The sequence below is a fragment of the Tenacibaculum discolor genome (assembly GCF_003664185.1).
Lineage (GTDB): Bacteria > Bacteroidota > Bacteroidia > Flavobacteriales > Flavobacteriaceae > Polaribacter > Polaribacter discolor.
Genome location: NZ_RCCS01000007.1, coordinates 1 through 230,686 on the forward strand (window position 1 = coordinate 1; position 230,686 = coordinate 230,686).

Sequence of the window (230,686 nt, forward strand, 5' to 3'; positions counted from 1 at the left end):
CTGCCACTGGTGGGAGAGTAGGTCGTTGCCTTTCTTTTAAACCTCAATCTTTTATTAGATTGAGGTTTTTTTTTGATCTTATTTTAAATTCAATATTTTATTACTACTAAACTAAAACATCAAGATAACTCCAAAATTGGAATTAACATAAGATACTTTATTTTAAAGAAAACTATGAATACATTAATATAGTATAGTTCTAGTAACACGTTATCTTAAAAAGCTTTTAAAACGTTACTTAGTAATGATTTTTATACTAAATAAGATTTGTACATTGAAATTTGTTTTTTAATATTTACGCTTTATAAATACGAAATGAGTTTGGATAACGAAGTTTTATTTTTTATTTGTTCTTTAGGTGTTTTTAATGGGTTTTTAGTCAGTATTTATTTTCTACTGATTGATAAGTCCAAAAGAGTACCTAATTTTATATTTGGGTTGTTAGTTTTCTTTTTAACTATTAGAATAGGTAAATCAGTTTACACAATATTTACTCCAAGGGAAGAAAGAAATTTGTTAATCATACAAATTGGCTTATCAGCGTGTTTTTTAATTGGTGTCTCGTTATATTTTTACTTAAAAGCATCTGTATTTAAAACGAAGAGGATTCCATTAAAATGGAAACTTCATTTTATTTTATTATTTCTAATAATAACTATAGTTGGTGTTATAAAGCCTTACTCAAATAATGCTCTTTTTTGGAATACATATTTTGTGAAGTTTATTTATTTTGTTTGGGGTGTTTATATACTATTATCAGCCTTTATTTTAAAAAATACTTTTAGAAAGTTGTTTTTCAATAATGTAAGTTGTACTACTTCTGAGATATGGCTATTAGCTGTTTATACGAGTAATCTACTAATTTACTTAGCTTATATAGTTGGTTACTTTTATTTTTATTTTATAGGAACTGTTACCTTTTCAATAGTTTTTTATGGTTTAGTATTACTTTTCCTTTCAAAGAAAAATAGAGAGTCAATTTTTAGAGATTTACCTGAAAAATATTCAGCAAAAAAGATTGAAAGTGATGAAGCTACCTCATTAAAATTACAATTAGATACTTTAATGGGAGAGCAAGAGTTGTATAAGAATTCCGATGTGAAGTTATCTGATATTTCAGCTAAAATAGGCATATCTTCTCATAAATTATCTCAATTTTTAAATGATAATTTAGGAAAAAGCTTTGCTATGTTTTTAAATGAATATAGAATTGAAGAAGCAAAGAAAATCATAAGTAAAAATCATAAAATAACATTAGAGAGTATAGGTTTTGAGGCTGGCTTTTCTTCAAAATCAAACTTTTATGCGACTTTTAAAAAAGTAGTTGGACAAACACCTGCTCAGTATCAAAAGCAGTTTTTGGAAGACTAAATTAGTACAGAATTATAATTTAGTACGCCTAAATTATAACATTTCATCAAAATAGAGTTTTGTTTTAAGAGGTTTGAAGTAAAATTTAAATCTTTTAAAAATGAAAATTATAACTACGTTAATTTCAGCTTTCTTTTTTATCTCTTGTTTTTCACAAGATAAAGAAGATCTTAAAGAAAAACTTCTTGTTAATATCTATGGAAGTAAACAACAAAAAGTAATTAATTATGACAAGAGTTTTGTGTCAGATGATAAGTTGATTTATGAAAGTATAGATCACCCAGAAGTAAATTTAATACTTTCTGATAAAGAGTTAATAGAGATAACATTAAATAATTATATTGAAGGAAGTTCTTATAATAAACTTAAGATTCTTAAAAGTTCATTTTCAAATGAAGCAACTCTTTATTTAAAAGGAAAAGATGGCTTCAAAAAATATAGTCCTGAAGAATATACAAACTTTTTCTCACCTGATAAGAAAGGAAAGTTTAATGGTAGAATAGGAGAAATAATATCTATCGATATCACTAATGATATTGCTACTGCTAAAGTTGAAATTTTAATACCTAATCGTAAATGGAGATTTGTTGATCTTTTTTTATTGAAGAAGTTTACCAACCAATGGAAGATTATAAGTAAAACAGCAACAAGAGAATCATCTAATGAAACTGGAAATAAAATTTTGTTTGTTGTTTCTAATACTGATTATTATTTAGGAACAGACATTCCTACAGGTAATAGTTTTGATGAAATAATATTAGCTTATGAAATGTTTAAAGATGCTGGTTTTAACATAGATATTATAAGTCCTAAAGGAGGAGCAATTCCATTAAAATACTTAAATACATCTGAAAAAATAAAGAAAGAGTATTTATATAATAGTGATTTTATGTATACTATTAAACATACTAAAAAACCATCAGAAGTTCATTCATCTGACTACAAAGCTATTTATTATGTTGGAGGGGGTAGTGCAATGTTTAATGTACCTAAGAATAAAGAAATTCAAAAGATAGCAATAGATATTTATGAAAAGCAAGAAGGAGTCATAAGTGCAGTTTGTCATGGTACTGCAGGAATTGTTTATTTAAAGAAAAGTAATGGGGAATATGTGGTTAAAGATAAACGTGTGAATGGGTTTCCAGAAGATCATGAAAAGAAGGACAAAGAATATTTTAAAAGCTTTCCTTTTTTGATAAGGAAAACAGTGGAAAGTCATGGAGGAAAATTCTTTTATTCAAATGCTCAAGAAGAACATGTAGAAGTTGATGGGCGATTGGTAACTGGACAAAATCCAGCTTCTGTACCTAAATTGATAAGGGAGGTAATTAATATTATAAATTCAAAATAAGGCAAATTTACTTCATAAAAAAAGCTCACCAACGGTGAGCTTTTTTAGTTATAATTTTATTGAAAACTAGGCTAACATAGTAACTGGGTTTTCAATATAGGTTTTTAATGTTTGTAAAAACTGAGCACCAACAGCACCGTCAACAGTTCTGTGATCACATGCTAAAGTTAATTTCATAGTGTTTCCAACTACAATTTCTCCGTTTTTAACTACTGGCTTTTGTACAATTGCACCTACCGATAAAATAGCAGAATTAGGTTGGTTGATAATTGAAGTAAAACTTTCAATACCAAACATTCCTAAGTTAGAGACAGTAAATGTACTTCCTTGCATTTCATTAGGAGTAATTTTTTTGTTTCTAGCTTTACCAGCTAAATCACGTACAGCAGCTCCAATTTGTGTTAAACTTAATGTATCGGTATGTTTTACAACAGGAACGACTAAACCTTCATCTACAGCTACAGCAACACCTACGTGAATATGACTATGGAATAACGTATTGTCATCTGTCCAAGTAGTATTTACTTGTGGATGCTTTTTTAATGCCATTGCACATGCTTTTACTACCATATCGTTAAATGATATTTTAGTATCAGGAATAGCATTGATAGTTTTACGAGAAGCCATTGCATTGTCCATATCTACTTCAATATTTAAGTAGAAGTGAGGTGCAGAGAATTTAGAATTACCCAATGCCTTAGCAATAGCTTTACGCATTTGAGAGTTTTTAACTTCAGAAGTGTTTTCTTCTCCAGCAATTGCAAAATTTGTTACTGCTGATGGAGTAGCAGTACTAGTAGCTACTGGAGCTTCTACTTTAGCTGCTGGAGTATAATTTTCAACATCTTTTTTGATAATTCGACCATTTTCACCAGAACCTTTAATGTCTGCTAAATTGATTCCTTTGTCTTTAGCAATTTTTTTTGCTAAAGGAGATGCAAAAATTCGTCCACCTTTATTATTTGATACAGTCTCTGCTGGAGTAGCAACTGTTTCTGTTTTATTTTCTACAGCTTTAGGAGCTTCTTCTTGTTTTTCAGAAGTTTCTCCACTAGTTAAAGTACCAGTTTTGTGAGCTTCTACTAAAGAAGAAACGTCAGTTCCAGCTTCACCAATAATAGCTAATAAACTATCTACTGGAGCACTTTCACCTTCTTTAACACCAATATGTAATAAAGTTCCTTCGTTAAAAGATTCGAATTCCATTGTAGCTTTATCAGTTTCGATTTCAGCTAAAATATCTCCTTCTTCAACATTGTCACCTACTTTTTTTAACCAAGAAGCAACGGTACCTTCAGTCATAGTATCACTTAAACGAGGCATTGTTACCACTTTTACTCCTTCAGGAACAGTGGTGTTAGTAGATTCTGTTTTTGGCTTTTCTGTTTTAGGAGCTTCTGTTTCTGTTTTAGCAGGCTCAGAAGTATTTCCATTTAATAATGCAGAAAAATCTTCTCCTTCTTCACCAATAATAGCTAATAAACTATCGACCGGAGCTGTTTCACCCTCTTGAACACCTATATGTAATAAAGTTCCTTCGTGAAAAGACTCAAACTCCATTGTAGCTTTATCAGTTTCAATTTCAGCTAAAATATCTCCTTCTTCAACTTTATCTCCTACTTTTTTTAACCAAGAAGCTACCACTCCTTCTTCCATCGTATCGCTTAAGCGAGGCATGTTTATAATTGTAGCCATAGTTTACTTAGATTTTATAAATGGATAATCTTCTTGTTCATATACCATATCATATAATTGATTTAGCTCTGGATATGGAGATTCTTCTGCGAATTTCTCACATTCTTTAACCATATCTTTTACTTCTTTATCAATTGTTTTGATTTCATCTTCTGTAGCATATTCCTTTTCTTTGATGACCTCTAAAACTTGAGTAATTGGATCTATTTTTTTATACTCTTCAACCTCGTCTTTAGTACGATAATGTTGAGCATCAGACATAGAGTGACCTCTATATCGGTATGTTTTCATTTCTAAGAAAGTAGGGCCGTCGCCACGACGAGCTCTTTGAATAGCTTCATCTACAGCTTCAGCAACTTTGATAGGATTCATACCATCAACTGGTCCACAAGGCATTTCATAGCCTAATCCTAACTTCCAAATATCAGTATGGTTTGCAGTTCTTTCAACAGAAGTTCCCATAGCATATCCATTGTTTTCAACAATAAATACTACTGGTAATTTCCAGTTCATTGCCATGTTAAAAGTTTCATGTAAAGAACCTTGACGTGCAGCCCCATCACCAAAATAACATAAAGTAACAGCATCGCTACCTTTGTATTTATCTCCAAAAGCTATACCAGCACCTAAAGGAATTTGTCCTCCCACAATTCCGTGACCACCATAGAAACGGTATTCTTTAGAGAAGATATGCATAGAACCTCCCATACCATGAGAAGTACCTGTAGCTTTACCATATAACTCTGCCATAACACGTTTTGGATCTTCACCCATACCAATTGGTTGAACGTGATTACGATAAGCAGTAATCATTTTATCTTTAGTCAAATCCATTGCATGTAATGAACCTGCCAAAACAGCCTCTTGACCGTTATATAAGTGTAAAAAACCTCTAACTTTTTGTTGAATATAAACAGCTGCTAGCTTGTCTTCAAACTTTCTCCAAAATAGCATATCTCTATACCAGTTGATATAGGTTTCTTTGGTGATTTTCTTCATTATATATTAGTTGTTTATTTTAAAGTTTGTTTATTACAAAACGTAGCTACAAAAGTAAGTAGTTTTTAGTAATTTTAAAAAGGGTTATTCATAAAAGTTATAAGAATTAATAAAGACTAAAAAGAGTTGTGATTTTACTCTCCTTCTTCCTCTCTGATAACCATAGCGATTACTTTTGCTCCTTTGGCTAATTGCCATAAATCAGATACAACAACTTCATTAAAGTCATCATAAACGGTAAATGCACCTGTATTAGGCCTTAAATTTCCTTCATCAACAGCTAAAATTTCAATTTTATTGAAGCCTATCTGTAGTGGAATAGTAAACTTTTTAGAATTCTGTTTTAGGTAGTAATTTTTAACAATAGGTTTTCCATTATTAAGAATAGTAACTATATCACCGTCAATTTGACCAAAATCAACAGCGTCTATATTAATGTTTTTGGATTTTGTGCGGAAAGTCCCCATATCTTTATCAATGAGAGGAATCTTTAAATTATACTTTTCAGCTTTCTTTTGAAGAGTTATTTTTCTTTGTAGCTCAGGAGTGATAATACCCTTATTTTCGAATTCTTTTTCAGCTCGTTGTTTTTCAAGTTTTTTTTGATGTTCTTGATGAGCTGATTTAAAACCTGCATCATCATCAAAATCTAGCGTTTTAGGTTTTTTTACTTCTTTAGCAGGCGCAGTAATAAAGCCAAAAGAAGAGCCCCCCTTTTTTTTGCCACCAATTGTACCATCCATCTGTGCAAAAACATTGGATGTTACGCTACATAAAAAAACGATTACAAGTGTTGGTACTATTTTCATCATTGCAAACAAATCAAAGCAAATATAATGCCGATTTTTAAGTGGTTTTTAAAATTTAGAGTTAAAACTAGTTATTTTACAGGAAAATCAAAAAAGGTTTTAGGAAATGGTTCTCCTCTTAAGGTAAAATGCCACCATTCTTTACTATAAGATCTAAAGCCATGTTTATACATTACTTTTTGTAGTAATTGTCTGTTCTTTTTTTGTTGTTTAGTAAGGTTCTCGTAAGTAATGTGAGACGAAATCCCAAAGAAATCATAAGGACTTCCCATGTCTAGTTCTTTACCTGTTTCTAGATGTATAATTGTTAAGTCGACAGTACTTCCTCGTGAATGCCCAGATTTTGAAGAAATATATCCTTTTTTAAATAAATGACGTTTATTAATCTCAGGATAGTATTGTTGCTTCATTAATGTATCGTTTATTACTCGAGCCCATTTTACAAAATGATTTACTGCTGTTTGTGGACGATAAGCATCATAAACTTTTAAGCCTAATTTTTGACTTGCTAACTCATCTTGAACTTTTTTTAAAGCTTTAGCAGTAGGAGTAGTAGCTATAAGAGTATTTTCTTCATATCCATTAACTGGAACTCCCATAAAGTTGTTGTTATGACAGTATCTTAATTCGCCTTGAATGGTAGGAGATATATCTTTTATATATGAAAATCCTTTTGGTAATTTCTGAGATTGAACTGCTAGTGAGGTAAGTAAAAATAACGATAAAATCCATTTCATAGGGTAAAAGTAATGAAATGGATTTTAACAGTTTCTCTCTTAATGAAAGATTAACTTTTATTTATCTAAAAAATCTTGATAGGCATCCTGACTGATAGCTCTTCCTAAAGAATCTAAAGGCTGATAATTGCCTTCTTGTATTACAGGTTTATTGCTTACATAATCATAAACAAAAGTTCCGTTTTTAGAAACAGTACCAAATCCTTTATTAAAGACATAATGTACATATTGATTTTCAGAAGTGTTAAAAATGTTTTTTCCAAACTTAAATTGTTCTGGTTTGCCCCCCAACATGTCTGTTAAAGTATATGCTAAATCACTTTGAGCGCTAAAATTATCAATAGTAATTCCTGTTTTATTAAGAGCTCCACCCAACCAAACCATTGGGATTTGAAATCTTTTAGGGGAATTAAAATATCCTTTATGTTTAGGTAACGGATGTCCGTGATCAGATAAAATAACAATTAATGTATTATCCCACCAAGGTTGTTTTTTGGCTTCGTCAATAAACTTACCTATAGCTTTGTCTGTATAAGCTTGGGCGCTTCTGTATAAATTTTCTACAGAATTTTTACCAAATTTATATTCTCCAGGAAATTCATAAGGTTCATGACTAGTTAATGTCAGAGCTACTTCAAAAAAAGGTTCTTTAAGGGTAGATGAAGATAAATCTTTCATAAACCGATCTAAAAAGATATGATCATGTGCTCCCCATTTTGAGTTCCAGTTTTCTTTGTCAAACTCAGTTCCATCTACAATTTTATCAATTCTACCATTACGTAAATAGGTAATCATGTTTCCAAAATTACTATCGCCACCATAATAAAAACTAGTGTTGTACCCTAGTTTTTTCATTTCTTTGGTAAGTATTGGTAACTTTCTTGCTTTGTATGGAATTTTCATAATGCTTTTTGTTGGCTGAGGGTAATAGCCACTTAAAATAGCAGGAACCCCTTTGTCTGTTCTGTCTCCATTTCCATAGAAATTAGTAAACAAAATCCCTTCTTTAGCTAGTTTATTTAGGTTTACGGTAACATCAGGCTCCCCTCCTAAAGCACCCACAGCTTTTGCTGAAAGGCTTTCCCAAATAAGGATAATAACATTAGGCTTTTTAGTATTTAAAATAGAGTCTGTACTTGCTGTTAAAAGTTGATTCTTAGTTTTATTGATGATGTCTTTAGCAATATTATTTTTATAGTGGACATAAGGGTTTTTATCATCAGTTTTATGACTAATTGTATTAGCAAAGTTCCAGATGAAATTTACCGCAGCGTGATTAGCAAACATGCTTTTAGAGAAGTATACATTACTTTGGTTAATAGGAATATTAGCAAAACCACCTCGCATAGGGATGATTAAACCACCTATTAACAATAAAAATACTGGAGCTTCTAAAAAATGTCTCTTATTTAATTTATCAAGTGCTTTATTTAAAATTTTATTAAATAAATAAATAGCAACTGCAGAAAGTAAAATCCAAGCAAATAAACCACCAATCAACTGTAAAGTACTTACTGAAGCTAGCATTGCTTTAGGAGTGTTAATGTAATTTAAGACAGTAACATCTATACGAACTCCCCAGAATTTATACAAAGAAATATCCGTTAACATAAACAAATTAATTACTAAAAGAATAGGAAAAGTGTATCCTTTAATAATGTAACCAATAATTTTCTTAGGAATCCATATTGAAAGTAAAATAACTAAAAAGGGAATAGCAGCTAAGTAAGCAGCAAAAGAAAAGTCTAATTGAATACCATATATAAACGTTTTTAACGTAGTAAAAAAACTTAATTCAGAAGTTTTATCGAAGTAATACAATAAGAACAAAAAGCGAGCGAGTAAAAAATATATTACCCACAAAAAATAATATGTAATACTAAAAAGAAATCTGTTTTTAAAGTTAGTCATTGTAGTATAAAAGAGATTTATTCAGTAACTTTTAAACGAGCTTTAGCAGTTACGGAAATATCAGAATAATCGTTGTTTAAATATTTTAAATATCCAGCTATGGCAATCATTGCAGCATTGTCAGTTGTGTATTCAAATTTTGGAATATAGGTGATCCATCCCCAGTGCTTTTCTGCTAAAGTTAAACGTTTTCTTATTTCTGAATTGGCAGAAACACCACCAGCAATTGCTATATGTTTAATACCAGTTTGTTTTATGGTATTTTTAAGTTTGTCCATCAAAATTTCAATAATAGTATATTGAATAGAAGCACAGATGTCATTAAGATTTTCTTTAATGAAATTAGGGTTTTCTTTTACATTTTTTTGAACAAAATATAAGATTCCAGTTTTTAAGCCACTAAAACTAAACTCCAAATCACCAACCTTAGGTTTCGTAAATTTAAAAGCTTTAGGGTTTCCTAATTGAGCATATTTATCAATTAAAGGTCCTCCCGGATAAGGCAAACCTAAAATTTTAGCAGATTTATCAAAGGCTTCACCAACTGCATCATCAATTGTTTCACCCAAAATTTCCATTTCAAAATGACTGGTGATTTTTACAATTTGTGTGTGCCCACCACTAATAGTTAAGCAAACAAAAGGAAATGGAGGTATTTTACTTTCTTCTTCTTTAATAAAATGAGCTAAAATATGTGCTTGCATGTGGTTAACATCTATTAAAGGAATGTTTAACCCTAAGGCTAAAGATTTAGCAAATGAAGTACCAACTAATAATGAGCCCATTAACCCTGGGCCACGAGTAAAAGCAATTGCATTTAAATTGTTTTTAGTTATACCAGCTTGTTCAATAGCTTGTTGTACAACAGGAACAATGTTTTGTTGATGTGCCCTTGAAGCTAACTCAGGAACCACACCGCCATATTTGGCATGAACTTCTTGGTTTGCCACAACGTTACTCAACACTTTTCCGTTACAAATTACCGAAGCACTTGTGTCATCACAAGAACTTTCAATACCTAAAATATAGATGTTTTCTCTACTCAAATCTTTTCGGATTTAGGTTACAAAAATATTGATATTACGTTAGATTTTCGTTAAAAATAACATTTCTTTAAAATAAGGCAGCATTTTTGCAGTTTGCTGATTACTTTTGTTAATAGGATTATAAATAAGGGAAGTTATTAAAAGATTAGGGAACATAATAGGTAGAATAATAAAGTACGCAGTACTTTTTCTGCTCTTGCTTTTTCTTTTACTATCATTACCTTTTGTACAAAGTCAACTTGCCAAACAAGCAACGAATTGGGTAAACAAAGAGTTTAATACCAATATTGTTGTAAAAAAAATTGATTTATCATGGTTAGGAAGTGTTCAGTTAAAAGAAATTGAGATTAGGGACCATCATAAAGACACCTTAATATTTGTAAATAACCTAACTACTTCCTTACAGAACGCCAAACGAATATTAGAAAATAAAGTAGATTTAGGTGAAGCCTCTTTAAGTGGAGTTCATTTTTATATGAAAACCTATAAAGGAGAAAAGAATGATAACATGTCTATTTTTGTAGACAGTTTTGAAGATGGAAAACCAAGAGACAGTTTAGCTGCACCATTTATTCTTAAAAGTGATAAAATTTCTTTAGAAGATTTAACTTTTAAGTTAATGGATGAAAATAAGCAAGATCCACTGGAGTTTGCGGCATATAAAGCAGGAGCTGAGTTAAACGATTTCTCGATTATAGGTCCTGATGTTTCTATGAAAATAAGAAATATGTTTTTCACAGGAAACAGAGGGGTTAACGTGTCAAATTTATCGACAGACTTCACGTATACAAGATCCTACATGGATTTTAAAAATACAACGTTAGAAACAGATAATAAAACTAAACTTCATGCAAAAGTTAAATTTACTTACAATCGAAAAGACTTTGTAAACTTTAATGACAAGGTAAGAATTAAAGCTAAGTTCCAAGAAAGTGTAGTTTCAGTGAAAGATTTAAATAAGTTATATAACGAAATAGGAGGGCATGATTTTCTGTATATAAGCGGAGATATTGATGGTGTTTTGAATAACTTTAGTGCCAATAATGTAAGAGTACATTCAAAGGGAGGTATGAGAATTATTGGAAATATGGGATTTGTTAATGCCGTTAAAACCAGTAGAGGTTTTGTGTTTGATGCAGACTTAGATAACCTTACAGCAAATTACTTTCAATTAAGAAATGTACTACCAAACTTATTAGGGAGAACATTACCAACAGAATTTCAAAGACTTGGGAATTTTACTTTGAATGGGATAGTGAGAGTAACTCCACAACAAATGGATGCTACTGTATCAGTAAAATCAGAAATCGGAACTGCAATTTCAGATCTTCAATTAACAAATATTGATAATATAGATAAAGCCGAGTACACAGGAGAGGTAGAGTTTAAAGATTTTGACCTTGGTGTTTTTGCTAACGACCCTGTATTAGGAACCGTTTCGTTAAAAGCAGATGTTAATGGAAGTGGGTTTAATGTTGATAATGTCAATACCATAATTATAGGGAGAATAAGTAGTCTTTTTTTTAATAAGTATGAATATAAAAACTTACAAGTAAACGGACAGTTCCAAAATAAAAAGTTTGATGGTTTGCTAAATGCAGACGATGATAACTTCAAATTAAAATTTGAAGGACTAGCAGATTTTTCATCAGAGATTAACAAATTTGATTTTATTGCTGATGTTGATAGAATTGATTTGAAGAAAACAAACTTATTTACTCGTGATAGCATTTCTGAGTTAAAAGGAAATATTAACTTAAACATTTCTGGAAACACATTTGATGATATTGTAGGGAAAGCAACCTTTAAAAATTTAGTATACAGAAATCAAAAACAGAGTTACCCTTTTAAGAGTTTTGAAGTAAACTCATCAGTAAAAGATAGTATTAAAAATATAGAAGTAAACTCGGAAGATATTGTAAAAGGGTATGTAAAAGGAAAATTTTCTTTTGAAGAATTATTACCAATTACACAGAATGCTTTGGGTAGTGTGTATACAAACTATCGTCCGCATGAAGTAGCACCAAATCAGTTTTTAGATTTTGACTTCACAATTTATAATCAAATTATAGATATTTTTTTGCCAAACATTTCAATAGGAAAAAATACACGATTAAAAGGTCGTATTAATTCAGATAAAAACTCGTTAAAACTTACATTTGAGTCTCCTGAAATAAATGCATATAAAAATATAATTGAAGGAGTGGTACTCAGGTTAGATAATAAAAACCCTTTATATAATACTCACTTAACAGCTAATAAAGTTAATACAAAGTATTATAATATTAAAAAATTAAACTTATTAAATCGTACTCAGAACGATACATTGTTTTTTAAATCGCTATTTAAGGGAGGAAAAGATTATGCAGAGAGCTTTAGTTTAGATTTTTTTTATACAATTAATGAATTTCAAAAATCTGTTGTGGGAATTCAAAAATCTAAATTACACTATAAAGGTTTTGATTGGTTAATAAACCCAAGTGATGACAGAAATAATAAAGTAACATTTGATTTACAAAAAGATGATTTTACAATTAGTCCGTTTGTTCTTAAATCAGGAGAACAAAGAATAGATTTTAAAGGAATTGTAAGAGACAGTACTTATAAAGACATACAAGCAAACTTTAATAAAGTAAAACTAGCTAGTTTTTTACCACCAGTGGATAGTTTAAAATTAGATGGAAAACTAAATGGAAGGTTAGAGTTTAAGCAAGAAAATGAAATTGTAGCTCCAGAAGGAAACTTATATGTAGAAAATTTTTACATAAACGATTATTCGCAAGGAAATTTAGCACTGAATGTTACGGGAGATAATTCTTACGAGAAATATAATGTCAATTTATCTCTAGAAAATGAAAATGCAAAGAATATATCTGCTACTGGAGGAATTGACTTTTCTACAGAAAGACCAGTTATTGACCTAGATATTTATCTGAAAGAATATAATATTGCTGCTTTTAGTCCATTGGGAGAAGACGTTTTGTCTAAATTAAGAGGAAAAGTAACAGGAGACTTTACTGCAAAAGGGTATTTGAGAAACCCTGATTTTAAAGGAATCTTAAATTTTGAGAATGCAGGATTAGCTTTTCCGTATTTAAATGTAGATTTTGACTTAAAAGGAAATACGAGTGTTGTTTTAGATAAACAAGAATTTATTTTTAAAGACATAATTCTAGAAGATACAAAGTACTTAACACAAGGGGATTTATCTGGAAGTATTGTGCACCAAAATTTTAAAGACTGGTTTTTGAATTTTGACATTAGTACTCAAAATTTATTGATTCTAGATACACAAGAAACAGAAGAGTCTCAGTACTATGGAACTGGCTTTTTAAATGGAGAAGCAAAAATTAGAGGGCTTACTAGTTATTTAGATATTGAGGTTAACGGAAAAACAAACAAAGGAACCCTATTTGTAATTCCGTTAAGTGATGTTAAAACGATAGATAATTATAAGTTAATCCGATTTAAAACAGGAGAAGAAGAAGAGGGAGCAAAAGGAAAAGTTATTGGAGATATAAAAGGCCTAGATTTAAGGCTTAATCTAGCTGTAACAAAAGATGCAGTAGCTCAGGTGGTAATTGATAAAGTTTCGGGAAGTGAGTTAAAAGGAAGTGGAGAAGGAAACCTTAGAATTGATATTGATACACGAGGTAAATTTAACATGTTTGGAGATTTTACCGTAGACAATGGTTTCTATAATTTTAAATATGCAGGAATAACCAAGCCTTTTATTGTACAAAAAGGTGGGACTATTTCTTGGAATGGAGATCCTTATGAAGCCGACTTAGATATAACTGCAGTATATAGAACTAAAGCAAACCCAGCACAGTTACTAGATAATATTAATTCAAATCGTAAGATTCCAATTGATTTATACACGAAAATTACAGGAGGATTATTTAGTTCAAAACAAGAATTCGATATTAAAATACCAAATGCAAACTCAACAGTAAGTTCAGAGTTAGAGTTTATTTTGAATGAGAATGATTTAAATACCAAAATGCAACATTTCTCGTTTTTATTAGCTTTTGGTACATTTTATAATCCGGATGCTATTGGTAGTAGTGCTAGTTCAGGAATTACAGGTACAGCTTCTGAAATTGCTTCAAGTATTTTAACAAATATGTTAAATAGTGATGGAAATAAATTTCAATTAGGAGTTGGGTATACACAAGGAGATAGAGGAAATGTAGATAACCTTAATTCAGACGATCAGGTAGATGTATCTGTATCAACGCAATTGAGTGATAGAGTATTGGTTAATGGAAAAGTAGGAGTACCGGTAGGAACTAACACACAAACCAGTGTTGTTGGAGAGGTAAAAGTAGAGGTACTTTTAAATGAAGAAGGTAATTTAAGAGGTACAGTATTTAACCGTCAAAATGAAGTACAGTATTCTACCGAAGAAGAAGGATATACACAAGGAGTAGGTATTTCATATCAAGTTAATTTTAATAACTTGCGCGACTTAGGAAAAAAACTAGGTTTTAATAAAAAAGACAAGAAAAAAGAAGTAAAAAAAGACAGTCTAAAACCAAAGAAAAAAAGCCTAATCAACTTTAAATCTAAAGAAAAAAAATAACCAAACTATTTTATGGATAGAACTATTAAGGATTACTTCGTAATCATGTTAAAAGGAATGGCTATGGGGGCTGCTGATGTAGTACCGGGAGTTTCAGGAGGCACTATTGCATTTATTTCAGGAATTTATGAAGAGCTGTTAGGTTCTATTAGTAATGTTAATTTAAAACTACTTAAAACTTTACAAAAAGAAGGTTTTGCATCAGCTTGGAGGCAAATAAATGGTAATTTCTTAGCTTCTCTTTTTGTAGGAATTTTTATTAGTATTGTTTCATTAGCAAAAATGATTTCCTGGTTATTAATACATCACCCAATTTTGGTATGGTCTTTTTTCTTTGGGTTAGTATTAGCAAGTATTATTTATATAGCAAAACAAGTTACTCAATGGAATCTTGTTTCGGGAATTCTATTAATTTTAGGAGCTATATTAGCTTATTATATCACAACTTTAAACCCGTTAGTTTCTGAACATTCCTCAATGTCGTTTATGTTTTTAGCAGGAGCTATAGCCATTTGCGCTATGATTTTACCAGGTATTTCAGGATCTTTTATATTGGTATTATTGGGAGCCTATAAACCAGTTTTAGCAGCTGTAAATAATCGTGATTTTACAACTATCACATTTGTTGGTTTAGGAGCAATTATAGGTTTGTTAACGTTTTCAAGAGTCTTAAAATATCTATTTGAAAATTATAAAAATTACACTTTAGTTGTTTTAACAGGATTTATAATAGGTTCACTAAATAAAATTTGGCCATGGAAAAAAGTATTGACTTATAGAACCAATTCACATGGAGAACAAGTGCCTTTTAATGAGTTATCTATTTCCCCATTTTCTTACGACGGAAACCCTCAATTAATGTATGCAACAGTGTTAGCTATAATTGGTTTCGGACTTATTTTATTACTAGAAAAATTAGCAGTAAAAAAGCACTAGAAAATAACTAACTTAGCGTTCTAATCAAACCGCATGTATAAAGAGCGCACGCTATCACAAAGAATAAACCTTTTTTTAAAAGGATTAATAATGGGAGGAGCTAATAAAGTACCAGGAGTTTCAGGTGGTATGGTGGCTTTTGTGATGGGGTTTTATGAAGAACTTATTTATACTTTTCAAAGAATCAACGGCAAAGCTTTTAAGCTGTTATTTAACGGACGTTTTAAAAGTTTCGCTAGTTATACCAACTTACAATTTTTAGTATGGGTAATGGCTGGAAGTATGTTTAGCTATTTCAGTGTGTCTCTTGTTTTAGATTACTTCTTAAGAAATTATCAATTATATGTATGGTCATGGTTCTTTGGAATGATTATAGGCTCTATTTACTATATATCAAAAGATTTCGGAGATTGGAAACCTAAAACTATTTTAGGATTACTTATTGGAGCTTCAGTTGGAATTTCTATTAGTTTTATGACACCAGCTACAGAAAATGATAATTTGTGGTTTGTGTTTTTGTGTGGAATTATAGGAGTTTCAGGAATGACATTACCAGGGCTTTCAGGCTCATTCATTCTTATATTACTAGGGAACTATGTACTGTTGTTGGTAGATAGTGTAAACGTGTTAGGAAGTGTAATCACAAACCTATTGTCTGGAAATTTTGAAGTTTTAAACGATCAAGTAAAAGTTCGTTACTTAAAGATAATAGGTGTTTTTACAGCAGGGTCAGCCTTTGGACTTGTATCTATTTCACATGTTTTAGGTTATGTATTAAAAAGATGGCATCAAATTGTAACAGCAATTATTATAGGTTTTATCACTGGATCGCTTGGAGTTGTTTGGCCATGGAAAGAAACTATTTATAAAAAACAGGAAGGTGTGTTTTTGCTTGATCAAAGCGGAAATAAAATTATAGAAAACTACCAGAGATTTATTCCCAATTTTAACAATCAAGAAACATGGATTTCAATAGGATTCATTATTATTGGAGTTGCATTAATATTAATTATTGATTTTTATGACCAAAAAAGAAAATAAGCATTTATATGCTTTAGTAGGAAAGAATATTTCGTACTCATTTTCTCGTGGATACTTTACCGAAAAGTTTGAAAAACTAGACTTAAAAAATCATGAGTATATCAATTTTGATATTCAATCAATACATGAGCTTCCTCAAAAAATAAAAGAAAATAAAAAACAGTTAAAAGGAATGAATGTAACAATTCCATATAAATTAGATGTTTTTAATTTTTTAGATAGAATAGATAAGAAAGCTTTAAAAGTAGGTGCAGTAAACACTATTAAAATAACTAAAAAAGGAAGATTAAAAGGGTATAATACTGATGTATATGGTTTTAAAAAATCATTAAAACCATTATTAAAAAAACGACATAAAAAAGCCTTGATATTAGGAACAGGAGGAGCGTCAAAAGCAGTAGCTTATGTACTTGAAGGTTTAGGGATAAAGTATAGATATGTTTCTAGAACCCCTGAAGGAAAAAAGCAAATTTCGTATCAAGATATTGATAAAGAACTTATAGAGTCATATACCGTTATTGTAAATTGTACCCCTTTAGGTACACACCCAAATGTGGAGAATTCTCCTGATATTCCATATGAGTTTTTATCAGATAAACATTTATTGTATGATTTAATATACAACCCACCAGAAACCACTTTTTTGAGAAAAGGGAGAGAGCAAGGAGCAACTATAAAAAATGGATTAGAGATGTTACAGCTTCAAGCAGAAAAAGCTTGGAAAATATGGAACGATAGCTAAAATTTTAAAAACTAAAATAAAATTTGCTATTCTCTAAGAATCCTTATCTTTATAATCTAAATCAAAGGAACTTAAACATTGTAGATATGTTAGAAAATAACGAAGAGAAAGTAGAAAAACCAATTACAGAAGAGCAAACGAAGACAAATAACGATACTGAAAATGCTGTTAATGAGGTTGAAAATGAAGTAGCTAATGAGTCTGAAAAAGCAGATGAAAAGCATGAAATTCCAATGCTAGACTACGCTTCGATGGAGTTAGAGAAATTGGTTGATGAATTAAAAAAACTGCTAAAAAGTCACCCAATACAACAACTAAAATCAAATGTAGATGCTATTAAAACAGCATTCAATTCAAAGTTTGGAGCTTTATTAGCAAAGAAAAAAGAAGCATTTTTAGCAGATGGAGGAAATTCTATAGACTTCCAGTTTTCTAGCCCAGTAAAAACAGAATATAATAATTTATTAGGTGAGTATAAAGCGAAACGCGATGCTTACTATTCTCAGTTAGAAAAACAACTAAAAGAAAATTTAGAGAGAAGGAATAATTTAATTGAAGAGTTAAAGACTTTGATTAAGGATGCTGACCCTAAAACGATGTATAACGATTTTCAAGAAATTCAAAATCGTTGGAAGAGTGTAGGAGCAGTGCCAAAAACAAAGTACAATGATACTTGGAGAACATACCATCATCATGTAGAACGTTTTTACGATTTACTACACTTAAATAAAGATTTTAGAGAGTTAGACTTCAAACATAATTTAGAAGAAAAACTACGATTAATAGAAAGAGCAGAAGCTTTAAGTGATGTAGAAGATGTTAATGTGGCTTTTAAAGAGTTACAAGAATTGCATCGTATGTGGAAGGAAGATATAGGACCTGTATCAAGAGAGCATAGAGAAGATGTTTGGGGTAGGTTTAGTGAAGCAACTAAGAAAATTCACGATAGACGCCATCAACACTACAGAGAGTTAAAGTCAAAACATCAAGAAATGATTGATGCTAAATTGGCTATAGCTGCAGAAATCAATGCGTACGACACATCAAACAATAAAACACACAACGACTGGCAAAAAAGTATCGCAGAAATAGAAAAGTTACGCAAAAAATACTTTGACATAGGTAAGTTACCTTACAGTAAAAGTGAGGCTGTATGGCAAGAGTTTAAAACAGCTACAAAAAAGTTTAACTCTGCAAAAAATGCTTTTTATAAGCAAGAAAAAAGTGCTCAAAACGAGAACTTAAAAAAGAAAATGGAATTGGTAGAGCTTGCTGAAAGCTTAAAAGATAGCGAAGACTGGAGCGAAACTACCAATACAATGAAACGCATTCAATCTGATTGGAAAAAAATAGGGCATGTGCCTAGAAAATTTTCTGACGATATTTGGAAGCGATTTAAGAATGCTTGTAATCATTATTTCGACAGGTTACACGCTCGTAAAAATGAAGAGAATAAAGAACAGTTAGCGGTAGTAGAAGCTAAAAAAGAATTTATAGAGCAAATTAAAACTGCTGAAATTTCTACAGAAGAAGATGTAGAAAAAACATTGGCAGATTGGAGAGCGCTAGGTGCTTTACCAAGAAATGCACGTTACTTAGACGAAAAATTCAATAAAGCAATGGATGCACATCTAGATAAATTAGACATGGGCAGAATTGATATTGAAATGATGAAGTTTAAAGGTGTTGTTGATACTTATTTAGCGCAAGAAGATTACAGAAAATTAGATAGTGAACAGTTCTTTATTAGAAAGAAAATAGATGAAACTGTACGCGAAATGCAACAGTTAGAAAACAACTTAAGCTTTATTTCAAACGCTACAGAAGATAACCCTTTAGTACAAAATGTTCGTAAGGGAATTCAAGACTTTAAAGACCAATTAGATCTTTGGCAAGAAAAACTAGACTACTTAAAAAGATTAGATTACTAAGATAATTTAGCAATCATAAAAAAACTCGAATCTTAAATGGTTCGAGTTTTTTTATGTTTATTTTTTAGCAAGTTGTTTGGCTATCATGAACTCAAAACTCAATAGAATAAGGATAATCAAGGTTTCAGCTAGAATATAAATCCACCCTAAATAAGTAATAGTTTTTAAATGATAGAGAGTAACTCCAACAGAAAAACAGCAATATAGTAGGTTTGCAACTGCGATTCCTTCTAAAAAAGACTTAAGATTATTGTGCTTTTTTCGATAACAGTAAAAATCATAGATAGCAAAGAGCAAAGGAAAAACCGCTAGAAAATAAAGAGTAGAAGGAGGGATTCCTATGATACTTTCAAATTTTACTAATACAATACCCAATAAAAAAGCAGATAAAACTGCTCCTAATCCATCAATAAAGAACAGCTTTTTAGGGTTAAGTGTAAAACTTTTTAATAACCGCTTAATCATAAAAAAGATAGAATGAAGTTTTTAAACGGATTTAGAGTTTACATAATAATTTTTGTCAACTTCAATAGAGTTTCCTTTAATAGTTTTTGTTTGCCAATTCTCAGTAGGGTTTATCAATTCAACCTTTCCATCAATAGTTACTTTTACTGGCATATTAAAACCTTTAACAACATTGTTCCAGCGATATTTTAAGGTGTTGTTTTTAATTGTATACTCAAACTCAGGAATCTTCACCGTACGTAAATATTGATCGAATACTTTACTTAAATCAATACCTGATTTTTCAATAATATATTGCTCGATTTCTTCAGTAGTTACTGTTTTATGGTAAAAATCAGCATTCAAACCACGTAAAATTTGACGCCACTTTTCATCATCATTTACCAATTGACGAATGGTATGTAACATATTTGCTCCCTTATAATACATATCACCTGAACCTTCATTGTTTACGTTATAATGACCAATAATTGGTTTATCATTTTGAATAGAACTTCGTGTTCCAATAACATATTCAGCAGACGCTTCTTTTCCGTAATAATAATCTAAGAACAAGTTTTCTGAATAAGCAGTAAAACTCTCATGAACCCACATATCGGCAATGTCTTTATCTGTTATATTATTTGCAAACCATTCATGACCAGATTCGTGAATAATAATGAAATCAAATTTCAAGCCCCAGCCAGTTCCAGATAAATCTCTACCTAAATATCCATTTTTATATTGATTTCCGTAAGTAACTGAACTTTGATGCTCCATTCCTAAGTACGGAACTTCTACTAGTTTAAAACCATCTTCATAAAAGGGATATTTACCAAACCAATGTTCAAAAGCTTTCATCATTTTAGGAGCATCTTTAAACTGCTTTTTGGCTTTTTTAAGATTGTCACGTAACACATAATAATTCATGTCTAACTCTCCATCTTCACCTTGGTATTTCTCAGAAAAATGTACATAATCCCCAATATTTACATTTACTCCATAGTTGTTAATTGGATTGTCTACGAACCAATGGTAGGTGGTTGTGTTATCATTGTGTTGTTCAATATTACGTAAACGCCCATTAGAAACATCCATTAAGTTTTTAGGTACACGAACACTAATCGCCATACTATCCACCTCGTCGTACATATGGTCTTTATTTGGCCACCAAACACTAGCTCCTAATCCTTGACATGAAGTAGCAACAAAATGATTTCCATTACTATCTTTTTTCCAAGAAAAACCACCATCCCAAGGAGCTCTAATCGCTTCTTTTGGGTTTCCTTCGTAATACACATCAACAGAATTTATAGCTCCTTCTTTTTGCGGAGATTTCAGTTGAATAAAATGTGCGTTACCTTCAGAAACAACTTTTAGCTCTTCATTATTTTGAATCGCTTTGGTAATTTTTAAAGGAGGTTGTAAATCTATTTGTAAAACTTGATGAGGTTTCAAAACTTTATATTGTACAGTGTTTTTTCCTTTAATAAATTTTTTATCAGGATTCACAGCTACATTAAGGTGGTAATATGTTAAGTCCCACCACGATCTTTCTAGAGTAATAGAACCACGCAAAGAATCTTGGCGTGTAAATGTTTCACTTTTAGAAAATAACGATGTGCTTTTTTGAGCAGTAGAAGAAGAACATCCAGCAATTAATATCGCCAAAGATGTCATAAAAACTGATAAAGAAAATGTTTTTTTATGCATAGTGTTTGTTCTTGATGGGATAAAACGCTAAGATAAGTTTTAAAGTTTTTTTATTGGAGGCAACTTTAAGATATTTGCTTAAAATTACAAGAATGTCAAAAATAGTTTTCATAACAGGAGCTTCTTCAGGAATAGGAAAATCAATTGCTACTTATTTACATGATAGAGGATTTAAAATTTACGGAACAAGTAGAAATCCTCAAAAAGTAAATGCTCCGTTTCAAATGGTAGCATTAGATGTAACTAATCAAGAATTGATAAAGAAAGCTGTAGAAGAAGTAATTACTGCTGAAGGAAAGATTGATGTGTTAATAAACAATGCAGGAAAAGGAATTACAGGCCCTATTGAAGATACTCCAACAGAAGAAATAAAAGATAATTTTAATACAAACTTCTTTGGAGTAATTGATGTAGTTAAAGAAGTATTACCTTATATGCGAAGGCAACAATCAGGAACGATTATTAATACAACATCAATCGCAGGGTACATGGGGTTACCTTTTAGAGGGATTTATTCTGCAAGTAAAGGAGCGTTAGAATTAGTAACAGAAGCGTTGAGTATGGAGGTAAAAAGCTTCGGAATTAAGGTTGTAAACGTAGCTCCAGGAGATTTTGCCACGAATATTGCTGCGGGAAGATACCATACACCTGTTTTTGAAAATTCTGCTTACAAAGAAAAATATGCTGAAAATTTAGCTTTAATGGATGCTCATGTTGATTCGGGAGCAGACCCAATACTTATGGCAGAAGCAATTTATAAAATCATTGAAAATAAGAATCCTAAAATTCACTATAAAGTTGGTGGATTTATGGAGAAATTTTCAATTGTATTAAAAAGAATCTTACCTGATAAAGTTTATGAAAAATTACTAATGAATCATTATAAATTGTAAATTCGCAGAAGATTAGTAATTAAAGAAAATTACGGCATAAAATATTGTTTTATGCGTTGTTTTAAAGAGAGTTGTACTCTCGTAGAATTCAAAAATTAGAACACAACTACATAATAAATATACAGATGAAATTTTTTATTGATACAGCTAACTTAGATCAAATTAGAGAAGCACAGGCTTTAGGTATTTTAGATGGGGTAACAACAAACCCGTCATTAATGGCTAAAGAAGGTATAACAGGAGAAGATAACATTATCAACCACTACAAAGCAATTTGCGAAATAGTAGAAGGAGATGTTTCTGCTGAGGTAATCTCTACTAATTTTGACGGAATGGTGAAGGAAGGAGAAGCGTTAGCTGCTTTAAACCCTCAAATCGTAGTAAAATTACCTATGATTAAAGATGGTATTAAAGCATGTAAATATTTTTCTGATAAAGGAATAAAAACCAATGTAACTCTGGTATTTTCAGCAGGTCAAGCATTATTGGCAGCAAAAGCAGGAGCAACATATGTGTCTCCGTTTATTGGTCGTTTAGATGATATTTCTACAGATGGTTTAAACCTAATCGCTGAAATTCGCCAAATTTTTGATAACTATGCTTTTGAAACAGAAATTTTAGCAGCTTCTGTGCGTCACACAATGCATATTATTGATTGTGCTAAGATTGGTGCTGATGTTATGACTGGACCTTTAAGTGCAATTGAAGGATTATTAAAGCACCCATTAACAGATATTGGTTTAGCTAAATTTTTAGCAGATTATAAAAAAGGAAACTAACCAACAAAGTAGGTTTTAGTATTTTGTTATTCCCGCGAAAGCGGGAATCTCATTTTTAAAAAGATATGTACCCAAAAAAAGAACTCGCACAATTAGTAGTTTCAGCATGTAATCAATTTAATATTGATACTGTTGTAATTTCACCAGGCTCTCGTAATGCACCGCTTACTGTTGGATTTTCAAATCATCCAGGAATAGAAGCACTAAGTGTAGTAGATGAGCGTTGTGCAGCCTTTTTTGCAATGGGAATAGCACAACAAAAGCAACAACCTGTAGCTATTGTATGTTCTTCAGGATCAGCTTTGTTGAATTATTATCCTGCAATAGCAGAAGCTTTTTATAGCAATATTCCATTAGTTGTAATTTCAGCAGATAGACCTAAGCATTTAATTGATATTGGTGACGGACAAACTATTCGTCAAGAAAATGTGTTTGAAAACCATATTTTGTTTTCGGCTAATTTGATTGAAGAAGAAAGTCAGTTAAAAAATAATATCAGTTTATTAATTGAAGCATTACAAACTTCAATCACTCAAAATGGACCAGTTCATATCAATGTTCCGTTTGATGAGCCTTTATATGAAACAGTAGAAGAACTAACATCTTTTGATTTTTCAAGTGTTATTGCGAGTAAAAAGAAGCAGTTTGTTGATTTAAACAAGTTAACTTCTATTTGGAATACTTCAACTAAAAAAATGATTTTGGTAGGAAGTAGCTTTCCAGATACTGAACTTCAAAAAATATTGAATGTGTATGCGGAAGATACCTCTGTTTTAGTGTTTACAGAAACAACATCAAACGTATACCATCCAAAATTTATTAATAGTATGGATAAATTAATATCTAAGTTAACTGAAGACGAGTATAAAGAACTGCAACCTGAAGTATTAGTTACTTTGGGAGGAATGGTAATATCAAAAAGAATAAAACAATTCTTACGAAAGTTACAGCCAAAACATCATTGGCATGTTGATGAGTTAAAGGCAATGGATACTTATCATTGTTTGTCTGAGTTTATACAAATAAAACCAGTTGCATTTTTAACAGAACTCTCACAGGAAAAGAAAAATGTAGATAGTGATTATCAAACAAGATGGCTGGAAGAGAAAAAACATAGAGCTATTAAGCATGAAGAATATTTGAAAAGTTGTGAATATTCGGATTTAAAATCTTTTGAGGTTATTTTAAATAATATTCCTGATAACTTACAAGTACAAATTAGTAATAGTTCTATAATCAGGTACTCGCAATTGTTTGATGTAAACTCTACGCTGCAAGTATTTTGCAACAGAGGAACAAGTGGAATTGATGGAAGCACAAGTACAGCTGTAGGAGCAGCATTTGCTTCAAAAAATCAAACAGTATTTATAACAGGAGATCTAAGTTTCTTTTATGATAGTAATGCGTTGTGGAATACCAATATACCGAAGAATTTTAGAATTATTATTTTAAACAATGCAGGAGGTGGAATTTTTAGGTACATACCAGGTCCATTAACAACAAATGCTACGAAGTATTTTGAGACACCACATGGTTTAAACGCTGAATATTTGTCAAAAATGTATGGTTTTGAATATGTTCAAGTAAAAGATTTAAAGAGCTTGCAAACAAGTTTGACTTCGTTTTATTCAGAATCGAATCAACCAAAAATAATGGAGGTTTTTACCCCAAAAGAAATAAATGATGTAGTTTTAAAAAACTATTTTAAAAACTTATAAGATGGAATTAAAAGAAGGTGATAAGGTAGATTTAGTAATTGGTGTTCAAACCGCTTTAGGTTACACCGTTTTGATTAATGAAGCTTATGAAGGTTTGCTATATAACAATGAAGTTTTTAGTGATGTAGAAGAAGGGATGCGAACAGTAGGGTATATTAAAAAGATACGTGAAGATGAGAAAATTGATGTATCACTGCGTCCTCAAGGATTTAAAAATGTAATTGATTCAGATATAGATAAAATACTTAAAAAGTTAGAAGAAAAAGGCTTTTTGTTATTAACAGATAAAAGCTCTCCTGAATCAATTAAATTTCACTTACAAATGAGTAAAAAAGCATTCAAGAGAGCTATTGGCAGCTTGTATAAGAGTAAAAAAATAGAATTACAAGAAGACAGAATAGTGTTAAAATAACCTATTCTTGTCCTTCTTTATCTTCAATAATTTCCTCGTCATTATTTTTAATTTCTTCTTTCTTTTTACTTCCCATTAAATCGTTTACACGTTTAATATTTTCGTAAAAAGCATTAGCATTAGGGTCAGAAGGATCCATTTTACCATAAGCAGCTTTGTAATAAAAATCAGCTTTTTCATAGTCTTTTCCTAACTCGTAATACTTACCTATGTAAAAATCACCCATGTGAGAATCAGGATACTTTATCATTACAAAATCACCTAAAACTCTAAGGTAATCACCATCTTGTCTGTCAATTACAATATCTTCAATAACAAAAATATCATCCAAACGAACATTTAAGTTAGAACCGTATAAATATTGAATATCTAAATATTTTTTCTCAACGTATTTAATAGCGTCTAAAGGAGCTAAATCTTTAACATTAGTTTCATATTCCTCTTTAGTAATCTTAGAATATAAACTAAACATTTGTGTAAAAGCTCTAGGAATGGTTTCTCCAATCATAGCTAAATAGCTAGGAGAAGAATCAAACTCATCAAAAATAACATTAAAGTTTTTAGCTTCATATGATGTTAACAAAGTTCTAATATCACTAAATCGATTATATTGTTTAGTATCAATATACTTTTTATTATTACTAGTGTACAAAAAGTAAGTGTTGTCTATAGAACCTAATCTGTTAAGAGAGTACGACTCCATTATTGCAGGAGCAAACTGAGGAAAATCAGGTGTAATACAGATATAAGAATTAAAAACAGGCTTTTCATCCTTTAAATAATGAGTGATAAAATTAGCAGCCTTTCCTTCACCAACAATTGTCATAAAAGGAGAAGTTCTAAAATTCCCTTCCATAAAAGGAATCAATTCATGTTTAATAAAATTAAAAAAATGTACACCAGTACTTGTTAAGGAATTATTAGAAGGTATAATAGAAATATCTTTTCCATAAGTACTCTTCATATCAATTCCTACTACAATTTGTCTTGGCGCTTTATCAACATTAGCATAAAGCTTAGCATTTCCCACATATAAATCAAAAAGGTACTCATCACCTAAAACAATAGCAAGAGGGTAGTTAGTAGTTTCGTCTACATCATATCCTTTAGGAAGGTAGATTTTTATGTTTCTATCTTTTCCTAACTCTTTCGAATTGACTTTTTGAGTAACAACTTTTTGAGAAAAAAGACTAGTACTAATTAATAAGGTAAATAATAAATATACTTGTTTCATATTGGGGTAAATTATATCGTTCAAATATAGAAAAGAAAAATAAAGTTATTATGTTATTTTTGTACAACTAAATAACGACAATATTTTAAAATTATGATACAACCAGACTGGAAAGTTGCCAAAGAGTACGAAGATATTACCTATAAAAAGTCACACAACGTTGCAAGAATAGCATTTAACAGACCAAATGTACGTAATGCGTTTCGACCAAAAACTACTTCAGAGTTATTAGATGCATTTCATGACGCACATGAAGATACTAATATTGGAGTTGTATTATTATCTGCTGAAGGACCATCAACTAAAGATGGAGTTTGGAGTTTTTGTTCCGGAGGAGATCAAAATGCACGTGGACACCAAGGATATGTTGGAGAAGACGGGTATCACCGATTAAATATTTTAGAAGTACAACGTTTAATTCGCTTTATGCCAAAAGCAGTAATTTGTGTTGTTCCAGGTTGGGCAGTAGGTGGAGGACACAGTTTACATGTAACTTGTGATTTAACCTTGGCGAGTAAAGAACATGCTATTTTTAAGCAAACAGATGCCGATGTTACTTCGTTTGATGCAGGTTACGGTTCAGCATATTTAGCTAAAATGGTGGGACAAAAAAAAGCTCGTGAAATCTTTTTCTTAGGAAGAAATTACTCAGCACAAGAAGCTTATGAAATGGGAATGGTAAATGCAGTAATTCCTCATGATGAATTAGAACAAACAGCTTTTGAGTGGGCACAAGAAATCTTAGCAAAATCACCAACCTCTATTAAAATGTTAAAGTTCGCAATGAATTTAACGGACGACGGAATGGTAGGACAACAAGTATTTGCAGGAGAAGTAACTCGTTTAGCATATATGACAGATGAAGCTAAAGAAGGACGTGATGCGTTTTTAGAAAAACGTAAGCCAAATTTCCCTAAAACTTGGATACCTTAAAATCAGTTATCAGTTATCAGTTGTGGATTGTCATTTCGAACGAATGTGAGAAATCTCTAAGTTAAACGTAAAACAAATCAACATTGAAAATAATTTGCATAGGGCGTAATTACGCAAAACATATAGAAGAATTAGCAAATGAAAGACCAGAAAACCCAGTGGTTTTCTTAAAGCCAGATTCGGCTATTCTTCCTAAGAAAATGCCATTTTTCATTCCACCATTTTCAAATGATATTCATTATGAGGTAGAAGTATTGGTAAAAATAAACAAAGTAGGAAAACATATTTCTCCAAAATTTGCACACAAGTATTACGACACTGTTGGATTAGGGATTGATTTTACAGCTCGTGATGTGCAAGCACAATGTAAAGAAAAAGGATTGCCTTGGGAAAAAGCAAAAGCTTTTGATGGTAGTGCTATTGTAGGAGAGTTTTTTCCAAAAGAAGATTTTGACTTAGAAAACTTATCTTTTCAATTACAGAAGAACGATGAGGTTGTACAAGATGGAAATACATCTAGTATGTTGTGGAAAATTGATGAATTGATTAGTTATGTGTCACAATATTTTACCTTAAAAAAAGGAGATATCATTTTTACAGGAACTCCTGCAGGAGTTGGGAAAGTAGCAGAAAATGATATTTTAACAGGAACTATTGAAGGAAAACAAGCTTTTCAAATAAAAGTAAAATAAAATATATCCCGCTTCGGCGGGATTCTTTTTTAGATATATAAATGAATGCAGAAATCATTACGATAGGAGATGAAATCCTTATCGGACAAATTGTAGATACCAATTCTCAATGGATTGGTCAAGAACTTAATAAAATTGGAATTTCGGTTTATCAAATCTCCTCAATTCAGGATGAAAAACAACACATATTAAATGCGCTAAAAGAAGCAGAAAGTAGAGCAGATATTGTGATAATAACTGGAGGATTAGGTCCTACCAGAGACGATATCACAAAAAAAACAATTGCTGAATATTTTCAAGATAATAAGATTGTTGAATATCCAGAGGTGGTCGATAATATTAAAAATTTATTCAAAAAAGTTAATCACCCGTTCAACGAAATTCAGAAGTACCAAGCACAGCTTCCATCAAAAGCAACATTATTAATGAATCGTTTAGGAACAGCACCTGGAATGTGGTTTTATGAAAACAATACGGTTTTTGTGTCACTTCCAGGAGTTCCTTATGAAATGAAAGGGTTAATGAAGTATAGTGTACTGCCTAAGTTGCAGTCTACTTTTAAATTACCATTTATTTCACATAGAACAATTATGACTGTTGGTACAGGTGAAACAATTATTGCTGAAAGAATTTCTGATTGGGAAGATAGTTTACCAGATTTTATAAAATTAGCATATTTACCATCTTACGGAAGTGTTCGTTTACGATTATCAGCTAAAGGAAATGATGAAGATTTGTTAACGAAAGAGATGGAGAAGCAAGTTGCTGCACTATATGAATTAATTCCTGAGATAATTGTAGGTGATGATAATGAAACCTCATTAGAAAAAGAGGTAGGAAAACTGTTAAAAAAATATGGTAAAACTGTAGCTACTGCAGAAAGTTTAACAGGAGGAAAGATAGCATCAACTATTGTTTCCGTTTCAGGGGCGTCATCCTATTTTATGGGTGGATTTGTTACTTATACAGCTGCGTTAAAACAACAACTACTTGGGGTTTCTAAAGAAACAATAGATAAGTTTACCGTTGTAAGTAAAGAGGTAGCAAAGGAAATGGCGAAAGGATGTTTAGAAAAATTACAAACAGATTTTGCTATTGCTGTAACTGGAAATGCAGGCCCAACAACCGATCATAATGACAAAAGTGTAGGTTTGGTGTATATTGGTATAGCAACGCAAAGTGGAGTGGAAGTTCACGAGTTTAATTTCGGGCAACCGAGAGAAAAGGTTATTAATAGAACGGTAACCAAATCTTTAGAACTACTACAGGCTGCCATATTAAAATAAATTAGTATTTTTGCCGCCGTTACGCTTCCAAATAGGTTAGATGCTGAACCTAGTTTTGAAAAGATTAAAATTAATTAAAAATTTAATCGAGAATATTTTTGTGCAGTAAATTAAAATGCATAAATTTGCACCTCGTTTAGAAATAACACTAAAAACTGTCAAGAAGATGTCTAGAGTTTGTGAATTAACAGGAAAAAAAGCGATGGTAGGTAATAATGTATCTCACGCTTTAAATAGAACTAAAAGAAGATTTAACGCTAATTTAATGACTAAGCGTTTCTATATTCCAGAAGAAGATAAATGGGTAACTTTAAAAGTATCTGCTTCTGCATTAAAAAATATTAATAAAAAAGGAATCTCTGCGGTTATTAAAGAAGCTAGAGAAAAAGGTTTCTTAACTAAATAATTCCTTACTAGATAAAATTTTAGAGAGATGGCAAAAAAAGGAAACAGAGTTCAAGTAATTTTAGAGTGTACTGAGCATAAAGCTTCTGGTCAACCAGGAACTTCTCGTTATATTACAACAAAGAACAAAAAGAATACTCCTGATAGAATGGAATTAAAGAAATTTAATCCAATCTTAAAGAAGATGACAGTTCATAAAGAAATTAAATAATAAGCTACGGCGTAAACTTTAATATAAAATGGCAAAGAAATCAGTAGCATCGTTACAAACAGGTTCGAAAAGATTAACCAAAGCTATCAAAATGGTAAAGTCTCCTAAATCTGGAGCTTACACATTTGTTGAAGCTATTATGGATCCATCACAAGTAAGTGACTTTTTAGCAAAAAAGTAATTCTTGTATACAGTTTAAAGAAAAGCTACTTTCATTAGAGAGTAGCTTTTTTTATATTTACACGTTGGTATTAACAACATAAGTATAAGTTGGGCGTTACCCTAGCGGGTCGGGCTTTCGGCAGTCGCTTCCCGAAGCATCGGGAGAGCTTAAACAAATGCCTCAATCCCTAACGCAATAGTAATGACAATTTGACCGTATTAATAAAACGGTATAGTTTTTAACCTATGTAAGCGATTATAAAATTTAAGAATGAGTTTTTTTAAGAAAATCTTCTCGAAAGAGAAAAAGGAAACCTTAGATAAGGGGTTAGAAAAAACCAAAACAAGTTTTTTCTCTAAATTATCAAAAGCAGTTGCAGGAAAAGCAAAGGTTGATGATGATGTATTAGATAATTTAGAAGAAGTATTGGTATCGTCTGATGTAGGAGTTGAAACAACTTTAAAAATTATTGATAGAATAGAAGAACGTGTATCTAGAGATAAGTATTTAGGAACTGAAGAATTAAACCAAATCTTACGTGAAGAAATAGCAGGTTTATTATCAGAAACCAATACAGGAGATGAAACAGAGTTTACTATTCCAGCTAATAAAAAGCCATATGTTTTAATGGTTGTAGGAGTAAATGGAGTAGGAAAAACAACTACAATTGGTAAGTTAGCTTCGCAATTTAAAAAGAAAGGTTTAAAAGTGGTTTTAGGAGCAGCTGATACGTTTAGAGCAGCAGCAATAGACCAGTTACAAGTTTGGGCAGATAGAACAGACGTACCAATTGTACGTCAAGAAATGGGCTCAGACCCAGCCTCTGTAGCTTTTGATACCGTACAGTCAGGAGTTAACCAAGATGCTGATGTAATCATTATTGATACAGCAGGACGTTTACATAACAAAGTAAACCTAATGAATGAGCTAACAAAAATAAAGCGTGTAATGCAAAAAGTAATACCAGATGCACCACACGATGTATTGTTAGTGTTAGATGGTTCAACAGGGCAAAATGCTTTTGAACAAGCAAAACAATTTACTAAAGCAACAGAAGTTACTTCATTGGCAGTAACAAAATTAGACGGAACAGCAAAAGGAGGAGTGGTAATTGGTATTTCAGATCAATTCCAAATTCCAGTTAAATATATCGGAGTAGGAGAAGGTATTGATGATTTACAAGTGTTTAATAAACACGAATTTGTAGATTCTTTCTTTAAGTAATATTATTCCAGAAAAGACAGGAAACAATCATAAAAAAACTCCCAATTTGGGAGTTTTTTTATTTTTTAAATTGTCTCAATAACCTTATCAAGAGCTAATCTCGATTTAGGTTTTCTATCAGGTTGGTTAGAGTCCTCTTCATCTCTATAACCTATAGCTACAGCAACAAGAGTGTTATAACCTTCGTTATTCAAAATTTTGTCATAATTTTCAGGTTCAATACCTTCCATTGGAGTAGCATCAATTTCCATTTCAGCACAAGCACTTAAAAAGACTCCTAAAGCTAAATATACCTGCTTATCAAACCAAGCTTTAATCTCTTCCTCAGGTTTTGGTTTTATAAACTCTTTATAATAGTTTACAGCTCCTTCTGGTAGTTCTTTCTCAATTTGTTTTTCAAATAAAGTTATGTCATTAATTCTGTTAAACACAACAACAGTATCGCTCTCTAGAACCTTACTAGTGTTTAGCCAAGATACCTCTGAAAGTTGTTGTTTAGTATCAGCATCAGAAACAAAAATAAATTTCCAAGGTTGACTATTTATTGATGAAGGACTTAGCTGTAAAACCTGTTGCAACTCTTTAATTTTTTCGGATTCAATTTTTTTTGAAGCATTGTATTTTTTGGTAGTGTAACGTTGCTGCATTAATGTTATAAAGCTCATATTCTATTTTTTTAATTAAACTATAAAAATTATAGTAGCAAAAGTAATTATAGTATTTTATCTTTGCAATAACGGTCAAAAAGGATAGTATAAGTTATGGAGGTACAAACATCTAAAACACTTAAATTTAAAGGAAAAGAGTTTCCTTGTTGCACAAGTCTTACCATGGGGGTTATTGGAGGAAAATGGAAAACTGTCATTCTTTTTCATTTAATAAAAGGAACACTCCGTTATAGTGAGTTAAGAAAAGAAATTCCAATGGTTACAGAACGAACACTAAGCTTGCAGTTAAAATCGTTGGAAGAGGACGGAGTAATTAAAAGAAAGGTGTACACATCAAAACCTCCTTTAAAAGTAGAATATTCGTTAACTGATTTAGGAAAAACATTGATTCCTGTAGTGCAGTCTATTGCAGATTGGGGAGATTTTGTAGTAAACAACTACTCCAAGTAAAAGTTAGTAAACCGCAAGTTATTTGAATTCATATACGATAAAGCTTCTTTTTAAGGTAAAAGTAACTTTTCGTTTTTTATAATTACATTTGATAATCAAATACTTGACTCCATGAGAAAAATACTACTATTACTATTAATCACTTTATTTATTAATTCATGCAAGCAAACATCCAGTAAATTGTACTTTAAAAAGTATGATGAATCTTCAGAAATAGAAGCACAGCAAAAGCATGAAAAGAAGAGAATGCAGTTTAAGCTACTACAGTCTCATTTTTTAGATTTAAATAAAGAATTCAAACCTTTTGAAAAGGAGTTGTCAAAATTTTCAGAAGAAGAATATCAACAACTAAAACCATTAATTTTAGAAAAAGATATTCCAACTATTCAAAAAAGCATAACAAATAAAAAACTCACCTACGAAAAACTAACATTATTCTATTTATATAGAATTCGAAAATATGAAAGTGATAGCACAAAGTATTTGAATGCAATCATATCACTAAATCCAAAGCTTCTAGAAGAAGCGAGAGCAAAAGATAAAGAGGCTAAAGAGGTTAATGAATATTCGCTTAGTGGAATTCCTATTCTAATAAAAGATAATATTGATGCAGAAGGAATGATAACTACAGCAGGAGCAGTAGCCTTACAAAACAATTTAACTGATAGCGATGCTTTTATTGTCAAAAAATTAAAAGAAGCAGGAGCGTTGATTTTAGGAAAAGTAAATTTAAGTGAATGGGCATATTTCTTTTGTGAAGATTGCCCATTAGGTTATAGCGCTACTGGGGGACAGACCTTAAACCCTTATGGAAGAAAAGTTTTTGAAACAGGAGGATCAAGCTCAGGAAGCGGAGTTTCTGTAGCAGCAAACTATGCAGTAGCTGCTGTAGGTACAGAAACAGCAGGGTCTATAACTTCACCATCAAGCCAAAACTCAGTAGTTGGGTTAAAACCAACAATTGGTGTTTTAAGTCGCTCAGGAATTGTTCCGATTTCAAGTACGTTAGATACACCAGGACCGATGACTAAAAGCATAGTAGATAATGCTATTTTATTTGAAGCAATGCTTGGGAAAGATAACGAAGATGCTGCTTCTTTAGAAATAGAAGATTTTAATCCTAAAGAATTACTTAATGAAAGTTACACAATTAAAGGAAAAAGAATAGGAGTACTAAAACCTATATTAACAGATTCTATCTATAAAGCAAGTGTAGAAAAGTTACAAGAAGCTGGTGCAGAAATTATAGAGATAACTCCACCAGAAATTTCATTTGATGGATTTATTACGCTGCTAAATATAGATATGAAACATGATTTACCTAAATACCTATCTACTTATGCAAACAAAGAGCTAACAGTAAAAGGTATAGAAGATGTAGTTGCATACAACAAAAAAGATTCTATTAAAAGAGCTCCTTACGGACAACAGCTATTTGAAGGGATATTAAAAGACACAACAACTTTAGCACAGTTAAAAGTCGTAAAAGATAGTTTGAGTTTTAACGGAAAGAAGTTTTTACAAGATTTAAAAACTCAAAATTTAGATGTTATTCTATCCATTAATAATTATCATTCTGGTATTGCAGCAGTAGCAAAGTACCCGACATTAACAGTTCCTATGGGATATAAAAACTCTGGAGAACCTGTTAGTTTAACGTTTATAGGGAAACCTTTTACTGAAAAAGAATTATTGCAGCTAGGGTATACATTTGAACAACTAACGAAAGTAAGAAAGACTCCGGTTGATTATCGTTAATAGTGCTACATATAAAATAAAAACTCCCAATTTGGGAGTTTTTATTTTAATCTTCTAATTTGTATTTTCCAATATGACCAGACACATCTCCGCCGAGATAAAGATATCCATCATGCTCTTCAACAGAACTCGCTTCTGACACAACTTTACCAGTCGTGTCATAATAAGTTTTTAAAATCTCTCCATCAGCACTCAAATGCATAATCATTCCATAGCGAGCTACTTTAGGTTGTAAAAATAAAGGAAGACCATAAACTAACTTTTTTACAAGAGGTTTAGAATGTATTTCATCTAAAGAAGGATCTCTTTTAGTTGAGAAACCAAGCCAAAAGCTACCATCGGTTCTTCTAGAGACTCCATTAGGAAAACCAGGTAGGTTGTCTAGAAAAACATCTGTTGTTCCTTTATTACTACCTTTTAACCAGTATCTAAGGATTCTGTATTTAGCTAAATCCACCATTAATACAAAATCATCATTTTGAGAAACCGCAACACCGTTTCCAAAATAAGTACCATCTATAAGTGTTTTAACTTGTTTGGTTTTCGGATTGTAACTATAAAGACCTCCATCGGGTTTCGCTTCCGTTAAAAGTTTCCAAATGTGTGTTCTATTAAAAGGTATTTTAGAAGAAGTATTGGTAAAATAAATAGTTCCATCAGAGGCAATATCTACATCGTTGGGAATAAGAAATTTATTTCCGCGCTCATCTTCACTTGCTAAAATTGTAATTTTTCCATTTTTGTCAACACTTATTAAGCCTCTTTCTAAATCGCAAGCAATTAGGTTTTGATTGCTGTCAAAATGTAGACCAGCAACCCAAGATTCTGTATTACAAAACACAGAGACTTTGCCTGAGGTGTCAATTTTTAAAATTCTACCGTCTGAAAAATCTGTTTCAGAAATGTGTACCCCACAATATAGGTTTCCTTGTTTGTCTACGGCAATATCCTCAGGCCCATACCAACCGTCTAAATTGATGTGTTGGGTTGAGCTTAAGAGCTCATTTTCAAGAAGTGCACCTACTAACTTAGGAGGTGTGGGAGGAGACCAAGCTTCTGGATTAATTGAACACGATTTAAAAGTAACACTGGTTATAAAAATGAGTAAGATTAATAATGTAGCGTATTTTACTAATGATGCAATTTTCATTGTATTTGTTTTTATAATTTATAAAGACAAAGAAAATGACAGCAATTTATTTCTATCTTGATAAATGTTAGGAAATAGTAACTTCTTTTCGAATTCTACTCAAAGATTCAGCAGCTATACCAAGAAAACTTGCGATTTGGTATTGAGGAGCTCTTAAAACAATTTTTTTATCATAGTTTTTAATAAAGTCTAAATACTTTTTCTTAGCCGATTTTGTTTGCATAGTTAGAGCTCTTTGTTGTGCACAAAGGTGATTTTGCTCAGCTAAAACTCTACCAAATTTCTCAAAATTGGAAGATTCTTTATATAATTGAGTTAAACTTTCAAAAGAAACTTTATAAACTACGCTGTCTTCAATAGCCTCTAGAAACTCAAGGGAAGGGGTTTGGTATATAAAACTATCAAAAACTGTTATAAAGTGTTTATCACAAGAAAAATAGGTTGTAAACTCTTTACCTTCTATATTTTTAAATGTTCTAAAAAAACCAGATTCAATAAAGTATAAATCCTTCGCTTTTTTCCCTTCTTTAATAACTAATGTTTTTGCTTTGTATTCTTTTCTTTCTAATCGATTATAAAATATTTGAAACTCATTCTCAGTAAGTCCAATTAAGTCATGTAGCAATCTTTTGAGTTCGTCCATTTTTTAATATAAAGTTCAATTAACAGCGAAGTTATCTAAAGTAAGGCTAAGAATCAAACTAATTTTTAAGGGTTTAAAGTTAAAGAAGTTCAATTAAAACGTATCTTTGCACACCGAATTTTTATAGTATGCGTACCAAAACAACAAAACAAAATAAAATTAACGTAGTTACTTTAGGCTGCTCTAAAAACGTTTACGATAGTGAAGTGTTAATGGGTCAGTTAAAAGCCAATGGTAAAGAAGTGGTTCATGAAGATGAAAATGATGATGGAAATATTGTAGTAATTAATACGTGTGGTTTTATTGGTAAAGCCAAAGAAGAAAGTGTAGAAACTATTTTACACTACGCACAGAAGAAAGAAGAAGGTGAAGTAGATAAAGTGTTTGTTACTGGTTGTTTAAGTGAACGTTACAAACCAGACTTAGAAGCTGAAATAACGAATGTAGACCAGTATTTTGGTACACACGATTTACCAAACTTATTAAAAGTTTTAGAAGCTGATTATAAGCATGAGCTAATTGGTGAGCGTTTAACTACAACTCCAGAGCACTATGCCTATTTAAAGATTGCAGAAGGTTGTGATCGTCCGTGTTCGTTTTGTGCTATTCCATTAATGAGAGGTAAACATGTTTCTACTCCTATAGAAGATCTGGTTACAGAAGCTACGAAGTTGGCTGAAAAAGGGATTAAGGAAATCATGCTAATCGCGCAAGATTTAACCTATTACGGATTAGATATTTATAAAAAACGTGCCTTAGCAGATTTACTAAAAGAGTTGGTAAAAGTTGATGGTATAGAGTGGATTCGTTTGCATTATGCTTTTCCAACAGGTTTTCCTATGGATGTATTAGAAGTAATGAAGAACGAACCAAAAGTTTGTAATTATTTAGACATACCATTGCAGCATATCAATACCGAAATTTTAAAATCGATGAAACGTGGTACAACACACGAAAAAACCACAGCATTGATTCATAAGTTTCGTGAAGCAGTACCAAACATGGCAATTCGTACAACGTTAATTGTTGGATATCCAGGAGAAACAGAAGAGCAGTTTCAAGAATTAAAAGATTGGGTAGAAGAGATGCGTTTTGAGCGTTTAGGTGCTTTTGAATATTCACACGAAGAAAATACAGGAGCCTATGTTTTAGAAGATGATGTTCCAGCTGATGTAAAATTCAGACGTGTAAATGAAATTATGGAAGTGCAGTCTCAAATTTCTTGGGAATTGAATCAAGAGAAAATAGGGAAAACCTTTAAATGTTTATTCGATAGAAAAGATGGAGAGTATTATTACGGACGTACCGAGTTTGATTCACCAGATGTAGATAATGACGTAATTGTTGATGCACGTGAATATTATATTAAACTAGGAGAGTTTATTGATATAGAAATTTTTGATGCAGGTGATTTTGATTTACATGGAAAACCATTAGTAAAACAAGAGAGACCAGTGCCTTTAAATCAAAAGAAGAAATAAAATCAAACCTGCTAAAAGCAGGTTTTTTTATGCATATTTGCTGTATGAAAAAAGCCTATTTTAACTGGAGCTCTGGAAAAGACTCTTCATTAGCATTATACAAAATATTACAGCAAAAAGAATACGATGTGCAAAAGTTGATAACGAATGTAAATCAAGATTATCAACGTGTTTCAATGCATGGTTTGCATGAAGATTTGTTAGATGCACAGGCTGAAAGTATAGGGATTCCTTTAGAAAAAATATATTTTCCTGCTGAGGTTACTATGGATTTGTATAACCAGAGAATGAAGGAGAAAACGGCTGAGTTAAAAGATGCAGGGCTTGTAAATGGTATTTTTGGAGATATTTTTTTAGAGGATTTAAGAGCTTATCGTGATTCGAAACTGCAAGAAGTAGGAATTACAGGTGTGTATCCGTTATGGAAACAAGATACAAAAGAGTTACTTCGTGAGTTTTTAGCCTTAGGTTTTAAAACAATAACTGTTTGTGTGAATGCAAAATTGCTAGGAGAAGAGTTTGTAGGGAGAATTATTGATGAAGACTTTATCAATGAGCTTCCTGAAGGAGTAGATGTTTGCGGAGAAAATGGTGAGTTTCATACCTTTTGTTATGACGGACCTATTTTTAAGAAACCTGTGGAGTTTGAAATAGGAGAGAAGGTGTTGAAATCCTATACTTTGCATAAAAGTGATGATGACAATTGTTATCAAGATTCAAAGAAAACTAAGAAAACAGAGGAAAGCTCCACTAAAAACTATGATAGAAGTTTTTGGTACTGTGATTTACTGTTAAAAAAGTAATTTGCTTATTGGTTCTAATAAATTTTTTGCTGGGGAATTTTCTAAGCAAGAGCTACAGGCGTTATACATAAATAAACAATCGATAAAATCGGTTAGCATGTGTAGTAGCAACCCTAAACCGATAATGTTATAAGGTCTTTTTAAAAAAAGTAAGATAACATACAGTCCTATTGCATAGTAGGAATGGAATATGTGAAAACCAAAACTACATCGGTTAGGATCAAATATAGGACTTGCTAATAAGTGATCTACATCTACCAACATGGTAGCAAGTAGTAATAGCGCAATTTTTTTCCAGTTATTTTTAAAAAATAGATAGGCTATAATTACAGGGAAACCAAAATGTAAAAAGTAGTGAATAAATGTTTGCATTTGCTTAAAGCTTAAACAACTTCTTTTTCTAAAGCTAAAAAATGTGTGATTTCCGAGTTGTTATTGTTATGTAGTGGAATTATGTATAGTTCACATTTATAGGTAGATTTATCTTTTCTGTAATTAATGATTACATCTTTAAATGGTTTTCCTTTTAAAAGTTTTGTTTGAATTCTTTTTCTAGTAGTCTCCTTTGTTTTTTCTCCTTGTAAAAATCGTGGGGTTTTGTTTAATGCAAATTCTTTTTCGTAGCCCGTCATTTTGGTAAAACCATCACTTACCCAAATTATTTTCTTTTGTATATCGGTAAGAACTAAAGATTCATAATCGTTTTCTTTTATTATAGATGTAATGTTATTTTTCCAGTTGAAGCTTTTTGAAAATGTTTTTATGAGTTTTAAGTCACTGTATAGTTCTTTTTCAATAAACAAGTCTTGAATTCCCCAACTTAAAAGGTTTATACTTTTTTTAGATGAAGGATTAAGGTTATCAGCAATTTTAACGTATTCTTCTTTGTCTAAATTTGATACATAAATATCTAAAGACATCATTTTATCAAAACTATTTTTCATACCTACTAAATAACTACTTTTTTTAGTAAAACTAAAATTTTTCAAAAACACCTAGGCCAAATAAGGCAAAATCATACTTAACAGGGTCTTTCTTATCAAACTTTCTTAGAGTTACATCAAGTTCTTGAATGGCTTTCCAATCGTTTTGTTTTCTAGTAAGAATTTTTAATTTTCGAGCAATATTTCCTGTATGTACATCTAGCGGACAGTGTAAATGCGCTGGTGAGTGTGTTTTCCAAATACCTAAATCGACTCCAGTTGTATTATCACGAACCATCCAACGTAAAAACATGTTAATTCTTTTGGATGCAGAACCTTTTAAAGGGTCAGAAACGTGTTTTAAAGTTCTTGATTGGTGTGGAATTTCAAAAAATACTTGTTTAAAGTTATGAATAGCATGCTGATAATTATCGGCATTATCTTTTGGTTGTAACACAGCTTCTAATCCGCCATGATTTTGGTAGATGTTTTTTAACGATTGAACAAAGAGCTTAAAATCATCAGCATTAAACGTTCGGTGTACAAATCCGTCAAAATCAGCTAAATCTTCTTCAGAATGATTGAGGACAAAATCGTACGGAGAATTTCCCATTAAATCCATCATTTTATGGGAGTTGTTAATAATCATTTTACGGTTTCCCCAAGCAATAGTTGCAGCTAAAAAACCAGCAATTTCAATATCCTCTTTTACCGAAAATTGGTGTGGAATTTGAATGGGGTCACTATCAATAAAATCTGGATTATTGTATTGTGTTACTTTTTCGTCTAAAAATTCTTTGAGCTCCTTTTTGTTCATTTTATGCTAAATCTCCTGCAAAACTAAGCAAAACAAAGAAAGCATTGTAACAAGCGTGTAATAAGATACTCCATTGTAAACCAAAACGAACCCTGATAAACCCTAAATAACCACCTAATATAGTTTGTGGAGCTACTAGTATTGGTGCTAATAAAAGTACGTTGGTGGTAATATTAAAGTTAGTTAAATGTACCAAACCAAAAAGTAGCGCGAATACATAAAAGGCTATTTTAAAAGTTTTTTTACCATGAAATAAGGTGATTGGTGCTCTAAAAAATAACTCTTCAAACAAAGGAGCTAAAATGATTGTAAGAAAAGCGATAAACCATTTGGTATGCGCTTTTAGTAATTCCTCCATCGCATGTTCATTCATGTTTATCAAACCTAATTCTTGAACAAGAAGAAAAAGAGGCGATAATATTGCACCTGTAATAATGCTTATGAAAAGGAGGTGAAAGAATTTTTGGAATCGATACGAAATATCTTGGTTGGTATCTTCTTCTAAAACAGGTTTTTTTAAATAAGTAACAAGTTCTTGAAAAGTTTCTTTCATGTGAGTGATTTATTAATTAGTAGCAAGAAACTCTAAATAGTTACATTATTCAACAATAATTCCGTCTTTCATTGTAAGCGTTCTATCAGCCATTTTTGCTAATTCTTTGTTGTGTGTAACTAATACAAACGTTTGTCCAAACTCATCACGTAATTTAAAAAACAATTCATGTAAGTTTTTTGCTGAGGTAGAATCAAGGTTTCCTGAAGGTTCGTCAGCAAAAATAACAGAAGGTTCATTAATTAAAGCTCTGGCAACAGCAACACGTTGTTGTTCTCCTCCAGAAAGCTCGTTAGGTTTATGATTTTCTCTATGCGATAATCCTAAAAAGGCTAGTAATTCTTTGGCTCTTTTTTCGGTTTCTACTTTTCCTTTTCCTCCTATAAAGGCAGGGATACAAACATTTTCTAAGGCAGTAAACTCTGGTAATAACTGATGAAATTGAAAAATGAATCCGATATGTTTATTTCGGAAAGCAGAAACTTTGGTATCGTTTAAATCTTTGATAGAAACACCATCTACCAATAATTCGTAGCTCTGATCTTTTAATGGTTTATCTAAGGTTCCTAAAATTTGCAGTAAGGTTGTTTTTCCAGCTCCTGAAGGACCAACAATAGCTACAATTTCTCCTTTTTTTATATGAAGATCAACGCCTTTTAATATTTCTACCTCTCCGTAATGTTTGTGGATGTTTTTAGCAACAATCATAGTGATATTTTCTAAGTAACGAATGTATAAAAAAGAAATCAGATAAGCTTTAATGCTTATCTGATTTCAAACAATACATAAACGCGTATTTAAATTATGTTTTTAATGTTGTTGTAATCGATAAAATAAACTAATCGAACTGAAAATCTGTGTTGCATGCTTTGATCAAAAAGTTTTGAGATGTTGTTTTTAAAATCAATGTTTGCAGGAGCAAAATCATGATCTGGTCTTATAGAGTTTCTGTAGAAAAAGATTAATTGACTCCCTGGAGCAAACTGCCATTGATAGTTTACATCCAAGTTCCAACTATTAAAGTTTCTGTCGTGCTCTCCTTGGTAGTTGTTTTCTGTAAGTTCTCCATTTTGTTCATTTAAGCTAAAATATTTTCCTTGATATGGAACTTTACTCCAGTTATGTCTAAATGATAATGATACTGCCGATTTTGTACTGAAAGTATATTTTCCTGTTAAAGAATTGTCGTATGTAGTCCAATCGCGCTGTCCGAAAATAATATGATCTTTTAAAGGAGTTAATGAAGGTCTTTCTTCTATATCATCCTCATCAACTTTTGTAACATATCCTTGATCGTTATTGGTTTTTCCATACCTAAAACCGTAAATTAAAGAAAATTTGTTGGTAAAGCGATATCTAGGTGAAAATCTAAAGCCATAGTCTTCTTTAGGGTTGTCGTTATAAAAGGTATAATACCAATTATAATCTATTGCAAACTTTTTTCTATAATCGGTAGATCCCCAATGGTTCACATTCAGCCTTTCAGGTCTGTTAAAGTAGATGCCACTTGTTGTTCCTTCTCTTGGTTCAAAAAAGTCTTTTCGTTCAGTACTATAATTTAAGTTTCCTCCAAAGCTGAATCGTTTTTTGGTATCAGCCCAAAAAGATAAGCCAGCATTGGTACCAACATAAGTTCCTGGATTGTGCAAAAAGTTAAAGTTATAGTATATGTTGGCTCCGTAATTATTAAATATTCCTTTAGGTTTTAACAAACGGTAACCAACAAAACCGTAAATAGTTTGTTCATTATTGCTAAAAAGAATCCCCATATCATTAGGGTTGTAGTCTTTGTTTTCAAAGTTATACCCAATTTCTCCACGCCAATTTCCTGATTGTTTACCTATACTGGTATCAAAAGCGTACCCAGTATTAGGATTGTCTGCATCATCAGAAATATTACTCATTTTAAAGCTACCATCTATATTATACTTACTTTCTTTGTCTTCAACATGCCATAGAAGTCCAGTAACATTAGCATCTCTAAATCGTCCGTCACGAGTTACATTGGTATTGATTAAGGTAATTGACGAGTTTTGATTAAACTGCTGATCCAATACCATAATATTGTAGTTAGAAAACGGGTTTACTGTAGTTTTATAGGTACTAACATTACTAATAGTATCTAAGCCATTAATTGTTTGTTCAGTTCTTTCAACAGTAGCTTCTGTTTTTTCGGTAATGGCGTTAAAAAAACCAACACCTAAACCTCCTTTGGTTCTTCCAGATATTTTTATGGCGTTTAGCATTTGAACTTTATCAGGAACATCTATAACTTCATCGTTAACTTTTTTCCCATCAGTAAATTCTTCATCGTCTCTTCGTTCACCAGAAAATTGATCTATTGGTCTTCCTCCAATTCTTCTTGAATAAAATAGGCGTCCTTTACTAAATAGTTCAGTTCCTTCAGTAAAAAACTGACGTTGTTCTGTAAATTGTTGTTCAAAAGGACCAAGGTTTAAGGTAACATTATCAAAACCTACTTGGCTAAAATCAGGAATTAAAGTAGCGTCTAAAGTAAAGTTTTCGGTAATTCCATATTTTACATCCATACCTACACTCCAGTCAAAATCGGTATTACCATCTTTAGTGGTAGTAGTTGCCGATGCGTATGGATAAAAGTTTAATCGAGTAGGAGGTTTTATGTTGGTGAAGTTTTCATATAAACCATCATATTGCGTCCAGTTTCCTTGTTGGTTATCAATATGATTCCAAGTAAATTGAGCGTTTAAATTCAATACTTTTCTGTGGAAGTTAATTCCCCATGATTGAACCGGAACATTGGCAAAACGTAAAGCTCTATAAGGAATCTTCATTTCTACAACCCAAGAGTCTTCATTAATACTAAAATCGCTATCCCATACAGCACTCCAGTTAAAATCTTCATTTCCGTTTGATACTTTTGAATCTGCTTGCGCACCAGAACTGGTTACAATAAATTCAAAAGGATTTTGTCCATCATCGTTAGGGTTAATGGTTATTAAAAAGAAATCACTGTTACCAATATTGTCTCTGTTAGTAAACTCAGCAGGTATTTTAGATGGTTCAGGATCGTACATTTTAGCACTGATGTAAATAGCATTATCATCGTACACTAATTTTACTACTGTTTTATGGGTGTCAGGTTCTGCTTTTCCGTTATCAGGACGCATCATTACAAAGTCTTTTGCGGCAGGAACATTTTTCCAAGCAGCATCATCTAATTTTCCGTCAATTTTTGGAGGTGAATCTACACGTATTACGTCTAGTTTTTTTCTGTTTTGGTTAATGGTTTGGGCATTTGTAACTCCTATAAAGAAGAAACAGGTTGTAATAAATGCTAAAACTTTAAGCATAGTTGATTGAGATATAGTATTAGTTGTTGGGCTAAATTATTATGATTAGGATAAATAAATCACAAAATCATGTTAATTACGGTAAAGACCTGTTAAAAAAAAGAATGTTACATGCTTAAATGTTAAAAAAATGTAAAAATGGAAATTAAATAAAATTGATTTTAATCATAAATTAAAGTACAATTTATAAGGTATTATAAATTGAATTTGTATTTTTGTTCGACTTTAAAAATTCATATCTAATGAACTTACACGAATATCAAGGTAAAGAAATATTAAGCAGTTTTGGCGTTCGTATTCAACGTGGAATTGTTGCAAATACTCCAGAAGAAGCTGTTGAAGCAGCGAAGAAATTAACAGAAGAAACAGGTACTGGTTGGCATGTAATCAAAGCTCAAGTACACGCAGGTGGTCGTGGAAAAGGTGGTGGTGTTAAGTTAGCTAAAAACTTAGATGAGGTAAAAAGTATTGCTGATGACATTTTAGGAATGATGTTAGTAACTCCTCAAACTTCAGCAGAAGGTAAGTTAGTTAACCAAGTGTTAATTGCTGAGGATGTATATTATCCTGGTGATAGTGAGCCAGATGAATTTTATATGTCAGTTTTGTTAAACCGTGCTACGGGTAGAAACATGATTATGTATTCTACTGAAGGAGGTATGGATATTGAAACTGTGGCAGAAGAAACTCCACACTTAATTTTTACAGAAGAAATTGATCCAGGAACAGGATTATTACCTTTCCAAGCTCGTAAAATTGCTTTTAACTTAGGTTTAAGCGGTGGGGCTTTAAAAGAAATGGTAAAGTTTGTTACTGCTTTATATACTGCATACATCAAGTCTGATTCTTCGATGTTTGAAATTAACCCAGTATTAAAAACATCTGATGATAAAATTATGGCAGTAGATGCTAAAGTGTCGTTAGATGAGAATGCATTATACCGTCATAAAGATTATGCAGCAATGCGTGATTTACGTGAAGAAAACCCAATTGAGGTAGAAGCTAAAGCTGCAGGATTAAACTATGTAGATTTAGATGGTAACGTTGGATGTATGGTAAACGGAGCTGGTTTAGCAATGGGAACTATGGATTTAATTAAGCAAGCAGGTGGTGATCCAGCTAACTTCTTAGATGTTGGGGGTACTGCAGATGCACAACGTGTTGAAACTGCTTTCGGAATTATTTTAAAAGATCCTAATGTAAAAGCTATCTTAGTAAATATTTTTGGAGGAATCGTTCGTTGTGATCGTGTTGCTCAAGGTGTTGTAGATGCTTATAAAAATATGGGAGACAAAATTAATGTGCCTATTATTTGTCGTTTACAAGGAACAAACGCTAAAGAAGCAAAAGAATTAATTGACAACAGCGGAATGGAAATTATCTCAGCTACTGAGTTCCAAGAAGCTGCTGATAAAGTAGGAGAAGTTTTAAGCGCTTAAAACTTTTTTTAATTAATTCTTAGTAATATATTTAAAAAAACCTCACTGTTACAGTGAGGTTTTTTTAGTATTATTCAACTTCTCAATAAAGAAAATACTTTATGTAAAGTGCTGTGCTCTTTTAAAACATCATATTTATTCTGATAGGGATATTTATCTTTGTTGTTAATTTTTCATCATTGATACGTCCACTAAACCAATTAGTTTTATTTTTCTCTATATAGTCGTATATAATTTTAGTTAAACCTTCATTTTCATTTTCTGCTGAATAATTGATGTCTTGAACTTCTCCTTCTTTATTAACCCAAAAAGTAACTTTTTCTTCTATATTAATTTTAGTGCGTCCCTTATCATTTATGTCGAAAGGAGCTTTAAAAGTGATTTCATTATACAAACCTTTAACAAAATTATAAAGACCTCCTATTCTTGTGGGTGGACATGATAATTTCATGACTTTGATTTCACTATTAACAACAACTTCGAATTCTCTAATGCTACCACATTCAGAATTTTTGATAAAAATATTCTTATCATAATCGAATTCATGAATTATATCTCCTTTTGCATTATAAAATTTCCATATACCTATCCTTTGATTATTTTTGTAATTACCTTGAACTCTAATTTTATTTCCAGACTTATCATATTTTTCAACCCATAGGCCTTCTCGTTTTCCATTTATATATTGTCCTTTGGTTAAATTTCTGAATGGAGGTGTATATGATGTTATCTTATAGTCCCCATGCTTTGTTATCCCATCAGATAATAAAACATGAAACTTAGCTTTTCCAAAGCCAGCATTTTCTTTAACTTTTTTTGTCTTTTGTGAAAATATAGATGTACTTGTTAATATTAAAAATAAGATAATAGTTTTTTTCATGGTTATATATTTATTGAAGAAGTTAATTAATATCACTTAAATGCTTTTATTAAGAATAGAGTTTTATGAAGAAAGAGCCTACAATTTTCCTTTCAAAACCTCAATTTCATCTCGTAATTGTGCTGCTACTAAAAAGTCTAAAGCTTTGGCAGCTTCTTCCATTTGCTTGCGTTTAGTGCGAATACGTTTTTCTATTTCTTGTTTAGGTAGGTATTCCAACTCTTGTTCAGCAGCTTTTTGTGCCACATTATCATAATGATATGAGGTAATCGCATTTTTAGATAAAGTATTATCTATCTTTTTATTGATTTGAGTTGGAGTAATTCCGTGAGCTGTATTGTAATTAATTTGCTTTTCACGTCTACGATTGGTCTCGTCAATAGTGAGTTGCATGCTATTGGTAATTTTATCCGCATACATAATTGCTTTACCATTTACGTTACGTGCAGCACGTCCCACGGTTTGTGTTAACGAACGATGTGAACGTAAAAAACCTTCTTTATCGGCATCTAAAATAGCAACTAAGGAAACTTCTGGTAAGTCTAACCCTTCACGAAGTAGATTTACTCCAATTAACACATCAAATAAACCTTTACGTAGATCCTGCATAATTTCTACACGTTCTAAGGTGTCTACATCAGAGTGTATATAACGGCAACGTACTTGAATTCTAGTTAAGTATTTAGCTAATTCCTCAGCCATACGCTTTGTTAAGGTGGTAACCAAAGTACGTTCATCTTTTTCTACACGCACTTGAATTTCTTCAATTAAATCATCTATTTGATTTAAACTCGGGCGGATTTCAATTTCAGGATCTAATAGTCCTGTTGGTCTAATAACTTGTTCTACAAATAAACCTTCGGTTTTTTGTAATTCATAATCTGCTGGTGTTGCAGAAACGTAGATTACTTGGTTTTGTAAAGCTTCGAACTCTTCAAACTTTAATGGACGGTTATCCATTGCAGCAGGTAAACGGAATCCGTATTCTACCAAGTTTTCTTTTCGACTTCTATCTCCGCCATACATCGCGTGAACTTGTGGTACAGTAACATGACTTTCATCAATCACCATCAAGTAGTCATCAGGAAAATAATCTAACAAACAGAAAGGACGGGTACCTGCTTCTCTTCCGTCTAAGTAACGAGAATAATTTTCAATTCCAGAACAATAGCCTAACTCACGAATCATTTCTAAATCAAACTCAGTGCGCTCTTGTAAACGTTTTGCTTCTAAATGTTTTCCTATTTCTTTAAAATAATCTACCTGTTTTACCATATCCTCCTGAATTTGATGAATGGCGTTTTGTAGTATATCTGGAGAGGTTACGAATAGGTTAGCAGGATAAATATTCAGCTTGTCTAATCGCGTAAGAACTTCGTTGGTTTCAATATCGAAGGTTTCTATTTCTTCTATTTCATCTCCAAAAAAGTGAATTCGATAACCGTTTTCACCATAGGAAGGATAAATTGTAACGACGTCACCTTTTACTTTAAACGTTCCGCTTTTTACTTCAACTTCAGTACGTGCATATAAACTTGTTACTAACCTATGTAAAAATTTGGTACGAGAAATTTGTTGATCAACTTCAATAGTGATGACATTCTTTTTGAATTCAGTCGGATTTCCAATACCATACAAACAAGATACCGAGGCTACTACTAGCACATCTCGACGTCCTGAAAGTAGGGAAGAAGAGGTGCTAATTCGTAAGCGTTCTATTTCATCATTGATGGATAAGTCTTTTTCAATATAGGTTCCTGTTACAGGAATATAAGCTTCTGGTTGGTAGTAATCATAATATGAAACGAAATACTCTACAGCATTGTTTGGAAAGAACTGCTTGAATTCAGAATATAATTGGGCAGCTAAGGTTTTGTTATGAGCCAATACTAATGTTGGACGATTGACTTCAGCAACAACATTGGCTACTGAAAAAGTTTTACCAGACCCTGTAACACCTAAAAGTGTTTGATATCTTTCGTCGGCTAAAATTCCGTTAGCTAATTGTTTAATTGCCTGTGGTTGATCTCCTGTAGGTTTAAATTCTGAGTGTAATTCAAAGTTCATTCAACAAAAATACGGATAGTTATCTATGTGATGAATTTTAATTTCTTTTGAGTGTAAAATGCCCTTTTTTATCTATTACATTATCGTTAAGATCTTTTAATTTGGCATGGAACCAGTAGTCGTTAGAAGGGAGTTTAATGTTGTTATAAGTTCCATCCCAACCAAATTCTGAATTATTATCGTTTATGACATATAGAACTTTACCAAAGCGATTAAAAATTTTGATATCTATTTCTTTGAAGAAATTAGAACTTACCCCATAAACTTTCCAATAATCGTTAAACCCATCAGCATTGGGAGTTAAAAACTTAGGGTAGCCAATTATACTAGCTGAGGCTTTAGTAGGGCTTTCACATTTATTAATATCTCTTATATAAATAGTGGCAATTCCCGGTTGTACATTGTTAAAAGAGTGAGAAGTTCCATTTCCAACATAAGTAGTACCATCTAAAGAAAATTCATAGCTACTATCTCCATCAATACTAATATAAACACTGTTGTCGGTTTCGCTTTGAACATTTACTTCAACATTTAAAATCTCTGGAGGTGGAGGATAGTTAACTGTAAAATTTTTAGAGTTTGAACATTCTATACCATTTACTGTTTTGTAAACTGTTAAAGAAAATTCACCAGCTCTAGTTAATGGAAAGTTACTGTTTGTACTAACTATAGAGTTGTTTTCATCTTTCCATTCGAAACGATTATTAGAAGAATCAGCCGTTAATATAACAGGGGGATGGTCGGAAGGGCTAACACAAATAGTATAGTTGTTTTTTAAGTTAATTCGAGGAGAATTTACTATCAAATCGATAGGGGATATTCCAGAACAACCATTTTTATTCTCTATTTTTAACCAGATAGTTGTGGTAGAGGAATTGAAAATTTTGGGTAGCTTGTTAGTAGACTTTTGAGCATCTTTATAAGTCGGATAAAAAGTTAATTTGTCTGATGTAGAAAGATTAAAGTCATTAATAAGTTCGTCCTTTTTTTTATTTAGGTCAAAAAATCCATATCCACTATTAACAGAGTTTTTAGTATCCTCACAAGTTGTAATAGGAGAGATATTAAGGGAAGGTTTAAATAAAGTTTCAATAGTGAAGCTTTCAATTTCAAAGCACCCTTTTACACTCGTTGCTTTTGTATAAATAACCTGTGGGTTACTTTCATTGTAAAAGTTTTCAGGATCTAAAATTTCATTTGTATTATTTTCAGCGTCAGATAAATTTTTGTAAAATTTATAGGTGAGTGTAGTATCAGTTGAGATTTCATTAGCAATATTATTCAAGTTAAATAAACTACTACCATCATTGTTGTTATCACACTGAATGATTTCTTGATTAGGAGTCAAATTTGGTAGTGGGTAAACAGTAATTTTTTTATAGAGTGGAATATTCTGGTTATTAATATTGATTATAGCAGATACTGTATATTCTCCTGTGGCAGTATATGCATGTTCGGGCGCTATATCACTACTAGTATTTCCATCTCCAAAATCCCAAACTACACTATTTATAGGAGCATAGGAGTCAAGAGAAAAAGTGAATGTATCAAAAAGACATTGGTTTTCTTTAGTAATTATTCTATTTCTAAAGAAAGATTGGATAAAGTTGGGTAATCCTTTTAAAGATTTACTTTTATCTAAATCAATAGAATTTTCAATAAAAACTGCTTTTGAAGCCATTCTTTCTGGAAATCTAATTTCACTTAACTGATTTGTATACTCTAATTGTTGATCATTTATTTTTGCTTTAGATATATATATATTTCCGTTACTAGCTAATTGAAGAGAAAAAAACCTATACTTTGAAGATTCAAATAAACGAGTTTTTAAGTTTGAAAAAGAGCCGTCTTCTTTTTCAAATATGTATTGATAGATATAGCTTTTATGACCTATGTCACAAGAAAAATATAATATTTTAGAATTTTGAGCAAAGTCTATTCCATACGGTCTAGAAATATTAGGAAAAGTAAAAGAAGTTATTATTTTCCTGTTAAATAAAATTTCAGCATTTTTATTATTAAAATTATAAAGAGAAATAGCTACATCATAATCTGCAAGAGCAATGTATTTACCATTGGGAGAAACTTTTAAGCTTCCTTCAGTAATAAATGTTTCTTTTTGTTTAGATATAATAGGTGTGGGGTTAATACCATTACTATCAATCTTATAACACATAAATGTGTTTACGGGAAATTCAGGAAGTGGATTTTCACCACCGAAAGTAATAAGCCAGATATCTTTTCCATTGAAATGATGAACTGCTGAGATTTTTTCTGAAGCTGTATATCTTAGTAGCTTATTTTTAGTAGATATTTTTCCTAATGGATATTTATCTGAAAAAGTAACTTCCGAATAGTATACTCCTTGTACTAAGGATAATTCATAAGATATTTCTTTACGAGTTGTTATAATATAATATGTCTTTTTATCACTGGGTTTAGGTATTATTAAAATAGATTGAGTATTAGTTGTCTCTCCAGCTAAACCTTCTCCATTTATCATAATTTGATGATTTTTATTCCAAACTTTTTCTCCATTAGAGTAAAACAATAAGTTGCCATTTGAATCAGAGATAGAAGAACAACCAGCAGGTGTATTCATTAAACTATTGTTTGTGATATTTATTTTATTTTTATCAAACTTTAAACTAGCTTTATTACCAAAATACCAATTATCAGTTTCTCTTTGAGAAAAACATAAAACAGAGACAAATAATAAAAATAAAGTTATTAATTTATTCATAGCTAGTTAATTTTAATAAAAAGCTAATTTACAAAAAAGTAATGATTTTTTATTTTCATTAAAAACTGCTTTTCAATTTCCTAAATGTTATTTTCTCAACAAAGAAAAATACCCTGTTTTTTTTCGAGTTTTTCCATTTTTATCTATTAATTCAGCATTATACCAATAATCATTGGTAGGTAGGGTAGTGCCATTGTATACACCATCCCAACCAAGGTGGTTTTTGTCAGTAATTTCACTAATCAATTTTCCGAAGCGATTAAAAATTTGGACTTTAACAACATCATAATAGTCATTATCAACTCCTAAAACTTTCCATTTGTCAAAATGTCCATCTCCATTAGGGGTAAAATGACGTTGAAAATAGATAGTTGAAATTTTGTTAGATGTAGTAACTCCACATCCATTTCTGTCTCTAATAGAAATTGAGTTTAGTCCAGGTGGAATATTAGTAAAAGTGTATGTAAGGTTCTCATTACCCTTACTAAAATCACTGAGATTTGTACTATTTAAAGCGTATTCATAGTCTCCTAATCCATCAACAGTAATTTCAATCTTATTACTGTCTGGATTATCTTGATCGTCTACTGATTTAATATTTACAATCAACGCTTGGTTAGACTCTTTAACAAAAAATGTATTATATCCCATAAAAGGGGAACTGATATTTGGATGAGTTCTATAAGCTTCAACTTTATATTCACCAGCAGAGCTTGCGTTTAGAATTGAAGAGTTTTTACCTGAAATTAAACTTCCGTTTAGATACCATTTGTAAGTGTCCGTAGCATTTCCTGTATCGGCATTTAATGCAACTGTATGGGGTTTAGGATTTAACCTTGGGTTATCAATACATAAAATAATGTCATTCAGATTTCCTTGAGGAATAGGTAATTTTTCTACAAGTATTTTAAAATTACCAATTTTTTCACAAGATGTGACACCCTTATTTGAAATTCTTACATAGACATCTGAATTATTAGTAAATAAATCATCTTCATAAGGGGGAAGAATTTGGTTTATTTGTAAGGTTGCATCTTCTGCAGTTCTGTAATATTGAAAATCGTGAGTAACTTCAGATAATGAACCTCCAGAATTATTGATTATTTTTTGAGTTTTCAAGGAAAAATCAAAAAAGCTATTATCGGTACCTATACTAAATTTGGCATCAGGATTTGATGCGTTTTGGTCTAATTCACTAATATGTTCATCAGAGTAAATATTTAATCCAGTTGGGTTTACTTGTAATTCGATAATTTGAGTTTGATAACACTTAGTAGTATTGTTAGTTACTTTAACAGTTAATGAGTGATTAGTGGCTACCGAATTGATGTAATTACTCTTATTTAAAGGTCTTGTGAAATTAATATCTGAAGTTTCAAAAAAATCTATTGAAACATTAGAAGAATCATCAATCAAAGAAGCTTCTAAAAGTTCAAGGTTAAAGGCAGTGTATCCGTCATGATGATTATTATCAAAGTCACATTGTATGTAAGGCTGAATTGTATTAATTGTTGGTTTTGGTTCAAATGTTATTTGGACTTTACCAGTAAATGTTTTTTTACAATAAGAGTTAGATTCTATTTGTATTTCATATAAACCACTACCATAATTAGTATTATCAACTGTTAGAGCCCTAGTATTTGCTATTACTTTTCCATCTTTAAACCAAGTATATGTGTCGTTAGGGTTGTTCTTTTCTGGTACTATATTATAAGTTTCCCCAATACAAAAAACTTGATTAGTATTGTTTAAGACTTCGTTAGAACTCAAGTCGATTAACTTTACAGGAGCAAAAAAAGATTGAATAAAAGGTGGTAGCCCTTGTGAAGATAAGGCTCCTTTTAAGTCTATAGCATTTGAAGTAAATTGAATATTAGCAGCGTTGTCTTCTGGATTCTCTATAGCACCTAAATAATTTCTATCTGGAATAGAAGCATATATTTTTCCGTTTGGAGCTAATTGTAAAGCACCTCTATAACCTTGTTCTTGATGGATTTGGGTTTTAGTTTGTGTAATGTTAGCATCTAATAAATTATATTGAAAAACTCTGAAAGAGTTACTGTTTTCATGATATAAAGAAGCATATAGTTTTGTAGATTCTTGAGAGAATTCAACACCATAAGGGGAACCATCAGTTGGACCGTTTGTAAGAATTAGTCCTTTAGAAGCTACTTCACCTGTATCGTTATTAAAATCATACAACACTAGTCTTCCAGTTCCGTCATTTGTAAAGTCAGCTAACGCTATTTTTGTTCCATCAGGAGATACTTTTAAATACCCTCTTTTATCTCTTAAAAAATAAAATGAAGATGAGGTAACAGGGTTTGTAAAGTCTACTCCGTTTATATCAATCTTATAAGCATAAAAAGTATCTTGTACTATAGATAAAATCCATATTTCTTTACAATCTTTTCCTTGAACAGCTGTTACTTTTTCAGACCATTCTCTATCTCGTCCATTAGACAGGTTAATAGGTCCAGAAATAATTTCACCTCCATTTCCTTTAGAAATGTCGATGGTGTAAAACTTAAATCCTGGATTGTTGGGGTAAGGGAGATTACCAATAAAATCTGTACCTACTGTAAAAATGTAGTAAAGGTTTTTATCTTCTGGGTTCGGAACAATTAAACCAGATTGTGAGCTTGATGGGTTCCCCTCTAGATTATTAGCAAAACTACCGTTAGAGTAACGCATTAGTTCATGGTTTTTAGTCCAAACATTAATACCGTCTGAATAAAACAAAAGATTACCATTTTCGTCAGAAATAGAAGAACAGCCTTCATCGGTTCTCAATAAACCGTCATTTAAAGCTACCGGATTACTTGAGTTAAAGTCTAATCCTGCATTGTTCCCAAAATACCAAACATTAGCTTCTTTTTGACTATATAGAGATATAGAAGCTGTGATAAAAAACGTTAGTAGTAGTTTCTTCATTCAAATGAAATTATTTATACAAATAAAACAACTAAACTACATAAAACCCTCTACAAATCTCGTTTTTTTAACAAAGCATATGATGAATAAATAAAAATAGCTATCCAAATTAATACGATTGCTATGTTGAAGAGGCTAACTGAATAGTCTTTTGTAAAGTTTTCTCCTATTTGGTTAGCAACAGATTTAACAGCTCCTAATCGTGTAAATGGTTCTTTAATTAAATTAGCCATTGATTCTAGAGGGAAAAATTGCATGATTGAGTTTACAGCTTCATCAATACCTGTCTTTACGTTTCTAAATGTCCAGTATAAATACCCTTTAATTAAACTTTCAATAATTAACCAAACAATCATAGCAGCTACAGCAAAGGCAGATCGTTTAATTAAAACTCCTAGGAATAATCCAAAAGAGAAAAAACCTAAAAGCTTAATGAAAAAAGCAAATAAATAATCTAAGTCAGAAAATATAATTGCAATTTCATTAAAATCAGAATAGATTGCTCCAAGAATTAATGATACTATAAAAACAAAAATGGTAGAAATAAGAGCAAAAGCTATAACTGTATAAAACTTTGAAAGGATAAACTCTTTTTTACTTAGACCATCAATTAAGTTTTGTTTTAAAGTTTTGTAACTATACTCGTTAGCCATCATAGAAACGATAACTAATAGTAAGAAAAATTTAAAAATAGCTGCCATGTAGGTGTTAAAGTGCCATATATATGGAAAATTGAAAATTCCTTGTTCAGCTAAATGAAACTTAATGGGACCAATATCAAACTTTATTGCTGCAATTAAAGCAATAGAGGTTAATAAAGCGAAGTATATAATTGAGAGAACTTTACTAGCTCTGTTATATTTTAATTTATGAATTTCTATATTTAAAAGTCGTAACATGATGTAAGTTTATTGGTTGTTGGTTAGGTCTAAGAATTGTTGTTCTAAGCTAGGTTTACGTTTTACTAAATGAGAAAGAGAAACTCCTTTATTAAATAAAAACGTATTGATTTCTGACGCAGATAATTCTGAAGCTAGACTAGCTATTAAAACGCCATTTTCTTCTTTAATATTTCCTATAGCTGAATGATTTTCTAAAAGCTGTTTAAGTGTTTCTTGATTATCTGCTTGAAGTTCAAAAAAGCCGTTAGAAGCAGTCATTTCATCAACTCTACCGCTGTATAACTTTACTCCATTTCTTATTACTACTACATGAGAACATACTTTTTCAACCTCGTCGAGTAGGTGAGAGGCTAATAAAATTGTAGTTCCATTTTTAGCAATTTCTTTAATTATTTGACGAATTTCATGTATTCCTTGAGGATCTAGTCCGTTTGTAGGCTCATCTAAAATTAGAATTTCAGGATCATTTAGCAGAGCAGAAGCAATGGCCAAACGTTGTTTCATTCCTAAAGAGTAAGTTTTAAACTTGCTATTTCTACGCTCATAAAGGTTAACGGTTTTTAGTTTCTCTTCAATTTTATCGTATGAAACTCCTTTAATTTTACAAATTAATTGTAGGTTTTGAACAGCGCTCATGTATGGGTAGAAGTTAGGACGCTCTATAATTGCTCCTACTTTTTTTAACGCTTCGTGGGTGGATAATTTTCCATTGAACCAACTAAAGTTACCAGAGGTTTTATTTACTACATTTAAAATAATACCTAAAGTGGTAGACTTTCCACTTCCGTTAGGTCCTAAAATTCCATAAACAGTTCCTTTTTGAATATCGAAAGAAAGATTATTTACGGCATGAACTTTTCCGTATTTTTTATCGAGGTTTTGAATTGATAAAATTGTTTCCAAGCTATTTTGGTTTTTGTTGATTATATGTATTTGACGATTGATGCAAATTATTGTTACAATGTATAAAAAAGAAAAGACTTCTTAAGTTTAAGAAGTCTTTTGATGTTTTTTTAATGTATGAGTGGGTTATTTGTTGTCTATAAGTCTAAACCCTTCACCGTGAATGTTTAATATTTCAACATTTTCATCACTTTTTAAATATTTACGAAGTTTAGCAATGTAAACATCCATACTACGAGAGGTAAAATAATTATCGTCTCTCCATATTTTTGTCAATGCTAATTCACGAGGCATTAAGTCATTTTTATGAATAGCTAACATTCGTAAAAGCTTACTCTCTTTAGGTGATAGTTTTTGAGGTTCACCACCTTTGTAAGTTAAATGACGTAGTTTAGAGTTAAAGTCAAAAGCTCCAATTTTAAACTCAAACTCATCGCTATCGTTAGTTTTTTCAGTTTCTTTACGTTGTAAAATAGCTTTGATTTTATGTAATAAAACTTCAGAGTCAAAAGGTTTATTTAAATAATCATCAGCTCCTACTTGGTATCCTTTTAAAACATCTTCTTTTAGCGTTTTTGCAGTTAAGAAGATAATAGGAATTTCTTTGTTAGTTGCACGAATGTCTTCAGCTAAAGAAAAACCATCTTTACGAGGCATCATTACATCTAGAATGCATAAATCATATTCTGCATTTTTAAACATAATTAAGCCATCTATTCCATCTTTAGCATGTGTAACATTGTAATCATTCAATGCTAAATAATCTTTCAGAACTGTTCCAAAATTAGGATCATCTTCTACTAATAATATTTTTTTACTCCCCATTTTTTAATAATTTATATTAATGGTAATTTAACTGTAAATGTGCTTCCTTTACCTTTCTCACTTTCAACGTAAACGGTACCTTGATGGCTGTCTATAATTTCTTTTACATAAGCTAAGCCTAATCCATGACCTTTTACATTGTGTATATTCCCTTTATGTTCTCTATAAAACTTATCGAACACATACTTTTGAGCATTTCTGCTCATTCCTATCCCTTCATCTTTAATCTTAAAAATAAAGTATTTATTTGTGTTTTCAGTAAACACATCAATTTTTGGTGCGTTTTCTGAGTATTTTAATGCGTTTTCTAACATGTTAACCACAACATTTGTTAGGTGAAACTGATTTCCAAGAACTTCTGTTGAAATAGCTTCAAAATGAGTTGTAACACTTCCTTTTTTGTCATCGGTTAAGAGTTGAATGTGTTCAATAGCCTCTTCAATTATGTCGTGCATATCAACAGCATCCTTACTCATTTCAATTTGGTTCTTTTCTAATCTTGAAATTCGTAATACATTTTCTACTTGTCCATGCATGCGCTTATTTTCATCGCGAATCATTTGAACATATCGCTTAACCTTTTCTTCATCAGATATGATTTTTGGGTTTTTAATAGCATCTAAAGCTAGGTTGATAGTAGCAATAGGTGTTTTAAACTCATGTGTCATATTGTTAATGAAGTCTGTCTTTATTTCAGAGATCTTTTTTTGACGAATAAGTTGATATAACGATGTAGAAAAAGCGGCGATGATAATTCCTATAAAAAATAAGGAAAGTATCAGTACTTTCATCATACCTGAAAGTAGATTCTTCTTTTCGTTAGGAAATTTAACATATAACTTATATTTACTATTTCCATTTTCATCTTCCAGCAATGGGTAGTTAATATCTTCCGGTTGTATGTTAAAATATCCAGACTTTAATTGTGTTGCTAAGCCATCTTCATAAACAACATATTTAAAGTCTTGTGTAATATTCATCTTAGCAAACTCTTCTTTAAGTGTATTGCTTAATTCTTTATTGCTTATTCTTTGATTAATAGGAAACACAGCTTTACTTCGTCTAAAGGCATGTTCCATTACTTCATCATTCCATGTACTATATATTCTGAAAGAAGAATGGCGGCTTTCATCTAAAAAAGGCTTGAAATCTTTACTTTCAGATTTTATTATTTGAGAAAAATAAATGTCTTCTTTTCCCGAGTAACGTTTTATAATGATGGAATCATTATCAACAAAATCACTGGGCATTTTAATACTCTCTTCTAAAATAGTACTACCAAAAGAAAACTTTTTTTTGCTTACTGTATCAACTTGTTGAAAAAGAAAAGTTGTTATTTCAGCTTCAGTTCTAAACTTATCATTTTCAAAATAGTCTTTATAATTTTGCTGAAACTCTAGATACTCTCTTTCTTTTATATTTTCAGAGGTACGAGCTAAAGCAATTTTTACGTTGTTCTTAAATTGTTCTTTTTTATTTTTAATAGCATCATTTATCCAATATACTTGAATAGAGATGATTCCTATTAAAGAAATACTCATTAAAACAACAATGAGAATAAAAATTTTCTTACCCATTATTCAAAAATAAATTAATAAAATTTAGGCGTATAATCTTTTAACTTAGATTAACAAAGTTACTATAAAATTAAGATAATTTTAACAGAAAGGATTAACAAAGCGTAAATTAACTTCTCTTTTTTGTTAAAGAATTGTGGATTTTTAAGACTTGTTCTTTTGAGTTTGTAAGTGTAAGGTTTTCAATTAAGTAGTTAGATTGAAGTGTTTTTTTAGTTTCGTTCCACTGATTTTTTATTCTATTTTTTACATTTTCAATTGTTGAGTTATCTCTTTTAATAACTCGGTCAATTCTTATATTTTCAGGAGCGGTAACTGTAATAATTTTATCACAAAAAGAGTCACTTCCGTTTTCAAAAAGAATTGCGTTCTCATATAGGATATAGTTTTTATTACTATTTTCTTTTATAAAGTTTTGTAAATGCTCATTAACAACTGGGTGTACAATAGCATTAAGAATAGCTAGCTTTTCTTTATTGTTAAAAACGATTGAAGCTAAGTAAGCTCTGTTTAGTTTATTATTAGTATACACTTGCTCACCAAATTCGGTGATTAATTGAGTTTTAATTTTAGGCGATGTTACCATTAATTTTTTTGCTTCATCATCAGCAATATAAATGGCGATATTTTCAAACTCTGAAAACATTTTAACTATGGTAGATTTTCCGCTACCTATACCACCTGTTAGACCTACTACCATACTATTCGTATATTAAAAAATCAATTTTATTAGGAACTACCCTTACTAATGTAACCATATCTGGAAGATCTTTTATTTTAGGAGTAAGATAATTGATGTCTTTGTCTTTAGACTGTAGGTAATCGCACTCAACTTTAAATAAATCAGGAGTTACTTCATTAAAATTTTGCAAACCTACTTTATAGATAATCCTAACTTTTTTTGGAAAGACGTTGATTCCTTTAGGAGCATTTTTAACAAATACAGGAACCTCTATTTCACCTTCGGTAAATTTATCAACATGAATGTTAATTTCAGCTTTAGAGTGACTTGATTTAAGTTGTACGTTTTCAGGAAAAATAATAGGAGAGGAGATAGTAGTACTCTTAGATAAGTTTTCCAAAGTTATACTTTCTAAGTTTAGAAAGTCGGTTTTAGCAACATAGGTTTCATCACCGGAAATTAAAACACTATCAGGAACAATAGTTACTGGTTTAGAAAGATCATAACCTAATTGGAAAGAAATGTTTAAGTTAGGTTTTAAAGGAACTTTTTTAGAACTAAGAGTACCAATTTTTAAAGGAATAGTGTCTTCTTTAATTTCAATTAACTCAATACTAGATTTTAGTTGTTCTTGAACTTCAGAAATTAGATCTTTAGATAAAAAATAATAATTAGTACCAGTATTTCTTGAAGCTTTATTAATGTTTAGTTTAATGGGTTTATGGTTAATGCTGGCAACTAGTAGATTATACCCACTACTTTTTAGTTTTAAAGAAAGATTGTTAATAGGTGTTTCTATTAATGTTTTTTGTTGTGGTAATTGCGTATACTCAACATCATATACTATGGTTGTGTCATATTCTTTTGACAGGTTAATAAGTAGCCAAAAAAATATTGAAGCAGTTAAAAAACCAAAGAAAGTTTTAGGTATGTTAAATTTTGTTTTCAAGAAATAATTTATTGATGCAATCTACGTAAAAAACAAAAAAGTGAGCTCATGAGCTCACTTTTTTATAAAATTGTATACTGTTATTTTTTAGTTTCAGTAATGTATTTTTTACTCATTTCCATAGAAATGGCAGAACGTTCAAACTTTATTTTACCAGCTCCTGTTTCAATAGTAACAGTGTTGTCAGTATCATTAATTTCAACAATTTTACCATGAATTCCGCTAGTTGTAACTACTTTAGCTCCTTTTTTAATTTCTGTTTGAAATTGTTTTTCCTTTTTTTGACGTCTCATTTGTGGACGAATAATTAAAAAATAAAAAACGGCAATCATTGCCACAAAAGGAAGCATGTTCATTAAACTTTCTTGTGAGCTAGCTTGTAAAAAAATGGTTGTAAACATTATGAGTTCTTCTTTTTAGGAGTTACCATTCCAGAAATCTTAATAACCTCTCTACCTTTTTCTGTATTGGTAGTTAAAGTGATAGATTTAGATTGTTTGTTAACTCTTCCGTTAGTATTAAAGCTAACTTTAATATCTCCTGTTTCACCTGGAGCAATAGCTTCTTTTGGCCATACAGGAACAGTACATCCACATGATGCTTGCGCATTCGTAATAATTAAATCGCTTTTACCAGTATTTGTTACTACGAAGGTAGTTTTAACAACCTCTCCTTCGTTAACAGTACCAAAGTCAAACTCTTCTTTGTCAAAAGAAATAACAGGCGAGCCTAAACCAATAGAGCTATCCCTTTTTTCTGCGTTTTCAACATTTTCTTTTTTAACTTTTGATGAAGCATTTCCTTGTCCGCAAGAAACTAACATTCCAGCTGAAACAACAAATGCTACTATTACTGCTATTTTCTTCATTTTAAAATATTTTTAGTTTGTTGTAAAAATACTAATTTATTATAATAAACCTCTACCAATTTTAACCATCTTGTTTGAACTTAGATAGTCTTTGGCTAATTTATCTAAAACACCATTAATAAAGTAACCACTTTTGTTTGTTGAATAATCTTTTGCTAATTCAATATATTCATTAATGGTAACTCTGCTTGGAATAGAAGGGAAGTGTAAAAACTCTGTAATTGCCATCTTGATGATAATCATGTCAATATCGGCAATTCTATCAGCTTCCCAGTTAGGAGTTTTCTCTTTAATGTCTTCTTCATATTTATGCTGATGTAACATTGTTTTTGTAAATAAATCAGAAACAAAAACCTTATCATCATTATCTTTATACAAACTTCCTAATATAAATGGCTTATTTGCTTTTTGTTTGTTTAAAGATTTAAGAATCCAAGTATTCACAAAAGGAATATCATCAACCCAAGAAATCATTTTGTCTTCAAAATAATCAGCTAATTTTTCATTAGGAGCTACTATTTCTCTGAAAAAATCAATAACAAAAGCTCTATCTACATTATAAGAATCTTCAACAGTGTCCATGTACTTTTTGTAGATGTCACTTTTCTTTAATTCATCTAATAAGATTTTTACGTATTCATCATCAAGATCCCAATAATTTAGCTTATTAAGCTCAACATACCCCTCTAAACTTACACTTTCGTTAAGCGAGTTTAAAAGTTTATTATCTATAAATTTTGTATTAGGGTTGAGTTCTTCTTTTGTAGCTAGTATTTTCTTTTTAGAAAGCTCTATTCTCTTACGAGCTAATTTTTGTACTTCAACTAATAATTGAAGGTTTAAAACGTACAAATCGTACATTTTTTGAATGCTATGTTTTAAGAATTTTTCTTCCTTAACTAAATCATCGCTATGCGATTGTTGCATCGCATAAACCGATTGCATTACTTTAACACGAATATGTCTTCTGTTAATCATTCTAAAGAACTTTAAAAAAAAGAGCGATAGAAACCATTTCTAACGCTCTGCAAAAGTAAAACTTTTTTATTTTTTATCTAGCTATTTTGCTCTTTTTTGCGAGCATCAATTCTTGCTTGTGCAATATTGAAAGCAGCTTGATGTGTAGTTATATTCTCTTTTTCTGATAAATTGAAAATTTCTAATGTAGTATTATAAATGTTTTCAGTTCTTTTTAAGCTTTCTGCTTTATCGTAACCAACAACCTCTGCATATACATTAATAATTCCACCAGCGTTAATTAAGAAATCAGGAGCATAAGCAATTCCTTTTTCTTTTAACATTGTACCGTGTTTTAACTCGTTGGCTAATTGGTTGTTAGCTGCACCAGCAATAACTTTAGCTTTTAATTGAGCAATACTTTCATCATTAATAGTAGCACCTAAAGCACATGGAGCGTAAATATCAACATCTAATCCAAAAATGTCATTACCTAACACCACGTTAGCACCATATTTTTTACTTAACTCTTCTAAACGAGCTTCATTAATATCATTTAAAATAACTTGTGCTCCTTCATCAGTAATATGCTTTACTAAAGTTTCACCAACATGACCAACACCTTGAACTAATACTTTTTTACCGTCTAAGTTCTCAGTTCCAAATTTGTATTTAGCAGCAGCCTTCATTCCCATATAAACACCATAAGCAGTTACAGGAGAAGGGTTTCCAGAACCTCCAATACTTTCAGAAACACCTGTTACGTGTGGAGTAACTTCACGGATAATATCCATGTCACGAGTTTCCATTCCAACATCTTCAGCAGTAATATATTTTCCACCTAAAGAATTAACAAACTCACCAAATTTACGCATTAAAGCGTCGTTTTTTTGAGTTTTAGCATCACCAATAATAACTGCTTTACCACCACCAAGGTTTAATCCAGTAATAGCAGACTTGTAAGTCATACCACGAGACAAACGTAAAACATCGTTTAAAGCTTCCCATTCACTTTTATATTGCCACATTCTAGTACCTCCTAAAGCAGGTCCTAAAGTTGTGTTATGGATACCGATAATTGCTTTTAAACCTGTATCTTCGTCGTTGCAAAAAACGATTTGCTCGTGATTGTCAAAAGATAACTGACCAAACACTGGGTCATTCTTAAGATCTTTAGTATCAATGATTTCTGATGTCATTTGTTTTATTTTTTAATTTGAGATGATTTGGACAATCTCAAAAATTCGAGGGCAAAAATAAGAAATCGTTAAAACATAAGCAAAAAAAGTGGTCTTAATTAAGGTATCTTTAACAGGACCCCTTTATAAAGTTTAATTTTTATAATAGAATAGAATTGAAAGCATTACAATACTTAAACAAGTACTTTGTTAAATACAAATGGAGGTTATTACTAGGAATTTTAATTACGATATTATCAAAAATACTAACGCTAAAAATTCCTGATTTTGTTGGAGACTCTTTAAATGTTGTAGAAGATTATCAGTTAGGGAAAATAACTGAAATGTCTGAAGTAAAAAGTATCCTTTTCAAGAACATCTTACTTATAATAGGAGTAACCTTATTAGGCGGTTTTTTTACTTTTTTAATGCGTCAAACTATTATAGTAATGTCTCGATTAATAGAGTTTGATTTAAAAAATGAGATTTACCAACAATACCAACGACTATCACTTAATTTTTATAAGCAAAATAGAACAGGTGATTTAATGAACCGTATAAGTGAAGATGTGTCTAAGGTTCGTATGTATTTTGGACCAGCTATTATGTATTCATTAAATATGTTGGTTTCTTTTGCAGTTGGATTTACCCAAATGTATGCGATATCACCAAAACTTACTTTGTATACAATGATACCTTTTCCAGTATTATCGATATCAGTTTTTGTATTGAGCAAGCAAATAAATAAGCGAAGTACAGTAGTTCAGCAATACCTTTCAAAATTAACTACTTTTAATCAAGAATTTTTCTCTGGAATTAATGTGGTAAAATCATATGCAATAGAAAGTGCTGTGATTAAAAATTTTGATACGTTGGCTGATGCAAGCAAAGACAAAAACATTAACTTATATAAAGTACAGGCATTATTTTTTCCATTAATGATTTTATTAATAGGAATTAGTAACATTATCGTTTTGTATGTTGGTGGTACATTATATATCAATGGAGAAATTCAAGTAGGAGCCATTGGTGCTTTTGTTATGTATGTAAATATTTTAACGTGGCCAGTAGCTGTAGTTGGTTGGGTAACTTCCATGGTACAGCAGGCAGAAGCTTCTCAAGAAAGAATAAATGAATTTTTAGAACAAGTTCCTGAAATTAAAAATGCAAATGAAGAAGAAACTGTAATAGAAGGAGAAATAGAGTTTAAGCATGTTTCGTTAACTTATGAAGACACAAATATCACAGCTTTAAAAGATGTGAGCTTTAAAGTAGAAAAAGGAGAAACATTAGCAATATTAGGAAAAACAGGAAGTGGTAAGTCGTCTATTATTAATTTAGTTTCACGTTTGTATGATACTACAGGAGGAACTGTGTTAATGGATGGAAAAGATATTAAAACCTGTAATTTATATGATATAAGAAACCAAATAGGTTTTGTACCGCAAGAACCATTTTTATTTTCAGATACCATTGAAAATAATATAAAATTTGGTAAAGAAGATGCTACTGAAGAAGAAATTATTGAAGCGGCTAAAAATGCTGTTATACACGATAATATTATCGATTTTAAACAAGGCTATAAAACTATTTTAGGAGAACGTGGTGTTACGCTTTCTGGAGGACAGAAGCAACGAACTTCTATTGCAAGAGCAATTATAAAAGACCCTAAGATTTTAATTTTTGATGATTGTTTATCAGCAGTAGATACTGAGACAGAAGAAAGAATTTTATCAAATTTAGAACGAGTTTCTAGTGATAAAACAACCATAATAATAAGCCATAGGGTATCGTCAGCAAAAAATGCAGATAAAATAATTGTACTAGATAACGGAAAGATAATTCAGCAAGGTGTTCATAATCAATTAGTAAAACAAGAGGGTTATTACAAAGAGTTGTATGAGCAGCAGCTTTTAGAAAAAGAAATATAGCATTTCGTATTGTCAAGTCAAATATTTTGTTAGATTTGTTGAGAAAATTTAAGTAAACAACTATTATTTTAAGTAGCGAATTATGAGCGAGAGAGTAGAACAAGAGGAAATCTTTTCACAGGTTTTAAGAGCAGGAAGAAGAACATATTTTTTTGATGTTAGATCTACAAAGGCAGATGATTATTATTTAACAGTGACAGAGAGTAAGAAGTTTACTCACGATGATGGTTCTTTTCACTATCAAAAGCACAAAATTTATTTATATAAAGAAGATTTTAGCGACTTTAAAGAAATGTTGAATAAGGCAACAGACTTTATAGTAAACGAAAAAGGAGCTGAAGTAATCAGCGAGCGTCATCAAAAAGACTATAAAAAAGAAGAAAACGTAGCAACAGAAGCAACTTCAACAGAAAGTTTTACTGACGTTTCTTTCGACGATATTTAAGCAGAAGAAACTGTTTTGCATAACTCTAAACACAAATGTATAATTTGTGTTTAGAAGCCATGTTGTGCAGAAAAAAATCAATTCAAATTCAATTTACACTAGAAAAACCGCCAGTTGTTGCACAGCAATTGGTGGTTTTTTACTTTTTACATAAGTGATTTTATTTTGTTTGGTAGTTTTGATGCGAATTCAACCAGCTGCTTATAAGTTAAAGTTCTACCTACTCTACTATTAAGTTTATCTTCACGCTGGCTAATCCTAAGTAATTTTTGTTTCATAGGAAAGCTAGTTTTTGAGTTCTCCTAAATATAATAAAAAAAACTGAATTTCAATGGGTTATGTTGTGTTTGAGCTAAAGTATTTTATCAGATAGTTGTTTTTCTTATAAAACTTTTTTCATGGTAGTTGTTTTCGCAACCGTTTCTTGCCATTCTTTTACAGGATTACTGTCGCGTGTAATTCCTCCACCAACATAAATATTTACAGTCTTATTAGAAACCTCCATACAACGAAGATTAACAAACAAATTACTTTCTTTATCGTTAATGTTTAACTCTCCTAAAAAACCCGTGTAAAAGCTCCTATGGTAGCTTTCATTATCTAAAATAAACTGTTTTGATGTTTCTAAAGGCAATCCGCAAACAGCAGGAGTAGGATGCAAACTTTTAATTAATGAAGCAGTATTAGTTTTTAATTTACCATTAAGTATAGTTCTTAAATGAAGTAACTTTCCAGCTTTAATAGTTTCTATACCTGATGTAGTAATTTCTGAAGATATATCAGATAATCTGTCAATGATGTAATCAGTTACAAACTGTTGTTCTTCTAACTCTTTTGGTTGCCAAGTAACATTAGTTGTGTCATTGTAAACTTGTGTTCCGGCCAAAGCCATAGTAGTAAAATTCTTATTTTGAATACTAACTAAGGTCTCTGGAGTAGCTCCTAACCACATCCCAACCTTAGGATGATACCATACATATACAAAAGCAGTATGGTAGCTGTTTAAGAGTTTTTGAAATGTTTCAATAAGGTTAAAGTCAGATAACTCAACTTTTTCCTTTCTAGATAGCACCACTTTTTTAAACTCCTGGTTTTTAATAGCAGCTATTCCTTTTTCAACCAGTTGAATGTGATTTTCTTCAGAAGTTGTATCAGGGTTATGATTTGTGTTGCTAGTTAGAGAACCATTAATAGTAGTACCTTCTTCAATGTAGGTAGATTGATTTTTAGGAATTAAGATAGCATCCTCTTTATTATCAAACGGAGCAAAAATAAATCCACTTTCACTATAATCTTTCGAGGTAATTAAGTTATTATTCTGTTGAAACCACCCCTTAATTGTAGAACAGTTAGGTTTTCTATACGTAACAAAAGGTAATTGTTTGTCTAAAGTTTCTTTTATGTTTGAAAAAATACTCAATCTAGTTGTTGTATTAAAAGTTCTTTAATCGTGTCAAATTTACTCCAAATAAATCCATGGCCAGCATCAGAAATGCTAATTAACTCAAACTGATTTTTAGGAAACCGTTCTTTTAAAAATAAAGAGTTTTCAAAAAGAACAATCCAATCATTGGTTCCATGAATGCTTACTATGTTGTTAGGAGTAGAATTCCAGTTGTTTTCAAAAAGTTGTAAATCTTGTTTATGAGATAACTTTTCTTTGCTAGCTTCTTGCCAAATGGGTGGAACCAACCATCGAGTAAGCTTCCACTTATATAAATTTAAAGACCATGGCATAGGTTCTATTTCGCTATACACTGCTGGAGCCAACAAAATCACTTTCCGAATCTTTTGTTGTATAGCCAAAGCAATAGGGCCGCCATAAGAGTAGCCTACTAGTATTGTTTTGTTGGGGTTATAGTCTTGTAAGATACTCTTTAACATATCACGTTCAAAAGCAATACTTTCTTGAACAGGGTTTTTGTCTTGATAATTATAACCAATCCTGTCGTATGAAATCATGTTTACTTTACTAAGCAATACACTGTCTTTCATATATCTTACGAAATCAGTAGAAGAACCTATGGTTCCATGAACAAAAATGAGTGTAGGTAAAGTTGTGTCTTTTATAATGGAAAGTTTCCTAAACTCAAACCCTTTAAAGTTTTCATGAGTGAGTATAGGAGTGTGAGAACTATCCGAAAACTTTTCAAGTACTTTTGTATCAGATTTTGGAGCAGAAAAATTCCAGAATAAATAATACAAAATAAGAAAGAGCACAAAGAGAGTAACTCCAACAATTTTTAAGATTTTCTTTAACAATTTCATGCTACTGTTTATCTAAAACAATATTGGTAATCTTACAAAGTGAAATCAAATTATCATCCTCATCAACAATTCTCACTTCCCATAAATGTGTAGTTCTACCTTTATGAATAGCTTTAGCGGTAGCAAAAACATGTCCTTCTCGCTTACTTTTGATATGATTGATGCTTAACTCAATTCCTTTTACAATTTTAGAAGAATCTCTTAAGAAAAAAGCAGAAGCACAACTACCTACCGATTCAGCTAGGGCAGCTGTTGCTCCACCGTGTAATATTCCATAAGGTTGATGTACTTTAGGAGTTACAGGCATCTTTGCTGTAATAAAATCATCTCCTAAATCAACAAACTCTATTTCTAAAGTTTCCATTAAGGTGTTTTTATTGCAGTTGTTTAAGATTGTAAGAGATTCTTGCTTGTTCATTTTTACTAGAAATTATCACCCAAAAATACGTATTTTTGCATTGAATAAAAATGATAGAATGTATAAAGTACGCGTAATTTTAGATACGAAAGAAGATGTAATAAGAACCCTATTGATAAATGAAAAAACATCGTTAGAAAACCTACACTTTGATATTGCAAAAGCGTTTGGTTTTAACGGACAAGAAATGGCTTCTTTTTACCGTACCGATGAAGATTGGAATCAAGGAGAAGAAATTCCACTATTTAATATGTCAGAAACAGGTGATGGAATCTCAATGGCAACATGTATTTTAGAAGAAACCTTACCAAATCAACACGATAAGTTAATTTATGTGTATGATTTCTTACAAATGTGGACGTTTTATGTAGAGTTGATAGAACAGTCAAACGAAGCAGTAACTGAAACAAAAATGATTTTATCTGTTGGAGAAATCCCAGAAGAAGCTCCAGAAAAAGAATTTAAAGCAGAAGATCTTTCAAAAAATATAGACGATGAAATTGATGATGAATTCAATAATTTTGAAAGTCTAGATGATTTTGACTTTGATAATTATTAAGCTATGGCACAATTTATAAAATTGTATAACGACAACCCCAATCCAAAAGAGATTGAAAAAATTGTAAAAGTTTTACAAAATGGTGGGTTGATTATTTATCCAACCGATACTGTTTATGGTTTAGGTTGCGATATTACCAATACTAAAGCACTAGAAAAAGTAGCGAGAATAAAAAAAGTAAAGCCAGAAAAAGCTAATTTTTCGTTTGTTTGTAACGATTTGAGTCACTTATCAGATTATGTCAAACAAATTGATACAACCACCTATAAAATTTTAAAAAGAGCACTACCAGGACCATATACTTTTGTGTTACCAGGAAGTAATTCACTACCAAGAGCTTACAAAAAGCGTAAAACGGTAGGTATTCGTGTGCCAGATAATAATATTGCAAGAGCCATTGTAGCAGCTTTAGGGAACCCAATTGTATCTACGTCTATACATGACGAAGATGAAGTATTAGAATACACAACCGACCCTGAATTAATCTTCGAGAAATGGCAAAATATAGTTGATGTTGTAGTTGATGGAGGATACGGAGATAATCATGCGTCTACGGTAATCGATTTAACAACAGATGAGCCAGAAGTACTTCGTGAAGGAAAAGGAAGTTTGGATATTTTGTAACAGTAAGGCTTAGTTTAGATTTTAAAAAAATCACTTTCCATTTAAAAACACAATTCTTATCTTAGTAAAGATAGAAAAAAGGATATATGTTTTTACTGGATAGATTCCCTAACGACAGCGGACCAATATATCAAGAAACCATAGCAGGCAGATTGCCTGTTGAACCTTTCAATACCTTTAGTAACTTAATTTTTATAGTACTACTGATTTACTTCGGAAGAAGAATCTATCAAAACCCTAAACAATACCCATTTTTTCTGTTTGCCATTCCAGTAATATTTATCAGTTGGATAGGAGGTACCATGTTTCACGGAACACGAAGTCATGAGTTTTGGTTGTTGTTAGATTGGGTTCCTATTATGATTGTATGTTTAGGAGCTATTATTTATTTCATAGGAAAAATTAAAAAGAAATGGTGGCAACGATTAGCAATAATTGTAGCTATACTTTTAGTATCCGTTTTACCAAGATTTTTACCAATACCTTCTGGATATAGAACATCGTTTGGATATGCAGTAACAGCATTTGCAGTAATAACTCCATTAATTTGGTATGCTTACAAAACACATTGGAAAAACGTAAAGTATATAATGTATGGAGGAATGGTGTTTGGAATAGCGTTACTATTTAGAACGTTGGATAATAAAGTAGAGTTACTACCTATGGGAACGCACTGGCTATGGCATACTTTCGGCGGAATTGCAGTCTTCTTCCTATTATATTATATCTATAAAGATGAGCAAGAATTAACGTAGCTCAGTAAATTCTTTCCTTCCTTTAGCGTAATACTGCCAAACTATAGATTTGTGTTCGTAGTAATTCGATTTTTTAGGAGATTCATTTCTCTTTTTTATGAACTTAGGAAGATGCATATAAAAACTAAAATGAGCTTTTAAAATAGCAAACAAATGATTAGGTTTTCCTTCTAATAAAAATTTAAGGCTTGCCAAACCGTCTAAGATCAAACGAGAAAAAATGATTGGAAACAATTTCGTAGAAGGTAAGTTTTTAACCAAATTGAGTAAACTATTCCTAAAATTTAAAAACGTTTTTCTAGGGTTTAAAGTATCCAATGTAGCACCACCTACATGATATACAGTTGAAGCTCCAACGTATTTTATAGTATGTCCACTGTTTTTAGCACGCCAGCACAAATCAATTTCTTCTTGATGTGCAAAAAAGTCTTCATCAAAACCGTTGAGTTGATGAAAAACTTCAGAACGAATAAAAAAACAAGCTCCCGATGCCCAAAAAATTTCAGAAGTATCGTTAAACTGTCCGTTATCAGTTTCCAAATCGCTAAACAAACGACCACGACAATATGGGTATCCAAAAGCATCAATAAAGCCACCACCAGCACCAGCATATTCAAACTTCGATTTATCTTTAAAATCTAAAATCTTTGGTTGAATAATCGCAGTGTTAGCTTCTTTCTTAAAAGTATCAATAATAGGAGTTAACCAATTCTTGGTAACTTCAATATCAGAATTTACCAAACAATATACATCAGCATCAATATGTTGTAATGCGTCGTTGTAACCTTTTGCATAACCACCGTTTTCGGTATTTTTTACAATCTTAACAGTAGGAAAATGCTGCTTAATAAATTCAATAGAATCATCCGTAGAAGCATTGTCAGCGACATATACTTCCGCTTCTTCAGAACTAAAATTCACGACAGAAGGTAAAAACTGCTCAAGCAATTTTTTTCCATTCCAGTTTAATATGACGATTGCTGTTTTCAAGACGGCAAATTTACAGTTTAAAAATGAAACTCGTGTTAAAAAGCATGAGTCATTCTGTGTTTCGTCATTCCGACTGTATGGGAGGAATCTCTTTAAAGTGTGTTACTCATATTCATGAGATTTCTCCTTCCGTTGCACTCCAGTTCGAAATGACAATCGTGTTTCGTCATTGCGAGCGATAGTGAAGCAATCTTTTTTATCGAGAGTAAGAATAGCTACGTCATTATCATTCTTCGCTATGACGTTTCGCATTTCCATCATTCCGACTGTATGGGAGAAGCCCCATTTAAAGGAGTAACTCTTATGTTTAAGATTTCTCAGTCGTTACCTCTTTCGAAATGACGTACAGTTTTGTCATTCCGAACGACAAAGGAGGAGGAATCTCATGAGGCGAGTAACTCTCTTTAAACAGCATAACTTCTATTCTAATTCTACAGGTATATACGTTACATTCTCTAAACTAAAATTAAAAGGCTCAGAACCTCCTCCAGTCATTACAATATCAGCGCTTTGAACCTCAAATAAATTTATTTCCGTGTTTATTTTTGAAATAATAGCAGAATTAAGAATTTCTCCTTCTTCAATTCCAGAAGCAACACCTATATAAAGTTTAGGATTGAATTTAAAAACAGCTTTTTGACCTGGTGCAAGATTAGTTTTTATAGCTAATAGCTTACCATCCTTATAACAATTAGCATCAATAGCGCTTCGTGTTAGGTTGTTTCGTACTTCTACTTCATCTATGTTAGATGCGAAGTGTTGGGATGGTTGTAAAGTGTGTCCAGATGCTCTCTCAACCATTTCAAAAGCACTTCCATCATAAGCGGCTAATTTGGGTGTGTAGTTTCCGTAAGAATCAGCAGCAGCAACTTGAAAGTTAGTAGAATAATTAATAGGATGGCTTTCCCCGTGACTTGGATTTTTAATCACTTTCCATGCAGTATGACGTTCATCAAAATTGCTCGCAACATTCTTTTGAAAAATTACAACATCACTATTATTCGCATCATTTGATTTGTTTACAAAGTTTAATTTAATAGAGTTACTCATAAAGTCAATTTTTAAAGTTTGGTATAAAGTTGTTTTGTTATGTGAATTTAAGAATTTGATAGCAAAAAAGATAAACGAATGTTATAAGCGCATAATTTTTTGTGTTAAAGTGTGTGTTGGATATCCTTAAAGAAGCTGTCGTCATTGAGAACGTAATGGAGGAATTTACTGAGGAGAGTAACTTTTTTGTTTAAAATTTCTCAGTCGTTAGCTCCTTAATAGTTACCAGTTCAGCAGTAAAATCTGTTTTCGTAAAGTTTATTGGTACTCAGGAATATCTCTTAAAAACACATAGGTTTCCTTCTCTTTATCGAGCATACAAAAAAAGTGTTGCAGTCCGTTGGTAACGATGAGGTAATCGGCATTGAGCTTTAAGTTATAACGTGTAATTTGATCAAACGTATCTTGCGTTATTTTTATATGCGGAGCCTTACATTCTACAATAATATTCGGATGTCCGTCCGAAGCAAAAATCACAATATCGGTACGCTTTTTAAGGTTGTTGATAACCAATTGTTTTTCAATAGCAATAAGCGAAACAGGATAGTTTTTTTCTTGAATTAACCACTGAACAAAATGCTGACGTACCCATTCCTCGGGAGTTAATACCATGTATTTTTTTCTCAAATTATCAAAAATAAGCGTCTTATTTTCGTTACTTTTGAGCTTGAATGTATAGCTAGGAAGGTTGAGCTTTTGCATAACCCAAAAGTAAGAAAATTATAAGTTATTTTTTCGTTGTTTACTGTGACAAAACATTATTGTCATCTCGAACTGAAGCAGCGCGGAATGTGAGAGATCTTAAACACGGAGCTACTCCGTTGAATGAGATTTCTCAGTCGTTACCTCCTTCGAAATGACCAAGAGTGTCATTAAGGAATGAATACTTAGCTACAACATTTTAAATAACAAGAACACCAAGAAGAAGGTAGAAGAAAGACACATGAACGAAATTAAATCTATCATATCCGATATAAAAGGAGGCAACATCAAACCCATTTATTTTTTAATGGGAGAAGAACCGTATTACATCGATAAAATCTCAGATTATATTGAAGACAATGTGTTAGATGAATCTGAAAAAGGGTTCAATCAAGTAGTTATGTACGGTCGAGATGTGTCGATAGAAGAAATTGTATCGTCGGCAAAACGTTTTCCGATGATGGCAGAAAAGCAGGTGATTATTGTTAAAGAAGCCCAAGATTTAAGCCGTTCGATTGATAAAATAGAGTCGTATGCAGCCAATCCGCAACCGAGTACCGTATTGGTGTTTAACTACAAATACAAAAAGCTAGATAAACGTAAAAAGGTGTACAAAGCCATAGCAAAAAGCGGACTCATTTATGAAAGTAAAAAACTGTATGATAACCAAGTAGCCGATTGGATACGTCAGGTGTTGGGCGGAAAAAAGTTTAACATAGAACCGAAAGCTGCACAAATGTTGGTAGAGTTTTTAGGAACCGATCTGAGTAAGATTAGCAACGAATTAGATAAACTAACCTCAGTATTGCCTGCGGAAACCATTATTACCGATAAGCATATTGAAGAAAACATAGGGATTTCTAAAGACTTTAACAATTTTGAATTGCGTAAAGCTGTAGGACAGCGAGATGTGGTGAAAGCGAACAGAATTATCAATTATTTTGCACAAAACCCAAAGAACAATCCGTTGGTAATGACCATTTCCTTACTAAATAGCTTCTTTACACAGTTATTAATGTACCACGGATTAAAAGACAAATCGAAAGCTTCGGTTGCTAAAAACTTAGGAGTAAACCCTTATTTTGTGGACGACTACGTAAACGCTGCCCGTAATTACCCGATGCGAAAAGTATCACAAATTATTGCTTTACTACGTGATGCTGATGTAAAGAGTAAAGGAGTAGGAGCCAACCAAACCCATGCTGATATTTTAAAAGAATTATTGTTTAAGATATTGCATTAACGGTTTAGTATAAGAATAGTTGAGGATTTGTATGCGAGGATTTTTCGTAGGAAATTCAGACGTAATAAACACACAAAGACTTTTTAATTTAGCACTAAACCGCAATCATTTTTATACATTGTTAGGTTTAGTTTTTTATATATTCCCAATATGGTTCAATTTCTTCGTCATTTAGTTTGTTGTTTGAAATTAACGTTTTAACTCCTTTAACAAGAGCATATCCAATTCCTCCTACAGCAATTGGAATAATTGCAACAGTTGCTATTCCAGCTGCCATTCCGCCGCCAACTACAGTTCCAATTGCTGCTAATCCAGAAGATATTCCAGCTGCTGATAACCCAGCAACCGAACCAGCAGCTCCTACAGCAGAAGTTATTGTTCCAAACCCTAAAATCCCACCACCTAAAGCTCCAATTTTTTCAGATATTTTTTCTTTTTCAGCGTTTGATAATTTTTTATAAGGCTCAAATCCAATGGAAATCATTATTCCTACTTGCTTAATCATACTTGAAGTAGGAAATGTTTTTTGAGCAATTATTCTTTGTAAAGTTGCAGTTGAGCAATTGATTTCTTTAGCAACTTCTCTAATTTCTAAACTATTTTGCTCAATAAATACTGCTAAAAAATTTGAAATATTGTCTTCCTTAATTTCGTTCATTTGTTTTTTTTAAAATTAAACCTAACGATCTCGGCTATGAGTAGTCGTTTGAGTTAGCACTTAACTTCGTAAGCACACACCAAACTGAAAATCCGCGAGGATTTTCAGAAGTATGTCAGTGTAAGCAATTATTTATAGCTATTGTTATATGTAGTTATTATTCAATAATATGTTTTCCAAATTAATTATTTTCTTGTTGTTTTTGGTGCTGGAGGAGGTGTTTTTCCGGGTCTTGTTGGGGCATTTCCTCTTCTAGGTCCTGAAGGATTTCCTGTTTTACTTGGTGCGTTAGAGACATTACTTTTTTTTGCCATTATTAAATTATTTTAAATTAAATATATGTTTAGTAGTTTATACACCAACGAATTCAGTTGCTTTTACAGCTACGGATTTTTCCAATTTTACGTTTAAATTGGTACAAACAATTTTTAAATCATTAATAGCTTGATTAGATGACTTTTTTTGATGCCACAGTGTTGTATTTGGTAGATAGTAGGTTTTAGGGTTATTACTGTTTTTAAATTTATCCATATAACCTAAATTTTCTAAAGCTGTTTTAACTTGAGTGTGTAATTTATCAACATCATATGATATCAATATATTTCCAATTGTTGTTCCCATAATTTTAAATTATTTTTTTATAAAGTTACATACAAATCTCAAGTATTAATTACGGTTTTCCTTAATGTTGCCTAACGGTCTCGGCTATGATTTTGTTGCGGAAAAATCCGCAGGATTCTTTCCGCCGTAGCCGAAAGATGATAAAATTGCGTTGAATTCCGATAAGGGATTCAGTAGTAATGAATTATAGCCATTGTTACCCACAGGTTTTATACAATCGGACTTAAATGATTTTCGTTCGCACTAATTGTTCCCAAATAATCAATAGTTTCTCCGTTATCTGATTTCTCAATAAACAATAAATAATCATATCCATCTTCTGGAAATAATTCCTTTTGGTTCATTGGGTTTATTTTTGGTTTATATGGAATATCTTTTGTTGCAATAATCATACATTTTTTCCCAGTTAGATTATTAATAACTCTTTGATTGATTTCGTATTTCATATTTATTCTTCGATAGGTGTTATATCTACTTTGTATTTTCCTATTTCTTTTTTTGGATGATTTCCTGTAATTTGAAGGTATTGATTGTCATGGTATTTAAAAGTTTGCCAATTCGCTTCAAATTCTTCAGGAAATAGATGAGGATTTAATTCGCTGCCAATAATTGTTAACTTTCCTGAACTATTGTATCCATCAAATCTTATCATAACTTTTGATTCTATTTGGACAAAGTTTTTAGAAGTTGTTAATTCAATTTGAGCGTTAAAAAAAATATTCGAATTCTTGTCAGATAGATTTTGATCTTCGACGAATTCTTTTAATTCAGATGTGTTTGTATGGTTTGTCATTTTTTTTCAACTTGTGGGTAACTTGTTTATATAGATGTATAATACATCGTTATACAACCATTTTGGTAGGTTTATGATTGTATTTATGTTTGTTTATACTTTTACGAACCTAAAAAAAGACAAGTACATATTCTTACGGAATCCCATAAGCTCAATTATTTAGGTAATAAAAGTTGTTTTAGCTATCATAAAAGCTTGCATGGGTCGCTGATATCACGGCATGCTCCGAAGACACTACGGCAGGGGTCGCTAATATCACGGCATGCTCCGAAGACACCGCGGCATGAGTCGCTAATATCACGGCATGCTCCGAAGACACCGAGGCATGAGTTGCTGATATCACGGCGTGCTCCGAAGACACTGCGGCATGGGTCGCTAATATCACGGCATACTCCGAAGACACCACGGCATGGGTCGCTAATATCACGGCGTGCTCCGTTGACACCACGGCACGGGTCGCTAATTTCACGGCATGCTTCGTTAACACCACGGCACGAGTCGCTAATACTAAGACAATAGATAAATTAATAACACTCGTAAAAAAGCTGACAGCGTTGCAAGCCGTAGCCTCAAATCCCAACAGATTTTATAAAAGCTCTCGGTGTAAGCATTAAAAAAGCTCAAAGAAAAGCTATCAATCAATACTTAAAAGTAGAATTTTGTTAGTTGTAGTATGAGTAAGCAGGTGTATATAGTATTGGTTTTTACCTTTAAAGAACACTAGAAAACGTCATCCCAACTGAAAGGAGGGAACTCATTAAAGTGAGTAACATCTATTGTTGAGATGTCTCATCACTCATACCTCATGCTATCGACATGACACCCTATTGATTTTTAGTTAATTTATAAAACTCAGGTTATGCCAAAATTTTATCAAAGGTATACACCATTTTTGCTAATTTCGCCGCTTAAAATTATTTGTATGATTACGGTAGATCAATTAACGGTTGAGTTTAGTGGTAACACCCTGTTTAGCGACGTTTCGTTTGTAATAAACGAGAACGATAAAATTGCTTTAATGGGTAAAAATGGGGCAGGAAAATCCACCATGATGAAAATTATAGCAGGAGTTTCTAAACCAACTAAAGGAGGTGTTCGTAGTCCGAAAGATACCGTAATCGCTTACTTACCTCAGCACTTGTTAATGGAAGATAACTGCACGGTAAAAGAAGAAGCATCCAAAGCATTTGCATCTATTTTTGCTATGAAAGCCGAAATGGACGACCTCAACAAACAACTAGAAACCCGTACCGATTACGAATCGGACGATTATATGAAAATCATCGAGCGTGTATCGGATTTAGGGGAGAAGTACTACGCGTTAGAAGAAATAAACTACGAAGCAGAAGTAGAAAAAGCCTTAAAAGGGTTAGGATTTAAACAAGAAGATTTTGAAAGAGCAACCTCAGAGTTTAGTGGAGGTTGGCGTATGCGTATAGAGCTGGCGAAAATCTTACTGCAAAAACCCGATTTAATTTTGTTAGATGAGCCTACCAACCACGTAGATATCGAATCGGTAATTTGGTTGGAAAATTTCTTATTAAACAAAGCCAAGGCAGTAGTAGTAATTTCGCATGATAAAGCGTTTATCGATAATATTACCAACAGAACCATTGAGGTTACCATGGGAACTATTCACGATTACAAAGCGAACTATTCACACTATTTAGAGTTGCGTAAAGAACGTCGTGCACATCAGTTAAAAGCCTACCAAGAACAACAAAAGTTTATTGCCGATACCAAAGCGTTTATCGAGCGTTTTAAAGGAACCTATTCAAAAACGAATCAAGTAGCCTCGCGTGAACGAATGTTAGAAAAATTAGTTCCTGTAGAAATAGATGAGGTAGATACTTCAGCCTTAAAATTACGTTTTCCACCGTCACCACGTTCGGGAGATTATCCTGTAAAAGTGGAAGGATTGACGAAGCAATACGGAGACTTAACAGTATTTAAAGATGCAAGTTTCTCTATAGCACGTGGAGAAAAAGTATCGTTTGTAGGAAGAAACGGAGAAGGAAAATCAACCATGATTAAAGCAATTATGGGAGAAATTGATTTTGAGGGTGAATGTGGTTTAGGACACAACGCTAAAGTGGGATACTTTGCTCAAAATCAAGCATCATTGTTAGATCCTGAATTAACAATTTTCCAAACCGTAGATGAGGTTGCGGAAGGAGACATAAGAACGCAAATCAAAAATATATTAGGACGTTTTATGTTCTCGGGAGATGATTTAGAAAAGAAAGTAAAAGTACTTTCTGGAGGAGAGAAAACCCGTTTGGCAATGGTAAAGTTGTTGTTAGAACCTGTAAACGTGTTGATATTAGATGAGCCTACGAACCACTTAGATTTAAAATCAAAAGAGGTAATTAAAGAAGCCTTATTACATTTCGATGGAACGTTGATTTTAGTATCGCACGATCGTGATTTCTTACAAGGATTATCTCAAAAAGTATTTGAATTTAAAGACCAACGTGTCATAGAACACTTTGAAACGATTGATGCGTTTTTAGAGCGTAATAATATCAAAGCGTTAAAGGAAATTGACTTGTAGTCATTCCGACTGAAAGGAGGGATCTCATTCATGTGAGTAACTCCCATTGTTGAGATTTCTCGTCGCTCATAAAATCGCTCTGTCGAAATGACGTCTAACTTAATCATCATTGCGAGTGGAACGAAGCAATCTGTTTATCGTATACTGAGCAAAAGATAGCCACGTTATTCATTTCGACTTCGCTCAATGAGCCTCATCGCTATGACGGTTTAGTTCACTCCGCAACACTTCTTGTATTTCACACCGCTATCACAAGGACAAGGATCATTTCTGGAAATATCCAGACGTTTTAAATGCAGGTTCATGTCGTCCATATCTTGTTTAAAGATTTGCTCTAGCAATGCATAAAGCTCAGGATGTTTTCTGGCTAATAACTTTGGACGCTCAAAAAAGTATTCGCTTGCAACCGAGAAAAACTCCGCTTTGTTAGTCCCACCATACGGATTGATATCAGAAGCGTCATTGTATATTTCTTCAATTTTTTTGTTGATTAAGTCTACCCACGGAATACTGTATTGCTTTTCTAATAATACATGTGGTACACCGTCAATATTACCATCTAGTTTATCAATTAAATGTACAAACTCATGGATGGCAGTATTCTTTTTATCAGTTTCATTTTCAAAACCTAAATGTAAAGCAGGTTTAGATAAAATCATTTTTCCTTCTAAATACCCGTTACCTACCATTCCTAAAATTCTTCGGTTGTTTCCTTCGGTTTCAAAATGCTCGTTAAACATAGCAGGATATAAAATAATTTCTTTGATGTTAGGATAGCGCCATTCAGGAAAATTAAAAATAGGAATTACAGCACTAGAAGCTATCAGTAATTTGTCGGTAATTGTAACTGTAACATCAACACCAATAACCTCATGATTTAATAGGAATTCAAAAACTTTAAACTCGAACAATTCTTTTTCATCAGGAGTGAGTGCGTTGTAAAAAGCAACTTTTTTAGTTAAAATAACTTTCCATTTACTGGGGAATGGAGTTGTAGGTTGTTTCCACTTAGTGGTTGAGGTGTTTTTTTTGAATACAAGAAAAATACCTACGAGTATAATTATAGATAGATAAGTCATTTAAAATAGCGTTGCGACTAGTAGTAATTTTTTTCAAATATATAAAAATAGGGTAGAGAGGGAGTACTTTGTTGTGATGTCATTTCGACCAGAGGGAGAAATCTCATGAGGTGAGTAACTAACACCTATTCTTAAGATTTCTCGTCGCTCATAAAATCGCTCTGTCGAAATGACGTCTAGGTTATCGTCAATGCGAGTGAAACGAAGCAATCTGTTTATTGTGTGCCGATAAAAAGATAGCCACGTTGTTCATTTCGACTTCGCTCAATGAGCTTCCTAGCTATGACGTTCGGTTTTATTATTACAATTAACTTTACGTCATTCCGACGATAGGAGGAATCTCATGAGGTGAGTAACTAACTCCTATTCTTAAGATCTCTCACATTCCGCGTTGCTCCAGTTCGAGATGACGGGATGGTTTCGTTATTGTGAGGGAAACGAAGTAATCTTCTTTAGTAATGATATTTAAGTTTTTAATGTTGAGTGTTTTGTAATTGTTTATTTGTTTTGTTGAGTGTTTATTAAAAAATAGGTATTTGTTTTTTGTAAGTGTTAAAATTTATATTGTTTTATTAAATTATTTGTAAATAAGATTTGGAATGTATACATTGGCAACAAGATTAATGTATTGTATTTATACATACCACTTAATTAGTAACCATAAATTCCCCAATATATATGACTACAAACTTAAATTTTCAGACTGTAGCAAAAGAACAAATCAAGTTCTTGAAATTTCCAAAAGAAGAGGTGTTAAACAAAAAGAAAGCAATGGTAAATCGTATTGTAGATTTACAACGAGCACTATCTTTAGGAAACTTAGAAAGAGAAAAGGTAAAAATATTTTTTATGGATATGGATGGCTTAAAAAAAGTAGAAACTACTGTTTGGGGTATTACTGATACTTCAGTAATACTAAAACAGGCAACCATTATTCCGTTAGAAAGAATTGTAAGAGTTGCATAAATAAAAAAGACCTCGAAATTTCGAGGTCTTTTTTTATAGGTGTTATATTTATTAAGCTTCCGCTTCCATATAATCTTCAATAGGATTACAAGAACAAATTAAGTTACGGTCACCAAAAGCATCATCTACACGACGTACTGAAGGCCAAAACTTATTGTCTGCAATATAATCTAAAGGAAATGCTGCTTGTTTACGAGAGTATGGTAAATCCCATTCATCAGCAGTTAACATTTCTTGCGTATGTGGTGCATTTTTAAGCGGGTTGTTAGGATTTTCCTTACTCGCTTCAACAATCTCTTTTCTAATAGATATTAACGCATCACAAAAACGGTCTAATTCAGCTACACCTTCCGATTCGGTTGGCTCTACCATAATTGTACCCGCTACAGGGAAAGATACAGTAGGCGCGTGGAATCCGTAGTCCATTAAACGCTTCGCGATATCGGTAACTTCAATTCCGTTTTGTTTAAACTCACGACAATCTAAAATCATTTCGTGTGCTGCACGGTTCATTTCACCTGTATATAAAGTGCTATAGTGTCCGCTTAAACGCTCTTTAATATAGTTTGCGTTTAAAATTGCATTCTTAGTAGAGTTTGTTAACCCGTCGGAACCTAACATAGTAATGTATCCGTAAGAAATTAAACATACCAATGCAGAACCCCAAGGAGCTGCTGAGATAGCAGTAATGGCATTGTCACCACCAGTTGCTATTACAGGGTTGGTAGGTAAATACGGAACTAATTGAGGAGCTACACAAATTGGTCCAACACCTGGTCCACCACCACCGTGAGGAATCGCAAATGTTTTGTGTAAGTTTAAGTGACAAACATCGGCACCAATAGTTGCAGGATTTGTTAATCCTACCTGTGCGTTCATGTTTGCTCCGTCCATATATACTTGTCCGCCATTATCGTGAATAATTTGCGTAATCTCTTTAATAGCCTTTTCAAATACTCCGTGAGTAGATGGGTAAGTTACCATTAAAGCAGCTAAATTATCAGCATGTTTTTCAGCTTTTGCACGTAAATCTTCTACATCGATGTTTCCTCTTTCATCTGTTTTGGTAACTACCACTTTCATACCTGCCATAACAGCAGATGCTGGGTTAGTTCCGTGAGCAGATGCAGGAATTAAACAGATGTTTCTGTTGGTGTCTCCATTTGCTTCGTGATATGCTCTAATAGTCATTAATCCAGCAAATTCACCTTGTGCACCAGAGTTAGGTTGTAAAGAAGTACCTGCAAAACCAGTAATAACGTTTAATTGGTTTTCAAGGTTATCTAACATTATTTGGTATCCTTCCGCTTGGTTTAAAGGTACAAATGGGTGGATATTTCCCCATTGAGGATTACTCAACGGTAACATTTCAGAAGCAGCATTTAACTTCATGGTACAAGACCCTAAAGAAATCATTGAGTGATTTAATGCTAAATCTTTACGCTCTAATTTTTTGATATAACGCATCATGTCAGTTTCTGATTGATACGTATTGAATATGTTGTTATCTAAGAAAGAAGTTGCTCTTTTTACATCTGCAGGAATTACGTCAGCTGAAGTAAATTCAGTAACTAAAATATCTTTGATATTGAAAGCTTGTTCGAAACAGTCAACAATTTCGTTGATTTCTTTTAAACCAACAGTTTCGTTTACAGAGATTGAAACATGCTCTGCATCGATGTAGTTAAAGTTGATTCCGTTAGCTTCTGCTACTGGACGTAACTTGTCTGCTTCAACTTCAACTAGAATAGTATCGAAATAAGCGCTGTTTTTTTGTTTGAAACCTAAATCTGTTAAAGCTTTTGCTAAGGTTGTAGTGCTTGTGTGTACACGATCTGCAATGTATTGTAAACCATCTTTACCGTGGTATACAGCATACATACCTGCCATAACAGCTAATAATACCTGTGCAGTACAAATATTAGAAGTTGCTTTTTCACGTTTAATGTGTTGTTCACGTGTTTGTAATGCCATACGTAAAGCACGACCACCGTCAACATCTTTTGTAACTCCAATAATACGACCAGGAATACTACGCTTGTAAGCTTCTTTAGTAGCAAAATACCCAGCGTGAGGTCCTCCGTATCCTAAAGGAATACCAAAACGTTGCGTAGTACCTACAACAACATCAGCACCAAATTCAGCAGGAGCTTTTAATTTTACTAACGATAAAATATCAGCAGCTACAGCTACTTTAATGTTATTAGCATTACAGCTAGCAACGAAATCGGTATAATCATATACTTGTCCGTGCTTGCCAGGATATTGTACAATAGCTCCAAAGAATTCTTCTGAGAAGTTAAACTCTTGGTGGTTACCAACAACTAATTCAATTCCGATAGGAATAGCACGTGTTTGTAATACCGATAAGGTTTGTGGTAAAATTTCTTCTGAAACAAAGAACTTGTTTACGTTAGCTTTTTTTTGTGCTCTTTCACGAACATCAAATAATAAAGCCATAGCTTCAGCAGCAGCAGTACTTTCGTCTAATAACGAAGCATTCGCTAACTCCATTCCTGTTAAATCACAAATCATAGTTTGATAATTTAACAAGGCTTCTAAACGTCCTTGTGCTATTTCAGCTTGGTAAGGAGTATAAGCAGTATACCATCCTGGGTTTTCTAAAATATTACGTTGGATAACACTAGGTAAAATAGCTTCGTGGTATCCTAAACCTATATAACTTTTAAAAACTTTGTTTTTAGCACCTAATTCATTGATGTGATTTAGGTATTCATATTCGCTCATGGCAGGAGCTAAATCAAGCTCTTTTTGTAAACGAATATCGTCGGGAATAGTTTCATAAATCAATTGGTCTAAACTCTCAATGCCAATTGTTTGAAGCATTTGATCCTGATCTTTAACACGAGGACCTATATGCCTAAGTTGAAATGAATTTGTGTTCATTATTGTGTTGTTGTTTTTCGTGCCTCAAAAATAGTGAAATTGGTTGATTTGATACTACATATTTTTTTGTTAAAAACAATATTTTATTAACCAAAACAGCTGGTTATAAACATAAAAGTTATTTTTGTTAGATGAACCTTTTTAAAAAAGCACTCGATTTTTATATAAATTCTAGTATCCATGTAGCCTTAGCGGTGTTTTCTTTGTTTAGAATTACAGAATTATATTTTGGTTTTTCATACGATGAGTCACTGAGTTTTTTTGTGTTTTTTGCCACAATTACTGGGTATAATTTTGTTAAATATGCAGGAGTTGCTAAACTCCATCACCGAAGTTTGACTAAAAACCTGCAAATCATTCAAATATTTTCATTGATTTGCTTCTTGTTAATGTGCTATTATGCATGGTTATTACCTCTAAGAGCATTATTGTTTTTTGTGCCTCTAGGAGTCTTAACTTTTTTATATGCAGTACCTTTTTTAAGTGGATTTCAAAAAAACTTACGAAGTATTGGTTATTTGAAAATAATAGTAGTGGCTTTGGTATGGGCTGCAACTACGGTATTGTTACCTATATATGCCAGTGAAACTTCTTTTACAACTGAGGTTTACCTATCTGCAATACAACGTTTTTTATTGGTGGTGGTATTAATCCTTCCATTTGATATAAGAGATGTGCAATATGATGCTATTTCTTTGCAAACAATCCCTAAAAAGATAGGTATAGAGTACACTAAGAAGTTTGGAGTTGTTCTGCTTGGATTATGTTTGGTGTTGGAATTTATGATTAGCCCGAATACTCATTTTCGAACTGTTTTTTTAGTATTGTTTACTGTATTACTATTTCTGTTGATGAGGGCAAAAACAAATCAGTCTAAATACTATAGCTCTTTTTGGGTTGAAGGCATACCGATTTTTTGGTGGTTATTTTTGTTAGTTTAAAACTGAAGTTTTTTAGAAGTATTAGAACTTAAAAAGTAATAGCTTGTAAGTAGCGTATTTTTTATAGTTAAAAACTGAAACTTAAGGGTTTTGTAATATGTGTTTTTAAGAAAACCTTTGTACATTCGTTGGCTTAACAACACAACAACAAAAACACAAATTAAGTAACATGAATTTAGTAAAACGAAATTTCGTTTTCGATTTCGATAGCACACTTACCAGTGTGGAAGCATTAGATGTTTTGGCCGAAATCACCTTAAATGGGAGCCCGAAAAAAGAAGAGGTTATTCAAGAAGTAACCCGCATTACCAATCAAGGAATTGATGGAGAAATGTCCTTTACGGAATCCTTAGAAAAACGTATTCGGTTATTAAGTGCTAAAAAATCTGATTTACCATTATTAATTGAAGAATTAAAACAAAAAGTTTCTCCTTCTATAGAAAGAAATAAAGAGTTTTTTGAAAGCTTTTCTGATGATATTTACGTGATTTCAGCAGGGTTTAAAGAATTTATAGACCCTATCGTAGCTGAGTATAACATTCCGTCTGAAAGAGTATTTGCAAATACTTTTGAATTTGATGCAGATGGAGTTATTGTAGGGTTCGATACTCAAAACCCATTATCTAAGCATAATGGAAAGATAGATTGTTTAAAATCCTTAAATTTAGAAGGTGAAGTACAAGTAATTGGAGATGGCTATAGTGATGCTGTTACCAAAGAAGCAGGTGTTGCTGATACTTTTTTTGCTTATACAGAAAATGTGTCGAGAGATAAAACTATCGCAAATGCCGACCATATTACACCAAATTTAGATGAATTTTTATACGTTAACAAGTTGCCTAGAAACCTATCATACCCAAAGAACAGAATTAAAATATTATTACTAGAAAATGTACACCCTGATGCTTTTACAAAGTTAACAGGTGATGGTTTTTCTGTAGAAACTGTTTCAAGAAGTTTATCGGAAGATGAATTGATTGAAAAATTAAAAGATGTTCATGTGTTAGGAATTCGTTCTAAAACACAAGTAACTCGTAAAGTTATTGAAGCTGCCGAAAAGCTAATGGTGGTTTCTGCTTTTTGTATTGGAACAAAGCAAATTGACTTAGATGCGTGTAAAGAGAATGGAGTAGTAGTTTTTAATGCTCCTTATAGTAATACACGTTCGGTAGTTGAATTAGCTATTGGTGAAATTATTATGTTAATGCGTAGTGTATTTCAAAGAAGTACAGAAATTCATAACGGTCAGTGGAATAAAACAGCACAAGGTTCAAGAGAGGTTCGTGGTAAAAAGCTAGGGATTGTTGGTTACGGAAACATTGGTAAGCAGCTATCTGTTTTAGCTGAGGCTCTAGGAATGGATGTGTATTATTATGATGTAGAAGATAAGTTATCTTTAGGAAATGCAACTAAAATAGATACATTAAAAGAGTTGTTGAATATTTCAGATGTAGTTACATTACATGTTGATGATAATTCAGCAAATAAAAACTACATAGGTAGGGAAGAGTTTGCAGAAATGAAAGATGGAGCGCACTTGGTAAATCTTTCTCGTGGTTTTGTAGTGGATATTGAAGCATTGGTGGATGCGTTAAAATCTGGTAAATTAGCTGGAGCAGCGGTAGATGTGTATCCAGAAGAGCCAAGAAAAAATGGTGAGTTTTACACTGAATTAAAAGGGTTGGATAATGTGATTTTAACTCCGCATGTAGGTGGTAGTACAGAAGAAGCTCAAAGAGATATTGCGGATTTTGTTCCGAATAAAATTATGGCGTACATCAATTCAGGAAATACGGTGGATGCGGTTAATTTTCCAAATATTCGTTTACCAAAACATAAAAACGCACACCGTTTTTTACATATTCATAGAAACGTATCTGGAGTAATGGCAAAGATTAATAAGGTATTAGCAAAATATGAATTGAATATTACTGGGCAATACTTGTCTACAGATGAGAAAGTTGGATATGTAATTACCGATGTTGATAAAGAGTATAACCAAGAAGTAATAACAAAACTTAAAAAAGTTGAAGGAACAATTAAATTTAGAGTACTGTATTAAAAACATATTCTAAGTAATTTATAAAATTCAAGGTCTACACAGTAAAATGTAGACCTTGTTTTTGTTTGTGATTACTTTTTTAAAGTAAAAAAGTAAACCCAAGCGATAAAAAAGACCTGTAATGGAATTCTAAACCATAGATAAAAAAGTCCTTTTCCATCATAAGTTCCCGTTTGATAATTCAAGTTTTCTAAACTAGCCTTTATGTTGGCAGGTAACATAAGTAGTAAGAATGCGATAAGAATCCAACCTGTAGTTTTTTGGTAGTTGGGGAATAATAAACCTATGGCTATTACAATTTCTAAAACACCAGTTAGTATAGTAACTGTTGATTTTAAAGGAATGAAATCAGGAATCATTTTGCTCATACCTTCAGTAAATAATAAATGCCCCAAAGCTGTAAATAAGAGCATTGCACACAAGGCAATTCTACCAGAAAGGGAGTAGTTTATATTTTTCAATAGTAATTTTTGGATTCCTATTGAAATTAAGAATACAAATAGTAAAACAAATAAAGGTTTCATTGATTATAAAATTTATTCAAAATTGAAGAAACTTTTAAAAGCAATCAATGAACCTGGGTTAATAAATTCGTTTTCTAATTCTGCTCAGTGCTTGTGGAGTTACGCCAATATAAGAAGCTATGTATTTTAGTGGAATTTGTTTGATTAGTTCAGGTCTTTCATGAAAAAGGTTGAGGTACCTTTCTTCTGGAGTGTTATTTAATAAGGACAGCTCTCTTTTTGATTTTAGTAAGAATAAACTTTCTGCATTTTTTCTCCCTATTTCATTACCGATAGCAGTGTTTTTATAAATATCTTCTAAGTTGTCAAAAGATAACCTCCATAAAATAGTAGGAGCTAAAGTTTCAATACTATATTCAGAAGGAGTTTGAGTTAAAAAAGAGTCATAAGCACTAACGAAGCTGTTTTTAAATACAAAACCAAATGTTACATCATTTTCAATTTTAGGAATGAATAATCTCAAAGTGCCTTCTTCAACAAAAGACAGGTAATTTTCTGTGGTTCCTTTAGTTAAGAGTATTTCCTTTTTTTGAAGCTCAACTTTTTTTAGTTTTGAAGTAAAATAGGCTGAATCTTTGTCAGAAATGTTAGCAAAAGATTGTAAAAGAGTTGTTATTTGTTTCATGAGTCAATTTTATAAACTATCAAAATTACTTAAACTCTGTTCTATGGTATTGGCTCCTTTTTGTAAAATTTGAATATAACTAGAAACATTTTCCATTTTAAACCTGCTAGAAGGTCCAGAGGCACTAATACTTGCGATTACTTTTCCTTTGTTGTTGTAGATAGGAATGGCAATACATACCAAACCTAATTCTGATTCTTCTATGTCTAAGGCAAATTTTTGTTGTTGAATTAGTTGTAATTCTTCTTTAAATTTTGAAGTAGAGGTAATGGTGTTTTTGGTAAAAGATTTTAGTGTAACCGAATCTAGAAAGGCTTCTTGTGCGTCTGGTGAAGTAAAAGCTAACAATAACTTACCAATAGCGCTTCCGTTAATAGGAGCATAAGAACCTATAGAGGTACTTATTTTGAGTCCTTGTAAACTATCTGCTTTGTTAATGTGGAATACTTGCTGTTCTTTTAAAATACCTAACAAAACCGTTTCTTGAATTTCTAAGGCAACTTTTTGTATTGGTGTGTTGGTTAAATTTCTAAGTGATTTATAAATAGAAACACGATTTCCTAATTCAAACAACTTACTACCCAATTGATATTTTTCGTTGTCATTTTGTTGTACAACATTTAGTGAAACTAAAGTACTAAGTAACCGGTATACAGTACTTTTGTTATAGCCAGTTTTAGTAGCTAGTTCTCTAACACCCCATTCTTTTTTTTCATCAGTAAAAGCATCTAAAACAGAAAAAGCTTTTATGATAGATTGATTTAAGTTTTTAGAATCAGCATTCATTTAGTGAAAATATTTTGACTAATATAATAAAAATGTGTAGATTTATAAAACACCGTTTTATTATGTGAAACGCTTTTGGTTTTATTTTGAGATTAAAATAAAGTATCTTTAGTGTTTTTGAAATGGTTTTTAGAAATATAAATAAGTATGTATAAACCAACACTTGATTACGCACAGCAGTTAGATAAAGAAGATAAATTAGCTCATTTAAGAGCGCAATTTCATATTCCAAAAGACAAAGATGGAAATGACTGGTTGTATTTTACAGGAAATTCCCTTGGATTACAACCTAAACAAACGCAACAATACATTCAACAAGAATTAGACGATTGGGCAAAATATGGAGTAGAAGGACATTTTGAAGCACGAAACCCATGGATGCCATATCACGAATTTTTAACGAATTCTATGGCAAAAATAGTAGGAGCAAAACCACTAGAGGTTGTTGTGATGAATACCTTAACAACCAATTTGCATTTGCTAATGGTATCGTTTTATCAACCAACTAAAACAAAATATAAAATTGTTATAGAAAGTGATGCTTTTCCTTCGGATAGATATGCAGTACAATCGCAATTAAAATTCCATGGATTTGATACTGAAGATGGTTTGATAGAATGGAAGCCTCGTGAAGGAGAAGAGTTATTACGTATTGAGGATTTAGAAAAAATAGTTGATGAACAAGGAGATGAAATCGCTTTGTTATTGATTGGTGGAGTGAATTACTACACAGGCCAATATTTAGATATCAAGCGAATTGTTGAAATAGGACATGCGAAAAATTGTATGGTTGGAATCGATTTAGCACATGGAGCAGGAAATATATCTCCAGAATTGCACGATAGCGGGGTGGATTTTGCAGCTTGGTGTACCTATAAATATTTGAATTCAGGACCTGGAAGTTTAGCTGGATTGTTCGTACATGAAAAACATGCACACAACAAAGAGTTACCACGTTTTGCCGGATGGTGGAATCATAACAAGGAAACTCGTTTTAATATGCGTCAGCCATTTGATGTTATGCCAGGAGCAGAAGGGTGGCAGTTATCAAATCCGCCAATTTTATCCATGGCAGCAATTAGGGCTTCGTTAGACATGTTTGAAGAAGTAGGAATGGAAGCTTTGAGAGCTAAATCGGAAAAACTAACGGGATATTTTGAATATTTAATCAATCAAATTGATACGGATAGAATTAAAATAATCACGCCTTCAAATCCAAAAGAAAGAGGCTGCCAATTGTCTATTCAAGTAAAGAATGCTGATAAAAGTTTACACAAAAAACTAACCGAGAATAATATTATTACCGATTGGAGAGAACCAGATGTAATTCGTTGTGCACCGGTGCCTATGTATAACAGTTTTGAGGATGTGTATAGAATGGTTGAGAAATTAAAAGAATTATTGTAATGAGTAAAAAAGACAACATAGTAATTATAGGTGCTGGTTTATGCGGAAGTTTATTGGCACTTCGTTTAGCACAAAGAGGATATAAAGTAGCAATGTATGAAAGTCGTCCAGATTTACGAGTTACTGATATTTCAGCAGGACGTTCCATCAACTTAGCATTATCTGATCGCGGTTTTAAAGCTTTGCGTTTATGTGGTGTGGAAGAAAAAGCACGTGAAATTTGTATTCCAATGTATGGGCGCTTAATGCACGATAGAGAAGGAAATACCTTTGCGTCTAATTATTCAGGTAGAGAAGGAGAGTATATCAACTCTATTTCAAGAGGTGATTTAAACGGGATTCTATTAACGGAAGCAGAGAAACACGAAAATGTAACAATACATTTTAATACGGAATGTACTTCCGTAGATATTGAAAATACAGTTGCACATTTTAAAGATTACAATACTAAAGAAGAATTTTCAGTAGATGGAGATGTGATTTTTGGAACTGATGGAGCAGGATCTGCATTGAGAAAAAGCTACTATTTAGAAAGAAAATTCTTGTTCAGCTATTCACAAAACTTTTTGGCACACGGATATAAAGAATTAGAAATTCCTGCCGATAAATTAGGAAACCATAAAATAAGTAAAGATCATTTACATATTTGGCCTCGTGGAGAGTACATGTTAATTGCGTTGCCAAATTTAGATGGGAGTTTTACTGTGACTTTGTTTTTAAGTTATGATGAAGGAGAGTACAATTTCAATAACCTAACTACTGAAGAAAAAATAACCGAGTTCTTTGAAAAAGAATTTTCAGATGCCTTGGATTTGATTCCGAGTATAAAAGATGAGTTTCTTAACAACCCAACAGGAGCTTTAGGAACTGTAAAATGTTCACCATGGCATTATCAAAATAAAACCTTGTTAATGGGTGATGCAGCACATGCAATTGTTCCGTTTTATGGACAAGGAATGAATGCTTCTTTTGAAGATGTAACTGTATTTGATGCAATTTTAGATGCACACGAAGGAGATTGGGAAGTTACTTTTAAAGCATACGAAAAAGCACGTAAAGAAGATACTGATGCCATCGCCGATTTAGCAATTGATAACTTTTATGAAATGCGCGATCATGTAGCAAATCCGCTATTTAAGCAAAAAAGAAAGTTGGAGATGGATTTAGAAAAAACATTCCCAACCGAATATTTTTCAAAATACTCTATGGTAACCTTTAATGAAGAAATACCATATGCAGAAGCGATGAAAAAAGGACGTGCTCAAGATAAAGCCTTATTGAATATGGTAGCACATCATGATTTGGACACAATTACCGATTTAAAAGAGGCATTAAAAAAGGTACAAGAAGAAACTAACGAAATTTTAGAAGAAGATAAAATCGCAGGGTTGTAAGTGAAAAGGTATATCGTCATATTACGCGGAATCAATGTTTCGGGAAAAAATAAACTTCCCATGGCAGAGTTACGAGATATTTTAAATGAATTGGGGTTTCAAAACATACAAACCTATATTCAAAGTGGTAATGTTATCTTAGATTCAGAAGAGGCAAAAGAAACCGTTTGTCAGAAAGTTAAAGAAGCGATTGCTGCAAAGTTTGGATACGATGTGCCTGTGTTAGCTAGAACTCCTGAAGAATGGAAAAAGGCATTAGGCAATTATCCGTTTTCACAAGAAAACGAAAAGATAGTAGCTTTTGCTTTCTTAGATAGAATACCTAACGAAACTGTGATTGAAGTTAATGGAATTAATGAAGATGAATATTTAGTAGCTGATGATGTAGTGTATTTGTACTGTCCGTCTAGTTTCGGAAGAACTAAACTGACAAATAATGTTATTGAGAAGAAATTAAAGGTAACCGCTACCACGCGCAATTTAAAAACAACGATAAAACTATTAGAATTAGCAACTTCTTAAAAGTCATTTCGACCTAAGGGAGAAATCTCGTAGAAAGTGTGTAAGGAAGCAAAAAATATAAAACATGGATAGTAAAGTAATCAAAGGAAAAGCAATACCAAGAGGGAAGTTTCCACATGTAAAACAAGTAGGAGATTTTATTTATGTATCGGGAACTAGTTCTCGTAGACCTGATAATTCTTTTGAAGGCGTTGAGGTAGATGAATTTGGCACCACTAACTTAGATATAAAAAAACAAACCCGAGCGGTGATTGAAAATATCCGTGATATTTTACAAGAAGTAGGAGCAGACTTATCAGATATCATAGATGTAACCTCGTTCTTGGTAAATATGAATGATTTTGGAGGTTATAACCAAGTGTATGCTGAATATTTTGACTATAATGGACCAACCAGAACAACAGTAGCAGTACATCAATTACCACATCCTCATTTATTGATTGAGATTAAAGTGGTGGCGTATAAGCCAAAAGCAAAAGCCTTATGCAGAACATTAAAAACTACATAAACGGAGAATTAGTAGCACCCGTAGCAAATAACTATATAGATAATTATAATCCGTCTATTGGAGAAGTGTATGGACAAATTCCAAATTCTACTAAAGAAGATGTAGCATTAGCGTATAAAGCGGCTAAGACAGCATTTCCAGCTTGGTCGAATACCACATTAAACGAACGTAGAGATATCCTTTCCAGAATAGCCCAGTTAATTCAGCAAAGATTACCTGAATTGGCAGAAGCTGAGGCAAAGGATAATGGAAAGCCATTAAGTTTGGCTACAGCGATTGATATTCCAAGAGCATCGTCAAATTTTCAATATTTTGCAGATGCCATCACACAGTTTTCCTCAGAAGCGCATGAAAGTGTTGGCTTAGGAGCTATGAATTTTACTTTGCGTCAGCCTATTGGTGTAGTGGGATGTATTTCTCCATGGAACTTACCATTGTATTTATTTACTTGGAAAATAGCTCCGGCAATAGCAGCAGGGAATTGTGTCGTAGCTAAACCTAGTGAAGTAACTCCAATGACAGCGTATTTATTAGGTGAAATTTGTAACGAAGCAGGGTTGCCTAAAGGTGTATTGAATATTGTTCACGGATTAGGAACTACTACAGGTCAAGCGATCATTGAGCATCCAGATATCAAAGCAATTTCATTTACAGGAGGAACAGCTACAGGAGCACATATTGCTCGTACAGCTGCACCGATGTTTAAGAAGCTATCCTTAGAGTTAGGAGGCAAAAATCCGAACATCATTTTTGCTGATTGTGATTATGAAAAAATGCTAGAAACTACGGTACGCTCATCATTTGCGAATCAAGGTCAGATTTGTTTGTGTGGAAGTAGAATTCTTGTTGAGGAAAGTATTTATGAACAATTCAAAAAAGACTTTGTTCAAAAAGTATCACAACTAAAAATAGGAAATCCTTTTAATGCAGATACGAACATAGGAGCTTTAGTATCAAAACCACATTTAGAAAAGGTAAAATCATATATAGATATTGCAGAGGAAGAAGGTGGTAAAATCCTTTATGGAGGAAATAAGGTAAATGTAGAAGGTAGTGAAAATGGATACTATTTAGAGCCTACTGTTATAGAGGTTTCCAGTAACAAATGTAGATTAAATCAAGAAGAGATTTTTGGTCCTGTAGTTACTATTATGTCTTTTACAACAGAAGATGAAGCTTTACAGTTAGCAAATGATGTGGTGTATGGATTATCATCAACGTTATGGACTAACAATTTAACCCGAACCATGCGAATGTCTAAAGAATTGCATACAGGAATTGTTTGGGTAAATACATGGTTGTTACGTGATTTAAGAACTCCTTTTGGAGGTCAAAAAGCAAGTGGGGTAGGACGCGAAGGTGGTTTTGAAGCTTTACGTTTTTTTACAGAACCAAAAAACGTATGTATAAAATATGAATAAGGAAATAAAGGAAAAAATAATTGCTGTTTGTGAAGAAAAGATTGCTAAAAAAGGAGAAAATGTAGGGCTTTCGTTTTATGCATTTTTCAAAAATAAAAATGATAACCCGAAAGTACTGATGGAAATGGCAACTTGGTGGATTCAAACACATCAGTTGGACCATTTTGAGAAAGCAGTTAAGATTAAACAAATGATTCAGAATAACGAATAAGATGAATTTAGAGATACAACATAAAAATGCCTTGGTATGTGGTAGTACACAAGGAATAGGAAAAGCAGCAGCAATACAATTAGCTCAAGAAGGAGTAAATGTAACTTTAGTAGCTCGTAGCGAAGAAAAGCTAAAAGCTGTGTTGGCGGAATTACCAAACAATAATCAAAATCACGGGTATTTGGTAGCAGATTTTACCAATCCGGCAGGTTTAAAAGAAAAGTTAGAAGCAACGAATTTACAGTTCCATATTTTGGTAAACAATACAGGAGGTCCAGCTGGAGGTCCAGTATTCAATGCGAAATTAGAAGAGTTTGAACGAGCTTTTACGATGCATTTAAAGTGTAACCATGTATTGGTTCAAGCGGTAGTTCCTTTTATGAAGTCAGAAGGTTATGGTAGAGTTATCAATGTAATTTCTACATCGGTAAAACAACCACTAGACGGGTTAGGAGTTTCTAATACTATTCGTGGTGCTGTAGCTAATTGGAGTAAAACTTTAGCGAATGAATTAGGTCAATTCGGAATCACGGTGAATAATGTATTACCAGGAGCTACAGCTACAGAACGTTTGACAGAAATTATCAATAATAAAGCGGCCAAAACTGGTAAATCGACAGAAGAAGTTGCTGAAATGATGAAAAATGCATCGCCAGCAAAACGTTTTGCAAAACCTGAAGAGGTAGCTAATGCAATTGTATTTCTAGCTAGTGAAAGAGCAAGTTTTATCAACGGAATTAATGTTCCTGTAGATGGAGGTAGAACAAAATCTTTATAAAAGAATCAAGAATAAAGACTTTTAGAAACAAGACTATTTAAGTATCTTTAAAACAATCTTAATTTTTGTGTGTAAAAGTCTATAAATCTAAATAAAATGAGCAAGTTAGTACAACCTTTAAATTTCAAAAAGTGGATTGATGAAAACCGTCATTTACTAAAACCACCAGTAGGAAATAAACAAGTTTGGGATAACGGAGAGTATATCGTAATGGTTGTTGGAGGTCCTAATAATCGTAAAGATTATCACTATAATGAAACACCAGAATTTTTCTATCAACTAGAAGGAGATATGGTGCTGAAAATTATTGATGATAAAGGTGAAATGATTGATGTTGAAATTAATGAAGGAGATATTTATTTGTTACCTGGTAAAGTGCCTCATTCACCACAACGTAAGGCAAATACAGTAGGTTTGGTAATTGAATATCCGCGTGATGAGGGAATGATGGATGCTTTAGAATGGTATTGCGAAAACTGTGGGCATCAATTATATCGTGAAGAATTTGCTTTAGATAATATTGAAACTGATATGCCAATAATTTTTGACAAATATTATTCTGATAAAGAAAAATGTACTTGTGAAAAATGCAGTACAGTAATGGAAGCGCCTAATAAAATCAAGTAATTTATTATTTCTACGAAGCTAGGAATCCTGCAATAATCAAGAATTAAAAATTAAAATGATTCCCATCTAAAAAAGGGGAATGATACATAAGATGACAAAACGCAAACTACGAATAAACGGACATTCACATTTGTTGCCTTATCCAGAACAAATTCCGCAGTTTATGAAAGACAAAGGAATTTTTTGGGTAGATAAGGATAGGAAATTCATGCTACAAAAAGATTGGAGTCGACCTGTAACAGATTCTAGTTTCTTTTTAGACGAGAAGTTAGAATGGATGGAGCATTTTAAAATCGACCATGCAGTTGTTTTAAATCTATCTCAATTATATGGAAACGGACTTCGTTTGGAAGAAATGAAACAGGCCTTACGTTTTCAAAACGATTTTAACGCACGTGTGCAGCATGAAAATCCGTCGAAATTTACAACAGGTTTTGTGGTACATCCTGGGTTTGTTCGAGGTGCTTTATGGGAAATAGAACGTTGTGTTGAGGTATTAGGAATGCGTTTGTTATGTTTACCTACACACTACATGGATACCATTGGTACCTGGCGTTGTATTTTTGATGAGGAAAACGAACCAATTTTTGAATTAGCAGATAAATACAATTTAGCAGTTGAAATTCATCCATATGATGGAGAGAAATTTATTAAACTACAAAACACAAGTTGGCGTTTTCATTTGATTTGGATGTTAGCACAATGTGCCGATGCTTATCACTTCTTAACGTTGAATGGCTACTACGAGAAATATCCTAATATGCGTGTGTGTTTTGCTCACGGAGGTCAATTAGCTCAAATGAATTTAGGACGTCGTATACAAGGATTTGATGGAAGACCTGATTTGTTTGAAGGAAAAAAGCATCCTCGTAAAGCAGTAGGTCATAAGAATATTTTCTTTGATACATTAGTGCACGATACTGGTTCTTTAGATTTATTAATTAAAAATCAAGGATCAAAGCAAGTGTTAATTGGGTTGGATGATCCTTATCCGTTAGGAGAAATGGAGAGTGAAATCCAGTCATCATATCCAGGGAAAATTTTAGATTTAGCTATTGAAAGAAACATTATTAATGAGCAAGAAAAAGATGAAATATGGGAAGATAATGTACTACAATGGTTATTTGGAGATGATAAAAAAGCAAAAAAAGATTTAGTATCTAAAATCTTACAATAAATGGCTGAAGTAACACGGTTTCATAACTTATTACATACATGTATTTCTTTTATTGGAGCTGTGTTATTACTAGCAATCTACTATAATATTAGAAAGCGATTTAAAGAAGTTCTAGAAGAAGGAAATTCAATAAAAAGAGTAGATAAAGGCTTGTTGTATTTCAGTTTTGGAATGCTAGTTTGGGTAACTTCTGGTATTTGGGCACTACTAGCGAATTATTTCACTTTTGAAAAAACAACAACTCATCAAGTAGGGGTGAATATTCTATCAACTGTAAATAACTTATTCTGGTTGATGGCATTGTATTATGTACACGATGCTCCTAAGTTTATTTATAGGAATGAAAAGAATGTAAAAATTATAGCACTAATAATTGTTGTTGTAGCTTCTATAACGTTATTATTCTCTTCTTTATATGGAAATGAATTTTATTATGGAGTAAAAATAGCAGCGCTTCCTGATGTTTTATTAACGACTTTCTTGTGTTTTTTAATGGGAGTTTCTTTTTATAGAACTTTCATGTATAGGGATTTAAAGTTGGTCGCTTTTATATCGGTTATAGCAATTGTATTGTTATTTGTTTCTCAATTATCAGATGTTTTAATTGGCTTTGATAATGAGTTTACAAACCAATTAATTAGAGTTATATCCAAAACATCATTAGTATCAGTGTTTTTGGTATTAGCGACAAGTTGGGTAATACAACTAGCGCATACGCCAAAACCTAATGAAATGAAAATTCAGTTTTTAGATTGGTCGCTGATAAAATTAACCATTCCGTCTAAAGGAATTGTTAATGCTAAAATAGATTTTGGATCTAAAACAACACAATATAAGAACCTGTTAACATTTGCTTTCAGGAGAAAATATTTAGAAGCAGACAAACAAGCGATTATAGTAAATTCAGGAGGTGACATTAAAAGTCAAACATACGTTACTAGAATCATAGATAATATAAATTCAATTCTGAATCTGGAAGAAGAAAAATTAGAACGCAAAGATCTAATCACATTTATAGGTGAGAGTAAGTATCGTTTGCGAATTCTTCCAGAACATATAGTTATTGACGAAGCTTTGTTGGAGGAGTATAAACAACAATTATAAACTATTTAGTTTACCTAATAGCTTTATAAGTTTTCCTTTAGTTTTAGCATATTCGTACTGATTTTTAATTTCTTTCAATTTACTTTCAATTAATTTTACCTCTCTGTAATTAATTAAGAAAATAGAACTTTCTCCTAAAGAAAACTTACGTTCTTCACTTTTTACAATTGTATTGTAGTCGTTTACAAGATTTTTTAAAATATCATTCTGTTTTTTATATGATGTAATTTCTTGCTCAGTAGCTGTTATTTTGTTTTTTAATGAAACTTTAGTTGATGCAATTTCAAAGTCAATATCTTGTAGCTTTAATTTAGCAAGTTTTAAGTCCCCTCTTGATTTACGTAAAAAAAGAGGAATACTAACTTGAAGAGAATTTTTGTAATTCGTAGTACTAAAAGCATCAAAATTGTTAACTTTTGAAGCAAGTAAATTATATTGAAAATCTACTTTAGGTAATAAATTATTTACTTTAAGTTGTTTGTTTATTTCTAGGTTTCTTTTCTTTAACTCCAGTAACTTTAATTTAGGGTGGTTTTCAAACTCATTATCAAATAAAGTAGTTATAGAAGTGTTTAAAATAATATCAATATTAGAAAAAGTAGCAATATCTGGAACTATTTCTTCTTTTATTTCCATAGGAATATTGTTTCCTATCCATAAATAATTAGAGAGTTCTAGCTTAGATTTAATATATTTAATTTTAGCTTTTTCTAAGTCTAAACTTCTGTTTTTTAAATTTATATTGGCTTCTAAAGTATCAATAGCAGGTTTATCACCAGCTCTAAAGCTTTTCTTTACGTTTTTTAACCTAATATCTGCATTAGTATAATAATCTTTATAAACATTATAGTTTTGATAACATTGCAACCAGTTTAAGTACGTGTTTATGGCTTCAAATAAAATATCGTTAACTAGTAATTGTTGCTTTAACTCGCCTTGTTGAGCGTATAGTTTAGCCTGTTTCAAAGTAGCCATTCTTTTATTAATAAATAAATTTTTAGCTAAGGGAACTGATATACCAACGTTATATAGACCGTTTTCCGGAGTGTTATGTTCTGGGTTTAGATACTGACCAGAATTGTTTTCATAACTACCTTTTAACTCTATTCCATACCAAGTTGGTATTTTAAAGGTTGAATTTAGTTTTTTGTAGTAATCTTTTCCTTTAAACTCCTTTCTGTCATAATCTACTTCTATTTTAGGATCAAAAGCACCTCTGGCTTTTAATAATTTAGCCTCATTAGTACTTGTAATTAGTTCAGCTTGTTTTATAATAGGATGATATTTCTTTACGTAACCTAAATATTCCTCTAAACTAAGTTGAGTATTTATATTGTTTTGAGCTGTTGCTACAAAACTTATTAATAAAAAAAGGATGCTTAACCTTTTCATCTATTTGTTTTTTTTGTTTTATTAATAGCTTTTAGTCTTCCTTTTTTGATTTTTTATCACTCTTGTTATTTTCAGGTTGATAGAAGTTAGGAGGGAAGCTGTTAATCTGTCTCCATAACTCAAACCATATAGGTACGTTTTCCAATAAGGCAATGGTTTTTGCACCAGAACCTACTCTAATAGCTTTTGGCCATGGTTCTTGTTTGTTGTTAGGAACAATTAAAACACGATACTTTCCGTTGCTACTAATAAAATTTTCGATAGCTACAATCTTAGCACTGTAAGTTCCGTACGATACATTAGGCCAACCACTAAATACCATAGCAGGCCAACCATCAAATTGAACACGTACTTCCTCACCAATATGAATCAAAGGTAAATCAATAGGTTGTATATACATTTCAACAGCTAAATCGTAGTCAGCAGGCATAATATTTACTAATTGCTCACCTTCTTTAAAAGTTTCACCAATACCAGATTTAATAGCTTTATTAATGTATCCATTTTGTGGAGCTGTAATGAATAGTAAAGAGCTTCTCTTACTATAATTAGCTAAGCTAGTTTCTAGTTTAGAAACTTGAACTTCTGCGTCATAAGCACCAGACTGTGCGCTGTATAAACTACTTTCTGTTTTAGAAAGTTTATCAGCATAAGAAGCTTGAGTACTACTAATAGCTAATTGTGCATTGATAATATTATTTTTTGAAGTAAAGAATTTATTTTCTTGAGAAATCAATTTAGCTGATAGCTCTTGAAGTTTCGCTCTTTTTTCTTCAACATCTTTTACGGCTTTTAAACCTTCTTTTTCTAAGGTAGTTGTTCTATCAAACTGAGTCTGGGCTATTTTTTGTTTTATTTTAATAGCTTCAAAATCAATACTATCACTTTTCGCTTTTAAATAAGCTTGTTTTAGTTTATTTTTTGCTTGCTCTAGTTTAAGCTTACGCTCTCTTTTAATTGCTATAATCTGATTTTGTAAAGCACTAATTTTATTGTTGTAGGCTTTGGCAGATAGAGTTTTAGAGTTTAGCTGTTTACCAGTTCTTTCGGCAAGTTTAGTATCAAAATACCCACTTTTTACTTCTGAAATTCTTAAAATGGTATCTCCTTTTTTTACAAAATCACCCTCTTGTACAAACCATTCTTCTATACGTCCAGGTATTTGAGATTGTAATGTTTGTGGACGTTGATTTGGTTTTAATGTAGTCACGCGTCCTTCACTAGAAACATTTTGAGTCCAAGGTAAAAACAAGATGATAACTAAGATTACAGAAAATACTAGTAAAAACCTTTTAAATAACTTGTGGTACTCTTTTGTAAAAATGTCTTTTCCAGATTTGAACTTTGTTATATCTATTTGATCTGAAACTGTATTTTTTGATATGTTTAACATGATTACCTAGGATTTAAAGTTAGTTATACTACCTTTTTCAAGGGTAATTTGTTTGTTACATTTCTCTTTCCAATGCTCATTACGACTTACAATAATTAAACTCCATGGTTGAGAAACATCAGTAATGAAATCAATTATCTTTTTAGCTTCATCCTTTTCAAATAAATCAAGAGGGTCTTCTAAAATGAGAAGTTTTGGTCTTTTAATGATTGCTCTTGAAAGAATAATTTTTTTAGCTACCGTATAAGCAATAAGCTTTCCCTCAGGTTTTAAGTAGGTATCTAAACCTTTAGGTTGTTGTTTTAGAAATTCTGTTAGCCCTGTAATTTTAAAAATGCTGTATATTTCCTCGTCAGAGATAGATGAATCTCCAAAGGTTATATTTTCTCTAATAGTTCCTTCAAAAGGAGTTTCTTCAGAAAGAGATAATCCTAAGTTAGCCCTGTAGTTATTAGTAAAAATACCTTTTAGAGATAAATCGTTCACAAAAACATCTCCAGATGTTGGTTCAATCAAACCAGAGATTAGTTGTATTAAACTCGACTTTCCTGAGTTACTGCTTCCTTGAATTAAAATCCTGTCATTAGCATTTATTTCAAATGAAACGTTGTTAATTACTGGTTTTGGTCTGTTGTTAACAACATATGAAACATCCTGAAGTTCAATTTTAAAAGGCTTATCTCTGTTAACACTACTACCTTCTTGTGGTTCTATTGGTTTATCAATAACTTCTCCTAGTTTTTCTATAGATGTTAATACATCGTAAAAAGATTCAAGCCCTAGAATTAATTTTTCTACAGAATTCATAATTAAAATTATAATAATCTCTGCAGCTACAAATTGACCAATATTCATTTGTTGTGTAAGCACTAAAAAACCTCCTATAAGTAATAGGCCTGCGGTAATAATTACTTTAAAACTAATCATTTGAATATACTGCATAACGAGTACTTTAAAGTGACTCTCTCTTGATTTTAAGTAATCATCTACCAGGATATCACTTTTTTCAAGGGCTAATTTTGTTTTTCCAGATAATTTAAAACTTATGATAGTTCTTGCAATTTCTTGTAGCCAATGGGCTACTTTATACTTGTTTTTTGACTCCTTTAAGCTCGTTTCTAATCCTTTTTTTGCTGTATACTTAAAAACAACGTAGATTAATAGTAAAACTAACAATCCGAAAATGATAAAAAACGGATGGTAAAACGAAAGAAGTAATAAGGCAAATACTATTTGTAATAGGGCAGAAGGAGCGTCTATTAATATTTTTGAAATACCTTTTTGAATAGTTAATGTATCAAAAAAACGATTTGCAAGCTCAGGCGGATAATAATTTCTAAGCTCAATCATTTTAATCTTAGGGAAACGATAACTAAGCTCTATTGATGCTCTAGTAAAAATTCGTTGCTGAATAGTTTCAATAATTCTAAACTGCATTAATTTTAAGATTCCACTAAAAGCAACACCAGCAGTTACTAGTATAACCAATACAATCCAAGAAGCAGAAACCTGTGCTGCTTGTAGTAAGTTTATAATAGCTTGCACCCCTAAAGGTAAGGATAAGGCAACAATACCTTCAAAAATAGCGTAATATGCTATTTGTAAGGTGTCTTTTTTTTCTAGGTTTACTAATCCCAAAAACCGTTGCCAAGGAGTTAGTTTATTTTTCTCTTTCATTAGAAAGTGCATTTAAAGTTAGTTCAATAAAAAAAGACGTAGTAGTTATGTTTTCATTACAATTAGTGAGTGATTTAAAGTGTAATCTTACAAATTGCTGATGTAAAATACCTTCAATAATTGTACTTGCTAGCGTTAAAGGATGCTTATAAGAACTGTTGTAATTACTAATTATTTCAGCAAAACGTTTTACCACTTCCTTGTACAATTTAAAAAAACCTTCTTTATTTTCGGTATCAACTTCTTTTGTAGAGTATGATTTTGAGTTTTCGTTAATTATAATTAAGCTGAGTAAAGCCTCATTAATATGTGAGAAATTATTGTCTTGTTCAGCTTCTTTTGCTAGGATCTCAATAGCTTTAATTAATTTTTCTTTTGGATTACTTATACTATAAGTTTCTATTACTAATAAATATTGAATCCAACCCCAATACCAAGAAGTTAAGTAAACTAATAGTTTGTGTTTGCTTTCAAAGTAACGATATATAGAGCTTTCGTTAGAGCCTATTACTTTGCCAAGTTTCTTAAAATTGAAACTTTCAAAACCAATTTCTTCAATTAGTATAATACTATTTTCTATAATTCTTTTACCTAAATCAGAGGTTTCAGGGTCTTTGATATAAATCCCTGAGGGTATTTCTATTTTTAAATTTGAAAGTAAATTTTTCATAATTGAAAATTAGTTTTGCAAATATAATAGTAAAACTATCAATAAAGCATTTAAAAGTATTAAATACATGTTAATTTTTTGTTTTTTATAAGAGTTACAAAAACTCACAAAAGCTTATTTTTTGCTACAATTAACTACAGGTTTTCTGATTTTATATGTTGAAAAATATATTCGTAAAAACTTAAAAATTATTAAACATATGAGTTCAAGAACTGATGTTTTAGGACATCCAAGAGGATTACTGTATTTATTTTTTGCTGAATTATGGGAGCGTTTTTCTTTCTATGGAATGCGAGCATTATTGGTGTTATACATGTCCAAACATTTATTATTTTCTGATGAAATGTCATTCGGGGTGTACGCTGCATATATGTCGTTAGTATATGTAACTCCAATGATTGGAGGAATGCTAGCTGATAAAATTTTAGGGTTTAGAAAAGCAATTGTTTTAGGAGGAGTATTAATGGCACTTGGGCATTTCTTTTTAACTTTTGAACATCCAGTATTTTTTTATGGATCATTATCCTTAATTATTGTTGGAAACGGTTTTTTTAAACCAAATATATCTTCATTTGTAGGTAAACTGTATACTGAAGGAGATAGTAGGAGAGATGCTGGATTTACTATTTTTTATATGGGGATAAATATAGGAGGAGCAGTTGCTCCACTATTATGTGCATGGTTGGCAGAATTATATGGTTGGCATTACGGATTTGTTTTGGCAGGAATTGGCATGCTGTTAGGATTGGTTGTTTTTAAAGGAGGTCTTAAAAGAAACGTTTTTGAAAATAAAGGTTTAGTACCAAATCAAGAATTGTTTGAAGAAAAACAATTTGGAATAAAAAAAGGAGATTTAGTAACAATTGGCGCAATTTTGTCTGTACCTGTATTTGCATTGATAGTTTATTATCATGAATTTGAACATTACTTGGTTTGGATTGTTTCGTTATTTCTAATATTGTTTTTGGTAAAGATTTTACGAACTGTAACTTCAAAAGAGCGTAAAAAGCTCTCTGTAGCTATATTTTTTACTGTCTTATATACTTTGTTTGCAGCAATTTTTGAACAAGCAGGTAGTTCATTGACTTTGTTTGCTGATAGAAATGTAAACCTAATAGGATTAAACGCGGCTCAAACCAATAGTATCAATTCAACTTTTATAATTCTAATGGCAATCCCTTTCTCTATGCTTTGGGGGTATTTACATAGAATACATAGAAACCCAAATTCTGTTGTGAAATTTGGATTAGGCTTGTTGTTTTTGGGGGTAGGATTTATAACTTTTGGATTGTCAGGTTATCAGGTGGATGATTTAGCAAAAACCCCAATGGTGTATTTAATTTTAGGATACTTTATACTAACCACTGGAGAGTTGTTTTTATCTCCTATAGGATTGTCTAAAATGACAGAGTTATCACCCGTAAAATATATTGCTTTTATAATGGGTGTATGGTTTTCGGCTAATTTTTATGGACATTTTTTTGCGGGAAAAATAGCTAAATTAACTACAGTTGTTAATGGTAGTTTAGGAGTGTTTTCGAAAGGTTTTTTTGGAGAGGTTACTGAATTACTTACAGGTTTGTCATCAAAAACTGTTATGGAACAATCAGAAGTTTTTCATCAGTTATATTCGTATGTTTCAGTGTATGCTAATTTGGGGGTAGTTTCCACATTAATAGGCTTATTGGTAATTGTTTTTTATAGGCCAGTAAAAAAATGGATGTTTGAAGTGCATTAAAATAAAAAAGCCTCAGAATAATTTCTGAGGCTTTTAAAAATATGTGTTAAACTGTTTTTATTTAAAAACAGATGTAATGTTTAAAGCTACTTCATCCCAAGTTTTTGAAACACCATCAGCACCTTTATGTAAATCTTTACAAGCAGTATTTAAAGAATCTAAAGCGTTTTCAGCTTGCCAATCAGTAATTTTCATAGTTGTATTTAAGCTAAACTCTTTTCCGTTTAAAGTATATTTAAAAGGAAGTTTTTTAGTTACACCATTCATAGTTAAGTTAGCATAACCAATAGAGTCATTTTCTAAAACTAATTTACCAGAAAGTAACTCAGTGTTGTCCATTACTCCGAAGAAAAACTTTTTAATTTTAAAGTCTCTACTTGTGTCTTTTGTAAAAATACTACTTACAGGAATAGAAAACTCAGCATTATTAATTGCATCTTTAGCTGTGTCAGCTTCACCACCAGCAGTAATATTTACTTTCTGAAACTGTCCATTTACAGGTACTTTTTCAGTAGTTTTATAAGCTGTCCAGTTTATTAAGTTGTCAGCATCTTGTAAAACAAATGCAGCCTTCTTTTCTACTTTAACTTCTTCCTTTGTAGTTTCTGTTTCTTTTTTTGCTTCTGATTTACAAGATATCATTTGAAAAGCTGTAAAACAGATAACTAAAGAATAAACGATTTTTTTCATGAGATTTATTTTATGATTGAATTTACTAATTTAATATATTCTTTTTTTGCTTCTCGTTCGCTCATACCTCTAAGCTGCATCCAAGCATTAAATTTAAAGGCATTTCTTAAGTCACTATTGTCATTAAATGTAAACCTATCTCCTTTAACGGCTTGTTTATAGTAAGCATATAAACGCAACATAACATCAGGAGGAAGTTTTTCCTCTAATCCAGATGCTTTTTGATAAGCTTCTTTAAACTTCAAATCTAAATTATCTTCCATGGGGTGGATAGTTATTTATGTAGATAGTTTACATTATATAATGTACATACAAATATACGAAGGGTGCAAGGAAAAACAAGCTATCTAGCCTATCTAATAAGCCTCCATGCCCTGGCATAATAGTACCACTATCTTTTACATTAGCTTGTCTTTTAAACTTAGACTCTACCAAATCTCCCAAAGAGCCAAAAATAGCTACAATAATAGCGATGATAATCCAGTTAAAAATTGAAAAAATCCCTGAGTATTGACCTATGATAAAGCCAGCAATTATTGAAAATAATAAACCACCAATAAAACCTTCAATAGTTTTTTTAGGAGATACTTTTTCAAATAGTTTTCGCTTTCCGAAGTTTTTACCTACCAAAAAGGCAAAGCTATCATTAGTCCAAATAATAAAAATTATATAAATAATTATATTGGGGTGATAGGCATTTTCAATAAAAGGAAGGTTCATTAAAAAGTAAAAAGGTAGTATTAAATATATAACTTGTAAAAATAACTTTTGAACCAAAGTGTTTACTTTAATTGGTTTTGAGCTTATAAGTAAATATAGTAAGCTAATAGAACCAGCCAAGGTAATACCTAATAAATAGTTGTTATATTTAAAAGAAGTGTTTTGAAATGATATATAAATAATACAAGCTAAAAGAATGTAAGGTGTTATATTTTTTATTTGTATAATTTTAGAAAGTTCCCAGACACAAACAGTAGCAAATAAAGCAAGCAGTCCTATATATGTATCTGCTGAAAAAAGAATGGCAGAAATAAATAGAATAGCATAGATAAGTGCAGAAAGACTTCTTACAAAAAAGTTAGACATATTTTAAAGGTCTTCAAAGAGCAGCAAATATAAATCTTTTGTGTTATTATTACCATAACTCAAAAAATTATCATCTTCAACTTCAAACGTATAATTCTTAATAGAACTGATATTGGTTGGTATGTTGCCGCTAAAATGTGTTTTAATACCTGTTAATCCTTCTCCTGTGTTTTTTACTAACTGACTCGTAGTAGCATAAACAATAAAATGTTTTGAGAGAGACGCTAGTTTGTGACTGCCTAATTGATTAGAGGAAAATAAAATTTCTCCTTTATCGGCAATTAAATGTTCACAAGAGGTAAAAAAAGGTACAGATTCTGAGGAATGGTTTTGTACAGAAATATCAATTTTCTCGGTAATCTTTAATAAATCAAAATCGGTGCAAGTAATTTTGCGCCAATTGTTTTCTTGTAAGATGTTTTTTAAATTTTTACTTACCTCGTTTATTGATGTACAGTATAAAAACTTTCCTCCTTTATTAATAAAATGATGAACAAAAGAATCATCTAAAGACAAATAAACTTCTTGTTCGTTGGCTTTTTTTTCTTTAGATGATTCTTGATATGTTTTAAATAATTTTTTAAAAAAATTCATTAAATAAAAACTATTCTTCTGTTGTAATTTGAGGCTTTTCTTCCTTACCAAAAGGTCTGTCTCCAAAGATTTTTATTAAATCATCTTTAAAGATTACTTCTCTTTCCAGTAATAAATCAGCAAGTTCTGTTAACTTATCTCTGTTTTTGTCAAGTATTTCAATAGCTCTTTTGTATTGAGTCTCTATTATTTCAGAAATTTCTTCATCAATCTTTTTAGCAGTGGCATCACTATAAGGTTTTACAAAGGCATCATTACCTGATGAATCATAATAAGTAATGTTACCTACTTTGTCGTTTAAACCATAAACGGTAACCATAGCACGAGCTTGTTTAGTAACTTTTTCTAAATCACTTAACGCTCCAGTTGAGATTTTATTGAAGATTAATTTTTCAGCAGCTCTACCTCCCATGGTAGCACACATTTCATCTAACATTTGTTCTGTTTGAACAATTTTTCTTTCTTCAGGAAGATACCAAGCAGCACCTAATGATTGACCACGAGGAACAATTGTTACTTTAACCAAAGGAGCAGCATGCTCTAACATCCAACTAACAGTTGCGTGACCTGCTTCATGAAAAGCAATTACTTTCTTTTCTTTAGGAGTAATCACTTTATTTTTCTTTTCTAATCCGCCTACAATTCTATCAACAGCATCTAAGAAATCTTGATGTTCAATAGCATCTTTACCTTTTCTAGCGGCAATTAAAGCAGCCTCATTACATAAATTAGCTATATCTGCACCAGAGAACCCAGGCGTTTGTTGTGCTAAAAATTCTAAATCAGCATTCGCAGCTAATTTTAAAGGCTTGATATGAACTTCAAAAATTTCTCTACGCTCGTGTAAATCTGGTAAGTCAACATAAATTTGACGATCAAAACGACCAGCACGCATTAATGCCTTATCTAATACATCTGCACGGTTGGTTGCAGCTAACACAATAACATTGGTATCAGTACCAAAACCGTCCATTTCTGTTAGTAATTGGTTTAATGTATTTTCACGCTCATCATTACCACCTGTCATACTGTTTTTACCTCTGGCACGTCCAATAGCATCAATTTCATCAATAAAAATAATTGAAGGTGATTTTTGTTGTGCTTGTTTAAACAAATCTCGTACACGTGAAGCACCAACACCTACAAACATTTCAACAAAATCTGAACCAGATAAAGAGAAGAAAGGAACACCAGCTTCACCAGCAACTGCTTTTGCTAATAAAGTTTTACCTGTACCAGGAGGGCCTACTAATAAAGCTCCTTTAGGTATTTTACCACCTAATTTGGTGTATTTTTCTGGACTTTTTAAGAAATCAACAATTTCTTGAACTTCTTCTTTAGCTCCTTCTAATCCAGCTACATTCTTAAAGGTCGTTTTAACCTTAGTATTTTCATCAAAAAGCTTAGCTTTAGATTTACCGATATTAAAAATTTGGCCTCCAGCACCACCACCTCCAGCAGCTCCAGACATTCTTCTCATAAAGAAAAGCCAAATAACAATTAATAAAATGAAAGGAAGGAAGCTAATGATGGTATCCATCATACTAGTTCTTTCTACATTTACTTTATCAAAATCAAGGTTCTTTTCTTCTTTTTCTTTGTTGATTTCGTTTTCAAAGTTTTGTAAATCACCAAAGTTATATGTATAAAGAGGAGATCCTTTTCTGTAAAAAGGAGAATCTGCTATTTTTTTATGTTCTTCTTTTTTTAAAGCTTCAGGCTTTAAAAATATTTGAGCAACATTATTGTTTTCTACAACGATTTCTTTGATGTCGTTTGCTTGAAGAATTTTAGTGAACTCGTTTTTTGTAATATTACGAGAACCTAAGTTTCCAGAGTTAAAGAAGCTTAACCCTAGTAAGATAACTATTATTGGTATGTATAGCCAAAATGAGCTGAAACTAAATTTTGGCGCGTTTTTTTTATTATCACTCATAAAAAGGTGTATAAAATGTTAGCAATTATGCTGGGTTGATTTCTGTAATTTTAGCATCACCCCAAAGGCTTTCAATGTCGTAAAATTCACGAACTTGTTTTTGAAAGATGTGTACAACAACGTTTACGTAATCCATAAGAACCCATTCAGAGTTTCCTTGCCCTTCAATATGCCAAGGTTTATCTTTTAGTTCTTTACTTACTATTTTTTGTACAGAGCCTGAAATGGCGTTAACTTGTGTGTTCGAGTTAGCAGAACAAACTACAAAATAATCACAAACAGTGTTTTCTATCTCTCTTAAATCTAGTAATTGGATATCTTCTCCTTTTACATCATCAATCCCTTTAATAATCACAGCTAAAAGATCGTCTGTGTTTGTTTGTTTTATTGTCATTAAAAAAAATTAAGTTTTAGCAAAGTTATTATTTTTTTGCGAGTAATTTATGTAATATTGATACTTGTTTTACACGCTAAATCTACATGAAAATAATCAAACTTAATGCCATCGACTCTACCAACACCTTTTTGAAGAATATGGTGTCAAAAGTGGTAGCTGATGATTTTACAGTTGTAGTTGCTAAAACCCAAACTAAAGGGAGGGGGCAAATGAATTCTGAATGGGTTGTTGAAGAAGGAAAAAACCTCACTTTTAGTGTGTTTTCTAGGTTTACAGACTTAGATGTTGAAAAACATAAGTATTTAAACTTTAGTGTTTCGTTAAGTGTTTTTGAAGTTTTAAAAGAGTTAGGTTTACCTAATTTGGCGATAAAATGGCCTAACGACATTCTGTCAGGAAATAAAAAGCTGGGAGGCATACTAATTGAAAATACATTAAAAGGTAGTAAAATAGTGTCGTCAGTAATAGGAATTGGAATAAATGTAAATCAAGACTCATTTTCTAAAAACTTACCAAATGCTTCTTCTGTAAAAAATATTTTAGGTAAAGAATTTGACTTGGATATATTGTTAGAAAATATTTTAAAGAAGCTGAAAGATTACTTTACGTTTTTAGAAAAAAAAGAATATGATTTATTAGAAGAAGCTTACTTAAAGTTTTTGTATAAAAAAAATGTTCCAACAATGTTTAAAAACAGTCAGAACATTTTATTTATGGGTAAAATTATTGGAGTTTCAAAAAATGGAAATCTCCAAATTGAATTAGAAAACGAAGCAATTCAAGAGTTTGGCTTGAAAGAGGTTTCGTTCGCTACTTTATAGTTTTTCTAAATTTTCAGTTAGAGTTCCAATAAACTTGGTTAAAGGTGCTTTAACCATCATTGCCATCATTGCATTAAACTCACCATTAAATTTTAAAGTAACTTGGCTTTCATTATCACTAATTTCATTAATGTCAGCAGCTAATGTAAAAGGTAACTTACTACTTGCAGCACCTAAAGTAACATTAGAGTACTCAGTTTTTTCTTTCATAATTAAACGAATTTCTGGCATACCTTTTAAGCCAAAAATAAAGCTGTCTCCGTCAACTTCAAATTTTTGAGTGTTTTCAGGCATTAGCTGTTCAAAGTTTTCTAATTTGTTTAGAAATTCAAATAAATCTTTAGATGATTTTTTTACAGTAACTGTATTTCCTTCTATATTCATTATCGTGCTGTTATTTATCGTTTTGATTCCATTCACTAGGGGCAATTCTCCAATCTTCTAAAGTTCGAAGTTCTTCGCTAGTAATATATTTACTATCTAAAGCTTGCTCTAATAAATGTTCATAATTACTTAAAGTAGTAAGTTCTACTTCATCATTTTTAAAATTTTCTGTGGCAATATTAAATCCGTAAGAAAAAATAGCAATCATTCCTTTTACATTGGCATGTGCTTCTTTTAATGCTTTTACGGCATTTAAACTACTTTTACCTGTACTAATTAAATCCTCAATTACTACAACATTTTGTCCACTTTCTATATGACCTTCAATTTGGTTTTGTCTACCATGTTTTTTAGGTTCAGGTCTAACATAAACAAAAGGTACTCCTAACTCTTGAGCAACTAATATACCAATTGCAATAGCGCCAGTAGCAACACCTGCAATAACATCAGGTTTACCATGTTTTTCTTCTACTAGTTTAGCTATTTCTTGTTTTAAGAAGTTTCTAACAGGTGGGTACGATAATGTAATTCTGTTATCACAATAAATTGGTGACTTCCAGCCAGAAGCCCATGTAAAAGGTTCTTGGGGACTTAATTTTATAGCCTTAATTTGCAAAAGAAGCTCGGCAGTTTTTTTTGCTGTATCTTTGTTAAAATCCATAGCGCAAATGTATAAAGTTTTTGTTAATGATAAACCAATAATCTTTACAACTTCTCTTAAAAATGAAGAAGATTATCCAGTTTATATCTACAAAAATACAATTATTGAAGAACTTATTTACAAGTTAAAAGTGGGTAAGTTAAACGGTGTTTATATCTATTCTAGTAATTTAGTAGAAGATTGGTTAGACTTTAAAGTTAAGTTTAAAGTAATTACAGCTGCAGGAGGATTAGTTTTAAATGAAAACAAAAAAGTACTATTTATTTATAGAGGAAATAAATGGGATTTACCAAAAGGACGTGTTGAAGAAGGTGAAAATTTAGAGCAAGCAGCTATAAGGGAAGTTGAAGAAGAATGTGGTATTGAAAAACTTATAATTAATCGAAAACTACTAGTTACCTACCATTTATTTATGCATCAAAATAAATATCGATTAAAACAAACCCATTGGTATTTAATGTTTTCAAGTTATGAAGGAAGTTTAACACCTCAATTAGAAGAAGGCATAACTAAAGCCCAGTTTAAAGACGAAGAAGAAACATATAAGGCACTTCAGAATACATTTGCTAATATAATAATGGTATACGAATCTTATCTAAATAATGCCGATTAATGACACTCTGTCATAAAAAATGACTTGTTTCATACTTTTTCCTGTCAAAATACAAGCAAAAAACCAATGGCATACACTTTGACTAATACTACTCGTAAAATTGAATTTAAAACTTTAAAAAAGATAAATAAAGATTATGAGTAAAATTATAGGTATAGATTTAGGTACTACGAACTCATGTGTGTCTGTAATGGAAGGTAATGAGCCAGTAGTAATTCCAAATGCAGAAGGAAAAAGAACAACCCCTTCTATTGTTGCATTTGTTGAAGGAGGCGAGCGTAAAGTAGGTGATCCTGCTAAGCGTCAAGCAGTAACTAACCCAACTAAAACAGTTTATTCTATTAAACGTTTTATGGGGAACAAATATTCTGAGTCTCAAAAAGAAGCAGATAGAGTTCCTTACAATGTTGTAAAAGGAGACAACGATACACCAAGAGTAAAGATTGATGATCGTATGTACACTCCTCAAGAAATTTCTGCAATGATATTACAGAAAATGAAAAAAACTGCTGAAGACTACTTAGGTCAAGGAGTTTCTGAAGCTGTAATTACAGTACCAGCGTATTTTAACGATGCACAGCGTCAGGCTACAAAAGAAGCAGGTGAAATTGCTGGATTAAAAGTTCGTCGTATTATCAACGAACCTACTGCAGCAGCATTAGCTTATGGATTAGATAAAGCAAGTGAAGATAAGAAGATCGTAGTATTTGACTTTGGTGGAGGTACACATGATGTTTCTATCCTAGAATTAGGAGATGGAGTATTTGAAGTATTAGCTACTGATGGAGATACGCACTTAGGAGGTGATGATGTAGATGAAAAAATCATTAATTGGTTAGCAGATGAGTTTAATGCTGAAGAAAACATGGATTTACGTAAAGATCCTATGGCGTTACAACGTTTAAAAGAAGCTGCTGAAAAAGCTAAGATTGAATTATCAAGTACAACTTCTACAGAAATAAACTTACCATATATCACTGCTACAGCTAGTGGGCCAAAACACTTGGTAAGAACGTTAAGTAGAGCTAAGTTTGAGCAGTTAATTGATGATTTAGTAAAAAGAACTATAAATCCATGTCAAACAGCATTAAAAAATGCTGACTTATCAACATCTGATATTGATGAAGTAATTTTAGTAGGTGGTTCAACTCGTATTCCTGCAATTCAAGAAGCGGTTGAAAAGTTCTTTGGAAAAGCGCCAAGTAAAGGTGTAAACCCAGACGAGGTTGTATCTTTAGGAGCAGCAATTCAAGGAGGAGTGTTAACAGGTGATGTAAAAGACGTATTATTATTAGACGTAACACCTTTATCATTAGGAATTGAAACTATGGGTAATGTATTTACAAAGTTAATCGAAGCAAATACAACCATTCCAACTAAAAAGTCACAAGTGTTCTCTACAGCAGTAGATAATCAACCATCGGTAGATATTCACGTATTACAAGGTGAAAGAGCAATGGCGGCAGATAACAAAACAATTGGTCGTTTTCAATTAACTGATATTCCACCAGCACAAAGAGGAGTTCCTCAAATTGAAGTAACTTTTGATATTGATGCAAACGGAATCATCAAAGTGTCTGCAGTAGATAAAGCAACTGGTAAATCACAAGATATCCGTATTGAAGCTTCTTCAGGGTTATCTGATGAAGAAATTCAAAAGATGAAGCAAGAAGCAGAAGCAAATGCTGATGCTGATAAGAAAGCAAAAGAAACTGCTGAAAAAGTAAATGGAGCAGACTCTATGATCTTCCAAACAGAAAAGCAATTAAAAGAGTTTGGTGATAAATTATCAGCAGATAAAAAAGAACCAATCGAAGCTGCTTTAGAAGAGTTAAAGAAGGCTCACGAATCTAAAGATCTTGCTGCTATTGATGCTGCAATGGAAAAGATTAATGAAGCTTGGAAAGTTGCTTCTGAAGAAATGTACAAAGCACAACAAGATGCACAAGCTAACGGAGCCGGAGCTCAAGGTGGTGCAGATGCAGGAGCTTCATCAGAAGGAGGAGATAATGTAGAAGATGTAGACTTCGAAGAAGTAAAATAATAATTATATTAGATATATTAAATTTAATTGAAAACACAGCTGCATATGTAGCTGTGTTTTTTATTTTAGCCGAATTATTATAAATAAAAATAGATATGAAAAGAATTACCTTTTTAATGCTTTTATTAGTGTTGATTTCATGTAGTGACGATAATGGTTTATCAGAAACTGGAGTAAAAGATAAGCTGTATGTTTTTCAGAAGAATACGGATACAAATACACCGGAAATATACACCAAACTTTTTGGAATGGACTCTGAAACGGGCAAGTTACTAAATGAGATAGGTGGTTATGAAAGGTTACAAGCTAGAATTTATTATGACATCTCTTATTTAAAGGATAAAAATGAAATTTTAACTAGACGAAGTGTGTATGAAGGAGATAGAGGAGAAGAAATAGTTAAGTTTAATTTGAATTCTAATCAAGAAACTATAATAAGTTTTAAGAATGATATCTATGACTTAACAGTAATAAATAATAGATTATTTGGATTCATAGTAAATACAGATTCTGCTGATTTAGTTGAAGTAGATGAGTTTGGAAATATAATATCTGTAATTGAAAGTTTTAAAAATTTACTTGATGCTCCGGATAATAATAGAACAGGATTAGAAAACTTAACTTTTTCTGAAGAGAAAAATATGATAATTATTAGAAGAAGAATTTCATTTTATAATGGTGATACTAATAAAATGTTCACATATAATATCAAAACTAAAGAAAAGAGAACTGTAGATATAGAGGATTATAAATCTATAATTTGTGGAAATGAAGGCAGAATGTTTGCTATTAAAACTGGAATGAACATAAATAATGAATGGTATACAAAGTTAGTTGAATTTGACTTATACACTGGTAAAGAGTTGAGAGATGTTTGTCTGTTTTCTAGCTCATATAATTATCAAGAACTCGTCTTTTTATCTGGTTCTAACCAAGTTATGCTTAAAGAGTTTAGTACTGGTATTGGAAAGGTTCATGTAGATTCTGGGGAAATTTCAACGATTCAAATTAATTACGACTATAATGATATTGTAGGGTTAAATGCCGTTAGAGTTTTAGGGTATTAATTAACAATAAAAATAAAAAGCCATTGAATACGTTCAGTGGCTTTTTTATTTTTGTACTATGAAGTTTTACCAAAAAGAAATTCAATTACCAGTATTTGATAGAGGCTATCATTTGATTACAGATATTCTATTAGAAGCTCTCCCAGAACTTAATAAAATTAAAATAGGGCAGTTTCAGGCATTTATTAAACACACATCTGCAAGTTTAACCATTAATGAAAATGCTGATCCAACTGTACGAATGGATTTTGAGTCACATATAAATAAAATGGTTCCAGAAAATATGCCGTACTATAAACATGACTATGAAGGGGCGGATGATATGCCTGCGCACATTAAAAGTTCTATGTTAGGATGTCAAGTACAAATTCCAATAACCAATGGCAAGCTCAATTTAGGAACTTGGCAAGGAGTGTATTTAGGTGAGCACAGAAATTATGGAGGAAGAAGAAAGGTAGTATTAACAGTTTTTGGAAATTAAATGAAGTACCATAAATTCAATTTTTACAGAAGTACTTATTGTGAGTTTGAAATGCAAAACATCAATTTTTTTGATAATATGAAAGCGCACTTTCAAAGCAAATCGGGGAGTTATTACTATTATACAAAAGATGGAGTTTTTCGTTATTCAAACCATTGGGGGAGAGTTGCCAATTGTCGATGGAAAATTCAAGGAATAGATAATTATAAAAATCAGCAATATTATGTTGGGTATGCAAATTGGTCAAGCTTTTATCCATTAAACAGTATCGATAAAGTATTCTATTTAGAGGTAGACTATACAAAAGCAAAAGCAAGCATAAAAAGAGTTAAAGAAGGTTTAGAGAATAATCACTTTTTAATGAATTCAGAATTAGTACATCAACGCCTAAAGCAAGTTCAAACCTTATTTAAAGAGTACAAATGGGCGCGTTATTATGAAGAAGATATTGATGTTTTGAGAAAAAAAATAATCAATAAACTGATAACAACAAACAAAACTCTACAGCAAATAAAGTTAGAATTATGAGTCTTTGTAATCTCTATTAACGCCAAGACTAAATCCAAAACGAGTGTCGCTTTCCCTACCTAGTCTGTGAATTGCAACTTTTCCTAATGGAATTTTACCAAACTCATTATTAGTAATTTCTTCATTATTTAAAAAAAGCCTTCCTTTAAACTGTTTTTTGGTGTTGTACTCACTTCTATCTTTTTTATTCTGATAAATATTTATAGATAAAATATTATCTCTTTCTGTATAACCACAAAAAATACCATGTGTATCCCAAATAATATAATCATTACTTTTCTTTAATTCTCTACTTGGTTTGCCTAAAACTTCAACTAAAGTATCGTAGTTAGTGGGGAATGTAAGAGGTTTACTATTAATGTGTATAACGTCTGTATCGCACACTATAGTTAAACTTTTTACTTTTTTTTTCTTAAAAAATTTAAACATGACAGTTCTTGATTTGATTAACGGGGGTTTAACGTAAAACTAAAAAATAAATTTTAACTAACTCCTTTCTCTTTTAGTTAAATTTGCTAATTAGATATAAAACCCTAATAAATAATGAACATACCTCAAACAAGTTTTCCTCGAATAATAATTATAGGAGGAGGATTTGCTGGATTGGCAGCCGCAAGAGCTCTAGAAAACCAAGAATTACAGGTAGTTTTAATAGATAAACACAATTACCATACTTTTCAGCCTTTATTATATCAAGTGGCAACTGGAGGATTAGAACCTGATAGTATAGCATTTCCTTTAAGAAAAAGATTTAACGATGTAGAAAACTTTTTCTTCAGGTTAGCAAAAGTTACTCAAATAAATGCAGAGAAAAACTATATAGAAACTACAATAGGAGACTTAGAGTATGATGAGTTGATTATAGCTACAGGATCAACAACAAATTTCTTTGGAAATACTAACATTCAAAGGTATGCTATGGAAATGAAATCGGTTCCACAAGCATTAAATATTCGTAGTTTGGTGTTAGAAAACTTTGAAGAAGCATTATTGGTTACCGATTTAGAGAAACGAAGAGCGTTAATGAATTTTGTTATCGTTGGAGGTGGACCAACAGGAGTAGAGTTAGCCGGAGCTTTAGCTGAAATGAAAAAGGGTATTTTACCTAAAGATTATCCTGATTTGGATATCCGACAAATGAAAATTAACCTTATTCAAAGTTCAGGAGAGTTATTAAAAGGAATGAGTAATAAAGCTTCAGAAAAAGCAGAAGATTTTTTAATAAAACTTGGGGTAGATGTATGGAAAGATCTTCGTGTATTGGATTACGATGGAGAGACTGTAACTACTAATGGTGACGATCATTTTAAAGCACAAACAGTTATTTGGGCTGCGGGAGTAAAAGGAGCTGCTGTAAATGGTTTAAATAAAGAGTGTATAGTTGAAAAAGCCAATCGATTTAAGGTAGATGAATATAATAAAGTAATTGGATATGATAATATACATGCTATTGGAGATGTAGCATGCATGGAAACTAAGGATTATGAAAAAGGGCATCCAATGATGGCACAACCAGCTATTCAACAAGGTAGGTTGCTAGGAAAAAATATATTAGCAAAACTAAAAAGTAAAAAGCAAAAACCATTTATGTACAATAACAAGGGGTCAATGGCAACTATTGGAAGAAATAAAGCAGTAGTAGATTTATCTAGTTGGAAATTTCAAGGAGTTTTTGCTTGGTTTATTTGGATGTTTGTGCATCTATTTTCACTTATCGGATTTAGAAATAAAGCAGTGGTGTTTATGAATTGGGTATACAACTATGTACGTTTTGATAGAGAAACAAGGCTTATCATCCGTCCTTACAAAAAGAAAAACAAGTATAGTTTTAAAGAACAAGAAAATGGCAATCACTAGAAATGTTAAGTGTCCAAACTGTGGAGTTTTTAATAAGAATAGGGATTACTGTAAAAACTGTAACACATTAATTTCTTTTGAAAAAAAACAAGAACAAAAAGTTACAGCATATAAAGAAGAAGAGCTTAAGAAGGCAAAACATGAAATAGAAAATCCCAATTTAGCAGAACGATTAAAGAAGCATCCATTCTGGTTGTATCAAGTTGCTGGATGGATTTTATATTCAGCATATTTATTAGTAAGTGCTATTGGTGCTTTAATAGCATGGTTTGTAGCTATGGTTGCAGCAGGGTAGGGTAACGTGCAAAAAAAAATACTTACATATTACTTTATAGTTTCAATAATTATAGGAAGTCTTATCTATGTTGCGCAAAAGTTAAGCGTAAAACTTCCCTCTACCATTAATAATTATGTAAACGACTTTTTAATAATACCTATTGTATTAACAGTTTGTCTCTTTATTTTGCAATGGAGTAGAAATGATAAGTGCTTTCAAATTTCTTTAGGAGTAGTATTTTATATATGTGTAATGTATTCAGTGCTATTTGAGTTTGTTTTACCTAAATATTATACAAGGTATACAGCTGATGTGTTAGATGTTGTTTTATATTTTGCTGGAGGCTTTGTATTTTTCGTTTTGCAAAAAAAGGATAGTAGCACATGAAACATCGATTAATAATTTTATCAGACCTTTGGGGAGTTACAGATGATAGTTGGGTTGCTATGTATGTGGATAAATTGTCAGAAGACTTTCAAGTTACATTTTATAGTAGTTGTGAACTAGCAGAGATGCCAAGGGAAAATTTATCAGAAGAAGAACGGCATGTTTTTTTTGTAAATGGAGGACTTGAGAGGGCAGTTAAAAACTTAGTAGAGTTAGAAAAAGAACGATTCACTGTGCTAGCTTTCAGTATAGGAGGAACTATAGCTTGGAAAGCCTGTTTAAAAGGTTTAGATATTGAAAAACTTTATGCTATTTCATCCACAAGATTACGTTATGAAACAGAAAAACCGAAAGCCGAAGCAATACTTTATTTTGGAGAAGAAGATAACTACAAGCCAAATAATAATTGGTTTGAAAAGATGAAGGTAGATTATAGTATAATTCCGGAGAAAGTACATGAAATGTATAAGGAAGAAGAGTTTGCTAAATGGTTATGTTTACTAATAAAAAGTAGTTATGAACCCACATCAAAAAATACCCAATAAAACAGCTGTATGTATAAGTAATGCTATTGATTTTATTGAAGAAAATTTAGAAAAAAAACTTATTCTAGAAGAAATAGCAGAAAAAGCATATTTCTCTCCATATCATTTTCATAGACTTTTTAAAGCTGTAACTAAAGAAACGGTTAATGATTTTATTACTAGAAAGAGAGTAGAAAAGGCAGCTTCTTTTTTACTAAATAAAAAGAATAAAACGGTTACAGAAGTATCCGAAATAGTAGGTTTTGCAACTTTGTCATCATTTTCAAGGGCTTTTAAAAAGTTTTACGGAATAAGTCCTGCCGATTTTAAAAAAGAAAGTTCATTAAAATATAGCAAGATTTGTAAAACTGAAAGCAAGAATGGAAAAATAGAAACACAGTTTGAGCAATACATTTGTAACATACATACAAACTTAAAATGGATGCAAATGAAAGCTAAAACTGAAGTGAAAAAAATGCCAACCTTAAAAGTTGCCTATCTGACACATCAAGGAAAAATGGATGTAGTAGAAAATACCTATTACAAACTAATGAAGTGGGCTTATCCTAAGGGGTTAATGGAGCAGGAAAATTTAAGAATGTTAACGGTATATCACGATAGTCCCAAAATTACTGATGAAGACAAAATAAGAATGAGTGTTTGTTTAACTTTAAATTCAGAGGTAAAAACTGAAGGAGAAGTAAGTGTAAAAGAAATACCCGAAACAAAATGTATGGTGTCTCGTTTAGAAATTATTCCGTCAGAATTTCAACAAGCATGGGAAAGTAGTTTTGTGTGGATGAGTGAACATGGTTTCAAAAAAGCAGATCAAGATCCGTATGAAATTTTTTATAATAACCCTAATGAACATCCAGAAGGGAAATGTATTGTAGATTTTTGTATTCCTGTGGAGTAAAAAGTTATTGTAATACTATAGATGTATATTGCATAGAGTCTCTTGGGATACTATGCAATATTTTAATCTTATAAGACAGTTTTACCTAGTCAGCTAACGATTCAGGTTATATGCTGAGTAAGGATTTACCGCTATTCCTTATGATAATTCTTTCAGAGAAGTGTTAGGCTTTGAAGATAGCATGCTTCTAACAATAAAATAACTAGCCAACCCACAAGCAAGACCTGTAATTGCTGCAGGAAAAATAGTATCATCACCTATTCCTACTGTAGAGGCAAATATTACAATTCCCAAAATTTCTAATCCAAACCAAGAGCCAATCATTATACCTCTCCACTTTTTAGGACTTTCTCCTTTTTCTTCTGCCAATTCAGCTATTTTTTTACCTAAAAAAACTATTGCTAATATTTCTAACATATTTTTGTTTTGATTAAATTTTCTTTTCACTTTTAATTCTCAATGTATACAACTAACATATGAGCATAATAAAAATTACTATTATATTCTTTAATAACAAATAGGAAGGAATTTATAGCAACTTTTAATAGCGTCAAATATAAAAAATAAACATAAAAGATGTTTAATTATTATTAGGGGTATACCCCAAGGATAAGGGAAATGATACCCCAAGCCTAATTGGGGTGTCTTTTCCTGCATAAGAGGAGTGACACTTCCATAGTAAGGAGAGTAATTTTCACTGCCTAATAGATGTGTTTTCAAACAAACTATTTGTTGTAGAAAATGTTAGTTAATTAGTAAGATTAAAAGAGAAGACTGTAATTACCGATAGTTATATAAAACAAAAATCCCGAGTTAACAAACTCGGGATTTTTGTTTTATATAATTTTTTGATTAGTAATTTACGTAATCAACAATTTCTAGTCCGTAACCAATCATACCTACACGTTTGGTTTGTTTGGTGTTAGAAACTAAACGTAGTTTATGAATGTGTAAATCGTGCAAAATTTGTGCACCAATACCGAAATCTTTGTTGTCCATAACTACATTAGGAGCTTTCATTTCTCCTTTAGCTTGGTTTTCTTTTAAAATACGAAGTCTATTTAATAAGTTTAATGCTTGCATTTGTTGATTAATGAACAAAATAGCACCTCTACCTTCATCATTAATAACCTTAAACATTTGGTCAAGCTTTTTATCAGCGTTGTTAGTTAAGGTTCCTAATATATCATTGTTTACCAAAGTAGAGTTTACACGAGTTAAAATGGGTTCGTTTTTACTCCATGTACCTTTAGTCAAAGCAATATGTACTTGGTTGTTGGTAGTTTGTTGGTAAGCTCGTAAACGGAAATCACCAAAACGAGTTTGAATATTAAAGTCTTCTTTCTTTTCAATTAAAGAATCGTGTTCCATTCTATAAGCTACTAAGTCTTCAATAGAAACGATTTTTAAGTTAAACTTTTTAGCAACTTTCATTAGTTGAGGTAGGCGAGCCATGGTACCGTCTTCATTCATAATCTCAACGATAACACCAGCAGGCTCTAAACCAGCTAAACGGGCAAAATCAATTGCTGCTTCAGTATGCCCAGTTCTACGTAACACACCACCATTTTTAGCTTTTAAAGGGAAAATATGTCCAGGTCTAGCTAAATCAAAAGGTTTGGTGTCAGGATTCATCAATGCCTGTACAGTTTTAGCTCTGTCAGAAGCAGAAATACCTGTAGTAACCCCGTTTCCACGTAAATCTACCGATACGGTAAAAGCAGTTTCCATAGGATCAGTATTGTTACTTACCATCATGTTTAGCTCTAACTCTTTACAACGAGTTTCGGTTAATGGAGTACAAATTAATCCACGACCATGGGTTGCCATAAAATTTATCATTTCTGGAGTTATTTTTTCAGCAGCTGCTAAAAAATCACCTTCATTTTCACGATCTTCATCATCAACTACGATAATAACTTTACCGTTTTTAATGTCTTCTATAGCTTCTTCAATTGTATTTAATTGAATATTAGTTGGAGTTTGTGTTGTCATTGTTTATTTTTTTAGAAAGATTTATTTTTTCTCTTAAATCTTTCAGAGTATAAAAATATATGATAAAATAAAAAGGTATTCCTAAAAATAAAAGAACTACATGTAGAATATCTCTTTTTTTATTTAAAGCTTTATAAATATTGTCATAATGAGCAATGGATTTAATAATATAAATAAGCGATAAAATAACGATAAAGTATCTAATAATAATTAAAGAACCTGTTAAAACAAAGTTATTATCAAAATAACTTTCAGTAAAATAAATTAACAGAAATAGCAAGTAAAGAATAAGAGCTTTTTTAGCATTTACTTTGTATTCTATAAAATAAGTGTCTATTAATTTTAGATTAATAACATTATCTTTTTTTAGTTTAGATTTTATAGTAGGTAAAATACTATTAATATCAAATAAGCCTTTATCTTTAGTAGCTCTAACAGTTAACGTTATAGCCAAAGGTAGCATTAAAAATACACTTAGCCAAGAGCCAGTAATGGCTGTAAGTGAACTTTCTTCTGCTAAGTTTCTTCCAAAAGTATTAGAGAAAAAGTATAAAACGTAAATGGCAATAGCTAAAATCATAGGCAACCCCATTCCTCCTTTTCTAATAATAGAACCCAAGGGAGCACCAATAAAGAAGAGCAATAAACAAGAAAGAGAAAAAGCTACACGATTGTAAAATTCAATATCGTATAGGTTTAAATACTTTCGTTTGTTTTTTAGTGTGTCTTTGTTAGACTTATTATTGTTTATAGTACGTTCTAATTTAGAAGTGGCTGTAGATAGAATATTTTGTTTCGCTTTTAACTCAAAGTTTTCAAGAATATCTAACGAAAGGTCTTTGTTTATTAGTGAGTCAGGGTATTGATGTAAATCCTCCACATCAATACTCAAAAATAGATTTTTGGCTCTACTTTTAACAAAAGCATCATAGTTTTGTTTCAATGTTGGCAAAGTATCTTTTAGCTGAGCCAAACTTAACATGTTGTAGTTTGTTTTATATTTTTCTTCTTCTAAATCATCATTACTAAAAGAAGAAATATCAATATTAATGGTGTACTTTTCAAAGTCAGCGTACGAAGCAGGCATTTTTTCTCGTTCCTTAAACGAAGCTCCATTTTTTAAGTGATGCTCAAAGTAGTAACCATCTTTTAAGACTAAGGTCATATAACGACTACCTTCTTCTGAAAGTATTTCACCACTTTTTGCAGTAATAATTTTGTTATTTCCTTTTTTAGAAGACAAATCATAAATCATTACCTCTTTTAAAAGATTGTCTTCTTCTCCGTATTTTTCTTTAAACTTTATTTGGAAGTTAGGTAACTCTGTGTTAAAGCTTCCAGCAACTAAAGCAATGGCAGGTTGTTTTTTCTTAATGTTAACCTTCATATTTAATTGCTTAAGCATTGCATACGGGTAAACATAATTTAGAAATAGAAAATTAATACCACTTAAAAACATAGCTAAGAAAACAATTGGGCGAACCATTCGTTGTAACGAAACTCCAGCAGATTTTGCTGCAGCGAATTCGTAGTTTTCAGATAAACTACCAAGTGTCATAATAGAAGATAGTAGAACACCAATAGGTAGGGCTTGAGGAGCTACAAGAAGTGTTGTATACCACAAGAATTTTAAAATAATACCAATACCAATACCTTTACCAGCAAAATTATCAAAAGCTAACCATAGCGCTTGCATTACCAGTACAAATAGAATGATAAAGAAGGTTGCTAAAAAGGGAACTATAAAGCTTTTTAATATATATCTGTCTAATGTTTTCACAGATGCAAAGGTAGTAGGTTAGTGGCATATAAACACAAAAGTTTTGTTAATGATTTTTAAAGTAAATCAAGAACAAAACTTTTGTGTAATTTTTTAGTCAATATAGTATCCTTGCTTAGCGTACTTATTTCTGTCGAAAGAAAAAAGTTGAGCAGATATAGGCTGGTTACCTTTAAACTTAGTAATAGTAAAGGTAGTTTCAGCACCGTTAGATCCTATTTGTGTTAATTTGTAAATGTGTTTTGTTTTAGCATCAATACCTAATTGAACTTTAACAATATCAGAGTTACTGTCAATAGGAGTAAGGTCTATATACTGAACTTTACGTCCATTACTGTTTTTTAAAGTTCCCATTTGATAATTATACCCCTCTTTGTAAAAAGTTAGTAATTTAGAAGGATAAATAAAACCATCTTCTTCATCTAAGTTACCGTTATTAATGCTAACTTCTTTTTCATCTTGGTTGATAACAACTAACTTCTTTCCATCAAAAATAAAGGTATTTCCAAGATAGTCTAAGTTGTATTTTTCACCAGATAAAGTAATTTCTCCTCTAATAGGAGGGTCATTGGTAATACCAGCTTCTTTATTTATTAAAGAAGAGTTAAAACCGATAACCATATTTCTGTAGGTACCCATTTTATTTGAAACTTCGTCAAGCAGTTTTTTTGCATCAGAAGAATTTGTTTGTCCCATAGCACTAATGCTAATACATAATCCAATAAATAATAATCCTATTTTTTTCATCGTCTTTCTTATTTCCACTTTCGGAATAGTTTATAATTATTAATTCTTTTCACTCTCTAATAATTGCTCTAAGGCAATTAAATCAGGTACAAGTACTTGTCGTGCTTTACTACCTTCAAAAGGACCTACAATACCCGCGGCTTCTAATTGATCTATCAATCTACCAGCACGGTTGTAGCCTAACTTTAATTTACGTTGCAATAACGATGCCGAACCTTGTTGTGCGGTAACAATAACTTCAGCTGCTTCTTTAAACAGTTTATCTCTGTCTGCGATATCAACATCAAGATTTGTGCCACCTTCTTCACCAACATATTCTGGAAGTAAATAAGCTTCTGGATATGCACGTTGAGAGCCAATAAAATCAGTAATTTTTTCTACTTCAGGTGTGTCTACAAAAGCACACTGAATACGTATAATATCATTTCCTCCTGAATATAATAAATCACCTCGACCAATTAATTGGTCTGCTCCAGGAGCATCTAAAATAGTTCTAGAGTCAATTTTTGAAGTTACTCTAAAAGCAATTCTAGAAGGGAAATTTGCTTTAATAATCCCTGTAATTACATTTACAGAAGGACGTTGTGTTGCTACAATTAAATGGATACCAATTGCACGTGCTAATTGTGCTAAACGAGCAATAGGAGTTTCTACTTCTTTACCAGCGGTCATAATTAAATCAGCAAATTCATCTATTACTAATACAATATATGGTAAAAAGCGGTGTCCGTTTTCAGGATTTAGTTTACGAGCTTTAAACTTAGCGTTATATTCTTTAATGTTACGAACCATGGCATTTTTAAGCAAGTCGTAACGGTTATCCATTTCAATACATAAAGAGTTTAAAGTATTTACTACTTTAGTAGTATCTGTAATAATGGCTTCAGAATCATCTGGTAATTTTGCTAAGTAATGACGTTCTATTTTGTTGAATAATGTTAATTCTACTTTTTTTGGGTCAACCAATACAAATTTTACTTCAGCAGGGTGCTTTTTGTATAGAAGTGATGTTAAAATAGCATTCAATCCTACCGACTTACCTTGTCCAGTAGCACCTGCCATTAATAAGTGAGGCATTTTGGCTAAATCGATAACAAAGGTTTCATTTGAAATAGTTTTACCTAAAGCAATAGGAAGTTGCATTGGAGACTCTTGGAATTTCTTTGAAGAAATTACCGAATGCATAGAAACAATAGTTGCTTTTTTATTAGGTACTTCAATACCAATGGTTCCTTTTCCAGGAATAGGAGCGATGATACGAATTCCTAAAGCTGATAGCGATAGAGCAATATCGTCTTCTAAGTTTTTAATTTTTGAAATACGTACTCCAGCTTCAGGGACAATTTCATATAAGGTAATAGTTGGCCCTACAGTAGCTTTTATTTGTGCAATACCTATTTTGTAGTTTTTTAAAGTTTCTACAATTTGATTTTTCTTTGCTTCAAGCTCAGTTGGGTCAACAGAAATACTTTCGTTGTATTCTTTTAATAAGTTAAAGGTTGGGAATTTGAAGTTTCCTAATTCTAATGTAGGGTCAAATTCACCAAAATCTTTTATTAATTGATCGGATAAGTTTTCGGTAACGCTTTTTTCTTCTGCAATTTTTTCAATAGCAACTTCTACTTCTTTTTTACTGTCTTCTGATATATTTGTTATAGGCTCACTGTTTTGGGAGATGTCTAAAGAAATTTCTTTTTTCTTTTCATTATCATTAGTTTCATCAACACCAGAATAGTTAGAAATAGTTGGTTGTAAATTTTCTAGAGATAATTCAAAATCTGATTTATCTTTTTTAGCTTCTTCAGTTTTAGGAACTTCAGAATTGGTGTTAACATCAGTATCGTTTACAATAGTAGAGTTGTCTCTGTTAACTTTTGGAGTATCTTTTATAGCATTAGCTTTTTTCTCTTTATTAACTTTTACTTTTTCGCTAATTGCTTCAGGAGTAATACTAAATCGGATGATTAAATAAGCTACTAAAAAGAAAATGAGTAAAATTGCTAGCCCTGTTTTACCTAAGAAAGTTTGTAGGTATTCATTTAATTCAAAACCAATAACGCCTGATAAAAGGGCATACTTTTTTTCAACAAAACCAAGAGCTGTAGCAAACCAAAGCATAATTAAAATAGCCCAATTCCATGAGGTGATAATTCTTTTTAAATTGGTCTGTAGTAAAATTCTAGCACCAGTTAAAAATAATGTTAAAGGGATAATAAAAGCTCCTAAACCAAAACCTTTGTATACAAGGAAATTACTTAGCTTAGCACCTATTTTTCCTAGTAAATTTTTAGTAGGGATAGTTCTATCTGTAAATTGACTTAGTGTGCTCTGGTCTTCTTGCCAAGAGAAGAAAAAAGAAATAAAAGCAACAGTTAAAAATATAGAAAACAATAATAGAAAAAAACCTAAAATAGTTTGGTTTTGCCTGTTTGAAAAAAAGGTTTTAATCTTTTTTATGATAGATATTTTTGGCTGTTTTTTTTGAACAGTTGTCTTCTTTTTTGCCATGTATTTTTGTTAGAAATAAATTGAACGCTACAATATAGCTATTATTTTAGGAAGGTAAATTATCCCAGCAATAATTAGTGATATAAAGGCCGCAAACGCAGGAGCACCAGCAGCAATATCTTTTATAAAGCCTATTTTTTTATGATAATCTGGATGTATAAAGTCAGCTACTTTTTCAATAGCTGTGTTTAAGGCTTCTGCTACTAAAATAATACCAATAGCCAAAGTTTGAATCATCCATTCTGTTGCAGATATATTAAAGTAAAATCCGAAGATAGTAGCAATTAAAGCAAATGTAAGTTGAGCTTTTATGCTATCTTCTGTAGTTATTAATAACCACATTCCTTTTACTGCAAATTTAATACTACGTATGCGTCCTTTTAAAAAGCCGTCATTTGGGTTTTTCATATGCTTTTAAAGAGCTTTTAATGCAGCTTCATAGTTAGGTTCATCTACAGTTTCGTTTACTTGTTCTGTATAGGTTACATTACCATTTTCATCAATGATAACAATAGAACGAGAGTGTAAGCCTGCTAAAGGCCCTGTAACAATTTCTAAACCATAGTCTTTACCAAATCGACCCGCAGCAAAATCAGATAGCATTACTACATTTTCAATGCCTTCAGCACCACAAAAACGACCTTGAGCAAAAGGTAAGTCTCTAGAAATACATAAAACTTTTGTGTTTTCTAAGTTGGCGGCCTTTTTGTTGAATTCTCTAACAGATGTAGCACAAGTACCTGTGTCGACACTTGGAAAAATATTTAAAATTAATTTAGAACCACTAAAGTCACCTAAATTCTTAACAGATAAATCAGTTGCAACTAACGAAAAATCAATTGCTTTAGTTCCAGTTTCAGGTAAGTTACCTATTGTTTCTATTGTGTTACCTTTTAGAGTTATTGAAGCCATTTTATATGTGTTTTAGGAAAATCAAAAATAAGAATAATTAAATAACTTATAAGGATATTCTAAGTTTTCCTTAGGATTTTAATTTCTTATAAAACCAAGAGATAATCTTTTTCGTAGGTATGATTAAATAGAAATATATTAATTTAAAAATCATTATTTATGAAAACCTTAAACTTTTTAAAAGTAACCGTTTTAGCAGTCGCTTTATTTACCAGCTATAGTATTACGGCACAAGAGGAAACAAAAATGGTTGGAGGTGCAGAAATGGATCCATCAAAAAATATTGTACAAAATGCCATAAACTCTAAAGACCATACAACATTGGTAGCTGCTGTAAAAGCAGCAAACTTAGTAGATGTTTTATCAAGTAAAGGACCTTTTACAGTTTTTGCTCCTGTAAATAAGGCTTTTGATAAGCTTCCAGAAGGAGTAGTTAAATCGTTATTGAAACCAGAAAATAAAATGAAATTACAGGCCATTTTGAAGTGCCATATTGTTGCTGGTAAATGGAGAGCAAACGAACTAGTGAAATTAATAAAAGATAAAGGAGGTAAGGTTTCTATAGAAACTGTTAATGGTGGTAAAATCACTGTATGGATGAAAGGGGAAAATGTTTATATATCAGATGCAAATGGAGGTAAGGCAAAGGTTACTATTGCAGATGTAAATCAATCTAATGGAGTAATTCATGTAATTAATAGTGTTTTATTACCTAAATCGTAAGCACAAGAATAAAGTGTAATTATTTTGATGTTATAAAAGCCGCTTTTTTAAGCGGTTTTTATTTTGTTATAACCCTGCATTATTTTAGATAACAGTTGTATTTTTGCAAGCTGAAAAGAGTACTAAATTGAACATTAAGCAATATACATCAGAATTTAAATATAACTTAAAACTTGCAGCTCCTGTAATGTTAGGTATGTTGGGGCATACTTTTGTGAGTTTTATAGATAATATAATGGTAGGACAATTAGGAACTGCTGAATTAGCTGCGGTTTCATTGGGTAATAGCTTTATGTTTATTGCGATGTCGTTAGGTATTGGTTTTTCTACAGCAATAACACCCTTGGTTGCTGAGGCTGATTCGTCTAACAATTTTACACAGGCAAAGTCCGCATTTAAACATGGACTTTTCTTATGTACTATGATGGGAATTATGTTGTTTTTAGTGGTGTTTTTTTCTAAGCCATTAATGTATTTAATGAAACAACCTATAGAAGTGGTTGAGTTGGCGATTCCATACTTAGATTTGGTAGCTTTTTCGTTAATTCCTATGATTATTTTTCAGGCATTTAAACAGTTTAGTGATGGAATGTCAATGACTCGCTACCCTATGTATGCAACATTGATTGCTAATGTGTTGAATGTATTGTTGAATTACTTACTCATTTATGGGAAGTTTGGTTTTCCTCAATTAGGTATTGTGGGAGCTGCATACGGAACTTTACTGTCAAGGTTTGTAATGGTAGTATATTTATGGTGGTTGTTAAGTAAAAAAGAACGTTCAAAACGTTTGGTTACGAACATCAAAATCTTTGTGTTAGATACTTTAATGATTCGAAAAATCATCAATTTAGGAACGCCAAGTGCTATGCAAATGTTTTTTGAAGTAGCCATTTTCACGGCAGCAATTTGGTTAAGTGGATTGTTAGGGAAAAATCCGCAGGCAGCGAACCAAATAGCATTGAATTTATCTTCTATGACATTTATGGTAGCGACAGGATTAAGTGTTGCTTCTATGATTAGAGTAGGAAATCAAAAAGGATTAAAAAATTATAAAGAATTACGAAGAATAGCATTTTCAATATTTTTCTTAGGAACTATACTGGCAGTTATATTTGCTACTTTTTTCTTTGTTTTTCATAAATCATTACCAAATTTATATGTTGATTTAAGCGATGCTGAAAATTATGCAGATAATATGGAGGTAATTACTATAGCAGCAAATTTGTTAATTGCAGCTGCAATTTTTCAAATTAGTGATAGTATACAGGTTGTAATGTTAGGGGCTTTACGTGGTTTACAAGATGTAAAAATGCCTACATTAATTACTTTTATATCGTATTGGGTAGTAGGTTTTCCTATTAGTTTTTTCTTCGGTTCAGAAGAAATGTATGGAAGCTTTGGTATTTGGCTAGGTTTACTAGCAGGATTAACCACAGCATCAATTTTACTGTTTATACGATTTAACAAATTAACTATTGAACTTATTAAAACAAAACACCATGAACTTACCTAAATTTTTATTAGCAGATAATAGCGAACACCCAGAAGATATTTTTGTTTTACATACTGAGTATCCTCGTTTTTTAATCAATTTAAAAGATGATGAAATTGAGTGGTTTGAAGACTTGTCTAACGAAAACGAACAAGACTTAGCTAATGAGTTAGAAGGGTTAATTGAAGCAGCAGGATTATTTTATGATGCTGAAATGGAAGGATTAGAATAAGAACTAATCTTCTAAATAATCAATAGGGTTTAGGTAAAACATTTTTTTCCATCCTTGTTTGTCTGAATCAATCTTCCACACATAAGGTATTAGAGTAAATATAGAGTAGTGTAAATGTGGAGCTTTTCCAGCGGCATTTCCACTCGTACCAACAGTTCCAATTACCGAATTATTATTTACAAAAGTTAAAGAAGTTGTTTTTACCTCTTCTAAATGTGCATAGTAGTGTAATCTCCATTTTGGACCTAATATAACAACAATATTTCCGCCCATACTTATTTTTCCAGAAAATAGAACTAGTCCATAGGTTGATGAGGTTATTTTAGTATTTTTTTAGCAAAAATATCAACCCCTTTATGGGTAACTGATTTTCCCCAAGGATAATACCAAAATGATTTTGGGTTATAATCAGATTTGGTAGCTCCATTAACAGGCTTTTTAAAGTTTTGAGGAATTAAAAAGCCTGTTAATAGAATTATTAAAAGAATAAGTAGTTTCTTTTTTATTTTAAACATGTTGTTTTATAGTTTTACCACCAAAGTTCTGTTTCTTCTTTACAAAGAATTAATTTGAAGTCTTCGTAATGATCTCCATTGCTTATTGTGTGTATCTCTATGTCCTATACCTAGTCTTAATTTGTGAACAAAACCAGTGTAAGAACCTACCCATAGAGTTTATTTATCATCAGAAATAACAATACCACTTATGGTAGCTCCTAAAAAAATGCCTCCAAATACAATTTCCGTTTTGGTCAAAGGCTTTAATATACCCATCTTCATTTCTTAAGATATAGTAATCCTTAGTAGTTGTACCAACATAAACTCTCATTTCATCATCAATAACTTTAAAATTATCGGCTTCATCTACATAAGATTCAACCTCTATTCAATTTAAGTTGTTAGTATCTACGCCAATAATAATGCTCTTATAAAAATAGCAATAATTTGTAATAAGTTGTTTGTCGTCTTTAGGAAAAAAGGTAAAAATGAGGATAAGAAGACTGTGGACCTATTTTTCTAATTTGGTTTCCTTCGCTGTCCATTACTCGATGGTTAAAAGATTGATCGATAACTATAATATATTAATTGTTATTTGATAAAGCAGCTTTTCCATAGCTATGTATGAATTCCATTCTACATCTATTATGAAGTTTGATATGCTTTATCAAGTTGTTCTATTGGCTTACAAATTCCGAGAACTTTTTAGAGTCAGATACCCAAGTCCATTCTGATTTTCCAAAATTTCCAGAATCTTCAACAACCTTCATATGAGTTGCATCAATTATTTCAATTACTATGGTTCCTTTTAATTTATCCTTACCAACAGGAATATCCGACCAAGACAAGGTAATTTTATTATCATTGATTTCTCCATGACCTACATGACACCAGTTTTCTCCAAGATTATTTTCACTAGACTTATAATTCATTCCTAACCAATAAACTTTATTGCTGTTGACACTTATCCAAAATGGATTTTTACCTGTAGATTCCCAATATCCAGATTTGATTGAAACCAATGTGTTATTCATATTGTTTATGTTTTTACTTTTTCTGTTTGTCTATATAATAGGTTAAATTGTAAAATTAATAAGCTATATAATAGTTTTTTTACTTTCTAGTTTGAAGTGTATTTATTTGTCAAGCTATAGTCCTAATTGTTCCGTTTATTTCTTAAGACTTTTGTGAATTTCTATTTTGTTCATTTTTAAATGTTGTGTTTTAGTTTATTAATTGTTTAAAATTAGAGTGTTTTTCATATCAATCAAGTGAATTTTTGTTTATAAATTCTAAAAATTTAGGTTTGTAATGTTCAGATACAGTAATACGTTTGTCGTTAATAATTATTTGGCTACGCTCTATAATATTGATATTGTTTAATGCTACTATAAATGATCGATGCACACGCATGAACTGTGATTTTGGTAGCTCTTGTTCTAATGATTTTAAGCTCATTAGAGTAAGAATAGGCTTTGGCTGATTTTTTAACCAAATTTTGATATAATCTTTTAACCCTTCAAAATATAAAACATCCGATAATTTAATACGAAGTTGTTTGTATTCGGACTTAACAAATAGAAATTCTTTTTCTTTAGATAATAATTTAGGATTTATTTTTTGATTCTTTACAAGCTCAAACCAATGTTGTGCCTTATTTGCAGCCGTTAAAAATTCGGCATAATCAAAAGGCTTTAGTAAATAGTTTAATGCTTCTACTTTAAAACCTTCTATGGCATATTGGTCAAATGCTGTGGTAAAAATAACACGTGAATTTTTTGACAACATTTTAGAAAATTCGATACCTGATAAATCGGGCATCTGTATGTCTAAAAACAACAAATCCACAGGTGTAGTTTTAATAAAGTCCATTGCTTCTAAGGCATTACTACATTTAGCTTTGAGCTCTAGAAAAGGAGTTTTTTCTATATAGCTTTCTACTAAATTAAGAGCCATAGGTTCATCATCGACAGCAATGCAAGAAATTTTCAGACTACTCATAATTATACCGTTTCTATTTCTAAAAGTACAGAAAGTCGTTCGTTTTTCAATGAAGTTTCAAATTTATACTTGTTAGTATATATTAACTGTAAGCGTTTTTCTAAGTTTTGTAAACCGATGCCCGAACCGCTTTTATCTTCTGTTTTTTTAGGAAAATTGTCATTTTCTATTTTAAAACATACAGTATTTCTTTTGCAAATCATCTCCACAGTGATAGTACTTTTTTTAGTAGCAGAAACACCGTGCTTAAAGGCATTTTCTATTAGCGAAATAAATAGTAAAGGTGCTATTTTAATACCTGTTTCTTCAGAAGGAAAATTATAATTTACTATAGTTTTGTCTGATAATCTAAGCTTCATTAACTCTATGTACTTGATCATAAAATCAATTTCTTTTGAAAGCATAATCAATTCTACATTGGTTTCATATAGCATGTAACGCATTAGTTTACTCAAACTGTGTATAGATGTTTTGGCTTGATCTGGTGAAATATCAACCAAAGCATAAATATTGTTTAGTGAGTTAAAAAAGAAGTGCGGCTGTAATTGATAGTGTAAATGTTGTAACTCTGACTGCAGTTTAAAATTAGCGGCTTCTTTACGTTCAGTTTCAGTTTTAACCCAACGTTGAGTGGTTTTTATGACTATAGAAAACAGTAAAGGAGCCATATACAAAGACATTTGTACGTAAATAATCATTTTAAAAGGAGGGCCTATACCTTTTCTTTCATTTGGAATTCCTATCAAATCATTAAAAAAAGCATCTTCAATTTGTTCTTTTAAAGTAATAAAAACTGCAATCATTAATACATTAGTAAGAACAAATAGAACGGTTTCTTTTCTAAATAGAAACCGATCTATAAGTATGAAATAATTAGAGTAAAAAATAACAGCATAAAAAACTAGGGGGATCCAAAAATGTGCTATAACTCGGTTTATTTCTTGCCCTTGACCATAAGATAATACATAGGGCATGCATATTAGAACAAACCAAACTAAGGCATGTGTAAAGAGTGTTATTTTTTTGTTTTTATTCATAACGTAAAGCCGTAATTGGGTTTAAAGCCGATGCTTTTCTAGCAGGGTACCAGCCAAAAAATATACCTGTAATAGCGCAAACTGCAAATGATATAATTATAGAATATAGGGCAACGCTTGTAGGCCAATTTAAGAATTTTTCAACAAAAATAGTAGCACTTAAACCTAGGATGACGCCTAATAAACCACCTGTAACACTAATTAAAATAGCTTCAATTAAGAATTGCATTAAAATATCAGAATCTTTACCACCAACAGCCATACGTAAACCAATTTCTTTAGTACGTTCTTTTACCGATACATACATAATATTCATAATGCCAATTCCTCCAATTAACAAAGAAATACCTGCTACAGCTACCAATAAAATAGTTAGCATTTCACTTGTAGCACTAAAGGTTGAAATTAATTCTTCCATAGAGCGTACATTAAAATCGTCATCTTCATTATCTGTTAGTTTGTGCTGTTTTCTTAAAATTTCAGTAACTTGAGTAACAGCATCAGGAGCATGTTCTTCACTAATAGCAGAAGCCATGACTTGATTTAAATGATTAATTGCTAAAATACGCTTCTGAACTGTTGTATAAGGGGCAATGACCACATCGTCTTGGTCTTGACCAAAAGTGTTTTCTCCTTTTTTTTCTAAGACACCAATAATTTTAAACGGAATATTGTTAAATCTAATGGTTTGTCCAACAGGATTTTCATCATCGGAAAAAAGATTTTCTACTACAGTTTGTCCTAACAAAACTACTTTTGCAGCTGATCGTACTTCAGCATTAGTGAACATACTACCGTTTTGTAAACCTACAGTTTTAATATTTAAGTAATCAGGATTGACACCGTAAATTGTAGAAGGCCAGTTATTGGAGCCGTTAATAACTTGCCCACCACTGTTAACCATTGGTGTTATATATGTGAGTAAACCGGCTTGCTCTTTTATAGCTTGATAGTCATTTAGTGTTAAAGATTTGATAGAATTAGGATCTAACCTAACGCCGCCAAACATATCGGAACCAGGTCTAATAGTAATCATATTTGACCCCATGCTAGAAATAGTTGAACGAATACTTTTTTTTGATCCTTCGCCAATAGCTAACATAGTAATTACTGAAGCTACACCTATGATAATACCAAGCATGGTTAGTAGTGTTCGGATTTTGTTAAGGATTATAGCTTTATATGCTATTTTTAGTAGGTTTAACATTCTCATGATTAGTGGTTTTCTATAGGTAATTTGGCTAAGTGTTCAGCTGCAAATTGCACGTCGTTGTTTTTATAATCTTGTATAATTTCACCGTCTTTAAGTACAATAGTTCGATTACTAAATGTAGCAATATCAGGTTCGTGTGTTACAAAGGTTATTGTTATACCTTGTTGATTTAGTTCTTGAAATAAAGACATGATTTCATAAGAAGTTCTAGTGTCTAAATTTCCTGTGGCTTCATCTGCAAGAATCATTACAGGATTGTTTACTAATGATCTGGCAATAGCTACACGTTGTTGTTGCCCTCCAGAAAGCTGAGCAGGAGTATGGTACAATCTTTTACCTAAACCAACCATTTCTAAAGCTTTAATAGCACGTTCTCTTCGTTCTTTAGAAGTTACTTTACTATTATAAAGTAAAGGCAATTCCACATTTTCTATAGCAGATGTTCTTGCTAACAAATTATATGATTGAAAAATGAATCCTATCTTCTCATTACGAATTGTAGCTAGTTCACTTTTGTTTAAATCTTTTATTCTAACACCGTCAATTTCATATGAGCCTGATGTAGGTTGATCTAAGCACCCTAAAATATTAAGCATGGTACTTTTTCCTGAACCACTAGACCCCATTATAGTAACAAATTCACCTTTATGAATATCAAATGAAATTCCTTTTAAAGCATGAACGGTTTCTGATCCCATAGTAAAATCACGCTTTAAGTTTTGTATTTTAATTGCTTTTTTTACCATAACTATTTACCTTTTTTTTTAGATCCTGGTGGTTTTGGTATAAAAGGACTTCCATTAGTACCTTGAGCACCTTTGGTTATAGGGTTTTTACTTTTAAGGCTGTATACTAGTTTGTCTCCTTCTTTAACTCCATCTACAATTTGTACGTTTACACCATCGCTTGCACCAAGAGTTACGGTTTTATATGTTATGGAGCCATTGTTGTTTAAAACCCAAAGAACAGGTTCTTGTTTTTGAGGTTTATTTGTAGGCTCAGTTAAGTTTTGTTGCTGGAAATATTGAGCGAAAGCTGTTGGTTCTGGTTTAAAGTTTACAGCTTTAGCCTTAACAGTTAACACATCTTTTAATTCTAAAGTGTAGATGGAAATGGTTGCTGTTAACCCTGGTTTTAGCTTTAAATTAGGATTTTGAGCTTTTATTACAACAGTATAAGTAACAACATTAGAAGTAACTTTCGGATTTAAACGTACTTGAGTAACCTCACCTTCAAAAATTTCTCCTATATAGGCATCAACGGTAAAAGTTACGCGTTGTCCTTTTTTAACATTTCCTATATCGGCTTCGTCAACATCAGCTTCAACTTGCATTTCTTTTAAATCTTGCGCAATGGTAAATAGTGTTGGTGTACTATAACTTGATGCAACGGTTTGTCCTTCATCTATATTTCTAGATAATACAACACCATCAATAGGCGAATAAATATTAGCATATTCTAAATTTGTACGTGTTGTTTTTAACTCTGATAAGCGTTGTGTAACAGTACCTTTTGCGGTTTGAAAATTAAATAGAGCATCATCATAATCAGATTTACTAATTACTTGGTTGTCAAATAACGTTTTTTGTCTTTTGTAAATGGTTTCTGTATAATTACGTTGATTGATAGCATTGTTATAACTAGCCTGTGCTTGTGTAAGTGCTGCTTTTAAATTGGTTTTATCTAGTTCAGCAATAAGCTGTCCTTTTTTTACAACACTATTGTAGTCTACATAAATTTTTTTAACAACACCAGAAACCTGTGTACCAACTTCTACTTGTGTAATAGGTTCTATAGTACCAGTTGCAGTAACCAAAGTGGTTACATTTTCTTTTTTTGCTAAAACAGTTTTGGCTTCGATAACAACATTTTCATTAGGTTGAAATAGATTGTAGAGTATTAAGGCTGCTATGGCTAATACAATGCCGATTATGACAATGTTTTTTTTAGATTTCATAAGTGTTTTTAATTAAAGTGTTATAGGATTTCCTTGATAGAATTGTAATAGTTGATGGTATAAAATTCTTAAGTATTTAGCTTGTAAATAATCTTGTTGCGCATTGGTATAAGTATTTTGACTAATGACTAAATCTGTAGTACTTAAGCCTCCTAATTTGTATTTTTTCTGAGCAAGCGTGTAAGATTGTTTTGCAGCTTCCATTGAAGCCTTTGCAGCAACTAGTTGTTCTTGGGTAGAAAGTGCGTTTTGGTAAGCAGTTTCTACTTTTTTATACACTTCTTTTTCTGTAGTTAGCTTGTTTATTTTGGACTTCTCAATATTAATTTCTGCGGTTTTTACTGCTGCTTTAGTTTGATTGCGATTAAAAATTGGAATGTTAAGTGAAAGCCCTATTCTTTGATTAAAATTCACATTAAATTGATCATAAAATGTACTATTGTTTATACTTGTGTAACCTGTACCAAGACTAGTGATTAACGATAAGGTTGGTAAATAAGCACCTTTGGCAATATCTAAACCTTTTTCACTCGCTTTAATCTCTAAATTACTCGCTTCAACTTCAGGTAAAATACCCAGTGCTTTATTATAGATGTTTATTTTGTTTATAAGAATTGTAGAGTAATCTGTTTTATCATCTAAAGTTTCAATTTCAATATCTTGTGTCGGAGCTAATTCTAACAATTGTTTTAAAGCAATTAGATATTGTTGATAGGTGTTTTTAGCATTGATAAAAGTATATTTATTGGTTGCAGCCTGACTAATGGCTTCGGTATAGTCACTTAAAGCAATTGTACCAGCATTTAATCTAGCTTTAGCTCTTTCTACCTCTTTTTGGGTAGATTCTAGGTTGTTCTTAGCAATGGTAATACCTTCTTTTGCATGCAAAATCTGTAAATAATTTTCTAAAACACTTAAAATGACGTTGTTTTTAGTTTCTTCTTCTAAAAAAGTACTTTGATTTAGTAGTATTTTATTTTGAGAAATTTGATTATTTATCTGATTACCTTGAAATAGCGTTACAGTACTATTTAGTCCTAAATTTGTGCTATATATTTGGTCTGTTACATAATTACTTGTAATGGGGTCGATAGAGTTACCATTTGTAAAAGATTGTGAGGCAGAACCAAAGAGGTTTGGTAACCTTGATGCTTTAGCTTTAAGATAATTAACTGATGCTTGAGTTTTGTTTAAAGAAGCATTTTTTAAGGTAATATTATGTTCTACAGCATAGGTTATGCAATCACTTAATGTCCAAATTTTAGACTTAGATATCTCTTTTTCTTGTGCAAAATTGAACTGCACAAATAATAAAGAGGTTATGAAAAGATATACTTTCATTTGATGTGTTTTTAATTAACACTTCAAAAATGAAACATATCTCAATTTTAATAAATTGTAATAGAAGTTTGAAGCTATTGTATATATAAAAGATTAAATTTTATCGATAAGATTTTCTGTAGCACTTTCTCCAATAAATTTATAAAGAATGTCTTCTATTGTTAATAACATACAAAAACAATTTCTTTAGTGTCTTTAGTAGTAGCTTTTATAAAAATCATTGTAAATATTTTAATTGACTTTACTTCTAACTAATCTAACACTCATACCAAACGATTTTCCTTTATCTTTTTTTGTGTATGTTATAATTTTTTCTCTGTTTCCAGATACAGCAAACCCTTCTTTAAAACTTATGTAGCTGGCAGTGTTTTTATTAGGTGTTGTTGAGCTCCAGAAAGCATAGGCTCCTTTTCCCCAAAAAAAAGTAGAGTCAATTTCTGTAAATACTTGTTTATAATTAACTCTGTCTTTTTTATTTTTATTGATAGAACGATATTCTTTTATACTAGGAACTCTCCAGTCGCTGAATCCTGCGTAGTTAATAGAGTTCATTTGTTCTTGCCACTCAAAAACTTCATTCCATTTATTTAAAAACCTTTTCTCAATTGTACTAAAATCTTTTTTCATCCAAACCAAGTTTGTAGTAGAGTCTAACACAATTAGAGTAGAATCAATAGTCTTTTGGTTGTTATCAGGAGTAACTTTTTCTACTTTTACTTCAGGTTTCTTTTTAGGTTCGTTATTTTCTTTTTTAGAGTTCTTACATGAAGAAAAGTTAAGTAGTAAAACAGCAAGGATAAGTATTCTCATTTTCTTAAAATTTCAATTTTTACAAATTTATGAGTCTATAAATTAATTTCTCCTGTTTTATTTAAGTTTATGTGCTAAGATCGGTATCTTCCCATTCAGTACCGTTAGAAAGCATCCATGTTAACGAATGTCTACGTTCATGTATAACTCCTCCATTTCCAATAGGATCGAAGCCATCAGGAGCAGTGTTTCCTCCTAGTTGAGCACTTCTTACTGCATTATGTAAGCAGTAAAATAAATCCTCTTTTTCTACCAGTTTTTCTTCTTCTAGAGTGTGTTGCAGAGGAAGCCAATCACTAATTAAAGTATCAAGTGAACATGTATGATTTATTAAGATTTCCTGCATTTGCTCTCCTGTCATCATTTGACCAGAAATCTCAGGTTCATCATAACCAAAGTACCAAGCAAGTGGCCATGCGTTTTCAAACTTCCAACCAATAGAATTTCTTAACTCAATATCATTTCTAGAAGCATTAAGTATTTCTTTTTCTTCTGTGGTCATGTAACCAAGAAGTTTATTTTGATTAATGAAGTTAATTATTTTTTCGTCAGGTAAGTTTTCTGTAGGCACCATAAGCCATAAAACAAGAGCTTTTATAGCGTGGAGTCTTCCTGCGATTTCGTCAGCAGGTCTTAATTTTGTTTCTCTGATTGTAGGAAGAGAACTTGCAGGACGAAATCCAGCATCAAGACAAATAGCAATTGATTGAGATCTAATTGTTGAAGAATCTCTTTGAGTTACTTCAGGTTTAGGTGTATTATTATTTGAAGTTTTTTTTCTATTAAACCATCCCATAGTTTGTTTTTTTATGTTTGTAAACTTATAGCTTATTTTTTGGTAAAAATATTTATAAGAGCAACAGGTATTAATATGGAATATGTTAAAATATAGTAAAGATTGATGAGAATTTTGTGTTACGACTGCTTTTATGAATTGAGATTATTTGGTTACATGCTTTTATTTGTATAAACAAAACTTAAGTTATTTTGCTTGTAATGAGTTTAATGTGTTGAAAATAAGTGTTCTGTGGTTTTAGAAGGATTTACAGTTCCGAGAAAAGTTTGACGCGCTTGTTTAAAGTATCTATATTTGAGCTCTTAATGAAAATGATTTTAGATGTTAGATTTTGTGATTATAGGTGGTGCACAAGCAGGCTTATCCATGGCTTACCACTTAAAAAAGATGGAAAAAAGTTTTATAGTAGTAGATGGAGAAGAAGAAATAGGAGCCTCTTGGCTAAATAGATGGGATTCTTTAAAATTATTTACACCAACTGAATATAATCACTTACCTGGTTTAAAATTTAATGCTCCTAAAGGGCATTATCCATCTAAATATGAGGTTAGCGATTACTTTAAATCGTATGTGAAGAAGTTTGACATTCCTGTACAACTAAACACATTAATTACTTCTGTAAAAAAATCGGTTAAAGGATTTCATGTAATCTATAATGAAGGAGAAATTCTAGCTAAGAATATAATTGTAGCAACCGGACCGTTTCATATACCATACACACCACCTTGTCATACTAAACTATCTGATGAAGTATTGCAAATGCACAGTAATTACTATAAAAATAGTAAACAGTTGCAAGAAGGAGATGTGTTAGTTGTTGGAGGTGGAGATTCTGGATACCAAATTCTGGATGAAATATCTAAGGATAAAAAATCAAAAACGGTTTATTTTTCGGGAGATACGAAGGTGAAAACCTTACCTCAGCAATTTTTAGGTAAAACTTTATGGTGGTGGTTTACACTTATAGGTTTTTTAAAGTTTAACAAGTACAGTTGGATAGGGAAAAAAATAAGCACATCGTTGCAACCTGTAATTGGTACTGATGTAAAAGAAATTTTATCCCGTGAAAATGTAGTTACTGTTGGAAGAACTAAAGATGCGTTGGATAATGAAGTTGTTTTTGAAAACAAAAAAGTAACATCAATAAAAAATATTATTTGGGCAACAGGATATCGTCCTAACTTTAAATGGATAGAAGGTTTGGAGTTAGACTCAGATAACTATCCAAAAAATTATAGAGGAGTAAGTAATATTGAAGGGCTGTATTTTATAGGTTTACCTTGGATGTTTACGCGTGGTTCTGCCACTTTAGGAGGTGTATCAAAAGATGCTAGCTATTTGGCAGATATAATTAGTAAAAAATAAATTTTAAGTATAATAACAAAACCACTAAAAGTATTATTTAGGGGGTTTGTTAGATGAGTTTATAGATTTAAAGGTACTTCCCTAAAAAAATGAGTCTAATTACTTAATTAAAATATTTAAAATCTTTGCACTTAAAAATAATCCAAAACCAAATACGGTATGTGTAATTAAACTCATTATTCTAGCTTTGATTGGGTCAGGAACGTTAGAAGCGGCAATACCTAGTCCGAAAGCAGGTTGCATAAAAAAGAAAGGAGCTATAACAGTTACTATCCCTATGATTAAAGCTGGTAAAAGAGTAGGACTTTCAAGCCATTTTTTATCAAAAATAAGCACCAAGAGTAAAGCGAACATAACTCCAATAGTATAATGCGCAATCCAGCCGATTATATGTTCATGTTTTATAGAAGGAGTGGTAAATATTGTATGATGTGAAAACTTGCCATCAAAAAAATACCCAATCCAACGCCCCAGAAACTTGTAGTTAAGAGTTTTGATACCAAAGTAATTTAAGATTACGGAGTAAACATCCATAGTTGCTGTTGCTCCAACACCTATTAAAATTGTTTGAAATAAATTATTCATGTTGTTTTTTTAGACAAAAGTAAAATGAGTGAAGAAGGTGGTGATAGGACAAAACATAGAAATAACAGGATAAATTAATATTACTTAACTAAATTTAGTAGCTTCTCTTTACTGTTTTGGTTGTTAAAACAAACCAAAATCTTATTACATTCGCAGTATGCAACAAACAACAAATACAATAGTAATGGTTCGTCCTGCAAGTTTTAGGATGAATGAACAAACAGCAGTAAATAACTATTACCAGCAAGAATTGTCAGGAATGTTACCTGCATCAATCAATGCTAAGGCACAAGAAGAGTTTGATGCTTTTGTAGAAAAATTGGAAGCTGTTGGTGTTACTGTAGTAGTTGTTGAAGATACTAAAGAACCAAATACACCAGATGCATTGTTTCCAAACAATTGGATTTCTTTTCATGAAAATGGAGATATTGCTATCTATCCAATGTTTGCAGATAATAGACGTTTAGAGCGTAGAGAAGATGTACTAGAGATTTTAGAAGAAAAAGGGTTTGTAATAGAAAATGTTGTAGACTACTCTGAAGCAGAAGAGGAAGAGGTTTTCTTAGAAGGAACTGGAAGTATGATTTTAGATAGGCACAACAGAAAAGCGTATTGTGCTTTGTCTCCTCGTGCAGATGAAGAACTATTTATTGAGTTTTGCGAAGATTTTGAATATACCCCTGTAATTTTTACAGCAAACCAAACAGTTGAGGGAAGGAGAGAAGCTATTTATCATACAAATGTAATGATGTGTGTTGCAGAAAGTTTTGCGGTGATATGTTTAGATTCAATAGATGATAAAAAAGAAAAGAAAAACTTATTAAAACACTTAAAGTCAGACGGAAAAGAAGTTATTGCCATTTCAGAACAACAAGTAACACAATTTGCAGGAAACATGTTACAAGTTAAAGGAGCAAATGATGAACGTTACTTAGTAATGAGTTCCTCTGCTTTTAATTCGTTGAATTCTAATCAAGTTAAAGCTATAGAAAAGCACAGCAAAATACTACACAGCTCTCTAGAAACTATAGAAACCTGTGGTGGTGGAAGTGCTCGTTGCATGATGGCTGAGGTTTTTTTACCAAGAGCTTAAGCAACCATTGTATTTGAGACTTTATAGTTTTTATAGTACTGCATTAAGATAAAAGAACAGATTACTGAAGAAGCAATTCCTTCAATAGCTAATGCAAATACAACTAGTGGTAAACTTAGATTCTGACCCCAAAAAGAAGATTGTTCAAGTATAGTCATAAAACCAGGATCTATAAAATCTACATATATAATAAGACCTAAAATGGTTAAGGCTACAGCAATTATAGAGGTTCCAATCCCTAATAAAAAATTGCTAAAATATAACGATTCGTGGTTTTTAATGATATTGGTTTTTATAGCTCTGTTAATACCATAAAGAACGAAAGCAAAGTTTAAAAAACGCAGTTCGGAAACATCTTCCAATCCAAAAATTTTCATAATTAGAAAGAAGCCAACAATGCCCGCAAAAATTAGCAGCGCATTGCTGAATATTATTTTATTGCTCGCCATAATAGTACATTTTAAGAGTTAATCGTCTTAAAAGTACAAAATAATGATATGAAAATCAATTATTTATAGTAAAGCTTCTCTTAAAATTGTTACAGGATGTTTTGCTAGACGCTTTGTTCCGTCATAAATTTGATGACGGCAACTCGTACCAGCGGCTACTATTTCAGTATCAACCGAACAATTTCGAACTCTAGGAAACAACGTATCTTCACCCACTTGCATACTTACTTTATAATGCTCTTTTTCATATCCAAAAGATCCAGCCATACCGCAACAACCGGTATTCATAATGGTTACTTTATAGTTCTTGGGAATATTTAATATAGAAAAAGAAGCATGTGTACTAGACAATGCTTTTTGATGACAATGTCCATGTATTTTAAGCTCCTTTGTTTCATTACTAAACTTAGTTGTATCTATGGAACCATTAGCATGTTCGTTCGCTAAAAACTCTTCAATAGTAAAACAATTTTCAGAAAGCTTTTTGGCAGATATTTTATCATCTGCTAAACGTAAGTATTCGTCTCTAAAGGTTAAAATAGCAGAAGGTTCAATTCCAACGAGTGGTGTTTCTTTAGAAATTAATTCTTTAAAAATAGTAATATTATTATTAGTAATTTCTTTAGCTTCCTTTAAAAAACCTTTAGATATATAGCTACGTCCGCTTTCTTCATGATCTACAGTTTTTACTTCGTATCCTAACTTTTCCAATACCACTACGGCATCTTTACCAATTTCAGTATCGTAGTAGTTGGTAAATTCATCGTTGAATATATAAACGGTTTTTTTTGAGTTTGTCGATTGGTGTTTTTTTAACCAAGTACTTAATGGCTGTTTAGCTAATTTAGGAACAGAACGTTCTGTAGCAACTCCCATAACTTTTTTAGCTAGGGTAGTGTTGGTAAAGAAATTTGTTAGCACAGGGAACTTACTTCCTAATTTATTGTATTTGGCATTGTTAGCAAACAATTTACTACGGAAAGAATACCCGTTTGTTTCTTGATATTGGTATAAGAATTCTGCTTTCATTGAAGCAATATCTACATTACTCGGACATTCGCTAGCACAAGCTTTACAGCTTAAACATAGGTCGAGAATATCTTTTAGTTCTTTAGAATCGAACTTGTTTTTAGCAGTATTATTGGTTAACACTTCACGTAATGTGTTTGCTCTAGCTCGTGTAGTTTCCTTTTCGTTTCGAGTTGCTCGATAACTCGGACACAAGGTTCCACCAGCTTCGGGAGACTTACGACAGTCACCTGAACCGTTGCATTTTTCAGCCAGTTTTAAAATACCTTCGCTATCTGAAAAATCTTGAAGAGTTGCTATCTCAGGTTCATTTCTATCAATTTCATAACGCAAACTTTGATCCATAGGAAAAGCATCTGTAATTTTTCCTTTATTGAATACGTTATTTGGATCGAATGCCTTTTTTATTCTTCGTAATAGTTGATAGTTTTTATCACCTATCATCAATGGAATAAACTCTGCACGCACAATACCATCACCATGTTCACCACTAAAGGACCCTTGATATTTCTTAACTAACTCAGCGGTTTCAGTAGTTATTTTCCTAAACAGTACTACATCTTCCTTTTTCTTTAAATTCAAAATAGGACGTAAGTGTAACTCACCAGCTCCTGCATGTGCATAATACACTGCTCTTTGCTGATATTTATCCATAATCTTGGTGAATTCCTCAATATAGTTAGGCAAATCTTCTAGGGCTACGGCAGTATCTTCAATACAAGCTACCGCTTTATCGTCTCCCACTATATTCCCTAATAATCCTAAACCAGCTTTTCGTAGTTGATGCACTTTAGCAATGTCTTCACCATACACTTTAGGATAGTGGTATCCAAAGTTGTTTGCCTTTAAATCTTCAATAAGTTTATCGGTTAGTACTTCTGCTTCTTCAATGGTATCGGCAGAAACTTCTAACATTAATACAGCTTCAGGATCTCCTTGTAAAAAGAAACGATTTTTTGCTTGTTCACGGTTGTTTTTAGTACAGTCTAAAATCACTTTATCCATCAATTCACAAGCATAGAGCGTGTGTTTCATAGTGGTAACGGTAGCTTTTAAACTTTCATTTACACTGGTAAAATGTGGACACACCATAATACTTTGGGTAGGAGGTAAGTCGTCTAGTTGAATGGTGATAGCTGTTGAAAATACCAAAGTACCTTCACTTCCTGATAAAAATTTAGCAGGGTTAATAGTTGGTTCAGTTCCGCCAAATAAATCGGAAGTTAAAAACTCATCAACAGCATACCCAGTATTTCTTCGGTGAATGCTTTCCTTTGGGAATTCTTTTTTAATTTCTTGCTGAATAGCTTCTTGAGAAAGCTCTGTATAAATAGCACGATAGATGTTTCCTTCTAATGAATTCTCTATTTTCTTTTGGTTGAATTCAGCTGAGGTAATTTCAGAAAAAGTAACTTCACTACCATCACTTAATAAACCTTGAATAGCAATGACTTTATCGCGGGTAACTCCGTAACGTATAGAAGTACTTCCTGAAGAGTTGTTACCTACCATTCCGCCAATCATACAACGGTTAGAGGTTGAGGTATTCGGACCAAAAAACAATCCGAAAGGTTTTAGGAAGCGGTTTAAATCATCACGAATAATTCCTGGCTCTACGGTAATGGTTTTGTTAATTTCATCAAAAGCCAATATGTTGGTAAAGTGTTTAGAAACGTCTACAACAATTCCATCTCCTACACACTGTCCTGCTAACGAAGTTCCTGCAGTACGAGGAATTAAGGTAATATTGTTCTTAGTAGCAAAATCAATTAACAGTTGAATATCTTGTATATTCTTGGGGTAGGCAACTGCTAGTGGGATTTTACGATATACTGAAGCATCGGTTGCGTAAATGTTTTTATGTAGGTCGTCAAAAAATAGTTCGCCAGTTAATGATTTTTTGAACGTTTCTAGTTGTGTTGTTTGTACCATTATCTTAATTACCTAAAATGTGGGTAGTGTTGTTAGTTATTCTATTGGAATGTGACGCTTAAAACAGGTATCGAAACATATAAAAGTATCGGTTCCTGCCACTCCTTTAATTAAATGTACGTTATCGTATAGTATTTTTTGTAAATGTTCATTGTCTCTAGCAAAGATTAAAATAAAAATAGCGTAGTAACCGGAAACAAAGTTACATTCGGTTATTTCAGGTATTTTTTCCAACTCATGCATTACTTCTTTAGCAAAGCGAGCTTCACGTAATCGAATACCTGTGTATGATTTGGTTTTATAACCTAAGTTCTTTTCTTCTAAAACAAACTCAGCATTTTTAATAACACCTTCAGCTGTTAGCTTTTTAATGCGCTGATGAATTAAGGAGTTGGAAACTTTTAATTCTTCCGCAATTTGTGAATAGGCTTTACGAGCGTCTAAACGTAATTTTGAAAGTATTTGTTTGTCTATATAATCAAATTGATTTTCCAAAAGAATAATTTTGTTAGAATAAACTTAATATAAGCTACAAGATAAACAATCGTTTTTAACGAAAAAAGTGTAGCCGATGATGCAAATATACGGCTACACTTTTTCAATATTCGATTTTATGATTAAGCATTTATTACTGACAAGCAGTTTTGTATGCTTTCATCTTGCATATCTTCATACCATTTTGTTAACTTATAAACAGGTTCACCTAAATCTTTTTCAAATAATGATTGATTAGAAGTACCTTTATATTCACGCTTAGCATCATCTGTACCTAAGTTTGAAGCAAAAATTCCTGCTGCACTTACAGGTAAGAAATCTTCGTAGACCATAGGTTCTATGCTTAAATAACCATCCTTTAATAATTGGTTTACATCTTCTTTTGTATACACTTTATCTTTAGATAAGGTTTTTACTTTATCGGTGGTAAAGTAATGGAAGTAAGCCAGCTCTTTTGATTGTAACTCTTTGTAGTTATCAGGAAAAACTTTAAAATTTTCTGCTAATAATTCATTGTATTCAGAGGCATTTTCGGCAGTTGGTGATCCACCAATAGCTTTACGTGTTTTACCTAACAGTTCATGATACAAGTCAAGTCCTTTTTGAGTTAATGCTGCACCACGTTGTTCAATCTCACCAAAACGAGCTTTATGTTCGCCTATTTCTTCTTTTTCAACATTGTTTTTAAAAGTTACTTTTTCGGTCAATGCCTTAAAACTTGTTTGACGTAGTAAAATAGGGCATTTTCTTGCAGGAGGTCCTTCTATATTGTCTTTTGGTGGAATATTACGATCCTCCATACTTACTTGTACCTTATCTATATCTAAAGTTCTAGGAGTTAAGTGGTTGATGTGAGGTCCTTTAAAAGCAACTACATCAGCAATTAATCTGTGTTGATTTAGTAAAGCTTCGTACATTTCATAATCTACAGTAGCAGTATCGTGCCAACGAAAAGTTTCTAATGCTTCTTGAACAAAGGTTTCGGCATCTTCTTTATTTAAACCTCCTTCTTTTTCGGATTTATCAATGAGTTGTAAAACTTTTTCTGTAAAAATTTGACGTTTTTCTAAAATAGTTTCAACATTGCTACGAAGCTGAGCATCATCAATTAAATCTATACGTAATAAAGAGGTAAAAACTCTGAATGGAGCTTGGTTAAGAGCAGTGCTTTCAATAGCTCTAAACGCCGTAGAGTGAACAGGAACACCAGCTGGGGCTAAATCATAGTAACCAACAGAATACATTCCCATAACCTTAAACAGACGCCTCATAGTAAATAGCTCATAGGGTTTACCTAAACGAATTGCTCCGTGGCGTTCCATATTTAGTCGAGTTAATTCTCCAGTATGTGCTAACTGTTCTTCAATTTCTTTAGACTCTGAAAGAACGTTTTCATTTATGTCATGAACCAAATCAAGTAGATCACCATAAAGTGGTACCTCTTTCTTGTACATATCAGACATAATTTTAGAGAAACGGTTACGAATGTACTCTGGAGAGACAAGTCCTTCAGCCGTATTAGTAAAACTTTCTAGTTTATTTTTTGATGACATAGTTTGTTGAAATTTGCTACAAATTAAAAGAATTTAATTTTTTTTAGAGTCTATAAAAGTGAATTTTGTTTTATTGATGTTTATTTTGAGTTGATTTGCTTTTGTTAATGCGTTTTTTAAAAACAAAAAGACAATTTTTACTGAAAAAATGTTTTTTAAAAGTCAATTTGACTTTGTTCCTGTGTATAAGCCTTAGTAAAATATTTCTGAGTTCTTAATTCTATTAGAGAATAAGCAAGGAATGTATACCTTAAACAAAAAATCAAGAGTTTCTTAACTTTAAGAATAATAGTAAATAAGTGTTTAGTAGATAGAGTTCCAGTTGAATTTTATATGGAAAAATTTAATTTACAGTAATTTTCTTCTCTCAAATATAAAAAATAAACATTAAAAAGGTGTTCCATTAGTATTGGGACAATACCCAAGGTTTAATAGGTTTGTTGTTTTTGCCTAAGAGGAGTAGTTTTTTAATTTATAATTGTTTGATATAAGTTATTTCTGTCTAGAATATAAATATGCTTATTAAGTACTTGAATAGCATATGAATCTGCTTCAAAAAACACAGAGTCATCTTTTTTTGTTAAAAAAGGCTGAGTATTTGTTCCTTTACTATCAATTTTAAAAACAAATGATATAGCTTCACCTGAAGTATAAAAAGAGGTTGTTATAAACGCATTATTTTTATGAATAGCTATATCAGATATTTCTCCATAAGGCATGTGTGTTTTTTTCCAAGTTTTCCCTGAATCATTTGTATACAATAATATATTGTTTAAACCGCCAATAAAACCAGTTTTGGAGTTAAAAAACGCAATAGATGATAATACAGAATTTTCCCCAGAGTATAGAAGTTGCCAGTTAATTCCTCCATCAATACTTTTATAGCATTTTCCAGATAATGTGGTTATTATTAATTCATCAGCAGAAAGTATTGCTATATCTGATATGCCTTTTTCATTTTTAGGGAGGTTATTATTTTTAATGATTTTCCAGTTTTCGCCTCCATCTATTGTTTTTAATATTACGGAATGGCGCTCATGTTCTCCGACAATAAAACCTATTTTTTCTGTTAAAAATCTAATTTTATAATATTTGAATTTTTGATACCTACTTTGGTTGTCTTTAAAAAAGTATTTAGTATCAAAAACACTCCAGTTTTTTCCAAAATCTTCACTTTTATAAATATAGTTATTAGCTCCAACTATAAAAATATTATTTCCAGAAAAATCTACAGATAGAAAGGAGTTGGCAAATCTAGAAAAACTAACTTCTTTCCAGGTTTTTCCACCATTTTGGGTGATTCTAGCGCTTAATCTGGTTCCGCCAACTATAACACCAAGGTTGTTATTTTTAAACTTAAGGCCTTGATAAAAATGAAATCCAGTTTCATCTAGATGATGTAGTATCGAAACTTCTTGATTAGAGGATGTATTGGTAAATTTATATTGATTTTGGGTAATATTATTATAAGTATTGTATTCTATTCCAGGAGCTTTATTTATTGGTATAAAGCTTTTACTAACCTTGTATGTTTTTGGGGTAAGGTCATTTTTGTTTGATTTATTATTGATACAAGAGTAGAAAAGAGTAATTGTAAATAATAAGATAGGTAATTGGGGTATTTTCATTATTCTAAGTAATTTTTATCTGTTTGTACTTGGTACATTCTAACTATACAAGTTTTGTATGGTTTGTGTTGTGCAAACATAAAAAAAAACAGGTTTAAAGCCTTAATAACAAAGAATCTCTTTTTAGCTATTTAATAGTTAAGCTTATGAGTAATATTCTAATGGTGAGGAGAATAACACCTCAAACTTAATTGAGGTGTTGTTTCCTACCTAAGGGGAGTAATTGTATTCAACACTTTACTGTAGAAAAATGTTTGTTCAGTAGGAGGTTCAAGTGTTGTGTTTATAATAGATATTATTGTTTTTGTAAAGTAACTTCTGATATTATTGATAGTACTTTTTCTGGATCTAATCGTTCTGTATAATCTTCTGGTACATAACTGTATATAACTTTTCTCTCTTTGTTTACAATGTAGGTTGCAGGCATTGGTAATTCATAATCTTTGTTTCCATTGTGTTTGTCTACATCAAGATTAAAAGAATGATATACGGCTCTTAAATCTTTAGGTAGTTGAAAAACTAACCCTAATGATTTTGCATATTGGTTTTCAAGATCACTTAAAACACTAAAAGTTAATTCGTTTTTTTCCGAAGTAGTTAATGAATTATCTGGAGTTTCTGGACTAATGGCTACTAATGCAGTATTTAACTTGCTAAGTTTGGGGAGGATGTTTTGTAAGGCACGTAACTCCATATTGCAGAAAGGACACCATCCACCTCTGTAAAAAGAAATTACTAAAAAATCTTCTTTAAAATCAGTAAGTGATATGTTTTTATTGTTTACGTTGGGTAGGGTAAACGAAGGAAGTGTATCTCCTGTTTGTAAAGCTTTAGTACTTAACGATTGTGTTTTTAGTTTGTTTGTACTGGCTTCCATAATAGTCCATTTTTCGGCTGGTATGTTTTGTTTATTAGTCGCTTTTCTTTCAGCAAGATTTTTTGATAAGTTCATTTTTAGTAAGAGGTTTTATTTAATACTACAAATGTCAAAGAATTTACTATGCAGAAAAATGGAATAAATTATAAAATGATGGAATAAATTCTCAACCTATTAAGTAGCTGAGTTTTGTGTTCTAAATTGTGTAGGTGTGAGTTTTGTTTGCTTTTTAAAATACTTGATAAAATAATAAGGATCATCAAAACCTAATTGATAGGCAATCATTTGGCTAGTGTCTTTGGTATTTAGTAACTTGTCTTTGGCTTTTTCAATTACTTTTTCAGTAATAAATTTACAAGGCGTTTTATTTTCAGTCTGTTTAATTTCTTGTATTAATTTTTTAAGAGGTATTTCCATCATTTCTGCATAGGTACCTGCGCAATAATTGTGTTCTATGTTTTGATCAATTAATTCTGAAAATTGTACTGTAATGGATTGTGCTTTTAAGCTATTCTTAAAATCACCTATAAATTCACTCCATAAAACATGAGTATAGCTTTCTAAAAGACGACTATTGTTTTTAGCCTTTAACAACGAGTGTATCTTACTTTTTTTATTGTCATAATTTTTAATTTTCAACACTTCAAAAGGGATATTGATATTTGACAAATCTTTTTCCAAATCGGGAAATTTTTTTAAGTCGTGTTCATTTAGTTCGGCTACAAAACCTTCTATAAAAGGGGAGGTTGCTATAATATCAAACTTAACATCAAAAAAGAAGTAACTTTTAGCAGGAATAGCAAAAACGCTTCCGTCTTTTTCTATAGTTATATTTCCATTAAAAAGAATGAGTAGGTTCTTTTTATTTGGAATTATTTTCTCGTTATTTTTTATAGTATATACCATTGTACTTCTTTAAAACAGAGCTATAAATTGATTATTCAGCTCCAAATTTGTCGGGATATTTATATAATCCTTAAGCTATGCGCAAAAATATGTTAATTCTAGATTAGAAGTCTAAGTAATCAATTTTGAATGAGGCTTGCTATAGGGAAAAAAGTGTTTGTTAAGAGAAACAGGAGAGATAATATTCAAACTTTTGTTAAAGTAAAACAACTATAAAAGTGGGGTTTTATTTTAGAGTTCTAAGTTGTTATATGTATTTTCTTTTTTCATTAAAAACTTTAGTTTATCACAGGTTTTGATTGGAATGAATTCAGTTAATTGATAATAAGCTAATCCGTTTGCTTTGAAAGGATCTTTTTTAACAGTATTTTCTAGTTCAGATTTGCTTTCAGCTTTCGCTAACATGAAGCCACCAGTTTTTGGAGCTTATCGTTCAGAAGCAAGGAAGTTTCCAATTCATGTTGTTCGTTTAAAAAACAGTCAATTTTTTCGAGTTCAGTTTTGTAAGTAAGCTTTATTATAAACATTAAAAAATTAAATTTTGTGTATTAACTTTTCGTAATCTATTACTGTAGCAAACTCTTCACTTAAGTTAGCAAGAGAGGTTAAATGTATTGTTTTAGCATCATATTTTTCTCCATTAATACCAATTCTATCAAAAGCAGCTGTGGCGTCTGAAATTACATAAGTTTCAAATCCAAAATTACCAGCCATTCTAGTAGTTGTTGATACGCAATGGTTGGTTGTTATCCCAACAATAACAAGAGTTGTAATGGTTTGTTCATCTAATAGTTCTTTTAAATCGGTTCCAATAAAAGCACTATTCACTTCTTTAGTTATTATAGGTTCATTTTCTAACGGTATTACATTTTCGTTAAAATTAAAACCATCATTTTGTTTATTAAGTTTTGAATTTGGGTTTGTAGAACTATGCCTTATATGAAAAATAGGTAAATCTAGTTCTCTCCATTTGTTTAATATTTTTCCGCAAATAATTTCAGCATCTTTATTGTTTCTATTACCGCCCCAGTATTCTTCGTTTAAGAAAGCTTTTTGGACATCTACAAGGATTAAAGCTGGATTTTTTTCTCTTAATTTCATGCTTAAGTTATTATTTAATACAGTATAAAAGTTTTAAATATGAATAATACTTAGGATAACTAGTTCTTAATTTATTTTCCAAATAGTTTTTTCCAGAAACTCTTTTTTTCTTGAGGTTTCGTTTTTGAAGTTTCTTCATTTACACTATCATTTTTTTTAATAGCTGCAATTTGTTCCATAGCAGCTTGTTGATATAGTAGTGCACCTTCAGGATCACAGTTAAACAAGTTAGAAAAACATGACGAATTATTTAAGTCCATCGGATTAGGTTCTATAACTTCTGTAGCTTCTAATAAACCTAATTTATTGTCTTTTGAAAAGTTTAAAGCTTTAAGGAAAACGTTAATTCTATCGTGCGAAAACAAATCATTTAATTCTTTTTTAATTTCAGAATCGCTTTCATAATCATTTAATAATTCAGTAACCTTATTTTGAGGAATGTAAACACCAGAGCAATAATTCTCAATAATTTGATTATTTACACTTTTGGTTAACTTTTCATTTGGCACTATTTCTTGCCATTTTTTATAGTACTTTTTTAGCAAAGGATTTTCTGAAAGAGAAAGAGCTGAGCCTCTTATATAAAAGAACTTTTGAAAGAAACCTTGTGTAACAGCTATGTTAAATCCATGGCTTTTATCAAAAATATCATCTTCTTTAATGTTTAAGCCATTTTCAATGACTTCTTTATAATGGTCTTTGTAAAAATTTTCAAAGGTATTTTCTGAGATTACTTTTTCAAGTAAACTTTGATCATCTAATACATCAAAATACCAATCGTTTATTTGTTTTTCTGATATAGGATGATAACTTATATCCCAACCCATAGTATTGTTTTTTAGTTATTGTTAATGTTTTTGTAAGTAAAAAGTAGTGAGGCTTTTCTATATAACTTTTTCTATTAAATTGAAAAGCTAAATTTACAAAGATTAGGTTCTTTATAAGTGTTAAAAAACTGTTTTTATTGTAGATCAACTTCAATGATATAAGATGTTATTAATTTTATTTTAGCACCTTTTCTCCCTTTGAAAAAATAAAAGTTTGAAAAAGCATGTTTTTTCCATTTTAATAGTTCCATTTACAGCGCCTTCTTTTCCGTGAGATAAGATTTGTTTAAGTGTTAATTCGGTTACCTCTTTCTCTTTTATTTTCTTAAAACTCCTTCTTTCCTTCAATTTTCTATCTCAAACTATACTCTAAATTATATTATCAGTAACACTTTCGGTAAGAAAATCCAGATCTCCTTTTGCTAGGGCGATATTGAATTCTTTTAAGAATGTCATTTTAGGTGAATTTCCACAGTTAGGACTTGAAATAATTTTAAGCATAATGTTATTTTTTTATGAGTAGTCTATGTTATTTCTCTACTTTAAATATTTTTTCAAAAGCATTGTACACGGCTTCATGTAAAGCATCGCCATGAGTTTTGTCTTCCAAAAAATCGAAATAAAGCTTCGTCTTTTTAGTTTTTTTACTCAGTAGTTTATCATGTAGTTCTTTGGCAGTTCTTTCCATGATTGGCCCTTCTTTACCAACTGCAATGTATATACTCTTCTTAGTGTCGTACTTTACTGGTGTAAAGGTTAAAAGTTTTTCAGCATCCCACCAAAGACTAGGACTTACAATTATGTAGTTATTAAAAAGGTTAGGGGTTTTAAATAAAACTTCTGTAGCTAAAAGCCCTCCAAGTGATTGACCGATTAGTGTTTTGCTATTTGTAGTTCTGTAGTTAGTATCTATAAAAGGGAGGAGTTCTTTTTTTAGAAATTGAATAAACTTTTCAGATTTCCCTGAAGTAGGAAATTCTTTCTGGTCAATTTCTATAGAAGATGGATATGTAAAGTCTCTTTTTCTATCTACATTTCCAATACCAACTACAATAGCTTCAGGAAGCATATTTATCCATGGAAAAGAGCCAAATTGTACAATTCCAGCAATATGAATAAAGTCTTCATCTTTAGAACCATCTAATAAATAAATTACTGGATATTTTTTTGACTTATCAATATCGTAGCTTGCAGGAAAATAAATATTTAGTGTTCTATCTTCTTTTAAAATAGTCGACTTTATTTGAACAGTTTTTCCAATGGAAAAATCACTTTCATTAATTTTTTTAGGAATATTTTGAGCTAAGGTTGAAAAAGTGATTAATAGAGTAACAAGTAATAAAGTTTTCTGTTTCATATTGCTAATAATAATGGTTATTGTACAATTATGTAAATATAACAGACTTTTACTCAATAGCCACTATATCACCATCTTCAGGAAGGTAAACGTTATGATATAAGTTATTTTGTTTTAATATGGTTCTAAGTTTTTCTCTAGTTAATGGACAATGGTTAATAGCTTCCATATGATTAGCAACGACTAAACCCGATGAATTTTTTATAAATTTTAGAATATCGTCTACGCTCATAATAAGTTGTTTGAAAAGGTCAAACTGAGCAGTTCCACAGGCTAATACATTAATATTTGGTTTATAATTAGTCAATACTTTATGCACAGCGTCAGTATAAATAGTATCGGAACTGAGGTAAATAGTTTTTTGATTAGGAAGCTTTATATAGAAACCCAATACATTTCCCATAAGTTTGGCTACAAATCCGTAACCATGTTTTGCAGGAATGCCTTCTATTTCTCCTCCTAAAAAGGGTTGTTTTTCCCAGTATTTTAAACTTTGAACAACATTTAGCCCTCTCTTTTTAAAGGCCTTCTCATCCTTTACACTACAGGTAACAGGAATGTTATTTTTGATTAAAAACTCTACACCAGCATTATCTATATGATCTGGATGTTGATGAGTTATTAAGCAATGAGTTACTTTTTTTAGTAGTGCGTGTGTTTTTTTTGGAAGTGGAACAGTTGGGTTTTTTCTAGCTTTATGTCTAAAGAGAGTAAATGGAGGCATAATTCCTTGGTTACCGAGCATTGGATCGACAAGAATAACCTCTTTTTCAGTTTCAATAATTATAGTAGCATTTCTTATTTGGTGTATATGTAACATGGTATAACTTTGTAGTTATACAAATGTCTTTTATAAACTATTTGTTTTCATTGATTCAAATCAAGAAATACGTTTTTTAATTCTGCTTAACGTTTCTGGTGTTATGTTTAAGTAAGAAGCTAAATGATATTGAGGTATGTTTTGTATCCATTCGGGTTTGTAAATAAATAATTCATTATACAATTCTTCAGGTGATTTTGTAGTACGATTAAACTCTAGTCTCTCTTTTTGTTTTAAAAGTTTTTGAAAAGAGGCATCAACAAAGGTTTTACCACATTGATATTTTTCTAATAAATCAAAAAAGAGTTGCCTTTCAATACTTAAAATTTCTACAGAAGTTAAGGTCTCTTGGTTTTTCTTGGTAGTGGTATTTTTACTAAAAGTTAGTAAATCGGAGATAAACTGAGGTTTTACATAAAAGTTAATATTGATTTCCTTGTCTTTATTTGCATAATATTCTCTTACAATTCCATTATTTAAAAAACGCAACTTTTTTTCTTTAGAGTTTTCTTGAAGTAAAACAGTTCCTTTAGCATGTTTTTCTATTTTAAATAGACTAAATAGTTCATCAAGTCCATGTTGATTTAAAGGAAACTCAGTTTCGAAGAATTTAGAAATTTTAGCAAATTTTGTCATTCAATTTGTTTTAACTAACATATAATTATTGAAAATTCCCAAAAGAATTTACTTTTCTAAAGCATTTTCAATTATCGAAAAAGTTTTATTTGTAGGGTTTATTTCCGCTTTGATTCCATAAGGAATTGTGAAAATAGGACAGGTGTGCCCAAAATCCATTTCAGTAATGATTGGTAAGTCTGTTAAACCAGCTTCGTCTCTAATTACTTGTACTAAAGCATCTTCATATTCCTTTGTATATTGATTGTTATAGGGTCTACCTACAATTAGTCCATTAATGTTATGCATGATTCCTGAAGCAACATAATTTCTTAAAATCCAAAGAAAATAATGAGGTGGCATCATTGCTTCCGATGTTTCAAAAAACATTATTTTACCTTTCCAATCGGAAGGGCTTACCCACAGTTTTGTGTCTTTTAAAGTTTCTAAAACATCAAAACAACCCCCTAACAATTCTCCTGAAACAGTTTTAGTACCTTGTAAAAAATTCCACCCATTAGATTTTGTTAATTGTCTTGAAATAGTTTGATTTTTTGGATTGCTCCATTCTAAGCGTTCAGATGTCCAACCTTCCATATTAGGTTGAATTTCACCTATTATTTTATTAGAAAATAAGGTTTGTTTAATATCGGCTATTTGATATTGATGAATTCCGTTATTTTCAGCAAACCCTACAAGTGTTGACGTCCCATAAAAAGAGGTTACTCCTGCTTTATAGAAACAAAAATGTGTTATTGTAGAGTCAGAAAAACCAATAAAAATTTTGGGATTTCTTTTAATAACATCAAAGTCTATAAAGGGTAACATTCGTATGCTATCATCACCTCCTATATTGGAAATAATCGCTTTTATAGAGGCGTCTTCGAGAGCTTCCATTAAATCTTCTGCTCTTGCTTTTGGGTTTTCATAAATCCATTTAGCAGGTTTCAAAGCATTTTTAGTTTCAACAACTTTTAACCCAAAGTTATCTTGTATCTGTTTTTTACCAATTTCATATCTACTAGGAATTTCTCCAGCACCGCCCCAAGACAAAGAGATTGTAGCTATTTTATCTCCTTTTTGTAATTTTTTTGGTTTGATCATAGTTGTTTTTTCAGCTTGTGGTTAATGTTTTTTGTATATACTAAGAGTAATAGGGGTTTATGTTTAGGCTTAGTACTGCTTTATTTCTTTCGGTTTGAATTATTCTGTGAAAAAGAAACTCTGTTTTGTAGAGTTTAAAAAAATCTAAAAATTGTTTCATTAATCTTGTTTTTCAATTCCAAATACCAATGGTTCGGAGTCTTTATCTAACAAAAATAAAGAAAGGTTTATAAATGAAAATGCTATACTAATAACAGAGAAAAAAGTTAAAGATATATTTATATAGTTCAAGTTATCAATTTTAGAAATTATTATGATTAAAGAAGTAAGGCTTATAACATAAGCTATTAAACAAAGAAAGTAGTTGAAAAAAGAAAAAGTAGTGTTTTTTAACCTCATGTAAACCAATTTTAAATACCATATAAAAAGTATACATATTACAATTAAGGGAGGTAAAAAACTGCCGTAACTTAAAGTAGTTATATTTTTATTAATGCCAAGTAGTAGAGTAATTATGATAAGACCAAAAAGTATTGCTATGTACCATATACCTAACTGTTTAATGAATTGATTAATAGTTAAACTTCCTTTTTTATAAACATCGTTTATATAAGGTTTAGATCCTTTGAGAACTGAAAGGAAGAGTATTGAGCTTATTCCTAAAACAATATAAAAAAGGATGTTAAATACATGAAAAGCCTTTATTTGATTGTCAATTTCTATTTCCATTAAGTCAGAAAACACCCCTAGGCTAGTGGTTGTTTTTAAAAAAACAACATCAAAAAAAAGAAAAATAAGTGTTCCAACTAAAGCACCTATCCATAACTTAGAATTTAAGTCTTTTACTCTTTTAATAGTTAAAGTTAAAACGCTGTAAAATAAAATAAAACCTACAGGTAAATTAGGGATAGTAAATGGTCTTATAACTTTATGCATAGCTAATAGCAGAGCACCTTTTGAGCTTATAATCGACGTAACACTATTAATTATAGTAAAATCAAGAATAAAAATAAAAGCTAAAAAGAATAGAACTATTATCCCAAATAAAAACTCTTCTTTATTAATAGTTTCTCTTGGGTCAAATAGTAGTTTTATTATTTTGTAATTCATAACTGTTTTATTGGGGGATACAGGTTGAGGTTTGTTAAAGTAAAAATTAAATGTTGTTTGTGTTGGCTAGACTATTTTCATTCTTCTCATTTAATTCTAAGTAATTATCTTTTCCAAATGATATATAATACAAAGGGTATAGAATGATAATTCCAGCAAGAATCAGAAAAATAAGACTTTTAGAAAGCATAAATAGAGCAATAAATACCATCATAACAGCTCTTATAACTCCTTCATACTTAAAACTGTTAAGAGTTAAAGTTACGGTTTTATCATCAGTAACATTTATGTTGATTTTTTGACTACCACACCAAGAGGCTTTGGCGTAAATTTCATATTCACCATTTTCTAACTCATATTCTTTATCTTCTCTTTTTATTAAACCTAGTTCTTTTTCGTTAGCATAGATTTTAGCACCAACTGTGCTTTCAATTTTAATTTTTCCCATTTTAATTTTTAAGTTGTTTAATATATTATGTGTTTCTTTTTTACAGAACTATTTGTTAGTATTATTTAACTAATTCTTTTGTTTTGTTCCAAAGGCTCTTTCCTTTATTCTTTAAGTCTTCTGTACTGGCATACTCTTTTAGGTTGTCAATAAAACTTTTTAGATTATCAATAGTTTTAAATATTTCATTTGTATGTGGTACATTTTGTTCTTTCATTACTTTTTCCCAATCTACTTTTGATAAAATTGAGTACATGTATTTTGTAGCGATTTTACTCAAAAAGAATTTATCATAAAAACCATTTAAGACCTTACCTGACTCTCTGTTCTTAACATATTCAATAGATTCATCTATTCTTTCTTTATCTTCTGAAGAGAGTAGGGTACTTGTTTTAAGTTTGGTTAAAGAAGCAATTGCTTTTTCATTTTCTTCGTTTTTTAAATATAAATAGGTTTCTATTGACCAAGTAATTTCATTATTTAACCCAATTTTATTAGCATCTTTTAAAAATGCTTCAAAATCTTCAAGAGCACGTTTTTCATCAATTTCTCTTTCCATCATTAATCGGTCAAAACCTCTAAACAAATGATTTAAAGAATGAAGCCCTAAATGAGTACTTTTATTATCAAGGTTTCCCCATTGAAAGAAAGCTCTTGTATAGGGTAAATCCACATCTTTGTTGTTGTTTAACCAGTTAATATTTCTTGAAATTTCATCTTCAGATAAATAATAAAGACCTTTTTCAAAAAACAAGAAGCCTCTAAAGTATTGTAGTAGAGTTTTTATTTCAGAATCAGGAAGTAATTCAGGATTTGTTTTTGTGCATTCATAAAGCGATACTTCCTTACCTAAATCTTTACTTAATATTACAATTGCACTTAAAATAGCGTGCTCTATATTTTGAACATATTCTTTTTCTTCTCCTTTATAATACTCTCTTTTTTTGCTAGTAGAATCTCCGTAAATTAGATTAAAAGAGTCTACTAATGTTGGAAAAATATCTTCATCAGTTTTCATAATGAAGTCTTCCATTTTTTTATAATCACGATATATTAAAATGTAATCTATGAGTGATAAACTTTCTGGGTTTTCAACATCATATTTTACCACTTTATTAAAGATCCTATCAAGATCTTTTTTAAAAGACTGAAATTCTGTAGAAATAGTATCTTTTTCTGCTGAAGATCTGATTAGAATTTTACCAAATTTATAAGTGGCTATTTTATAAGAATCTAAGTTTTCTTTTAATTCTATTTTGTCTTTTTTAAGTAGTTCTTCGTCTGTTTTTTCTTTGTTAAAGCAACTAACTGTTAAAAGGATTAATAATAGTAGAGAGGTGTTTTTTAAGCTCATTTTAAGAAGTGTTTAATAGGAAGTAAAGAATGGTTTGAAATTAGGGTAAACCTTTCTTTTTTTTGGTAATTTTAATTTAAGTTAGGGATATGGTTAGTTATTAACCTAACTCTTTTGTTAAATAGTGAGAAGAGTGTCCTTTGGGTCTATCGTTGATTGTTGCAATATGTTTGTAGCCAACCTTTTCATAAAAAGGTTTAGCTTGCCAACTAGTAGTTTCAACAAAGACTTTTTCACAACCATTATCTTTTGCGAAGTTTTCAGCAGATTCAATTAACTTTTTCCCAGTTCCTTTTCCACGACAATCTTCTGATAACCAAAGTAGTTCAATGTGTAAGGTGTTCCAAAAGCATACAGCTCTTATTCCGCCAACTACATCTCTATTTTGATTTCTAGCAAAAGTAAAAAACTTGATTTCTTCTTCTATTGGTTCTAGATCAGGAATTTTTGAATGATTAAAATCTACAATTCCTTGACTTATAGTCTTAGGATCTTGCTCATTTGGGGTTGTGGTAATTTCTATAGTCATTTTTTATTCTTTTTCAATTTTCAAATATAATAAAAACAGAAAAGGATAATAAAGTTTAACCCGCAGTAAAAAAGAAACCTTTTAACCCACTTAAAATACTTTGCACAGCATAAGAAGCCAAGATAAGCCCCATTACTTTACTAATAACTGTAATACCATATTCGCCAATCCTTTTCTGTATACGGCTGGCCAATAAAAGAATTATCATAGTGAGTACTACTACAAAAAGAACGAGTAGGGTAGTAATGGTTTGTTGTTGAATAGTATATATATGGTTATCAGTTAATAATACTACTGCCATAATAGCACCTGGTGAAGCAATTGAAGGAATTGCTACAGGGAAAATAGTAACATGCTTGTAGTCTGAAATTAAATGTTTTTCAGATTCTGGTTTTCCTTCACCAAAAATCATAGTTAAGGCGAAAAGAAAAAGAATAACACCACCAGAAATTTGAAAGGCATCTAGAGTAACTTTCATTCCTTCTAAAATAATTTGCCCTACTACAATAAAGAATAATAGAATTAAAAAAGCAATGAATGATGCGCGGATAGCTACTTTTTTCTTGTGGTATGTATCTAATTGTTTGGTAGCCTCTAAATATACAGGAACTGTTCCTAAAGGATCAATAACTGCAATTAAAAAAAGGATAGTTGTAATTATTTCTGCTACCATTACTAAAACTTGTTAGATAACGAAGTTACTTTTTTTGAGTGTAGTATCAAATATAAAAAAGAAAAAAGCCAAAGCTGTACAGCTTTGGCTTAACTAATAAAACCAAGTATTAGTGTCATCGGAGTTAGCTAAACCAATGAACTAATGTTTTTAATATTTTACGGAGTTGTTTTTTTTACTAATATATCTTTGTAATCCCCTTGCTTAAAAGTTAACTGTTTACCATCTGGAGAAAAAATAAATGATATTGATTCAGCATAAACTTGATTCATAATAAATCGGTTATTTCCCTTATAAACTAAAGGCTCTTTAAACTCGTCTTTTATTAAATGGATTAAAGTTTTTTTGTCTTTTATAAAGGTAGATTCATGTGTTTTATCTTTTAATGAAATATACTTACCTACAAATTTTTCAATTTCAGTTTCTGATATATCAACAATTACATCATTAAAATATAGATTGAGAATTTCTGAATATATATTATTTACATCAACTTTAGAAGCATTTGAAAGTAAGGTGAATGAAAGTTTTTCTTCAGGGAAGTAAATTGAAGTAGACCTAAAACCATCAATATGCCCTCGATGTCCATATCCTTGTCTATCATGAATTTTGTATCGGAAGAGTCCCATTCCGTAATGATCTTTTATAGTTTTCATTAATGATAAGCTTTTTGTTGAAATTAACTTACCTGTAAATAAAGCTTCTATAAAATTATTAATGTCTTTTGAAGTTGAAACTATTGAACCACTACCTTTGAGAATAGACATATTAGTTTCAGGAAACTTACTCCATTCTTTATCATAGATATACGAGTAAGCTTCATCATTATTAATATTTATTTCATTACCTACATAGGTATCATAAAGATTAAGAGGTTTGCAGATTTTATTATGAATAAGGTCTTTATATGAGGATTTATATGTTTTTTCTAGAATTAGTGATAGTAAAAAATAATTAGAATTGCTATAGTCACCTTTATCATTTGGTTCGAAATCACTTTTGTAATTCGAAATCATAGATAACATTTCAGAAGTAGATTTATATTCAGTATGGTACTCCAAGAAATTATCTTTTGTAAAGTTATGAATACCACTTCTATGTTGAAGTAAATGAGCAATAGTAATTTTGTTTGCGTTTTTAAGCTTCGGAAAAAATATTTCTATAGTTTTATCAAGCGTTAGCTTGTTTTCTTCAAGGGCTTTAAAAATTAAGGTTGCTGTAAATATCTTAGAAGCTGATCCTATACGGTACTTTGTTACTGAATCTACTTTTTTAGAGGTTTTAATATCACTAAAACCTACAGCATTTTTATATACAGTCTTTCCCTTGTGAGATAATTCTATACTCCCCATAAAATTATTAGCTTCTAAATAAGTATTCAAAAGACTATCAATTTTGACTTGATATTTTTCTGAATTTTCTTTGACAGGCAGAGTAGATTTCTTGGTCTTTGTACAAGAAAAGAGTAGTATGATAAATGCTGTTATTAATATCAGTTTGTTCATTTTTCTTAGCTTTAACTGAAGAGTTTATAATGATAAACTCATAAAAAGATTATATCTGAGCTCCTGTTGTTTATTCTCAATAAATTAATGTAGGCTGATTACTTTAGTCATTAACCATTGATTTTTTTCTTTTTTCCAAATGGCGATAAATTTGCTAGGAATTGATTTAGCGTTAGGTTCTCTATTATTAAAAAACTTATGATATCCAATTTCTACAGCACCATAATTATTTATAGGGTATACCTCGATGCTTCCTTTTATTAAAGTACGAGTAACCTTGCCACAGATGTTCTTTTTGGTGGCAGCTATAATTTCATTTTTAGACGTAGATAAGCCTCCTTTATCATGGAAAAACTCAATATCATCACTTAAAATATCAGACTGTGTTTTCATGTCACAAGTATTGTAAGCGTTAAAGAATATACTATCCATTTTTACAATTTGCTTGTGCAAGTCGATGTCAATAGGTTTATAGTTTGGAATTTCTTGTGCTTGTCCATTCATTACCCATGATAGCAAGAGTGTGTATAGCAGGGTAACTATTTTCATAAAAAAGTTACCCTTAAAGAAGAAGTCAAATAAATCGTTCATAGTTTTTCAGTTTATGCGTTTACCAAGTTTTAAAGCTCAAAGCTCCTTCTTCATTATACAGTCTACGGAAACCTTTAGATATATTATCTAATGTACCGTTTGAAATAGCTATACTTCCTACATAGCCATCGTTACAATCAATTTCTAAAACGAGATTACTAATTGTTTTGTCACTATTAAATTTTGAGTCAACAATATCAATATCTATGTTTTTACGATCTTTAAACCAGTCAATTAACTTGTTAAGTTCATCTTCAGTAGTTGTTTTAGAGATGATAAATTCAGCTTTTACATTATTAATTGTACTATCAAATAAAAAACTTACTTCATCATCATTATCAGAATCCCAATCATCAGAATCTTCATTATTAATATCTTCTTCATCACAATCTAAACAGTTAAAACCTTTAGGAGTCATTTTGAAATGATGATTAGCCATATCACGATCGTATACGTTTTGAACGTTTTCTACATCATCTAAAAAGTTACGAGATGAACCTTCAAAATATACAGTTGTTCCTTCAGGAATGTATAAAACAGCGTCAATTTCTTCATCCTTCCACATGTTTTTGTATTCGCTAATAAAAAAGGCGTCAAAAACAATTGTGTTGTTTGCTGTTTTAAAGTTATACTGAATAGCCTCTGCATTACTATTAGCGTTATTACGTTTTCTTCCTTCAGAAGTTTTCTTAATTTCAATATAAGCGTTACCAGTTTCGCTTTTGCGAACATCTATATTTATATCGTTAGAATACTTCATTTCTTTATCATTCACATGAACAGATATAGAGTTATCTCTATTACGTAAATTATGTTGGTAATAAATATTATCGTCGTTTACCACGCGTATTTTTAGAGGCTCTTCTTGATTGTATGTAATGCTGTGTTTTGAAACATGGGCACCATCGTAAGCATGTGTAGTGAAATACTCAATTCCAGAGAATCCGATTGCTAATAAAGACACCAGCCAAAGTCCAAACAATGTTAAAACAGTAGCAATACCAAGTCTTTTAACATTAGGAGATAAAATTCGTAATCCTAAAATAAATAAGACAACAAAAGGAATTCCTATTAAGAAAAATACAAATGTCATTAACAACCATTTAGGCATTGCTGAATCATAAAAGAAAGGAGGATAATGAATCATGTCTCCATCAAAATTCAAGATTTCTAAACTTCCAACCGAAAATAAAGTTAGTAGTAGTGAAATGATTGTAATACCAGCGATAAATATTAATAAAACGCCCATGAACTTACCAAACACTTTGAATATAGCTAGTAAAATTTTACCCATAGTGTCTATGAAATCCTGAAAACCAGATTTAGTTTGGTTGCGTAGTTTTTGATAATCAGCATTTGAAATTTTATCCGATAAATCATGGGCGCCTTCCTTTACCTTTGATGAAAGGCTTTCAAACTCATTACGAATTTTTTTTTCAATGTTATCAATATTTACAGCTTCACCCTCCATTTGAAGTTTTTCAGAAGTGGTTTTAGCTTCTGGCAGGATAACCCATAAAATAATGTATCCTATAATTCCGAAACCAAACCCAGCTAGTGTTAAAATTAGAAAGGCTAAACGAATCCAAACAACATCTATGTTAAAATAATGTCCTAGTCCAGAACAAACTCCTCCTAAAAATTTGTCGTCACCATCTCTAAACATTTTTTTACTAGAGGTGTTTCTATTGTAACTGTAAGAAGTATTTTCGTTATATGCTTCTTCAGCTTCTGCATAATCTTCAGGTTGCCCCATAATAGCAATAATTTCTTCAATATCGCTTTCATTTACTACTTGACGAGCATCGGTAATTCTTTCAGATAATAATTCGCTAATACGAGCTTCAATATCTGCTATAATTTCATTTTTTCCTTGCGGATCGTCACTTAACGAACGAGCAATGGCGTCTAAGTATCGTTTTAATTTCTGATAGGCAGTTTCATCTATATGGAAGAAAAATCCGCCCAGGTTTATATTTATTGTCTTATTCATCTTTAGTTGATTTTGTACTTGTTACTTGGTTTACTGCGTTTACTAAATTATGCCATGTTTTGTCTAATTCTTTTAAAAACATTCCGCCATTTTCAGTGAGTACGTAATATTTTCTTGGAGGTCCAGAGGTTGATTCTTCCCATCTGTAACTTAATAATCCTGCGTTTTTTAAGCGGGTAAGTAACGGATATATGGTTCCTTCAACCACAATCATTTCTGCACTTTTAAGGCTAGAGAGTATCTCAGAAGTATAAGCATCTCCTTTTTGTAAAATGGATAAGATGCAATATTCTAAAACACCCTTACGCATTTGTGCTTTTGTGTTTTCTATCTTCATGTAATGCGGTTTATGGGTTATTTTATAAATTTTATTGTAAGTGGATAATGATACATTTCACCTTTGTTAGCTTTCATAGCTGCTATAATTATCAGCGCTATTTTAATAAGAGCAACAATACTTACTATTGAAGCAAATCCAAAAATGCCAAACAGTCCTCCATGTCCGTGGTATCCACCAAAGTCAATATCTACACCGTCAAATCCATTAAAAATTCTTCCGAAGAAAAAAGGAATAAAAGAAAGACCTAGTATAAAAATGTATAGACTATAGCTAATGTTAAAATTAACAGCTTCTTTACCATGCTCATCTAAAAAAGTACTTCTCTCTTTTAAAGTTTGCCATAATATAAGCGGAGTAATAATACTCCCTAAAGGAAATAAATACCCTGCAAAAGCAGAAATATGTATTAAAAAAGCATTGGTGTTTTGGTTATTATGTTGCATAGTGAAATGATTTATATAATACTTTACATTGCAAATATATATCTTTTAAAAGGTATTATGCAATACATAGTACTAAAAATTAACAAATTTTAACATTTTGATCAGATGAAGTAATTAAAGAAAAAGCTGTACATTGCCTGTAAATACTGAAAAAATGAAGTTTACACCTCGAAAAGTTAATATCTTTTTATTATTTAAATTACCGTCTGCTTTTTTTACAGGAGTAAGGTTAAAGTCTCTTACTAATGATGCAGCAGTGGTTAAAGTAACCCATAGATGGATGAATCAAAATCCGTTTAAATCGATGTTTTGGGCTGTACAAGGGATGGCATCAGAATTATCTACAGGTATTTTAGTAATGAAGGAAATTGATACGTCCAACAGAAAAATTTCAATGTTAGTTACTAATATGAATGGGACTTTTACAAAAAAGGCAACAGGAAAAATACGCTTTGAATGTAATCAAGGACAATTAATAAGAGAAACGATTCAAAAAGCAATTGAAACAGGTGAAGGTCAAACTGTAATTGTAACATCTGAAGGTTTTAATGAAGAAGGTATTTCTGTTTCGAAGTTTGAATATGAATGGAGTTTAAAAGTAAAATTGTAACAAAATAAAGTTTTTGATGTCTAATAGATAAAACAAAAAATTATGAATGCACACGAAATTGATTATCGCATTTTTGGAGAAGAAATGCAGTATGTAGAAATAGAATTAGATCCACAAGAAGGAGTAGTTGCCGAAAGTGGTAGCTTTATGATGATGGATGCAGATGTAAAGATGAATACGATTTTTGGAGATGGTTCAAATCAAGAGAAAGGATTGTTGGGAAAGATTTTCTCAGCAGGAAAGAGAATTTTAACAGGAGAAAGTTTATTTATGACTGTTTTTACAAATGATGGTCAAGGAAAAAAGCAAGTTTCTTTTGCTTCACCATACCCAGGGAAAATAATTCCGATTGACTTAACTGAGTTTGGAGGTAAGTTTATTTGTCAGAAAGATGCTTTTTTATGTGCAGCTAAAGGTGTGTCTATCGGTATAGAGTTTTCAAAACGTTTAGGAAGAGGTCTGTTTGGAGGAGAAGGATTCATTATGCAAAAAATGGAAGGTGATGGTATTGGTTTTGTGCATGCAGGAGGTACTATGGCGAAAAAGGTTTTACAGCCTGGTGAAGTTTTGAAAGTTGATACAGGTTGTATTGTAGGTTTTACCCAAGATGTTGATTATGATATTGAATTTGTAGGCGGTATAAAAAACACCATTTTTGGAGGTGAAGGATTGTTCTTAGCAAAGTTAAGAGGTCCTGGAACGGTATATATTCAATCATTACCATTTAGTCGATTAGCAGGTAGGGTGTTAGCAATGGCTCCACAAACAGGAAAAGGCGACAGAGGAGAAGGTAGTGTTTTGGGAGGTTTAGGAGATATCTTAGATGGAGATAATAGGTTTTAGAATTATTGTTTTATTATCATAAACTAAAAAAAGCCGCTAAATTTAGCGGCTTTTTTTAGTTTATGATAATAAGGTTTAGATTCCTAACTCTTCAAACATATTGATTAAACGTTCTCCTTGTGATGGTGCAGGAGCGTTTGGACTTACAATATTACCGTCAGGATCAATGATGATAAATCTAGGCAACCCTTTAATTAAGAAATTTTGAGCCCAGTCTAAATTTAAGTGACTATCTCCAGCCATTAACTGTATACCAGTCATTTCTCTATCTTGAATGGTTTCTCTCCATTTTTCGTCATTCCCTTTAGCGTCTACATTAATACTTACAAACTCAATGTTTTTACCATGGTATTCTTGCTCCAATCTTTTTAATAAAGGAATTTCTCTTTTACAATAAGCACACCAGGTAGCCCAAACATCAATATATAAGTACTTTCCTTGTCCTAATAAGTCATCTAAAGAAGTAGTACCACCATCGTAGTTTACATAGTCTTTAAACTTAGGAGCAGGTTGTCCTTTAGCAGTGGTTTTTAATAGTTCATAATCTTTAGTAATTTCTTCTTTATGTGCTTTATTCGTAGAATACGCCATAAATTTTCTATAAAACTCTTTTAAATCACTAGCATACGTTATAGTACTTTCTGCACTATTGTATAACAAATCATTTTTAGCGATTGTATCAGTTACCTCGGTTTGTATAGTTTCTAAATAAGTTAAGTAATAATCTTCTCCTTCTTTATTATTTTTCTTAGCTAGATTTTTTAACTCAGTTTCTAACATTGCTCTATAGAAGTAACAGTTAACATAATCTGAGCCACTACTGTAGTTAAAGTTTTCTAGTGGATCAGGGAAGTCTTCTGAAACTTTAAAGTCTTTGTCACCAGTTAAAGTAGCATGAAAGTCTTGATAGTTGTACAAGTTTCTTAAACATTCGTAGTCAATGTTTTTAACTTCTTGTTTTAAGAAGTCAGCAGGTAATTGCTTAGAAATAGAAAGTTCTGTTACAGCATCTTTGTACTCATTAGTTTTATTCAAGAATTCTTCTTCTTCTAAGGCAAAGTATTTATTAGCGCTAACGAGTATTTCAGGCCAAGTTTTTTGTTTTTCATAAAGGTAACTATTGATATTCTTATTAGCACCTTCAAAATTGATGAAGTCAGCATTCTTGTAATCAAATACAATACCTGTATCATCAGTTTTTGTTAAGTACAAATTAATAGGTTTTTTATCACATACTAGAGTGTAGTAACCATCTCTATTAATTCTAAGGGTATCAACAAAAGAACCAGTTTTTCTGTCAAATTTAATTTTCTTTTCAAAACGAAAGCCATTTAAAGTAATATTACTTTTTTTGAAGTTTTCAATTTTACCAGTTAAAACTAAATAGTCTTTAACAGGCTTTTCTTCTTTTTTACATGAAATTATGGTAACTCCTAAGAGGGCTAAAAGTACTAGTTTTTTCATTGTTTAATGTTTAGTGAGAATATGGTGTTTAAGGCGCCGAAGTTACTTTTTTTAACTTTTTAATCAAAAAAATTAACACTTTATTTAAATGACACTCTATTTTTTACAAAGAATCAGCTTGAAGTTTTATCTTTTTTTTGGTTCTTTGTACACCTTAAAAATATTAAAATGGATACTACACATATAATAAATTCACAACCTGTTGGTTTAGAAGATATTCATAGTATTGTATTACTAGATAAAAAACTTTCTTTATCAGAAGAATCAAAAGAAAAGATATTAAAATGTCGTGCATATCTTGATGAGAAAATGAAAACTCATAGCGATCCAATTTATGGAATTAATACTGGATTTGGTTCGTTATGTAATGTTAAGATTAGTGGAGATAATTTACAACAGCTTCAAGAAAACTTGGTAATGAGTCATGCTTGTGGAACAGGAGACGAAGTACCACAAGAAGTTGTAAAATTAATGTTGTTACTAAAAATACAATCATTAAGTTATGGTCATTCAGGTGTTCAACTGGCAACTGTTGAGCGTTTGATAGAGTTTTACAATAATGATATTTTACCAGTTGTATATACGCAAGGTTCGTTAGGAGCGTCAGGTGATTTGGCACCGTTAGCTCACCTCTCATTGCCATTAATTGGTCTGGGGGAGGTATACGTTGCTGGAGAACGAATTTCAGGAGAAAACTTATTAGAAAAATTTGGTTGGGAGAAAATAAACTTACAATCTAAAGAAGGGTTAGCATTGTTAAATGGAACTCAATTTATGAGTGCCTATGGTGTGCATAACTTATTAAAGGCATATAAACTTTCTTACTTAGCAGATATTATTGGATCTGTTTCTTTGGAAGCTTTTGATGGAAGAATAGAGCCATTTAATGAGTTAATACATTTGGTTCGTCCTCATAACGGACAATTAGCTACTGCTAAACGTATTAAGGAAGTATTAGAAGGAAGTGAGTTAATTGAACAACCAAAAGAACACGTACAAGATCCTTACTCTTTCAGATGTATGCCTCAGGTTCATGGAGCAACAAAAGATACATTAGAGTTTGTGAAGAAAACATTTATTACAGAAATAAACTCGGTAACAGATAACCCGAATATTTTTGTAGATGAAGACATTATTATTTCTGGAGGAAACTTCCACGGGCAACCGTTAGCTTTAGCATTAGATTATTTAGCTATTGCAATTGCTGAATTAGGGAATATTTCAGAAAGAAGAACTTATCAGTTAGTTTCTGGTCTAAGAGGATTACCAGACTTTTTAGTGTCTAATCCAGGATTAAATAGTGGATTTATGATTCCACAATATACTGCGGCTAGTATTGTAAGTGCAAATAAACAATTCTGTACACCATCTAGTGTAGATTCTATTGTATCGAGTAACGGACAAGAAGACCATGTAAGTATGGGGGCTAATGCTGCTGTTAAAGCTAAAAAAGTAATAGATAATGTATGTTCAGTATTAGCTATTGAGTTAATGAATGCTTCTCAGGGACTTTCTTTTAGAGAACATAGTACATCTGAATTCTTAGCCTCTTTTGTGGGGATGTTTAGACAAGATGTACCTTTAGTTAATGATGATAGAGTGTTGCATAATGATATTAAAAAAGCAGAAGGTTTTATCAATAACCTAACTATTGAAGTAGAAGAATTATTCTAAAGAATAGTGAAATTATATTTTTAAAAAGCTCCAACTATATTTCAGTTGGAGCTTTTTTTATGCTATTAAAATAGGTTGATGGTGATGGTTGAATACTTGTGTGTTAATAAATGTTATTATTCATTTAATAACATTACCATTTTTCTCCCACTAGCGTCTATGTCTTGTTTAAGTAATTTTCGAGTCTTGTAATCTAAGTAGTAGGTGCTAACTACCGAATTGTTAGATATTTCATCTGTTGTTTGTATTTTCCATACCTGTTTTTTTTCTCCATTTAAATTAATCGAAGTCTTTTGTACATTTTTTATTGTTGCAGAAATAACCCCTGTTTTAGCATGCGGATTATAATCAAAGATTGAAATTACAGCCGAGTAGTAATCGTTTAAAGGAAGCCATCTTATTAATTGTGGGTAAAAGTTACTGTCAAAATAAGGTTGTTTGGTAGTTTCTGATATAATGGTTTTTTCTCCTGTCTTTTTATTTGAATAATAACCCGTTACCTTTTTACCGAAATTTAAAACCATATCTCGTTGTTGGTTAAAAGAAGAATGGTAAATAGGAGCTAGGTTTTTAGCTTTAACAATTGTGCTATCAACCCATTTAGAAGTTGATCTGTTCATGTTAACTGTTGTGGTAATTAATATTTCTTTCTTTTTCTTTTTGATATCCGTGAACACTTTTCCAAGTTCAATTTTGATAGTGTCCTTTAACATGAACCAAGTCATTTCGTAACTTTCATTTTTGACAAACTGTTTATCAATTTTTGTGTTACTTGGGGTTAAAAAATTTTCTTGAGCAAAAGTTTTAATTGATGTGGAAAGCGCAAGAAGTAAAGCGTATTTAAAAACTCTTATCATGTTTTATAGATTTATTATTATATGATTTATAAGTAGATAAGATTAATGTTTTGTTACACTTATTCTTGTTAATAAATGTACCTCAAGGATAGCCTTTTAGAAAACATAGTGCATTTAAGTTTTTAGCTTCTTTTGTAGGTGTGTTTAGACAAGATGTACTGTAGTGAATGACGACAGGGTATTACATAATGATATAAAGAATGCAGAAAACTTTATTAATAACCTAACTATTGAAGTTGACAACTATTTTAAGCAATCATCATATAAATTAACATAAAAAAGCTCAAGCTGTAAATTTACAGTTTGATCTTATTATTTGTGTGCTTACACCATAGATTTATTACAATAAGTAGCTTTTTCAAAGTCTCTAATGTTGATAGAAATGATTGGAACTTTAGGAAACATTAATTTTAATTCAGTAACAATTTTTTCTGAAAGATTCTTTTTTTGTAGAGTGCTTCTACCTTCCATGATATTAGCAAAAATATGGATGAAATCATCATTAGTATTTCCCACAGTATAATAATCAAATGGATTTATTCTTACTTTAATATCCCTTTTGTCAAAAAGATTTGTTGATTCTGCTGTATCATAAACTTTTTGAATAATTTCTTTTGGTGATTTTAATTTGATAATGTTTTCAGAGCAATCAATTACAAAATGTGGCATAATTATTTTTATTTAGTTGTATTGTATGAAGTTATGAGTCAAATAACTTTTAGTTGCACATGCTATAAGGTAATTAATAGTAAATTCATACAAAGTTGAATCTGTTATAGTTCTAGTTTGTAAGTGGTTAGGTAATGTTTTTCTTTCTTCTAAAAGATTATTTTTTAGCACGCTCCACTAATTCCAATTGCTCAATTTTAGCTTCCGTAGTGAACAAGCCGTAATTAATAAACGCTTTTTTCTTTTCTATTTTATCTATGGTCCCTACAGCGTTTCCGTCAATTAAACGAACTCTGTCATTTATTTTAAAAACATAGGCGGCTCTTTCTTTTGCAATTTTTTCTGCTTCTTTTTTCTTTTCTTCTCTAACCTTTACAACTTTTTGAAGCACTTCTTTTTCTACTTTTTTAATTGCCTCTTGTTGTTTTTGTGTAGCAACTTTTTCTTCTTTCTTTTCTGTTTTAGTTTTCTTTTTAGGTGGGTTTTTCTTTATGTATTTGGTCTTTTCTGCCATTGCCCATTTGAAAAAACTAGCAGAAAGTTCTTTTTTATTATTTGTTTGGAAGTATTTATTAAGCATTTCATTAATATTTCTTCCTAATGATAACATACGTTGGTTGTTATCGTATAATTCTTGAAAACCTTCTAATTTTTCACGTATTTTAAGTTCTTTCTCTTGTAAGTTTTCAATATGCTCTTGTCCTTTAGATTTTTGTTTATTTAAACTTTCAGAAGTTTTTTGTAAACGATTTCGCTCCTTTTGAAGTTTAGAGATTGTTTTATCTAAACGAACTTTTTCAGTTTCAACGCGCTTTTTAGCACGGTTAATTAAGCTATATGGAATTCCGTTTTTCTGCGCTACCTCAAACGTAAAAGAACTTCCTGCCTGTCCGATATACAATTTATATAAAGGCTCTAAAGTACGCTCATCAAACTGCATATTAGCATTTGTAACATTATCTAACTCATCAGCTAGTACTTTTAAGTTGGCATAGTGTGTGGTTATAATTCCGAAGGCTTTCTTTTCATAAAACTCTTCTAAGAAAATTTCAGCTAAAGCACCTCCTAACTCAGGATCGGAACCCGTACCAAATTCATCAATTAAAAACAAGGTGTTATCATTACACTTTCTTAAAAAGTAACGCATGTTTTTTAATCGATAGCTATAGGTACTCAATTGATTTTCGATAGATTGGTTATCACCAATATCAGTTAAGATAGTATTGAAAAGTGTGGTTTCACTACGTTCATGAACAGGAATTAATAATCCACTTTGTAACATTACTTGTAACAAGCCAATTGTTTTAAGTGTAATACTTTTACCACCAGCATTAGGTCCTGAAATCACAATAATTTGTTGCTGTTCACTTAACTGAATGGTCTGCGGAATGGTTTCAATATCCTTAGCCTTATTTTTTTGCCATAAAATAGGATGAAAAGCATTTTTTAGAAAAACTTTTTTCTCCTTAGTAATTTTAGGAAGTAGTCCGTTGATGCTCTTAGCATATTTTGCTTTAGCACCCACCAAATCTAAATGTGTTAAAAACAAAACATACTCATTTAAAAGCGGAGTATAAGGACGTATTTCAGTAGCTAGATTCCTTAGTATGCGTACTACTTCTTGCTTTTCTTCATACAAAAGGTTTTGTAACTCCCTGCTGTAAGCCAACGTGGCTTGTGGAGCGATATACACAATGTTTCCTGACTTAGAAGAACCTAACAAACTTCCTTTAACCTTACGTCTGTGCATAGCTAAAACAGCTAATACACGTTGATTGTCAACAACGGTTTCTTTAATATCATCTAAATATCCACTCGACATGTTTTTACTCAAAGCCCGAGAAAAGCTTTCAGAAATTTTACCTCTTACGGAACCAATTTCTTTTCGTATTTGTTTTAAAGCAGGAGAAGCATTATCCGCAACCTCACCATACGGGGTAATAACTTTTTTAATATTATCTACAATAACCGAGGTGAACTCAACTTCATCACTTAGAGCAAATAGTGTAGGATAGTAGGTTTGAAACTTCTTTAAAAACTTCTTTTGTTCATTTACTGTTTCTGAAACTGATGAAACTTTTAAGAAACCATCTGTTTCTAAAAAACTATTTTCAATAGCGAGTCGCTTAATTTCTTCAGAAATATCTTCAAAATAATGATTCGGAATTCTGTTTTCGTTTTCAAAAGAAGACAAATATTCATTCACCATATTTAATTCAAAAAATAACTTTTTTTTGTTTGAAATAGGCTGAACTAGCATTGTTTTTTCTTTTCCTAAATTTGAAATACAATGCGTTGCAACTTGTTCTAAAACTGTTGTAAACTCTAAATCTTGAAGTGTTTTTTCTGTAATGTTTTTAGTCAAAATAGTATATTTGAAACCACGACAAAAATAACAAACAATGCAAGTAAAAATTAATGATAGCTGGAAAAATATTTTACAACCTGAATTTGAGAAACCATATTTTGAAAATCTTACTGAATTTGTTAAAAATGAATATTCAAACCATATGTGTTACCCAAAAGGATCAGATATTTTCGCAGCGTTTGATTTTTGTGCGTTAGATGATTTAAAAGTGGTGATTTTGGGTCAAGATCCATACCATGGAGTAGGGCAGGCAAACGGATTGTGCTTTTCGGTACATGATGGTATTACACATCCACCATCATTAATTAATATTTTTAAAGAAATTGAAAAGGACGTAAATATTCCATATCCAAAAAGTGGCGATTTGTCCCGTTGGGCAAAACAAGGAGTGTTGTTATTAAACGCAACTTTAACTGTAAGAGCAGGTGAGGCAGGAAGCCACCAAAAGCAAGGTTGGGAACAATTTACTGATGCTGTAATTCAGAAAATTTCTGAAGAAAAAAAGGATGTTGTGTTTTTACTTTGGGGAGGTTTTGCTAAGAAAAAAGCAAAACTTATTGATAAAAATAAACATCATATTTTAACTTCAGGCCACCCATCACCATTAAGTGCTAATAGAGGGTATTGGTTTGATAACAAACATTTTTCTAAAACCAACGATTTTTTACAAAGTATAGGTTCAGCAACTATTCAATGGTAATTTCGGGTAAAATAGTTTTGTTGTAATACGGTAAAATAATAGCATCTAACATATCTTCAGTAACATCAGGATAATGAACTTCAACAATTTTGTTAGTGTTAATCCATTTTTCAATTTTAGGAAGCTGTTTTTTACTCAATTTTTTTACAACAGTAACTCCCATTTCTTTTAAAGTAACAGCATTGCATTGTTGTTCGTATTGATTTTTCATAGGAATAACCAATAGTTTTTTACGTAAATACAACGCTTCAGTAGGTGTTGCAAAGCCTGCTCCACAAATTACTCCTTTTGCAGAAGCCATACTTCGGATAAATGCATCGTCGTTGATAGGTAGGATTGTAATATTATGAAAAAATTGATGCTCTTTTGTTTTCTTAGAAAAGACTTGCCACTTTATGTCTTTTACTTTTGAAAGTACTTTGACTATTTTTTCATCGCTATAAGAAGGTAAATACACAGTATAATGTCCTTTGTTTGTAATATTTCTATAGCGAATTTCTTTACGGATTATAGGCAAGAAAGTAGAAGACGAGTGTGTTTTAAAATGAAAACCGAATTTATTTTTTGCGGGTGCGTAATATTTAATGATTAAACGTTCTAATCTAAACTTTTTAAAAGCTGAGTTTTTCTCATTTAATAAAGCATTTTGGTTGCTTAATGAAATAATAGGTACATTTCTAAAAAGACATGCCCAAGCAGATATTGGTTCAAAATCATTGATAACTAAATCGTACTCTTTTATAGGTAACATTTTAATTTCTTTATAAACTTTCTTTAGGTTTAAGTCTTTTAAGGTGCTAATTAGATCAATTCCACCCTTTTTACCAAAAACGAAGCCCAATCCATGTAATTTATATTTTATGTTGAAAGGAAGCTCTATTTCGTATTGTGATCCACTAACCAATACATCTACTTCCCCACGTCTTTGCAAATGTGGAATAATTTCTAAGGCTCTACTTGCATGTCCATTTCCTGTTCCTTGAAAAGCATATAATATTTTCATCTTTTTAAATTTTTTATAATTGGTTGTTTTAGAAAATTATCTATTTAATAGATACTAATCATTCCTTAACTTAATGCCCATAATGGGCTTCATGGTTATTGGGTTTTAATGTTAAACTCTTTGAGGAGCTCTGTAAAAAGTTCGCTATTATTGTGTTCAGAACTAATTAGCTCTAAATCTTTTACAGGGTAGTCTAAATGAATATTTTTAGCTATCTCATCTTTTTCGTATTCATATAAAGACCACGCTTTATTTTTATATTCTAAAGCTGTTAAATTTTCAATCCAATCGCCAGAGTTTAAGTAAGTAGTGCTTCCTTTTTCAGTTTCAATTGTTCTTATTTCTGGTTGATGGATGTGCCCGCAGACTACATAGTCATAAGCCTCATCAATTGCAATATCTGCAGCAGTGTTTTCAAAATTATTAATGAATTTAATGGCACTTTTTACGCTGTTTTTAATCTTTTTAGAGAATGAAAGCCTGCTATAGCCCATTTTATGACTTATCCAGTTTACAATCGTATTAATAAGGATTAAAAAATCATAACCCATTCCGCCTAGTTTAGCAAGCCATTTAGAGTGTTGCATGGTGACATCGAAAACATCTCCGTGAAAAAACCATCCTTTCTTACCGTCAATATCTAGTACTACTTTGTTTACGATTTCAAAGCTTCCTAAGCGAAAACCTTTAAACCTACGTAACATCTCATCGTGATTTCCTGTGATGTAGTAAACTTTTGTTCCAGAAGTGATAAAATTCATCAGTTGCTTGATGATTTTCATGTGAGGTTTAGGAAAGTAACGCTTGTTGAACTGCCAAATATCAATAATATCACCATTTAAAATCAATATTTTTGGATTGATGGTTTTTAGGTAATTATGAAGCTCTGTGGCTCTGCAACCAAAAGTTCCTAAGTGAACATCTGATATTACAGCAATATCTAATTTACGTTTTTTGTGTTTTTTCATTCTAAGTGTACTTCGATATGTATCAAAGTTACTTTTTGAATGTTTTTTAAAAGTGAAGTAATTATAAATTATTGGTAATAAAATCTTTACTAAAAAGTTCAGTAAAGGTTGCGTAAAAGTAAAAAGCTCGGTAAAACCGAGCTTTTTATATATAGTTTTTAAAAAAGATTACTTGTTGTACAATACCCATTCCCCTTTTTCTAATAAAGGAATAGCTTGCTTGTACTTAACCTCTTTTTCTTCACCTGACATTACATTTTTGATAGTAACTTTTTCGTTACGACCAATTTTTGGTTGTTCACGAACAATAGTTTCTACAGCTTGCTGTTCTTGTGTTTGTTGGTTACGAGCATTGCTAATAGCTTGCTGTGTTGAGTTTTGAACTTCGTCCTTACGTAAATCTAAATGCTCACGTTGTTGTTCACGAGCTTCTGATACTTGTGAAGCTTCTTGACTTGGTAATTTTCCTTTGAACAAGAATGATAACACTTCTTTGTTAACTTTATCAATTGTTTCTTGGAATAATTCGAAAGCCTCAAACTTATAAACTAATAACGGATCTTTTTGCTCGTACGTAGCATTTTGAACAGTTTGTTTCAACTCATCCATTTTACGTAAGTGATCCTTCCAGTTTTCATCAATAATGGCTAAAGTGATGTTTTTCTCAAAATCATTTACTAGTGACTTTCCTTCACTTTCGTAAGCTTCTTTTAAGTTGGTAACTACTTGTAGTGTTTTAGAACCATCTGTAAAAGGAACAACGATACGCTCGTAACGATCACCTTCGTTTTCAAAAACGTTTTTAATTACTGGGAATGCATTTTCAGCATTTCTTTCCGCATCGTTTTTGTAGTGTTCTGTTACTATTTTGTATAGCTTGTCAATTAAATCTTGCTCTGATGTTTTATTGAATTCTTCTTCAGAAAAAGGAGAAGTCATTGCAGAGAAACGAATTAATTCGAATTCAAAGTTTTGGAAGTCTTTTGCTTCTTTATTTTGTCTTACAATTGAATCACAAGTATCATAAATCATGTTTGCGATATCAATCTGTAAACGTTTTCCGTCTAAGGCATGACGACGACGTTTGTATACAAACTCACGTTGTGCGTTCATAATATCATCATACTCTAATAAACGCTTACGAATACCAAAGTTGTTTTCTTCTACTTTTTTCTGAGCTCTTTCAATAGATTTTGAAATCATAGAGTGCTGAATTACTTCGCCTTCTTTTAATCCCATTCTATCCATCATCTTCGCAATTCTTTCTGAACCAAATAAACGCATTAGGTTGTCATCTAAAGCTACATAGAATTGAGAAGAACCTACATCTCCTTGACGTCCTGCACGACCACGTAACTGACGGTCTACACGACGAGAATCATGACGCTCTGTACCAATAATAGCTAAACCACCTGCAGCTTTTACTTCCTCAGATAATTTAATATCGGTACCACGACCAGCCATGTTTGTTGCAATGGTTACCACTCCAGGTTTACCAGCTTCAGCAACTACATCTGCTTCTTTCTTGTGTAATTTTGCATTTAATATATTGTGAGGAATCTTACGGATTTGTAACATTCTTCCTAATAATTCAGAGATTTCAACAGAAGTAGTACCTACTAGTACTGGTCTTCCTTCTCCAACTAATTTTACGATATCTTCAATTACAGCGTTGTACTTTTCACGAGTAGTTTTATAAACTAAATCTTGTTTGTCGTCTCTTTGAATTGGTTTGTTTGTTGGAATTTCAACAACATCTAATTTGTAGATTTCCCAGAATTCACCAGCTTCTGTAATTGCAGTACCTGTCATACCAGATAACTTACGGTACATTCTAAAGTAGTTCTGTAAAGTAACAGTAGCAAACGTTTGCGTAGCGTCTTCAATCTTCACATTTTCTTTAGCTTCAATTGCTTGGTGTAATCCGTCAGAGTAACGACGACCGTCCATAATACGACCTGTTTGCTCGTCTACAATCATTACCTTATTATCCATTACCACATACTCTACATCTTTTTCAAAAACAGTGTATGCTTTTAAAAGTTGATTCATGGTATGAATACGCTCACTCTTTATGCTAAACTCACGGTATAGTTCTTCTTTTTGATCAGCTTTTTCTTCTGGAGTAACGTCGCTATTATCTATTTGACCAACTTTTACACTAATATCTGGTAAAACGAAGAACGTTTCATTTTTTGTGATATCAGAAAGGTGTGCGATACCTTTATCTGTTAAGTCAATTTGATTGTTTTTTTCTTCAATAGTAAACCATAATTCTGCATCAACTTCAGGCATTAGCTTGTTGTTGTCTTGCATGTAGAAGTTTTCAGTTTTTTGAAGGATTTGTTTAACTCCTTCTTGCGATAAAAATTTAATTAAGGCTTTGTTTTTAGGAAGACCTCTATAAACTCTTAGTAATAAGAAACCACCTTCTTTAGTATCACCTTCTTTAATTAAGCGTTTAGCTTCAGCTAAAACACCTACTAGATATTTATTTTGAAGAGAAACTAAATCGGCAACTAGAGGCTTTAACTCATTAAATTCATGATTATCTCCTTGTGGTACTGGTCCAGAAATAATTAACGGTGTACGAGCATCGTCAATCAAAACAGAATCCACCTCATCAATAATAGCATAGTTTGGCGCACGTTGTACTAAGTCTTTCTTAGAGTTTGCCATGTTATCACGTAGGTAGTCGAATCCAAATTCATTATTGGTTCCGTAGGTAATATCTGCGTTATAAGCTTCTCTACGTGCTTCTGAGTTTGGTTGGTGGAAATCAATACAGTCAGTAGATAACCCGTGGAACTCAAAAATAGGAGCCATCCACGCACGGTCACGTTTTGCTAAGTAGTCGTTTACAGTAACAACATGTACTCCGTTACCAGTTAAAGCGTTTAGGTATACAGGTAATGTAGAAACTAATGTTTTACCTTCACCTGTCATCATTTCGGCAATTTTACCTTGGTGTAATACAGATCCACCGATTAACTGAACATCATAATGAATCATATCCCAAATAACCTCTTTACCCGCAGCGTCCCATGAATTAGCCCAAAAAGCTTTGTTGTCTTCTAGTGTGATATGTTCTCTAGTAGCTGATAACTCTCTATCAAAAGGAGTTGCAGTTACTTCTATTTCTGTATTGTTAGTAAAACGCTTCGCAGTTTCTTTTACAACAGCAAAAGCCTCTGGCATAATGTCTAACAAAACAGCTTCTGAAGCCTCGTAAGCTTCGTCTTTTAATTTATCAATTTCTGTATAAATGTCTTCTTGACGATCAATATCTGCATTTTTAGCTTCTTCTTCAAGCTCAGCTATTTTGTCATTAAAAGATTTTGTAGCGTCTTTAATTTTAGATTTAAATTCGATTGTTTTTGCCCGTAATTCATCATTTGATAAACTATTTAATGAATTTTCAAAAGATCGTACTTTTTCAACGATCGGTTGTAGTGATTTTAGGTCCTTTTGTTGTTTGTCTCCAACAAATAGTTTTATAATCGAATTTAAAACGCTCATTTGTAAAATATTGTTTTATAGCTAATTAAGTTGTTTTTAATTAGCGTTTTTTGTGTTTTTTATTGAGTGCTTAAAAGTAAGCAAAAAAAAAGCCTCTGTAAAAGAGACTTTTTATTATTTATTTTTTTCTAGTATTCATCTTCATTCCAAAGATAATCTTCTTCAGTAGGGTAATCTGGCCATATTTCAATAATAGAATCGTATGCCTCACCTTCATCTTCGATATCTTGTAAGTTTTCTACCACTTCTAACGGTGCTCCAGTACGAATAGCGTAATCAATTAATTCGTCTTTAGTTGCAGGCCAGGGTGCATCTGCTAAATAAGATGCTAATTCAAGTGTCCAATACATTTCTTTATCTGTTTAATAAGATTTTCCGCAAAAATAATTTTTTTTTGTAAAAAGTCAAGTTTTTTTTAAAAAATGTGAAATCAATAATTAAAGAACTTAGTTAAAGCTTTTCAGGAATCCATTTAATTTCCTCAGCTTGTAAGTCTTGGGTCAACTTTCGTGCCAACACAAAAAGGTAGTCAGAAAGTCGGTTTAAATACTTTAAAACAGTATAGCTAATTGTTTCTTCTTCGTTTAAAGCCACAGCTAATCGTTCCGATCTACGGCATACGCAGCGTGCTATGTGACAAAATGACACGGTTTGGTGACCGCCTGGTAATACAAAGTGTGTCATTTGAGGTAGGTCTTTATTCATTAGATCAATTTCGTCTTCTAAAAACTGAATTGAGTCTTCATTAATTTTAGGAATGTTTAAGCGTTCTTTACCACTTTTTAAAGTTTCCTTTTCTGGTGGTGTAGCTAACATGGCACCTAATGTGAATAAATCGCTTTGAATTTTTGTTAATTTCTTTTTCAGAGTTTCGTTAATGTTTTGGTCTCTGATTAGTCCAATGTAAGAGTTAAGTTCATCAACAGTTCCATAGCTTTCTATTCTTAAATGATGTTTAGGTACTCGGGTGCCACCAAATAGGGCAGTGGTACCTTTATCACCTGTTTTAGTGTATATTTTCATATGTTCTTTACTTGTTTGATTATTTTTTTAAGATAGCTAATTTATCTAAAATATAATCAGGACAACGCATAGGTTTTTTTGTTTTATTGTTAATAAATGCTAACACAGTATTTCCAGTTGAAATTAGTTCGTTATTTTGATTGGTAATTTCATAGTCGAATTCAATTTTTACTGAAGGTGTTTTTTTTAAAATGGTTGTAATGGTTAATTCATCGTCGTATAATGCCGACTTTTTAAAGTTACAAGATAAAGAAATAACAGGCAACATGATTCCTGTTTTTTCCATATATTTGTATGTAACGCCCAGAGAACGTAGCCATTCGGTACGACCAATCTCAAAAAATTGTGCGTAGTTTCCATGATAAACTACTCCCATTTGATCAGTTTCAGCATACCGAACACGTATAGTTGTGTGATGTTTTTGCAAAAGAATATTTTATTTTAATTGCATTAACGATACGCAAAAAAAAAATAAAAGTCAATAGTGATTTGATTTTTTTATACTAAAATTTATTCACACTTTTGTTCGCCCAGACTTTCATGTTTGGTGTCCCCTAAACCTGAATAAAAATTAACAACTAAAATTGTTTTTTACCAATATGACTAAAACAGCCGATTCAGTTTGGATGGAATGCTTGTCTTTTATTAAGGATAACATTAAGCCACAGGCATATAAGACTTGGTTCGAACCGATAAAGCCAATTAAATTGGCGGGGGAAGCTTTGACAGTTCAAGTACCAAGTAAATTTTTTTACGAGTGGTTAGAAGAGCATTACATTAAATTGTTAAGAGTAGCTTTGGTTCGTCAGTTAGGAAATGATGCTAAATTAATTTACGATGTACGTATGGAGAATACGTATAGTAGTAATAGCCCTCAGACTGTAAAAATACCTAGTTCAAACCGTAACCCTTTAAAACCACAAAAGGTAACAGTTCCGTTAGAGTCAAAACGAGAACTTAAAAATCCATTTGTTATTCCTGGGTTACAAAAGGTGAAGATAGAGTCTCAACTAAATCCAAATTATAATTTTGTAAATTTTGTTGAAGGAGATTCTAACAGGTTGGCACGTTCTGCTGGTATGGCTGTAGCAAATAAACCAGGTGGAACTTCATTCAACCCATTATTAATATATGGAGGAGTTGGATTAGGAAAAACACACTTAGCACATGCTATAGGTGTTGAAATAAAAGATAAATACCCAGATAAAACTGTATTGTATATTTCTTCTGAAAAATTTACACAACAGTTTATTGATTCGGTAAAATCGAATACAAGAAATGATTTTATTCACTTCTATCAAATGATTGATGTGTTGATTATTGATGATGTGCAGTTTTTATCAGGAAAAGCAGGAACACAAGATGTATTCTTTCATATTTTCAACCATCTACATCAAAATGGAAAACAGGTTATTTTAACTTCAGATAAAGCACCTGTTGATATGCAAGATATTGAACAACGTTTACTTTCTCGTTTTAAATGGGGGTTGTCAGCAGAATTACAAGCACCAGATTACGAAACAAGAATTTCTATTTTACAAAACAAGTTATACAGAGATGGTGTTGAAATGCCTGAAGAAATTGTTGAGTATATAGCGAAGAATATCAAGTCTAATGTTCGTGAGCTAGAAGGAGTGATAATTTCAATGATAGCTCAAGCTTCTTTTAATAGAAAAGAGTTTACAATTGAACTAGCAAAACAGATTGTAGATAAATTTGTAAAGAACACGAAAAAAGAATTGTCTATTGATTACATTCAAAAAGTTGTATCAAAATACTTTGATATGGATGTGGCAACTTTACAATCTAAAACACGTAAACGTCATATTGTACAAGCACGTCAGTTAGCTATGTATTTTGCAAAACGTATGACAAAGTCATCATTAGCAAGTATAGGAAGTCAAATAGGTAAAAGAGATCATGCTACTGTATTACATGCATGTAAAACTGTTGATAATTTGACTGAAACTGATAAGCAGTTTAAAAAGTACGTAGAAGACTTAACAAAAAAGTTAACTTTATAAACAACGAACCTCACCTAGTGAGGTTTTTTTATGAGTATGAAAAAAATATTAATGGTTTGTTTAGGAAATATTTGTCGATCTCCTCTTGCTGAGGGAATTTTACAATCTAAATTGTCTTCAGGTAATTTTGCAGTAGATTCAGCAGGTACAGCTGGTTATCATGTTGGCGAATTACCTGATGGGCGCTCTATTGAAGTAGCTAGGAAATATGGGGTAGATATCACTAATCAACGATCAAGAAAGTTTGTAAAAGCAGATTTTGATAATTTTGACATGATTTTTGCAATGGATCAAAGTAATTATGGTGATATTGTAGCCATGTCTGAAAATGAAGAGCAGCATGAAAAAGTAAAAATGATTTTGAACGAATTACATCCTAATGAAAATAGGAGTGTTCCAGATCCGTACTATGGAGGAGATCAAGGTTTTGAAAATGTATACAAAATGTTAGATGAAGTGTGTGAAATTATAGCTTCAAAATTAGAACAGAAATAATGAAAGGTAAATTATACTTGATTCCCACAACGTTAGGTGATACTGAGCCATTAGAGGTAATGCCCTTATCAGTAAAAAAGGTAGTAGAGCAATTAGATCACTTTATTGTTGAAAACGAAAAGTCTGCTAGAAGATTTATTAAAAGAATTACACCAACAAAGTCGCAACCTTCATTGGAGTTGATGTTGTTAGATAAGTATTCAGATGATTTAGAAACCAAAAATTACTTAGATGCCTGTGAAAAAGGAATATCTGTTGGTTTACTCTCTGAAGCTGGGGTGCCAGCTGTGGCAGATCCAGGTGCAAGTATTGTGAAGTTAGCACATCAAAAAGGAATTCAGGTAGTTCCATTGGTAGGCCCTTCTTCTATTTTATTGGCAATTATGGCTTCTGGTATGAATGGGCAGAGTTTTGCATTCAATGGATATTTACCTATTGATAAATCAGATAGAAAAAAAGCAATTAAAGATTTAGAGAAGCTTTCAAAAGAAAAAAATCAGTCACAGCTTTTTATCGAAACTCCTTACAGGAATGAAAAAATGTTAGATGATTTACGTGCTACTTTATCTCCTGATACAAGAGTTTGTGTGGCGTGTGATATAACACTTCCAACAGAGTATATTAAAACACTAACGGTAAAAGAATGGAAGCATGTAAAAACGGATTTACATAAACGACCAGCTATCTTTATCATCCATAAATAAAAAAAAGCATCGATTCAATCGATGCTTTTTTTTATTGTTTTCTTATTAGTTAAACCGTGGGCTTCTTATTGGCTTTGATGTTAGAAACATCATAACCAGCAAACTTCTTAAGGTATGATTGTATAGAGGTTCCATAGGCATCATTAAAACGGATAGATCCATTCGAACGTAAGAACTTTTTTACATTACCTGCACCACTTAAATGTGCTGCTGCTAAAATACCTGATTCAGTTATTTTAACTCCATTAATGGTTTTGCCAACACTTCTCTTTATGTCTTTTCTTAAAATCCATTTGTTTAATTTACAATAAGCGACAAATGTGCGTTCTTGTAATTTTGGGTTTTTAAGAAAGTGAGTGGTGTTGTAAATTCTAAATCTCTTTAGGGTTTCCTTACCAAATTGGTATTTCCCTAAGTATCCAAGTGTGTTAACTACTCTATACCTGCCTTGTGATTCTTTAAAAGCTAAAGCTTCTTTAAATCCTACAAAATCATTTAATAAAAAAGGAATGTTAACCTTTTCTACCTTATGAATTGGTATTGGCGTTGTTGTAGTAGTTTTTTCTTTTTTAGCTGTAGTCTCTGTAAAACTGGTTAATAATACAAATCCTAAAAATACTAATACTAAATGTCTGATAATTAAATACTTTCTGTTTAGCGATGCAAAGATACGGCATTTTTTTACAACAGACTATAAATCAATAATTTACAGTTGTTTAACTATTGATAATTAAGTTGTTTTCCTGTGTTTTTTTTAGGTAAAAAACAAAAATATTTATCTTTTATTGGCTTTTTGGTAATGTTTTGATGAAATTGGTAAAAATAAAATTTTGTTAATTTATCTCTTTATCCCTTGTTGATTTATCCATTGTTGATATTTCACTGCATTTCTATTATGCTGTGCTAAAGAGTTAGCAAATTCATGAAAACCAATCTTATCAACACTTGCACACATATAGTAATAATTGTGTTTTTGATGGTTTAAAACAGCATCAATAGATGAAATATCTGGCATTGCAATCAAAGTAGGAGGAAGTCCTGTGTTTTTATAAGTATTGTAAGGAGAGTCTATCACTAAATCTTTGTTTAAAACCCTTTTTACAACAAAATCTTGCCCTTTAATTTCTTTAATAGCGTATATAACTGTTGGGTCAGCTTGTAAAGGCCAATTATCTTTTAATCTATTTAAATACAGACCAGCAACAATAGGGCGCTCTACTTTTTTAGCTGTTTCTTTCTGAACGATAGAAGCTAGAGTAATTACTTCTTCTTTTGAAAGGTTTAGCTTTTTAGCTTTGTCTAATCTAGCAGAAGTCCAAAAACGATTGTATTCGCGCAACATTTTATCACGGAAATTTTCAGCAGAAGTATTCCAATAAAACTCATAGCTATTAGGGATGTACATTCCCAGTGCAGATTTTTTAGAAAACTTATTGGTAGCTAAAAAAGAAGGATCTTGCATAGCTTGTAATAAAGCAATAGAGTCTGCTTCAATTTGTTCAGCAATTCTTCCTGCTAATTTTTCTAAGGTATCTTGATTATTGAATGATAAAGTAATTGGTGTTTGATTTCCACTACGTAAAAGGTTAACAACATCATTCATGTTCATCCCTTTTTTTAGTAAATATTTTCCACCTTTAGGTTTGGTGAATTTTTTCTTTTCTGCAACCCAAACAAAATTTTCAGGATGTTTAACAAATTCAGTAAGTTGTTTTTTTACATCTATAAAAGAAGCATTAGACCCTATGTATATAGCCCCATCTTTAGTAACTGCTTTACCAAATATTTTTTGATAGTAGTTAAATCCAATAATTCCACCAATTAAAAAAATGGCGGCAATACCTCCTAAAATAATTTTCTTATTCATTTATTAATTGAAATAATAGTTCGTCTTTATATGTTCCGTTGTAAAAAATCCAATCTTTCTTAATTCCAATTTGCTTAAAATTTTGTTTTTCAAAAAGATGTAAGCTATTGGTGTTATCATTAGTAATATTTGCATACAATTGATGTAAATGCAAATGTGTAAAGCAATAGTTAATTAGTAATTGTAAAGCTTCAGAGGCAAATCCCTTCTGCTGAAAGTCAGGATGGATCAAAATTCCAATACCAGCTCTTTTATGTTGTGGATTAAAATCAAACAAATCTATCATACCGACAGATTTACCAGTCGATTTTTCATCAATAACTAATCGTAACTGTTTAGCTTCAAAAATATCTAAGTGAGCGTTTTCTAAATATTGTTTCAATAAAAATTTAGAAAATGGAGCTTGTGTATGGCTTACTTCCCAAAAAGACTCATTGTTTTCAATTTGAAATAAAAACTCTAAGTCTTCAGGTTCTAAAGCTCTTAACTTGATATGTGTTCCAATTAACGTATGCACTAAATATTTATTTTACCTTTAAATACAAAAGTAGCTGGTCCTTTTAAAAAGACCTCAGAATAGATTCCGTTTTGTTCACTAAAAGAAACTTCTAATTCTCCTCCCTCAACAGGTAAAATAATAGAAGAACTATTTGTTTTTTTTGTTGCATGCATGGCTATGGCAACGGCAGTAACACCGGTACCACAAGCTAAAGTTTCATCTTCAACTCCTCGTTCGTAGGTACGTACTTTAAAAGTGTTGTTAGCTATTTGTTCTACAAAGTTAACATTACTCCCTTCAGTACCATAAATCTCATTCCTAATTTCTTTTCCGTTTGAAAAGACATCATAATTTGCAAGATCGTTTACCAACTGAACATGGTGTGGAGATCCTGTGTTGGTAAAGACGTATTTGTCAAAAATATTCACCTTGTCAACATCAATCATTTGTAAAGAAACAAGGTTGTTAGAAATAGAGGCATGATGTAATCCATCAATAGCAATAAAAGTAGTTTCGGTTTCGAAAAGTCCAAGTTTATGAGCAAAAGCTACAATACAACGACCTCCGTTACCGCACATAGTACTTTCATTACCATCAGAGTTATAATATACCATCTTAAAATCGGTAGTATTATCTTCTTCAAGTAGGATAAGACCATCAGCTCCAATACCGAAATGTCTATCACATAATTTTGCAATTATGTCAGTTTTATTTTTTGGAAAGGTTTTTGAACGATTATCGATCATGATAAAATCGTTACCAGTTCCTTGGTATTTGTAAAATTCTAAATCCATAATAATGGACAAAGATACATATTTTATGAAGGAAAGAGGACTGTTAAATAGCGGTTAAAATCAGTTAAATAGAAGTTAAACACATTTACTTGAAATGTTAAAATTGTATATTTGGAGTATAAAATTTTGTAAGCATATGAAGAAAATTATTGGAACTTTAGGAATTGCGATTTTAGGAGGCGCAATAGCACTTGCAGGATATAAAACATTGATAGAAGAACCGCAAGTGATTGTAGAAAAATCGGTAGAACCAACAATGCAAACTGTAAAGGCAAGTTACATGCCAACAGTAATAAACTCAACATCAACACCAACCGACTTTACAGAAGCAGCTGATAAAACAGTACATGCGGTGGTGCATGTTAAAAACACCTCAATAAGAACACAACAAAACCCGTTAGCAGAATTATTTTATGGTAGAGGAAGTGGAACGAGAAAGTACCAACAAGTAGGTACAGGAAGCGGCGTAATTATTTCTCCTGACGGGTATATTGTAACCAACAATCATGTAATTGAAGGAGCAAGCGATATTGAAATTACGTTAAATAATCAGAAAAAGTTAAAGGCAACTTTAATTGGAGCAGATAAAAGTAACGATATAGCTTTATTGAAAGTAGAAGCTGATTTTGAATTGCCTAATTTACCTTTTGGAAACTCTGATAATATTAAAGTAGGAGAATGGGTCTTAGCGGTAGGGAATCCTTATAATTTAACATCTACTGTTACTGCAGGTATTGTAAGTGCAAAAGGACGTGATTTGGATGGAAACACCAATATAGACTCGTTTATTCAGACAGATGCAGCTGTAAATCCAGGGAATAGTGGAGGTGCGTTGGTAAACACACGAGGTGAGTTAATAGGAATTAATACAGCTATTTCATCAAGAACTGGTTCTTTTATAGGATATTCGTTTGCAGTGCCGTCAAACATAGCTAAAAAAGTAGTAGATGATTTGTTAGAGTTTGGGACAGTACAAGAAGCTTTAATCGGTATAAATTATGATAATACGGAAAATGGAGTAGAGGTAACTGCATTAACAGAGAATGGTGGAGCGAAAAAAGCAGGAATAAAAGAAGGAGATATTATTAGTAAAATTAATAATGTTAAAATTTCTAAGTTTTCTGATTTGAAAGGGCAATTAACGGCTAGGAGACCAGGTGATAAGGTTGTTGTAACAGTTTTGAGGGATGGAGATGAGTTAGAAAAACTAGTGGTTTTAAGTAAGAAAAATTTTGTTGCTGTCAGAAGTTTAGGGCTTGTCATTAAAGATTTGTCAAAAAATGATTTAAAGAAGAATAACCTAAAATCGGGAGCAAAGATTATAGAAAATGTTAACCCTTTTTTAAAACGGTTAGGTGTTGATAAAGGGTTTATAATAACTAGAATAAATGAATTTGAAATTAATGATGCAAAAGATGCTAAAAGTAAACTTCTAGAAAATAGTTCTTTAATTTTAGAAGGAATAAACTCAAAAGGAGAAAAAGTTAGATACGGTTTAAAGTAAAATATTTTACTTATTATTGTGACTAGTATTAATATAAAATTTAAATATTATGAAATTTTTAAAAAATTCAAATGTAAAAGTATTATCAAACCTAGAACAAAAAGAAATAAATGGAGGAGGAGATGGTTGTAGGCAAGTATCTTCATTGAGTGGAATGGGTTGTACGACAGTGTCCTATGATTGCTATAGTGATAATGGATGGAAATATAGAAGTTATACTGAAGGTTCATGTGGTGGTGGACGTATGGAGGTTGTAAGTGATTCATATTATGTGTGATAAAAACTTATCTATAAATAATAAAGAGAACTAGGTTTAAAAACCTAGTTCTTTAATTTTAAAAGAAATAAAATTAAAAGGGAAGAATGTTAGGTATGGTCTAAAATAAAAACATAAAAAAAGCTGCTTAAAAGCAGCTTTTTTTATGTTTTTATTTTAAGATTAATAGAAGGAAATACCTATTTTTGCACAAATTTTTTAATTTTAGTTAACACACAACTATGTCAACAATAACAAATTACGAAAAAGAAGTAGTAAATCAAGCGCAAGTTCGAAGAGCTACGGTTGAGTTTATTAATATCGTTAACGATTTATGGTACGATAAATCTATCGAGTTAGTATTATTTAGAAATCCATTAGTAGATAAAAGAGCTAGTGAGGTTTTAAACTTAATCGATTACGCTAAAGAGTTTGTAGCGAAGCCAATAACAATAGAAGATGCTTTAGAAATAGCTAAAGCAATTCAATCGATTGATTTACCACCATCAAAATTAGATATTGGTAAATTAGCTTACGAATTTCACTTACAAGACGATGCATCAGCAGACAAGGTAGCTTTTGTAAAAGAGCAATTAAAAGATGCAACTGAAGCAGAAAACATTCAACCAAAAGATGTAGTATTATACGGTTTTGGACGTATTGGTCGTTTACTAGCTCGTGAGTTGAGTAGTAAGATGGGTAAAGGTTCTCAATTAAGATTAAGAGCAGTAGTTACTCGTGGTAAAATAGATCAAACAGTATTAGAAAAAAGAGCTTCTTTATTAAGTGTAGACTCTGTTCACGGAGATTTCTTGGGAACAGTTCAAGTAGATGCTGATAATAATGCATTAATCATTAACGGTACAACTGTTCACATGATTTCTGCAGCACAACCTGAAGATATTGACTATACGCAATATGGAATTAACGATGCGTTAATTATTGATAACACAGGAGCTTTTAGAGATGAAGAAGCATTAAGCCGTCACTTAAAAGCAAAAGGAGCAAGTAAAGTATTATTAACAGCTCCAGGAGCAGGTGTTCCTAACATTGTACACGGAGTAAATCATGAAGAAAATAATCCTGATAATATAGATATTTTCTCAGCAGCTTCATGTACAACTAATGCTATTACACCAGTATTAAGTGTGTTAGAAGATAACTTCGGAATTAAAAAAGGACACTTAGAAACAATTCATGCATATACAAACGATCAAAATTTAGTTGATAATATGCATAAGAAATACCGCAGAGGTAGAGCAGCTGCTTTAAATATGGTAATTACCGAAACAGGAGCAGGTAAAGCAGTAGCAAAAGCATTGCCAGCATTAGCAGGTAAGTTAACTTCAAGTGCTATTCGTGTACCAGTACCTAACGGATCATTAGCTATCTTAAACTTACAATTAAAAACTCCGGCAACAGTTGAATCTGTTAACGCTATTATGAAGCAATATGCGTTAGAAGGAGATTTAGTAGAGCAAATTCAATACTCATTAAGTAATGAATTAGTGTCTTCTGATATTGTAGGAACAACAGCTCCTTCTATTTTTGATAGTAAAGCAACTATTGCAGATGGAGATACTATTGTAATCTACGTATGGTATGATAACGAGTATGGTTACTCACACCAAGTAATGCGTTTAGCAAAGCATATTGCTAAAGTACGTCGTTATACTTATTATTAAAATAAAGTTAAAAACAGATAAAAAAAGCCGAAGCATTGATTTGCTTCGGCTTTTTTGTTATATTTGACTAAGAGTAACCCCTTAAATATGTCCCCTCAATGAAAAAGGTAATAATATTACTGTTCCTACTACTTGGCATTACTTCGCTAAGTTATTCTCAAGAATTAAAAACACTAGTTTCTGGAAAATGGTTTGTAGATTCAATGAAAATTGGAAATGAAAAATTTGAGTTCTTAGATGGAAAGAACTGGCTAGAGTTAAGTTCTGATGGAAAATATCAGGTTATGATGAGTAATAAAGAAGAAAGAGGAACATGGAAGTTAATTACAGATACAAATGAGCTAGAGTTTGACAATGAAAGCTTTGAAGAAAATTTAAAAATTGAAAAAATTAGCGAAACAATGTTATTAGTTTCAGCAAGAAATAAAGAAACCATCTATACTATGTGGTTAAAAAAATAAACTATCATACATAGTTTGTTTTTTAACGACCGAGGTAAGGGATTGCCTCGGTTTTTTATTTAAGTAGATCCTATTTTACTTATACTACTCATAAATCTTTTCCTTAAATTAGCGTCAAAAAATAAGATTAAATGAGGGCAGTACTTACACCAATATTATTGCTATTTGCAGCATTAACAACAAGCGCACAATCCAAATTACCATATTACGAAATACCAGAAGAAGCTGAAGAGTTTACAGCAGGAACCATTGTGAGTAGGATGATTGATGGATTAGGATTTCGTTATTACTGGGCTACAGACGGTTTAACCGAAAAAGACTTAGAGTATAAACCGAGTAAAGACGCAAAAACTACTGAAGAAACAATAGATCATGTGTTAAGTTTATCGCAAGTAATTAAAAATGCAGCATTAAAGGTTCCGCATAAAGAAGTAAAATCAGAAATGACATTTGCTGAAAAGAGAAAAGCAACCTTGGAAAATTTAAAGTTAGCGAGCGATATTTTTAGAAAAAGCACAGATGTATCGCAGCACAAAATAATTTTTGGAGATAAAAAACATCCAATATGGAATGCTATTAATGGACCTATTGCTGATGCTATTTGGCATGCAGGTCAGTTAGCCTCATTTAGAAGAGCCTCAGGAAACCCAATCAATTCAAAAATCAATCATTTTACAGGTACCGTTAGAAAATAATTTAATGACAGTTAAGGAGAAGATACAACAGTTAAGAGAAGAGTTACATACACATAATCACAGTTACTATGTGTTGGATGCGCCAACTATATCAGATTATGAGTTTGATATTAAATTAAAAGAGCTTCAGCAGTTAGAAGACGAGAATCCAGAATATTTCGATCCAAATTCACCAACGCAACGAGTAGGAGGAGAAGTTACTAAAAACTTTGAAACCGTTACCCACAAGCATAGGATGTATTCATTAGATAATTCATACTCTAAAGAAGATTTGTTAGATTGGGAAAAGCGCGTTCAGAAAATTTTAGGAACCGATCAAGTCGAATATACTTGTGAGTTAAAATATGATGGAGCTTCTATTAATCTTACCTATGAAAATGGACAATTTGTACAAGCAGTAACACGTGGAGATGGATTTCAAGGAGATAACGTAACAACTAATATTCGCACCATAAAATCTATTCCATTATTACCAAATAATGACTTTGTTTCTGATTTTGAAATGCGAGGAGAAATCATTTTACCATTAGAAGGATTTCACAAAATGAACGAAGAGCGTGTTGCAAATGATGAAGAACCTTATAGAAATCCGCGTAATACCGCTAGTGGAAGCTTGAAGTTACAAGATAGTGCAGAAGTAGCAAAAAGACCACTAGATTGTTTGTTGTATCAATTAGTAACGAGAGAACGTAAATATGCTTCACATTTTGAAAGCTTAGAAGCTGCAAGAAAAGTTGGGTTTAAAATTCCAGATACAATTGTTTTAGCCAAGTCGATAGAGGAGGTGTTAAACTTTGTAAACGAATGGGATGTTAAACGTCATACATTACCTTATGAAACAGATGGAGTAGTGGTAAAAGTAAACTCATTTCAACAACAAGATGAGTTAGGGTATACTTCAAAAGCCCCTCGCTGGGCTATTGCATATAAATTTAAGGCGGAGCAAGTTTCAACAGTATTAAATGAAATTACATATCAAGTAGGCCGTACAGGAGCCATTACCCCAGTAGCAAACTTAGAACCTGTACAATTGGCAGGAACAATTGTGAAAAGAGCTTCACTACACAACGCCGATCAAATAGCGAAACTAGATGTCCGGATAGGGGATACGGTTTTTGTTGAAAAAGGAGGAGAAATTATTCCGAAGATTGTAGGGGTAGATTTAACAAAGCGACCAATAGATTCTGTTCCTACACAATATGCTACACACTGCCCCGAATGTAATACTGAATTAGTCAGAACTGAAGGAGATGCGAAGCATTATTGTCCGAATGAATTTGGATGTGCACCACAAATTACGGGAAGAATCAAGCATTTTATCAGTAGAAAAGCGATGGATATTGATGGTTTAGGAGGTGAAACGGTTGATTTATTGCGTAAAGAAGGACTGATAAAGAACTATGCAGACTTATATGATTTAACAGTAGAACAAGTAATTCCGTTGGAGCGAATGGCAGAAAAGTCAGCGCAAAACATGATTGAAGGAATTGAAAAGTCAAAAGAAATTCCGTTTGAAAAGGTGTTGTTTGCTTTAGGAATCCGATTTGTGGGTGAAACTGTGGCAAAAAAATTAGCCAAACATTTCAAGTCCATAGATAATTTGATGCATGCAGATTTTGAAACATTGATTGCAGTTGATGAAATTGGAGATAGAATTGCACAGAGCATTATCGATTTTTCAAATGATTTAGGAAATATTGATTTAATTAACCGATTAAAATCGCACGGAGTTCAATTAGAGGTCTCTGCAGAGAGCTTAGAAGGACAAACAGATAAGTTAGCAGGAAAAGTATTTGTTGTTTCTGGAGTTTTTCATCAAATGAGTAGAAGTGAACTTAAAAAAGCGATTGAAGATAATGGAGGAAAAATATCGAGTTCAATTTCTAAAAAAACAACTTATATTGTAGCTGGTGATAATATGGGACCAAGTAAACTTACTAAAGCTGAAAGTTTAGGTATTCCAATTATCTCGGAACAAGATTTTATTGATATGATTGCTTAGTTTTTAAATAGTAGATAAAATTTCATCGTTACGAGTATAACGAAGTGATTTCAAAATTAAAAGGAAAACATGACCAAACAAACTAAAATAACCGTAGCATCTATTGTATTTCTAGTGGTTGCTATTATCGATGTGTATGCAGTAATTACACAAAATAAAACAATAGAAATGATTTTTAAACCGTTATTAATGACATCACTAGCAGTAGTGTATTTGGTATCGGTTAAAAAGCCAAATTTTTGGCTGCTGTCAGCTTTGTTTTTTTCATTTTGGGGCGATGTTTTCCTATTAGATAAAGCAAACTTTTTTGTGTTTGGTTTAGCATCGTTCTTAGTGGCACATGTGGTATATATTAAAATAACTACGAGCTTTTTGTATAAAGATTCAGCAGTTAGAATATTGACTTCGGCCATTCCTTTTGTATTGTTATTTGTGGGGCTCTTAGGTTTAATTTATCCTAACTTAGGAGACATGTTGCTGCCTGTAATTGTATACGGGGTTGCTATTTCAACTTTTGGTACGGCTGCATTACTAAACTATCGTCAGCAAAAAACAACAGCAAATACTTGGTTGTTATTAGGGGCTATTTTGTTTATAGCTTCAGATAGTCTTATAGCATTGAATAATTTTTACATGCCCAAACCATTATTTAATATTGCTATTATAGTATTGTATATTGTTTCTCAATATTTAATAGTTAAGGCAATTATAGCCAAGGAAAAATAATTTTTAAAGAAAATACATTGCTCCTGACATAGGGTTGACATAATGGACTTTATTTTTGTGTAAAACTTAAAAATAAAAGATGGATACAGAAAAAAAAGAACCGTTTTATGTTGTTGGTATCTCGGTAAGAACTTCCAATGAAAATCAGCAAGCAGCAAAAGATATACCTGCTTTATGGCAACGATTTATGTCTGAAAATATAGCCGATAAAATCCCGAATAAATCTTCAAATGAAGTATATGCTGTGTATACCGATTATGAGTCAGACCATACGAAACCATATACAACAATCATAGGTTACAAAGTAAACGAGGTAGATGATATCCCCGAAGGGTTTGTGAGCAAAAAAATAGAAGCACCAAACTATAAAACATATGTAGCAAAAGGAAGTTTAAAAGAGAATATAGTCTACAATAAATGGTTAGAGATTTGGAACGAAGATATAAATAGAGCATATACTTCCGATTATGAGGTGTATGGAACAAAAGCATTAGATCCAACAAATGCAGAAGTAGAAATATTTATAGGATTAAATTAATAATAAAAGGGCAGTTTTATAACTGTCCTTTTTGATTTATAAGGTTATAATTTGTTACCAACTATTGGAATGCTTTTTCTGTTGAAAATCAATAAAATTATTCCAGAGATAAAAGTTATAATAGCGCATATAAACAAAGTACCACCATCACCATCATGCTCAATACCTAAAATGGTTAAGTGGCTTATAATTGCTCCAGTCATTAAACCCGAAGTTAGCAAAGCACCCAACCAAGTTTTTTTGGGAGTAAATAAAAGTATAGAAGCAATTAATTCAAAAATACCAGTTACTATTCGCATATAAGCTTCATTACTTCCAGCTATTTTAGTAAATAAATCAATACTTTCTTGTGCTCCAGTAAATTTAAAAAACAATGTCTGAAGCATTATAATAGCTGCTATCAGTTTTAAAATTAAAAGAATATATTTTTTCATGCTTAATTGAATCTATTAAGTTAGACGTTGCAATTTTTAATGCTTACATAAACTAAAAACAATACTTTTGTAAGTATGAAAAAAATAATACTTACTCTATCAGTTTTTGGTTTATTGGCTTGTAAACAACAAAAAACAGCGCTTAAGTTTTTAGATGAATATGTGGTAAAAGATTCTTTGGTAATTGATAATACCGTTGTTGGTGGAATCTCTGGAATCGATTTTTATAATAATAATTACTACATGGTAGTGGATGATGCTACAAACCCAAGAATTTTAGTAGGAGATATTATTGTTAAAAATGATTCAATACAATCGGTAAATTTTGAAGATGTTATTATAGTAGATACTATAAGTCAGTTTACTAAAAACCATGTATTGGATTTAGAATCTGTTTTCGTAGATAAGGGAATCATAAATTTAGTAAGTGAAGGGTCTATTCAGTATAAAAAAGACCCGAGTATATTTGAAATTAATGCAGATGGAAGTTTTAAAAGTGAGATAGCAATACCTGATTATTTCAAAGCAACATCAAAAGCAAAACCAAAACATAATGGTGTTTTTGAAAGTTCTTCAAAAAGTTTTGACGGAAAAGGTTTCTGGGTAGCAATGGAAGCTCCTTTAGAAGCAGATGGGGAAGAACCAACATTTCACGAAACACAATCTCCTATTAGAATAACCTACTTTGATAACGAATCAAAAAAGGCGACGAAGCAATTTGCTTATCAGTTAGAAAAAATTGATAAACCTGCGAAAGGAAACATAAACCTAAACGGAGCAACAGCTATTTTAGAATATGAAAAAAATCACTTTTTCATAATCGAAAGAGCCTATCAAAGCGGTTATGGAAGCTATGGAAATGTAGTTAGAATTTTTAAAGCATCCATTAACGATGCTTCAACAAACACTTTGGAAATACAATCTTTAAAAAACGAAAAATATACGCCGTTAAAAAAAGAACTGTTATTAGATTTTAGTTCTGTTGAAAGTCAATTAACAGATGGAATTATAGACAATATTGAAGCGATTACTTTAGGTTCAACATTACAAAACGGAAACAAATCGTTAATCTTAGCCGCTGATGATAACTTTCAGTTGTATGGAAAGCAGTTAAATCAGTTTTTATTATTAGAAATTGAAGAGAAATAATATAAATTAGCTACTCGTAATTTTTACAGATGATAAGTACCCTAAAGAAAAAATCTATTCAGAAAGTATACGACAAATTAGTTGTAAAAAAAGAGAATACCCCACATAAAGAAACTAAAGTTAAAAGTGTGGCAATATTGTTAGATAATGAAGCTTTAGTAAATGTAGTAATAGCCAACTTAACAAACATTTTTCCTTTTCAAAAAGCAGATATAAGAGTACTAGTTTACAAAGAGTACTCAAAGAAAGAAGAGCCATCTACAGAGTTATTTACCGAAAAAGATTTTGGTTTCAAAGCGAGTTTAAAATCCGACAATTTAAAAGATTTCGTTAAAAACAAATATGACCTACTCATAAACTATACAAAAACGTCAAACTTATTAACGAATATGGTAACTTTGTTGTCACAAGCAGATTTTAAAGCTGGTTTTGCAGAAATTGATGACAGATTGTACGATATAGTAGTGTCTGATACTAGTTTTAACGAAGCAGTTTTAAATCAAGAATTAAAAAAATACCTAACGATTTTAAATAAAATATAATGCAAAAGTTTGTAGGAACTGGAGTAGCTTTGGTAACTCCCTTCAATGAAGATTTAAGTGTAGATTTCGAAGCACTTAAAAAGTTAGTAAATTACAATATTGAAAACGGTACAAACTATTTAGTAATAAATGGAACTACTGGAGAAAGTGCAACAATTACTAAAGAAGAAAAAATTGAAATAATAAAAGTAATTGCTGAAGAAAATAAAGGACGTTTACCTTTAGTTTTAGGTGTTGGAGGAAACAACACACAAACTGTTGTAGAGGAATTACAATCTTTAGACTTATCTGAAATAGATGGAATTTTATCAGTAGCTCCATACTATAGCAAACCAACGCAAGAAGGATTCTATCAGCACTATAAAGCAATTTCTTTAGCGAGTCCTAAGCCAATTATTATGTATAATGTTCCTGGCAGAACAGCAAAAAATATGGAGCCAGCAACAACTTTACGATTAGCAAGAGATTTTGAAAACATTGTTGCAGTTAAAGAAGCAGGAAACAATCAACAACAATACTATGAGTTGTTAAAAGACAAGCCAGAAGATTTTTTAGTGATTTCTGGTGATGATGATTTGGCTGTTGGAGTAGCTTTAGCAGGTGGAGCAGGAGTTATTTCTGTAATTGGGCAAGCATTACCTAAAGAGTTTTCAAAAATGATTCAGTTAGGATTAGAAGGGAAAGCAAAAGAGGCTTACGATATACACTACAAACTAATGGATATAGTAAATCTAATTTTTGAAGAAAATAATCCTGCGGGAATTAAAGCAGTATTACAAAAATTAGGAATCTGTTTAGATGAAGTACGTTTACCATTAGTAACAGCCTCAGAAGAATTACAAACAAAAATATCAGACTTTATAGATAATCTATAAAAGATGCATATAGAAAACAAGGAGTTAAAAAGGCTATAGTTTCATATACTATGGTCTTTTTTTAGTTAGAATATTATTTCCATTATTTTTTTTACTAATTAAAAAGCCCCTAAAAAGGGGCGTTTGAAACTGTAAAATATAGAATAGGATTAGTTTGGGTTGTCTTCACAAACTACTTCCATAACCCAACCCCAACCGTCATGAACCATTCTTTCATAACAACATACAGGTTCGTCACAGGCTTCTTTAAGATAATCTAAACCACCATGCACGGCTTTTTGCTCATTACTGTTTAAAATTTTCCCTAAACTTTTTAAATTTTTCATATTAAAGTTTTTATAATTAGATATGCTTTGGTCATTTTAAGGCACCCAAAGTTTATGCCTATAATTTTCAAAACTCATTTACCATGAAATAAATAAGTTTTGCTAGGTTATTCTTTTATTAAAATTTGTTTCCAGAAAATAATTTTTGATTATTTATCCTTCAAGAATGCAATTTTATTTCAATAAATGTATGGAAACAAAATGAAAGTTTTTCTATTTTTAATAAATTTTAACGTTTGTTTAAAAGATTACAATAGATTAAATTACTTTATTTTTAAGCCAATATAAAAGGTATAATAACAGACATATTTTAAAAAGTAGCATACTTTTTATAACTGTAGAGTATGGTATTTGCTTTTCACCTAAGCATTTTTTTAGCATCTTTGTATAAAGATGTAATTTTTAAAGTAGAAAATATGTTATCAAAAGTAATAGAGCAGGCATTAAACGACCAAATAAGAGTAGAAGCAGAGTCATCACAAGTATATTTAGCTATGGCATGTTGGGCAGAAATTCAAGGTTTTGAAGGTGTTGCACAATTTATGTATGCACATTCAGATGAAGAGCGTATGCACATGTTAAAATTAATAAAGTTTGTAAATGAACGTGGCGGACACGCACATATTTCTGATTTAAAAGAACCACCAGCAAAGTTTGGGTCTTTTAAAGATATGTTCCAAACATTATTTGATCATGAGGTAATGGTATCTAAATCAATAAACGATTTAGTACATATTACATTACAAGAAAAAGATTATGCAACCCATAACTTTTTACAATGGTATGTATCTGAGCAAATAGAAGAAGAAGCATTGGCACGCAACATTTTAGATAAAATTAACCTAATTGGAGACGATAAGGGAGGACTGTATCTATTTGATAATGATGTTAAACAAATAGTAGCTCAATCTGCTGCTGGAGCTCAGCAATAAGATTAACAAACATTTAGGAGTTCTTTGGAAAAATTATAACAGATTTTGTAGTTTCTTGTTAATCTCATTTATGAGATAAAAAATCGTTTTAATAATCCATAATTAATCACTAATTTTGCCAGATGCAAAAAATGAAAAATCTAGCGTATATTGCTGTAATGCTTTTAGTACTTTCTTCATGTGGAGAATATCAAAAAGTATTGAATAAAGGAACTGTAGAAGAACAATACAAAATGGCTGTAAAAATGTACGAAGCTCAAAAGTACAGTAAAGCTTTACGTTTGTTCGAAAAAATAACACCATCATACAGAGGGAAACCTCAAATGGAGCGTATTCAATTTATGGTTTCTCAATCTAACTTTAATGAGAAAAATTATGGGTTAGCAGGATATTACTTTAATAGATTTACAGGAAATTATCCCAAAAGTTCAAAAAGAGAAGAAGCAGCTTTTTTATCAGCTTTAAGCTATTACAAAGCAGCACCTAGTTATAGTTTAGATCCAACGGATACAAACAAAGCGTTAGAGGCTTTTCAAAAATTTATTGATAATTACCCAGATTCAGATAAGATAGAAGAAGCTAACAAGTATCATGCGGAGTTAAGAGCAAAACTTGAAAAGAAATCTTTTGAAATAGCAAAAACATATTATAGAACTGCTGATTATGACTCTAGAAATTATAAAGCGGCTATTGTAGCTTTTGATAATTTATTAGAAGATTATTTAGGAACTAAGTATAAAGAAGAAGCTTTATACTACCGTTTAAAAGCAGCGCATGATTTTGCAATGAAAAGTACGCAACGTAGAAAAGCAGAAAGAATTAAAGAAGCAGTCAAAGCGTACGATAAATTAAAAAGAAACTTTCCTGAATCAAAATTCATGGAAGAGTCAAACGAAATGCTAGCAGCATTAAACAAACAACAAGAACAATTAGCTAAAAGTTAAAAAATGGATTATAAAGAAACGAAAGCGCCGTTAAGTACTATAACTTATAATAAAGAAGCTATCGAGGCTCCAACGCATAATATTTATGAAGCTATTTCTATCATAGCAAAGAGAGCTACACAAATTAATTCTGATTTAAAAAAGGAATTAGTTGATAAGTTAGATGAGTTTGCTACTTATAACGATAGTTTAGAAGAAGTTTTTGAAAACAAAGAGCAAATCGAAGTTTCTAAATTTTATGAGCGTTTACCTAAGCCACATGCTATAGCTGTAGAAGAGTGGTTAAATGGTAAAGTATATTATAGAACTCCAGAGACAAAATAATATGTCTGTACTAAGCGGTAAAAAAGTTTTACTTGGTGTTACCGCCGGTATAGCGGCATACAAAACAGCGAGCTTAGTTCGCTTATTTATAAAATCAGGCGCAGAAGTCAAAGTAATTATGACTCCTGCGTCTAAAGATTTTATAACACCTCTTACACTTTCCACCTTATCAAAAAATCCAGTTCATTCTACTTTTTATGATAAAGAAGATGAAAATGAATTGTGGAATAATCATGTAGATTTAGGTTTATGGGCAGATTTAATGTTAATTGCCCCAGCTACAGCAAATACCTTGTCTAAAATGACAAATGGCACATGTGATAATTTATTATTAGCAACCTATTTGTCAGCTAAATGTCCAGTGTATTTTGCACCTGCGATGGACTTAGATATGTATCAACATCCATCAACAAAAACTAGTTTAGAAAGTTTACTAAGTTTTGGAAATATATTAATTCCTGCTACTTCAGGAGAATTAGCAAGTGGGTTGGTTGGAGAAGGTCGTATGGCTGAACCAGAGGATATTGTTGACTTTATAGAAAATGATATAGTATCTAAATTACCACTTCGTGGGAAAAAGATGTTAATAACAGCAGGTCCAACCTATGAAGCGATAGATCCAGTACGTTTTATTGGAAACCACTCTTCAGGTAAAATGGGATTTGAAATAGCAAAAACAGCAGCTAATTTAGGAGCTGAGGTGTTTTTAGTAGCAGGTCCATCACATCAGCAGGTAAATCATTCTTTTATTCATAGAATAGATGTTAAGTCTGCACAAGATATGTATGAAGCATGTCATAAGTATTTTGCTGAGGTTGACATAGCTGTATTATCGGCAGCAGTTTCAGACTATCGACCAAAAAATGTAGCTACTCAAAAAATAAAAAAGAAAGAAGCAGCGTTAAGTATTGAGTTAGAACCAACTAAAGATATCTTAAAATCTCTAGGAGAAATTAAGAAAAAACAGTTGTTAGTTGGGTTTGCATTAGAAACGAACGATGAGGTACAAAACGCAAAAAGTAAGCTTACACGCAAAAATTTAGATTTTATTGTATTAAATTCGTTACGTGATAAAGGTGCTGGTTTTGCAACCGACACTAATAAAATTACAATTATTGATGCTGATTTTAACGAAAAATCGTTCGATTTAAAATCGAAAAAAGCAGTGTCAAAAGATATCGTTAACGAAATAATACAAAAATTAAATGCGTAAGTTTTTCTTTATACTTTCTCTTCTTTCAGTTACTTTTTCTTCTTATTCACAAGAGTTGAATGCTACTGTAATTATCAATTCAGATAAAGTACAGAGTAGTAACAAACAAGTTTATCAAACGCTACAAAAAGCGTTAACTGAGTTTATTAATGATAAACAATGGACGAATAGAAACTTTAAGCAACAAGAACGTATCAATTGTGCATTTAACATCATTATAAATGAGCAAAATGGGACTAATTTTTCAGCTACTTTACAAGTACAGTCAACTAGACCTGTATATAATTCAACCTACGCTACACCTGTTTTAAACATTAATGATACAAACTTTAACTTTCGTTATAATGAGTTTGATCCGTTAATTTACAATCCAACTATCTACGAATCTAATTTAATCTCAACAATTGCTTTTTATGTGTATACAATATTGGGAGTTGATGCAGATACTTTTGCTTTAAAAGGAGGAGAGAATTACTTGAAGCAAGCAGAAAATATTATGTTGTTAGCACAGTCTAACGGAGAGTCTGGTTGGCAAAATCAAGTAGGAAAACAAAATCGATTTGCTTTAATAGACAATTTATTGTCTTCTAAATTTAGTGCCTTAAGAAGTATATACTACAATTACCACCGTAACGGTTTCGATAATTTTGCAGACAATAAAAATTCAGCTAAAGAAGCAATTGAAAAAAGTGTTTTAGATTTAGACAAACTGCACAATATTACTATTGGTAATTATATGATTCGCGTTTTCTTAGATGCTAAAGGAGATGAAATAGTAAATGTTTTTTCTGATGGAACTGCTTCAAGAAACCAATCACAAATGATTACGGTTTTGAATAAAATTGCTCCAACTTATAAAGATAAGTGGAAAAATATTCAGTAAAAGGGCTTTGTTATTAAACCATTAAATACAACGTTTATAAGCTGTTGAAAAATCAATAGACTTCCTTTGTTTTAGCTTGATTTAATTCATTCAAAATCCTTACTTTTATTCTTCACAAAAGAATAGAATTTGCTTACACATTTATCTATACATAATTATGCGTTAATCAATCAGTTAACGATTGATTTTACAAAAGGTTTATCTATCATTACTGGTGAAACTGGAGCAGGAAAATCCATTTTATTAGGAGCTTTAGGTTTGGTAATGGGTAATCGTGCCGACTTATCTTCTTTAAAAGATACTGAGAAAAAGTGTATTATTGAAGCACAGTTTTCGGTAGAAGGATATGCTTTACAAGAGTTATTTGAAGAGTTAGATCTCGATTATGAACAAGAAACCATAATTCGAAGAGAAATTTTACCATCTGGTAAATCAAGAGCTTTTGTTAACGATACGCCGGTTACATTATCGGTGTTAAATGCTTTGAAAACAAAGCTCATTGACATTCATTCGCAACATCAAACCATACAGTTGTCAGATGTGTCTTTTCAATTCTCTGTTATTGATGCCTTGGCAAAAAATCAGGCTAAAATAGCATCTTATAAAAGAGGTTTGCGCACGTATAACAAATTACGAAAAGAGCTGAAAGCACTTCAAGAAGAAACTGAAAAATCAAAAGAACAATACGAGTACAACTTACACTTGTTTAATGAGCTTGAAGAAGCGAACTTAAAAGAAGGAGAGCAAGAAATTTTAGAAGAAAAGTTAGATAAATTAAATAATATTGAAGAAATAAAGTTGAATTTATCAGAAGCTTTAGGTGTTTCGATTAATGAAGAAATAGGTATTCAAACTTTGCTAAATTCTTTAGAAGGAAGACTACAAAAGATCAGTTCTTTTTCTAAAGAATATGAAGAGTTAGCGAATCGTGTAACGAGTGTGAAAATTGAATTAGATGATGTAGTTACCGAGTTAGAAAGCGCAAATGAAGAGGTAGAGTTTAATCCTAACGAAATTGAAGAGCTCAATGATAGGTTACAATTAATTTATAACCTTCAAAAGAAACATTCAGCATCAACTATAATAGAATTGCAAGAAATTCATGCATTATTATCAGAAAAGGTAGCACAAGTTGAAGATGCTGGAGGAATAGTGGCTCAAAAAGAAGGAGAAATTAAAGATGTAGCTAAAAAGTTAGATGAAGTAGCGAAGATGATTACTACTTCGAGAAATAAAGTAATTCCAAAGTTGAAAAAAGAATTAGAATATCTTTTATCAGAATTAGGAATGCCAAATGCTCGTTTTGCTATTGAATTACTATCTTTAGAAGAATACTTATCAAACGGAAAAGATAACTTACAGTTTTTATTTTCAGCTAATAAAGGGGGGAACTTTGGAGAGTTAAAGAAGGTAGCATCAGGAGGGGAATTGTCTCGAATTATGTTATCTATAAAAAAAATATTATCTGAAAACATACAGTTACCAACTATTATTTTTGATGAAATAGATACTGGAGTATCAGGAGAGGTGTCTAATAAAATAGCAAAAATAATGCAAGATATGAGTGCTCATATGCAGGTAATAACCATTACACATTTACCTCAAATAGCTTCAAAAGGAGTACAGCATTATAAAGTGTTTAAAGGTGAAGAAAAAGGGGTAACAACCTCTAATTTAAAGTTATTGTCAGAAGACGAACGTATTAGAGAAATAGCAGAAATGTTAAGTGGAAAAGATGTTTCTGAGAGTGCTTTAACTCATGCAAAAGAATTATTAAATTAAGAGTATATTTGCTTTTAAAACAAACAACGATAGACTAAAATATTTTAAATATGTATAATTTATTAAAAGGGAAAAAAGGAATTATTTTTGGAGCATTAGATGAAAATTCTATTGCATGGAAAGTAGCTGAACGTGCTCACGAAGAAGGAGCAGAGTTTGTATTAACCAACGCACCAATAGCAATGCGTATGGGAGGTATTAAAGATTTAGCAGCGAAGACAGGATCAGAAATTATTCCAGCTGACGCAACTTCTATGGATGATTTAAACAATTTGGTTGAAAAGTCTATGGAAATTTTAGGAGGTAAAATCGATTTTGTTTTGCACTCAATCGGTATGTCAGTTAATGTACGTAAAGGGCGTCATTATACAGATTCTAAATACGATTTTACAACTAAAGGATGGGACGTTTCAGCGGTATCTTTTCATAAAGTAATGAACGTTTTATATAACAAACAAGCCATGAATGAGTGGGGAAGTATTGTTGCATTAACTTATATGGCAGCACAACGTGTATTCCCAGATTACAATGATATGGCTGATAACAAAGCGTATTTAGAAAGTATTGCACGTAGTTTTGGATATTTCTTCGGAAGAGATCACAAAGTACGTGTAAACACAATATCTCAATCACCTACACCTACAACTGCAGGACAAGGAGTAAAAGGATTTGACGGATTTATTTCGTATGCTGAAAAAATGTCTCCATTAGGAAATGCAACAGCATTAGAATGTGCTGATTATACAATCTCATTATTCTCAGATTTAACTAAGAAAGTAACATTACAAAACTTATTCCACGATGGAGGTTTCTCTAATATGGGAGTGAGTGATGCGGTAATGGAAAGATTTACTGAAGAATAAGATCTTTATAGAAATAGAATTATAGATAAAAAGCAAATCGTTAGATTTGCTTTTTTTATTGATAGTTATAATATGAGCAATATTTTACACATTGAAAAAGAGTTAGCACCGTTAAGGAAGCAACTAAAGGAACATGAACTATATAACTCGTTAGAGCATATTGACGATGTAAAATTATTTATGGAATCGCATGTATTTGCTGTGTGGGATTTCATGTCACTATTAAAAGCGTTACAAAGAGAGCTTACCTGTGTAAAGTTACCTTGGTTACCTGCTGTAAATACCAAAACGGCACGTTTTATCAATGAAATTGTTTTAGGTGAAGAAACTGATATTAATGAATTAGGAGAACCAAAGAGTCACTTTGAAATGTATATTGATGCGATGCGTCAAGCAGGAGCTAGCATTGATGAAATTTCAAACTTTATTTCAGGTATTATTGATGGAAGACCAGTTGAGGAAGCAATGCAAAATTGTTCAATTATTGAAGAAGTAAAAGACTTTGTAAACTTTTCTTTTGAAGTAATTAAAACAAATCAACCACATATTATAGCATCGAGTTTTACTTTTGGTAGAGAAGATGTAATACCAGATATGTTTTTAGAAATTGTAAAAAATACTGAAGAAAAAGAAGGAAGTTCTTACAGTAAGCTTAAATATTATTTAAACAGACATATTGAATTAGATGGAGATGAACACGGACCGTTATCGTTACAAATGATAGAAGAGTTGTGTGGAGAAGATCAACAAAAGTGGGATGATGTGTTGTTTTATGCTAAGGAATCTTTGGAGAAAAGAATACAACTTTGGAATGGAATAGCTCAACAAATTAAACAAAGAGCTTAGGTTATAATGGACTTAAAGTTTTCAATAATAGTACCTGTTTATAATCGACCACAAGAGGTTGATGAGTTGTTAGAAAGCTTAACCAAACAAGGTTTTCAAGATGATTTTGAGGTATTAATTGTTGAAGATGGTTCTGAAAATTTATCTGAAGAAATTGTAAAAAAGTACACTTCACAACTCAATCTAAACTATTTTTATAAAGAGAATAGTGGGGCAGGAGCAAGTCGTAATTATGGAATGCAAAGAGCATCAGGAAACTACTTTATTATTTTAGACTCCGATGTTATTGTTCCCCCACAATACCTTTCTGAAGTTAAAAAAGCATTAGAAGAGAATTATACAGATGCTTTTGGAGGTCCAGACGCAGCACATCCTAATTTCACTGCTTTACAAAAAGCTATTAATTATTCGATGACTTCGGTGTTAACAACTGGAGGAATTAGAGGAAAGAAAAAATCCGTAGGAAAATTTCAACCTAGAAGCTTTAACTTAGGGCTATCGCAGATAGCTTTTAGTAAGACAAGAGGTTTTGATAATCTCAAGGTTGGTGAAGATATCGATTTAACTTTCCGCCTATGGGAAAGTAGTTTTGAAACACAATTAATAGAAAATGCTTTTGTATACCACAAACGTAGGAGTACTATTAAGCAGTTTTTTAATCAAACCTTTTCTTTTGGAACAGCAAGACCTATTTTAAACAAAAAATATCCTGAAACAGCAAAATTAACCTATTGGTTTCCGAGTTTATTTATTATTGGAATTGATATTGCGATTATAGCACTATTTTTTGGGTATTGGCAGTTGTTAATTTTTTATGGAGGGTATTTTACTTGTATTTTTCTAGACTCTCTAATTCAAAATAAAAACCTAAAAGTAGCTTTGTTGAGCATAGTGACGACTATTACTCAGTTTTATGGTTATGGATTAGGCTTTTTAGAATCTAAATTTCTAAAAAAATAAAAGCTCCCAATTTCTTGAGAGCTTTTAAAAAAATTAAATAATTTCTTTTATGTTTTCTGGCGGTCTGCCTACTACAGCTTTATTTCCATTAATTACAATAGGTCTTTCTATTAACTTTGGATTTTTAGCCATTGCTGTAATAATCTCAGCGTCTGATAGTTCTTTTCCTTTATATTCCTCTTTCCAAATTTTTTCATTTTTACGAACTAAATCAATCGGAGAAATATTTAAAAGATTAATAATTTCTTTTAATTCTTCTTCAGAAGGAATAGTATCTAAATATTTTACGGTTTTAAACTCTTTACCAGAGTTTTCTAAAATTTCTAAACCTTGTCTTGATTTAGAACAACGTGGATTGTGGTATATTTTTATCATTTTAATGAGTTTTATAGTTTTAATCTTCTTTTTGTCCCATCATCATTAAATAAGCTTTTAAAAACGGATTGATATTTCCGTCCATAACCGCATCTACATTTCCTGTTTCATGAGCGGTACGTACATCTTTAACTAACTTATATGGGTGCATTACGTAATTACGAATTTGGCTTCCCCATTCATTTTTCATCTTATTTGCTTCAATTTCATCACGAGCAGCTAAACGTTTTTGTAATTCAATTTCATACAATTGTGATTTTAACATTTGCATAGCTGTAGCTCTGTTATCGTGTTGTGAACGAGAGTTAGAACATTGAATTTGAATTCCTGTTGGTTTATGTAATAATTGAACCTTAGTTTCAACTTTATTTACATTCTGTCCTCCAGCTCCACTAGAACGAGCTGTGGTAATTTCAATATCAGCAGGATTAACTTCTATTTCAATTGAATCATCAGCAACAGGGTATACATATACAGAAGCAAATGAGGTGTGACGTTTTGCATTACTATCAAAAGGAGATATACGAACCAAACGGTGCACGCCGTTTTCACCTTTTAACCATCCGAAGGCATAATCACCATCAAATTCTAAAGTAACCGTTTTTATACCAGCAACATCACCCTCTTGGTAGTTTAAAGTTTTTATTTTATAACCTTGCTTTTCTGCCCACATGGTATACATACGAGTAAGCATCTCTGCCCAATCACAACTTTCTGTTCCTCCTGCACCAGCTGTAATTTGTATCGTAGCACTTAAACTATCACCTTCTTCAGAAAGCATGTTTTTAAATTCAATATCTTCTAAGAAAGTAGCTGTTTTTTTAAACTGTGTTGTAAGTTCATTTTCATCAACATCACCTTCTTTATAAAAGTCATATAGTACAGTTAAATCATCATTCATAGCTAGAACAGCATTGTAATCTTCTACCCATTTCTTTTTAAAACGAAGTAATTTCATTACAGCTTCAGCCTCTTTCGGGTTGTTCCAAAAATTGGGGTTAGCTGTTTTTTCTTCTTCATTTGAAATTTCAATTAACTTCTTGTCAATTTCTAAATATCCTTTTAACTTGCCAATTCGTTCAGCGATATTTTTAAGCTGTTCGTGTGTAATCATAAATGCAAAAATACATTTTATAAATCGTAGTTAGAAATGGAAATAAACTTAATAAGTGATACTGTAACGAAGCCAACTAAAGGAATGTTGGAAGCAATGATGAGTGCTAAGGTAGGAGATGATGTTTTTAAAGCAGATCCAACAGTAAATTTACTACAAGAAAAAGTAGCTGATATGTTTGGAATGGAAGATGCTTTATTTTTTCCTTCGGGAACCATGGCAAATCAAACTGCGATAAAAATTCATACACAGCCAGGGGATAGAATGTTTTGTGATAAATGGGCACATGTATATAATTATGAAGGAGGAGGAGCTGCATTTAATGCGGGGGTAACTTCTTGTTTGATTGATGGAGATAGAGGAATGTTTACAGCTAAACAGTTAGATGGTTTAGTTGGAGGAAGAAATGATATCCATACTCCATACAGTAGATTAGTTTGTGCTGAAAATACTACAAATAAAGGAGGTGGTGCTTGTTGGGATTTTGAAGAATTGCAAAAGATTCAAAAAGTAGCTAAAGCAAATGATTTGGCATATCATTTAGATGGAGCACGTTTATTTAATGCCTTGGTAGCAAAAAATGAAGCTCCAAAGCAATATGGAGAGTTATTTGATACGATTTCAATTTGTTTGTCAAAAGGATTAGGAGCTCCTGTAGGATCTGTATTAGTGGGTAGTAAAGCTCATATTGAAAAAGCATTACGTGTACGTAAGTTATTTGGTGGAGGAATGCGTCAAGCAGGTTTTTTAGCAGCAGCTGGAATTTATGCTCTAGATAATCAGGTAGAACGTTTAGCTGAAGACCATCAGAAAGCAAAGGAAATAGGAACTGTTTTAGAAAAATGTTCGTACGTAGTAAAAGTGGAACCTATAGAAACGAATATTGTTATTTTTTATGTTGAAGATTCAATAAATCCAGATGACTTTATGAAAAAGATGGCAGAAAGAGGTGTATTACTAATTTCAATGGGTGAAGGAAAAATCCGTATTGTAACACATTTAGATTATACGGATGATATGCATGAAAAGCTACTAGAAGAATTGAAAGCGTTTTCAGAGTAAATTAAAAAAAGAGGTTGTCAACGACCTCTTTTTTTAATTTACTTGTTCAAGCTTCGCTAACTCTTTATAGTTTTTATTCAACTTTCGTAGTAAAATACCATATAGTAGTTGGTAAAATAACCAATATAGACCTATAATTATAATTATAAGGAAAATAGAAACAACAATTACAGTTATATAAAAAGTAGCAGTATGAGCATGCTCTTCGTTTAAAAGGGTTTGAGTTATGGTAATAAGGGCAACAATAAAAACAAAACTTAAATTAATAAAAACATAAGCTTTAACTGTTTTACGAGTTTTTAAAATTTTAGACATTAAAACTTTAGTGTTATCTGAAGTAGAAATACTTTTGTAGTTTTTATAAAAACGTATTAAGAAATAAATGATTATTAAATAAGAAAGTATCTCAATTTCGAGCATGTAATTTCCTATAAAATGACCTTTTAAAGCATCATAATCATTAGGATTGACTCTAAAGAAACAATTAATAACAGCTACAAAAATGAACTCTAAAAGGCCAATAATAAAAATCCATTTTACTATTGATGATGACTTGGAGTGTGCCATTCTATAGATATCAACCCTAGAAACTTTGTTAGTTTCTTCTGATTGATTACCCCAAGCTTTTTTATATTTATCTAAATCTAAATCCATTTATAACTATGGGTTTAATACTTTTTTCAATTTATCTTTTGCTCTATTCATTTTCACACGAGCATTTACCTCACTAATACCTAAAGTTTCAGAGATTTCTTTGTAAGGTTTATCTTCTAGGTATAAAAAAATTAATGCCTTATCAATATCATTTAATTTACGGATAGCACCATACAGAGCTTTTAACTGTACCTCCTCAGTATCATCATACTCTTCAGCTTTAATTTTAAAAGAATAATCTGTAAAATCTTGTGTTTTTATACTTCTTGTTGATTTTCTGTATAAAGAAATAGCAGTATTTAATGCTACTCGATACATCCAAGTGCTAAACTTTGCATCTCCTCTGAACTTACTATAGTTTTTCCATAACTGAATGGTAATTTCTTGAAACAAATCATTATGAGCTTCTTGGTTAGTAGTATAAATCCTACAGACCTTATGCACAATGTTTTGATTGGCTTCGAAATCAGTTAAAAATTTATTTTCTAATTCTTTTTTCACTAAGTTTAGTAGAGTTGATATGTTATAAGTAGCTCAAAAATACAAATTGTTACAGCTCATCCTAAAAATAATACAACTCAGTTTGTTTTTATTTTAGAAATAAAGTCTTTGATGAATATTTGTGTCATAATTAACCATAAAAAATAACACGATGAAAATCTTAATACACATTTTTGTTATAGCAATTTTGTTTACTATTGAAACAGTGTCAGCTCAAAACAAAACAATTACAGCAACAGTTGTAAACGTTACTTCTGACAAAGGAAAAGTAAAGTTCGCTTTATACACTAAAGAGAACTTTAGAAAAGAACCATTGGAAGCTAAAGAATCACTAGTAAAAGAAGGAAAAAGCACTGTGGTTTTTGAAAAAGTACCTGTTGGTGAGTATGCTATTATTTGTTTTCATGATGCAAACAATAATAATAGAATGGATTTTGAACCTAACGGAATGCCTTTAGAAGATTATGGTGCATCAAATAATAATTTATCACGTTTTGGACCACCTCAATATGATGCCGCAAAATTCTTAGTTAAGGATAAAGATGTATCTTTCGATATTAAATTTTAATGAACTAAGGTAAACTTAAGTTTGTAGTAAATAAAAGAAAAGAAATGAAGACACCATTAAAAAAAACACTTAAGAACTTAAAAAATGATATTTGGATTTGTACAAAGCTTACAATCATTTTTGGTGTTGTTTTTACTTTAATAAATCAAGCATTTACGTTAAAAGAAGCTGGATTGGTGTTTTTGTTTTCAGCAATGTATTCTTTTATTTTAGGACTAGGCAATGGAGTTATTAATGACTACTTAAGTGAAAAGTGGGATTGGGTTTCACAAACCAATCAAAGAGTTTGGGCAGGTATCATAACAACAATAAGCTACACTGTAGTGGCAGTATTATTAATCCATTACGTGCAATACTTTGTTATTTTTAATAACAATATAGATAACTTTTTTAAAGGTCAGTTTTTATGGATGCATTTATTTGCAATTATACTTTCATTAGCCATCGCTGTGTTTTTCCATGCAAAAGATTTTATGGTAAACTGGAAGGCATCGGTAAAACAAGAAACCACACAGCATGAAATAGTAGCTAAAACAGAAACAGCAAAGTTTGAAACCTTAAAGAGTCAAATAGATCCACACTTTTTATTCAATAGTCTAAATGTACTAACCTCTTTAATAAGTGAAAACCCAAAGCAAGCAGAAAAATTTACTACAAAATTATCTAAAGTATATAGGTATGTATTAGAGCAACGAAATAAAGAATTAGTACCTATACAAGAAGAATTACAATTTGCTAAGACGTATATGGAATTATTACAAATGCGTTTTGAAGAAGCTGTACAATTTAATATTCCAGAAGAAGTAAGTAATCCCGATTTAAAAATAGTTCCATTATCTCTTCAATTATTATTAGAGAATGCAGTAAAGCATAATGTAGTTTCTTCAACTAAACCTTTAGAAATAAAGATTTTTGAAGAAGAAGGCTTCTTAAAAATTCAAAATAATATTAATCCAAAAGAAGCTATAGGAAAAAGCACAAAAGTTGGATTAAGAAATATAGCAGATCGTTACGGTTTAATAACTGATAAAAACGTTCAAATAATTAATAACAATAAAACATTTACAGTGTGTTTACCACTGTTAATTAATATAAAAGATAGTATCATGGATACAAAAAGTTTAGAGAATAGTAACTACGTAAAAGCAGTAGAAAAGGTAGAGAAACTAAAAGAGTTTTACCAAAATTTAGTTTCGTATTGTATAGTCATTCCTTTTTTAATTTTTATAAACCTTAAAACATATTCAAAATTTCAATGGTTTTGGTTTCCAATGATAGGTTGGGGAATAGGACTAGTTTTTCATTATTTAGAAGTAAATAATTATAGTTTATTCCTAGGAAAAAACTGGGAAGAACGTAAGATTAAGGAATTAATGGATGATGATAAAAACTATAAGTAAAATGAAAAAAGATCATACAATAGAGTATAAATACGCAAAAGCAAAAAAGAAAGTAGAAAAAATTAAAGGTTTTTATGTTCACCTTATAGTAACAGTACTAATTATACCCGTTTTGATTTTTATAAACTTAAAGTTTGTACCCAGTTATCATTGGTTTTATTACCCAATAATAGGAATGTTAATAGGTGTGTTTTTTCATTGGCTAGGAGTTTTCGGAATAGAAAAAATAGGGTTAGGAAAAGATTGGGAAGAACGAAAAATTAAAGAATTTTTAGAAAATAATAACAATGGAAAATAATTATACAGAAGAGAAAAAGTATTTAGAAGCAAAAAAGAAAGTAAAACAGGTTAAAGGGTTTTATGCTCATGTTTTAGTAAATATAATTTCAGTAATTATTATTGTTTTAGTGAATTTAAAATTCTCACCTTATTATCATTGGTTTTGGTTTCCAGTTATAGGGATAGTACTAGTTACTTTTATTCATTGGATGCTAGTTTTTGGAGTTAATGTATTAGGTTTTGGAAAAGATTGGGAGGATAAGAAGATAAACGAATACCTAAATAAAAAGGATTAGTATGGAAAATGATTATAAAGAAGAACATAAATATTTATTAGCTAAAAAAAGAGTAGAAAAAATAAAAGGATTTTACTGGCACTTGGCAGCGTATGTAATTGTGAATATATTTATTTCAGTCGTAATTATTATGGGATTGATGAATGAAGATAAATTAACTTTTACAAAATCAATAACCAATTTTGGGGTGTATGCTACTTGGCTTTTTTGGGGGATTGGAGTTTTTTTTCATTGGTTAGGAGTATTTGGAACCAATATGTTTTTTAATAAAGATTGGGAACAACGTAAAATACAAGAGTATCTAGATGAATTAAAAAAGAAAGAAAATGGAAACTTTAAATAGAGAACAACAATATATAAGAGCTCAAAGAAGAGTAGAAGAAATTAAAAAATTTTACAAACATTTGGTGGTTTATATACTAATAAACTTAGTTTTTATAGGAAGAAGAATATATAAAGATATTGTTTATGGAGATGAGTCAGTAATGGAGGCCTTTTTAGATATAAACAACTACAATTTGTTCTTTTGGTGGGGAGTTATAGTATTTTTACACGGATTTAATGTTTTTGCAAAAGGAAAACTTTTTTCTAAAAAATGGGAAGAGCGAAAGATTAAAGAATATATGAACAAATAATTGCTAAAAATAAACCAGACTATGAATGTTATAATTATTGAAGATGAAAAGCCAGCTGCAAGAAGGTTAAGTAGAATGTTAGCGGAACTAAACATAGAAGTTCAGCAAATGTTGCATTCAGTAGAAGAGTCGATTAATTGGTTTCAAAATAATACTCATCCAGATTTGATATTTTTAGATATTCAGCTTTCAGACGGGTTATCATTTGAAATTTTTGAAGAAGTAATAGTAAAATCAGCCATTATTTTTACCACTGCTTATGACGAATATGCATTAAAAGCATTCAAGTTAAATTCAATAGACTATCTATTAAAGCCAATAGATGAAGACGAGTTAAAAATAGCTGTAGATAAGTTTAAAGAACATCAACCTTTACAAAGTAACATTCAAGTCAATATAAATGACATTCGTAAGCTATTAATTAATCCAGTTGATAGAAAGTATAAAAAACGATTTACTATAAAAGTAGGACAGCACTTAAAAATAATTAATACAGAAGATATTGAATGCTTTTATTCGGAAAATAAAGCAACTTATATACAGACCAATTCCAACAGAAACTATTTGATAGATAATTCTTTAGAATACTGGCAAGAAGAGTTAGATCCAGAGCAGTTTTTTAGAGTAAATAGAACATTTATAGTACATATAAATGCTATAAAAGATATTGTGTCTTATACAAACTCACGCTTACAACTAAAATTAGAATCTTATGAAGACTCAGAAATAATTGTAAGTAGAGAGCGTGTAAAAGATTTTAAAAACTGGATTGACTAGCTTAAAGGTTTATAATAAAAGTGGTTTTCAAAGTTTTTAGTTACAAAATACTGGGAAGGTTTAAGATTTGTAAAACTTTGAAATTCTTTAATAAAATGACTTTGGTCGTAATAACCATTATCTAAAGCAGTAGACAAATAATGTTTGTTACTCGATAGCAATACTTGTTTTACAGTTTTTTGAAGCCTAGTGATTCGTTGAAATTTTTTAGGAGAAACGCCAAACTTTTGTTTGAACAGACGTTCAAATTGACGGTAACTTAAGTTACTATGATAGGCTAATTCGTGAAGAGATATTGAATTAAAGTTTTTGTATAGAGTTTTAATTATCAAATCCCAATTAACGATAGTAGAAAAATGATGTTTTTTTAATTGATTGCATAGAAAGAAATCAATTAGTTTAATTTTTTCTTCTATACTAGGTAATGAATAAAGAATTTCTAAAAGCTCTCTACCTTCATTATTCCATATTCCTTCTACAGACAAATATTGATTAACAATTTGTGTATGAGGTATGGAAGTAAAATGTCTAAAACCGCCACTATGAAAACGTACAGAAATATAATTTACATTGTTAGTTGAATCAAAAATTAATTTTTCCCTCGGACAAATAATATGAGCAACATCTAATTTTTTGTTATTGATAGATAAAGGGGTATCAATATGAAAAAGTACTTCTAAACCAGTGCCTGGTAAAATTAAAGGAAGACTTTTGGTTTGAGAACAAACAAAATACCTATCAATATAAGGAGATAGGTATTTTGATGGCTTATAGTGTTTTACACTCATTTAAATTAATAAATATTTATAATAGGCTCTTTGGTAATTAAAGGAGTAATATTCTTTATAAATTGATGAAAGTGTGCAGAGTTATTATGTGCATCTACAGCTTTGCTATCAATATACTCTTCATAAAACAAATAATTACCTTCGCTAAATAGGTCTTTATGTAATTGATAGGTAATACATCCTGTTTCAGTGTTACTCGTTTTTACCATTTCTACAGCCAATTTCAAAAAATCGTTTTCTTTTCCTTGTTGAATTGTTATTTGAGCTATAATTACTTTTTGCATTGTGATGAATTAAAATTAAAACTCAAAAATACTGTCAAAGGTTTCTTATAAATTGTAAAAAAACGACATCTTAAAATTCTAACGGGTTAAAACATCCTTAAAATTTTTAGTAGCTAAAATATTTCTAAATTCATTAATTTTAACTTTAGAATCAGGATGTATGTCGTTTCCGTCTTCAGTAAACCAAGCATGAGTACTACCAAGATAGTTCATACCTAAATATTTAGCACTTTCAATAAAAGGCATTTCAAAACCATTTCTACGGTCATCAGCCCATGAGTTACTAATCATAGCCATATTTTTACCACGTAATTGTCTTCCTAACTCTTTCTTATATTTTAGTAGGTCAGACAATCTATCAAAAAAAGTTTTTAAAGTAGCACTCATGGTATACCAGTAAACAGGAGTAGCAAATACAAGAGTGTCGTACTTGTTAATAATTTCTTCCATTAGGGGAATAAAGTCATCACCAGCATTAGAGAAGTCGTATTCAAACACACCAATATTTTTGGTTTTTAAGTCAACAAAATCAAAAGATTCATTACTGTTGAGGTAGTTAATCACTTTATTAGTGTTTCCTGTACTTTTAGAGCTAGCTTGTATAATAATTGTTTTATTCATCTGTTGTTTATTTGGAAGTAAAGCTCAAAAAAATAAATAAAGAAATATTTTAGATTTAATTGTAATAATTGATAATAACCAAGAAAAAATCAATTAAAAAACTCTATATTTTTGTACTTTTATACTATATAAAAAGCGAATGAACACAAATACCTATAAATTTTCTAAAAAAAGAGAGTTAAAAGAATTTTCAACTAAAGAAGTTGTCGATAATGCTAAGAAAAAGCTAAAAAAATCAAGAAAAAAGATTAGTGATTTACAAGACACTATGTATGCAGAAGGTAAGTATAGTGTTTTATTGTGCTTACAAGGAATGGATACAGCGGGAAAAGACAGTTTAATTCGCGAAGTTTTTAAAGATGTAAATGCGCGTGGAGTAGTGGTACATAGTTTTAAAGTACCAACAGATTTGGAGTTGAAGCACGATTTTTTATGGCGTCATTATATAGCATTACCCGCAAAAGGAAAAATAGGAGTTTTTAATCGTACACATTACGAGAATGTTTTGGTAACAAGAGTGCATCCAGAGTATATATTTGCAGAAAATATTCCGACAGTAAAAAGTTTAGATGATTTAACTGATGCTTTTTATCATAGTAGAATGGAACGTATTAATCAGTTTGAAAAACACATATCAGAAAACGGAACTATTATTTTAAAATTCTTTTTAAATGTATCTAAAGAAGAACAAAAAAATAGGTTATTACGTAGGTTAAATATTGAAGAAAAAAACTGGAAATTTTCTGCTGGTGATCTTGAGGAACGAAAGTTGTGGGATAAATATCAAGAGTGTTATGAAGATATGTTACAAAGAACATCTACAGATAACGCACCTTGGTATATAATACCAGCTGATGATAAACCAACAGCACGTTACATTGTAGCAAAAACGTTAGAAGAAGAGTTAGAAAAATATAATTTTAAAGAGCCTACACTTCCGCAGAAAGTGTTAGACCAAATAGATGAATTCAAAAAAGAATTAAATAACGAATAAAGAGTTAGAAAGTACAAAGCTGTAAAGTATAGATAGAGAACATACCAACTTTTTAATATTAAAAACTTTCGAACTAGAGAAACAATATACATGAAACTAAACTTAACAAAACCAATCGTATTTTTTGATTTAGAAACAACAGGAGTAAACATAGCTAAAGATAGAGTAGTTGAAATATCTATTTTAAAAGTGTTTCCTAATGGTAATAAAGAAAGTAAAACATGGTTGGTGAATCCAGAAATAGAAATACCAAAAGAAGCATCAGATATTCATGGAATTACTAATGAAAAAGTAGTAACAGAACCAACTTTTAAAGAATTAGCACCGCAAATAAATGAGCTAATTGGCGATGCTGATTTAGCAGGGTTTAACTCAAACCGATTTGATATTCCTTTATTAGCAGAAGAATTATTACGAGCAGGAATTGATTTCGATATGAATAACCGTAAAGCTGTAGATGTACAAACTATTTTTCATAAAAAGGAACAACGAACGTTAGGAGCAGGATATCAGTTTTATTGTGGAAAAGAGTTAGTAGGAGCACATGGAGCAGAAGCAGATACCAATGCAACTTATGAAATCTTATTAGCACAAGTTGAGAAGTATGAAGATTTAGAAAACTCAGTAGAGGCATTAAGTGAGTTTTCCACACATGGAAAAAGAGCTGATTTTGCTGGTTTTATCTTATTTAATGATAAAGACCAAGAAATCTTTTCTTTTGGAAAGTATAAAGGAAGAACTGTAGAAGAAGTACTAAAAGAGAACCCAGGATATAATGCTTGGATTCAAAATGCCGATTTTCCGTTATATACAAAAAAAGTATTACGAGAAATAAAAGAAAGAATGTCGGCACCAAAAGATACCATGACAGATGAAGAAAAGCTACAAGCTTTACAACAAAAATTTAATTTAAGGTAATCTTTAACATTTATTTTTAGTAATTATCTAAGTTGTTCTTTAATTTAGATATTACGAAAACAAACACTATAAAAATGTTTACAGAATATAAAAAACTACCTCAAAACTCAAGAGTTTGGGTGTATCAGTCAGATAGAGAGTTTACACAAGAAGAAATAGAATTTATTAGTGCAAAAGCATTACTTTTTATAGATAATTGGACGCGTCATGGGGATGATTTAAAAGGATCTTTTACTATTAAGTACAATCAATTTTTAATATTGGGAGTAGATGAGAATTTTAATAACGTTTCAGGGTGTTCAATAGATGCTTCTGTACGTTTTATACAAGAATTAGAAAAAGAGCTAGAATTAGATTTAATGGATAAAATGAATGTTTCTTTTAAAGACGGAGATAACATTAACATCGTAAAACTTCCAGAGTTCCAAGATTTTGCCAAAGAACAAAAAGTAACAGCAGAAACAGTTGTGTTTAATAATATGGTAAATACTAAAGAAGATTTTGAGAAAAAATGGGAAGTGCCAGCAAATGAGAGTTGGCATGCACGATTTTTGGTATAACTATTGATTTCATTTAAAAGGAATTAAAACTTTACAATAATGTGTAAAGTTTGTAAAGAAGTATGATAATATGAAGAGAAAAGTATTTACGGTACTAGCGTTTGTTTTTATACAAATAATTCAAGCTCAGCAAGTAGATCCTTTGTTGGCAAAAGATTCTATAGCACAAAATGTTTGGGTAGATAGTATTATGAAAAGCATGTCTGTTGATGAAAAAATAGGGCAGTTGTTCATGATACAAGCTTATTCAAATAAAGATAAAAAGCATGAGGATTTTATTTCAAGTATGGTTACAAAATACCATGTAGGAAATATTATTTTTATGCAAGGAACACCAGATAAACAAGTAGTTTTAAACAATAAATATCAAAAATTAGCAAAAGTACCTCTAATGGTAGGTTTTGATGGTGAATGGGGTTTGGATATGCGTTTAAGAAATACATATCGTTTTCCTTGGAACATGACTTTAGGAGCTGTTAAAGATACGATTCTACTTCAAGAAGTTGGTAAAAGAATAGGAGAACATTGTAAGAGAGTAGGAATTCATATGAATTTCGCTCCAGTTATAGATGTAAATACAAATCCGAATAATCCTATTATAGGAAACCGTTCTTTTGGAGAGAGTAAAGAAAATGTAGCAGAAAAAGCTATAGCTTTTACAAAAGGAATGCAAGGTGTAGGCGTGTTAGCAAATGCGAAGCATTTTCCAGGACATGGAGATACTGAAGCAGATTCTCATCACACATTACCAACAGTTAATTTTAGTGAAAGACGCTTAGATTCGATAGAGTTATATCCATTCAAAAAAATATTTGAAGCAGGAGTAGGAAGTGTAATGACTGCACATCTAAGTATTCCAGCATTAGAAACCAATCCAAAACTACCATCATCATTATCAAAAAGTGTAGTGACTAATCTGTTACAAAACAGACTAGGTTTTAAAGGATTAGTTATTACTGATGGACTGAATATGAAAGGAGCTGCAAATTACTCAACACCAGCAGAAATAGATTTGGCAGCAATTTTAGCAGGGAATGATATGTTATTGATTCCTCAAGATGTTCCAGGTTCAATTAGATTGATTAAAAAAGCTCTTTTAGAAGGGAAATTAACAGAGGCGCGCTTAAATCATTCAGTTAAAAAGATTTTAAAGGCTAAATACCTAGTTGGATTGAATAAGTATAAGCCTATTGTTACAGAAAATGTTCTAAAAGATATAAATAGTCCTTATGATGAGGTTTTACATCGTAAGTTGATAAAAAACTCTATCACAGTTTTGAAAAATGAAGGAGCCATTTTCCCAATTAATAACCTTAAGGATAAAAAAGTAGCTTATGTTTCTTTAGGAAGTGATAATGGATCAAATTTCTATGAAATGCTTAAAAATTATACTAAGGTAGATAAAGTTTCAGATAAGCATTTAAGTGTTTTAAAGAAGAAGTTAGAAAAGTATAATCTTATAGTTATTGGTTTTCATAAATCAAATAAAAACCCATGGAAAAGTTATAAGTTTTCTAACAAAGACCTTGTTTGGTTACAAGAAATAGCTAGAAGTAATAAAGTAGTGTTAGATGTTTTTGCTAGTCCTTATAGTTTACTTCAAGTTCCTTCTTTTACTAATATAGAAGGAGTTGTTATGTCATACCAAAATAGTAAGCTAGCTCAAGAACTTTCAGCGCAAGCTCTTTTTGGAGCTTTCGATTTAAAAGGAAAGTTGCCAGTATCTATAAAAAATGAGTTTAAAGTTGGGTATGGACTATTGGTAGACGGATTGGATGTATTACAGTATACAATTCCTGAAGAGGCCGGAGTTTCATCAGAAAAACTTTCAATTATAGACAAAAGAATCGATACCATTTTACAAGAGAAAATGTCTCCAGGAGGACAAATTTTAGTAGCTAAGGATGGTAAAGTGATTTATAATAAGAGCTTTGGTTATCATACTTTAGAAAAAAAACATCCTGTTAAAAATTCTGATATTTATGATTTAGCTTCTTTAACCAAAATATTGGCATCGTTACCAATGATAATGAAAGCCGAAGAAGAGAGAAAAATAAGTTTGTTTTCAAGTTTAGGAGATGTTTTACCACGATATAGTAAGTCTAATAAAGATACTTTACTATTAAAAGAAGTATTATCTCATTACGGACGCTTACGTTCTTGGATTCCTTTTTACTTGGGTACTAAAGATAGTATAACAGGTAAAAACTCTACTAAATTTTATAGAAAAAAGCGCACACCAAGGTTTAGTATAAAAGTAGCTAAAAATTTATACCTAGCTAAAGAATATAAAGATTCAATATACAAGCAGATAGTAGATTCAGAGCAACGAAAAAGGATAGGGTATAAGTATAGTGATTTAGGATACTATATTTTTAAAGAAATTATAGAAAGAAAATACAAAAGACCATTAAATAAACTAGTTGATGAGCAGTTTTATCAATCTATTGGAGCAAATAGAATGACTTACTTACCTTTAACTAAGTTTACAAAAGATGAAATCGTTCCTACTGAAAGAGATAATTACTACAGACACCAATTAGTTCATGGGTATGTTCATGATATGGGAGCAGCAATGCTTGGAGGTGTTGGTGGACATGCTGGTTTGTTTGCAAACGCAAATGATGTAGCTAAAATTATGCAAATGTTTTTACAAGATGGTTCTTATGGAGGAAAAAAGTACTTAGAGCCAGAAACTGTACACAAGTTTAATAAGCGTTATTATGCAAACAAAAAAGTACGTAGAGGTTTAGGTTTTGATAAACCACAGTTAAACCCTAAAGTTAAAGCTACCTGTGGTTGTGTGTCAGATGTAAGTTTTGGGCATAGTGGTTTTACAGGAACTTATACTTGGGCAGATCCAGCAACAGGTGTTGTATATGTGTTTTTATCAAACAGAATTTATCCCACAATGAGAAATTATGGTTTAGTAAAAAGTAATATACGTACTAAAATTCAGCAAGATATTCAAGATGCTATTTTGATGGCGGAGTAGTAGATAATTTGGTGTACAAAAGAATAAGTAAGAAAGAAGTTAAAAAATAGAGTAAAGCTATTTTCCAGCCAAAAAAGATATTAATTACCCAGCTTTGGGTACAGTAGAACAAAGGAAATAAAATAGCATTTACACCAAACCTAAAGGTGTCTATAAACTCTGTCTCATCTACTTTTTTACTTAAAAGCTTCCAAATTGAATATGGAACTAAGCTATTTAAAACAATTAATAGAAATAAAGGAAGAGCGTAGTTTATACTGCGCTTTTTTTGTGGAAGTATTTTTTTGTCTTTTATAAGAGCATTAACATGATTAACTTTGGTAAAATCAACTTGAGCATTGTTTAAGGTAGACAAAATAGTTTCATAATTTTCATCTTGTTTTATATGAACACTTAAATCTTCTAGTTGATTTGAAACAAGTTCCTTTATGTTTTTTACTGATTGATTTATGTTTTGTTTATCGTAATAATTGTTAGCCAAAATTGGAGAGCCAAAATGGATAGCAGTTTTTGAAGGGTAACTAGATACATTTTGATATGTAATTCCTACAGGAACGATATTAATTTTAGTGTCAGGGAAATTATCTAAAGTTTTAAAAATAATCCTTGTAAAACCTTTACTTAAAGGTCTAACAGTTCTATCTTTTTTATGAGTTCCCTCTGGAAAGATTAGTAAGGTTTTGTTATTTTTTAATATCAACTGACATTTATTAAAAATTTCTTCGTTTTTACTAAGCTGTTGCACACCATCTCTAATACGATATATAGGCATCATTCCAAGTAAGTTAAAAAACTTAGCAATAATAGGGTTGTTAAATACTGCAGCGCGTACTAAAAAGTTTGTTCTCCTTTTTATGTGGGTAGCTATGAGCAAAGGATCAATTAAACCATTTGGATGATTAGCAGTAAAAATTACAGCTTCATTTTTTGGTATACGTTCACTACCAATCACTGTTGTTTTTTTAGAGTAAAAGAATAAACCGGTTCTTACAAAGAGTTTAAAAAAGTAGTATAAAAGTGTTTTCATTTATTGTTTATTTCTTCCCCAATAAGTAGCTAACATCATTCCTGAAAAAATATCCCAAACACCCCAGAACGCAGCAAGAAGAGCCATACCGCCTAAGCCGTCAAAAAAGCTAAAAATAAGAAGTAAACCTAAGCCTCCATTTTGTATTCCAGTTTCCATAGAAATCGTTTTACAATCCTTTTTATTTAACTTAAAAGATTTAGCGGTAACATAGCCTATAGCAAACGCATAAATGTTATGAAATATCACGAGAAACAATACTAAATGTATATAGTTTTTAAAAATATTCGCATTATCATACAATGCTATTACAATTAATAAGAGGAAAAAGAAGATAGAAAACGGACGTAAAAGCTTATTTATTTTTTTCGCCATTTCATGATGGTAATGATTAACTAGCATTCCTAAAACTATTGGAATCCCTAAAATAAGAAGTACAAGTTTAAAAAGCTCAAAAGGATTTAAGGAAACACTTTTTAAAATTTCATTGGTAGGTTCATATAAACTACCCCATAACTGTAGGTTTAAAGGAGTCATTATTAAACAAATAATTGTAGAAAAAGCCGTTAGGCTGACAGATAATGCAGCGTTGCCTTTTGCCATTTTACTAAAAAAGTTAGAAACATTTCCCCCTGGACAAGCAGCAATCATCATCATACCCAAAGCAAAACTAGGATATGGATTAATAATATTAACAAGAACAAAAGTTAAAAAAGGAAGTAGAATAAACTGAGATAATAATCCGACAAATAATATTTTAGGGTTGTTAACAAGCCTTTTAAAGTCATCTATTTTTATATCTAGGGCAATACCAAACATAATTATTGCTAGAGCAATATTAAGCATCCATAAAGCCTCTGTGTCAAAATTAATCTTAATATTATCAATTTGTAAAGTGTTAATGTTTAAAAGCATACTCTATTATGTTCGCTCCCATTTGTAGAGCTTTAGTTCTGATTTCTTTTGGGTCGTTATGTACTGCGGTATCCTCCCAACCATCACTTAAATCACTTTCATAATCATAAAAAACTATGAGTCTTCCTTTGTAGAATAAACCAAATCCTTGTGGTGGCTTTTTATCATGCTCGTGAATTTTTGGCAAGCCTTTAGGAAAAGAGAAGGTTTGATGATAAATAGGATGGTTATTAGGAATTTCTTGAATTTTTAGCTCGGGAAAAACTTTTTTTAATTCTCTTCGTATGTACTTATCAAGACCATAATTGTCTGATATGTGTAAGAAGCCTCCAGAAATAAGGTAGTTTCTTAGTGTTGATACTTCATTATCTGTAAATAAAACATTACCATGTCCAGTAATAAAAACTATAGGATAGTTAAGGATGGTTTCATCATCAAGTTTAATGCTTTGTATGTCTTTATCAATTTGTGTTTTTGTGTTTAGATTAGTAAACTTTACAAGATTTGGTAATGCTGTAGGGTTTGCATACCAATCACCACCTCCATTATATTGTATAATAGCTATTTCTTGTGAAAAAATATTGAGGTTTAATAGAAAGAAAAAAAACAGGGTGAAGTTTTTCATTAATTAACTTTAATTTAAAAGCAATATAGTAAAACAACAATAAAAAACACCAACAAATGTGTTGGTGTTTTTTCCCCTTAAAAAAATAAATAAGCTTTCTTTTATGAAAATTCCCCTAATTTTTCAAAAAAGCTTTTTATTCTATGTGATAAAAATATTGTAAGCTATTATATCTGTAGTCCAGTTACATCCAAAAAGGTGTTTTAAAACCAACTTTTTATAAAAAGCATGATTAATATTGTTTTGTTTATGGAGTGTGTTTAGTTTATAAAAGGTAAAAAACACCAATATTAATATTGGTGTTTTTAAGCTATAGCTTTTCCTTTTTCGTATTGAGAATAAGTGTTCCCAATAATTTTATTAGAAATCTTAATTATAAATTGAAAACCCCTTCAACTATTTTCAATTACTAATTTTTTAATTTCACTAAGTAAATATACTTTGGAATAAGGAGATAGAGGTTCGAAAACATCCATTTTGGATGTTTTCGAACTGTCTTTTTATAAAAAGAAAGTAATTTTTTTTTAATTTAAAACAGCTAGTGATGAGCTTTTAAATTGAACAGGTGTATATCCTGTATGTTTTTTAAAAACAGTATAGAATGTAGATTTAGAGTTAAATCCAGACTCTAGTCCTATAGATGTTATTGTGTAGCTTGTATAATCAGGATCTAATAAGAGTGTTTTGGCTAAATCTATTCTCATTTCGTTTAAATAATCAGTAAAAGATTTTTTAGCAATATTATTTATAATAAGAGAAAGTGTACTAGAACTCAACTCTGTGTCTTTTGAAAGATCTTGTAGTGTGTATTTATTTAGTAAATATTTCTTTTTTGATCGGATGAATTTATCTATCTCGATAAACTGTTCCTTTTGTCTTTCAACCTGATTTTCAGAGAAACTTTTTTCCGTATTCAAATTAATTGTGTCAACACTAAAGTCCCCATTTAAATCAATTAGAAGAGATTTTCTAATTCTTTCACGTTCTTTTAATACACGAATTTGTTTTAATCCCTGATACCCTAACCAATAAATTAAGACTGTGGTGTAAATTCTTAAAGGATAATATGAAAATAAGAAACCAGTAAAGTTCATACTTACCTTAACGATTAAAGCTAAAATCCAAAGAGTATATCCAATAGAACTTAATATAAAGAATGTATAAATCCATCTAAGATTGTCAAATGATAGGATTTTAGGGAAAAGTTTTTCCTTTTTATATAAAATGTAAAATGAATATATAAAAATACTTAATGAGGTAATTAAACTGAATATTTCTTCAATAGAGGTATATCTCTCGTAAATAAAATTTAAATTCTCTCTTGAAGCCGAATCACTGTAATAAAGAACAAAACTGATTTGACTAGCAACTAGAATAAAAAAAACAGGAATAATTATCTTTAATATTTTGTAAGCTTTTTCAGCAAGGTTTAGGTAGTGTATTAAAAACATGTACAAAAAAGGCATTGCTAAAAAGTGCCAAGGAACCTGTACATAGTCTAAAGCAAACTTATGCTGAAACAATTCTTTTTCTAAAGCCCAAGATTGTATATTGTTTAATGAAATAGCTAATATTAGGAGGTTTAGGTATATCATACTTTTTTCTCTTCCGTTTTTAGAACAAAAAAGTATAATACTAAAAGCGAAACCGTGAACGGCACTAATCAACAAAAAGAGATTAAAAAAATCTGCTGTAGTCAAAATAAAAAACCTTTAAGAGTAGCTAAATATACAAAAAATGAATTACTGGTGTAAATAGGCTATACTCTGCACTACATTTAAACCAGCTGTTTCTGTTCTAAGTCTATTAGCTCCTAAAGATATAGGAATGAACCCTTTATTTAAAGATTGTTGAATTTCCTCATGAGAAAAATCTCCTTCTGGACCAATAAGAATTGTGTATTTTGATTTAGGAGAAGCAATATTTTTTAAAAACTTTTTTTCAATACTTTCTTCACAATGTGCAATGAATATTTCTTCTGAAAAATCATTTTTTATAAAATCAGAAAAATTTATAGGAGGGTTAAGTTTAGGTAATGTAAACTGTAGTGATTGTTTCATAGCAGATTGTATAATCCTCTCTAAACGATCAATTTTTACAATTTTTCTTTCTGAGTTTTTACAAATAATAGGAGTAATTTCATCAATACCTATTTCTGTAGCTTTTTCTAAAAACCATTCTAAACGATCATTATTTTTTGTAGGAGCTATAACTACATGTAAATAGTAATCTCTAGTACGAGGTTTTTCTTCAAGTTTAATAATTTTAGCAATACATTTTTTATCGCTTCCAATAATTATTTCGGCAAAAAAAAGAGTTCCATTTCCGTTGGTAATGTGTAATACGTCTCCTTCTTTTTTTCGTAATACACGAATTATATGACGACTTTCATCTTTATTGAAAGTAATTTCTTTTGAAGTAGTTAATAAATCTGAATTATAAAAGAGTTGCATTATAAGTCGAGTTTGTATGTTCTTCTTCTTTTATGAATTTTAGGATCAAAATCTTTCCAGATTTGATGAATTGCTTGATTTTCTTCAAGTTCTGGTGTTCTAATACAATTTTGAATTCCTTTAGCTAAAAAGATAGGGTGAAATTGCTCAAAAATAATAGCGGTTACACCTTTGTTTTGGTATTCAGGATCAACACCAATTAAATAAAACGTAACATCTTTTGAGTTTTTTCTGGCATTTAGCAAGTGGAAAATTCCAAAAGGGAAAAGTTTTCCTTTTGCTTTTTGTAAGGCTTCAGAAAATGAAGGCATTACAATTGCAAAGGCTACTAATTTGTGATTTTCATCAACAACAAACTTTATATATTCAGGATTTATAAAGCTTATGTATTTCTTTTTAAAGTAAGCTATTTGAGCATTTGAAATAGGTACATACGTAGATAGCTTTGAATAAGTCTTACTAAACAAATCAAACATCTCATCTACATAAGGCATTATTTTATCTGTTGAAGTAAAATTCAAAGGAGTTAAGTTATACCTTCTTTTAATTATATTGCTAGCCTTTCCATATTTTTTAATGTCAACATTACTAAAAGAGAATATACTTTCAATATATTCTTTTTCTTTTGTAAAGCCTAATTGCTCTAAATGTTTAGCATAGTATGGATGATTGTACCAAGTAATCATAGTACCTATATAGTCAAAACCTTCAATAAGAACCCCGGTTTTATCCAAGTTATTAAAACCGACAGGACCTTCCATATATTCTAGGTTGTTCTCACGACCTATTTCTGCAACTTTATTTAACAAAGCTTTAGATACTTCTATATCATCAATAACATCAAACCAACCAAAACGTATCTTTTTTATGTGCTGTTTTTCAATTTCGTAAGAATTGATGATAGCTACAATTCTACCAACTATTTTATTGTTTTTTAAGGCTAAGAAAAAGCGAGCGTTGGCATATTCAAAAACAGGATTTTTATTCTTGTCAAAACTTTCAATTTCATCCTTAATAATAGGAGGAACCCAATACTTATTGTTTTTATAAAGAGAAAAAGGAAACTTAACAAATTGTTTCATTCCCTTTTTGGTTGTTATTTCTTTAATTTGAATCATTTTGCAAATTTAAGGCTTTTAATTATCCTCCTTTTCTTTCTCTTGTTGTTCTTCTTTCTTGATTTCTTCTTCTAGCTTTTTTATCTCTTTTTCAAGTTTTAAACGCTCTTTTTCTTTACGCTTGGCTTCTTTTTCTTCTTCTTCTTTTATCTTCTTCTCAAGCTTTAGGCGTTCTTTTTCTTTACGTTTAGCTTCTTTTTCAGCTTTCTTTTTAGCCTTTTTAGCGGCTTTTCTTTCTTCTTTGGCTGTTTTTTTCTTTTGTTTTTTATCTTCTTTAACGATCATGTCAACTAAAGACTCTTGACGTTGTCTCTTTGGTTTTTCATTTAAAAGGTCACTATCACCAGAGTCAGTATTCGAATCAATTTTTCGTTTATCTTTTTTAGAAAATAATTTACCTACTTTGCTAAACATACGACCAAAGAAGTTTCTATCCTCGTCATATTTAACAGGTTTTTCTTTTTCAATTTTGTTTCCGAATTCGTCTATCTCAACAAAATCATCTTTATGTCTATTAAGTCTGTACGATACCCCTAAAGAACTATAAACTCCAATTTCATCTTGTTGTAAGTTAGCTCTTAAAGAAGCATTAAACTGTAAATTTTCGCTAAAAAGATAGGCAGCTCCAGCTCCTATATTTGTTTTTTTCTCATACTTTTCAAAAATACCCTGCATTTCAGCAAAACCAGACCAGTAATCATTGAAGTTATAAGTACCAGTTACTATATAAGAAAACTGAGAAAAATCAGTACCAATATAATCGTAATGAAGGTTGGTGATAACATTTAACTTGTCGGAAAGTTCATTTTGTAATAAAACGCCAATTTTAGGACTAAACCCACCTCTTTCATGGTAATCAGTTAAAAAGCTTCCAATATTTATTCCAGCAGAAACACCAATATGTGGTATCCATCTTTTCCAGTCGAAAGAGTGTCTTTTTTTCCAACTTCTTATTTCTTTGCTTTTATCATCATATTTAGGAGCATAAATCATATACTTTGCACCTAAGCTAAATTGACTCAATCCTGTTTTATTATAAGATGATTCAAAAATATTTTTAAAAGCAATTTTATCTCTTTGTAAAGAAGTATTAAAATTAACTTCTAGCTTTTCAGAAATAAAACTAGTTCTAAAAAATAAATTTAAACCTAGTGCTTCAGGGTTACTAAAGGTAGGTGTAGGATTCATCTTTCTATAAAAAACACTTGTTTCAAACTGATAAACTCCCGAGCCAACACTATAAGGGCTCTCAGAGAAACCTGGCCTATTTGAATTTATAACAGGTGTATATTGCGCGTTAGCAGTTAAAATTGAGCAAAAAACAAAAAGGATAAGAAGTTTCTTAATCATATAATAAATCCAAATTTTCAGGTTGTACAAACATACGTAAAAATACAATTACCTATATAATATA

At 31.2% G+C, this 230,686-nt stretch carries 233 protein-coding genes; 98 read left to right on the forward strand and 135 right to left on the reverse strand.

Features of this window, described 5'->3' with window-relative positions; genetic code table 11:
* Positions 1–315: 315 nt before the first annotated feature.
* Positions 316–1,371, forward strand: coding sequence for an AraC family transcriptional regulator (locus C8N27_RS08415; protein ID WP_121147016.1), 1,056 nt, complete (start codon positions 316–318; stop codon positions 1,369–1,371).
* 100 nt (positions 1,372–1,471) lie between these two features.
* The gene (locus C8N27_RS08420) at positions 1,472–2,722 is read left to right on the forward strand and encodes a nuclear transport factor 2 family protein (RefSeq protein WP_121147017.1); all 1,251 of its coding nucleotides are present in this window, start codon (positions 1,472–1,474) and stop codon (positions 2,720–2,722) included.
* A gap of 66 nt (positions 2,723–2,788) precedes the next feature.
* Here C8N27_RS08420 and C8N27_RS08425 read toward each other — a convergent pair whose 3' ends face one another.
* From C8N27_RS08425 to tsaD, 6 genes are all read right to left on the reverse strand, one after another.
* Positions 2,789–4,417, reverse strand: a complete 1,629-nt coding sequence (locus tag C8N27_RS08425; protein ID WP_121147018.1) for a pyruvate dehydrogenase complex dihydrolipoamide acetyltransferase — start codon at positions 4,415–4,417, stop codon at positions 2,789–2,791.
* 3 nt (positions 4,418–4,420) lie between these two features.
* Positions 4,421–5,416 carry a pyruvate dehydrogenase (acetyl-transferring) E1 component subunit alpha gene (gene pdhA, locus C8N27_RS08430; RefSeq protein ID WP_099216561.1) on the reverse strand — a complete coding sequence of 332 codons (996 nt, stop codon included), beginning with the start codon at positions 5,414–5,416 and terminating at the stop codon, positions 4,421–4,423.
* A 134-nt stretch (positions 5,417–5,550) separates the two neighbouring features.
* A complete protein-coding gene (locus C8N27_RS08435) occupies positions 5,551–6,228 on the reverse strand; it encodes a hypothetical protein (RefSeq protein ID WP_147431714.1) in 678 nt (225 codons plus the stop codon).
* Positions 6,229–6,296: 68 nt separating this feature from the next.
* Positions 6,297–6,962, reverse strand: a complete 666-nt coding sequence (locus C8N27_RS08440) for a M15 family metallopeptidase (RefSeq protein WP_121147020.1) — start codon at positions 6,960–6,962, stop codon at positions 6,297–6,299.
* 57 nt (positions 6,963–7,019) lie between these two features.
* Positions 7,020–8,825 carry an LTA synthase family protein gene (locus tag C8N27_RS08445; protein ID WP_244174730.1) on the reverse strand — a complete coding sequence of 602 codons (1,806 nt, stop codon included), beginning with the start codon at positions 8,823–8,825 and terminating at the stop codon, positions 7,020–7,022.
* A gap of 65 nt (positions 8,826–8,890) precedes the next feature.
* A complete protein-coding gene (gene tsaD / locus C8N27_RS08450) occupies positions 8,891–9,919 on the reverse strand; it encodes a tRNA (adenosine(37)-N6)-threonylcarbamoyltransferase complex transferase subunit TsaD (RefSeq protein WP_121147021.1) in 1,029 nt (342 codons plus the stop codon).
* Positions 9,920–10,115: 196 nt separating this feature from the next.
* On the opposite strand from tsaD, the gene C8N27_RS08455 reads away from it, so the two are divergent.
* From C8N27_RS08455 to C8N27_RS08475, 5 genes are all read left to right on the forward strand, one after another.
* Positions 10,116–14,504 carry a translocation/assembly module TamB domain-containing protein gene (locus tag C8N27_RS08455; protein ID WP_121147022.1) on the forward strand — a complete coding sequence of 1,463 codons (4,389 nt, stop codon included), beginning with the start codon at positions 10,116–10,118 and terminating at the stop codon, positions 14,502–14,504.
* 12 nt (positions 14,505–14,516) lie between these two features.
* Positions 14,517–15,440, forward strand: coding sequence for a polyprenyl-phosphate transporter (locus tag C8N27_RS08460; RefSeq protein ID WP_121147023.1), 924 nt, complete (start codon positions 14,517–14,519; stop codon positions 15,438–15,440).
* Between the two features lie 33 nt (positions 15,441–15,473).
* Positions 15,474–16,481 carry a DUF368 domain-containing protein gene (locus tag C8N27_RS08465; protein ID WP_099216555.1) on the forward strand — a complete coding sequence of 336 codons (1,008 nt, stop codon included), beginning with the start codon at positions 15,474–15,476 and terminating at the stop codon, positions 16,479–16,481.
* The gene (locus C8N27_RS08470; RefSeq protein ID WP_099216554.1) at positions 16,462–17,223 is read left to right on the forward strand and encodes a shikimate dehydrogenase family protein; all 762 of its coding nucleotides are present in this window, start codon (positions 16,462–16,464) and stop codon (positions 17,221–17,223) included. The genes C8N27_RS08465 and C8N27_RS08470 overlap by 20 nt, the downstream gene beginning before the upstream one ends.
* Before the next feature lie 86 nt (positions 17,224–17,309).
* Positions 17,310–19,154, forward strand: a complete 1,845-nt coding sequence (locus C8N27_RS08475) for a DUF349 domain-containing protein (protein ID WP_121147024.1) — start codon at positions 17,310–17,312, stop codon at positions 19,152–19,154.
* Between the two features lie 57 nt (positions 19,155–19,211).
* On the opposite strand, the gene C8N27_RS08480 is transcribed toward C8N27_RS08475, so the two are convergent.
* Positions 19,212–19,619 carry a hypothetical protein gene (locus tag C8N27_RS08480; RefSeq protein ID WP_121147025.1) on the reverse strand — a complete coding sequence of 136 codons (408 nt, stop codon included), beginning with the start codon at positions 19,617–19,619 and terminating at the stop codon, positions 19,212–19,214.
* Positions 19,620–19,640: 21 nt separating this feature from the next.
* On the reverse strand, positions 19,641–21,278 hold the full coding sequence (locus tag C8N27_RS08485; RefSeq protein WP_121147318.1) for a M1 family metallopeptidase: 1,638 nt from the start codon (positions 21,276–21,278) through the stop codon (positions 19,641–19,643).
* Between the two features lie 125 nt (positions 21,279–21,403).
* Between C8N27_RS08485 and C8N27_RS08490 the strand changes: the two genes are divergently transcribed.
* From C8N27_RS08490 to C8N27_RS08505, 4 genes are all read left to right on the forward strand, one after another.
* Positions 21,404–22,204 carry an SDR family oxidoreductase gene (locus tag C8N27_RS08490; RefSeq protein WP_121147026.1) on the forward strand — a complete coding sequence of 267 codons (801 nt, stop codon included), beginning with the start codon at positions 21,404–21,406 and terminating at the stop codon, positions 22,202–22,204.
* A 125-nt stretch (positions 22,205–22,329) separates the two neighbouring features.
* Positions 22,330–22,983 (forward strand): fructose-6-phosphate aldolase, encoded by a 654-nt coding sequence (gene fsa, locus C8N27_RS08495; protein ID WP_099216550.1) that lies wholly within the window; start codon positions 22,330–22,332, stop codon positions 22,981–22,983.
* Positions 22,984–23,048: 65 nt separating this feature from the next.
* A complete protein-coding gene (gene menD, locus C8N27_RS08500) occupies positions 23,049–24,701 on the forward strand; it encodes a 2-succinyl-5-enolpyruvyl-6-hydroxy-3-cyclohexene-1-carboxylic-acid synthase (protein ID WP_121147027.1) in 1,653 nt (550 codons plus the stop codon).
* Between the two features lies 1 nt (position 24,702).
* Positions 24,703–25,113: a S1 RNA-binding domain-containing protein gene (locus C8N27_RS08505; RefSeq protein ID WP_099216548.1), complete on the forward strand. Its 411-nt coding sequence runs from the start codon at positions 24,703–24,705 to the stop codon at positions 25,111–25,113.
* A 1-nt stretch (position 25,114) separates the two neighbouring features.
* Here C8N27_RS08505 and C8N27_RS08510 read toward each other — a convergent pair whose 3' ends face one another.
* Positions 25,115–26,347 carry an alpha/beta hydrolase-fold protein gene (locus tag C8N27_RS08510; protein ID WP_121147028.1) on the reverse strand — a complete coding sequence of 411 codons (1,233 nt, stop codon included), beginning with the start codon at positions 26,345–26,347 and terminating at the stop codon, positions 25,115–25,117.
* A 93-nt stretch (positions 26,348–26,440) separates the two neighbouring features.
* Here C8N27_RS08510 and C8N27_RS08515 point away from each other — a divergent pair, with 93 nt between their 5' ends.
* The 7 genes from C8N27_RS08515 to ftsY all read left to right on the forward strand — a co-directional run bounded on the left by C8N27_RS08515 (position 26,441) and on the right by ftsY (position 31,261).
* Positions 26,441–27,280, forward strand: coding sequence for a 1,4-dihydroxy-2-naphthoyl-CoA synthase (locus C8N27_RS08515; RefSeq protein ID WP_121147029.1), 840 nt, complete (start codon positions 26,441–26,443; stop codon positions 27,278–27,280).
* A gap of 83 nt (positions 27,281–27,363) precedes the next feature.
* On the forward strand, positions 27,364–27,972 hold the full coding sequence (locus C8N27_RS08520; RefSeq protein WP_099216545.1) for a fumarylacetoacetate hydrolase family protein: 609 nt from the start codon (positions 27,364–27,366) through the stop codon (positions 27,970–27,972).
* A 41-nt stretch (positions 27,973–28,013) separates the two neighbouring features.
* Complete coding sequence (locus tag C8N27_RS08525) at positions 28,014–29,258, forward strand: competence/damage-inducible protein A (protein WP_121147030.1); 1,245 nt, start codon at positions 28,014–28,016, stop codon at positions 29,256–29,258.
* Positions 29,259–29,424: 166 nt separating this feature from the next.
* A complete protein-coding gene (gene rpmB, locus C8N27_RS08530; protein WP_047790661.1) occupies positions 29,425–29,664 on the forward strand; it encodes a 50S ribosomal protein L28 in 240 nt (79 codons plus the stop codon).
* A 27-nt stretch (positions 29,665–29,691) separates the two neighbouring features.
* Positions 29,692–29,874, forward strand: coding sequence for a 50S ribosomal protein L33 (gene rpmG / locus C8N27_RS08535; protein ID WP_013070733.1), 183 nt, complete (start codon positions 29,692–29,694; stop codon positions 29,872–29,874).
* A gap of 28 nt (positions 29,875–29,902) precedes the next feature.
* Positions 29,903–30,055 (forward strand): DUF4295 domain-containing protein, encoded by a 153-nt coding sequence (locus C8N27_RS08540; protein ID WP_099216543.1) that lies wholly within the window; start codon positions 29,903–29,905, stop codon positions 30,053–30,055.
* 252 nt (positions 30,056–30,307) lie between these two features.
* Entirely contained in the window at positions 30,308–31,261 is a 954-nt protein-coding gene (gene ftsY / locus C8N27_RS08545) for a signal recognition particle-docking protein FtsY (protein ID WP_121147031.1), read from the forward strand.
* Positions 31,262–31,326: 65 nt separating this feature from the next.
* Here the strand turns inward: ftsY and C8N27_RS08550 are convergent, their stop codons facing one another.
* On the reverse strand, positions 31,327–31,926 hold the full coding sequence (locus C8N27_RS08550; protein WP_121147032.1) for a nitroreductase family protein: 600 nt from the start codon (positions 31,924–31,926) through the stop codon (positions 31,327–31,329).
* A gap of 96 nt (positions 31,927–32,022) precedes the next feature.
* Here C8N27_RS08550 and C8N27_RS08555 point away from each other — a divergent pair, with 96 nt between their 5' ends.
* Together C8N27_RS08555 and C8N27_RS08560 are read left to right on the forward strand one after the other, a co-directional pair.
* A complete protein-coding gene (locus C8N27_RS08555; RefSeq protein WP_099216540.1) occupies positions 32,023–32,379 on the forward strand; it encodes a winged helix-turn-helix transcriptional regulator in 357 nt (118 codons plus the stop codon).
* A gap of 111 nt (positions 32,380–32,490) precedes the next feature.
* On the forward strand, positions 32,491–34,137 hold the full coding sequence (locus C8N27_RS08560) for an amidase family protein (protein WP_121147033.1): 1,647 nt from the start codon (positions 32,491–32,493) through the stop codon (positions 34,135–34,137).
* A gap of 46 nt (positions 34,138–34,183) precedes the next feature.
* Here the strand turns inward: C8N27_RS08560 and C8N27_RS08565 are convergent, their stop codons facing one another.
* Both C8N27_RS08565 and C8N27_RS08570 read right to left on the reverse strand, forming a co-directional pair.
* On the reverse strand, positions 34,184–35,287 hold the full coding sequence (locus C8N27_RS08565) for an SMP-30/gluconolactonase/LRE family protein (protein ID WP_121147034.1): 1,104 nt from the start codon (positions 35,285–35,287) through the stop codon (positions 34,184–34,186).
* 67 nt (positions 35,288–35,354) lie between these two features.
* A complete protein-coding gene (locus C8N27_RS08570) occupies positions 35,355–35,930 on the reverse strand; it encodes a Crp/Fnr family transcriptional regulator (protein WP_121147035.1) in 576 nt (191 codons plus the stop codon).
* Between the two features lie 128 nt (positions 35,931–36,058).
* Here C8N27_RS08570 and rimO point away from each other — a divergent pair, with 128 nt between their 5' ends.
* Positions 36,059–37,411: a 30S ribosomal protein S12 methylthiotransferase RimO gene (gene rimO, locus C8N27_RS08575; RefSeq protein ID WP_121147036.1), complete on the forward strand. Its 1,353-nt coding sequence runs from the start codon at positions 36,059–36,061 to the stop codon at positions 37,409–37,411.
* A 44-nt stretch (positions 37,412–37,455) separates the two neighbouring features.
* Complete coding sequence (locus C8N27_RS08580; RefSeq protein ID WP_121147037.1) at positions 37,456–38,214, forward strand: Dph6-related ATP pyrophosphatase; 759 nt, start codon at positions 37,456–37,458, stop codon at positions 38,212–38,214.
* On the opposite strand, the gene C8N27_RS08585 is transcribed toward C8N27_RS08580, so the two are convergent.
* From C8N27_RS08585 to C8N27_RS08610, 6 genes are all read right to left on the reverse strand, one after another.
* Positions 38,203–38,586, reverse strand: coding sequence for a DUF6122 family protein (locus C8N27_RS08585; RefSeq protein ID WP_121147038.1), 384 nt, complete (start codon positions 38,584–38,586; stop codon positions 38,203–38,205). The two genes, C8N27_RS08580 and C8N27_RS08585, sit on opposite strands and share 12 nt — an antisense overlap.
* 11 nt (positions 38,587–38,597) lie before the next feature.
* The gene (locus tag C8N27_RS08590; RefSeq protein ID WP_244174733.1) at positions 38,598–39,158 is read right to left on the reverse strand and encodes a PAS domain-containing protein; all 561 of its coding nucleotides are present in this window, start codon (positions 39,156–39,158) and stop codon (positions 38,598–38,600) included.
* Between the two features lie 31 nt (positions 39,159–39,189).
* A complete protein-coding gene (locus C8N27_RS08595; RefSeq protein WP_121147039.1) occupies positions 39,190–39,954 on the reverse strand; it encodes a TIGR02757 family protein in 765 nt (254 codons plus the stop codon).
* Between the two features lies 1 nt (position 39,955).
* Positions 39,956–40,507, reverse strand: a complete 552-nt coding sequence (locus C8N27_RS08600) for a CPBP family intramembrane glutamic endopeptidase (RefSeq protein WP_121147040.1) — start codon at positions 40,505–40,507, stop codon at positions 39,956–39,958.
* Between the two features lie 45 nt (positions 40,508–40,552).
* Complete coding sequence (locus tag C8N27_RS08605) at positions 40,553–41,215, reverse strand: ABC transporter ATP-binding protein (protein WP_121147041.1); 663 nt, start codon at positions 41,213–41,215, stop codon at positions 40,553–40,555.
* 89 nt (positions 41,216–41,304) lie between these two features.
* A complete protein-coding gene (locus tag C8N27_RS08610) occupies positions 41,305–43,839 on the reverse strand; it encodes a DUF5916 domain-containing protein (RefSeq protein WP_121147042.1) in 2,535 nt (844 codons plus the stop codon).
* Positions 43,840–44,081: 242 nt separating this feature from the next.
* On the opposite strand from C8N27_RS08610, the gene sucC reads away from it, so the two are divergent.
* Positions 44,082–45,278, forward strand: coding sequence for an ADP-forming succinate--CoA ligase subunit beta (gene sucC, locus C8N27_RS08615; RefSeq protein WP_099216529.1), 1,197 nt, complete (start codon positions 44,082–44,084; stop codon positions 45,276–45,278).
* 121 nt (positions 45,279–45,399) lie between these two features.
* Here the strand turns inward: sucC and C8N27_RS08620 are convergent, their stop codons facing one another.
* The 14 genes from C8N27_RS08620 to C8N27_RS08685 all read right to left on the reverse strand — a co-directional run bounded on the left by C8N27_RS08620 (position 45,400) and on the right by C8N27_RS08685 (position 62,764).
* Positions 45,400–46,158, reverse strand: a complete 759-nt coding sequence (locus tag C8N27_RS08620; protein WP_121147043.1) for a toxin-antitoxin system YwqK family antitoxin — start codon at positions 46,156–46,158, stop codon at positions 45,400–45,402.
* Positions 46,159–46,236: 78 nt separating this feature from the next.
* Positions 46,237–48,225 carry an excinuclease ABC subunit UvrB gene (uvrB, locus tag C8N27_RS08625; RefSeq protein ID WP_099216526.1) on the reverse strand — a complete coding sequence of 663 codons (1,989 nt, stop codon included), beginning with the start codon at positions 48,223–48,225 and terminating at the stop codon, positions 46,237–46,239.
* Between the two features lie 37 nt (positions 48,226–48,262).
* Positions 48,263–50,968 (reverse strand): FIDD domain-containing protein, encoded by a 2,706-nt coding sequence (locus tag C8N27_RS08630; RefSeq protein WP_121147044.1) that lies wholly within the window; start codon positions 50,966–50,968, stop codon positions 48,263–48,265.
* Positions 50,969–51,055: 87 nt separating this feature from the next.
* The gene (locus C8N27_RS08635; RefSeq protein ID WP_121147045.1) at positions 51,056–53,902 is read right to left on the reverse strand and encodes a T9SS type B sorting domain-containing protein; all 2,847 of its coding nucleotides are present in this window, start codon (positions 53,900–53,902) and stop codon (positions 51,056–51,058) included.
* A 50-nt stretch (positions 53,903–53,952) separates the two neighbouring features.
* On the reverse strand, positions 53,953–54,801 hold the full coding sequence (locus tag C8N27_RS08640; protein WP_121147046.1) for an ABC transporter permease: 849 nt from the start codon (positions 54,799–54,801) through the stop codon (positions 53,953–53,955).
* A 9-nt stretch (positions 54,802–54,810) separates the two neighbouring features.
* Positions 54,811–55,707 (reverse strand): ABC transporter ATP-binding protein, encoded by an 897-nt coding sequence (locus C8N27_RS08645; RefSeq protein ID WP_121147047.1) that lies wholly within the window; start codon positions 55,705–55,707, stop codon positions 54,811–54,813.
* Positions 55,708–55,833: 126 nt separating this feature from the next.
* Positions 55,834–56,532, reverse strand: coding sequence for a response regulator transcription factor (locus tag C8N27_RS08650; RefSeq protein ID WP_099216520.1), 699 nt, complete (start codon positions 56,530–56,532; stop codon positions 55,834–55,836).
* Positions 56,533–56,543: 11 nt separating this feature from the next.
* Entirely contained in the window at positions 56,544–58,109 is a 1,566-nt protein-coding gene (locus C8N27_RS08655; protein ID WP_099216519.1) for a sensor histidine kinase, read from the reverse strand.
* Positions 58,110–58,218: 109 nt separating this feature from the next.
* The gene (gene coaE / locus C8N27_RS08660) at positions 58,219–58,809 is read right to left on the reverse strand and encodes a dephospho-CoA kinase (protein ID WP_121147048.1); all 591 of its coding nucleotides are present in this window, start codon (positions 58,807–58,809) and stop codon (positions 58,219–58,221) included.
* Between the two features lies 1 nt (position 58,810).
* Positions 58,811–59,740 carry a YbbR-like domain-containing protein gene (locus C8N27_RS08665; RefSeq protein WP_121147049.1) on the reverse strand — a complete coding sequence of 310 codons (930 nt, stop codon included), beginning with the start codon at positions 59,738–59,740 and terminating at the stop codon, positions 58,811–58,813.
* An 80-nt stretch (positions 59,741–59,820) separates the two neighbouring features.
* Complete coding sequence (gene yajC, locus C8N27_RS08670; RefSeq protein ID WP_099216516.1) at positions 59,821–60,141, reverse strand: preprotein translocase subunit YajC; 321 nt, start codon at positions 60,139–60,141, stop codon at positions 59,821–59,823.
* Positions 60,141–60,608, reverse strand: a complete 468-nt coding sequence (locus C8N27_RS08675) for a DUF1573 domain-containing protein (RefSeq protein ID WP_121147050.1) — start codon at positions 60,606–60,608, stop codon at positions 60,141–60,143. The genes yajC and C8N27_RS08675 overlap by 1 nt, the downstream gene beginning before the upstream one ends.
* A 39-nt stretch (positions 60,609–60,647) precedes the next feature.
* Entirely contained in the window at positions 60,648–61,586 is a 939-nt protein-coding gene (gene nusB / locus C8N27_RS08680; RefSeq protein WP_121147051.1) for a transcription antitermination factor NusB, read from the reverse strand.
* 77 nt (positions 61,587–61,663) lie between these two features.
* On the reverse strand, positions 61,664–62,764 hold the full coding sequence (locus C8N27_RS08685; RefSeq protein WP_099216513.1) for a Glu/Leu/Phe/Val family dehydrogenase: 1,101 nt from the start codon (positions 62,762–62,764) through the stop codon (positions 61,664–61,666).
* 155 nt (positions 62,765–62,919) lie between these two features.
* On the opposite strand from C8N27_RS08685, the gene C8N27_RS08690 reads away from it, so the two are divergent.
* Complete coding sequence (locus C8N27_RS08690; RefSeq protein WP_099216512.1) at positions 62,920–64,674, forward strand: ABC transporter ATP-binding protein; 1,755 nt, start codon at positions 62,920–62,922, stop codon at positions 64,672–64,674.
* Positions 64,675–64,756: 82 nt separating this feature from the next.
* Positions 64,757–65,119: a PUR family DNA/RNA-binding protein gene (locus C8N27_RS08695; RefSeq protein ID WP_099216511.1), complete on the forward strand. Its 363-nt coding sequence runs from the start codon at positions 64,757–64,759 to the stop codon at positions 65,117–65,119.
* A 382-nt stretch (positions 65,120–65,501) separates the two neighbouring features.
* Here C8N27_RS08695 and C8N27_RS08700 read toward each other — a convergent pair whose 3' ends face one another.
* The 3 genes from C8N27_RS08700 to C8N27_RS08710 are packed head-to-tail and all read right to left on the reverse strand — an operon-like array spanning position 65,502 to position 67,805.
* On the reverse strand, positions 65,502–66,539 hold the full coding sequence (locus C8N27_RS08700) for a chorismate-binding protein (protein WP_121147052.1): 1,038 nt from the start codon (positions 66,537–66,539) through the stop codon (positions 65,502–65,504).
* Complete coding sequence (locus C8N27_RS08705) at positions 66,536–67,387, reverse strand: alpha/beta fold hydrolase (protein WP_121147053.1); 852 nt, start codon at positions 67,385–67,387, stop codon at positions 66,536–66,538. Before C8N27_RS08705 ends, C8N27_RS08700 begins: the two co-directional genes overlap by 4 nt.
* Before the next feature lies 1 nt (position 67,388).
* Positions 67,389–67,805, reverse strand: a complete 417-nt coding sequence (locus tag C8N27_RS08710) for a PaaI family thioesterase (protein WP_121147054.1) — start codon at positions 67,803–67,805, stop codon at positions 67,389–67,391.
* A 58-nt stretch (positions 67,806–67,863) separates the two neighbouring features.
* On the opposite strand from C8N27_RS08710, the gene C8N27_RS08715 reads away from it, so the two are divergent.
* The 3 genes from C8N27_RS08715 (at position 67,864) to C8N27_RS08725 (ending at position 69,743) form a co-directional block, all read left to right on the forward strand.
* Complete coding sequence (locus C8N27_RS08715) at positions 67,864–68,364, forward strand: IS1096 element passenger TnpR family protein (RefSeq protein ID WP_121147320.1); 501 nt, start codon at positions 67,864–67,866, stop codon at positions 68,362–68,364.
* A 3-nt stretch (positions 68,365–68,367) separates the two neighbouring features.
* Positions 68,368–68,988 carry an L-threonylcarbamoyladenylate synthase gene (locus tag C8N27_RS08720; protein WP_099216508.1) on the forward strand — a complete coding sequence of 207 codons (621 nt, stop codon included), beginning with the start codon at positions 68,368–68,370 and terminating at the stop codon, positions 68,986–68,988.
* Positions 68,989–69,074: 86 nt separating this feature from the next.
* Positions 69,075–69,743 (forward strand): hypothetical protein, encoded by a 669-nt coding sequence (locus tag C8N27_RS08725; RefSeq protein ID WP_121147055.1) that lies wholly within the window; start codon positions 69,075–69,077, stop codon positions 69,741–69,743.
* Here the strand turns inward: C8N27_RS08725 and C8N27_RS08730 are convergent.
* From C8N27_RS08730 to C8N27_RS08740, 3 genes are all read right to left on the reverse strand, one after another.
* Entirely contained in the window at positions 69,735–70,733 is a 999-nt protein-coding gene (locus C8N27_RS08730; protein WP_121147056.1) for a glycosyltransferase family 2 protein, read from the reverse strand. The two genes, C8N27_RS08725 and C8N27_RS08730, sit on opposite strands and share 9 nt — an antisense overlap.
* Positions 70,734–71,153: 420 nt before the next feature.
* On the reverse strand, positions 71,154–71,783 hold the full coding sequence (locus tag C8N27_RS08735) for a hypothetical protein (protein ID WP_099216505.1): 630 nt from the start codon (positions 71,781–71,783) through the stop codon (positions 71,154–71,156).
* Positions 71,784–72,041: 258 nt separating this feature from the next.
* Complete coding sequence (locus tag C8N27_RS08740; RefSeq protein WP_121147057.1) at positions 72,042–72,485, reverse strand: type I restriction enzyme HsdR N-terminal domain-containing protein; 444 nt, start codon at positions 72,483–72,485, stop codon at positions 72,042–72,044.
* A 241-nt stretch (positions 72,486–72,726) separates the two neighbouring features.
* On the opposite strand from C8N27_RS08740, the gene holA reads away from it, so the two are divergent.
* Positions 72,727–73,728, forward strand: a complete 1,002-nt coding sequence (gene holA / locus C8N27_RS08745) for a DNA polymerase III subunit delta (RefSeq protein ID WP_121147058.1) — start codon at positions 72,727–72,729, stop codon at positions 73,726–73,728.
* Positions 73,729–73,855: 127 nt separating this feature from the next.
* Here holA and C8N27_RS08750 read toward each other — a convergent pair whose 3' ends face one another.
* From C8N27_RS08750 to C8N27_RS08765, 5 genes are all read right to left on the reverse strand, one after another.
* Entirely contained in the window at positions 73,856–74,386 is a 531-nt protein-coding gene (locus C8N27_RS08750) for a hypothetical protein (RefSeq protein WP_121147059.1), read from the reverse strand.
* 185 nt (positions 74,387–74,571) lie between these two features.
* Entirely contained in the window at positions 74,572–74,700 is a 129-nt protein-coding gene (locus C8N27_RS16145) for a hypothetical protein (protein ID WP_262607254.1), read from the reverse strand.
* Positions 74,701–74,737: 37 nt separating this feature from the next.
* A complete protein-coding gene (locus C8N27_RS08755; RefSeq protein WP_121147060.1) occupies positions 74,738–75,007 on the reverse strand; it encodes a hypothetical protein in 270 nt (89 codons plus the stop codon).
* A gap of 209 nt (positions 75,008–75,216) precedes the next feature.
* Entirely contained in the window at positions 75,217–75,453 is a 237-nt protein-coding gene (locus tag C8N27_RS08760; RefSeq protein ID WP_121147061.1) for a hypothetical protein, read from the reverse strand.
* A gap of 2 nt (positions 75,454–75,455) precedes the next feature.
* Positions 75,456–75,800 (reverse strand): hypothetical protein, encoded by a 345-nt coding sequence (locus tag C8N27_RS08765; RefSeq protein ID WP_121147062.1) that lies wholly within the window; start codon positions 75,798–75,800, stop codon positions 75,456–75,458.
* A gap of 922 nt (positions 75,801–76,722) precedes the next feature.
* Between C8N27_RS08765 and C8N27_RS08770 the strand changes: the two genes are divergently transcribed.
* Positions 76,723–78,354, forward strand: coding sequence for an ABC-F family ATP-binding cassette domain-containing protein (locus C8N27_RS08770; protein WP_073181369.1), 1,632 nt, complete (start codon positions 76,723–76,725; stop codon positions 78,352–78,354).
* A 209-nt stretch (positions 78,355–78,563) separates the two neighbouring features.
* Here C8N27_RS08770 and C8N27_RS08775 read toward each other — a convergent pair whose 3' ends face one another.
* Positions 78,564–79,433 carry a M90 family metallopeptidase gene (locus C8N27_RS08775; protein ID WP_099216292.1) on the reverse strand — a complete coding sequence of 290 codons (870 nt, stop codon included), beginning with the start codon at positions 79,431–79,433 and terminating at the stop codon, positions 78,564–78,566.
* A gap of 678 nt (positions 79,434–80,111) precedes the next feature.
* Here C8N27_RS08775 and C8N27_RS08780 point away from each other — a divergent pair.
* A complete protein-coding gene (locus C8N27_RS08780) occupies positions 80,112–80,399 on the forward strand; it encodes a hypothetical protein (protein WP_121147063.1) in 288 nt (95 codons plus the stop codon).
* Positions 80,400–80,450: 51 nt separating this feature from the next.
* Here C8N27_RS08780 and gcvP read toward each other — a convergent pair whose 3' ends face one another.
* Positions 80,451–83,306 carry an aminomethyl-transferring glycine dehydrogenase gene (gcvP, locus tag C8N27_RS08785; protein WP_121147064.1) on the reverse strand — a complete coding sequence of 952 codons (2,856 nt, stop codon included), beginning with the start codon at positions 83,304–83,306 and terminating at the stop codon, positions 80,451–80,453.
* A gap of 131 nt (positions 83,307–83,437) precedes the next feature.
* On the opposite strand from gcvP, the gene C8N27_RS08790 reads away from it, so the two are divergent.
* On the forward strand, positions 83,438–84,247 hold the full coding sequence (locus C8N27_RS08790) for a UbiA prenyltransferase family protein (protein ID WP_121147065.1): 810 nt from the start codon (positions 83,438–83,440) through the stop codon (positions 84,245–84,247).
* A gap of 169 nt (positions 84,248–84,416) precedes the next feature.
* Positions 84,417–86,309 carry a phosphoglycerate dehydrogenase gene (serA, locus tag C8N27_RS08795; RefSeq protein WP_121147066.1) on the forward strand — a complete coding sequence of 631 codons (1,893 nt, stop codon included), beginning with the start codon at positions 84,417–84,419 and terminating at the stop codon, positions 86,307–86,309.
* A gap of 71 nt (positions 86,310–86,380) precedes the next feature.
* On the opposite strand, the gene C8N27_RS08800 is transcribed toward serA, so the two are convergent.
* Genes C8N27_RS08800 through C8N27_RS08810 form a run of 3 tightly spaced genes read right to left on the reverse strand, consistent with a single transcriptional unit; the run spans position 86,381 to position 88,244 of the window.
* On the reverse strand, positions 86,381–86,833 hold the full coding sequence (locus tag C8N27_RS08800; RefSeq protein WP_121147067.1) for a DoxX family protein: 453 nt from the start codon (positions 86,831–86,833) through the stop codon (positions 86,381–86,383).
* A 58-nt stretch (positions 86,834–86,891) separates the two neighbouring features.
* Positions 86,892–87,458 carry a Crp/Fnr family transcriptional regulator gene (locus tag C8N27_RS08805; protein ID WP_121147068.1) on the reverse strand — a complete coding sequence of 189 codons (567 nt, stop codon included), beginning with the start codon at positions 87,456–87,458 and terminating at the stop codon, positions 86,892–86,894.
* Between the two features lie 9 nt (positions 87,459–87,467).
* Entirely contained in the window at positions 87,468–88,244 is a 777-nt protein-coding gene (locus tag C8N27_RS08810; RefSeq protein WP_121147069.1) for an IclR family transcriptional regulator, read from the reverse strand.
* A 147-nt stretch (positions 88,245–88,391) separates the two neighbouring features.
* Between C8N27_RS08810 and kynU the strand changes: the two genes are divergently transcribed.
* From kynU to C8N27_RS08860, 10 genes are all read left to right on the forward strand, one after another.
* Positions 88,392–89,651 (forward strand): kynureninase, encoded by a 1,260-nt coding sequence (gene kynU, locus C8N27_RS08815; protein ID WP_121147070.1) that lies wholly within the window; start codon positions 88,392–88,394, stop codon positions 89,649–89,651.
* On the forward strand, positions 89,651–91,045 hold the full coding sequence (locus tag C8N27_RS08820; RefSeq protein ID WP_121147071.1) for an FAD-dependent oxidoreductase: 1,395 nt from the start codon (positions 89,651–89,653) through the stop codon (positions 91,043–91,045). Before kynU ends, C8N27_RS08820 begins: the two co-directional genes overlap by 1 nt.
* Positions 91,046–91,567: a DUF1697 domain-containing protein gene (locus C8N27_RS08825; RefSeq protein WP_121147072.1), complete on the forward strand. Its 522-nt coding sequence runs from the start codon at positions 91,046–91,048 to the stop codon at positions 91,565–91,567. It abuts the gene before it with no gap.
* Between the two features lie 64 nt (positions 91,568–91,631).
* Complete coding sequence (locus C8N27_RS08830; protein ID WP_121147073.1) at positions 91,632–92,075, forward strand: RidA family protein; 444 nt, start codon at positions 91,632–91,634, stop codon at positions 92,073–92,075.
* Positions 92,051–93,496 carry an aldehyde dehydrogenase gene (locus C8N27_RS08835; protein ID WP_121147074.1) on the forward strand — a complete coding sequence of 482 codons (1,446 nt, stop codon included), beginning with the start codon at positions 92,051–92,053 and terminating at the stop codon, positions 93,494–93,496. Before C8N27_RS08830 ends, C8N27_RS08835 begins: the two co-directional genes overlap by 25 nt.
* Positions 93,489–93,707: a DUF6500 family protein gene (locus tag C8N27_RS08840; RefSeq protein WP_121147075.1), complete on the forward strand. Its 219-nt coding sequence runs from the start codon at positions 93,489–93,491 to the stop codon at positions 93,705–93,707. The genes C8N27_RS08835 and C8N27_RS08840 overlap by 8 nt, the downstream gene beginning before the upstream one ends.
* 1 nt (position 93,708) lies before the next feature.
* Positions 93,709–94,485, forward strand: a complete 777-nt coding sequence (locus tag C8N27_RS08845; RefSeq protein ID WP_028893066.1) for an SDR family oxidoreductase — start codon at positions 93,709–93,711, stop codon at positions 94,483–94,485.
* A 96-nt stretch (positions 94,486–94,581) separates the two neighbouring features.
* Positions 94,582–95,112 (forward strand): 3-hydroxyanthranilate 3,4-dioxygenase, encoded by a 531-nt coding sequence (locus C8N27_RS08850; protein ID WP_120187373.1) that lies wholly within the window; start codon positions 94,582–94,584, stop codon positions 95,110–95,112.
* 91 nt (positions 95,113–95,203) lie between these two features.
* Complete coding sequence (locus C8N27_RS08855; RefSeq protein WP_099216314.1) at positions 95,204–96,289, forward strand: amidohydrolase family protein; 1,086 nt, start codon at positions 95,204–95,206, stop codon at positions 96,287–96,289.
* On the forward strand, positions 96,290–97,393 hold the full coding sequence (locus C8N27_RS08860) for a hypothetical protein (RefSeq protein ID WP_121147076.1): 1,104 nt from the start codon (positions 96,290–96,292) through the stop codon (positions 97,391–97,393). It abuts the gene before it with no gap.
* Here the strand turns inward: C8N27_RS08860 and C8N27_RS08865 are convergent.
* The 4 genes from C8N27_RS08865 to C8N27_RS08880 are packed head-to-tail and all read right to left on the reverse strand — an operon-like array spanning position 97,388 to position 102,525.
* Positions 97,388–98,785, reverse strand: coding sequence for a TolC family protein (locus tag C8N27_RS08865; RefSeq protein WP_208639310.1), 1,398 nt, complete (start codon positions 98,783–98,785; stop codon positions 97,388–97,390). The genes C8N27_RS08860 and C8N27_RS08865 overlap by 6 nt on opposite strands.
* 31 nt (positions 98,786–98,816) lie before the next feature.
* A complete protein-coding gene (locus C8N27_RS08870) occupies positions 98,817–100,178 on the reverse strand; it encodes an HlyD family secretion protein (protein ID WP_121147077.1) in 1,362 nt (453 codons plus the stop codon).
* Positions 100,179–100,184: 6 nt separating this feature from the next.
* Positions 100,185–101,855, reverse strand: a complete 1,671-nt coding sequence (locus C8N27_RS08875) for a peptidase domain-containing ABC transporter (protein WP_121147078.1) — start codon at positions 101,853–101,855, stop codon at positions 100,185–100,187.
* On the reverse strand, positions 101,839–102,525 hold the full coding sequence (locus C8N27_RS08880) for a TetR/AcrR family transcriptional regulator (RefSeq protein ID WP_099216318.1): 687 nt from the start codon (positions 102,523–102,525) through the stop codon (positions 101,839–101,841). Before C8N27_RS08880 ends, C8N27_RS08875 begins: the two co-directional genes overlap by 17 nt.
* 199 nt (positions 102,526–102,724) lie before the next feature.
* Between C8N27_RS08880 and C8N27_RS08885 the strand changes: the two genes are divergently transcribed.
* A complete protein-coding gene (locus C8N27_RS08885; RefSeq protein ID WP_121147322.1) occupies positions 102,725–104,263 on the forward strand; it encodes a peptide MFS transporter in 1,539 nt (512 codons plus the stop codon).
* Between the two features lie 57 nt (positions 104,264–104,320).
* Here C8N27_RS08885 and C8N27_RS08890 read toward each other — a convergent pair whose 3' ends face one another.
* From C8N27_RS08890 to rsfS, 6 genes are read right to left on the reverse strand one after another with little or no spacing between them, the layout of a single operon-like run.
* Positions 104,321–104,953 carry a YceI family protein gene (locus tag C8N27_RS08890; protein WP_099216319.1) on the reverse strand — a complete coding sequence of 211 codons (633 nt, stop codon included), beginning with the start codon at positions 104,951–104,953 and terminating at the stop codon, positions 104,321–104,323.
* A gap of 5 nt (positions 104,954–104,958) precedes the next feature.
* Positions 104,959–105,216 carry an acyl-CoA-binding protein gene (locus tag C8N27_RS08895; protein ID WP_099216320.1) on the reverse strand — a complete coding sequence of 86 codons (258 nt, stop codon included), beginning with the start codon at positions 105,214–105,216 and terminating at the stop codon, positions 104,959–104,961.
* Between the two features lie 28 nt (positions 105,217–105,244).
* A complete protein-coding gene (locus C8N27_RS08900) occupies positions 105,245–106,039 on the reverse strand; it encodes a phosphatidate cytidylyltransferase (RefSeq protein WP_121147079.1) in 795 nt (264 codons plus the stop codon).
* Between the two features lie 3 nt (positions 106,040–106,042).
* On the reverse strand, positions 106,043–106,633 hold the full coding sequence (locus C8N27_RS08905; RefSeq protein WP_099216322.1) for a hypothetical protein: 591 nt from the start codon (positions 106,631–106,633) through the stop codon (positions 106,043–106,045).
* Positions 106,634–106,643: 10 nt separating this feature from the next.
* On the reverse strand, positions 106,644–108,569 hold the full coding sequence (gene ftsH, locus C8N27_RS08910) for an ATP-dependent zinc metalloprotease FtsH (RefSeq protein ID WP_099216323.1): 1,926 nt from the start codon (positions 108,567–108,569) through the stop codon (positions 106,644–106,646).
* Between the two features lie 25 nt (positions 108,570–108,594).
* Positions 108,595–108,963: a ribosome silencing factor gene (gene rsfS, locus C8N27_RS08915; protein WP_047789323.1), complete on the reverse strand. Its 369-nt coding sequence runs from the start codon at positions 108,961–108,963 to the stop codon at positions 108,595–108,597.
* An 86-nt stretch (positions 108,964–109,049) separates the two neighbouring features.
* On the opposite strand from rsfS, the gene C8N27_RS08920 reads away from it, so the two are divergent.
* Complete coding sequence (locus tag C8N27_RS08920) at positions 109,050–109,787, forward strand: biotin--[acetyl-CoA-carboxylase] ligase (RefSeq protein WP_121147080.1); 738 nt, start codon at positions 109,050–109,052, stop codon at positions 109,785–109,787.
* Here the strand turns inward: C8N27_RS08920 and C8N27_RS08925 are convergent.
* Both C8N27_RS08925 and pyrE read right to left on the reverse strand, forming a co-directional pair.
* Positions 109,782–110,171 carry an SRPBCC family protein gene (locus C8N27_RS08925; RefSeq protein WP_121147081.1) on the reverse strand — a complete coding sequence of 130 codons (390 nt, stop codon included), beginning with the start codon at positions 110,169–110,171 and terminating at the stop codon, positions 109,782–109,784. The genes C8N27_RS08920 and C8N27_RS08925 overlap by 6 nt on opposite strands.
* Positions 110,172–110,181: 10 nt before the next feature.
* A complete protein-coding gene (pyrE, locus tag C8N27_RS08930; protein WP_099216326.1) occupies positions 110,182–110,832 on the reverse strand; it encodes an orotate phosphoribosyltransferase in 651 nt (216 codons plus the stop codon).
* A gap of 7 nt (positions 110,833–110,839) precedes the next feature.
* On the opposite strand from pyrE, the gene C8N27_RS08935 reads away from it, so the two are divergent.
* The 5 genes from C8N27_RS08935 to C8N27_RS08955 all read left to right on the forward strand — a co-directional run bounded on the left by C8N27_RS08935 (position 110,840) and on the right by C8N27_RS08955 (position 115,565).
* Positions 110,840–111,445 carry an NUDIX hydrolase gene (locus C8N27_RS08935; RefSeq protein ID WP_121147323.1) on the forward strand — a complete coding sequence of 202 codons (606 nt, stop codon included), beginning with the start codon at positions 110,840–110,842 and terminating at the stop codon, positions 111,443–111,445.
* A 136-nt stretch (positions 111,446–111,581) separates the two neighbouring features.
* Complete coding sequence (gene dnaK, locus C8N27_RS08940; RefSeq protein WP_121147082.1) at positions 111,582–113,489, forward strand: molecular chaperone DnaK; 1,908 nt, start codon at positions 111,582–111,584, stop codon at positions 113,487–113,489.
* 95 nt (positions 113,490–113,584) lie between these two features.
* Positions 113,585–114,556 carry a hypothetical protein gene (locus C8N27_RS08945; protein ID WP_121147083.1) on the forward strand — a complete coding sequence of 324 codons (972 nt, stop codon included), beginning with the start codon at positions 113,585–113,587 and terminating at the stop codon, positions 114,554–114,556.
* A gap of 58 nt (positions 114,557–114,614) precedes the next feature.
* A complete protein-coding gene (locus tag C8N27_RS08950; RefSeq protein ID WP_121147084.1) occupies positions 114,615–115,037 on the forward strand; it encodes a secondary thiamine-phosphate synthase enzyme YjbQ in 423 nt (140 codons plus the stop codon).
* Positions 115,038–115,565, forward strand: coding sequence for a hypothetical protein (locus C8N27_RS08955; RefSeq protein WP_121147085.1), 528 nt, complete (start codon positions 115,038–115,040; stop codon positions 115,563–115,565). It begins immediately after the preceding gene.
* On the opposite strand, the gene C8N27_RS08960 is transcribed toward C8N27_RS08955, so the two are convergent.
* Positions 115,560–115,994 (reverse strand): DUF7738 domain-containing protein, encoded by a 435-nt coding sequence (locus C8N27_RS08960; protein ID WP_121147086.1) that lies wholly within the window; start codon positions 115,992–115,994, stop codon positions 115,560–115,562. The genes C8N27_RS08955 and C8N27_RS08960 overlap by 6 nt on opposite strands.
* A 114-nt stretch (positions 115,995–116,108) precedes the next feature.
* On the opposite strand from C8N27_RS08960, the gene C8N27_RS08965 reads away from it, so the two are divergent.
* The 4 genes from C8N27_RS08965 (at position 116,109) to C8N27_RS08985 (ending at position 119,526) form a co-directional block, all read left to right on the forward strand.
* Entirely contained in the window at positions 116,109–117,422 is a 1,314-nt protein-coding gene (locus tag C8N27_RS08965) for an NAD(P)/FAD-dependent oxidoreductase (protein ID WP_121147087.1), read from the forward strand.
* A complete protein-coding gene (locus C8N27_RS08970) occupies positions 117,409–117,717 on the forward strand; it encodes a hypothetical protein (protein ID WP_121147088.1) in 309 nt (102 codons plus the stop codon). The genes C8N27_RS08965 and C8N27_RS08970 overlap by 14 nt, the downstream gene beginning before the upstream one ends.
* Before the next feature lie 365 nt (positions 117,718–118,082).
* A complete protein-coding gene (locus C8N27_RS08980; protein WP_121147089.1) occupies positions 118,083–118,631 on the forward strand; it encodes an alpha/beta hydrolase in 549 nt (182 codons plus the stop codon).
* Positions 118,603–119,526 carry an AraC family transcriptional regulator gene (locus tag C8N27_RS08985; RefSeq protein ID WP_121147090.1) on the forward strand — a complete coding sequence of 308 codons (924 nt, stop codon included), beginning with the start codon at positions 118,603–118,605 and terminating at the stop codon, positions 119,524–119,526. Before C8N27_RS08980 ends, C8N27_RS08985 begins: the two co-directional genes overlap by 29 nt.
* Before the next feature lie 138 nt (positions 119,527–119,664).
* On the opposite strand, the gene C8N27_RS08990 is transcribed toward C8N27_RS08985, so the two are convergent.
* From C8N27_RS08990 to tpx, 7 genes are all read right to left on the reverse strand, one after another.
* Entirely contained in the window at positions 119,665–119,943 is a 279-nt protein-coding gene (locus tag C8N27_RS08990; protein WP_147431715.1) for a hypothetical protein, read from the reverse strand.
* Positions 119,944–120,378: 435 nt separating this feature from the next.
* On the reverse strand, positions 120,379–121,521 hold the full coding sequence (gene ribB, locus C8N27_RS08995) for a 3,4-dihydroxy-2-butanone-4-phosphate synthase (protein WP_121147092.1): 1,143 nt from the start codon (positions 121,519–121,521) through the stop codon (positions 120,379–120,381).
* On the reverse strand, positions 121,499–123,301 hold the full coding sequence (locus C8N27_RS09000) for an LptF/LptG family permease (protein WP_121147093.1): 1,803 nt from the start codon (positions 123,299–123,301) through the stop codon (positions 121,499–121,501). Before C8N27_RS09000 ends, ribB begins: the two co-directional genes overlap by 23 nt.
* A 93-nt stretch (positions 123,302–123,394) precedes the next feature.
* A complete protein-coding gene (locus C8N27_RS09005) occupies positions 123,395–124,048 on the reverse strand; it encodes an outer membrane lipoprotein periplasmic chaperone LolA1 (RefSeq protein WP_121147094.1) in 654 nt (217 codons plus the stop codon).
* Positions 124,049–124,087: 39 nt separating this feature from the next.
* A complete protein-coding gene (locus C8N27_RS09010) occupies positions 124,088–126,556 on the reverse strand; it encodes a DNA translocase FtsK (protein WP_121147095.1) in 2,469 nt (822 codons plus the stop codon).
* Positions 126,557–126,583: 27 nt separating this feature from the next.
* Positions 126,584–126,964: a diacylglycerol kinase family protein gene (locus C8N27_RS09015; RefSeq protein WP_121147096.1), complete on the reverse strand. Its 381-nt coding sequence runs from the start codon at positions 126,962–126,964 to the stop codon at positions 126,584–126,586.
* 6 nt (positions 126,965–126,970) lie between these two features.
* Positions 126,971–127,468: a thiol peroxidase gene (gene tpx, locus C8N27_RS09020; RefSeq protein WP_099216342.1), complete on the reverse strand. Its 498-nt coding sequence runs from the start codon at positions 127,466–127,468 to the stop codon at positions 126,971–126,973.
* 159 nt (positions 127,469–127,627) lie between these two features.
* Here tpx and C8N27_RS09025 point away from each other — a divergent pair, with 159 nt between their 5' ends.
* The 3 genes from C8N27_RS09025 to C8N27_RS09035 all read left to right on the forward strand — a co-directional run bounded on the left by C8N27_RS09025 (position 127,628) and on the right by C8N27_RS09035 (position 129,918).
* Positions 127,628–128,191: a fasciclin domain-containing protein gene (locus tag C8N27_RS09025; protein WP_121147097.1), complete on the forward strand. Its 564-nt coding sequence runs from the start codon at positions 127,628–127,630 to the stop codon at positions 128,189–128,191.
* A 127-nt stretch (positions 128,192–128,318) separates the two neighbouring features.
* Positions 128,319–129,707 (forward strand): MATE family efflux transporter, encoded by a 1,389-nt coding sequence (locus C8N27_RS09030; protein ID WP_208639311.1) that lies wholly within the window; start codon positions 128,319–128,321, stop codon positions 129,705–129,707.
* On the forward strand, positions 129,694–129,918 hold the full coding sequence (locus C8N27_RS09035; RefSeq protein ID WP_099216474.1) for a DUF8828 family protein: 225 nt from the start codon (positions 129,694–129,696) through the stop codon (positions 129,916–129,918). Before C8N27_RS09030 ends, C8N27_RS09035 begins: the two co-directional genes overlap by 14 nt.
* Positions 129,919–129,921: 3 nt before the next feature.
* Here the strand turns inward: C8N27_RS09035 and C8N27_RS16045 are convergent, their stop codons facing one another.
* The 11 genes from C8N27_RS16045 to C8N27_RS09085 all read right to left on the reverse strand — a co-directional run bounded on the left by C8N27_RS16045 (position 129,922) and on the right by C8N27_RS09085 (position 139,570).
* The gene (locus C8N27_RS16045; protein ID WP_244174736.1) at positions 129,922–130,191 is read right to left on the reverse strand and encodes a M23 family metallopeptidase; all 270 of its coding nucleotides are present in this window, start codon (positions 130,189–130,191) and stop codon (positions 129,922–129,924) included.
* Positions 130,192–130,235: 44 nt separating this feature from the next.
* Positions 130,236–130,433, reverse strand: a complete 198-nt coding sequence (locus C8N27_RS16050) for a hypothetical protein (protein WP_208639312.1) — start codon at positions 130,431–130,433, stop codon at positions 130,236–130,238.
* 659 nt (positions 130,434–131,092) lie between these two features.
* Positions 131,093–131,449: a hypothetical protein gene (locus C8N27_RS09045; protein ID WP_121147099.1), complete on the reverse strand. Its 357-nt coding sequence runs from the start codon at positions 131,447–131,449 to the stop codon at positions 131,093–131,095.
* A 229-nt stretch (positions 131,450–131,678) separates the two neighbouring features.
* On the reverse strand, positions 131,679–132,416 hold the full coding sequence (locus C8N27_RS09050) for a LytR/AlgR family response regulator transcription factor (protein ID WP_208639313.1): 738 nt from the start codon (positions 132,414–132,416) through the stop codon (positions 131,679–131,681).
* A gap of 2 nt (positions 132,417–132,418) precedes the next feature.
* Positions 132,419–133,219: a sensor histidine kinase gene (locus C8N27_RS09055; RefSeq protein WP_244174737.1), complete on the reverse strand. Its 801-nt coding sequence runs from the start codon at positions 133,217–133,219 to the stop codon at positions 132,419–132,421.
* A 226-nt stretch (positions 133,220–133,445) separates the two neighbouring features.
* Positions 133,446–134,666 carry an ABC transporter permease gene (locus tag C8N27_RS09060; protein ID WP_121147101.1) on the reverse strand — a complete coding sequence of 407 codons (1,221 nt, stop codon included), beginning with the start codon at positions 134,664–134,666 and terminating at the stop codon, positions 133,446–133,448.
* A 2-nt stretch (positions 134,667–134,668) separates the two neighbouring features.
* Positions 134,669–135,412 (reverse strand): ABC transporter ATP-binding protein, encoded by a 744-nt coding sequence (locus C8N27_RS09065; protein WP_121147102.1) that lies wholly within the window; start codon positions 135,410–135,412, stop codon positions 134,669–134,671.
* Positions 135,413–135,414: 2 nt separating this feature from the next.
* The gene (locus C8N27_RS09070; protein WP_121147103.1) at positions 135,415–136,623 is read right to left on the reverse strand and encodes an efflux RND transporter periplasmic adaptor subunit; all 1,209 of its coding nucleotides are present in this window, start codon (positions 136,621–136,623) and stop codon (positions 135,415–135,417) included.
* A 12-nt stretch (positions 136,624–136,635) separates the two neighbouring features.
* Positions 136,636–137,964: a TolC family protein gene (locus tag C8N27_RS09075; protein WP_121147104.1), complete on the reverse strand. Its 1,329-nt coding sequence runs from the start codon at positions 137,962–137,964 to the stop codon at positions 136,636–136,638.
* Between the two features lie 231 nt (positions 137,965–138,195).
* On the reverse strand, positions 138,196–138,774 hold the full coding sequence (locus tag C8N27_RS09080) for an Lcl C-terminal domain-containing protein (protein ID WP_121147105.1): 579 nt from the start codon (positions 138,772–138,774) through the stop codon (positions 138,196–138,198).
* A gap of 67 nt (positions 138,775–138,841) precedes the next feature.
* Positions 138,842–139,570, reverse strand: coding sequence for a DUF4272 domain-containing protein (locus tag C8N27_RS09085; RefSeq protein WP_121147106.1), 729 nt, complete (start codon positions 139,568–139,570; stop codon positions 138,842–138,844).
* A 321-nt stretch (positions 139,571–139,891) separates the two neighbouring features.
* Here C8N27_RS09085 and C8N27_RS09090 point away from each other — a divergent pair, with 321 nt between their 5' ends.
* Positions 139,892–140,935, forward strand: coding sequence for a flavin-containing monooxygenase (locus C8N27_RS09090; RefSeq protein ID WP_121147107.1), 1,044 nt, complete (start codon positions 139,892–139,894; stop codon positions 140,933–140,935).
* A 99-nt stretch (positions 140,936–141,034) separates the two neighbouring features.
* Here the strand turns inward: C8N27_RS09090 and C8N27_RS09095 are convergent, their stop codons facing one another.
* Positions 141,035–141,520, reverse strand: coding sequence for a DUF2938 domain-containing protein (locus tag C8N27_RS09095; RefSeq protein WP_121147108.1), 486 nt, complete (start codon positions 141,518–141,520; stop codon positions 141,035–141,037).
* Positions 141,521–141,677: 157 nt separating this feature from the next.
* Here C8N27_RS09095 and ctlX point away from each other — a divergent pair, with 157 nt between their 5' ends.
* A complete protein-coding gene (gene ctlX, locus C8N27_RS09100) occupies positions 141,678–142,613 on the forward strand; it encodes a citrulline utilization hydrolase CtlX (RefSeq protein WP_121147109.1) in 936 nt (311 codons plus the stop codon).
* On the opposite strand, the gene C8N27_RS09105 is transcribed toward ctlX, so the two are convergent.
* The 25 genes from C8N27_RS09105 to C8N27_RS09225 form a co-directional block, all read right to left on the reverse strand.
* Positions 142,610–142,990 (reverse strand): hypothetical protein, encoded by a 381-nt coding sequence (locus C8N27_RS09105; RefSeq protein ID WP_099216357.1) that lies wholly within the window; start codon positions 142,988–142,990, stop codon positions 142,610–142,612. The two genes, ctlX and C8N27_RS09105, sit on opposite strands and share 4 nt — an antisense overlap.
* A gap of 135 nt (positions 142,991–143,125) precedes the next feature.
* Positions 143,126–146,023: an FAD-binding and (Fe-S)-binding domain-containing protein gene (locus C8N27_RS09110; protein ID WP_121147110.1), complete on the reverse strand. Its 2,898-nt coding sequence runs from the start codon at positions 146,021–146,023 to the stop codon at positions 143,126–143,128.
* Between the two features lie 36 nt (positions 146,024–146,059).
* On the reverse strand, positions 146,060–146,518 hold the full coding sequence (locus C8N27_RS09115; protein ID WP_241210203.1) for an Lrp/AsnC family transcriptional regulator: 459 nt from the start codon (positions 146,516–146,518) through the stop codon (positions 146,060–146,062).
* Positions 146,519–146,640: 122 nt separating this feature from the next.
* Positions 146,641–148,071 carry a 2-oxoadipate dioxygenase/decarboxylase HglS gene (gene hglS / locus C8N27_RS09120; protein ID WP_121147111.1) on the reverse strand — a complete coding sequence of 477 codons (1,431 nt, stop codon included), beginning with the start codon at positions 148,069–148,071 and terminating at the stop codon, positions 146,641–146,643.
* Between the two features lie 467 nt (positions 148,072–148,538).
* Positions 148,539–149,699, reverse strand: a complete 1,161-nt coding sequence (locus tag C8N27_RS09125; RefSeq protein ID WP_121147112.1) for a WD40/YVTN/BNR-like repeat-containing protein — start codon at positions 149,697–149,699, stop codon at positions 148,539–148,541.
* A 295-nt stretch (positions 149,700–149,994) separates the two neighbouring features.
* Positions 149,995–150,651, reverse strand: coding sequence for a peroxiredoxin-like family protein (locus C8N27_RS09130; protein ID WP_121147113.1), 657 nt, complete (start codon positions 150,649–150,651; stop codon positions 149,995–149,997).
* Positions 150,652–150,750: 99 nt separating this feature from the next.
* Positions 150,751–151,482 carry a helix-turn-helix domain-containing protein gene (locus tag C8N27_RS09135; protein ID WP_121147114.1) on the reverse strand — a complete coding sequence of 244 codons (732 nt, stop codon included), beginning with the start codon at positions 151,480–151,482 and terminating at the stop codon, positions 150,751–150,753.
* Between the two features lie 231 nt (positions 151,483–151,713).
* Positions 151,714–151,887 (reverse strand): YciI family protein, encoded by a 174-nt coding sequence (locus tag C8N27_RS16055; protein ID WP_201796540.1) that lies wholly within the window; start codon positions 151,885–151,887, stop codon positions 151,714–151,716.
* 129 nt (positions 151,888–152,016) lie between these two features.
* Positions 152,017–152,583 (reverse strand): cysteine hydrolase family protein, encoded by a 567-nt coding sequence (locus C8N27_RS09145; RefSeq protein ID WP_121147115.1) that lies wholly within the window; start codon positions 152,581–152,583, stop codon positions 152,017–152,019.
* A gap of 71 nt (positions 152,584–152,654) precedes the next feature.
* Positions 152,655–153,410 (reverse strand): hypothetical protein, encoded by a 756-nt coding sequence (locus C8N27_RS09150; RefSeq protein ID WP_121147116.1) that lies wholly within the window; start codon positions 153,408–153,410, stop codon positions 152,655–152,657.
* A 369-nt stretch (positions 153,411–153,779) separates the two neighbouring features.
* Positions 153,780–153,911 (reverse strand): hypothetical protein, encoded by a 132-nt coding sequence (locus tag C8N27_RS16150; protein WP_262607255.1) that lies wholly within the window; start codon positions 153,909–153,911, stop codon positions 153,780–153,782.
* A gap of 28 nt (positions 153,912–153,939) precedes the next feature.
* Positions 153,940–154,767, reverse strand: a complete 828-nt coding sequence (locus C8N27_RS09160) for an alpha/beta hydrolase (protein WP_121147117.1) — start codon at positions 154,765–154,767, stop codon at positions 153,940–153,942.
* A gap of 49 nt (positions 154,768–154,816) precedes the next feature.
* Entirely contained in the window at positions 154,817–155,587 is a 771-nt protein-coding gene (locus C8N27_RS09165; protein WP_121147118.1) for an MBL fold metallo-hydrolase, read from the reverse strand.
* A gap of 60 nt (positions 155,588–155,647) precedes the next feature.
* On the reverse strand, positions 155,648–156,223 hold the full coding sequence (locus tag C8N27_RS09170) for a Crp/Fnr family transcriptional regulator (protein WP_121147119.1): 576 nt from the start codon (positions 156,221–156,223) through the stop codon (positions 155,648–155,650).
* A gap of 48 nt (positions 156,224–156,271) precedes the next feature.
* On the reverse strand, positions 156,272–157,306 hold the full coding sequence (locus C8N27_RS09175; RefSeq protein WP_121147120.1) for a S66 family peptidase: 1,035 nt from the start codon (positions 157,304–157,306) through the stop codon (positions 156,272–156,274).
* A 159-nt stretch (positions 157,307–157,465) separates the two neighbouring features.
* On the reverse strand, positions 157,466–158,416 hold the full coding sequence (locus C8N27_RS09180; protein WP_121147121.1) for a hypothetical protein: 951 nt from the start codon (positions 158,414–158,416) through the stop codon (positions 157,466–157,468).
* A 46-nt stretch (positions 158,417–158,462) separates the two neighbouring features.
* Positions 158,463–158,864 carry a hypothetical protein gene (locus tag C8N27_RS09185; RefSeq protein ID WP_121147122.1) on the reverse strand — a complete coding sequence of 134 codons (402 nt, stop codon included), beginning with the start codon at positions 158,862–158,864 and terminating at the stop codon, positions 158,463–158,465.
* Positions 158,865–158,925: 61 nt separating this feature from the next.
* Entirely contained in the window at positions 158,926–160,218 is a 1,293-nt protein-coding gene (locus C8N27_RS09190) for a short-chain dehydrogenase (RefSeq protein WP_121147123.1), read from the reverse strand.
* Positions 160,219–160,318: 100 nt separating this feature from the next.
* Positions 160,319–160,747 (reverse strand): GNAT family N-acetyltransferase, encoded by a 429-nt coding sequence (locus tag C8N27_RS09195; RefSeq protein ID WP_121147124.1) that lies wholly within the window; start codon positions 160,745–160,747, stop codon positions 160,319–160,321.
* A gap of 55 nt (positions 160,748–160,802) precedes the next feature.
* Positions 160,803–161,420 carry a MarC family protein gene (locus tag C8N27_RS09200; protein WP_099216476.1) on the reverse strand — a complete coding sequence of 206 codons (618 nt, stop codon included), beginning with the start codon at positions 161,418–161,420 and terminating at the stop codon, positions 160,803–160,805.
* 158 nt (positions 161,421–161,578) lie between these two features.
* Positions 161,579–162,925, reverse strand: a complete 1,347-nt coding sequence (locus C8N27_RS09205) for a serine hydrolase domain-containing protein (protein ID WP_121147125.1) — start codon at positions 162,923–162,925, stop codon at positions 161,579–161,581.
* 84 nt (positions 162,926–163,009) lie between these two features.
* Positions 163,010–163,516, reverse strand: a complete 507-nt coding sequence (locus tag C8N27_RS09210; protein WP_244174738.1) for a nuclear transport factor 2 family protein — start codon at positions 163,514–163,516, stop codon at positions 163,010–163,012.
* Between the two features lie 19 nt (positions 163,517–163,535).
* The gene (locus C8N27_RS09215) at positions 163,536–165,509 is read right to left on the reverse strand and encodes a PspC domain-containing protein (protein ID WP_121147126.1); all 1,974 of its coding nucleotides are present in this window, start codon (positions 165,507–165,509) and stop codon (positions 163,536–163,538) included.
* On the reverse strand, positions 165,502–165,846 hold the full coding sequence (locus C8N27_RS09220) for a PadR family transcriptional regulator (RefSeq protein ID WP_028890785.1): 345 nt from the start codon (positions 165,844–165,846) through the stop codon (positions 165,502–165,504). The genes C8N27_RS09215 and C8N27_RS09220 overlap by 8 nt, the downstream gene beginning before the upstream one ends.
* A gap of 17 nt (positions 165,847–165,863) precedes the next feature.
* The gene (locus C8N27_RS09225; protein WP_121147127.1) at positions 165,864–166,292 is read right to left on the reverse strand and encodes a DUF4870 domain-containing protein; all 429 of its coding nucleotides are present in this window, start codon (positions 166,290–166,292) and stop codon (positions 165,864–165,866) included.
* 154 nt (positions 166,293–166,446) lie between these two features.
* Between C8N27_RS09225 and C8N27_RS09230 the strand changes: the two genes are divergently transcribed.
* Positions 166,447–166,902, forward strand: a complete 456-nt coding sequence (locus C8N27_RS09230; RefSeq protein WP_121147326.1) for a DUF4442 domain-containing protein — start codon at positions 166,447–166,449, stop codon at positions 166,900–166,902.
* A 42-nt stretch (positions 166,903–166,944) separates the two neighbouring features.
* The gene (locus tag C8N27_RS09235; RefSeq protein WP_121147128.1) at positions 166,945–167,745 is read left to right on the forward strand and encodes a TIGR00266 family protein; all 801 of its coding nucleotides are present in this window, start codon (positions 166,945–166,947) and stop codon (positions 167,743–167,745) included.
* A gap of 75 nt (positions 167,746–167,820) precedes the next feature.
* On the opposite strand, the gene C8N27_RS09240 is transcribed toward C8N27_RS09235, so the two are convergent.
* The gene (locus C8N27_RS09240; protein ID WP_099216380.1) at positions 167,821–169,209 is read right to left on the reverse strand and encodes a TlpA family protein disulfide reductase; all 1,389 of its coding nucleotides are present in this window, start codon (positions 169,207–169,209) and stop codon (positions 167,821–167,823) included.
* A 168-nt stretch (positions 169,210–169,377) separates the two neighbouring features.
* On the opposite strand from C8N27_RS09240, the gene hutH reads away from it, so the two are divergent.
* The gene (gene hutH, locus C8N27_RS09245; RefSeq protein WP_121147129.1) at positions 169,378–170,883 is read left to right on the forward strand and encodes a histidine ammonia-lyase; all 1,506 of its coding nucleotides are present in this window, start codon (positions 169,378–169,380) and stop codon (positions 170,881–170,883) included.
* Positions 170,884–170,999: 116 nt separating this feature from the next.
* Here hutH and C8N27_RS09250 read toward each other — a convergent pair whose 3' ends face one another.
* The 3 genes from C8N27_RS09250 to C8N27_RS09260 all read right to left on the reverse strand — a co-directional run bounded on the left by C8N27_RS09250 (position 171,000) and on the right by C8N27_RS09260 (position 174,774).
* Positions 171,000–171,740 (reverse strand): DUF3108 domain-containing protein, encoded by a 741-nt coding sequence (locus C8N27_RS09250; RefSeq protein WP_121147130.1) that lies wholly within the window; start codon positions 171,738–171,740, stop codon positions 171,000–171,002.
* A 324-nt stretch (positions 171,741–172,064) separates the two neighbouring features.
* A complete protein-coding gene (locus tag C8N27_RS09255; RefSeq protein ID WP_121147131.1) occupies positions 172,065–172,409 on the reverse strand; it encodes a 5-carboxymethyl-2-hydroxymuconate Delta-isomerase in 345 nt (114 codons plus the stop codon).
* 157 nt (positions 172,410–172,566) lie between these two features.
* Complete coding sequence (locus C8N27_RS09260) at positions 172,567–174,774, reverse strand: endonuclease MutS2 (RefSeq protein ID WP_121147132.1); 2,208 nt, start codon at positions 174,772–174,774, stop codon at positions 172,567–172,569.
* A gap of 37 nt (positions 174,775–174,811) precedes the next feature.
* On the opposite strand from C8N27_RS09260, the gene C8N27_RS09265 reads away from it, so the two are divergent.
* Positions 174,812–175,477, forward strand: a complete 666-nt coding sequence (locus tag C8N27_RS09265; protein WP_028892678.1) for a uracil-DNA glycosylase — start codon at positions 174,812–174,814, stop codon at positions 175,475–175,477.
* Here C8N27_RS09265 and C8N27_RS09270 read toward each other — a convergent pair.
* The 6 genes from C8N27_RS09270 to C8N27_RS09295 form a co-directional block, all read right to left on the reverse strand.
* Positions 175,464–176,480, reverse strand: a complete 1,017-nt coding sequence (locus C8N27_RS09270) for a glycosyltransferase family protein (protein WP_121147133.1) — start codon at positions 176,478–176,480, stop codon at positions 175,464–175,466. The genes C8N27_RS09265 and C8N27_RS09270 overlap by 14 nt on opposite strands.
* Positions 176,481–176,575: 95 nt before the next feature.
* Entirely contained in the window at positions 176,576–177,448 is an 873-nt protein-coding gene (locus tag C8N27_RS09275; protein WP_121147134.1) for a UDP-2,3-diacylglucosamine diphosphatase, read from the reverse strand.
* Positions 177,449–177,616: 168 nt separating this feature from the next.
* The gene (gene secA / locus C8N27_RS09280; protein WP_121147135.1) at positions 177,617–180,967 is read right to left on the reverse strand and encodes a preprotein translocase subunit SecA; all 3,351 of its coding nucleotides are present in this window, start codon (positions 180,965–180,967) and stop codon (positions 177,617–177,619) included.
* Positions 180,968–181,095: 128 nt separating this feature from the next.
* The gene (locus C8N27_RS09285) at positions 181,096–181,317 is read right to left on the reverse strand and encodes a DUF2795 domain-containing protein (protein WP_047789198.1); all 222 of its coding nucleotides are present in this window, start codon (positions 181,315–181,317) and stop codon (positions 181,096–181,098) included.
* A gap of 100 nt (positions 181,318–181,417) precedes the next feature.
* A complete protein-coding gene (locus tag C8N27_RS09290) occupies positions 181,418–181,990 on the reverse strand; it encodes a cob(I)yrinic acid a,c-diamide adenosyltransferase (RefSeq protein WP_121147136.1) in 573 nt (190 codons plus the stop codon).
* A 19-nt stretch (positions 181,991–182,009) separates the two neighbouring features.
* Positions 182,010–182,417 (reverse strand): acyl-CoA thioesterase, encoded by a 408-nt coding sequence (locus C8N27_RS09295; RefSeq protein ID WP_099216391.1) that lies wholly within the window; start codon positions 182,415–182,417, stop codon positions 182,010–182,012.
* Positions 182,418–182,589: 172 nt separating this feature from the next.
* Here C8N27_RS09295 and dnaA point away from each other — a divergent pair, with 172 nt between their 5' ends.
* From dnaA to C8N27_RS09310, 3 genes are read left to right on the forward strand one after another with little or no spacing between them, the layout of a single operon-like run.
* Positions 182,590–184,014 (forward strand): chromosomal replication initiator protein DnaA, encoded by a 1,425-nt coding sequence (dnaA, locus tag C8N27_RS09300; protein ID WP_047789195.1) that lies wholly within the window; start codon positions 182,590–182,592, stop codon positions 184,012–184,014.
* Positions 184,015–184,050: 36 nt separating this feature from the next.
* Entirely contained in the window at positions 184,051–184,509 is a 459-nt protein-coding gene (locus C8N27_RS09305) for a low molecular weight protein-tyrosine-phosphatase (RefSeq protein WP_121147137.1), read from the forward strand.
* Positions 184,509–185,213 (forward strand): SAM-dependent methyltransferase, encoded by a 705-nt coding sequence (locus C8N27_RS09310; protein WP_121147138.1) that lies wholly within the window; start codon positions 184,509–184,511, stop codon positions 185,211–185,213. The genes C8N27_RS09305 and C8N27_RS09310 overlap by 1 nt, the downstream gene beginning before the upstream one ends.
* Before the next feature lie 49 nt (positions 185,214–185,262).
* On the opposite strand, the gene C8N27_RS16100 is transcribed toward C8N27_RS09310, so the two are convergent.
* The 4 genes from C8N27_RS16100 to dapF form a co-directional block, all read right to left on the reverse strand.
* Positions 185,263–185,883: a peptidoglycan-binding protein LysM gene (locus C8N27_RS16100; RefSeq protein WP_099216480.1), complete on the reverse strand. Its 621-nt coding sequence runs from the start codon at positions 185,881–185,883 to the stop codon at positions 185,263–185,265.
* A gap of 168 nt (positions 185,884–186,051) precedes the next feature.
* The gene (gene mltG / locus C8N27_RS09320; RefSeq protein ID WP_099216398.1) at positions 186,052–187,080 is read right to left on the reverse strand and encodes an endolytic transglycosylase MltG; all 1,029 of its coding nucleotides are present in this window, start codon (positions 187,078–187,080) and stop codon (positions 186,052–186,054) included.
* Complete coding sequence (locus C8N27_RS09325; RefSeq protein WP_121147139.1) at positions 187,073–187,597, reverse strand: GNAT family N-acetyltransferase; 525 nt, start codon at positions 187,595–187,597, stop codon at positions 187,073–187,075. The genes mltG and C8N27_RS09325 overlap by 8 nt, the downstream gene beginning before the upstream one ends.
* Positions 187,597–188,373 carry a diaminopimelate epimerase gene (dapF, locus tag C8N27_RS09330; RefSeq protein WP_121147140.1) on the reverse strand — a complete coding sequence of 259 codons (777 nt, stop codon included), beginning with the start codon at positions 188,371–188,373 and terminating at the stop codon, positions 187,597–187,599. The genes C8N27_RS09325 and dapF overlap by 1 nt, the downstream gene beginning before the upstream one ends.
* A gap of 136 nt (positions 188,374–188,509) precedes the next feature.
* On the opposite strand from dapF, the gene C8N27_RS09335 reads away from it, so the two are divergent.
* The 8 genes from C8N27_RS09335 (at position 188,510) to C8N27_RS09370 (ending at position 196,240) form a co-directional block, all read left to right on the forward strand.
* Positions 188,510–189,877: a trypsin-like peptidase domain-containing protein gene (locus C8N27_RS09335; protein ID WP_121147141.1), complete on the forward strand. Its 1,368-nt coding sequence runs from the start codon at positions 188,510–188,512 to the stop codon at positions 189,875–189,877.
* A 49-nt stretch (positions 189,878–189,926) separates the two neighbouring features.
* On the forward strand, positions 189,927–190,154 hold the full coding sequence (locus C8N27_RS09340; protein ID WP_121147142.1) for a hypothetical protein: 228 nt from the start codon (positions 189,927–189,929) through the stop codon (positions 190,152–190,154).
* A 221-nt stretch (positions 190,155–190,375) separates the two neighbouring features.
* A complete protein-coding gene (locus C8N27_RS09345; protein ID WP_099216402.1) occupies positions 190,376–191,818 on the forward strand; it encodes a glyceraldehyde-3-phosphate dehydrogenase in 1,443 nt (480 codons plus the stop codon).
* A gap of 98 nt (positions 191,819–191,916) precedes the next feature.
* A complete protein-coding gene (locus tag C8N27_RS09350; protein ID WP_099216403.1) occupies positions 191,917–192,279 on the forward strand; it encodes a hypothetical protein in 363 nt (120 codons plus the stop codon).
* 131 nt (positions 192,280–192,410) lie between these two features.
* A complete protein-coding gene (locus C8N27_RS09355) occupies positions 192,411–192,974 on the forward strand; it encodes a hypothetical protein (protein ID WP_121147143.1) in 564 nt (187 codons plus the stop codon).
* Between the two features lie 4 nt (positions 192,975–192,978).
* Complete coding sequence (gene ligA, locus C8N27_RS09360) at positions 192,979–194,976, forward strand: NAD-dependent DNA ligase LigA (RefSeq protein WP_121147144.1); 1,998 nt, start codon at positions 192,979–192,981, stop codon at positions 194,974–194,976.
* A gap of 69 nt (positions 194,977–195,045) precedes the next feature.
* Positions 195,046–195,702 carry a lysoplasmalogenase gene (locus C8N27_RS09365; protein WP_121147145.1) on the forward strand — a complete coding sequence of 219 codons (657 nt, stop codon included), beginning with the start codon at positions 195,046–195,048 and terminating at the stop codon, positions 195,700–195,702.
* Positions 195,703–195,781: 79 nt separating this feature from the next.
* On the forward strand, positions 195,782–196,240 hold the full coding sequence (locus tag C8N27_RS09370) for a GyrI-like domain-containing protein (RefSeq protein ID WP_121147146.1): 459 nt from the start codon (positions 195,782–195,784) through the stop codon (positions 196,238–196,240).
* Positions 196,241–196,284: 44 nt separating this feature from the next.
* Here C8N27_RS09370 and C8N27_RS09375 read toward each other — a convergent pair whose 3' ends face one another.
* Positions 196,285–196,674, reverse strand: coding sequence for a DoxX family protein (locus C8N27_RS09375; RefSeq protein ID WP_121147147.1), 390 nt, complete (start codon positions 196,672–196,674; stop codon positions 196,285–196,287).
* 75 nt (positions 196,675–196,749) lie between these two features.
* Between C8N27_RS09375 and C8N27_RS09380 the strand changes: the two genes are divergently transcribed.
* From C8N27_RS09380 to dapA, 3 genes are read left to right on the forward strand one after another with little or no spacing between them, the layout of a single operon-like run.
* On the forward strand, positions 196,750–197,823 hold the full coding sequence (locus C8N27_RS09380; protein WP_121147148.1) for an esterase-like activity of phytase family protein: 1,074 nt from the start codon (positions 196,750–196,752) through the stop codon (positions 197,821–197,823).
* A gap of 29 nt (positions 197,824–197,852) precedes the next feature.
* Complete coding sequence (locus tag C8N27_RS09385) at positions 197,853–198,365, forward strand: DUF6913 domain-containing protein (RefSeq protein ID WP_121147149.1); 513 nt, start codon at positions 197,853–197,855, stop codon at positions 198,363–198,365.
* Positions 198,365–199,240 (forward strand): 4-hydroxy-tetrahydrodipicolinate synthase, encoded by an 876-nt coding sequence (gene dapA, locus C8N27_RS09390; RefSeq protein ID WP_121147150.1) that lies wholly within the window; start codon positions 198,365–198,367, stop codon positions 199,238–199,240. The genes C8N27_RS09385 and dapA overlap by 1 nt, the downstream gene beginning before the upstream one ends.
* Before the next feature lie 149 nt (positions 199,241–199,389).
* Here the strand turns inward: dapA and C8N27_RS15925 are convergent, their stop codons facing one another.
* Positions 199,390–199,566 (reverse strand): hypothetical protein, encoded by a 177-nt coding sequence (locus C8N27_RS15925; protein ID WP_164723450.1) that lies wholly within the window; start codon positions 199,564–199,566, stop codon positions 199,390–199,392.
* A gap of 416 nt (positions 199,567–199,982) precedes the next feature.
* On the opposite strand from C8N27_RS15925, the gene C8N27_RS09395 reads away from it, so the two are divergent.
* The 9 genes from C8N27_RS09395 to C8N27_RS09435 all read left to right on the forward strand — a co-directional run bounded on the left by C8N27_RS09395 (position 199,983) and on the right by C8N27_RS09435 (position 208,313).
* Positions 199,983–200,498 (forward strand): ferritin, encoded by a 516-nt coding sequence (locus C8N27_RS09395; protein ID WP_099216412.1) that lies wholly within the window; start codon positions 199,983–199,985, stop codon positions 200,496–200,498.
* A 131-nt stretch (positions 200,499–200,629) separates the two neighbouring features.
* Positions 200,630–201,442 carry an outer membrane protein assembly factor BamD gene (locus C8N27_RS09400; RefSeq protein ID WP_244174740.1) on the forward strand — a complete coding sequence of 271 codons (813 nt, stop codon included), beginning with the start codon at positions 200,630–200,632 and terminating at the stop codon, positions 201,440–201,442.
* Between the two features lie 3 nt (positions 201,443–201,445).
* On the forward strand, positions 201,446–201,766 hold the full coding sequence (locus C8N27_RS09405) for a DNA-directed RNA polymerase subunit omega (protein WP_099216414.1): 321 nt from the start codon (positions 201,446–201,448) through the stop codon (positions 201,764–201,766).
* A gap of 1 nt (position 201,767) precedes the next feature.
* Positions 201,768–202,979, forward strand: a complete 1,212-nt coding sequence (coaBC, locus tag C8N27_RS09410) for a bifunctional phosphopantothenoylcysteine decarboxylase/phosphopantothenate--cysteine ligase CoaBC (protein WP_121147152.1) — start codon at positions 201,768–201,770, stop codon at positions 202,977–202,979.
* Entirely contained in the window at positions 202,972–203,862 is an 891-nt protein-coding gene (porD, locus tag C8N27_RS09415; RefSeq protein WP_121147153.1) for a type IX secretion system protein PorD, read from the forward strand. The genes coaBC and porD overlap by 8 nt, the downstream gene beginning before the upstream one ends.
* 129 nt (positions 203,863–203,991) lie before the next feature.
* Positions 203,992–205,644 carry a DNA repair protein RecN gene (gene recN / locus C8N27_RS09420; protein WP_121147154.1) on the forward strand — a complete coding sequence of 551 codons (1,653 nt, stop codon included), beginning with the start codon at positions 203,992–203,994 and terminating at the stop codon, positions 205,642–205,644.
* 50 nt (positions 205,645–205,694) lie between these two features.
* Positions 205,695–206,507, forward strand: a complete 813-nt coding sequence (locus C8N27_RS09425) for an enoyl-ACP reductase FabI (RefSeq protein ID WP_099216418.1) — start codon at positions 205,695–205,697, stop codon at positions 206,505–206,507.
* A 72-nt stretch (positions 206,508–206,579) separates the two neighbouring features.
* Positions 206,580–207,353: a DUF3050 domain-containing protein gene (locus C8N27_RS09430; RefSeq protein ID WP_121147155.1), complete on the forward strand. Its 774-nt coding sequence runs from the start codon at positions 206,580–206,582 to the stop codon at positions 207,351–207,353.
* Positions 207,354–207,359: 6 nt separating this feature from the next.
* Positions 207,360–208,313 (forward strand): glycosyltransferase family 2 protein, encoded by a 954-nt coding sequence (locus tag C8N27_RS09435; protein ID WP_121147156.1) that lies wholly within the window; start codon positions 207,360–207,362, stop codon positions 208,311–208,313.
* A 33-nt stretch (positions 208,314–208,346) separates the two neighbouring features.
* On the opposite strand, the gene arsC is transcribed toward C8N27_RS09435, so the two are convergent.
* Positions 208,347–208,688: an arsenate reductase (glutaredoxin) gene (gene arsC / locus C8N27_RS09440; RefSeq protein WP_121147157.1), complete on the reverse strand. Its 342-nt coding sequence runs from the start codon at positions 208,686–208,688 to the stop codon at positions 208,347–208,349.
* A gap of 19 nt (positions 208,689–208,707) precedes the next feature.
* Positions 208,708–209,802, reverse strand: a complete 1,095-nt coding sequence (gene prfB / locus C8N27_RS09445) for a peptide chain release factor 2 (protein WP_121147158.1) — start codon at positions 209,800–209,802, stop codon at positions 208,708–208,710.
* A 36-nt stretch (positions 209,803–209,838) separates the two neighbouring features.
* On the opposite strand from prfB, the gene C8N27_RS09450 reads away from it, so the two are divergent.
* Positions 209,839–210,864 (forward strand): threonine aldolase family protein, encoded by a 1,026-nt coding sequence (locus tag C8N27_RS09450; protein WP_121147159.1) that lies wholly within the window; start codon positions 209,839–209,841, stop codon positions 210,862–210,864.
* A gap of 33 nt (positions 210,865–210,897) precedes the next feature.
* On the opposite strand, the gene C8N27_RS09455 is transcribed toward C8N27_RS09450, so the two are convergent.
* Complete coding sequence (locus tag C8N27_RS09455) at positions 210,898–211,518, reverse strand: DUF8845 family protein (protein WP_121147160.1); 621 nt, start codon at positions 211,516–211,518, stop codon at positions 210,898–210,900.
* Positions 211,519–211,524: 6 nt separating this feature from the next.
* Positions 211,525–212,019: an RNA polymerase sigma factor gene (locus C8N27_RS09460; RefSeq protein ID WP_099216427.1), complete on the reverse strand. Its 495-nt coding sequence runs from the start codon at positions 212,017–212,019 to the stop codon at positions 211,525–211,527.
* Positions 212,020–212,170: 151 nt separating this feature from the next.
* On the opposite strand from C8N27_RS09460, the gene C8N27_RS09465 reads away from it, so the two are divergent.
* Genes C8N27_RS09465 through C8N27_RS09495 form a run of 7 tightly spaced genes read left to right on the forward strand, consistent with a single transcriptional unit; the run spans position 212,171 to position 215,974 of the window.
* Positions 212,171–212,587 carry a DUF2141 domain-containing protein gene (locus C8N27_RS09465; protein ID WP_121147161.1) on the forward strand — a complete coding sequence of 139 codons (417 nt, stop codon included), beginning with the start codon at positions 212,171–212,173 and terminating at the stop codon, positions 212,585–212,587.
* Positions 212,588–212,631: 44 nt separating this feature from the next.
* Positions 212,632–213,987 carry a 2TM domain-containing protein gene (locus C8N27_RS09470; RefSeq protein ID WP_121147162.1) on the forward strand — a complete coding sequence of 452 codons (1,356 nt, stop codon included), beginning with the start codon at positions 212,632–212,634 and terminating at the stop codon, positions 213,985–213,987.
* A 1-nt stretch (position 213,988) separates the two neighbouring features.
* Entirely contained in the window at positions 213,989–214,285 is a 297-nt protein-coding gene (locus tag C8N27_RS09475) for a 2TM domain-containing protein (RefSeq protein ID WP_099216482.1), read from the forward strand.
* Positions 214,275–214,562 carry a 2TM domain-containing protein gene (locus C8N27_RS09480; RefSeq protein ID WP_121147163.1) on the forward strand — a complete coding sequence of 96 codons (288 nt, stop codon included), beginning with the start codon at positions 214,275–214,277 and terminating at the stop codon, positions 214,560–214,562. The genes C8N27_RS09475 and C8N27_RS09480 overlap by 11 nt, the downstream gene beginning before the upstream one ends.
* A gap of 1 nt (position 214,563) precedes the next feature.
* Entirely contained in the window at positions 214,564–214,905 is a 342-nt protein-coding gene (locus C8N27_RS09485) for a 2TM domain-containing protein (RefSeq protein WP_099216430.1), read from the forward strand.
* On the forward strand, positions 214,889–215,197 hold the full coding sequence (locus C8N27_RS09490; protein WP_099216431.1) for a 2TM domain-containing protein: 309 nt from the start codon (positions 214,889–214,891) through the stop codon (positions 215,195–215,197). The genes C8N27_RS09485 and C8N27_RS09490 overlap by 17 nt, the downstream gene beginning before the upstream one ends.
* A gap of 21 nt (positions 215,198–215,218) precedes the next feature.
* On the forward strand, positions 215,219–215,974 hold the full coding sequence (locus tag C8N27_RS09495) for a LytR/AlgR family response regulator transcription factor (protein ID WP_121147164.1): 756 nt from the start codon (positions 215,219–215,221) through the stop codon (positions 215,972–215,974).
* On the opposite strand, the gene C8N27_RS09500 is transcribed toward C8N27_RS09495, so the two are convergent.
* From C8N27_RS09500 to C8N27_RS09510, 3 genes are all read right to left on the reverse strand, one after another.
* A complete protein-coding gene (locus tag C8N27_RS09500; RefSeq protein ID WP_121147165.1) occupies positions 215,971–216,762 on the reverse strand; it encodes a helix-turn-helix transcriptional regulator in 792 nt (263 codons plus the stop codon). The two genes, C8N27_RS09495 and C8N27_RS09500, sit on opposite strands and share 4 nt — an antisense overlap.
* A gap of 5 nt (positions 216,763–216,767) precedes the next feature.
* Entirely contained in the window at positions 216,768–217,046 is a 279-nt protein-coding gene (locus C8N27_RS09505; RefSeq protein WP_121147166.1) for a putative quinol monooxygenase, read from the reverse strand.
* A 78-nt stretch (positions 217,047–217,124) separates the two neighbouring features.
* Positions 217,125–217,667 (reverse strand): flavodoxin family protein, encoded by a 543-nt coding sequence (locus C8N27_RS09510; RefSeq protein WP_121147167.1) that lies wholly within the window; start codon positions 217,665–217,667, stop codon positions 217,125–217,127.
* Between the two features lie 139 nt (positions 217,668–217,806).
* On the opposite strand from C8N27_RS09510, the gene C8N27_RS09515 reads away from it, so the two are divergent.
* The 4 genes from C8N27_RS09515 (at position 217,807) to C8N27_RS09530 (ending at position 223,134) form a co-directional block, all read left to right on the forward strand.
* Entirely contained in the window at positions 217,807–218,661 is an 855-nt protein-coding gene (locus C8N27_RS09515) for a PPK2 family polyphosphate kinase (RefSeq protein WP_121147168.1), read from the forward strand.
* A gap of 90 nt (positions 218,662–218,751) precedes the next feature.
* Complete coding sequence (locus C8N27_RS09520) at positions 218,752–219,579, forward strand: 3'-5' exonuclease (RefSeq protein WP_099216437.1); 828 nt, start codon at positions 218,752–218,754, stop codon at positions 219,577–219,579.
* A 74-nt stretch (positions 219,580–219,653) separates the two neighbouring features.
* Positions 219,654–220,139 carry an ABC transporter ATPase gene (locus tag C8N27_RS09525; protein ID WP_121147327.1) on the forward strand — a complete coding sequence of 162 codons (486 nt, stop codon included), beginning with the start codon at positions 219,654–219,656 and terminating at the stop codon, positions 220,137–220,139.
* 70 nt (positions 220,140–220,209) lie between these two features.
* Entirely contained in the window at positions 220,210–223,134 is a 2,925-nt protein-coding gene (locus C8N27_RS09530; protein ID WP_121147169.1) for a serine hydrolase domain-containing protein, read from the forward strand.
* Here C8N27_RS09530 and C8N27_RS09535 read toward each other — a convergent pair.
* The 7 genes from C8N27_RS09535 to C8N27_RS09565 all read right to left on the reverse strand — a co-directional run bounded on the left by C8N27_RS09535 (position 223,115) and on the right by C8N27_RS09565 (position 230,622).
* Positions 223,115–224,161 carry a lysophospholipid acyltransferase family protein gene (locus tag C8N27_RS09535; protein WP_121147170.1) on the reverse strand — a complete coding sequence of 349 codons (1,047 nt, stop codon included), beginning with the start codon at positions 224,159–224,161 and terminating at the stop codon, positions 223,115–223,117. The two genes, C8N27_RS09530 and C8N27_RS09535, sit on opposite strands and share 20 nt — an antisense overlap.
* Positions 224,162–225,076 (reverse strand): bile acid:sodium symporter family protein, encoded by a 915-nt coding sequence (locus tag C8N27_RS09540; protein WP_121147171.1) that lies wholly within the window; start codon positions 225,074–225,076, stop codon positions 224,162–224,164.
* Entirely contained in the window at positions 225,060–225,701 is a 642-nt protein-coding gene (locus tag C8N27_RS09545; protein ID WP_121147172.1) for a DUF4159 domain-containing protein, read from the reverse strand. The genes C8N27_RS09540 and C8N27_RS09545 overlap by 17 nt, the downstream gene beginning before the upstream one ends.
* Before the next feature lie 524 nt (positions 225,702–226,225).
* Entirely contained in the window at positions 226,226–227,296 is a 1,071-nt protein-coding gene (locus tag C8N27_RS09550) for a helix-turn-helix domain-containing protein (protein WP_124590873.1), read from the reverse strand.
* Positions 227,297–227,443: 147 nt separating this feature from the next.
* Entirely contained in the window at positions 227,444–228,154 is a 711-nt protein-coding gene (locus tag C8N27_RS09555) for a 16S rRNA (uracil(1498)-N(3))-methyltransferase (RefSeq protein WP_121147174.1), read from the reverse strand.
* Complete coding sequence (locus C8N27_RS09560; RefSeq protein ID WP_099216445.1) at positions 228,154–229,272, reverse strand: GTP cyclohydrolase; 1,119 nt, start codon at positions 229,270–229,272, stop codon at positions 228,154–228,156. Before C8N27_RS09560 ends, C8N27_RS09555 begins: the two co-directional genes overlap by 1 nt.
* Before the next feature lie 18 nt (positions 229,273–229,290).
* Positions 229,291–230,622: a transporter gene (locus tag C8N27_RS09565; RefSeq protein WP_121147175.1), complete on the reverse strand. Its 1,332-nt coding sequence runs from the start codon at positions 230,620–230,622 to the stop codon at positions 229,291–229,293.
* Positions 230,623–230,686 lie beyond the last annotated feature (64 nt).

What these genes read in the sequence shown, in the direction of transcription:
- C8N27_RS08415 (WP_121147016.1), top strand. Translation starts at nt 316, where the DNA reads ATGAGTTTGGATAACGAAGTTTTATTTTTTATTTGTTCTTTAGGTGTT.
- C8N27_RS08420 (WP_121147017.1), top strand. Translation starts at nt 1,472, where the DNA reads ATGAAAATTATAACTACGTTAATTTCAGCTTTCTTTTTTATCTCTTGT.
- C8N27_RS08425 (WP_121147018.1), bottom strand. Translation starts at nt 4,417, where the DNA reads ATGGCTACAATTATAAACATGCCTCGCTTAAGCGATACGATGGAAGAA.
- pdhA (WP_099216561.1), bottom strand. Translation starts at nt 5,416, where the DNA reads ATGAAGAAAATCACCAAAGAAACCTATATCAACTGGTATAGAGATATG.
- C8N27_RS08435 (WP_147431714.1), bottom strand. Translation starts at nt 6,228, where the DNA reads ATGATGAAAATAGTACCAACACTTGTAATCGTTTTTTTATGTAGCGTA.
- C8N27_RS08440 (WP_121147020.1), bottom strand. Translation starts at nt 6,962, where the DNA reads ATGAAATGGATTTTATCGTTATTTTTACTTACCTCACTAGCAGTTCAA.
- C8N27_RS08460 (WP_121147023.1), top strand. Translation starts at nt 14,517, where the DNA reads ATGGATAGAACTATTAAGGATTACTTCGTAATCATGTTAAAAGGAATG.
- C8N27_RS08465 (WP_099216555.1), top strand. Translation starts at nt 15,474, where the DNA reads ATGTATAAAGAGCGCACGCTATCACAAAGAATAAACCTTTTTTTAAAA.
- C8N27_RS08470 (WP_099216554.1), top strand. Translation starts at nt 16,462, where the DNA reads ATGACCAAAAAAGAAAATAAGCATTTATATGCTTTAGTAGGAAAGAAT.
- C8N27_RS08475 (WP_121147024.1), top strand. Translation starts at nt 17,310, where the DNA reads ATGTTAGAAAATAACGAAGAGAAAGTAGAAAAACCAATTACAGAAGAG.
- C8N27_RS08480 (WP_121147025.1), bottom strand. Translation starts at nt 19,619, where the DNA reads ATGATTAAGCGGTTATTAAAAAGTTTTACACTTAACCCTAAAAAGCTG.
- C8N27_RS08485 (WP_121147318.1), bottom strand. Translation starts at nt 21,278, where the DNA reads ATGACATCTTTGGCGATATTAATTGCTGGATGTTCTTCTTCTACTGCT.
- C8N27_RS08490 (WP_121147026.1), top strand. Translation starts at nt 21,404, where the DNA reads ATGTCAAAAATAGTTTTCATAACAGGAGCTTCTTCAGGAATAGGAAAA.
- fsa (WP_099216550.1), top strand. Translation starts at nt 22,330, where the DNA reads ATGAAATTTTTTATTGATACAGCTAACTTAGATCAAATTAGAGAAGCA.
- menD (WP_121147027.1), top strand. Translation starts at nt 23,049, where the DNA reads ATGTACCCAAAAAAAGAACTCGCACAATTAGTAGTTTCAGCATGTAAT.
- C8N27_RS08505 (WP_099216548.1), top strand. Translation starts at nt 24,703, where the DNA reads ATGGAATTAAAAGAAGGTGATAAGGTAGATTTAGTAATTGGTGTTCAA.
- C8N27_RS08510 (WP_121147028.1), bottom strand. Translation starts at nt 26,347, where the DNA reads ATGAAACAAGTATATTTATTATTTACCTTATTAATTAGTACTAGTCTT.
- C8N27_RS08515 (WP_121147029.1), top strand. Translation starts at nt 26,441, where the DNA reads ATGATACAACCAGACTGGAAAGTTGCCAAAGAGTACGAAGATATTACC.
- C8N27_RS08525 (WP_121147030.1), top strand. Translation starts at nt 28,014, where the DNA reads ATGAATGCAGAAATCATTACGATAGGAGATGAAATCCTTATCGGACAA.
- rpmB (WP_047790661.1), top strand. Translation starts at nt 29,425, where the DNA reads ATGTCTAGAGTTTGTGAATTAACAGGAAAAAAAGCGATGGTAGGTAAT.
- rpmG (WP_013070733.1), top strand. Translation starts at nt 29,692, where the DNA reads ATGGCAAAAAAAGGAAACAGAGTTCAAGTAATTTTAGAGTGTACTGAG.
- C8N27_RS08540 (WP_099216543.1), top strand. Translation starts at nt 29,903, where the DNA reads ATGGCAAAGAAATCAGTAGCATCGTTACAAACAGGTTCGAAAAGATTA.
- ftsY (WP_121147031.1), top strand. Translation starts at nt 30,308, where the DNA reads ATGAGTTTTTTTAAGAAAATCTTCTCGAAAGAGAAAAAGGAAACCTTA.
- C8N27_RS08550 (WP_121147032.1), bottom strand. Translation starts at nt 31,926, where the DNA reads ATGAGCTTTATAACATTAATGCAGCAACGTTACACTACCAAAAAATAC.
- C8N27_RS08555 (WP_099216540.1), top strand. Translation starts at nt 32,023, where the DNA reads ATGGAGGTACAAACATCTAAAACACTTAAATTTAAAGGAAAAGAGTTT.
- C8N27_RS08560 (WP_121147033.1), top strand. Translation starts at nt 32,491, where the DNA reads ATGAGAAAAATACTACTATTACTATTAATCACTTTATTTATTAATTCA.
- C8N27_RS08565 (WP_121147034.1), bottom strand. Translation starts at nt 35,287, where the DNA reads ATGAAAATTGCATCATTAGTAAAATACGCTACATTATTAATCTTACTC.
- C8N27_RS08570 (WP_121147035.1), bottom strand. Translation starts at nt 35,930, where the DNA reads ATGGACGAACTCAAAAGATTGCTACATGACTTAATTGGACTTACTGAG.
- rimO (WP_121147036.1), top strand. Translation starts at nt 36,059, where the DNA reads ATGCGTACCAAAACAACAAAACAAAATAAAATTAACGTAGTTACTTTA.
- C8N27_RS08580 (WP_121147037.1), top strand. Translation starts at nt 37,456, where the DNA reads ATGAAAAAAGCCTATTTTAACTGGAGCTCTGGAAAAGACTCTTCATTA.
- C8N27_RS08585 (WP_121147038.1), bottom strand. Translation starts at nt 38,586, where the DNA reads ATGCAAACATTTATTCACTACTTTTTACATTTTGGTTTCCCTGTAATT.
- C8N27_RS08590 (WP_244174733.1), bottom strand. Translation starts at nt 39,158, where the DNA reads ATGAAAAATAGTTTTGATAAAATGATGTCTTTAGATATTTATGTATCA.
- C8N27_RS08595 (WP_121147039.1), bottom strand. Translation starts at nt 39,954, where the DNA reads ATGAACAAAAAGGAGCTCAAAGAATTTTTAGACGAAAAAGTAACACAA.
- C8N27_RS08600 (WP_121147040.1), bottom strand. Translation starts at nt 40,507, where the DNA reads ATGAAAGAAACTTTTCAAGAACTTGTTACTTATTTAAAAAAACCTGTT.
- C8N27_RS08605 (WP_121147041.1), bottom strand. Translation starts at nt 41,215, where the DNA reads ATGATTGTTGCTAAAAACATCCACAAACATTACGGAGAGGTAGAAATA.
- C8N27_RS08610 (WP_121147042.1), bottom strand. Translation starts at nt 43,839, where the DNA reads ATGCTTAAAGTTTTAGCATTTATTACAACCTGTTTCTTCTTTATAGGA.
- sucC (WP_099216529.1), top strand. Translation starts at nt 44,082, where the DNA reads ATGAACTTACACGAATATCAAGGTAAAGAAATATTAAGCAGTTTTGGC.
- C8N27_RS08620 (WP_121147043.1), bottom strand. Translation starts at nt 46,158, where the DNA reads ATGAAAAAAACTATTATCTTATTTTTAATATTAACAAGTACATCTATA.
- uvrB (WP_099216526.1), bottom strand. Translation starts at nt 48,225, where the DNA reads ATGAACTTTGAATTACACTCAGAATTTAAACCTACAGGAGATCAACCA.
- C8N27_RS08630 (WP_121147044.1), bottom strand. Translation starts at nt 50,968, where the DNA reads ATGAATAAATTAATAACTTTATTTTTATTATTTGTCTCTGTTTTATGT.
- C8N27_RS08635 (WP_121147045.1), bottom strand. Translation starts at nt 53,902, where the DNA reads ATGAAGAAACTACTACTAACGTTTTTTATCACAGCTTCTATATCTCTA.
- C8N27_RS08640 (WP_121147046.1), bottom strand. Translation starts at nt 54,801, where the DNA reads ATGTTACGACTTTTAAATATAGAAATTCATAAATTAAAATATAACAGA.
- C8N27_RS08650 (WP_099216520.1), bottom strand. Translation starts at nt 56,532, where the DNA reads ATGGGGAGTAAAAAAATATTATTAGTAGAAGATGATCCTAATTTTGGA.
- C8N27_RS08655 (WP_099216519.1), bottom strand. Translation starts at nt 58,109, where the DNA reads ATGGGTAAGAAAATTTTTATTCTCATTGTTGTTTTAATGAGTATTTCT.
- coaE (WP_121147048.1), bottom strand. Translation starts at nt 58,809, where the DNA reads ATGGTAGTAGGTCTAACAGGTGGTATAGGTAGCGGAAAATCTACCATA.
- yajC (WP_099216516.1), bottom strand. Translation starts at nt 60,141, where the DNA reads ATGTTTACAACCATTTTTTTACAAGCTAGCTCACAAGAAAGTTTAATG.
- C8N27_RS08675 (WP_121147050.1), bottom strand. Translation starts at nt 60,608, where the DNA reads ATGAAGAAAATAGCAGTAATAGTAGCATTTGTTGTTTCAGCTGGAATG.
- nusB (WP_121147051.1), bottom strand. Translation starts at nt 61,586, where the DNA reads ATGATTAACAGAAGACATATTCGTGTTAAAGTAATGCAATCGGTTTAT.
- C8N27_RS08685 (WP_099216513.1), bottom strand. Translation starts at nt 62,764, where the DNA reads ATGACATCAGAAATCATTGATACTAAAGATCTTAAGAATGACCCAGTG.
- C8N27_RS08695 (WP_099216511.1), top strand. Translation starts at nt 64,757, where the DNA reads ATGAGCGAGAGAGTAGAACAAGAGGAAATCTTTTCACAGGTTTTAAGA.
- C8N27_RS08705 (WP_121147053.1), bottom strand. Translation starts at nt 67,387, where the DNA reads ATGAAATTGTTAAAGAAAATCTTAAAAATTGTTGGAGTTACTCTCTTT.
- C8N27_RS08710 (WP_121147054.1), bottom strand. Translation starts at nt 67,805, where the DNA reads ATGAACAAGCAAGAATCTCTTACAATCTTAAACAACTGCAATAAAAAC.
- C8N27_RS08715 (WP_121147320.1), top strand. Translation starts at nt 67,864, where the DNA reads ATGTATAAAGTACGCGTAATTTTAGATACGAAAGAAGATGTAATAAGA.
- C8N27_RS08720 (WP_099216508.1), top strand. Translation starts at nt 68,368, where the DNA reads ATGGCACAATTTATAAAATTGTATAACGACAACCCCAATCCAAAAGAG.
- C8N27_RS08725 (WP_121147055.1), top strand. Translation starts at nt 69,075, where the DNA reads ATGTTTTTACTGGATAGATTCCCTAACGACAGCGGACCAATATATCAA.
- C8N27_RS08735 (WP_099216505.1), bottom strand. Translation starts at nt 71,783, where the DNA reads ATGAGTAACTCTATTAAATTAAACTTTGTAAACAAATCAAATGATGCG.
- C8N27_RS08740 (WP_121147057.1), bottom strand. Translation starts at nt 72,485, where the DNA reads ATGCAAAAGCTCAACCTTCCTAGCTATACATTCAAGCTCAAAAGTAAC.
- holA (WP_121147058.1), top strand. Translation starts at nt 72,727, where the DNA reads ATGAACGAAATTAAATCTATCATATCCGATATAAAAGGAGGCAACATC.
- C8N27_RS08750 (WP_121147059.1), bottom strand. Translation starts at nt 74,386, where the DNA reads ATGAACGAAATTAAGGAAGACAATATTTCAAATTTTTTAGCAGTATTT.
- C8N27_RS16145 (WP_262607254.1), bottom strand. Translation starts at nt 74,700, where the DNA reads ATGGCAAAAAAAAGTAATGTCTCTAACGCACCAAGTAAAACAGGAAAT.
- C8N27_RS08755 (WP_121147060.1), bottom strand. Translation starts at nt 75,007, where the DNA reads ATGGGAACAACAATTGGAAATATATTGATATCATATGATGTTGATAAA.
- C8N27_RS08760 (WP_121147061.1), bottom strand. Translation starts at nt 75,453, where the DNA reads ATGAAATACGAAATCAATCAAAGAGTTATTAATAATCTAACTGGGAAA.
- C8N27_RS08765 (WP_121147062.1), bottom strand. Translation starts at nt 75,800, where the DNA reads ATGACAAACCATACAAACACATCTGAATTAAAAGAATTCGTCGAAGAT.
- C8N27_RS08770 (WP_073181369.1), top strand. Translation starts at nt 76,723, where the DNA reads ATGATTACGGTAGATCAATTAACGGTTGAGTTTAGTGGTAACACCCTG.
- C8N27_RS08775 (WP_099216292.1), bottom strand. Translation starts at nt 79,433, where the DNA reads ATGACTTATCTATCTATAATTATACTCGTAGGTATTTTTCTTGTATTC.
- C8N27_RS08780 (WP_121147063.1), top strand. Translation starts at nt 80,112, where the DNA reads ATGACTACAAACTTAAATTTTCAGACTGTAGCAAAAGAACAAATCAAG.
- gcvP (WP_121147064.1), bottom strand. Translation starts at nt 83,306, where the DNA reads ATGAACACAAATTCATTTCAACTTAGGCATATAGGTCCTCGTGTTAAA.
- C8N27_RS08790 (WP_121147065.1), top strand. Translation starts at nt 83,438, where the DNA reads ATGAACCTTTTTAAAAAAGCACTCGATTTTTATATAAATTCTAGTATC.
- serA (WP_121147066.1), top strand. Translation starts at nt 84,417, where the DNA reads ATGAATTTAGTAAAACGAAATTTCGTTTTCGATTTCGATAGCACACTT.
- C8N27_RS08800 (WP_121147067.1), bottom strand. Translation starts at nt 86,833, where the DNA reads ATGAAACCTTTATTTGTTTTACTATTTGTATTCTTAATTTCAATAGGA.
- C8N27_RS08805 (WP_121147068.1), bottom strand. Translation starts at nt 87,458, where the DNA reads ATGAAACAAATAACAACTCTTTTACAATCTTTTGCTAACATTTCTGAC.
- C8N27_RS08810 (WP_121147069.1), bottom strand. Translation starts at nt 88,244, where the DNA reads ATGAATGCTGATTCTAAAAACTTAAATCAATCTATCATAAAAGCTTTT.
- kynU (WP_121147070.1), top strand. Translation starts at nt 88,392, where the DNA reads ATGTATAAACCAACACTTGATTACGCACAGCAGTTAGATAAAGAAGAT.
- C8N27_RS08820 (WP_121147071.1), top strand. Translation starts at nt 89,651, where the DNA reads ATGAGTAAAAAAGACAACATAGTAATTATAGGTGCTGGTTTATGCGGA.
- C8N27_RS08830 (WP_121147073.1), top strand. Translation starts at nt 91,632, where the DNA reads ATGGATAGTAAAGTAATCAAAGGAAAAGCAATACCAAGAGGGAAGTTT.
- C8N27_RS08835 (WP_121147074.1), top strand. Translation starts at nt 92,051, where the DNA reads ATGCAGAACATTAAAAACTACATAAACGGAGAATTAGTAGCACCCGTA.
- C8N27_RS08840 (WP_121147075.1), top strand. Translation starts at nt 93,489, where the DNA reads ATGAATAAGGAAATAAAGGAAAAAATAATTGCTGTTTGTGAAGAAAAG.
- C8N27_RS08845 (WP_028893066.1), top strand. Translation starts at nt 93,709, where the DNA reads ATGAATTTAGAGATACAACATAAAAATGCCTTGGTATGTGGTAGTACA.
- C8N27_RS08850 (WP_120187373.1), top strand. Translation starts at nt 94,582, where the DNA reads ATGAGCAAGTTAGTACAACCTTTAAATTTCAAAAAGTGGATTGATGAA.
- C8N27_RS08855 (WP_099216314.1), top strand. Translation starts at nt 95,204, where the DNA reads ATGACAAAACGCAAACTACGAATAAACGGACATTCACATTTGTTGCCT.
- C8N27_RS08860 (WP_121147076.1), top strand. Translation starts at nt 96,290, where the DNA reads ATGGCTGAAGTAACACGGTTTCATAACTTATTACATACATGTATTTCT.
- C8N27_RS08865 (WP_208639310.1), bottom strand. Translation starts at nt 98,785, where the DNA reads ATGAAAAGGTTAAGCATCCTTTTTTTATTAATAAGTTTTGTAGCAACA.
- C8N27_RS08870 (WP_121147077.1), bottom strand. Translation starts at nt 100,178, where the DNA reads ATGTTAAACATATCAAAAAATACAGTTTCAGATCAAATAGATATAACA.
- C8N27_RS08875 (WP_121147078.1), bottom strand. Translation starts at nt 101,855, where the DNA reads ATGAAAGAGAAAAATAAACTAACTCCTTGGCAACGGTTTTTGGGATTA.
- C8N27_RS08880 (WP_099216318.1), bottom strand. Translation starts at nt 102,525, where the DNA reads ATGAAAAATTTACTTTCAAATTTAAAAATAGAAATACCCTCAGGGATT.
- C8N27_RS08885 (WP_121147322.1), top strand. Translation starts at nt 102,725, where the DNA reads ATGAGTTCAAGAACTGATGTTTTAGGACATCCAAGAGGATTACTGTAT.
- C8N27_RS08890 (WP_099216319.1), bottom strand. Translation starts at nt 104,953, where the DNA reads ATGAAAAAAATCGTTTATTCTTTAGTTATCTGTTTTACAGCTTTTCAA.
- C8N27_RS08895 (WP_099216320.1), bottom strand. Translation starts at nt 105,216, where the DNA reads ATGGAAGATAATTTAGATTTGAAGTTTAAAGAAGCTTATCAAAAAGCA.
- C8N27_RS08900 (WP_121147079.1), bottom strand. Translation starts at nt 106,039, where the DNA reads ATGTCTAACTTTTTTGTAAGAAGTCTTTCTGCACTTATCTATGCTATT.
- C8N27_RS08905 (WP_099216322.1), bottom strand. Translation starts at nt 106,633, where the DNA reads ATGAATTTTTTTAAAAAATTATTTAAAACATATCAAGAATCATCTAAA.
- ftsH (WP_099216323.1), bottom strand. Translation starts at nt 108,569, where the DNA reads ATGAGTGATAATAAAAAAAACGCGCCAAAATTTAGTTTCAGCTCATTT.
- rsfS (WP_047789323.1), bottom strand. Translation starts at nt 108,963, where the DNA reads ATGACAATAAAACAAACAAACACAGACGATCTTTTAGCTGTGATTATT.
- C8N27_RS08920 (WP_121147080.1), top strand. Translation starts at nt 109,050, where the DNA reads ATGAAAATAATCAAACTTAATGCCATCGACTCTACCAACACCTTTTTG.
- C8N27_RS08925 (WP_121147081.1), bottom strand. Translation starts at nt 110,171, where the DNA reads ATGAATATAGAAGGAAATACAGTTACTGTAAAAAAATCATCTAAAGAT.
- pyrE (WP_099216326.1), bottom strand. Translation starts at nt 110,832, where the DNA reads ATGGATTTTAACAAAGATACAGCAAAAAAAACTGCCGAGCTTCTTTTG.
- C8N27_RS08935 (WP_121147323.1), top strand. Translation starts at nt 110,840, where the DNA reads ATGTATAAAGTTTTTGTTAATGATAAACCAATAATCTTTACAACTTCT.
- dnaK (WP_121147082.1), top strand. Translation starts at nt 111,582, where the DNA reads ATGAGTAAAATTATAGGTATAGATTTAGGTACTACGAACTCATGTGTG.
- C8N27_RS08945 (WP_121147083.1), top strand. Translation starts at nt 113,585, where the DNA reads ATGAAAAGAATTACCTTTTTAATGCTTTTATTAGTGTTGATTTCATGT.
- C8N27_RS08950 (WP_121147084.1), top strand. Translation starts at nt 114,615, where the DNA reads ATGAAGTTTTACCAAAAAGAAATTCAATTACCAGTATTTGATAGAGGC.
- C8N27_RS08955 (WP_121147085.1), top strand. Translation starts at nt 115,038, where the DNA reads ATGAAGTACCATAAATTCAATTTTTACAGAAGTACTTATTGTGAGTTT.
- C8N27_RS08960 (WP_121147086.1), bottom strand. Translation starts at nt 115,994, where the DNA reads ATGTTTAAATTTTTTAAGAAAAAAAAAGTAAAAAGTTTAACTATAGTG.
- C8N27_RS08965 (WP_121147087.1), top strand. Translation starts at nt 116,109, where the DNA reads ATGAACATACCTCAAACAAGTTTTCCTCGAATAATAATTATAGGAGGA.
- C8N27_RS08970 (WP_121147088.1), top strand. Translation starts at nt 117,409, where the DNA reads ATGGCAATCACTAGAAATGTTAAGTGTCCAAACTGTGGAGTTTTTAAT.
- C8N27_RS08980 (WP_121147089.1), top strand. Translation starts at nt 118,083, where the DNA reads ATGAAACATCGATTAATAATTTTATCAGACCTTTGGGGAGTTACAGAT.
- C8N27_RS08985 (WP_121147090.1), top strand. Translation starts at nt 118,603, where the DNA reads ATGAACCCACATCAAAAAATACCCAATAAAACAGCTGTATGTATAAGT.
- C8N27_RS08990 (WP_147431715.1), bottom strand. Translation starts at nt 119,943, where the DNA reads ATGTTAGAAATATTAGCAATAGTTTTTTTAGGTAAAAAAATAGCTGAA.
- ribB (WP_121147092.1), bottom strand. Translation starts at nt 121,521, where the DNA reads ATGACAACACAAACTCCAACTAATATTCAATTAAATACAATTGAAGAA.
- C8N27_RS09005 (WP_121147094.1), bottom strand. Translation starts at nt 124,048, where the DNA reads ATGAAAAAAATAGGATTATTATTTATTGGATTATGTATTAGCATTAGT.
- C8N27_RS09010 (WP_121147095.1), bottom strand. Translation starts at nt 126,556, where the DNA reads ATGGCAAAAAAGAAGACAACTGTTCAAAAAAAACAGCCAAAAATATCT.
- C8N27_RS09015 (WP_121147096.1), bottom strand. Translation starts at nt 126,964, where the DNA reads ATGAAAAACCCAAATGACGGCTTTTTAAAAGGACGCATACGTAGTATT.
- tpx (WP_099216342.1), bottom strand. Translation starts at nt 127,468, where the DNA reads ATGGCTTCAATAACTCTAAAAGGTAACACAATAGAAACAATAGGTAAC.
- C8N27_RS09025 (WP_121147097.1), top strand. Translation starts at nt 127,628, where the DNA reads ATGAAAACCTTAAACTTTTTAAAAGTAACCGTTTTAGCAGTCGCTTTA.
- C8N27_RS09035 (WP_099216474.1), top strand. Translation starts at nt 129,694, where the DNA reads ATGAACTTACCTAAATTTTTATTAGCAGATAATAGCGAACACCCAGAA.
- C8N27_RS16045 (WP_244174736.1), bottom strand. Translation starts at nt 130,191, where the DNA reads ATGGGCGGAAATATTGTTGTTATATTAGGTCCAAAATGGAGATTACAC.
- C8N27_RS16050 (WP_208639312.1), bottom strand. Translation starts at nt 130,433, where the DNA reads ATGTTTAAAATAAAAAAGAAACTACTTATTCTTTTAATAATTCTATTA.
- C8N27_RS09045 (WP_121147099.1), bottom strand. Translation starts at nt 131,449, where the DNA reads ATGAATAACACATTGGTTTCAATCAAATCTGGATATTGGGAATCTACA.
- C8N27_RS09050 (WP_208639313.1), bottom strand. Translation starts at nt 132,416, where the DNA reads ATGAGTAGTCTGAAAATTTCTTGCATTGCTGTCGATGATGAACCTATG.
- C8N27_RS09055 (WP_244174737.1), bottom strand. Translation starts at nt 133,219, where the DNA reads ATGATTGCAGTTTTTATTACTTTAAAAGAACAAATTGAAGATGCTTTT.
- C8N27_RS09060 (WP_121147101.1), bottom strand. Translation starts at nt 134,666, where the DNA reads ATGAGAATGTTAAACCTACTAAAAATAGCATATAAAGCTATAATCCTT.
- C8N27_RS09065 (WP_121147102.1), bottom strand. Translation starts at nt 135,412, where the DNA reads ATGGTAAAAAAAGCAATTAAAATACAAAACTTAAAGCGTGATTTTACT.
- C8N27_RS09070 (WP_121147103.1), bottom strand. Translation starts at nt 136,623, where the DNA reads ATGAAATCTAAAAAAAACATTGTCATAATCGGCATTGTATTAGCCATA.
- C8N27_RS09075 (WP_121147104.1), bottom strand. Translation starts at nt 137,964, where the DNA reads ATGAAAGTATATCTTTTCATAACCTCTTTATTATTTGTGCAGTTCAAT.
- C8N27_RS09080 (WP_121147105.1), bottom strand. Translation starts at nt 138,774, where the DNA reads ATGAGAATACTTATCCTTGCTGTTTTACTACTTAACTTTTCTTCATGT.
- C8N27_RS09085 (WP_121147106.1), bottom strand. Translation starts at nt 139,570, where the DNA reads ATGGGATGGTTTAATAGAAAAAAAACTTCAAATAATAATACACCTAAA.
- C8N27_RS09090 (WP_121147107.1), top strand. Translation starts at nt 139,892, where the DNA reads ATGTTAGATTTTGTGATTATAGGTGGTGCACAAGCAGGCTTATCCATG.
- C8N27_RS09095 (WP_121147108.1), bottom strand. Translation starts at nt 141,520, where the DNA reads ATGAATAATTTATTTCAAACAATTTTAATAGGTGTTGGAGCAACAGCA.
- ctlX (WP_121147109.1), top strand. Translation starts at nt 141,678, where the DNA reads ATGCAACAAACAACAAATACAATAGTAATGGTTCGTCCTGCAAGTTTT.
- C8N27_RS09105 (WP_099216357.1), bottom strand. Translation starts at nt 142,990, where the DNA reads ATGAAAATTTTTGGATTGGAAGATGTTTCCGAACTGCGTTTTTTAAAC.
- C8N27_RS09110 (WP_121147110.1), bottom strand. Translation starts at nt 146,023, where the DNA reads ATGGTACAAACAACACAACTAGAAACGTTCAAAAAATCATTAACTGGC.
- hglS (WP_121147111.1), bottom strand. Translation starts at nt 148,071, where the DNA reads ATGTCATCAAAAAATAAACTAGAAAGTTTTACTAATACGGCTGAAGGA.
- C8N27_RS09125 (WP_121147112.1), bottom strand. Translation starts at nt 149,699, where the DNA reads ATGAAAATACCCCAATTACCTATCTTATTATTTACAATTACTCTTTTC.
- C8N27_RS09130 (WP_121147113.1), bottom strand. Translation starts at nt 150,651, where the DNA reads ATGAACTTATCAAAAAATCTTGCTGAAAGAAAAGCGACTAATAAACAA.
- C8N27_RS09135 (WP_121147114.1), bottom strand. Translation starts at nt 151,482, where the DNA reads ATGGTATATACTATAAAAAATAACGAGAAAATAATTCCAAATAAAAAG.
- C8N27_RS16055 (WP_201796540.1), bottom strand. Translation starts at nt 151,887, where the DNA reads ATGTTAGCGAAAGCTGAAAGCAAATCTGAACTAGAAAATACTGTTAAA.
- C8N27_RS09145 (WP_121147115.1), bottom strand. Translation starts at nt 152,583, where the DNA reads ATGAAATTAAGAGAAAAAAATCCAGCTTTAATCCTTGTAGATGTCCAA.
- C8N27_RS09150 (WP_121147116.1), bottom strand. Translation starts at nt 153,410, where the DNA reads ATGGGTTGGGATATAAGTTATCATCCTATATCAGAAAAACAAATAAAC.
- C8N27_RS16150 (WP_262607255.1), bottom strand. Translation starts at nt 153,911, where the DNA reads ATGCTTAAAATTATTTCAAGTCCTAACTGTGGAAATTCACCTAAAATG.
- C8N27_RS09160 (WP_121147117.1), bottom strand. Translation starts at nt 154,767, where the DNA reads ATGAAACAGAAAACTTTATTACTTGTTACTCTATTAATCACTTTTTCA.
- C8N27_RS09165 (WP_121147118.1), bottom strand. Translation starts at nt 155,587, where the DNA reads ATGTTACATATACACCAAATAAGAAATGCTACTATAATTATTGAAACT.
- C8N27_RS09170 (WP_121147119.1), bottom strand. Translation starts at nt 156,223, where the DNA reads ATGACAAAATTTGCTAAAATTTCTAAATTCTTCGAAACTGAGTTTCCT.
- C8N27_RS09175 (WP_121147120.1), bottom strand. Translation starts at nt 157,306, where the DNA reads ATGATCAAACCAAAAAAATTACAAAAAGGAGATAAAATAGCTACAATC.
- C8N27_RS09180 (WP_121147121.1), bottom strand. Translation starts at nt 158,416, where the DNA reads ATGAATTACAAAATAATAAAACTACTATTTGACCCAAGAGAAACTATT.
- C8N27_RS09185 (WP_121147122.1), bottom strand. Translation starts at nt 158,864, where the DNA reads ATGGGAAAAATTAAAATTGAAAGCACAGTTGGTGCTAAAATCTATGCT.
- C8N27_RS09190 (WP_121147123.1), bottom strand. Translation starts at nt 160,218, where the DNA reads ATGAGCTTAAAAAACACCTCTCTACTATTATTAATCCTTTTAACAGTT.
- C8N27_RS09195 (WP_121147124.1), bottom strand. Translation starts at nt 160,747, where the DNA reads ATGACTATAGAAATTACCACAACCCCAAATGAGCAAGATCCTAAGACT.
- C8N27_RS09200 (WP_099216476.1), bottom strand. Translation starts at nt 161,420, where the DNA reads ATGGTAGCAGAAATAATTACAACTATCCTTTTTTTAATTGCAGTTATT.
- C8N27_RS09205 (WP_121147125.1), bottom strand. Translation starts at nt 162,925, where the DNA reads ATGAACAAACTGATATTAATAACAGCATTTATCATACTACTCTTTTCT.
- C8N27_RS09210 (WP_244174738.1), bottom strand. Translation starts at nt 163,516, where the DNA reads ATGAACGATTTATTTGACTTCTTCTTTAAGGGTAACTTTTTTATGAAA.
- C8N27_RS09215 (WP_121147126.1), bottom strand. Translation starts at nt 165,509, where the DNA reads ATGAATAAGACAATAAATATAAACCTGGGCGGATTTTTCTTCCATATA.
- C8N27_RS09220 (WP_028890785.1), bottom strand. Translation starts at nt 165,846, where the DNA reads ATGAAGATAGAAAACACAAAAGCACAAATGCGTAAGGGTGTTTTAGAA.
- C8N27_RS09225 (WP_121147127.1), bottom strand. Translation starts at nt 166,292, where the DNA reads ATGCAACATAATAACCAAAACACCAATGCTTTTTTAATACATATTTCT.
- C8N27_RS09230 (WP_121147326.1), top strand. Translation starts at nt 166,447, where the DNA reads ATGAAGTTTACACCTCGAAAAGTTAATATCTTTTTATTATTTAAATTA.
- C8N27_RS09235 (WP_121147128.1), top strand. Translation starts at nt 166,945, where the DNA reads ATGAATGCACACGAAATTGATTATCGCATTTTTGGAGAAGAAATGCAG.
- C8N27_RS09240 (WP_099216380.1), bottom strand. Translation starts at nt 169,209, where the DNA reads ATGAAAAAACTAGTACTTTTAGCCCTCTTAGGAGTTACCATAATTTCA.
- hutH (WP_121147129.1), top strand. Translation starts at nt 169,378, where the DNA reads ATGGATACTACACATATAATAAATTCACAACCTGTTGGTTTAGAAGAT.
- C8N27_RS09250 (WP_121147130.1), bottom strand. Translation starts at nt 171,740, where the DNA reads ATGATAAGAGTTTTTAAATACGCTTTACTTCTTGCGCTTTCCACATCA.
- C8N27_RS09255 (WP_121147131.1), bottom strand. Translation starts at nt 172,409, where the DNA reads ATGCCACATTTTGTAATTGATTGCTCTGAAAACATTATCAAATTAAAA.
- C8N27_RS09265 (WP_028892678.1), top strand. Translation starts at nt 174,812, where the DNA reads ATGCAAGTAAAAATTAATGATAGCTGGAAAAATATTTTACAACCTGAA.
- C8N27_RS09270 (WP_121147133.1), bottom strand. Translation starts at nt 176,480, where the DNA reads ATGAAAATATTATATGCTTTTCAAGGAACAGGAAATGGACATGCAAGT.
- C8N27_RS09275 (WP_121147134.1), bottom strand. Translation starts at nt 177,448, where the DNA reads ATGAAAAAACACAAAAAACGTAAATTAGATATTGCTGTAATATCAGAT.
- secA (WP_121147135.1), bottom strand. Translation starts at nt 180,967, where the DNA reads ATGAGCGTTTTAAATTCGATTATAAAACTATTTGTTGGAGACAAACAA.
- C8N27_RS09285 (WP_047789198.1), bottom strand. Translation starts at nt 181,317, where the DNA reads ATGTATTGGACACTTGAATTAGCATCTTATTTAGCAGATGCACCCTGG.
- C8N27_RS09290 (WP_121147136.1), bottom strand. Translation starts at nt 181,990, where the DNA reads ATGAAAATATACACTAAAACAGGTGATAAAGGTACCACTGCCCTATTT.
- dnaA (WP_047789195.1), top strand. Translation starts at nt 182,590, where the DNA reads ATGACTAAAACAGCCGATTCAGTTTGGATGGAATGCTTGTCTTTTATT.
- C8N27_RS09305 (WP_121147137.1), top strand. Translation starts at nt 184,051, where the DNA reads ATGAAAAAAATATTAATGGTTTGTTTAGGAAATATTTGTCGATCTCCT.
- C8N27_RS09310 (WP_121147138.1), top strand. Translation starts at nt 184,509, where the DNA reads ATGAAAGGTAAATTATACTTGATTCCCACAACGTTAGGTGATACTGAG.
- mltG (WP_099216398.1), bottom strand. Translation starts at nt 187,080, where the DNA reads ATGAATAAGAAAATTATTTTAGGAGGTATTGCCGCCATTTTTTTAATT.
- dapF (WP_121147140.1), bottom strand. Translation starts at nt 188,373, where the DNA reads ATGGATTTAGAATTTTACAAATACCAAGGAACTGGTAACGATTTTATC.
- C8N27_RS09335 (WP_121147141.1), top strand. Translation starts at nt 188,510, where the DNA reads ATGAAGAAAATTATTGGAACTTTAGGAATTGCGATTTTAGGAGGCGCA.
- C8N27_RS09340 (WP_121147142.1), top strand. Translation starts at nt 189,927, where the DNA reads ATGAAATTTTTAAAAAATTCAAATGTAAAAGTATTATCAAACCTAGAA.
- C8N27_RS09345 (WP_099216402.1), top strand. Translation starts at nt 190,376, where the DNA reads ATGTCAACAATAACAAATTACGAAAAAGAAGTAGTAAATCAAGCGCAA.
- C8N27_RS09350 (WP_099216403.1), top strand. Translation starts at nt 191,917, where the DNA reads ATGAAAAAGGTAATAATATTACTGTTCCTACTACTTGGCATTACTTCG.
- C8N27_RS09355 (WP_121147143.1), top strand. Translation starts at nt 192,411, where the DNA reads ATGAGGGCAGTACTTACACCAATATTATTGCTATTTGCAGCATTAACA.
- ligA (WP_121147144.1), top strand. Translation starts at nt 192,979, where the DNA reads ATGACAGTTAAGGAGAAGATACAACAGTTAAGAGAAGAGTTACATACA.
- C8N27_RS09365 (WP_121147145.1), top strand. Translation starts at nt 195,046, where the DNA reads ATGACCAAACAAACTAAAATAACCGTAGCATCTATTGTATTTCTAGTG.
- C8N27_RS09370 (WP_121147146.1), top strand. Translation starts at nt 195,782, where the DNA reads ATGGATACAGAAAAAAAAGAACCGTTTTATGTTGTTGGTATCTCGGTA.
- C8N27_RS09375 (WP_121147147.1), bottom strand. Translation starts at nt 196,674, where the DNA reads ATGAAAAAATATATTCTTTTAATTTTAAAACTGATAGCAGCTATTATA.
- C8N27_RS09380 (WP_121147148.1), top strand. Translation starts at nt 196,750, where the DNA reads ATGAAAAAAATAATACTTACTCTATCAGTTTTTGGTTTATTGGCTTGT.
- C8N27_RS09385 (WP_121147149.1), top strand. Translation starts at nt 197,853, where the DNA reads ATGATAAGTACCCTAAAGAAAAAATCTATTCAGAAAGTATACGACAAA.
- dapA (WP_121147150.1), top strand. Translation starts at nt 198,365, where the DNA reads ATGCAAAAGTTTGTAGGAACTGGAGTAGCTTTGGTAACTCCCTTCAAT.
- C8N27_RS15925 (WP_164723450.1), bottom strand. Translation starts at nt 199,566, where the DNA reads ATGAAAAATTTAAAAAGTTTAGGGAAAATTTTAAACAGTAATGAGCAA.
- C8N27_RS09395 (WP_099216412.1), top strand. Translation starts at nt 199,983, where the DNA reads ATGTTATCAAAAGTAATAGAGCAGGCATTAAACGACCAAATAAGAGTA.
- C8N27_RS09400 (WP_244174740.1), top strand. Translation starts at nt 200,630, where the DNA reads ATGAAAAATCTAGCGTATATTGCTGTAATGCTTTTAGTACTTTCTTCA.
- C8N27_RS09405 (WP_099216414.1), top strand. Translation starts at nt 201,446, where the DNA reads ATGGATTATAAAGAAACGAAAGCGCCGTTAAGTACTATAACTTATAAT.
- coaBC (WP_121147152.1), top strand. Translation starts at nt 201,768, where the DNA reads ATGTCTGTACTAAGCGGTAAAAAAGTTTTACTTGGTGTTACCGCCGGT.
- porD (WP_121147153.1), top strand. Translation starts at nt 202,972, where the DNA reads ATGCGTAAGTTTTTCTTTATACTTTCTCTTCTTTCAGTTACTTTTTCT.
- C8N27_RS09425 (WP_099216418.1), top strand. Translation starts at nt 205,695, where the DNA reads ATGTATAATTTATTAAAAGGGAAAAAAGGAATTATTTTTGGAGCATTA.
- C8N27_RS09430 (WP_121147155.1), top strand. Translation starts at nt 206,580, where the DNA reads ATGAGCAATATTTTACACATTGAAAAAGAGTTAGCACCGTTAAGGAAG.
- C8N27_RS09435 (WP_121147156.1), top strand. Translation starts at nt 207,360, where the DNA reads ATGGACTTAAAGTTTTCAATAATAGTACCTGTTTATAATCGACCACAA.
- arsC (WP_121147157.1), bottom strand. Translation starts at nt 208,688, where the DNA reads ATGATAAAAATATACCACAATCCACGTTGTTCTAAATCAAGACAAGGT.
- prfB (WP_121147158.1), bottom strand. Translation starts at nt 209,802, where the DNA reads ATGATTACACACGAACAGCTTAAAAATATCGCTGAACGAATTGGCAAG.
- C8N27_RS09450 (WP_121147159.1), top strand. Translation starts at nt 209,839, where the DNA reads ATGGAAATAAACTTAATAAGTGATACTGTAACGAAGCCAACTAAAGGA.
- C8N27_RS09455 (WP_121147160.1), bottom strand. Translation starts at nt 211,518, where the DNA reads ATGGATTTAGATTTAGATAAATATAAAAAAGCTTGGGGTAATCAATCA.
- C8N27_RS09465 (WP_121147161.1), top strand. Translation starts at nt 212,171, where the DNA reads ATGAAAATCTTAATACACATTTTTGTTATAGCAATTTTGTTTACTATT.
- C8N27_RS09470 (WP_121147162.1), top strand. Translation starts at nt 212,632, where the DNA reads ATGAAGACACCATTAAAAAAAACACTTAAGAACTTAAAAAATGATATT.
- C8N27_RS09475 (WP_099216482.1), top strand. Translation starts at nt 213,989, where the DNA reads ATGAAAAAAGATCATACAATAGAGTATAAATACGCAAAAGCAAAAAAG.
- C8N27_RS09480 (WP_121147163.1), top strand. Translation starts at nt 214,275, where the DNA reads ATGGAAAATAATTATACAGAAGAGAAAAAGTATTTAGAAGCAAAAAAG.
- C8N27_RS09485 (WP_099216430.1), top strand. Translation starts at nt 214,564, where the DNA reads ATGGAAAATGATTATAAAGAAGAACATAAATATTTATTAGCTAAAAAA.
- C8N27_RS09490 (WP_099216431.1), top strand. Translation starts at nt 214,889, where the DNA reads ATGGAAACTTTAAATAGAGAACAACAATATATAAGAGCTCAAAGAAGA.
- C8N27_RS09495 (WP_121147164.1), top strand. Translation starts at nt 215,219, where the DNA reads ATGAATGTTATAATTATTGAAGATGAAAAGCCAGCTGCAAGAAGGTTA.
- C8N27_RS09500 (WP_121147165.1), bottom strand. Translation starts at nt 216,762, where the DNA reads ATGAGTGTAAAACACTATAAGCCATCAAAATACCTATCTCCTTATATT.
- C8N27_RS09505 (WP_121147166.1), bottom strand. Translation starts at nt 217,046, where the DNA reads ATGCAAAAAGTAATTATAGCTCAAATAACAATTCAACAAGGAAAAGAA.
- C8N27_RS09510 (WP_121147167.1), bottom strand. Translation starts at nt 217,667, where the DNA reads ATGAATAAAACAATTATTATACAAGCTAGCTCTAAAAGTACAGGAAAC.
- C8N27_RS09515 (WP_121147168.1), top strand. Translation starts at nt 217,807, where the DNA reads ATGAACACAAATACCTATAAATTTTCTAAAAAAAGAGAGTTAAAAGAA.
- C8N27_RS09520 (WP_099216437.1), top strand. Translation starts at nt 218,752, where the DNA reads ATGAAACTAAACTTAACAAAACCAATCGTATTTTTTGATTTAGAAACA.
- C8N27_RS09525 (WP_121147327.1), top strand. Translation starts at nt 219,654, where the DNA reads ATGTTTACAGAATATAAAAAACTACCTCAAAACTCAAGAGTTTGGGTG.
- C8N27_RS09530 (WP_121147169.1), top strand. Translation starts at nt 220,210, where the DNA reads ATGAAGAGAAAAGTATTTACGGTACTAGCGTTTGTTTTTATACAAATA.
- C8N27_RS09535 (WP_121147170.1), bottom strand. Translation starts at nt 224,161, where the DNA reads ATGAAAACACTTTTATACTACTTTTTTAAACTCTTTGTAAGAACCGGT.
- C8N27_RS09540 (WP_121147171.1), bottom strand. Translation starts at nt 225,076, where the DNA reads ATGCTTTTAAACATTAACACTTTACAAATTGATAATATTAAGATTAAT.
- C8N27_RS09545 (WP_121147172.1), bottom strand. Translation starts at nt 225,701, where the DNA reads ATGAAAAACTTCACCCTGTTTTTTTTCTTTCTATTAAACCTCAATATT.
- C8N27_RS09550 (WP_124590873.1), bottom strand. Translation starts at nt 227,296, where the DNA reads ATGATATACCTAAACCTCCTAATATTAGCTATTTCATTAAACAATATA.
- C8N27_RS09555 (WP_121147174.1), bottom strand. Translation starts at nt 228,154, where the DNA reads ATGCAACTCTTTTATAATTCAGATTTATTAACTACTTCAAAAGAAATT.
- C8N27_RS09560 (WP_099216445.1), bottom strand. Translation starts at nt 229,272, where the DNA reads ATGATTCAAATTAAAGAAATAACAACCAAAAAGGGAATGAAACAATTT.
- C8N27_RS09565 (WP_121147175.1), bottom strand. Translation starts at nt 230,622, where the DNA reads ATGATTAAGAAACTTCTTATCCTTTTTGTTTTTTGCTCAATTTTAACT.